Here is a 230686-nt window from a genome sequence, read left to right on the forward strand (position 1 = left end):
CTCTCCAAAAAGTGAACGAAGTACGTAAACGTGCTGGTATCAAGGAGAAAAATAGCTTGACAATGGATGATATCCGAAACGAAAGACGCGTAGAATTGGCATTCGAGAATTTACGTTACTGGGATTTGGTCCGTTGGCGTGTTGCTTCCAAAGTAATGAACAACACAACTTTCTCGGCATTAATTCCTTGGTTGGACTATAAGACCAAAAAATATGTTTTCGAGAAATCGGTCAATACCTTGAATCTGCCCAAAACGTTTTTGGACAAACAATACTACTTGGAGATTCCGGGTGTAGCTCAAAACGATTTATTAGAACAAAATCCGGGTTATTAATCTTTTCATATTTAAAGACATGAAAAAAATATTTTTATATGCAACACTAATTTGTGGCTTGTGCTCCTGCGGGCTTGACAACTATGACGCACCTACCGCTTCCCTAAGTGGAGCGATCATAGACAAAGAGACAAAAGAAAATGTCCCCGGACAAGCTCAAAACGGGACAAAAATACGTATGTATGAGTTTTATAATGACGAATGGTCTGTACAACCCAACGATTCATGGGTGAGCCAAGATGGCACATTCTCGAATACAGCAGTATTTACCGGTAAATACAAGATTTTAGCCGAAGGGCCTTTTGAGACAGTAGAACCGATCGAAATGGAAGTCTCAGGTTCAAAACAGATGAACTTTGAAGTAACACCGTTTTTGCGCATATCGGCAGAAGCGACATCCAACGAAACAGGCAAAGTTACGGTTAAAACTTCCGTAGACAATGTTTTAGATAAAACAATACAAGCAGTAGAATTCTACTACTGCAAGACTCCGTATGTGGATAAAAACACCTTTACGGCTAAAGAATCTGTAGAACTTGGTACGGAGACCGAATTAGACATTGCCACTTATTCTCATACGTTCGAGAATCTCAAAAGCGGAAAGACTTTCTACTTCCGGGTAGGAGCCTTAGCTGTTAACCCTGGCGGATTCTATAATTATAGTAAAGTAATAGAAGTTACCGTTAAATAAATCAGATCTATTTAAGGACTGTTTTTGCATTTTTCATTAACACAAGAAAATGCAAGACAGTCCTTAATCATCACAATGTAAACGGCCTAATATGAGTAAAACATCCAAATATCTGCTGATGATAGGTATCTATCTATTTCTTTCCTTGCTTTTTCTTATCGGAATAGAGTGTGGATTGAGAGCTTTCGGATATGGTGTAGATTTAGACCATCTTTTCTTGCAAACAGCGAATGGTAAATATTTATATCTCAACAAAAACATCAGTAGAAGGTACTTTACTCAATCACAAGCCACAAACGGAAATGTAGAGTTTTTTCGGAAAAAGAAACAAAAAAACACATTCAGAATTTTTGTTCTGGGCGAATCAGCAGCAATGGGATTTCCCTATCCCAATAATATTTCGTTCCAACGAATGCTGAAATACCAATTGCAAAAGACAAATCCAGACAAAGATATCGAGATCATCAATTTAGCTCTGACTGCAATCAACAGTTACACTTTTTACGATTTCGCACAAGAACTCGTTCATTTTGAGCCAGATGCGATTTTTATTTATGGTGGACACAACGAGTATTACGGAGCTTTGGGTGTAGGCTCCAATAATACACTCGGTAGCCATCCAACATTTATCCGTTGGGCAATCCGTTTGCGTCAGTTACGTCTTACTCAATGGCTCGATTCTTTAAAAAGCCACTTAAGCCCTCAAAAGGAGTTCTCAGACAACTTGATGAAATATGTGGTCAAAGAGCAAGTGATCCCCTACAAAAGCAAACTATTTCAACAAGGACTGGAACAGTTTCAAAACAATATGAAATTAGTACTTAATCTGTTCAAAAAACACCAAATACCAGTTTTCTTCTCAACTGTCGGAGTTAATTTAAAAGACTTAAAGCCTTTCAAAAGCATATCGTCTGACGAACATAGCGCCGATGAATATTATCAACTGGCACAAGAACAATTGCAAGCACAAGATAGCATAGCAGCATACACATCCTTCAGTCGGGCACGAGACTTGGACGCCCTTAGATTTAGAGCATCCAAAGAGATCAATGAGATCATCCGAGAATTAGCCAAAGATGACGATAATATTTACTTGGTAAATACCGAAGAGGAATTTAACCGAAAAAGCCCGTTCGGTATTCCCGGACGAGAATTATTGCTGGAACATGTACATCCTACTATCGAAGGGCATCGGGTGATCGCAAATTGCTTTTTGGAAGTTCTTCGGCAAAACCAATCCTGTTTTTCCAACAAAAAACTACAAATCGGCACTTCAGAAGATCTATACAACTTTCCTGTTTTAGAGTTTGACTCCTTAGCTGGAGAATATGCTTGCTTACAACTGCGTAAAGGATTCCCATTCTATGAAAAAGATCTCTCTACAATTACCCCTAAAACAGAAGTAGAAAAGATCGCAGCAAACTACGTACGACAAAAAAACTGGTATCAATCCATGGATCAACTGTATCAGTACGCACTTAATAGCAAGAATGAAAAATTATGTTTGGATATTCTCCGGGTTCGTATCACGGATAACCCTTACGACCTCACCTTCCTTGGTCAAGGAGGAGAATTCGCAGAGATCCGAAAAGAATATCCTTTAGCTATCTTCTTCTACACACGAAGTTTCCGCCTGTATCCCACGGTTCAAACAGCACAGAACTTAGTTGCAATCCATTTACGGCTCGATCAACCCGATCTGGCTCTTCCTTACATTGAATATATACTCCGAAACGGAAATCCGAAATTTAACGGACTCAAAGAGCTTTGCCATAAGATCATCCAGTACAAACAAGAATTAAATTGGCAATCGAATGATTCAATCCGGCAAGCAATCCGATCGATCTATCTACAAATGGGTAATCAGGATGCAGCCGACCTATACAATTAATAATAAAATGAGCTATATTTTAGGTATATCCGCATATTATCATGATGCAGCCGCAGCTTTGATAAAAGATGGCGAGATCATAGCTGCCGCACAAGAAGAACGCTTTACCCGAATCAAGAACGATGCATCTTTTCCTGCAAATGCAATCCGTTATTGTTTACAGCAAGCGGGAATTTTATTGTGTGATATCTCCACAATTATCTATTACGAAAAACCCTATCTGAAATTTGAGCGAATTTTAGAAATCTTTTATCGATACGCACCATGGGGGATGGAACAGTTCATTAAAGGAATACCAATATGGATTGAAGAAAAACTTTTTTGCAAACGAATGCTCAAGCGTGAATTACGCAAGTTAGGAAAATTCGATGAACAACATTGTAAACTTTTGTTCTCGGAACATCATTTGTCACATGCGGCTTCCGCATTTTTCGGTTCAGATTTTCAAGAAGCTGCGATTATAACAGTAGACGGTGTAGGAGAATGGAATACACTATCTATCGCTCATGGGAAAGCCAATCAAATTCAATTAATAAAAGAAATGCGATTTCCTGATTCCATTGGATTGTTCTATTCTGCATTTACCTATTATTTAGGATTCAAGGTGAACTCCGGGGAATATAAGATGATGGGATTAGCCCCTTACGCCGATCGATCTGACCGACAAACCTCAAAATTTGTCGATCAGATCAAACAACATCTACTGACGATCCATCCCGATGGTTCTATATCATTGAATATGTATTATTTCTCCTTCCACAAAAAAATGCGAATGGTTCATGAAAAGCGTTGGGAACAATTATTTCAATTGAAACCTCGAAAGGCAGAAAGCGAAATACGCCCAGAACACGCAAGTCTAGCACTTGCAGCTCAAATTGTATTGGAAGAGATACTATTGAGAATTGTTCAAACAGCCCAAAAGCTCACTGGCTGTTCCAACCTATGTCTAGCCGGAGGAGTCGCTCTAAATTGCGTAGCAAATGGTAAAATCATTCGTTCACAATTATTTGAGCATGTCTTCATCCAACCTGCCGCAGGAGATGCAGGAGGAGCATTAGGAGCGGCTTGGGCCACTTATTATATTTACCAAGGACATTCACGAAAAGCCGGGATGAATGGAGACAAGATGCACTTCGCCCAAACCGGTCCTCAATATACAGAGCATGAGATTCAAGATTTTTTGGACTCGAATAACATTTCTTATCACTATTTGGATGAAGCATTTTTATATGAAGAAGTGGCTAAACACATAGCTTCCGGTTTATGTATAGGTTGGTTTCAAGGGCGTATGGAGTTTGGCCCACGTGCATTAGGAAACCGAAGTATCTTGGCAGATCCCCGTGATAAAGAGATGCAAAAAAGATTAAATTTGAAAATCAAGTTCAGAGAAAGCTTCCGACCATTTGCTCCAGTTATATTAAAAGAAAAAGTCAGCGATTATTTTGAAAAGCTGACCGAATCCAATTATATGCTGATAACAACCAACATTTCTCTGAAACATCGGATACCATTGCCAAAGCATTATCAAGATTTAGATGCCGCAGAACGATTGGCGTTACCAAAATCAGATATTCCGGCAGTTACCCATGTGGATTTTTCCGCACGCGTACAAACTGTTGATGAACAAAGTAATCCCAAATTAACGAAGCTTTTACGGGCATTCGAACAATTAACAGGCTACCCTTTGCTTATCAATACAAGTTTTAACGTACGTGGCGAACCTATTGTCTGCACCCCGCAAGATGCATACCGCTGTTTTATGACAACCAACTTAGATCTCTTGGTTTTAGGGAATTATATAATCAATAAAAATAACATACAAAAATCATAAAATATGGACACATTGAAAGACTTACTACTTTTTATAAAAGAACGAAAAAAATGGTGGTTGCTACCTGTATTAATATTCTTGCTATTGATTGGCTTGTTGCTAATCTCTACAAGCAATACAGTGATTGCCCCCTTTATTTACACTCTATTTTGAATGTCCTATGAATTGGATTCACATATACAAGAAAATACGTACGGTTTGGATTCGTTTCGGAAACCTGTTAAACAAGATCACCTCACCAATCCTGTTGGGAATTACTTATTTTTTGATCCTCACGCCAATTGCGTGGTTATACCGCCTGTTCAACCGGACAGAAGAGGAACAAGATAGTACAATGAACGAACGAGTTAAGACTTATTCTAAAGAAGATTTTATTCATCCATGGTAAATATGAAACAACTTCATACATTTTCCTACGGGCTACTACCATTCGTCCTATTTACAGTAATCCTTTATGCCTTTTTCTATAATCATCATCTGCTCTTTGCCGAGCAGTTACGATTGTTTGAATGGAACAAAGACTATTTCAACGAAATAGTTTATAATCCAGGAGGATTATCTGCCTATATAGGGGAGTTTTTCACACAGTTTTATCATTTAAATCATTTTGGGGGATGGATTTTAGGAGCCGGAGTCGGACTAACCGGTATATTATATCGCAACCTGATCTGCCATTGGAAAATTGGAGGAAATGTCTCATGGGAACTGATTCCTATCACTTCACTGGTTTTCTTCTATTTAAACCCTAACGCATCATTGGGACTCATTTTTGGACTTCTGATTACCCTTTTACTTGCAAGAATAACTCTTCATGAAAAGGAAGGCAAACGCAAAAGACTTCTGATCCTAATCAACTTACCGATTTGCTATTTCTTTACTGGAATAGGCTGTTATTTATATCTTATTCTCATCTTCCTCGATGAAGTTTTTTCGAAGAAAAAACACTCACTTCTTGCTTGGATTCTATATACACTCGTTACAATCCTACTGCCTATCTTAACTTATTATAAATTCGACATCAATGAAACACAAGCTTGGATAGGTATAGCTTGTTTTATTACACAAGACTTACTTCATCCACTTGGTATCGTTATCACTTCATTTTTAATATCTCCCTTATTAGCTTACGGGACATATCATCTTTTACAGCGATTAACAGACAAAAAACGATTCGCTTTAAATCTGCTCATGGCTTTCTTCGCTATCGGGATCATCTTAAGCCAACTCAAAAATGAGGATGAACGACTTTATCAACTACATTATCTAATCACCCACGAAAAATGGGACGAAGCGATTACCTTCATGCAAAAAAAGCCTGTCCAAAATGTTCTGATGTCCTCCTATACCAACATTGCCCTGCTTCATCAGCAACGTCTTTCAAAAGAGCTATTCTCGTATTTCCAAGTAGCTCATGTCAACGAATTTTGGTCTTCCAACCATCTATTAAATTATCTGACTGCTGAGACTTATTTTCAGCTAGATATGCTCTATGCTGCCAGAGCCTATATGTTCATGGCGAACACGCAAACTCCATCCGGACGTTCCCCGCTCTATCTGACACGATTGGCGGAGATCGAATACAGAAGGGGAAAACGGGCTGCCAGCCTCAAATATGTGGCCTTACTGGAGTCTACCTTATTCTACAAAGACTGGGCTTACAAATTTAGGCAAAAGATGAACACAGACTCCTCGACAAAAAAAAGTCAACTTTCACCCAAAACCAATAAGCTTTTTCTTGCCAAAGAGATGCTTTTCAACGTGGAACAATTTGAGACACAAGCAGGAGCCAACAATCAAAAAGTCATCGATTTCCTGCTAGCAAAATATATGCTCAACAATCAATATAACGCATTTATCCAATTAGCCGCCCGGACTCATCTCACAATACATAGTAGCAAGCATTATCAAGAGTTTTTGCTAATGTATGCTTATCTACTGAAAGATAACTCATTGATTTCAAAATGGCAAATTGAACAAACTGTAATAGAGCGTTTCTACCGATATTTACAAATCAACCAGTCGGGAAAATCTCCGGAAGAAATCCAGGAATTACTATGCCCCTATAAAGACACCTATTGGTATTACGTACAATATAATAAAAAACAAATATGAGACTTAACATTTTTTACATACTTCTAATCGCCTTATGTGGCCTCTATGGATGCAAAAATCATCAACAACCAATCATTAAAGAAAATCTTAACATACTCCCAACAATTTATCCGGAGTATCAAGGTGCTCTTTTGCCCGTCAATATTGCTCCTTTGAATTTTAAGATACAAGATGAGGGTGATGAATGGATGATCCAGATTCAAGGGAAAGGAAATCCGATCACGATTACGGCGCATGACGCAGTAGAGATTCCGATTAAACGCTGGCGACAATTACTTCATCAAAATCAAGGAGGGAGCTTAAGTATCACCGTATCCAGTCGAAAAAAAGGAGAATGGTATCAATATTCTCCCTTCACGTGGGATGTATCCACTGATTCCATTGATAGTCACTTAGCCTATCGTTTAATAGAACCGACCTATGCGAATTGGAACAGTATGGCCATTTGTCAACGTGAACTATCTTCTTTCAAGGAAACGGAAATCATATCAAACAAAAAAAGCGGGCAGAACTGCATCAATTGTCATACCTTTAACCAAGGAAACCCGAATGAAATGGTCATGCACATGCGCAAAATAAATGCGGGAACGATTCTGATACAAGGAGGAGCATGTCAAAAACTCAACACAAAGACTCCTCATACGATTTCCAATTTCGTTTATCCGGATTGGCATCCTTCTGGCAAACAGATTGCATTCTCTACAAACCTAACCCAAATGTCTTTCTACGATGCACACCCTAAAATCATCGAAGTATACGATACGCAATCCGATATAGTTTTGTATGATATTTCCAAAAACGAAGTCTATACCAGTCCCCTTTTAGCCAATGCAAACAAACTAGAAAATTTTCCATTCTTTTCACCAGATGGGAAACAGCTCTATTTTTGTACGTGTGACCGGATAGATAGTTTGCCTCAACAATTCTCTAATATAAAATATCGTATCTGTAGTATTGGTTTTGATCCCCAAAATAATCAATTCAGCAAGCAGGTAGACACTCTCATTGACTTAACAAATGCAGGTAAAAGCGTAACCCTCCCCAGCATTTCACCTGATGGACAGTTTATTGCCTGTTCTGCCGCCCCTCATGGGTGCTTCTCCAGCTGGATCCCCGAATCAGATCTCTATCTATATAACACAAAAACTAAGAAATTGATAGCTGCGACTGAGTGGAATAGCCCGGAAGCAGAAAGCTGTACAACATGGTCCTCTAACAGCCGTTGGGTTATCTTCAGCAGCCGACGGGAGGATGGCATTTATAACCGACTCTATATCGCTCATATTGATTCTGTAGGAAACTTAAGCAAACCTTTCCTACTTCCACAGAGAGATCCTACTTACAACCAACGCAACCTAAAGGCTTATAATCTGCCTCGCCTTATCAAAGGCAAAGTGACGATTTCACCAATTACAATTGGGAGATGTGCTGAAGCAAAAGGCAAAAAATCGGTCCGATTTAGCAAACATTCTTATAAACCGCTTATCAACGAAGCGACAGAGAATCACAGTGAAATCAATTAAGGTAACACAAATAGGAATAACGAAACGATTTTCAACATAATTTGTGTTTGGCAGCAAGTGCCTGTGAAGGTCCTTGCTGTTTTTTCTGCCGGACTAAAACAAAAGTTTGTTTCTTGTTAAACCTTTTTGCACCTAATTCGTCTATAATTTCGTGTACTTGTGTATATTTACGTGTCGATAAGTGTTTTTAAGTAGAATACCAGAAAAATATGACGAAGAGAGTGAAGTGGAGCGTGACGGCCGCAATTGTTTTGATGATTGCCGGAATGATCGCTTACCCGCAGATTAAAAGCCGTATGAAGGCATCCAAAGATGCAGCCGAAGTGGTTCCGCCAGCCGGAAGCCAAGTTCGGAAACAAGTTTTGAACATTAACGCGGAAGTGCTGAAATATCAGTCCCTTACCGACAAGACCATTGTAACCGGCAGTACGATCCCGGATGAGGAGGTAGACCTCTCGTTCGAATCGTCGGGCAAGATCGTGGCCATCTATTTTACGGAAGGTACGCATGTGAAAGCCGGTGACCTGCTTGCCAAGATCAATGACAAACCGTTACAGGCGGAACTGAAGAAGTTGGAAGCGCAAGTGCCTTTAGCCAAGGATCGCGTGTACCGCCAGCATACGCTTTTGGAAAAGGACGCGGTCAGTCAGGAGGCTTATGAACAAGTGGCTACCGAATATGAAAAGCTGATGGCGGACATCGAACTGGTAAAAGCCAATATTGCCCAGACCGAGCTCCGGGCGCCGTTCGACGGGATTATCGGCCTTCGTAATGTCAGCGAAGGAGCCTATGCCTCCCCCTCGACAGTTATCACCAAGCTGACAAAAATATCTCCCTTGAAAATCGAGTTCTCCGTTCCTGAACGCTACTCTGCCGACATCAAGGACGGTACGCCGATCGTATTCAGAATGAACACGTCCGTCGGCATGATGCAAGACTACAAAGCGACCGTTTATGCAGTAGAAAGCAAGATCGACGAGGCAACCCGCTCGCTGAAAGTGCGTGCAACCTATCCGAACCGGGACGAGTCGATCGTGCCGGGACGCTATACATCTGTCGAAATTACCCGCCGTGACATAAAAGACGCATTGGCGATCCCCAGCGAGGCACTGATCCCGGAAATGGGAAAGAACATCGTCTACCTGTATAAGAATGGCGTGGCCGAACCTGCCGAAATTATCTTAGGACTCCGCACGGAAAGCCAGGTCCAGGTATTGAAAGGGCTGAGCGTAGGTGATACGGTGATTACTTCCGGCGTGATGCAGCTTCGGACGGGAATGAAAGTGTCGATTGATAACCTGAAGTAACGAAGCAACATGGCGAATATTTCCGAAATAAGCATAAAGAGACCGGTACTCTCGACCGTGATGACGATCATCCTTCTGTTGTTCGGGATGATCGGTTATAAGTTCTTAGGGGTCCGTGAGTTTCCGAGTGTGGACAACCCGATCATTTCGGTCAACGTAACCTATCCGGGAGCCAATGCCGAAGTAATCATGAACCAGATTACGGAGCCGCTCGAACAGAATATCAACGGTATTCCCGGCATTCGTTCGCTGAGCAGTGTCAGCAGTCAGGGAAGTTGCCGTATCACGGTAGAGTTTGAACTGTCTGTCGACCTGGAAACGGCGGCCAACGACGTGCGCGACAAAGTTTCGCGTGCCCAGCGTTACCTGCCGCGCGACTGCGACCCGCCGACGGTATCGAAAGCGGATGCCGATGCTACCCCGATCATGCAGATCGGTATCCGAAGCAGCAAACGCTCGTTGATGGAACTGAGTGAAATTGCCGAACTGACAGTGAAGGAACGGCTTCAGACCATTCCGAACGTGAGTGGCGTGGACATCTGGGGACAGAAACGCTACTCCATGCGCCTGTGGCTGGACCCGATCAAAATGGCCGGCTACGGAATTACTCCGTTGGATGTGAAGAACGCAGTGGACGCCGAAAACGTCGAGCTTCCTTCCGGGAGCATTGAAGGAAACACGATCGACTTGTCTATCCGTACGTTAGGACTGATGCACACGGCAACGGAATTCAATGATTTGATCATCAAGCGTGACGGCGACAATATCATCCGCTTCCAAGACGTAGGGCGAGCCGAGGTGAGCCCGGAAGACTTGCGAAGCGTGATGCGCAAGAACGGCGAACCGATGGTTATCGACGTCATCATCCCGCAGCCGGGCGCCAACCAGATCGAAATTGCCGATGAGGCATACAAACGTATCGAGCAATTGAAAAAAGACCTGCCGGAAGACGTAACGGTCGAAATGGTGTACGACAATACACGCTTTATCCGGGCCTCCATCGCGGAGGTCGAAGAAACCATCTATGTGGCATTCCTGCTCGTGGTGCTGATCATCTTCCTGTTCCTGCGCGACTGGCGCGTGACGCTTGTCCCGGTGGTCGTTATCCCCGTATCATTGGTCGGGGCATTCTTTGTGATGTATGTCTCCGGCTTCTCCATCAATGTGCTGACAATGTTGGCGGTAGTGCTCTCGGTCGGACTGGTGGTGGACGACGCGATCGTGATGGCGGAGAACATCTACGTCCGCATCGAGCAGGGAATGGAACCGAAAGAGGCCGGTATAGACGGGGCGAAAGAGATATTCTTCGCCGTCGTGTCTACGACGGTAACACTCGTGTCCGTGTTCCTCCCGATTGTCTTTATGGAAGGTATGACGGGACGCTTGTTCAAGGAGTTCAGTATCGTGATCGCCGGTTCCGTAACGATATCTTCCTTTGTGGCTTTGACCTTTACGCCGATGTTGGCGACCAAGCTGCTGAGAAAACGCGAAAACAAAGGCTGGTTGTACACAAAGACGGAACCGTTCTTCGAAGGCATGAACAATATCTATGCAAAGTCGCTGAACGCGTTCCTGAACCACAAGTGGTGGTCCATACCGATTGTCGTGATCCTTTTCGGCTCCATCGGCTATTTCTGGCGAACCATCCGCTCCGAACTTTCTCCATTGGAAGACCGTTCATCCATTTCGATCAATATACGTGCACAGGAAGGAGCTACCTTCGAGTTCATCCGCGACTTTACGGACCAAGTGGCCGCCATGGCCGACACGTTGGCTCCCGAGCGGCAAGCCCTAACGGTTCGTGCGAATAACAGCAACGGATACATCACCGTTTTACTTCCCGACATCAAAGATCGCGAACGTTCGCAGATGGAGATTGCCGATGTGCTGTCAAAGAATGTACGGGGCAAGACAGAAGCACGTGCTTTCGTCCAGCAGCAATCCACTTTCGGAGGACGTCGCGCAGGTATGCCCGTTCAATATGTTTTACAAGCGACCAGCCTGGAGAAGCTACAGGAGTATTTGCCCGCCTTTATGCAGAAGGTAAGCGAAAGCCCGGTGTTCCAGATGGCAGACGTGAACCTGAAGTTTACGAAACCCGAAGCCCGTATCGAGATCAACCGCGACAAAGCTTCTTCATTGGGCGTCAGCACCCGCACGATTGCCCAGACACTACAATATGCATTGAGCGGCCAGCGTATGGGATATTTTTACATGAACGGGAAACAGTATCAGATATTGGGCGAAATCAACCGCCAGCAGCGCAACACGCCGTTGGACCTGAAATCCATTTATGTCCGCAGCGATGCAGGAGAGATGATCCAACTGGACAACCTCGTCACGTTGAAAGAAGACGTTGCCCCTCCTCAGCTGTACCGTTACAACCGCTTTGTGTCGGCAACGGTTTCCAGCGGACTCAACAAAGGTTATACGATCGGTGACGGCCTGGACGAAATGGACCGTATCGCCTCGGAGACGCTGGACAACAGTTTCCGCACGGCCCTGTCGGGCGAATCGAAAGAGTTCCGCGAAAGTTCGTCCAGCCTGATGTTTGCCATGATCCTCGCACTGTTCATGATCTATCTGGTCCTGGCCGCGCAGTTCGAGAGTTTCAAAGACCCGTTGGTCGTGATGTTCACGGTTCCGCTGGCTATTGCAGGGGCGTTGATCTTTATGAGCTATTCAGATATAACCATGAATATATTCAGTCAGATCGGTATCATCATGCTGATCGGTCTGGTGGCGAAAAACGGTATTTTGATCGTAGAGTTTGCCAACCAGCGCCAGGAAGCGGGACTGAGCATGGCGGAAGCGATCCGTTCGGCTTCCACACAACGTCTGCGGCCGATCCTGATGACCAGTATTTCGACGATCTTAGGATTGGTTCCGCTCGTATATGCTTCGGGCGAAGGGGCACAAGGACGTATCGCGATGGGTATCGCCGTAGTGGGCGGTATGATCGTTTCGACATTCCTTACCCTGTTTATCGTCCCGGCGATGTACAGCTTTATTTCCACGGACAGACAATCGAAAATTAATAATCAAGAATTAAAAATTAAGAAATAAGGCAATTGAGGATGAAGAGGTTTCTTTTATTAATATGTATAGCATTTACGGTCGTCCCGGCCGAGGCGCAACGGGTGTTCAGCCTGGACGACTGCATCCAGACCGGATTGGAACGCAATTATTCCATCCGCATCATCCGTAACGAACAGCAGATCAGCGACAACAACGCCACTCCCGGCAATGCCGGCTACCTGCCGACCGTCGACCTGAGCAGTGGTTTTAGCGGCACGCTTAACAATAACAATAACAAGTTGTCCGACGGAACGACAGAAAAAACGAACGGCATCCACAACGAGACGGCAGACATCGGCCTGAATGTGAACTGGACCGTCTTCGACGGATTAGGCATACAGGCCACTTACGAAAAACTGAAAGAGTTACAGAACTTGGGAGAATTGAACACCCGAATGACAATCGAGGATTTCGTTGCCGACCTTTCGAGCGAATACTACAACCTGATCCGCCAGAAGATCCGCCTCCGCAACCTCCGTTCCACGCTCGAACTGTCCCGCGAACGTCTGCGTATCGTGGAAGAGCGGTATTATATCGGCTCGATGTCCCGCCTGGACCTCCAACAAGCGCAAGTCGACTTCAATGCCGACAGCTCCAACGTCCTGAACCAGTTGGAACAAGTGCATACTTCACGTATCCGCCTGAACCGGCTGATGGCATTGGAGGATGTGGAGGAACAAGTACTGATCAAGGACTCCCTGATTACCCCCAACCCGTTTTTAGATGAAGTGGAACTATGGAAAAGCACGCTTACCTCCAATTCATCTCTGCTGATCGCCAAGAAGAACCAGGTGATTTCCGAGTTGGACTACAAAAAGATCAAGAGCCGTAACTATCCGTATGTCAAATTGAATGCCGGATACGGCTACACGGCGAACTGGTACGAGGTAGGAACGACCGACCTCCAGCGCCGCCTCGGCCTCAACTACGGGGTGACGGTCGGCATCAACGTATTCGACGGTTTCAACCGGAAACGCGAACAACGGAATGCCCGGATACAGATTCAGAACCAAGAATTGCGCACACAAGAACTCGAACTGGGATTGCGGGCCGATATGAGCAACTTCTGGATGGCTTATCGCAACAACCTGGACTTGTGGAGCCTGGAAAAAGAGAACTTGGTCGCGGCACAGGAAAACTACCGGATTGCGATCGACCGCTATAAACTGGGCGACCTGTCCGGTATCGAATTGCGTGAAGCCCAGAACAGCCTGCTCGAAGCGGAAGAGCGCCAGTCCATCGCCGAATACTCCACCAAGATATGCGAAATCTCCCTTTTGCAGCTTAGCGGAAAGATCATGGATATGTTCCATGAAAATGATTAACTTTGCAGAGTTAACGATTTATGATTTTAGATTTATGATCGAGGTTCACAAATCATAAATCTAAAATCATAAATCTAAAATCATAAATCATGCGCATTATCCCCAAAGCTAATACACTAAGAAAAGGCATACTTTTATACAGAGGCATCCGTTACCGCAAAGGCTTCGGGGTTCATTCCCCCTTTGTCTTCAACCTGATCACGAAAGTGATTGAGGAGCGTTGCCAATACTATAGCTTCTACGACATCGAACTGATCCGCAAGCAGCTGCTTTTCCAAGATGACGAGATCACTTATCCCGACCGCCAGCAAAAGGGGAAGATGCGCCGCCGCACGATCGGCCGGATTGTCGAACGCGAAGCGATACGGCCCAAGCACGGCGCCTTACTTTTCCGTCTTGCCAACTATTTCAAATCAAAACACATCCTTCAGTTCGGCCCTTCCATGGGCCTGTCCACTTTGTATCTGACTTCATATGCATCCGATCTGAAATGTATCGCTCTGGAAAACGTACCGGAGTTTGCCTCCATCGCCCGTATCGCTTTCGGCAAAGCCGCCCGTAACCCGGTCGACCTGCGTGTCGGAAGCTACAAAGATTTACTACCGAAAGCCTTGAAAGACATGGAGCAACTCGATTTTGTCTTTTTCAACACCCTGTATGAGCAGCAAAACAATAGCTGGCTGTTTGAGGAATGCTTGAAACATGTGCACGGCGATACGGTCTTTGTTTTCGAAGGCATCAAAACCAGCCGCAAAATGCGCGAATTCTGGCGGGAAGTATGCTGTCATCCCGAAGTAACGGTGACGATCGACCTGTATTCAATGGGAATCGTGTTTTTCAACAAGAAGTTACACAAGAGGGATTATATCGTCTATTTCTGACTCTTTATCCAAAGATACAAACAAATTGATTTTTGACTTATACATCCGTCTAACCTCATCGACTGCAATGCTCGATTTGATCTGTGACCGTGATAATAATAGGAAACAATAACAAATATGCAAATAAAAATATACAGACCATACGCTAACTTGAATAAAAGTATTATAGAGTGATAGAGGCCATACTTCTAGCTTTAAACTATAAGGTCATAGAGTTTTTGACCTAAGTCGAATACCTTTTCGACCTTAGTGAAAAAGGTTTTCGACCATAGGCAAAAAGGTATTTGACTTAGGCCGAAAATAAAAAAGGATATAGGACAAAACGTAAATATCTATATATTAGCACACAAAAGTTTTCCGCAATCTCCTCATTTATCACTTAAATATGTCGCTTTGGGTACAAGGACGAGGGGGAGGAACTATAATCAAGCTGGATCAAGACGAGACATTGGTAAAGATGCCTGCAATTTTTTCTTTCCCATCAAAATAAATAATCCGAATCCTTGCACAAATCCCGGAATCTGACGAATATTGTACTCCTTTTTGCAACATCTGGCAAGGATGTGCGATTATATAATAAAACGATAAGTTATTGTCATATGAAAAAGAGCATTATATACACAGGGACCGGCGACAAGGGAACCACTTCCTTAGTTGGCGGCGAACGGGTATCGAAAGCGCACCAACGTATCGAAAGCTATGGTACGGTCGACGAACTGAACTCGTTTATCGGGTTGTTGATCACTTCGCTTGAAGAGAAAGCGGATCAGGACTTCCTGCTGTTTATCCAGCACAAGTTGTTTACGATCGGTTCCTATCTGGCAACCGATCAGGAAAACACGGAACTGAAAGTAGAAAGTAAGGTGATGCCGGAAACGATCACCCGTATCGAGCGGGAAATAGACCGCCTGGATAACGAACTGCCCAAGATGCGCAACTTTATTTTGCCGGGAGGAAGCCGCCCGGCCTCTTTGGCACATGTGTGCCGGACAGTCTGCCGACGGGCCGAACGCCAGATCTACCGTTTGGCAGAGACAATTCCGGTTGAAGAACCTGTCCTGGTTTTTATAAACAGATTGTCTGATTATCTGTTTGTTCTGGCACGTAAGGAATGCATACGGAATAATGGCAAAGAAATTATCTGGGATTATACTTGCATCTAAAGAATATTGTTTTATTTTTGCGGAAAATTTGAGAACCTGACCGCCGTAAGGTGGTTATTAATACTTGACAGCTATGTATTGGACATTAGAGTTAGCTTCAAAACTGGAAGACGCACCCTGGCCTGCAACCAAGGATGAACTGATTGACTATGCACAACGTTCTGGTGCGCCACTGGAAGTGATTGAAAATTTGCAGGAAATGGAAGACGAAGGTGAGATTTATGAATGCATGGAAGATATCTGGCCCGACTATCCAAGTAAAGAAGACTTTTTCTTCAACGAAGAAGAATATTAATGTGCGATAAAAACGTACAGGCATGAAATAATAACGAGGTGGCAGGGCTATGTCCCGCCGCCTCGTTTGCTTTTTATACAATTTATTCGGATTTATTCCGTTTCTTGATATATGAACAAATATCTCCTGCTTATTATCCTTTTGGTAACCGGCCTCACGGGAGCGCGGGCGCAATACGACTCGCAGCTAAGCCAGTATTTTATGGCGCTGGGTTACTATAATCCGGCGTATGCGGGTGTTACGGGAGACTTGAACATGTTGGCGCTGTCTCGTTTGCAATATGTCGGGATCGACGGGGCGCCGACCTCCTTTTTCATCAATGCGGATATGCCACTGAAGATCGGGAAAACCAATCATGGCATCGGGATGGTCGTCTTTACCGAAGGAATCGGGCTTTTCGTCAATACACATGTCAATTTGCAGTATGCCTATAAACAAAAACTGTTTGGCGGTACGCTCAGTATCGGAATGCAGTTCGGAATGGTAAACCAGTCGTTTGACGGAGAAAAGGTCTTTTATCCGACCAGCCAGTTCCACCAACAGGAAGACCAGGCAATTCCAAAGACGCAGGTGAGCGGAATGGGCTTCGACTTGAACGCCGGGCTTTACTATCACCGCAAGAACCTCTATGCCGGTTTGGGCGTCACGCACTTGAACAAGACGGAGATCATATTGGACGAATATTCTTCCATGTATCTCGCCAGCACATATAATTTGATAGCCGGATACAATATTCAGTTTCGAAATCCGTTGTATGAATTACAGCCGTCTGTATTCCTGAAAACAGACATGCAGAGCTTCCAGGCGGACATAACCGCCCGGCTGTTTTATAATAAGATGTTTAACGGAGGTTTTTCCTGGCGTGTGAATGAGTCGCTGATCCTGTTGTTAGGAGCCAAGATCGGGAGTTTTCAGGTAGGATATGCGTATGATTTTCCGATCTCTACCATACCCATCTTGAAAGCCACGAGTGGAAGCCACGAGTTGGTAGTGAGCTACAAGTTGAAGTTGAAAAAATCGAAGTCAGGAAAGAATAGACATAAAAGTGTACGTATATTATAGTATATGAAAAAAGTATTGTTAGTACTTGCGGCAGTAGCCCTGTTTACCTCATGTGGCAAAACCCTTTCCGGTGGCGGGGGCGAAGTGACAGGGGTACGATCGGTGGCGTTTAACGAACCTGCCCCTTACGGGATGGTTCTGATCAAAAGAGGCTCATTCGAGATGGGACCCGCAGATAAGGATTCCTTGTGGGGGATCAATCCTGAAACGAAAGGCGTCTCTTTCGATGCTTTCTGGATGGACGAGACAGAGGTGACGAATGCCAAATACCGTCAGTTCGTGTATTGGGTGCGCGATTCCATTATCCGCGAACGTCTGGCCGACCCGGCTTATGGCGGCAATGACCTGTTTAAGATTACTGAAGATAAATATGGCGAACCGGTGACTCCGCATCTGGACTGGAGCCGCCCGATTCCTTGGAAACGTGCCAATGAAGACGAGATACGGGCAATCGAAAGTGTCTACACCGTAAATCCGGTGACCGGCGAAAAGACGTTGGACCCGAAACAGATGGTCTATCGCTACGAATGGTACGACTATACGTCAGCAGCCCTTCGCAAACACAACCTGGACCCGGCAGCCCGCGTGCGTAACACCGATATCCAGGTCGACCCTGACGAAGTGATCATGATATCCAAAGACACGGCCTACATCACCGAGGAAGGCGAGATCGTGAACGAAACCATCACACGACGGCTCAGCGGGCCGTGGGATTTCCTCCACACCCGTATCGTGAATATCTATCCGGACGAAAGTTGCTGGGTGAACGATTTCAACAATGCTTACAACGAACCTTATATGCGTATGTATTTCTCGCATCCGGGCTATGACGATTATCCTGTGGTAGGCGTTTCCTGGGAACAGGCGACAGCATTCTGCGTATGGCGCACCAACCTGTTCAAGGAATCTCTGAACTTCCCCAGCGGACAGGCTCTCGAACCGTTCCGCCTGCCGACCGAAGGCGAATGGGAATATGCGGCCCGTACAGGCAAGAACGAAAACAAATATCCGTGGGCAGGCGACGAGCTGGTGAGCGGAAAAGGTTGCTTCTTGGGCAACTTCAAACCGGGCAAAGGTAACTATACGGAAGACGGCCATCTGATCACTTCGCGTGTCGGCTCTTTCGCTCCGAACGAATTCGGCCTCTATGACATGGCCGGCAACGTGGCGGAATGGACATCGACTTCTTATTCCGAATCCGGACCGAGCCAGATGAGCGACATGAATCCGGATCTGCGCTACAATGCCGCGAAGGAAGACCCGTATGCCATGAAGAAGAAGGTCGTACGCGGCGGTTCCTGGAAAGACGTGGCACAGTTCATCCGTTCGGATATGCGCACCTTCGAATACCAGAACGAAACGCGTTCATACATCGGTTTCCGTTGCGCCCGTACACAAATCGGTTTTTCGAGAGCAAAAGGTAAAAAATAACGCAGGGGCGGAGTTCGCCCGCCCTCTCTAATTAACGAATATACATTATATCATGGGAAAATATAGAAGATATAAAAACAGAGTAGAAATGTACCTCGCCAGTGAAAAAGGCAAGCGGGTACTGAATTTCTGTTATAGCTGGGGAGCCTCCATCGTTATTATAGGCGCCTTGTTCAAGTTGTTACACTTGCCGTATGGTAACCAGATCCTGTTTGTGGCCATGACGGTAGAAGCATTGGTATTCTTTATCTCCGCTTTTGAAAAGCCATTCAACGAATATCACTGGGAAGAAGTGTTCCCGGTTTTGAAATCGAAGAACCCGCTCGACCGTCCGGATTTCGCCAACACGCCTATGTCCAATCTGGTCAATTCGCCTGAGAATACGACCGACGACGAGGTTGCTGGCGGATTGAATATCAACTTAGGCGGCAAGCAGGCTACCGGACTGGGCAATCTCGGCCTGGATGTGAGCGAAGAAGATACGAAAAACCTTTCCGACAGTATCAAGAAACTGAGCGCCGCCGCCGAACAGATCTCCAAGATGGCGGAACTGACGGAAGCGACGCAGAAATATCTGGAACAGCTTTCGGGTATGTCCGAGAATATGGAACGTTTCAGCCAGGTGACGCATTCGCTGACCGACGTTTCCGACACACTTTTGAATTCGTATAAGAGCATTACGGATAATTCGGATGGCATCAACCAGAATTCCCGCGGTTACGTGCAGCAGATGGAAATGCTGAACCGCAACATCTCCGGCTTGAACACGATCTACGAAATACAGTTGAAGAGCATCAGCTCGCAGATCGAATCGATCGAACATATCAACAGTGGCTTGAGCCGCATTCGCGAAATGTATGACGGCTCCGTTGTCGACAGTTCCGTGTTCCGCAACGAAACGGAAAAGATGACGCGACAGTTGGCCGAATTGAACCAGGTATACAGCCGCCTGTTGCAGGCTATGACGGTCAATATGGGATACCAGCAACCGGCGCAGCCCGCACAACCTGTTTACCAGCAGCAACCGCAGCCCGCACAGCAGCAGAATTACCAGCAGGCCTATCAGCAACCGTACGGATATCAGCAGCAGGCTCCGTATACAAACAACCCAATGAAGTAATCGGATATGGCAGGAATAGCAAATAATCCCAATTCGCCCCGTCAGAAGATGATCAACCTGATGTATCTGGTGTTCATCGCCATGATGGCACTCAACGTGTCGTCGGAGGTACTCGACGGTTTCGAACTGGTGGAAGGCAGCTTGCGTACTTCTATCGATAATACCTCGACCCGTAATGAGATCGTTACAGAGGAACTGAAGGCTTATTATCAGACAAATCCCGAAAAAGTACGTGAATGGTACGAAAAGGGGACAAAGGTGAAGGAGGCTTCCGACAGCCTGTACAATTACGTGCAGGATCTGAAAGTGCGTATCGCGCAGATTGCCGATGGTAAGGATGCCGATGTCAATAATATCGATCATAAGGACGACCTCGAAGCGGCTTCCCGCGTGATGCTGTCTCCCGTTTCGGGCGAAGGCAAGAAATTGCGCCAGAGCATCGAAAAATACCGGACACTGATGGGCGAGATGGTGGAAGACTCGGCCAAGACGCGCATCATCGAAGCCAGCCTGTCGACAACGCCGCCTCACAAGGCCGGTATCAATACCCGCACTTGGGAAGAGGCTTTGTTCGAGAATATGCCGGTGGCGGCGGCTGTTACCTTGCTGACGAAATTGCAAAGCGATATCCGCTATGCCGAAGGTGAAGTGTTGTCCAACCTGCTGAGCAGCGTCGACATGCGCGACTATCGTGTGAACCAGATCACGGCACAGGTGATTCCGGAAAGCCAGATCGTCATGCGCGGCAGCCAGTACAAGGCCAATATCGTCTTATCGGCTGTCGACTCGACGAAACGTCCGACCGTCTATGTGAACGGCAAGGAATTGCCTTATGATGCAAACGGCATGTTTACGGCTGTAGCCGGTACTCCGGGCACTTATCCGGTCAAAGGATATATCGAAATGCCGGGCAGCGACGGCAGCGTGATGCGCCGCGAGTTCGAAAGCGAATACTTCGTGACGGAACCGAGTGCGACGGTAGCGCCGATGCTGATGAATGTGTTGTATGCCGGAATCGCCAACCCGATCCGTATCGCCGTGCCGGGTGTGCCCAGCGGCAACGTGACGGCAACGATGACGAACGGGACACTGGTCCGCAAAGGCGACCAATGGGAAGCCCGTCCCGCAACGGTCGGAACGGATGCCATCGTTTCCGTCCATGCTAAAATGGCAGATGGGCGCAACGTCGAAATGGCGAAAACGACTTTCCGCGTACGTGCCCTGCCCGACCCGATGCCTTTTATCGAATATAAGGACCAGAACGGCAATATGCGCAAGTTCCGTGGCGGTCAGTTCTCCAAACGCAATTTGGTGGAAGCCGACGGCATCCAGGCGGCTATCGACGACGACCTGCTGAACGTGCCGTTCAAGGTGTTGAGTTTCGAGCTGACTTTCTACGATTCGATGGGCAACATCATTCCGGAAGTCACGCAAGGCAACCAATTCTCGCAGCGTCAGAAAGATTATATCCGCCGTCTGGCAAGAGGCAAACGCTTCTACATCACCCATGTGAAAGTATTAGGTCCGGACAATAAGGAACGTATCATTCCGACCGTCGAAGTAATCGTCAATTAACATAACGTAGGGACGAGGTCTGCTCGTCCCGTAATGTATAAAGATATATGAAACGTTTATATTACATAGCAACCCTCGCCATCGCCCTGTTCGCCTCCCTCCCCATACAGGCACAGGAAGAGGCCGGCAATACACAGCAACAGCAGCAGAGGCGTCGCGGTCCCGAAGCAAGCCGTGGCGCCCGTGAAGAAGAGAAGAAAGAGAACGGCATGCCCGAACTGACCGTCCGAGCACAGGATATGAACGAGCGAATGACGCAGCATATCGGCAACGCTCGCTGGATGCGTGTCATCTACCGCCAGATCGACCTTACGAAAGAACAGAATGCTCCTCTATACTATCCCACCCAACCGATGAACGGGCAGATGAACTTGTTCTCGATCATCTTCCAGCTGGTATGCGAAGGCAAGTTGTCCGCCTATGAATACCTGGACGGTTACGAGGATTTCAGCGACAACCGCAAGCTCGACTTGAAAGTCATGCTGGACCGTTGCCGTATCTTCTACGAAGAGACGCCAGGCAAAGACAACGAACCTGCCGGTTTCGTCGTGAACGAAAGCGATATTCCTTCCGGCGATGTCCGCTCCTATTACATAAAGGAAGCGTGGTATTTCGACCAGAACAACTCCGTATTCGATGTCAAGACATTGGCGATCTGTCCGATTCTGACAATCGTGGACGATATGGGACAGAACACCATGCCGATGTTCTGGATTCCTTATGAAAATTTGCGTCCCTATATCAATACCGCCTATATCATGACGTCCAACATCAACAACGCCATGACTTTCACGCTCGACGACTATTTCCGTCGCCGGATGTTCCAGGGCGATATCTTCAAGACGCAGAATCTGATGAACCAACCTCTGCAAGCCTACTGCCCAACACCCGATTCGATGAAACGCGAGCAGGAACGTATCGAGAACCAGCTGATTACTTTCGAAAAATCTCTCTATCTGCAACCGGACACAGCTCAGTTGGCAGCTGATACAAAAGGCAAGAAATCTAAAAACGCAACCGTTTCCGCCCGTGGCAGAAAGACGGAAGCCGCAAAAGAGAGCAAACAAAAAGAGGTCAAAATCAAAGCTCCAAAAGCCCAGAAAAGCGCTCCGGTCCGCAGCGTACGCCGTCGCCGGTAATTACCTCTACAATATCCAAAACATAAAAGAGGCGTAGATTAGTGATGACTCGAATGACATCTGCTAATCTACGCCTCTTTTATGTTTCGTCGAAGAGGGATTACAACTTATGTATCACCTTCATCAACTGATCTCCCAAGCCGATTGTGTAGCCTTGTGAAACGAACACTACACGGTTGAAAGTGTCGGCAATGATGAAGATTGGCAGTGTGTTGGCGTTCTGCAACTTCATAGCTGCGGCGATCTCCTTCTGAATTGTTTTGTCGATATCTATGCCATATGTGATGGTAGTTGGCAACTCTCCGAACTCCTTCGGATCGAAGTTCTGGAAGCCTTTTTCATCGGGGAACAACAAAACCATGCCGCGGCCCCATTCTTCAAGGTCCTTCTTTACGGCAGCGATGTCACGCATGGCATGGTTGGTCGGTTCCTGGCGCGCTCCGAGGACAGCGACAACATAATAGCCGCGGCCGGTGGTAGCCAACAGACTCGTTTCCTCGCCGTTATCAGCCCGTTTGAATTTGTTTTCGGAGTTGAAGTTGCCGATGACTTGTACATCGTCCTGGCTCTCACGCATCTCCAGTTTGATATCACTTGTCTTGCCTGGTTCTACGTTGAAGAAAGACATTTCGGCCAGTACGCTACCGTTTGCCATACGTGTTCCGGTTACCAGCATATAATGGCCCTCATCCATAGAAAGCGGCTTTTTCAACAGAGCACTCCAAGTATCACCGCCCCCCATATCCACATCGCCCGATTCGAAGTTAAGTGTCTGCAACTTGCCGGTCGGCAACACTTTCGCAATCGTGAAATGACTGTAATATTTCGGGTCCTGCAATGCTTTGATCGGCTGGTAAGAAGCGACGACCTTACCTTGCTTGGCAACCGTCTGCTCGGCAGCTTCAAAGTCTACATCCACCCAGTTCAGACCTTTCGCATATTGCACTTTTCCCGCCACTGGTTCGATACGTGCCGGAATACCGATGCTACGACATACAGCGACGAAGAATATATCGCGGGAACCTTTATCGGCCACGCGCGATTTCCATACGCCCATCGGCATAATCGGAATGCGTTGCGGATTCAGGCTGTCATTGATACTGATATTTTCCTTCACCCAGTCTACAATTAATTGCGGATCAGCTTTAGCCTTCTTCACTAATGCCGAATCGACGTTGGCGGCGAAAAACTTCCTGTACGGCGTCAGGAACTCGTTTGCCACACGCGGATTGAGGATATATTCGGTAAACAGGGAACTTTGCACAGCCTGGGCATTGTTCAGATGGTCTGCTAACACGGAGGCCGGCGTATCACGCAAGTCCTTGGCAGAGATAACATTCAGCAAATCCATCGCCATCGGACGTTTGTCGGCAGGCGCATCGCGAAGGAACTTCTCGATCTCACGCCAGTTTCCCCGGCTGCCGATCATGAAATCGGCTGTTTTCAGCGGGTCGATACCTAATTCTTTGGCAAGTGCTTCCGCTTTCTCTTCCGTATAAAAAGTGCCTACATATTTATTACGGATCACATCCTCTTCGTGCAAACGCTTGGCGTTGGCCTCTTTCTGTTCGTCCGTCACGCAGGCGGCAATGGAACCGTCTACCGGAGGAATGACATCAAGCGTGACGGTTTCGATGTCACCCGGTTTCTTGTCGAGAGTGATTGTCACGTTATTGTCTTTTCCGAACGACACCTTGCTATATCCGAACTTGCCGTCCTTAGTCGCCCATACCAGCATATCACCTTTACCGGCGGAAAGGAATGCCTTCCCTTCAGCATCCGCCTTCTTATTGGCTACGGAATAGAACTCGGCATAGTTATATATTTTGAACTCGACATCGGCTCCGGCAGCCAGCTGGCCGTTTTCATCCACAATGGTGATCGTTGCTTTGGCCGTCGGGGCATAATTGTCGATCACGTTGATCTCGGTGTAACCGTCGGTTACGTCCATGACTTCTTCCGGTCCGTTGTATTTGCCGAATACTTTCGTGTGCATCAGCATACCACGGTAAGCCGGTCCGTTGAACCACCCCAAGTTAAGTACCGGTTCCGGTTCACAGGCTCCGAGGAAATACCATTTACCGTTTACCCAAGCTTCCACCCAAGCATGGTTGTCGTCGGTATGCGCCCAACGCGGAGTATAGACCTGACGGGCTGGTATGCCGACCGAACGAAGGGCGGCTACGGTAAACGTCGACTCTTCGCCACAACGCCCGTAAGCGGTCTTCACGGATGCCAAAGGCGAACTCGTCCGGGCGTCCGACGGCGTATAGATCACTTTCTCGTGGCACCAATGGTTCACTTCCAGCACGGCGTCATACAAGGACAAGCCCTTCACCCGGTCTTTCAATTCTTCATAAAAGACCATGCGGCTCTCGTCCAGATTCTCGTTGTTGACCCGCACGGGAAGTACGAAATGGCGGAAGATGTCTTCCGGTATGCTGTCTCCCCAAGGCATTTCCACCCGTGCACGAAACGAACTGCGGATATTGTCGAGATACAGTTGCCCGTCATAATCCGTGATATCTCCGATCGGCATATAGGCATACAAGAAAGTAAGCGCCTCTTTTTCGTCGGACGCCATCTTTTGGTTAAAGACTGAAAAAAGGTTTCCGTCCGGCAGAGCGGCCTGCTTTGCCCGGAAGTCATTCTCCACTTCGGCGCGGAACGTATCGTCCGAAATGAAATGTTGCTGTCTATTGCACGAAGTTCCCGCGAGGAGAACGAACAATAGTAGGAATAGATTTGTTTTAATCATAGCGTTAATTTTATCAGCACAAATATAGTGAATATATTTATTAGTCAGTAGATAACCTTGTCTTTTAAGTGTTAAGCTGTTGTGCATATCGTTATTTTTTCTTTACTTTGAAGTGACAAAGTATAGAGTAAACCGTTATTATCAGCCTATGTTCCACGAATTACAAATCTTCGAGAATCCGGAAGCAATCCTGTTGGTTGCTTCGATTATCTTTTTCTTCAGTATTATTGCCGGTAAAGCCGGTTTCCGTTTCGGCCTTCCCGCCTTGCTTCTCTTTTTAGGTGTCGGAATGCTGTTCGGCAGCGACGGCTTAGGCATTCAGTTCAGCAATCCCAGTGCAGCACAGTTCATAGGCATGTTGGCGTTGAGTATCATCCTGTTTTCCGGTGGTATGGATACTAAAATGTCCGAGATCAAGCCGATAGCCACAGAAGGAGTTGTCCTTGCAACAGTGGGAGTATTGCTAACGACGCTTATAACGGGAGGTTTTATCTATTATGTGTTTTTGTGGTCTACAGGTTATGAAACGCTTACGGTAGCCGAATCTATGCTGATGGCGGCAGTGATGTCGTCTACAGACTCTGCTTCCGTCTTTTCCATCCTTAGGAGCAAAGGGGTTTATTTGAAACAACGCCTGCGTCCGACCCTCGAATTGGAGAGCGGTAGCAACGACCCGATGGCATATATGCTTACCTTGCTTATTATCGCTTATATACAGGTCGGGGGTATGAACTTGCAGGAAGCTGTCCTGCAATTGCTCGTCCAGCTATCCGTCGGTGCGATAGCCGGTTTCCTGTTAGGTAAGCTGGCCGTTCTGATGATCAACAAGATCAATATGGACAACGAGTCTTTATATCCGATCTTATTGTTGACAACTGCTTTCTTCACTTTCTCGGCGACTACTTTATGTAAAGGGAACGGCTATCTGGCCGTGTACATTGCCGGCCTGGTCGTGGGGAACGCTAAGATTGTGCATAAAAAGAGTATGGGAACTTTCTTCGACGGTTTTGCCTGGCTGTGGCAGATCGTCATGTTCCTCACGTTAGGTCTGTTGGTGAACCCGCACGAGTTGCTGCCAGTCGCTCCAGTAGGCCTTTTAGTGGGAGTATTTATGATACTGATAGCTCGTCCAGCAACGATTTTCCTGTGTTTGCTTCCATTTAAAAACTTTACAACAAAAGGAAAGCTATATATCTCGTGGGTGGGACTTCGTGGAGCAGTTCCGATAATCTTCGCAACTTATCCTTGGATTGCCGGAGTCGATCATGGAGGCATGATCTTTAATATCGTGTTTTTCATCACGATCCTTTCCCTATTGATACAAGGAACAACCGTAACACAGGCTGCCAAATGGCTCGGACTTGTCGACAAGCCGGAGCGAAAAGATGTGTTCGGTATCGAATTGCCGGAAGATATTAAGAGTGCCATGAGTGAAATAGACATCACTCCTGCTGTCCTTTCTCATGGAAACAAATTGATGCAACTCACCTTGCCCGACCACACCCTTGCCGTTATGGTGAAAAGAGACGGACATTATTTCATCCCGAAAGGCAACACGGAGCTGAAAGAAAATGACAAACTTTTGATGATTTCCGATAACGACGAGGCCTTGTTACAGGCATACGATTCGTTAGGGGTGAAAAACTATACGATGAAAAAGAACTGAAGGATTCTCAATCAGGGCTGCTTCGATGCTACAATGGAATCACGTAACACCAACAGCCCTTCCGGTCCCATGTTGAACAGTAAATCCACAATACTCATATTCGGAAGAAATCCGTGCTTGCCCTGAAAAACCTGATAATAGGGTTTCGGGGAGAAGGACGGATCTTCTCCTTCATGTTTCGGCCGGATGATCTCACGGAAATCGTTCGGCACTTCGGACTGGTATTCTTCCGTATAAATAACATTCGGATGCAGGTCAAGCAGGCGACAGATCAACTGACGCAATTCCTCATTGTAATCGAATAGGAACTCATATTTTTTCTCGTAAAAAGGAGCGAAGTCCTCTTCGTAATATTCGAAAAACGGACTCATATTATAAGCCGAAACCAAAGCATTCCAATGCAGGTGACGCCAGTTCCCATGATCGGAGATACGGATGTCCTTGGTCGGACACTTCAACGTGTCCGGCTTCACGATGGGGATAGATAAAGCTAACGGACCGTTGGCGGCGGCAATGGTACAACGGTTCCGGAAGGTTTGCTTGAGGTAGTTTTCAGCTGTTTCCAAGTGTACTTCCGGATATTGGAACAGTTTGCAATATTGCTGGACCGGCCCCAAATAGGTAGTAGAAATATAAACGGGTTGCATCATTCAGTTTACGGGTTTAAAGATTCGTTGTTTGTCACGGCTGAACCAACATAACCAGGCATTTCCGATGATATGGTCACGCGGAACAAAGCCTAAATGGCGGGAATCGACCGATTCGTTTACATTGTCGGAAAGCATCCAGTAATAATCTTGTTCGAAGAAGAAAAACGCAGTTTCCCTTCCATCTAAATATAGCTTTCCGTCACGAAAAACAGCCTTTTCTCCGGCCTCGGCCAATATCGCTTCCTTGCAAGCGACAAGGGCAGCTTCATCCAGGCGGTATGCCCGGCCTTTACGGGGAACAACCAGCTTGTACGGAGCAGACTGATTCCGGATAAAATGAATATTCATCTCTTCCGTCAGTTCTTCACGCAATTGATATTCTTCGAAAGAAGTCAGGGAAAAAGAAAAACCGAACGTCTCGCTCTTCCAGTTCCGCACAGGTATGCTCAACTTTTGCAGCGCTTTCAGGAAATCGGCGGCACTCTTCTGGGTAATGAAACAGGTGTTAAGCGCACGAGGAGAGTGAGGTAGCAGCTTCCCGTTCACCTCATACCCGTCGCCACTCACCAAGATAGTATCCCCAGGCATACCGATACAACGGCTCAATAACAATGGGTTACTCACCGTGTCTTTCAGGAGCGGACTGGTAAACAGCACGACCTTGTTCCGTCCCGGATTTCCTTCAAGCGGCAATTTATTTACCAAGATATAATCGCCTTGATGCAATGCATCTTCCATCGCACTCGTTGATATCCGGTAAGATTCGATACAGAAACGGCGGACAGGTATAACAATGAGAAAGGCGATAACAATCGTTACCACCCAACTCACGTAGAGGCGACTTTTACGTCCACCCGCCCCGTTTATGTTATTATGAATCTTTTTCCCCATAGAAATTTGCTTAATCCGGGTGTACCCAACGGAACATACGGTTCCAGCGAATACCGCCGTCAAACAAGCTACGATCCTTATCCAGTGACAGCCAGATCATGATCGGCTTACCTACGATATGGTCTTCCGGCACGAAACCCCAGGAACGGCTGTCGGCACTGTTGTGGCGGTTGTCACCCATCATCCAGTAATAATCGTATTTGAACGTATAGGTCGTTTCCGGCTTGCCGTTGATGTAAACCTTACTATCCTTTACTTCCAATTTATTATGTTCATAATTGACGATACAGCGTTTATAAAGGGCTATATTACGTTCCGTCAACGGGATCGTGGTTCCCTTCTTCGGGATCCATAGTGGTCCGTAATTGTCACGACTCCATCCGGTCTGGTAGTCAACCGGATAATAGGAATCGGTTCCTACGGGATCCGGTTCGAGAACCACACGTTTCACGACCGGAAGTTTTTTAGCTACTTCCAATGTCTTTTGAGTCAGCGGGAAATGGTAAATCGGGTTATACTGCCCGTTGGCATTCGGCTGAATATTCAACATAGACATATATTGGGGATTATAGCTTCCATCGATCAATACACGGTCGGCTTTGCTGACATCCAGTAAACGGAACTGCTCCTCACTCAACATGGAGCCATCCGTCTCGACGAAGTAGTTAAGCTGCATCTTTTCCGGATTCTTGGCAGCAACACCATCGATGTAGACCTGGTTGTCACGAATCTCGATCGTGTCGCCCGGCATACCGATACACCGTTTGACATAATTCTCTCGTTTATCAACAGGGCGATAGATCACATCACCGAAATCCGCTTTATTCAACAGGATGGCTTCCCGTCCGTATTGTTCTACCAAATGATAATAATCCGGATTCTGAACTTTTAGTGCAACCGTATCGCCGGCAGGGAAGTTGAACACCACAATATCATTCCGTTTCACATGACCGAGGCCTTTCACCCGTTTGTAGTCCCATTCCGGCCAGTCCAAATATGACTTGCAGTTGAAGAAGGGTAATGTGTTTTGTACCAGTGGGAAAGCGACCGGCGTATTCGGCACGCGCGGTCCATAGCTGAGCTTACTCACAAACAGATAGTCACCCACTAACAAGGACTTCTCCAGCGAGGAACTGGGAATCTGGTAATTCTGGAAAATAAAGATATTGATGAAATAGACGGCAACCAATGCAAACAGGATATCATCCACCCATTCCAACACATTGCGTACCTGCGGATTCTTGGTACGTTTCCAGGCTCCCCAAGGGATATACCCGGTCAGAAAAATATCGACAAGGACAATCAGGCCCAACAACAACCAGGCATTCTGCATCCAAAGCGTGAAAAGCAGGTAGAGAACGGCTGCTATGCTGAATTTAATCCATTGTTTCTTGGAAAACTTCTTCATTTGTTTCTGTTATTAATTAAAATTTAAGCATATCATCCATTCCGAGGAAACCTTTCTTTCCAGCAGTAAATTCGGCGGCAATAACAGCGCCCAAGGCAAATCCGGCACGACTCTTCGCATCGTGCTTGATGCTGATCGTGTCGACATCCGACTCGTATGTGATTTCGTGGATACCCGGAACTTCTCCTTTACGAATGGCATGGATAGGTATATCGGTTGTTTTCTCAGCCGTTTCCAAAGTCCAGCGGTCTTTACGGTCCACGTTTTCAATGATTCCTTCCGCCAGTGTGATAGCTGTTCCGCTAGGAGCATCCAATTTATGGATATGGTGGGTTTCCATCATTTTGATATCGTAAGCGGAGAAATTATTCATAATCTTTGCCAGATATTTGTTGATAGCGAAGAATATATTTACACCGATGCTGAAATTGGAGGCATAGAAAAAAGTTTTACCCTCTTTTTCGCACATATCTTTGACTTGCCCAATCTTGTCAAGCCATCCTGTCGTACCGGAAACAACCGGAATGCCTGCTGCAAAACATTGCATATAATTGTTGAATGCTGTAGCCGGAGTCGTAAACTCGATCGCGACGTCAGCACTCTTGAATTTGTCGGAGTGTATTTCTTCAGGGTTATTGATATCTACGATAGACACGATTTGGTGTCCTCTTCCAAGTGCTATCTGCTCGATAGTTTTTCCCATCTTTCCGTAACCGATAAGTGCAATCTTCATACTTATATATTTAACTTTCAATTTTAATTTTTCAACTTTCAACTGATAACATGCTGCAAATATAAAGAATAATGCTTAGATTTGGGACATAAATCTTAACTCTGAAAAAAGATGGAACGTTTATTACATTATGTTTGGAAATACAAACTTTACACGGCCACACCATTGATAACAACAGAGGGACGTCCCGTCCAGGTAATCGATCCCGGAATGCAGAATACGGATGCAGGTCCCGATTTTTTCAATGCGAAGATCAAAATAGACGGAACGCTATGGGTAGGAAGTGTCGAAATTCATGATAAATCTTCCGACTGGCTGCTCCATCATCATGATACGGATAAGGCATACGACTGTGTAATCCTTCACATTATAGGCTTTAATGATTTCCAGCCAGTTCGAACGAACGGAAACCCGATTCCACAAATGCTCCTGACTGTTCCGGAAAATATTCTCCGCAGTATAGACTGGCTGCTTTACCGAGAGGCGGCTCTTCCGTGCCTCGATCACATAACCGGGATCGCTCCTTTACATATAGCCTGTTGGATGGAAGCCTTGCTAAGCGAGCGGCTGGAACGGAAAACACATGACATATTCCTCCTTTTGGATGCGTATCAGACAGACTGGAATGAAGTTTTTTATATTACTTTAACCCGAAACTTCGGCTTTGGTGTGAATAATGATGCTTTTGAAAGGCTGGCAAAGAGCTTGCCGCTTCGTTGCATTCAAAAACAGCGGAACAGCCATTCGCAGATAGAAGCAATGCTTTTCGGACAGGCAGGAATGTTAGAGGAGGAAAACGACGATCATTACTACCGCTTGTTGCAACGGGAATACGATTTTTTACGCCATAAGTTCGGCCTGTCACCAATGGAAGATTTCGTATTTAAGAACCTACGGACACGGCCTGTCAACTTTCCGTATCTGAAAGTGGCACAGTTAGCCGCACTTTGGGTACGGTACGACACTCTGTTTTCTGCCATTCTTGAAGCCAGGAGCACCGGAGAGATCAAAAAGTATTTCAGGATTCCTCCATCCGGTTATTGGGAGACACATTATCATTTCCGGTATGCTTCTCCCCGAAAGGAAAAGACCATAGGCGAAAACGCCCTGAACATCCTACTGATAAACACGGTCGTTCCGATGCTCTTTGCCTACGGCCTACATAACAAACGTCCCGAATATTGCGAACGTGCTACCCGCCTTTTAGAAAGTATTCCTCCGGAAAAGAACACTATCGTCACCACCTTCTACAACGCCGGTATCACCGTCCGCCACGCTGGCGACAGCCAGGCTTTGATCCAATTAAAACGCGAATATTGCGAAAAGAAGAAATGTTTGTATTGCAGGATCGGGTTCAGGATGTTGAAAACGACAATCGGACAAAAGTCCGTTTAAATGCAAAGATTGATTAATGGCAGGATACCCTACTAATTTTCACCGGATTTTTCCCTATTTTTGCACGTGTTTGTCGAATGTATTTGAAATAGACATAAATGGATACTAAATATATACGAAATTCATTCCGCCTGTTGTATGGAATGCTGCTGTTGACTGTCATTTATTCGTGTGCCAATATCGGTAGTCCGAACGGAGGACCCTATGATGAAACACCTCCCAAATTCGTAAGCAGTACACCGGTCCCAAATCAGATTAATTATACAGGTAAAAAGATAGAAATCCTCTTTGACGAGCTGATCCAGATCGAGAAACCTTCGGAGAACGTGATTATCACTCCGCCCCAGATGGAACTACCGGTTATCCGCTCTGCCGGAAAGAAGGCGGTGATCGAATTGAAAGACACGTTGAAACCTAACACGACCTACACGATCGACTTCACCAATTCCATCTCCGACAATAATGAGAAAAACGTGTTCGAAAACTTCTCTTTCGCTTTCTCTACCGGAGACATCATCGACACACTCGAAGTTTCGGGAGTCTTGCTGAATGCCGAGAATCTAGAACCGATGCCAGGCATTACGATCGGCCTGCACAACAATTTGGAAGATTCCGCATTCGTGAAACTCCCGTTCGTCCGTACTTCCCGTACGAATGACAAAGGGCAGTTCACGATTCGTAATATCACTCCTGGAACCTATCATATTTTTGCCTTAAACGATGTGAACCGCGACTATAAATTCGACCAACCCGGCGAAGACATCGCTTTCTTGGATTCCGTCATCGTCCCTTCCTTCGAACTGACGACCCGGCAGGATACGACCTGGAAAGACAGCCTGACGATCGATACGATCCGGACGGTCGGTTACACCCGTTTCTTCCCGGACAACATCGAACTCCGCCTGTTCAAGGAGAAATTCGAACGCCAGTATATGGTAAAGCCCGAACGCCCGGACGAGAAATACTTTACGCTGCGTTTCAATACGAAGCTGGACACCGTACCGGTGCCTGTCCCCATCAATTTCACCCCGGAAGACAGTACCTGGTATTTTGTGCAGCAGACGGAAGGCGGCGCGGCCGTTAACTACTGGCTTGCCGATTCGACCGTCTGGAAGCAGGACACTCTGCAGGTGCAGGTCTCCTATCCGAAGAGCGACTCCCTGAACATCCTGCGCCCGCAAACCGACACGGTCCAACTGGTATTGCGCCGCCGTCCGGCAGAAAAGAAAAAAAAGAAAAAGAAAGACGAACCCGATCCGATCGTGTTCTTAGGCATGCAAGTAGACGCTCCCGGTTCGATGGACTTGTTCGATACGATATCCGTAACCTTCAACGAACCGGTATTGGATATCAACAAAGAGATGTTCTTCCTCGACCAAAAGATCGATACCGTTTGGAATACGGTAGATTTCGACTTCTTCCCCGATTCGACTAACAGCCTGAACTATTTTATCAGACGTCCGTGGAAGTATGGGGAAGAATACCGCATCGAAGTGGACTCCGCCGCCATCCACAGCCTTTACGGGAAGTGGAACGACTTCTTTACCGGTGAGTTCAAAATCAAGAAAGAAGACGAATACGGCCATCTCTATCTCAATATCAACGGTGTGGACACGACCGCTTTCGTCGAATTGCTCAGTAGTGGAGACGCCCCTGTCCGCAAAGCGAAAGTAAAAGACGGCGGAGTACTCTTCATGGACTTGAAGCCCGATAAGTATTATGCCCGTATCGTGATCGACACAAACGGCAACGGAGTGTGGGATACCGGTAATTATATCGAAAAGCGACAGCCCGAAGAAGTTTATTATTCTCCCAAAATGTACGAGATCATGCAGAACTGGCAGGTCGAAGAGACATGGAATGTCAACTCCACCCCGCTGGCCAAGCAAAAGCCTCTTGAGATAACGAAGAATAAGCCGAAGGAAGCAACCAAGAAGAAAAGAAACTACAAAGATGAAAGTCAACAATCATCGTCAAGGAATAATAGCGGCGGCAACATGGGAATGCCGTTCTGACATCGTCCGCCTGTGGCTGATATTTTTGCTATTGCTATCAGCCGTGTGTGCGAAAGCGCAGGAAATCCCAGTCCGCCACAGGTTCAGCCCCGGCGAGGAAGTGCAGTATGAGTTATACTTCAAATGGGGCCTTCTGATGCCCCGTGCAGGCCACGCCACCCTTTCCATCCGCGACGCGGAATACGAGGGCGAGCCGTCCTATCACTACCGGCTCATCTTCCGTACCTCCGGCATTATCGAGAAGGTCTATAAGATGCGAGATACGATCGATTGCCATTTTACCCCCGACATGCTGCTTCTACGGAGTGAGAAGCGGGTAAACGAGAATGACTATTATCTGATAGACGACATCCGTTTCTCCTACGACAGGAAGAAGATACTCGCTCATTCCCACCGTTATACGCCCACCCGCACGAAGATCGACACGATGCTCGTGACGGAAGACCCACACATGTTCGACATGCTGGGAGCAACGATGTATCTGCGTTCCCTGGACTGGGACAAGATGAAAAGCGGTGAGAGCTTCCCTTTCCAAGTGGCGATCGGACGCGAACGCATCAACATCAGTTTCCGCTATACCGGGCAGCAGATCGTTGAACGAAGTGAGACGTTGAAGTACAGAACCCGCCATTTCTATATCGACATCTACGACGACGCCTTTACCCAAAGCAAGGAAGCCGCCGAGATCTGGATCGGCGACGACGAGAACCATATCCCGATCAAGATACGCGCCAAGCTGAAGATCGGTGCGGCCGAAGTCTATTATAAGTCCTCCAAAGGCTTGCGCTATCCGCTCACTTCGCGGGTAGAAATCAAGAGACGGTAATTCTTAAGGCTTTACAGGTAAAGAAACCGTGAAGCAGGTTTCCCGGTAAGGTAGCGAAGCCACCGACAATTCTCCTCCATGCATCCGTATGATCTGCCGGGAAAGGCTCAACCCAATGCCGCTTCCCGTAGCCTTGGTGGTGAAGAAGGGGACGAAGATATCTTCTATCAGGTCGGAAGGGACGCCAGGACCGTTGTCCGTCACCCGGATAAGCAATTGATTCTTCTCCGTATCGACTTCCATACGGATCTTTCCATCCGCCTGCCCTTCGAGTGCCTGCATAGCGTTCTTCAGCAGGTTGATCAAGACTTGTGACAGCAGCTTTTCGTCTGCATGGACCGTTATCTCCGGCTGGAACAGCACGAGGGAGAAATCAATATGCTGCCGTTGCATATCCGGCAAGTACAGAGTTTGCAGGTTTTGCAGCAGATACGTGAGCGGGAATGGCTCAGGCTCCGGCTGCTTCAGGTAAGCGAACTGCCGGTACGATTCGGTGAAATGCATCAGGGTTTGCCCCTGGCTTTTGATGGTATCCAATCCCCGTATCGTCTTGCGGATGGTGGCATCGGTGATCTCCCCGCTGCTTTTCGGCGCGTCTTTCGTCCGGAAATAAGAAAGGAGCGTGCCGGAGAGGGAGACGACCGGAGCGATGGAGTTCATGATTTCGTGTGTCAGGACATGCATCAGCTTATCCCACGATTCATATTCCTTGCAATGCAGTTCGCGGTCGAACGCCTTCCGTCTGTTCTCGGTCATCAACATGTGTATGCGGTTGAAGGCGGCATGCAGGCGACGCTGTTCCCGGCTTCCGATGTCTTCGGGGAAATAGAGCATCGATTCGTCGTCCTCGATGGCATCCAGGAAAAGCTGTATCCTCCGGTTCGAAGCGTTGAGATAATAGACAAGGAGACTGATCAGCCACGCTGCGATAAAGAGGGCCACGAAACCCAGTATGACTGCCCGCCCCGTAACGATGCCGGCCACGCCCAAGCCCGCCACCAGTACGATGGCAACCACTTGCAAAAGAATGCGTATGTATAGACGGGCACTGAACATATCGGCGGGGGATCAGAGGTTGAAACGCTTCATCTTATTATACAAAGTCTGCCGGCTCACGCCCAACTGCTCTGCCGCAGCCGTCAGGTTCCCTTCATTCTGGGTGATAGCCGCCAAGATCGCCTGCCGCTCCACCTCTTCTAAATTGGGTACTTCGCTAAAAGAGAGCGCCTTTCCCGGACGGATAAAGAGGTCGGAGGCACGAATCACATTCTTTTCCGCTAGGATCACCGCCTTCTCGATCGTATGCTGCAATTCCCGGATGTTGCCGGGCCAGTCATAGTTCGCGAGCTTCTCCAACGCCTGCGGATGCAGGATTAGCCCCGGCCGCCCGTAAAGGTCTGTATATTTTTTCAGGAAATAATCGACAAACAGGGCGATATCTTCCCGCCGGTTCCGAAGAGGCGGAATCTCGATCTGTATCGTATTAATGCGGTAGAACAGGTCTTCACGGAAAAGCGACTGAGCCACCATCTCCGGCAGGTTGCGGTTCGTGGCGGCAATCAGGCGTATGTCGACCGGAATCTTCCGATTGCTCCCAAGGCGGGTGACCTCGCGATTCTGCAAGGCAGCCAAGAGCTTGGCTTGCAATCCTAACGGCAGGTTTCCGATCTCGTCGAGAAACAGTGTGCTCCCGTGTGCCGCCTCGAACTTCCCCGGACGGCTCTCGCGCGCATCCGTAAAAGCGCCTCGTTCATGCCCGAACAACTCGCTTTCGAACAGCGACTCGCTGACGGCTCCCATATCCACGTTGACCATCTCTCGGCCGCTGCGGAGCGAAAGGCGGTGTATCTCACGTGCTAGCATCTCCTTACCTGTACCGTTCTCTCCGGTGATCAGGACATTGGCGTCTGTCTTAGCTACTTTTGTCACCACTTTGATCAGTTTCATCATCACGGGAGAATGCCCGATAATCATAGCCGGCTCACTCGGCCTCTCCACTGGATGCACCAGCTGACTGGATTTCCGTTCGTGCAGGGCGGCACGTATCTTCCCGATCAGGTTATCGTTGTCCCAGGGCTTCAATACAAAATCGGCAGCCCCACCCTTCAACGCCCTAACTGCCAACTCGACATCCCCGTAGGCAGTCAGCATGATAACAGGAAGTTCCGGTGCGATCTCCCGTATGCGACGGAGCCAGAAAAGCCCTTCATTACCGGTATTGACTCCGGCAGAGAAATTCATATCCAACAGGACAAGATCAACCGGCCGACTGTCCAGGACCGAAAGGATACTGTTCGGGTTCGAGGCAGTCTCCACCCCTTCGAACTCATCTTCCAGAAGCAATTCGAGAGAGGTCAGTACGCTTTTGTTATCATCAACGATCAGGATAGTTCCGGCTTGCATAAGATCTTTTTCCGGTAAAGTTATCCGCTTCCCCGTTACCTTGCAAGCGAGCGTCAAAATATTTGACACTTTTGGATTATTATTCTGCACGAACCATTTTTTCCTTGCATCGAGTTATCAGGCACTTGCTTCAAATTATCGTTTATCCGGTCTTTCATTCGATGAAGCCTGTTGTTCAATTCGATATTTCTTGCTGAAAAAAATTGCCTCTTCAGATTATTTTCCATATCTTTCGTTTTTCATATTTATAAAGGGATAGAGCGTACAATAGAAAACAAAAATGGATATCAACCTTGAGTCAAAATATCTGGAAGAACTTGGAAAGGGGGATCATAAAGCCTTCGATATGCTTTACATCCAATACAGTCCAAGACTAAAGCACTTCTTAACAGGTTTCATAAAGAACCGGGATGAAGCGAGCGACATGACCCAAGATATCTTCTATAAAATCTGGACCAACCGGGAAACGATCTCAAAAGTAGATTCTTTTAAGGCCTATCTCTTCCGCATGGCCCGCAACATGATCTATGATTATTACGAACACAGCCTGATCGAAGAAAACTACCAGCAAAAAGAGCAAAGAAGATCGACCTACGACGATCTGATAGAAGAAGAACTCTACGCCAGGGAGCTATCGCTGCTCATTGACATTGCTGTCGAGAAGATGCCGCCTCAACGCCGGAACATCTTTATTATGAGCCGGAAAGATGGCCTGAGCAATGAAGAAATCGCCCAACGGCTGAATATCAGCAAACGGACAGTAGAAAACCACATGACACAAGCCCTTGCCGAATTGCGGAAGATCGCATATTCCACTTTGCTGCTTTTTTTCTGAAAAAAATGCACTTCCGGCTGTGTGTGCTTCCCCACTCATCCGTTAGCTATAATATAAAGACGAAAAATGGGCAAAAGAAACATACATATATTAATAGAGAAATTTTTCGAGAACGACCTGTCCCCGGAAATACAGAAGAAGTTCCATGCCTGGCTGCTTGACCGGAATTTTCAGGAAGAGAAAGAAAAGGCGATGGTTACTTTATGGGAAGAGAAATCTGCCGTGGCAAACGAATCCACTTTCCAGGAATTATCCCGACCACATAAGCGGATCGAAGCATCCGATCGGATGCTTCACAAGCCAATTGGCTTATATATCAAGAGAATTGCCGCCATACTACTTTTGCCGTTGCTTGGTGCTTTCGGTACCTATTATTATCTGACAAAAGTAAATCCGGTTGTGGAAGAAGCTCAATTGAAAGAATGTTTCGTCGCAAATGGAGAACAGAAACAAGTAAAACTGCCCGATGGGACGAAAGTTTGGTTGAACTCCGGTTCTTTACTGGTCTATGACAAACATTTCAGGGGAAAAAGACGTCTCCTGTTCCTCAACGGGGAAGCCCGCTTCCAAGTCGCCAAAGATCCGGCAAAACCCTTTTTGGTCAAAACCGCCCATATGACGGTCAAAGCACTCGGCACCGTATTCAATCTAAACGCTTATTCAGACCAGGATGTTACGATTGCCACGTTGGAAGAAGGGAAAATCCAAGTCTATCCCTGTTTGAAGCAAGACACAAGCCTGATTTTATCGCCAGACGAACAAATCATCTACAATCACCGCCTGGAAACACTGGCACTCAATACTGTCGACGCCGGACGCGTGATGCAATGGACCGACGGGTATCTGATATTCCAGACGGCCTCGTTCGACCAGATCGTAAAGACTATCGAACGTAAATTCGATGTAACGATCAATTACGAGACGGAACGGTTCGCCGGCAGAAGCTTTACAATGAAGTTTAATCCTGACGAGGGCCTGAAACAGGTACTGGAAGTCATGAAAGAGATGATAAAAGGACTGAACTACAAAATAAAAGAGGACAAAGTGTACATAAACTAAAAAAGAGGAGATACTAATATGAAAAAAAGAACCGGGAAGATGACGCCAATCAGATCTCCCCGGCTTGAAATCGAGCAACACCATTCATTCTAACTAATTATCCGGCAGGATAAAAATCATGCATAGTATTTACTTAAATATCTAATTTTACAAAAATATGGAATTAAACCTGAAAACACAACAGAATAAGCTAATTAGTTTATTCCGCGTTTCGTTAATGTTTTTTCTTTTCTTTTTTGTGCAACAGACAGTTGCCAGTAGCCAGTCGATCACACTGCCATCCCACAACATCACAATCAAAGATGCTTTCTCCGAAATAGAGAAACAAACAGGTATGTCGGTCGACTATGATGAGTCGGTCATTAATCTGAATAAACAGGTCAATGCCTCTGTTAACAATAAATCTTTGAATGAAACACTCGCACTGATCCTGAAAGAGAGCGGATGCACATTCGTCATCCGGAACAATCACATCATCATCTCTGCCCAAACGGTTCAACAGCAACAGAAACAAGTGACGATTTCCGGTACGGTAAGTGACAATTTAGGCCCTATTGCCGGTGCTAACGTGGTAGAAAAAGGCACAACCAACGGGATCATCACAGATATGGACGGCAATTATACCCTCTCGGTTCCCCAGGGAGCGGTGATCCAGTTTTCCTATATCGGATACGTGACCAAAGAGATTACAGTCGATAGCCAGAAGAACATCAACGTGCAGTTGGCGGAAGACGCACAGAAGCTGGACGAAGTCGTCGTCGTCGGTTATGGGACGGCCAAGAAAAGCGACCTGGCCGGGTCTGTTGTCCGTGCCGATCTGGGAACTTTGCAGGAATCACCGAATATCAGCTTGGGTTCGGCATTACAGGGGACGGTTCCCGGACTGAACGTAAGCTCGGTATCTGAAGCCGGTAAAGATCCGGATATGTCTATTCGCGGCCGTACGTCCATCAGTGGCGGTAACAGTCCGTTGATCGTTCTGGACGGCATCATTTTCCGTGGGAACATGGTCGATATCAATATGAACGATGTCGAATCCATCGATATCCTGAAAGATGCAAGCGCCGCCGCCATTTATGGATCGGAAGCCAGCAACGGTGTGATCCTGATCACTTCCAAAACGGGTAAGGTGATGAGTAAACCGACAATCGAATACAGCGGTTCGTTCTCTTACCAGCAACCGACCAACAAAGACATGTATCCCGAAGGACGCGACGGGTTCCTTCGCAAGATCGCAGACCGCTTCCTCGAAGAAAGCCGTATTGGAGACGATATGCTCCAACCGAATCCGAATTGGGATCCGACTTCGCATTTGATGGACCGCAACGCACTGGACGGATATGAAAACGGGACGGAAACCGACTGGTGGAATATGCTGACAAACAAAACCCCTTATATCCAAAATCACAATCTGAGTGTAAGAGGGAAAAACGAATTGAGCAGCTACTTCTTCTCTATGGGTTATACAGATCAGAAGAACTTGGTAATCAACGATACATACAAACGCTACAACATCCGTATCAACATGGATACCAAAATCACGAGCTTCCTGAAAGTAGGTGTGCAATCATTCTTCACTGTCAGCGATTATTCAGGTGAATCACCCGATCTGTCTACTGTCGTAGGACTTCCTCCTATTGTTGCGGCAACCGATGAAAACGGCGACTATATTCGCGAACCGTATAAAAACTCCCTGAATCCGTTACTGACTATCCAACAGGATGACACCAACAAGCGTTACAATCTGTTCGGAAACTTCTATGCAGACATTGATTTCCCATTTCTGAAAGGATTGAATTACCGTATGAACTTCTCGCAGAACCTGATCGAAAACAAGATTTACAACTTCAACAAATGGGGAGCGAACTTTACAGGTTCCGGTTCAAAAGAGAACAACAGCGAGTATAACTGGACAGTCGACAACATCCTGTCGTATAAAAACAAGTTCGGAAAGCATGCAATCAATGCCACTTTCGTATATGGAGTGGAAAAAAGACAGTACGAGATGACAAAGGCAGGAGCAACCAACTTCTCTAATGATATTCTGGGCTACAACAAACTGGACGCAGGGCAGGCAGACTTGCAAACAGCTAAATCAGGCGCATGGACAGAATCCAGCCTGTACACCATGCTGCGTGCCATCTATACGTTCAACGACAAATATATCGTCACCGGAACAGTCCGCCGCGATGGGTTCTCCGGATTCGGGAAAAACCACAAGTTCGGTGTATTTCCCTCCGCTGCTTTGGCATGGCGTATCAGCGAAGAAGACTTCTTCAAAAATAATGTGGACTGGATGGAGAACCTGAAACTGCGCCTCTCTTATGGCCAAAACGGTAACCGTACGGTAGGACGGTATCAGACAATGGCACAGATGGGAGCCGGAGTTGGCTCCGTTAAAGTGGACGACTCGACTGTCAATGCCGGGTACCTGTTTGGAGATGGCGTAAGCGCCGAACAAATGCAATGGATCAAATCGTTGGCCAACGCCGATTTGAAATGGGAAACGACCAATACGTTCAATATCGCCGCCGATTTCAGTGCTTTAAACAGTCGTATTTTCGGTACTGTTGAATATTACACATCGCAAACGAACAACTTGTTATTCAATATCAATATTCCGCAAATGAACGGTCTGGACAAAATCCCGTCCAATATCGGTAAAATGAGCAACAAAGGTTTTGAAATGACCGTAACAGGAATCCCTATAGAAACAAAAGATTTCTCCTGGGATGTCACATTCAACTTCTCCCGTAACCGCAACAAGGTTAAAAGTATTCTGGGAATCGATGCCGACGGTGACGGACGGGAAGACGACCTGATCTCCGATAAGATATTTATCAACCATCCGTATGGAGTTTGTTATGATTACAACATCATCGGCATGTGGCAGATTGCAGACAAACAGAATGGCCTGATTCCCGACGGATTCGAATATGGGACTTATAAAGTGGAAGATGTTAACAACGATGGCAAATATACCGCCGATAAAGACCGGAAGATAATAGGCTATTCCGATCCTGCTTATCGCTTCAGCATCCAGAACTCATTCCGCTACAAAAATTGGGAATTCAAATTCATGATCAATTCCGTACAAGGGGGAAAGAATTATTATTACGGACAGCCGGGCAAAGACCTTGCCAATCCGGATAATATCTACCAGAACAACCTGTTCAACTTCGATTACTGGACACCGGAAAACCCGAACGCACGTTACCGCCAGTTAGGCTATTATACTCAAGCGCTCGGATACACGTTTTCCCCTTATGTACAACGCAGCTTCGTCCGTTTGCAGGATGTTACATTGTCCTATAATGTACCCGCCTCTTTCCTAAGCAAGTTCAAAGTCAACCGGCTGAAACTGTATGTAACAGGAAAGAACCTCCTTACTTTCACCGACTGGGATGGTTGGGATCCTGAAACAGGAACTGGTCTGAACACGAGCAAGTATCCAGTTATGAGAAGCTATTCTATTGGTCTTAATCTTGAATTTTAATTATATATGAATATGAAATCAATCAAATACGGCATTATGCTTTTAGCGGCATTCGCCTCCTTTTCTTCATGCGACGAGCACGACTTTCTGAAAGAAGAACCTCTGGATTTTTATTCGCCGGAGAATTCCATGGAGACAAGCGCTCATTTCCAATCATCATTAAACTACCTGTATAACCGCGTAAGATATCAGGTCTGCGAGATGACAATGGACACCCGCTTCGCTTTCTATTATGCAACAGATTTTGCTTTCAACGGAACCGATTACTATAAGCCGGCAAAGTTGAATGATTATAAAAACGTGATGGTACCGACTTTTGCCGTACCTAAAGAGGTTTGGAAAGAATCCTACACGGTCATATCCAATGCCAACGTTATTTTAAACCGTTTAACAAATGCCAGCCAGGTAAATGACGAAGATAAAAAGGTAATCAGAGGAGAAGCTTTGGTGTTCAGAGGGTATGCTTACCGTATGCTAGCCAATCTATTCGGGGGCGTCCCTTTGATTCTGGAAGAAATCACGACTCCTCGCCGCGACTATGTACGGGCAAGCCGGGAAGAAGTTTATAAGCAAATCAAACAAGATCTGGAAGAAGCTGTTTCTTTGCTTCCTAATATCGAATCGGTAAAAGACGGAAAGCTAAGTAAGCAGGTCGCACAACACCTGTTGGCAGAAGTCAACATCTGTTTAGGCTTATATGACGAAGCGATACAAGCGGCAAGTGCCGTAATCGACCATCCGGAAATGGCACTTATGACCAACCGTTTCGGTTCACGTCAGAACGAAGCCGGCGATGTCTATTGGGATCTGTTCCGGCTGAACAACCAAAACAGGGGTAGCGGTAACAAAGAAAGTTTATGGGTGCTGCAATATGATTACCTAAATCCGGGTTCCAACACGGACTACAATGCGTCATTCAGCTTTATCCCTTACTACCAGAATATCAAAATAACGGCTAAAAATGAGGCAGGTGAGGAAATCAATACAACAGCGTTCTTAGGAGTGACGGATGGCAAATGTGGACGTGGTATCGGCTGGATCCAGCCGACCAGCCATTTCTTCAATGATATTTGGTCCAAAGGTTCGGAAAACGACATCCGGAACTCGGAATACAACATCATCCGCGACGTGCGTATCGATAATCCGGAATCTCCGGCTTTCGGGCAATGGCTGGTAAAAGACGGTTATTACAAACAGCTTGACTCGATCCGCCAGTGGTATCCGCTGATGACAAAGATTTCTCGTGTTAACAACTTCCCCGAAGAATTCTACCAGAAAGACGCAAACGGTAATCCTTTGATGACTCCTTTCGGCGAACATCTGGTAATCAACAGTGCGAACGGCTCCTATAAAGACGTTTACTTGTTCCGCCTTGCCGAAACCTACCTACTGAGAGCGGAAGCGTATGTCAACAAGGGTGACCAGGCAAAAGCGGCAGCCGATGTCAATACGGTTCGTAGTCGTGCAAATGCCGATCCGGCACAACCGGCAGAAGTAAACATCGACTATATCCTGGACGAACGCCTACGCGAGTTGTATTGCGAAGAACTCCGCATGCTGACTTTATGTCGTATGGGTAAACTTGCCGACAGGAACCGAAGATATAACCCCAGAACAGGCATGAGTATAGAGGATTATCATAATCTCTGGCCAATCCCCTACTCGGAAATCGAACGGAATGTATATGCCACGATCGAACAAAATCCGGGATATTAATTCATTTTAAATCTTTAAAGTGTCCGGATGAATTGCATATCTTTGCATCTGGACACTTTTTTGTATAATCTTAAAAATACCATGTATATGCGCACTATTTCTTATCTGATCTCATTCTTGTTGCTGGCCGCGTGCACGGGAACACCCTCAAAAGCACCACTCACCTTGTGGTACGACAAGCCTGCCCAAAACTGGGACGAGGCACTCCCCATCGGGAACGGCCGTGCGGGAGCAATGGTTTTCGGAGGAGTTGAGAAAGAACAACTTCAACTGAATGAAAACACGTTATACAGCGGGGAACCGTCAGTCGTTTTCAAAGATGTGAAAATAACACCGGAGATGTTCGACAAAGTTGTCGGGCTGATGAAAGCCGGAAAATACAAGACAGCTTCCGACCTGGTTTGCAAGAACTGGCTGGGACGCCTGCACCAATATTACCAACCGTTCGGAGACCTGCATATCCAAAACAACAAGCCGGGAGATGCTGCCGGATACAAACGGGCATTAAACATCTCGGATGCGGTTGCCACAACAGTCTATAAACAAAACGGAGTGAAATACGAACGGGAAGTATTCGCTTCCCATCCGGACAATGTGATCGTCATGCATCTGAAAAGCGATACACCGAATGGCATCGACATCTCGCTCGATTTCACATCACCTCATCCGACAGCCCTGCAAAAAGGGACTGACGACCGTCTGATCCTGCACGGACAGGCTCCCGGCTATGTGGAACGGCGTACATTCGAGCAAATCGAACAATGGGGCGACCAATACAAACACCCTGAACTCTACGATGCGAACGGCAAACGCAAGTTCGACAAACGGATGCTTTACGGCGACGAGATCGGCGGGAAAGGTATGTTTTTCGAAGCCCAGTTGAAACCGGTCTTCCCTAAAGACGGGAAATGTGAGATTACCGACGCCGGTATCCATATATACAACACGGACGAAGTCTATTTCATACTCAGTATGGCAACAAGTTTCAATGGTTTCGACAAAAGTCCGAGCCGGGATGGTATCGATCCTTCGGCCAAAGCAGCCAGCATTCTGGAAAAAGCCCTTTCCTATGACTATCAGACACTGAAACAACGCCATACGGAAGATTACCGTTCCCTTTTCGACCGAGTCGATTTCGAACTGTTTTCCTCTCCCGAACAAAAGGCGATGCCGACCGACAAACGTCTCGAACAGTTTGCCGGAAACGCCGATCCCGACTTGGCAGCTCTCCTGTTCCAATTCGGACGTTACCTGATGATCAGCGGATCACGTCCAGACGGACAACCTTTGAACTTGCAAGGAATCTGGAACAAAGACACAATTCCAGCCTGGAACTGCGGCTATACGATCAATATCAATACAGAAATGAACTACTGGCCGGCCGAACTCACCAATCTGTCGGAATGCCAAGAACCTCTTTTCCGAATGATCCGGGAACTGTCTGTCTCCGGTGCCGAAACAGCCCGGAATATGTATAACCGCCGTGGTTGGGTGGCCCATCATAACACATCCATCTGGCGAGAGTCCTTGCCGAACGACAACGTGCCGACAGCTTCTTTCTGGCCGATGGTGCAAGGGTGGTTGTGTAGCCACTTATGGGAACACTACCAGTTCACACAGGATGAAACATTCCTGAAAAACGAGGCCTATCCGTTGATGAAAGGGGCCGCCGAGTTCTTTGCCGACTGGCTGATAGACGATGGCAACGGTCATTTGGTGACTCCGGTAGGCGTCTCTCCGGAAAACCGCTTCATCACGGAAGACGGACAAACGGCAGCCATGAGTATGGGACCGACCATGGACATGGCCATTATCCGGGAAACTTTTACCCGCACGATCGCCGCTTCGGAAATGTTCAATCTGGATGAATCGTTTCGCAATGAATTGAAAGATAAATTAGCACGCCTGTTACCCTATCAAATCGGAAAGCGTGGACAACTACAGGAATGGATATATGACTTCAAGGAATGGGAACCTCAACACCGCCATTTCTCCCACTTGTACGGTTTCCATCCGAGCGACCAGATCACACCGGACAAAACACCGGAACTGTTCAATGCAGTCCGCAAAACACTCGAACTGCGGGGCGACTTGGCTTCCGGCTGGTCGATGGGCTGGAAAATAAACTGCTGGGCACGCTTGTTAGACGGCAACCACGCCTACAAGATCATCGCCAACCTGTTCAATCCTGTCGGATTCGGAAACAGTGCACATAGAGGAGGAGGGCTCTTCCGAAACTTACTGTGTGCACACCCTCCTTTCCAAATCGATGGAAATTTCGGCTATACGGCAGGTGTCGTTGAAATGTTATTGCAAAGCCATGCCGGATACATCCATCTGTTGCCTGCTTTGCCCGATGTATGGGCAGAGGGCTCTGTTTCCGGCCTGAAGGCACGGGGCAACTTCGAGATTACGATGAACTGGAAGAATGGAAAATTGACAGAAGCCAATATCCATTCGCTGTCTGGGAAAAGCTGTACACTTCGTGCCAGACAAGCATTCACGGTCAAATCGAACGGTAGAACCATAGCTACATCCACCCCGGTCCGGTCAAACGGTAAAGAATATTTCCAAGCGACATTCGAAACGCAAAAAGATGGAACATATCTAATCACACAATAAACACGAAGAAATGAAACAAGCATTATCATTGATCGGAGTTTCCTTTTTATCTGTTGTCAGTTCACTGGCAGCAGATAAAAAGCCCAATATCATTCTGATTCTTGCCGACGACATGCGAGCTTCAGGAATGAACTTTTTAGGAAAAGAACAAGTCCAAACGCCCAACCTGGATAAATTGGCAGGAGAAAGTACAGTCTTCACCAACGCCCACATCATGGGTGGTACATCCGGAGCCGTCAGTATGCCAAGTCGGGCCATGCTAATGACCGGAAAATATCTTTATAACCTCGAAAAACAGGGAGCAACAATCCCGAATTCGCACACGATGATAGGTGAAACCCTTCAGAAAGCCGGCTATAATACATTCCATACCGGTAAATGGCATAGTAGCTATGAAGCCCTGAACCGTTGCTTTAAAGAAGGGAAAGCCATCTTTTTCGGAGGCATGTGGGATCACTGGAATGTTCCCTTGTACGATTACCATGCAGATATGAATTACGGAAAACGTCGTCCGGTCATCCATAACCAGGCAAAATCGAACAAAGTAGAATATGAAATAGGAGAATATATGTATTCAGGAAAGCATTCCGTAGATATTTTCACCCATGAAGCCGTCGAATATATTCAACAACAAAAAGATAAAAACCAGCCGTTCTTCTTGTCGGTAGCCTATATGTCTCCCCATGACCCTCGGAGCATGCCGGATGAATACATGCAGCTTTACGACCAGAGCCAAATACAACTTCCACCCAATTTTATGGAAAAGCACCCGTTCGATAACGGAGAATTAGAAATACGTGACGAAATATTGGCTGCTATTCCCCGCCGTCCGGATGAAATCAAAAAACATATCAGGGAATACTATGCCATGATCTCCCATGTAGACAAACGCGTAGGCAACATTATCCAAACTCTGAAAGATAACGGGTTATATGAAAACACAATCATCATATTTGCAGGAGACAACGGGTTGGCAGTCGGACAACACGGCCTGATGGGGAAACAGAATGTATACGAACATAGCGTTGGCGTCCCTTTGATGATCAAAGCTGCCGCACAGCATACCGGTAAAAAGACCGCAGACCTATGTTACTTGATAGACGTATTCCCAACCCTTTGCGACATGCTCCAACTACCTGTACCCCAATCGGTAGACGGTATCAGTCTACTTTCTTCCTTAGATGGGAAAGAACCTGTCCGCGACTACCTATATTACAGCTATATGGATAATCAACGCGGCATTTCCGATGGAACCTGGAAGTTGATTGAATATCATGTGAATGGGAAACGCACGACCCAGTTATTCAATCTGAAAAACGATCCTTGGGAGAGGAACGATCTCAGCGGACAAAAGAAATACGAAAAAACAATCCAGCGTCTTCGCGAAAAGATGGCTGAAGAGCAGAAGAGGACAAATGATACATCTGTTTTCTGGAATAATTTCAGTTATTAATTATGTTTTCGCGCACACTCCATGTTTATTTAAAAATAAACTTCTACTTTTGTGGTCTGAACACATTATAAACCATCGATATGGATAAGAAAGTAATAACCTTTGGAGAAATCATGCTTAGACTGGCCACTCCAGACTATCTCCGTTTTTGTCAAAGTGATAAATTGAATGCTACCTTTGGTGGCGGTGAAGCTAATGTTGCCGTATCACTGGCAAACTATGGTATTGCAACCGAGTTTGTAACCCGTTTACCTAAAAACGACATTGCGCGTGCTTGCGTAATGGACCTGCGTAAATACGGTGTAGGGACTTCTCACATCGTTTACGGCGGCGACCGTTTGGGTATCTATTTTCTGGAAACAGGTGCGGTAGCCCGTGCCAGCAAAGTCGTCTATGACCGCGCTCACTCGGCTATCTCCGAAATCCAACCGGGAATGGTAAACTGGGAAGAAGTATTCAAAGATGCATCCTGGTTCCACTGGACAGGCATTACACCGGCCATTTCACAGGGTGCGGCAGATGCTTGCCTCGAAGCTATCCAAGTGGCAAACCGTATGGGTATCCCCGTATCATGCGACCTTAATTACCGCAAAAATCTGTGGAAATATGGCAAAACGGCCTCTGAAGTGATGCCGGAACTGGTTGCAGGTTGTGACGTAATCCTTGGTAACGAAGAGGATGCGGAAAAGGTATTCGGCATTAAACCAGAAGGTTTCGACGTAACAGCCACAAACGGTGAAGTAAACGCTGCCGAATTCGAATCCGTTTGCACACAATTGATGGCTAAATTCCCGCGTGCAAAGAAAGTGATCATCACACTGCGCGGCGCTATCAATGCAAACCACAATACGTGGGGCGGCGTTCTCTATGCCAAAGGCAAACTGTACCAGTCTCGTCGTTACGACATTACTCATATCGTTGACCGTGTAGGTGGTGGAGACTCTTTCATGGGAGGTTTGATCTACGGTCTGCTGACTTATACGACAGACGACCAGAAAGCACTCGATTTCGCTGTCGCTGCATCTTGCTTGAAACACACGATCTACGGCGACTTCAACCAAGTGACAGTCGAAGAAGTTGAAAAGTTGATGAGTGGCGATGCTTCCGGACGAGTTTCAAGATAAGTGACAATTCAATCATAATTCATAATTCAGAAATCTTATCATGGCAAGATTCAATAAAATGCAGGTACTCGATGCGATCGTCAGCACAGGAATGGTACCTGTTTACTACAATAAAGATGTAGAAATCGCAAAGCAGGTTGTCAAAGCTTGCTACGAAGGTGGTGTCCGTGCATTCGAATTCACCAATCGCGGTGACTTCGCTCATGAAGTATTTGCCGAACTGATCAAGTTCGCTACAAAAGAATGCCCCGAACTGGTATTAGGCGTCGGATCTATCGTGGATGCCGGAACAGCTTCCCTATACTTGCAATTGGGTGCTAACTTCGTTGTCGGCCCATTGTTCAACCCGGAAATCGCAAAGGTTTGTAACCGTCGCTTGGTCCCATATACACCAGGATGCGGTTCCGTTTCGGAAATCGGTTTCGCCCAAGAAGTAGGTTGTGACCTGTGTAAGATTTTCCCTGCCGGAAACGTAGGCGGACCATCGTTCGTGAAGAACATCAAAGCTCCGATGCCTTGGTCTATGATCATGGCTACAGGCGCCGTAGAACCGACGGAAGAAAATCTGTCGGCCTGGTTTAAAGCTGGCGTGACTTGCGTAGGCATGGGTTCCAAGCTGTTCCCGAAAGAAATGATTGCAGCCGGCAACTGGGAGGCAATATCCACACTTTGCCGCGATGCACTGGCAACTATCAAGAAATATCGTTAAATGATTTCTGAATTATGATTTATGCGCCGATGATAAATCATAATTCAGAAATCTATAAATCATAAATCTAAAATCATAAATCATGAAATCCTTTCTCGATTCCAATTTCCTGCTCCAGTCCGAGACAGCTCAGAAACTGTATCACGAACACGCAGCCAAAATGCCAATCATCGATTATCACTGCCACTTGATCCCGCAACAGATAGCCGACAACTATCAGTTTGCCGACCTGACGGAAATATGGTTGGGTGGTGACCATTATAAATGGCGTGCGATGCGTGCCAACGGCGTACCTGAAACATACATCACAGGGGATAAACCAGCGTATGAAAAATTTGAAAAATGGGCTGAATCCCTGCAGTATGCCATGCGCAACCCTCTATATCACTGGACCCATCTTGAACTGAGCCGTATCTTCGGCATAGACAAGGTTCTGAATCCGTCCACCGCCCGCGAGATATACGACGAATGCACAGCCAAATTGCAAACACCGGAGTTCCGTGCCCAGGCAATCATGGAACGTATGAACGTGGAAGTCGTATGTACGACCGACGATCCGATCGATGATTTGAAATATCATACCCAGATCCGCCAAAGCAGTCTGAAAACCAAAGTGCTTCCTGCCTGGCGACCGGACAAGGCTATGGCAATCGAGAATGTCGATACATATAACGAATATCTGACCAAGTTGGAAGCAGCTGCCGACATGTCGATCCTCAACTTCAAAAACTTGATCGACGCTTTGCAGAAACGTCACGACTTCTTCGCGTCACAAGGCTGCCGCCTGTCCGACCATGGAATACTTACATTCTATGCCGAACCCTATACGGATGCTGAAATCGAGGCCATATTCCTGAAAGCACGTATGAAGAAAGAACTGACAGTCGAAGAAATCGACAAATTCCGTTCTGCCATGTTGTACGAATTTGCGGTTATGGATGCCAAAAGCGACTGGGTACAACAGTTCCACTATGGTGCAACCCGCAACAACAACGTCCGCATGTTTAAGCAATTAGGTCCCGACACAGGCTACGATGCAATTGGAGATGCAGAAGTCGCAGCTCCGCTAGCTCGCTTCCTGAGCCGTTTGGACGAAGAAGGCGTATTGGCAAAGTCTATCTTCTACAACCTAAACCCGCGCGATAACGAACTGCTGATGACAACGATCTACAGCTTTAACGACGGCACGGTTCCGGGCAAGATGCAGTATGGCTCCGGCTGGTGGTTCCTGGATCAGATTCACGGCATGGAAAAGCAGATGAACGCATTGTCCGACTTAGGGTTGCTGAGCCGCTTCGTCGGAATGCTCACGGATTCACGCAGTTTCCTATCCTATCCGCGTCATGAATACTTCCGCCGCATCCTGTGTAACATCCTGGGCCGCGAAGTGGAAGACGGTCTACTGCCTGCATCCGAACTGTCGTTCATCGGTAAGATGGTCGAAGATATCAGTTACAATAATGCGAAAGGATATTTCAAGTTCTAAAAGAAACTTTCCTTAATTATAAAGGGCCGCGTCAGCAAAGATTTGACACGGCCCTTGTTTTTTTACCTCTTTCTTTTCGCTTTGGCAGCCGCCTCTTTGGCCTTTTGGGCTTCGCGGCGGGCTTTTTCTTTGGCCTTCAGCTTTTCTTTGTATTCGCGTTCCTTCTGCTTACGTTCTTTTTCCTTTTGCTTCAGGCGTTCCTTATACTCACGTTCTTTCTGCTTACGCAGTTCTTCACGGGCTTTGAGTTTCGCCTTACGTTCGGCTTCGACCTGTTTCAGCTTGGCCTTGCGGTCGCGTTCAAGCTGTTTTTCTCGTTCGGCTTTTGCTTTCAGCAACGCTTCTTCTTCAACCTTTTGCTTCTTCAGAAGTTCCTCGTTTTCTTTTGCCTTCTTTTCCTGCAATTCTTTTTCGGCTTTCTGTTGAGCTTCAAAAGCTTTACGAGCTTCTTCCTTACGGGCTTCAACTTCATCGGCTTCGCGCTTGCGGAGTTCTTCGATCTCTTTCAACGTGAGTTCCTTCGGTTGTTCGACAGGAGTGACAACAGCGGAAACGGTGTCGGACGATGCCGGAACAACCGTATCTTTTACAACCGGCTGTACAGAAACAGTATCTACATCCGCCGGAAGGAGCGTTTCTGTTTCACGGACAGTCATTGTATCGACCGCCGGAAGTTCTACCGGAACCGTATCTTTTACGGCAGACGGTACAACAACTTCTTCTACAGCCTGCTGCTGGCGTTGTTCTTTCGGGCGGACGGTCTTCTTGACAGGTTCCGGCTTTTCTTCCGGAATATTTTCAGAATCCTGTGCTTCGGCCTCTTCAGCTTTTGCCTCTTCCTCTTTGATCTGTTCGGCAGCCATACGGGCTTTCCAACGAGCGGCCAGTTCAGGAACGGCCTCACCGAAGTTTTCCTGGAAGAATTCGACATATTCCTCAAGCGTCTTTCCCCGCATCAAGGTTTCATAATTGTCGTCGGAGATCGGAAGAATAGCCACATTTTTGTCCAATGCAGTTGCATAGCCATCCGCTCCGTAGATCATCTTATAATAATGAAAGATCTCATCCAAATTGAAGAAACCATGAATCGTCAACATGCTCATCGGACCGGCTTCTTCAAAACTCAAATCAAACTCCTTCACCATAAAATTGGCAAAGTTATAGGCGGCAACGGCAAAAAGCAACTGGTTACGATCGAGTGTTCCGGTCGGGAACATTAACAGCATCCGGTAAGACGTGTTAGATTCAGCCGTAAAGACACGTGCCGAGTCGGCTGCCGACAACGTACCATCATCCCCCACACCGAAACGCAAGTTCCAACTCATTCCCCTAATACCACCTTGAACCATCATACGCCCACGCAGAACACCTTTCAGCATTTCACCCGCCAGTTCCGTCACATCAGCCGTCGGATATTTCTCAACCAATGCTTTCAAGGCGTTTTTGAAACCTTCAGCATCCCCAGCCTGCACATAGGTCAGCGCCTCGAGGAACATGAACTTAGGCAATAGATCCGCCAACGGATACTTGGCACTGACATCGCGATAATTACGACGAACGGTGACCGTATCTTCCGCCAGGTAACTTGCATAGGTCGCCTGGTAGATCGAATCCTGCACCTTGTCCATCATCCGGATATTATATTCGTAATTCGGATCGGCAATCGCAACCGCATAATCCGATTCAGGGAAAGTCGTAACCAACTTATTCTTATAAGCAGCAGCGAGCGCTTGGTTTCCGGAACGAAGAGCCATCAGATAAACCTGGTAGTAGCTTTCCAAAAGGTGACTATGCTTCGGGAAACGGCGTTCCAGTTCCTCAAAGGCTTCGGTTGCCAACGGGATATCCTCGAGTTTGTCCTTATAAATCATAGCCATGTTATAGAGACCATCTTCTATGATAATATTGGAAGCCTGGATATCTTCGGGTGTCAACGGAAGCTGCTGAATGTAATACTCACGTGTTTTCGGGTCATCGGAAGCAGCAGGTTCCAGTCCGGCCTCGAGCGAATCGGTAGCCAGTTCGCCCACCTCTCCTTCGGAAGCATCCTCAGTTTCGTCTGCCATATTCTCATTAAAAGTGGACATTTCTTTCTTACGTCGACGCCAGTCATCTTCCAGCGCACGCCGTCCCCATTTACGTTGGAAAGCTGCTTTTCCCTGTGATACTGCCTGCGGGTTATAGAAATAGAAACCGGAACCTCCGGACGTCGTCGGTAATGTGATGCCGCCAGTCTCTGTTCCTGGACGGTCGATACCAGTCCCTTTTGCCTCCTGTTCCGCCAGATAAGCTTCTTTCTCGGCCAGGGCCTTGGCTTCCTCCTCCTCTTTCTTCACCTGCTCGATGATTTTGTCGATCACGGCAAGCCGTTCCGACTCCGGCATTTTGGCAAGAGTTTGCAAACTATCCTGCAAATGGACCGCCTCCACATGCACGACCAACTCGTCCAAGATAGCAGACAGCTTGGATACCCGTTCATAGTCTTTATATTCTTTCTGGATGCCGGACAATGCACCGCTGAAATTCGGTTGTGCCTTGACATAGTCGCGCTTCTGGAAATAAAGATCACCCAGTTTGATCTGGCAGATCGCCTTGTCCAAACCGTTCTGTGTGCTTTTCTCCACACCCAGCTCGTAGTTTTTGATGGCATTGACTGTATCTTCACGGCTCATATAGACATTGCCCAACGCATAATAGACCTGATCGAGCAGGTCCTTGTTCTTATCGCTTTTCGCCATCCGCTGCAACATCTTGATCACTTTCTGATAATTGCCGCCAGTAAATACTTCGGTCTGGCGGATACGGGCGGCAAACTCCAGTTCATAAGGAGGATTAGCTTTGATCACCTGTCCGAACATCTGGTAGGCAAGCCCGTTCTGATCCTGTTCGGCATAAATCTGTCCCAACAAATACTTCATCCGGGTACGCTGGCGCCGGTTCTTCTCTGCCTTGATCGCTGTCTTGAAATAAGGGACCGCTTCTTCATATTGCTTATTCTTCACCAGGTAGTCGGCATATACCGCCGCATACTGGTTCAGGTTCTTGCGAGGGATACCGTTCGTATTCAGTTTTCCTAAGATATCTTCCGCTTCATAGAACCATTCCATCTCAGAATAGCAGCGGGCCTGCCAAAGACGGGCTTCGGCCACCACTTCTTCATCATGGGCATAATGACGGGCTATGTAAGAGAAAGTGGCAGATGCCTGCAAGAAATCAGCATTATAGAACTGCGCCTGCCCCATCATCAACCAGCACTTTTTGAGGAACGGATTGTATTCTTCCTGTTCCTGCCAGGCACGTTGTTTGGGATCATTGCGCCATCCCGGTTTCTTAGGCGGCTTTGCTTTGATGGAGTGGAGCTTGATCGCTTTATTGCTTTTCTCGATCGCCCGGTCGAAAGGACCTCCGGTTTCGGGCTTGTCTTTCGGTTGCGCACTGATCGGGTACATCAGTATCATGTCGGAATAGCTTTCCTTATAGCCGTTCTGCATGGAAAGCAACGCTTCGTCAAACGATGTTTTTCCGTTGAAATAGATATTATAGCGGGAATTAAAAGCGTGATAGAAGCGGCTTGCCTTGGTATTCTTTTTCGTACTGCAAGACCAAAACAAAGAGACAATCAATAATGCGATTATATAGTAGAAACCTTTCTTCATTTCCCCTTTTAACGCTTTAAAACCGCTTTTATTGCTTTCACTATCAAAAAGAAAAGGACTAGGACAAGAATAATAAACGCCCCGGAAGGCACATTCAGAAGATAAGAAAGGACGAGCCCGAACACACATCCCAAGAAACCGATGGCAATACTTCCGAAAATGATCTTCTTGAAGTCTGATGTAAAAAGGTTTACGGTGATCTGAGGCAACGTCAGCAAACTCATCAGAAGCATGATCCCGACCAGACGGATCGAAAGGACGATCGTCACAGCGATGCAGCACATCATTACATATTCTATGCACTTGACGGGCACTCCTTGCGTCAGTGCAAAATCCCTATCGAAGGCCACATAAACGATCTCCCGCAGGAAAAGCGAAAAAAGGATAACCAGCAACAACGCCAAAGCGGCTATCCAGATAATATCTCCCGTCGAAACAGTCAGAATATTTCCAAAAAGGTAGGCGGATAGATTCGGTGCATATCCGGGTGTCAGGAAAATAAAGATAACGCCCAATGCCATTCCTAACGACCATATCCCGGCAATAGCAGAGTCTTCACGCACATTCTGTGTCTTGCTCGCCCACTCCACCCCGAATGCGGAGAGCACGGAAAACAACATTGCCATCAAGATCGGATTCATCCCGAGATAGAACCCCAACCCCAATCCACCGAAAGAAGCATGAGTGATACCTCCACTGATAAAGACAAGCCGCCGCGACACGATATATGTCCCGACGATACCACAAGCGATCGCGGTCAGCAGGCTACCCAAAAGGGCATGCTGGAAAAAACCATATTGAAGTAAATCCATTTTCTATCCTCTTATATCCTTTTTTATGGTTTCCCGGCAGGAAACTTCTGTTTCATTATAGGGGAACTCCTGTTCCATGCCTATGAAACTGTTGTTCCATGCAAGGGGAACTTTTGTTTCATGGTTATGAAACTTAATGTATGCGCCGCTCCCCGACAATCAGGAACGCTTCGTCCTTCAGCTCATCCGGTAAATTAATAGCACGAAGTTGCAGACTACGCAACCAGCCAGCCACTTCGATCTCCTGCAAGGTATAAAGCACATCACGGAACTCGTTCACGGCATCTTCATCGTATGCATCGGCCTCGACTCCCCGAAAACGGTCCAGTTCTTCATCGTCATAATACTCGATTTTTTTGCTGACTGCCGCCAACAGACTGTCGCGTTCACAGGTTTCATGCTGTCCGCAACATTCGTCAGTGACAAGTTCCTGTGCCTCGGGGATTTCAGAAATCTCCCCACGTTCCAGCATCTTCTGCCATTTCCGGTTCCGAAAATAACCGGCAATGGCAGCAACAACACCCAATACGATAATACCTATAACAATATACCACATAATAATTGACAATTAACAATGAGCAATTGACAATGGACTTCCAGACACCGACAACTAATTGTCAATTGCCTATTGTTCATTGTCAATTATAATAAAGCCTGCGGTTCTCAAGTCTCTCCAATAGTGCGGATAACTTTTGCTGACCACCTGCGGGTCAGCTATCTCGATCCCTTCCGGCAACACGAGGGCGGCAGGTGCAAATGCCATCGCCATACGGTGATCTTCGTAGGTCGTGATCACAGGATGCGCTTGCGGTTCACAACGTTCGCCGTTCCATTCCAAAATACTGTTGTTGCTGTCTGTCAGGAGATATCCTAATTTGCGAAGCTCCGTCTTAAGCGCTTCGATGCGGTCGGTTTCTTTTATCTTCAGACTTTGCAAACCGGTAAAACGGAAAGGGATATTCAATAACACACAGGTCACGACAAAGGTTTGAGCCAGGTCCGGCTCGTTTACGAAGTTATAATTCAGTTTTTTGGTCCTATTCCCGTTGTGCTTCAAAACAACGCCCCGATCCGTGTAAGTCGTACCCACACCAAGCTGTGCAAACAATTTGGCTCCGGCGGCATCTCCCTGCAAACTGTTCTTAAACAGCCCCAGCAATTCGATCTCAGCATTTTTAGACAACGCCATCATGGAATACCAGTAGGAAGCAGCACTCCAGTCGGATTCAACGGTAAAGGGTATCGGATGATAATCCTGCGGTCTTACCTTAATGGTCTGCCCGTTCCATTCCGCCTTTACCCCATATTGTTCCATCAGCTGTAACGTCAGGTTGATATAGGGTTTCGAAATGACAACCCCTTCAAGATGCAAGGTCAGCCCGTTCTCCATCAGGGGGGCAATCATCAGCAACGCCGAAATATACTGTGAACTGACCCCACCGGCAAGCGAAATCTCGCCTCCCTGCAACGCACTTCCGAAAATGCGGAGAGGAGGATATCCCTCCTTCTCCATATATTCCACCCGTGCTCCCAGCGCATTCAGCGCATCCACCAGTATCTTGATCGGCCGGTTCTTCATCCGCTCCGTTCCGGTAATCGTCCACTCGCCCACCACTTTAGACAAAAAAGCCGTCAGGAACCGCATCGCAGTTCCCGCGGCTTTTATATCAAAGTCACGGTCATTCGAATTCAACGCCTTCACCATCACCTCCGTATCATCGCAATCCGACAAATTCCGAATCTCATACGGGCTATAGCTCAACGCATTAAGTATCAACGCACGATTACAGATACTCTTGGATGCGGGCAGCTTAACGGAAGCTTTCAGTGAATCAGGAGACTTTATTGTATAATTCATACTTTTGCATTAAAATGGAATACAAAAGTACGGAAATTATTGGGAAGATATCACTAATATTGTCCAGATATCACTATTGTAATAATTTTCCGACAATCATTATTTACACAACAATGCATAAGTACACCACAGCATCGGAGCCTGTCCATGATAGTCGCCAATAATCCGAGGACGGTCATAATAATACTGAAGATCATTCTTCTTTCCAGTACCGACACAAACTTCTTCCACATCTCCGTCCTTATTAATATAAGGGACTAAAGCAATCCATGCTTTTCTAGCTATAGGTCCATACTCTTCAGCTTCTAACCATCCCATCTTCACTCCCATAATCATTGCATAGGTAAACATAGCAGAACCAGATGTTTCAGGCCAACAGTCAGCCTTATCAATCAACTGATTCCACATACCACTTTTATCCTGATAATCTTTTAAACTTTTCATCATCAAGCGGTATCCCTCTAAAATACGAGCATGATTCGGATTATCTTCCGGAGTAGACAATAATAATTCTGCCATGCCTACAGCCATCCACCCATTCCCTCTTGCCCAGAAATACGGAACATCAGGAGCATGATAGAACAATCCGTTGGGACGCTGTAATTCATCCAAATAGACAACCATTTCTTTCACTGCACGATCCATATATTCACGTTTCCCTGTTGTATGATATGCTTGGGCCTGAAGAATTGTAATCATAAACATATCATCAATCCAAAGACGAGTTTGCCAAGATAGTCCTTTATCCGCCCAGGCTTTTTCCTCTGGGGTTGCATTAGCCGGCAAAGTCCATTGTGTATCAGCATAGGATAAACCCATTTCCAAATATTTCTTATCCTTCGTTATCTTATACAATTCTAACGGGATACAACCAAACACATTCAAATCTACATGATCCATTATAGGCAAATGAGATTTTTCCATTGTAACAAGTAAGTCAAAACGATCCTTTAATTGTCCAGCTAATTGTTTATCACCGGTAATTTCCGCATATCTCAGCGCTCCATACCACGTACAAACTTCTGCATAATGGATCCATTTCCCTTTTCCGTACCACATGTGTTTAGATGGAATAAAATTCCGGCTAAGGATAGCTCCAACTTTCTCAGGAGAACAATTTTCTGGTAAATCTTTAAAATAGTTTTTTTGTGCACTTGCTAATTGTACTATAGACATAAACAGACAAACAGTCACAAAGAAATTCACAACACACCTCATTATTTAAATCTATTGCGTAAATTTGACATTATTATACTCTTTCCATCCCGTAAGAATCTTATTTTTATAAGATAATGCAGTTTCTGCATCCTTCAGCCAGTCCCATTGTCCTAAAGGATATTCTCCTTGCATACCTTTCATTTCATCCGTAACGAGATCTATTCGATTCAAAGCAGACCTAATCTGCTCTTCAAGATTTTCATATCGATAAGATTTCCCTTTGGCATATATCCTAAATCCGAAATAGGCAGTGGATACAGCTTCGTAAAGCTGCGCAGTCAAAGCCGTTCTTTTAAAAAGCCGATATAAATCATCATAATCCGAAGGGGTTAAAAGGTCTTTAGCCCGTTCTATATCAGCTAATGCCTCATTAGCCAAACTTACACCATACCGTTTTTCCGTAATAATATAGCTGAGGTAAAGACTATCCATTAGCTCTACAGGCGTAACCCAATTCTGCTCAATCACATATCTTGCCTCTAATCCCAAGCGAGAATCTTTTGTTTTAAATCGTGCCGGAGCTATATGATTAATAATGTCTTTCCAATAATGAAATTCCTTATTGATTCCATGCTCCACAAATACAACAGGTGGTTCCAGCCATCGCCCTGAAACATGCCTATCATAGCTACTACTATAAGGATCATAATCCATAGATGAATGTTTCGCCGCATTTGTCCCTAAAATATACATGGAAGACAAAACAATATCGTATGCCTTTTTAAAAGCATTCTTTACCGGTTCCAAAGCCTTTTTCCCATATCGGGTTGAAATATATTCATCATATATCCGATCAGGCAAAATCTCTGGATTCTCAGTTGAGCGCTTTAAAGCATATAACAATATCTCATTGGCAGAACCAACCAACTTTGTTGTTCCATACCGGTCTGTCCGGGCTACATATCCAATTACATTCGGTCGCTTAATAAAATCTGTCCAACGTTTTGTCACATATTCAGGCCACGTATTGGCTATAACTCCCTGACCATTATATTCATTTCCCGTATCAAATTCGACGATCGTTGGTTTATTTATTTTACCAATAAAAGGATCATTCGGATGAGTCAAAAAGAAATCATGAGGAGTTTCTTTCATCATTAAGATTACTTTGTCATTTTTAATATGATTGATACAGCCAACAGTATTTGCATACTCTTCTTTCGAATAGGCAAAAGTTCTTATATATAACTTCTTTCCGCGCTCATTAATGACAACATCAGCAACAGCATCTACTACTGCAGCTAATTTTTCTTCATTTGTTTTTAACAAATTCGAGTATTGCTTTTCTGCATATGCACCTGTTTCAATGAAAGTCAGAACCAATCCATCTATTTCTGGGATCAAATCAAGCATTCCTCGGTAATCCTGCTTAAACCACTCCCAAAAAGCCGGATTATCCATATTAAGAGTTCCATGAGGACCCGTCTTAAATTGCGCTGGATAATAATCCAGCGCATAAAAACTATGATCCCAAACAAGCACCTCTCCAATTCCCTCCTGATGAGCCAATCGGGTGAGGTTCCTTACCTGATTTCGTACTGATTCATTCTTTACTTCCATCAGATTATGAATAATCTGATGAGAAAGTTGAAGATGGTTAATTTTATAACCTTTCGCCGCTTTTATTGTCGTAATCGCATTATCCATATTATCGGATAATATGATCCATCCTTTTATCGGCACATCCTCCCCTTTACAGGGGATAGAAATCGCAAAGAAAAACACCAATACGAGTCTAATAATATCTTTCATTTTATTTCTCACCATTGGGGATTTTGTGGATATACATTCGTACATCTATCAATCTGACTCTGAGGTATAGGGCGCAATTCATGGAATGATTTCATATTACCATGTGCTTTTTTATTATGCAAATCAGTCCTTTCGATCAGTTTGCCTAATCGTTTCAAATCATACCAGCGTTTCCCCTCTCCACAAAGCTCACGGGCACGTTCATCCAAAATAAAATCAACTGATAAGTCGGATGCTGAAATTTCCATTTCTTTTTCTTTTCCTTTGATTGCACAATTTCTACGCAACATATTGATATATTTCAAAGCATTATCCACATCACCAGCTCTATAATAGGCTTCACCAGCCAAAAGATAAGCTTCGGCAACTCTAAAACAAACCCAATCCCTAGTGCCTTTTTCTTCATTCATGGTAGCTCGTTTTACATCATCAAATTTCTTTAAATGTAAAAACACACGATTACTTACCGTACTATAATCATTTCCTAAACTCTCACTAAATTCCGGATTAAAAACTTTATAGTTTTTCGAATCGATTTGAGCTTTGCTCCAAGCATCTTTCGGAAGATAAAAAGCTGTATCTCCCACAGATAGTTTATCAGTCGCAGTTGTAGCATACCATGTATCACGCCAATAAGCCTGATAGCGGGAATCAATAGAAGAGTCGTATAAGTCCGACATGAACTGAGTCGGTTTAAAACGAGCATAAGGACGCCCATATTCCACAGTACGAGTCATTCCCGGAATATTAGCATCATATTTCGGAACAAAATATAAATGTGTCTGATTTCCATTTTCCCTTAACGATTCATCTTCCGAGAACTGTAAACTCCAGATAATTTCTTTATTCATATCATTATTCTGATTAAAGACCATATCTCTTGTTTCTTGCAACGTATATTGTGACTCATTAATAACGCTAGACGCTAATCGAGCAGCTTCTTCAAACTCGACTTTGCTGCTCCTTTCATCAGATAACAAAACATAAGAGAGAAAAAATTTGGCACCATACACATCAATACGTCCATAATCAGTTTGTTGTGTAGGCAAATTCTCCACCGCATAACGCAGATCCGGATAAATAGCTTCATCCAATATTTGTGCAACCGCAGTTCGATTAGCTTCCGTCTGTACACCAACCGTCGGTTCAAGAGACAAGTGCACATCTCCAAACTGCATAATTAAATGATAATACATATAAGCCCTCAAAAAGCGAGCTTCCGCTTCACGTAACTTTTTATCTGAATCAGACATATCTGAGACAGAGTTAATAAAATAGGTTACATTATTACATGCATTAATACCTATATAGCATTCTTCCCATATTTTTGTGATTTGGCCAGCCGTAAGAGAGATGTTATAAGTATCAAAATTCACATCTCCATCCACACCCGCTTCAAAAATATCTGTACCTTGTTCAGTCAGTTGTAACAAATTAGTTGTAGATGCCGAAAACGATCGCAATCTTGCATAGCAAGCATTTACAAGCGTCTCAATACCTGTTTTTGTATTATAATATCCATCCGGTGGCAATACTGTCTTCGGCTCTTCTTCCAAAATATCACAACTGAAGAATAATGACAAAAACATAATCGATGTTAAGAATATCTTTTTCATTTCTATTTGTTTTTAGATTTTAAAAATTAAGATTAACACCTAATTGATAAGAGGTAACAGACGGATAAGATTTCTTATCTGTTCCTACCTGCGGATCCTGACCATCAAACGGTGTAAAGACAAAAGGATTATTGATATTGATGTAGACTTTTGCATTTTCCATTCTAAATTTCTGGATAAAATCTTTAGGCAAGGTATAGCCTAAGGAAATATTTGAGATACGGACAAAAGAAACATCTTTAACAAAATAATCACTATTAGAAAAATCCGTATAAGTTCCTTTTATTGCAGGAGCGGGATAATCATTCGACCGGTTCTCCGGTGTCCAATAATTCACACGAAAACCTCTATATCTCACAGGATCATCACTACTCTGTTTATGCGCATCCGATAAAGCTCTAACACCTTGGCGAGTATACATACTCATATAAAAGTCAAAACCTTTATAAGAAACAGAAGTATTTAAACTTCCAATCCACTTCGGATCACGACTAATGATATATCGATCATCATTCAAATTGATATTTGGAGCATCTCCTTCTTTGTTATAAATATCTTTGTATTTAGGGTATCCTGGTTTAGCTCCATAAGCCGCAGCTTCTTCGGCCTCATCTTCTTGCCAAACACCAATAAAATCCAATAAATAATAAGAACGAATAGAATGTCCAATAAAATAATTAGAACCAACATCATCCTTTTTATCTCCATAGAGGTCCAAAATTTCATTCTTGTTTTTCGCAAATGTGATTCCAACATTCCATCTCCATTCAGTATTCCTGATAATATCACCATTTAAAGTCAGTTCGACACCTCTATTCCGTGTACTACCTATATTCTGATAAATCTCTGAGAAACCGGATGTGACAGGCAGTTGTCTTTTTAGTATCAAATCTTTCGTCGTTCTTTGATACCAATCAATCGTTCCGTTTAAACGAGAATTAAACAAGCTAAAATCTAAACCGACATTATACTCTTCTGTCTTCTCCCATTTCAAATCCGGATTCGGAATACCGGTGGGTATTGTTCCAATAGCTGCAGTTTCGTTCCAGGAATAGTAAGTCTTAGACAGTTTTCCTAAGGTCTCATAAGGATCTACATTCGTATTACCGGTATTACCCCATGAAAAACGAAGTTTCAAATTATCCAAAAATCTAGATCTTGCTCCCTGTAAAAAAGCTTCTTCCGAAAGTCTCCAAGCAACAGACATAGAAGGGAATCCAGCCCATTTATTTTTATCGGAAAGTCTTGAAGAGCCATCATAGCGATAAGTAAGAGTCAACAGGTAACGATCTAACAATGTATAATTGAAACGCCCCATCAAAGACATAATCCCCCATTCCGACAAAGTCGTTTTCTTATCCAAAATCGTAGAGGCAGCTTCCAAATTATAATACAACCCATCATAATACATATCCGTTCCTTTCAGATAAACAGACTTTTCTTGGAACTGTTCCACATTAAATGCAGCCATTGCTCCTATTTTATGTATAGTATTGATCTCTTTATTATAAGACAAAATATTATCTATGATCGAAGACAAACGAGTACGACTATCGAAACTGGCAGCATGTGCTCCGCCGCTTCTATCACGAGTGTCGCTTCCCTGATAAACTCCATTATTAGTATTACTATAATCCAGCCCGACTGAGAACTTATAAGACAATCCATCCCAAATATTCCAATCTAAAGCAGCTGAACCTATCACACCATATTCATCCGTTGAATTTTGATTGTTCTGAATTTCGCATAATGGATTAGTAACCAATGATTCATTCGGAGTTGGATATAACTTTAACTTCCCGTTTTCATCTCTAACAGGAGCTAATGGAGATAACTGATAAATATGATAAATACGATCCGGAAGAGCATCATTTTTAGAATAAGACCCTAAAACCGCTGTCGTAAATTTTAAACGATCCGAGAACTTAAATGTATTATTAAAATTCACATTAAACCGTTTATATCCGGCATTATCAACTAATGAACCTTGATCCAAATAACCTAATGAAAGCATAGTCGCTGTCTTCTTGCTTGATGCACTGATCGTCACATTATGATTTGTAGAGAAAGCCGTACCGCCCCATACCTCATCGAACCAATCCGTAAAAGTTCTATTTCTCCATGAGTTCAATTCAATATCATCGAACATTGCCTCATCGGAATTATCCTGACCGGCATTTGCTAATGCTATACGCTTAAAATCCACAAACTCATCAGCAGACATCAGATTCGGTTTTCCTGCAGCTTTGTCAAATCCAACCCAACCATTATAACTTGCCTTTATTGAACTTTCTCCAGCTTCTGCCCGTTTGGTTGTTACAATGATTACACCATTGGATCCTCTTGCTCCATAAATAGCCGAAGCTGAAGCATCCTTCAAAACATCAATAGATTGAACATCATTGGGGTTCAGATTCACACTCGAACTTTGCATTGGGATTCCATCCACCACCCATAAAGGGTCATTCGAACCTGTTATAGAACTAATCCCACGGATTTCAATGGTTGGATTGTTCCCAGGTTTCCACACGCCACCAATATCAACTGGGATTTTTCCTTGCAGGGCTGTACCAATATTAGGGCTATTTGCCTGTGTTATTTCTTCAGCGCGTATTTGTGTAATTGCACCTGTCAAATCTTTTTTCTTTGCTGTTCCATAGCCAATTACAACAACCTCATCCAACGCTTCCATATCTTCTTTTAATTGGATTTCTATGTTACTTTGGTTACCAATAATCAGTTCACGCGAAGTAAATCCAATATAGCTAACCAAAAGTGTTCCTTTAGAATATACTTCTAAAGAAAACCTACCATCAACATCAGTAATTGTCCCGTTTGTCGTTCCCTTTTCTACAACATTTGCTCCGATAATCGGTTCGCCATTTTGATCTCTAACGACGCCAGTAACTTTTTTCCTAGTTTGGGATTTATTTTGACCAGCAAATTTCAATTGTTCTGGCGAAGGGTTTATCAGAATAAGGTTATTTTCTGTAATTTCATAATCGACTCCTTCATTATTAAATAGTTGTCTTAACACAAACTCCACAGACTGTTCTCTCACTTGAACAGAAACCTTCTTATCTAAATTAATCTTTCCACTTTCATAAATAAATCGAAAATCAGTCTGATTTTCGATCAAATAAAGGATGTCCTTTATTGACTGATTCTGTACATTCAATGATAACTTTGTGGTCTGTGAATATACAGATGCAGAAATCTGCAAAGAAAATGCAATCAAAAAAACGACTGTCAATTTCATAATAGATAATATCTTTTTAAGAGTCGAAGACTGGTCCAACTCTAACATATTAAAAAAATTCATATATTTGTATATTGATTGTTAGTTAATTATTAGTGCTTCCAACACTAATTTTATTATCAAACTCATAACGGGAGATGTGGCAGCATTTCCCGTTTTTGTGTATCCATGGCATTCTATTTCATAGGCAATTCTTATTTAGAGGTTATACTTATATGTTTTCCTTTTACATGATAACTTATATTACTTAGACGCGACAATGCATCCATAACGTCTGTTACAGTCTCTTCCTGTATTACTCCGTTATAACGGATCTTTTCTCCCAATCCCGGTTGAAGCGTAATTTCCACATCATACCATCTTTCCAGATATTTACAAACAACCGACAGAGACATATCTTCCATATATAACTTATTGTCCAACCATCCATAAGAATGGGACAAAACACCTTCTACCTGCTTAATCTTATCCGTCTTCTTATCGAAAACAGCTATCTCTCCCGGCTTCATCCTCAACTTCTCGTTTCCTTTCTCCAGTTCGATACATCCCCCAACCAAAGAAGCCTGGATAACCGGATCATCAGCATACGCCTGCAAATTGAAAGAAGTCCCCCAAACTCTCACGTTTAAACCCCCGGCCACTTTAATGACGAAAGGATCTTTACTCTTGGACACATCAAAAAATCCTTCCCCCTGAAAATCAACTTCCCGCGTTTTTTTCTTCGGATCATAAGAATAAACGACTTCAGAACCGGCATTCAACTTGACCAAAGATCCATCCGGCAACATGATCTCCGAACGATTCCCATAATCGGCACTCATACTGACCAGAACCTCCGATCCTTTCTGAAAAGTTCCCATAAAAGACAAAGCTAACACTATCAACAAAGATGCGGCAACCCCGGAAGCCGTATATAACATGTTTTTCCAATATTTCCGAAGATATACTTTCTGTCGGTTTATCTTGTCAACCTTTTCCCAAGCAAGATCAGGATCGAAAGCCTCAACTTCTGTATAACGATGAGATTCTTCCCAAATCTTTTTATACAAATTAAATTCTTTTCTATGGGACTCATCTTCGGCCAACCACTCAACTAATACCGGATCAAGACGTTTTTCATCTTCACCGTCCAGTAAATAGTCCACGATATAGTCTTTTATAGTTTTTTGTTCTTCCATGAATCTTGCTTTTATTATATGACACTATAAATAAAAAAAGGTCCTATTCCGGACCCGAAAAAATTATATTCCTTTTAATTCCAAACATCGCCTCAGCTTCTGAAGCGAGATCCAGATCTGATTTTTAATCGTTTTTATCGAGACATCGAGTTTTTCCGAGATTTCTTTTTGTTTCAATCCTTTTATCCGGTGCAGCAATAACACTTCTTTACAACGACCGGGAAGATGATCGATACAGCTATAAAGAGCGATCCGAAATTCTTCAGACTCGACCCGGTCGTCTTCATATGATAACTGATCCTGAGTTTCCGACAGATTATTAAAATAGACTTTTGAACGAAGATGATTCAATGCCAAATGTTTAGCCATCTTATAAAGATATCCGCCAACATTTTCTTTGATTTCAATCCTTTCCCGATTCTTCCATATATTCAGAAAAAGCTCTTGCACAATATCCTCCGTATCACTTTTATCCATGAGCAGGCTATATACATATTGACAAAGGCGACCATAATAACGCTCAAACAGTTTATTATAACTGACGTAATCATTTCTCCTGATCGCCTCTATCAATCTTTCATCTGTGGTATTAGACATACTCTTATCCGGTTTATCTCCTTAGTGCCCAAATATACAACAAATTTTGGATTGAAACCGGAAACCTGAACTTTTTCCAAGGCAACCATACCAAAGAAAAAACAGGAGCTTATCATATAAGTTCTTCCTATTTCCTCTGTCACTGTATCACTGATTCCTTTTTACCAATTGATATTCAACCTGTTTTATTTGTGATATATGTCCGTTTTCTCTATCACTACTCTATCACTACCCTATCACTGGCAATTTGATAGGAAAACAGGCATCGCGTTTATATACAACTGTATATAAGTGCATTACAAATAGCACAAACGATACCCCCCTATTCCCATCCCTGTAAATCACTCGATTATTTTATGTAAAAACGGCTATAAAATAGGTGAAACCGGGTGGTTTTCATTGCTCGGCAAGGCACTTTAGTTGCCGGACACCCCCATGTTACCCCCTTTTACACCCGGATGTACCGGCTCCCTACACCCGGATGTAAAGGATGGCAACATGGGGGTGTTTACGGAATTATCTGCCTGTTTCTGCTAAAAAAAGAGAAGGCTTTTGTGGAATGAAGAACCGTATTTTGCCAATTTAACACCTATTATATTCGTTTTTACATTTGTTTATTCGATTATTTTATATGCTTTTTCAAAAGTAACAGAAGACAATATGTTGGTTTCCAATCATATGATAAAAACGTCCTGTTTCAGGAGTGATAGAGGCAGTGATAGAGGAAAACCTCCTGTATCACTGTCTCTAACGATTGAATATCAATAGCTACAACCTTCATGGTGATAGAGTGATAGAGGATTTGCAGGAAACTTCGTATGTAATGCTTTGAAAATTCAAAGGATGTAACTAATAGACAGTTAGAGTCCATTTGTATCCTTATTCAAAATAATATTGACATAGATATTTTATATTCATCTCAATGTAAACATCAAATTTATATGCAGTTACATCCATATATCAAGATTAAATGAAAGAGCCGTGGATGAATACCAACCATAATTTAAAACAAATGCCATATCAAGACTAAAAATTTACCTTGATACAGCATTTGCTTTAAACTAATAAGAAATCTACAATATCCGTTGATACAATTTCTTTTCCTGAGGTTGTATGGAAGTAAGATCAGCTATTTTCACCGGTTGGCCGGTCGCAATGCTGTTACGTGCCGCAATACCGACTAGACAAGCCAAAGCTCCATCGCGAACACTAGCACACTGCTTATACGGATCTTTTATCCCAGGTAAAAAAATCTGATCCTTTAGCAATGCATCCCCTCCGCCATGGCCAGACGTTCCGAATGGAATCTGGATATACTCACGTTTTCCAAAATTCTTAAACAAAACAAGTTCATCAAAATTCACATCCGAAGTCGGACGGGATTCCTGTATCCAAGCCTCTAAACGCCCTTTCGTTCCGTTAAAGGCTATACGATAACCTTCATAAGGGCTGTAGGTTGTCAGGGAATAAGCGACCTGCACGCCATTTTTATAACGAATCGTTGCCGCCATTTTATCAAAGATATTGACATCATTCTTAAACACGCATCCATCACGAAGATAACCATCATATTTTTCGTTGGCTACATATAAATCCATATAATTCTGATTTCGCGTTATATCGTAATAGAATTTACATTTGGAAGTATGAGGACAAGTACGGCAATTCTCTGCCCGGAACGTTCCGTTCTTACCATAATGATCCAAACTGCCCAATGCATACACACTTTCCGGATCACTGTCAATCCACCAATTCAGAAGGTCAAAGTGGTGACTGGCTTTATGCACCCACAAAGAACCGCTGCATTCTACCAAACGATGCCAACGACGAAAATAATCGGCGCCATGAGAAGTGTCCAGATACCAATGAAAATCAACAGAAGTGATATCGCCAATCTCACCGGCACGGAGTAATTCCCATATTTTCGCACGATGTGGAGAATAACGATAATTAAATGTCACACGGCAATTCTTTCCTGTCCGTTTTTCTGCATCCAAAATTGCCTGGATCTTCTTTTCATCCGTTGTCATCGGCTTTTCCGTAATGATATCCGCGCCAAGTTCCATTCCACGGATAATAAAATGATGATGAGTACTATCCATAGTCGTTACAATCAGCACATCAGGCCTGGTTCCCTTCATCATCTTTTCAAAATCCGTATAAGTAGGACAGGAAGCCCCGATAATCTTCTTACCGGTTTCCACACGACCTTCATTCTTATCGCAAAGACCTACAAACTCAATGTAGTCAGGATAACTTTTCATTAAGTCATATCCCCACATGGAAGTACCTCTTCCGCCAGTACCAACAATAGCAAGGCGAAGTTTTTTCCCAGCAACATTCGGATTTTCAACAGCTTTTGCCGCTACTTCCGATAATGGATTCAATAAGGCTGCCCCAGTTATAGCGCCTGTCGCAGCTAAAAAGTGTCGTCGTGATATTTTATTCATAACCATCATATTTAATAGAATTATTTATAACCTTTATTTTGAACGAACACATCCAAGTTCGTCACTTCATACAATGCATCTTGAGGAAGAGGACGATAGATATGATAATCCTTGATCAACGTAATATCCGGATTATGCTCTTTCACCCATTCCACCATTTTGCCGGAACGTTTCAACATATACCAGCGGTTCAATTCACACCCCAGTTCACGTGCACCTTCTTCCAAGATAAAATCCATATCCACATCAGCAGCTGTTACCTTCAAGGCACTTTCATGTCCATCGATCAAAGCCCTTTTTCTCAGTTGAGTAATCACCTCTGCCGCTTTTTCCGGTTGGTTGGTTCTTACATACGCTTCAGCCAAAGTTATATAGACTTCTCCAAGGCGCATCAGAATCAAGTCTTTAAAACCTTCTTCCCGCTTAGCCTCATCACGGCTCGGATCCAGATATTTTGTCATTGTATGATGGCAGGATCTACCGTTGATAGTCGGAATTCCGGTGTTAATATCATAAAGATCCGTAATATTGTCGACAATGATTCCCCTGTCTTCATAGCTTTTTACATATTCATCCGAAACAACATCCAGTGTCCGGATAAGTAACGTATCCGAATAGTCGGGCTCGTTATTCCAGTTATCCGGGATTCTGCACCACGCAGTCTGGAAAGTCTGTTCCCTACGTTTATCAAACTTATCGAAAAGACTGATATAATAATAGGTAGGCATCGTACAACGATATTCACGACCATACACGCGGGAATGGCTCCATAATCCATCAATATTGATATTCGGGTTTTTAGCAGACTTGTTATACCAACCTACGAAATACCGATGCATACTATTCGCATCAATATCCGTAAGATCCATTCCGTTATACACCAAATCGCTTGTATATTGTATTGACCAGATAATCTCGTCATTTATCTGGTTATTCACGTCAAACACAGATGCATAATTATCCAAGAGTTTATAATTATAGTCATTAATAACTGAATTACATAACCTCACCACTTCATCATAACACTGTTGTTTTGTATAACCGGCTCCTGTAATAATCGCATCATCATAAGCAGCCAACGCCATCAATACACGCATTTTCAATGTTTTAGCAACTCCGATATTCATACGGCCCCATTGAGTATTCTGAGGTATATCCAAATATTGGAAAGCAATATCCAAATCTTCCAATATTTTCTTGTAAAAGACAGCAATACCCGGTTGGTATCCTTCTGTTATTACCGATTGGGACGGAGTATCCGCATAATGGGACGCAGGACCATATGTCTCAACAATCATAAACAAGTAAAAAGCACGCAAAGCATGAACCTCCGATATCAGTTGGTTCTTTTTTTCCTCATGTGCAATAGGAGTTTCCTGTATATATTGAACTCCCAGATTTGCAACATTCAATCCCTTATAAAGATATTTCCAATACTGGGAATTCCAACGATTAGAGATCATGAGAGGATCGTTATAAATCATAGCCTCTTCATAAGGCCAACCGACACCATTGGTTGCATAAGTCGTCAAATCCGTTCCACAATCAGCAAACTTATACAAACGTTCTGTCAGATAACGATTCCGTTGATAGATACTCAAGATAAGTGATTCAACCCCTTCTTCTGTTTTCGCATACGTATCGCTGATCAACCCTTTTGGTTCTTCTTCCAGAAAATCACATGAAAAGGAACTTGCAGATAATACGATTAATAAAAAAATTGCTATGTTTTTCATAATACATGACTTATTAGAATGTTACATTAACTCCGAAATTATAACTACTGGGAACCGTATAATTAATATCAGGTTGTTCAGGTATAATATCAAACTCCGCTGCTCTATACAAATAACCTATATTTCTCATTTGCACATAGAAACGTAATTTCCTGATTGGGACCTTCTTTGACAGCAGATTCTCGAAACTATACCCTAATGTTATATCCTGAATTTTAATATGGTCGCCTTTCTGATAGCCATTAGAGGTACGATAGGTATCATAACCGCTCGCCTGATCCGCACGAGGATAACTATTTGTCGGATTATCCGGAGTCCAATAATCTACTGCCGGCAACCATCTCTGCCCGTCCATCGTGATATCATCATATGGAGCCGGCTTAACCAAATACCCCCATCTTGAGTTCAGATTGAAAGAAAAATCAAAATTCTTATATTGAACATTCGCACCTAATGAAGCAATCCACTTCGGACGAACCTGCCCCAAGATTATGCGATCATCCGCAGCACTAATCGAACCATCTCCATTTTGATCTTTAACCTTGATATCCCCTACCTTAGCATTATATTTAGCAGCAGCCTCTTCTTCACCCAACTGCCAGATACCAATTTTCTCATAATCATAGAACACACCTAAAGGTTCTCCGATAAACCATTTATTATTAGGTAAATCTTCTCCACTGATCAAAGCTGTAATCTTTTCCCCGTTTCTGGATGCATTCAATGAAAAATCGACATTCAAATCTTTTGTCCTTACCGGATTATAATTTAGGTTAAACTCAACTCCTGAAGTTTCCGTCTCCCCGATATTCTGCCAAATATCATTGAAACCGGTAAATGAAGGAATCGTCCTCTTCATCAACAAATCACTCGTCTTTGTATTATAATACTCGACATAACCATTCAATTTATTATTGAATAATCCGAAATCAACTCCTGCATTTACAGTTTTGGATATTTCCCAGCCAAGATCAAGATTCACAATCGAAGTTGGGCTATATACATAGAACTTATTAGATGAATCTTCTCCAAACAGATAAGCATACTGTGACAAAGAAGCAAGTGTTTGATAGGGTGAAATGGCCGTATTACCAACAGTACCATAAGAGACACGAAGCTTAAGGCTATTAATCCAATTCACATTCTGCATAAAGCTTTCATCCTTCATGCTCCAACTGACTCCTCCTGAAGGGAAAACAGCCCATTGGTTTCCTTTTGCCAAACGAGACGAACCATCTGTTCTGAATGCTATATTGAAATAATATTTATTCTTATAATTATAGCGCAAACGGCCTAAGACAGATGCCAGAGCCCAGTTTTCAAAACTACTTCCGATTTTTATATTTTCCGTGTTGGAACCTAAATTATGATAAGATGTATACTCTACCGGCTGGTTATCTCCGGATAAAGTACCTTTATCATATCTCCGGCTCTGCATTTCACCAACAAGGTCAACGACCAAATTATGATCTCCGAAACTATTATCATACGTAATAATATGGTTTAGTGTCCACTGATCATAATTATTATACTCTTTACCGGAGTTCGTCTTGACACCTTTGCCCTTGTATGAATCTTTACCATAAAAATACCCCCGCTTATAATCCGAGAAAATATAACCGAAGTTTGTATGCATACTCAGCCATTTATTTATCTTTATATGCGAAGTTAGATTAAGGTTCAATAAATTGCTTTGGGCATCATCTGCAAACTGTCCGGGTACATCATTTGCCAACGGGTTATAACCGGATGTGTTCAACGGATTCGGGAAATAATTAAGATCACCATTCTCCAAATACGGATCAGACAACGGTGTCATATACAATATTTCGTTATTGATTTTCTGGAATCCGGATATATTATTTCGTTTCAATCGAACAGTCGTACCCAATGTCCAGAAGTCTGCTAAATCATGATCAGCCGTCAATGTCAAATTATAGTTCTCAGCATCATTCGTTTTATAGTAACCCTGTTCTTTATCATATTTAAATGATAACAGTAACCGAGTCTTCTCGCCACTATTGCTAATGCTCAGATGATAACTTTGTGTCAAAGCATTACGATACAATAAATCCTGCCAGTCGGTATAATTGCCATTTTTTATCATATCAAGTTCGGACTGAGTGAAAACATCCTCATCTGTGAACGGGGTATCCCATCCGTGAGCATACCTGTATCCGTCACGCCTGAACTGTACATATTCTTCCCCAGACTGCAAAGGCATCATATGAGGAACGTTCAAACCGATATAAGAGTTAAAATTCACTTCACGATTCACTCCTTTCTTTCCTCTTTTAGTCGTTACCAAAATGACACCATTTGCGCCCATAGAACCATAAATGGCGGAACTTGCTGCGTCTTTCAACACTTCAATTGATTCAATATCATAAGTATTTACACTCCCCAAGCTTCCGGGAATACCGTCCACTATGATCAGCGGATTATTTCCTGCATTTAAAGATCTTGCTCCACGGATATAAATTTGCTGATCATCTCCTGCATATCGTGCCGACTGAATATCCAGACCGGCTACTTTTCCCTGCAAGGCATCTTGGACATTGCTTGTTGAAGCAGCACTAATGGTCGATCCTTTGACTGTAGACATAGCACTTACAATATCTCTTTTTCTGGATGTACCATAACCGATCACAACAATTTCATCCAAATTCTCCGTATTCTCAGCCAAAGAAATATTCAATATGTTCTTCCCGTCCACCCTTATCTCTTTGGTATCATAACCGATATAGGAAACCAAGAGAACAGCCGAAGGAGAAATATCCAGACTATATTGACCATTCAAATCGGTAACAGTACCATTCGTCGTCCCCTTCTCCACAACATTCGCGCCGATGATCGGTTCTCCTTTTTCATCTTTGACAATGCCTGTGACTTTTTTTGTTTTGGAAGATGCCGGGGATTTTCTGGAAATAATGATATGCCCGTTGCTGAATGTGACGGAACAGTTGGTGCCTTCCAGTAATTGTTCCAGGACGTTTTTGACGTTGTCGCCGGCCGGAACTTTCTTGATCACGCGTGAATCGTTGACATCTTGCGTGTTGTAATCTACGAAGAGTTTCGTTTGTTGTTCGATTTGCTTGAAAGCCGCCTTTAAGGTTAAATTACTGCCAGACAAACGAACCTGTTGATTTTGAGCAAATACGAACGAGCTACCAAGAGACAGAGCTCCAATTATACATAGGCGGGAAAGCGTTTTTCCCGCTTTTATAGGTATTAGATTAGTTAATTTCATATATTTGTATGTTTGAAAATTGAATATTAATTATTTTCAACGTTTTACGTTGAGTCCCAAAAAGTCACAATTCGGTTTCAAACGCCGGAAAGAGGGATTTTCGCACTTTCGTTCTTTCCGGTTTTCTTTTGTTCATCCTGTTCCTCTCCTCTCTTTTTAATTTATAAATACAACATTTCCCTTTATCTTGAAACGAATGCCGATCAACTGCTGCAAAACAGCCAGCACATCCTCCAGGGTTTCATGCGGGGCAAACTTGACGTTGTAATACTCGTCCGCATATTTCTGGGAATTATAATGGATCGTCACGTTAAACTTCCGTTCCAGCGAAGCCATCAGATGGCTGAAAGAAACATTCTCGTAAATCAGGTAGCCGCTACGCTCCATCTTATAAAGCAAAGCATCGACCGGCCGGACCGTTACCGTATGCGCCGCATGCGAATAAACCAGACGTTCGTTCGGCTTCAAGATAGCCGGCTGGTGTTCGCCTGCCCTTACATCCACTTTGACACTCCCCTCTTCCAGGATCGTGCTCGTGCAAGAATCAGCTGGATAGGAAGCTACTGTAAATACCGTACCCAAAGCCTGCACGTCCAGATAAGTCGTCTTCACAATAAAAGGTTTTTCCGTGTTTTTCCGAACCGTGAACGACGCTTCGCCAGTCAGGTAAACCGTACGGGTTTCCGTATCCGTAAAGTCTTTCGGGTAAACGAGCAGTGAACCGGCATCGACCCATACCTGCGAACCATCCGGCAAAATGACCTGCCGGCTCTCGCCATAAGGAACAAACAACTCTGCCATCTCTACATGCCGGACAGGTTGTAGGCGGTCCGTAACAAAAAAGGTCGCTGCTCCCGTCAATAGCATCAATGCAATTACCGCTGCATATTTGATCCACCCGCGATACATCGGGACAGTATTCCGACGGACCGGTTCAACCTGTAAATGTCTTTGCAGGGCATCCCAGTCTTCGCGGGTCTCAGCAGTCGCCTCTGCAGGCAAATGTTCCCAAAAGGCCTGCAACATATCGCTCTTTTCAGAAGCTCCGCCCTCCGCCCGTAGCCAGCGGCCGAACAGGACACGTCCCGAACGGGAGAAATGCTTTCCGAAATAAAGCTGTATGATTCGTTTTATATTATTATCATTTGTCATAAAATCCCATGCTTTATAATGGAGTCGGTTTGCTGTGGGAGTACACACAATCGAATATGCCTTTTTTCTCAACTTTCTTTCATTCTGTTTGGCTGATTTGATTTAAGTGTAGTTTGTTTTCGACAATGTCGAGATCATATTTGACAATACGGTTCAAGTGTGCAAAAGAAAAAATAGATAAAGGACTTTTCGAAGAATGGCAAGGGCGGCGGTCAAGTGATTTTCCACTGTCCGTTTACTGATATCGAGACGCTTGGCGATTTCGTCATTAGACAAACCTTCCTCACGGCTCATCCGGTATATTTTGCTTCGCTGGGGAGACATGCGCTCGACCGTACGGTTGATGATCGATTGCAGCTCGCGGACGAACAAGGTTTCTTCCTCTGATTCGGCTTGGCAGGCATCCTGCAGGTATTCGTTCGTATATTTTTCCGAGACAATGAGACGGTCGAAATAGTCGTACACGGTAAAACGCGCCATCTGGAATAGATAGGAGGAAAAAGAACGGACATTTTTAAGTTTTTCACGGTCTTTCCACAACGAGAGAAACAAATCCTGGGCCATATCACGACTGACTTCCTTATCGTGTGTCAGACCGATAAGGAAATTTACCAACCGAGGTTGGTACTGGAAAAATAGATGCTCGAAAGCTTCCACATTTCCGGCAGCGATCTCCTTCAACTTATTTTGCTCCTCTGGTAATTCCATAATAGATGCGAAGTAGCGAAAAATATCAGAATAATCAAAATAAAAGTTTGCAACTCAGTTGCATTAATTTTGTTGTACTTTTACCGTATCGAGAAAAAGAGTAAAGTCATGTCAACAAAACAATGCGAAGAGAAACTCAAAGATAAAGGCGTACGCCCGACAGCCGCCCGAATTCTTATATTGCAGAAACTGTCGGAACAAACATATCCCATTTCCTTGCTCGAATTGGAGGCACAACTGGAAACATTGGACAAATCAACCATTTCACGCTCTTTAGCGATCTTGTTGGAGCATCACGCCATCCACGCTTTCGAGGACGGAAGCGGGTCGATGAAATATGAAATCTGCCGGAGCGACACCGAGACGTGTTTTATTGAAAACAGGCATATCCATTTCTACTGTGAGGTTTGTCACAAGACCTATTGTATGGATCATATAAAAATCCCGGTCGTGCAGTTGCCCGAAGGCTTCATCATGGATACGATCAACTACACGGTCAAAGGAATCTGCCCGGCATGCAAGTCCCCAAATCTGTAAAACGCAATCGAGTTGCAAAAATATCTTCGGTTCTTTGCATCGGAATAATAAAAACAGATTGAATCATGGAAGCTAAAACAACTTGCCACTCAGGATGCAGTTGCGGACATAATAAAGGAGAAGAACACCCGAACGTGGTATTGCCGATCCTGTCTTTCATCCTGCTCATTGTGGGGCTCATCTTAGACCATACCGGACAAGGCTGGTTCTCGCCGACAGTAAAACTCGTCTGGTATCTGGCTGCTTTCCTCCCAGTAGGACTGCCTGTCATACGGGAAGCATATCACGAGGCTTTGCGAAAAGACTTCTTCACCGAGTTTACATTGATGTCGGTCGCTTCGACCGGAGCTTTCAGCATCGGCGAATATCCGGAGGCTGTAGCTGTCATGCTTTTTTATACGGTTGGAGAAATGCTGCAAAACAGGGCTGTCGAACGTGCTTCACAAAATATCAGCCGCCTGCTTGATGTCCGTCCCGAACGTACGGACGTATTTCGTGAAGGTAATTATATCAATGTCTCCCCGAAAGAGGTACGGACAGGTGAACGAATCGAGGTAAAACCGGGCGGACGCATACCGCTCGACGGGATTTTACAGGAAACCGAAGCATCGTTCGACACCTCCGCCCTGACAGGCGAAAGCATGCCCCGCATACTTCGGAAAGGGGATGAAGTCCTGGCGGGAATGATCGTACTGGGACAAACCGTCCGCATAGAAGTGAACCGTCCCTATGAACAAAGCGCATTAGCCCGCATTTTAGTGCTGGTGAAAGATGCAGCCGAGCGTAAAGCTCCTGCCGAACTGTTCATTCGTCGGTTCGCACGGTTCTATACGCCTGCCGTGATCGTGTTGGCTTTGCTGATCGTCACGGTTCCGGCATTTGCCGGATTGATGATGCCGTCTTTCCAATACGTTTTTCATGACTGGTTGTACCGGGGATTGGTCTTTTTAGTTATCTCCTGTCCGTGTGCCTTGGTAATCAGCGTACCGTTGGGATATTTCGGAGGTATCGGAGCGGCGTCACGTGCCGGTATCTTGTTCAAGGGTGGTAATTATCTGGATGCCATCACCCAGATAAATACCATTGCATTCGACAAAACAGGTACATTGACCACTGGCTGCTTTGACGTGACGGATATGCAGGCGCATAGAATTTCCGAGTCGGAACTATTGACCTTGCTTTTATCCGTCGAACAGAAAAGTACCCACCCGATCGCACAAGCGATCGTCCGCTACGCAAAGAAACAGAATATCTCTGCAGCAAGCGTATCGGAGATGCATGAACTGGCCGGACACGGCGTGGAGGCCGTCATCGGTGGACAGGAAGTGCTTGTCGGGAATATCCGCTTAATGAAAGAGCGCGGGATTTCCATCCCCGAAGAGTTGTCCGACCAAGTAGCGACCGTAGTTATCTGCGCCATCGATAAAAAATATGCCGGCCATCTGCTATTGTCCGATACGTTGAAAGACGATGCCGTAGAGGCGATTGCCAAACTGAGGAAGTTAGGAGTGACGGATATCCGTCTACTGTCAGGTGACAAAAAAGAGATTGTCGCCTCTTTTGCCAGACGTTTAGGAATCGACCGGGCATACGGGAACCTGTTGCCGGAGGACAAGGCGGCACATATCCGGGAAATGGTTGAAGAGCCGGGCAAAACCGTGGCTTTTGTCGGAGACGGAATGAATGATGCTCCGGTATTGGCACTAAGCCATGTAGGGATTGCGATGGGCGGACTCGGTTCGGATGCGGCAATCGAGAGTGCCGACGTCGTTATCCAGAACGACCAGCCGTCCAAAGTGGCGACCGCCATCACGATCGGGCGCAAGACACGTACGATTGTCCATCAGAATATCATAGGGGCACTTGTTGTAAAAGGGATTGTGCTGTCGGCAGGTGCATTGGGATACGCCACGTTGTGGGGGGCAGTCTTTGCTGATGTCGGTGTCGCTCTGCTGGCAGTCCTCAACTCGGTCCGCATACTGAACAGGAAGGTATGGTAAAACGGGGATGTGTCAACATCTCCTTGTCCCCGCACTTGATGCGGGGACACAAAAGGACAGACCTTATCAATCGGATTTTTATAAGGTCGGTTTTAATGCGATCCCGCGTCAAGCACGGGAACAGGACAGTTTTGACATACCCTCATACATTTTGACACGCAGCCTCGTTTATGATCGTTTTTCACTTTCCTTTCAGAAAAGGTTTTCCATTTTTCCAAACCACCTCTTCCTGTGTGATATACCAGGTTTTTCCGTTATCGTTATTTCCCTGATAGAACAGATAAGTTCGACCGTCCAAATCGGTAAAAATATGAGGATGGCCGGATTCGCTGGAATTCCATTCGCCGGGTTTGCCGTTCTTAAGGAAAGGTTCTTCCGAAAGACGTTTCCAGACAATGCCGTCTTCGCTTTCCGCCACTCCGATCTGTTGAGGGGCATTATTGTAAGCTCCGGCATAAAACATATAAAGTTTGTCACCTTTCTTTGCGATCGAAGCCCCTTCGATACATTTTCCTTCCCACGGATACACGGGATACAGGATAGAGGAATCCGTTACCTGTATCCAGTCTTCCCGGTTGAAATTGGTATTGCCCGGAGCAACAGCTACTCCCTGCATCTGGATGTCGTAGTTTTTATCGCGGGTTGCAAAATAGAGGAAATAGCGTCCTTTGAACTCACACACTTCCGCATCTATGGCACGCCCACAAGTCCAATCTCCGGCCGGATGGAAAATCGGATTCGTCGGATTCCTTCTGAAATGAATGCCGTCATCCGATATGGCATGGCAGATGGCATCTTTCTTCCCATTCCCGTATGTCTGATAAAACAAATGCACCTTTCCATCCTTCACCAACGCACCGGGTGCACAAAGTCCTTTCTTCTCATAATCAGCTTCGGGAGCAGGCGTGATCTCGCCCACCTTCGTCCAGTTCATCAAATCCTTACTCTCGGCAATCCCAATATTCCATCCGGAATCAGGTTCCCCCTTCATCGGCGGAATGGAATGGTACATCAAATAGCGCCCCTTAAAATTAACCACATGCGGATCTTTCGAATAAGGAACCCCGACACGGGAGGTATCGCCGTATAACATGAGGGGACGAGCAGAAGAGCCCTGTGATAAAATTAACTGAAAGTTTCCCCATAACAATAGAATAATCAAAACAAGTTGCTTCATAAATACTATCTGATCTTTTTTAATTGACAAATGTAACTAATATTCTTCTAAATAAATTCGTAAATCGGATTTACAATAAATGATACAGCCTATCCTTCTATCCTTTTGCCATTAAACAGGGAAACAAAGGGCAAGCCATATACATTATTTATTTCAAGTAAGGTTTACCATCCTTCCATAAAACTTCTTGCTGTGTAATATACCAAGTCTTACCATGATCATTATTACCTTGATAGAACAAATAAGTCCGTCCGTCAAGATCGGTAAAAAGGTGAGGATGACCAGATTCACTTGAATTCCATTCTCCCGGTTTTCCATTTCGTAAAAAAGGTTCTTCCGACAGACGTTTCCAGTTCAAACCATCTTCACTGACAGCAACCCCGATCTGCTGAGGAGCATTATTATAAGCTCCGGCATAAAACATATACAGTTTATTATCCTTCTTAACAATCGAGGCACCTTCAATACATTCTCCCTCCCAATCACACTCTGGATACAAGATCGATTTATCACAAGCTTGTGTCCAGTCTTCCCTGTTAAAATCAGTATTCAAAGAAGCTGTTGCCACTCCTTGCATTTGTATTTTAAAATCCTTGTCACGAGTTGCAAAATAAAGAAAATACTTTCCATTGAATTCACAAACTTCAGCATCAATAGCCCGTCCACAGTTCCAATCACCCGTCGGATGAAAAACCGGATTACTCGGGTCGCGATCAAAGTGGATACCATCAGTTGACACAGCATGACAGATTGCATCATTTTTTCCATTTCCATAGGTTTGATAAAACAAATGAATTTTACCATCCCGAACTAAAGCACCAGGTGCACAAAGCCCATTCTTTTCATAAACGGCATTCTTTTCCGGCGTTATTTCACCGACTTTCGACCAATTAACCAAATCTTTACTGGATGCGATGCCAATGTTAGCACCAGAACCAGATACATCCAACCTCGGTGGAAGCGTATAATACATCAAATAACGTCCCTGAAAATTCACGACATGCGGATCTTTTGAAAAAGGAACTCCACGACGAGAAGTATCTTCATACATCATCCTCGGTTGCTGGGGTTTACCCAGCAACGAGAAAAACAAACAAGTCAATAATAAAACATATACTCTCATTTTTATTGATTCTAAATGATTAATTGCCATAACCAGGATTCTGGGTAAATTCCTCCGGATTCGAAACATTTGTCAACTGATCACGCGGTATCGGGCGTAATACATGATAATCTTTAAATTTCCCTGCAGTCATAGGACTGATTTCAGGATCATTCATACGCTCCATCAATTTGTCCGTCCGTTTCAAATCATACCAACGATGCATTTCTCCCATCAATTCACGAGCTCTTTCATCCAAAATAAAGTCAATCGTCACATCGGAAGACTTAATCTCCATCTCCGCTTCATGCCCAGGTACAGCGGCACGGCGACGAACTACATTAATATATTCAGCTGCTTTCTGAGCATTTCCAGACAGGAATGCAGCTTCAGCAGCCAACAAATATGTATCAGCCAAACGATAAACAAAAACATTACGCGATCCGGCTGTCCAGTTAACTTCTGGACGCAGGGGATCCAAATGTTTCACCAAATAAGCATACATTTTATAAGAAGTAAAACGAGTATTCGACGGCCATTCCGCATTCGGATTCTGCTCAGACTGGACATCCATCAGAGGATCGATTTGTTCACGCATATATTCCGGAAGAAATACCAAAACAGGCCAAACTTCTTTAATCTGTTCCGGTGTCCAAGGTTCTCTTGGATCAATCATGGCCAACTCTCCTTTTGTCCAAACCTTTTCTTCCACTTTTTTGGTAAACGGGCTGAAAACATTCTCCGTCACAGAATTTTCCGTTACATTCCACCGAGAAATAAAACAATCATCCCAACGTTGATCTTTCGTTTTGTCAAACAAACTTATTGCAAAATCAGAAGAACGCTCACGGCTCCAAGGTCTGCCATACTCAATAACTCTCTTTACAGCAGGATGTTCTTCCGAATAGGCTGAACAAAAGTACATATGGGCTGTATTACCATCTCCATTTAATTCCGCATTTTGCGTATACAAAACAGAGAAAAGGACTTCCGAATTATTTTTATTATTGATATCCCATAATTCTGCGTGCGATTTAACCAACGAATATTTACCAGAATTGATCACCTGCTCGGCATAATTCAAAGCTTTTTTCAAATCGTCATCACTCCGTTTCAAAGTAAGATACACTCTCGACAGATGGTGCATAGCTGCATATTTTGTTATATGCCCGAATTCAGATGCCTGGTAAGTTTCCGGCAAGTTTTCTACAGCAAATTCCAAGTCTGTAACAATTTGATTCCAAACTTCATCTACTTTTGTTTTATGTGCAGTAGTCTCTACTGAATTTGTCGGCTTCAACGGCATAGGAATATCACCAAACTGCTGTACCAGATGATAAAAATAGTGTGCTCTGATAAATAACGATTCTGCAAGAAAACGTGTTTTTAGATCTTCATCCAATCCAGGAATATCATTATTTTCCAGACTCTCAATAACTGCATTACACTGATTCACGGATTTATAACAACTATACCAGAAACTCCTGACATCAGCATTTGTCGCATCAATCGTCCAATTATACCATTGCTCATGTCCTTGATGACCGATCCATATATCCGAAGGACCTTCACACATATAAATCAAGTATTCCTGTATATACATTCCCCTTAAGGTTGAATACAATCCATTGACACCATTGGTTATACCATCTTTCGTCGTATAAAAATTACCAACAGTCACTTTATTATAAGCCGTCTCATCCAAGAAGTCGCAAGACGACAAACATAGCAGAGACAACGAACCTATCAATATTTTATTTAGTATTTTCATATTCTACTTTCAATTAATCAGATTATTAGAAACTTGCATTTACTCCAAATATAAATGAGGTTAACGGACGGTGGTCTGTATAGCTATTACAGTTTTCCGGATCCAGTCCTACATAATCACTCTTTGTCCATGTATATGGATTTTCAACCATAAAATATACCCTGAATTTTTCACTATAAAACTTTTTCGAAATCTCTTTCGGTAAAGTATATCCCAAATTAATATTTTTCAGACGTATAAATGACAGATCCCGATAAGCATAATCACTTGACACCAATAACTCCTGTGGATTAGTTATCGCAGGTTTCGGACAAGCATTAGAAGGATTATCCGGTGTCCAAAAATCAACATCCAGATGATTATAACGAGTTGATCCAGCCTCGTCAGTCAATACTCCTAATAGCTGTCCATACTTCTGACGTGTATAGAAATAAACATTCAAATCGAAATTCTTATAATAGAATCCTGTAGAAAGTCCTGCTGTCCATTTGGGTATTTTATTGAATGTATGCAAATCGCCTTCATCATAAACCCCATTATTATTTACATCTTCTATTTTAGGATTACCAGGTTCACGTCCATACTTTGCCGCTTCCTCTTCTTCTCCATATTGCCAAACTCCTATATATTTATACAGACGTTCAACGTAGAGAGGTTGCCCAATGAACCATTTATTTCCCGGACTATCTTCCTTTCCATTGAACAACTCGACAATTTCATTCTTGTTATAGCCAAAAGTCAAATCTACTGTCCATCTGAAATCTTTTGTCACAACAGGTACAGTGTTCAAGGCTATTTCAATACCCGAATTACGTGTCTTACCTACATTTTGCCAAGTAAATTCATACCCTGTATTGATCGGCAAATTGCGTTTCATCAATAGATCACGTGTATTACGAATATATCCGTCAATAGAACCACTGATCCTGTTATTCAAGAAGCCAAAATCCACGCCGACATTATATTCTTCTGTACTTTCCCACCCCAATTGATTATTAGCCAACTCGGTAGGCAGATATCCCATTGCCGACTGCTCAGTTGTCCCGAAATAATACACATATTTACCTAAAGCTCCTTGTGTTGCATACTCAGAAATTGCTGTATTACCGGAATTACCCCAGCTCAAACGTAATTTCAGATTAGAAAGCCAATCAACTTCCCGAAGGAAAGACTCATCATTCATACGCCAAGCCAATGCAACAGACGGAAAGAAGTCCCATTTATTACCTTTTGCCAAACGAGAAGAGCCATCGTAACGTCCAGTCAATGTCAACAAATACCGATCCTTAAATGTATAATTAACTCTTCCCATAAATGACAACAAAGCCCATTTACGTACAGAAGAAAGACGTGTAAATACATCTGGTGCTTCATTCACATTAAACCACGAACCGTAATAAGGCATATCCTGTCCAGTCAAACCGACCAATTCTGCTTTATCTGTCTGCATATCATGCACCAACGATACATCCAAACTATGATCATTCAATACCTTCTTATAATTCAGAACATTCGTAAAAGTAATCTGTTGCTCGTTCGTTTTTTTGTATTCAGCAGACGGAGAAGCCAACTGGCGAGCTTGAGAAGTAGAACTCTTATAAACTCCATTTTCGATTGACGACAAGCCATATGTCAAACTTGTTCGGAATTTCAAGCCTTTGATTATTTCCCAATCTGCAAATAAGTTCAAAAGGATACGGGTACGTTTTTCTTTATTGTCTACATTATTCTTATCAGTATCAAACAAAGGATTCGAATGCAATACCGTCTGATACCAACCGCTATTGTAAAAGCGCATATCTCCATTCTCGTCATAAACCTCCGTTAGTGGATCAATAACTGTTCCATATTTCCAAACACTATTATCTCCATTATTACGAGTTGTCAATGCTAAAAGAGAAGAATAGCCTACCGTCAAGTTCTTTGCTAATTCCATATCCCCGTTAATACGGGCTGAGAAACGTTCATATCCCATATTATCAATAATACTTTGGTCTTTATTATAGCCTAACACTAACATATTACGATTACGACCATTCGATTGATTGATACTGACATTATGATCCGTTTTATAGCCCGTACCGCTAAACATCAAATCTTGCCAATCTACAAACTGTCCGGAGTTCAAGGCTTTTAATTGAATATCATCAAATATTTCCTTATCTGTCTTTCCATAATTAGCCATTCTTTTCCAGTCTGCATATTTTTCACCGCTCATCATATCATAATTTTTGAATGACTTGGACACACCGACATATCCGTCATAACTAACAGACAGTTTAGCTTCCTTACGGGCACGTTTTGTCGTAATGATAACAACACCATTTGCTCCTCGAGAACCATAAATAGCAGTGGATGAAGCATCTTTCAAAACATCAATCGACTCGATTTCTGCCGGATTGATCTCATCGATCTTTCCTCCGAACGGAGCATCATCCACCACTATCAACGGATCATTGCCCGCATTGATCGAATTATATCCACGGATCACAATGGTAGAAGATGCTCCGGGAGAGTTTCCCATCGTAATATCCGCACCTGCAATTTTACCTTGCAATGCTTGCATAGGATCTTTCATCACAGCCTGATTCTGAATCGATGAAGAAGAAATCTGTGAAACAGATCCTGTTAGGTCACGTTTTTTGACAGAACCATAACCTACCACAACCACTTCATCCAAAGCTTGCGTATCTTCCTTCAATTGGATGTTCAATGTTGTCTTACCTTTACTAACCGCAACATCCTTGTCCAAATATCCGATGTACGTTATACTTAATTTGGAACCTTCGGATATCGACAAAGAGAAATTCCCATCCATATCCGTAATCGTACCATTAGACGTTCCCTTTTCAACAACATTCGCCCCAACAACTGGTTCGCCATTTTCATCTTTCACGATACCTTTCACAATGATCTGCTTTTGCTGAGTGATAGATGATCCTGCGGCTTCCTTCTTGGAAATCACAATCATCTTGCCCTGGACGGAATAAGACAATCCGTTATCCAATACGGCAGATAGAACTTCTTCCAAAGAAGCATCTTTAAAATCTCGCGTAATCTGCTTCCGTTCATTTACCTCGTCTTTCTTGTAAATGATGGAATACTGTAGTTCTTTCTCGACTTCCGCTAATACCGTTTTTAAAGGAACATTTTTAAATTGCCGGGTAATCCGCTGTGCATTCATGGAGGTAGCCCCAGAAAGCATCAAGGCAAGGATTAACGCCCTTCCTACATGTTTTCTATACATAAACCAATAAATTAAAGAATTAGATTTAATAATATATTAACAATTGCGCTATTGTTTTCTAATATAAATATCCCGGTCCCGCCGTTCATAACGGATCGGAATAATCTCGGATAGAGCGTGAAAGACATCTCCGACCGTCTCTTCATTGCGAAGTGATACGCGGAAAGCTATATCTTTTTCCAAGTCGTCTCCCAAATGAATCTGAACGTCATATTTACGGGATAGGCGGACTGCCAACTCATTGAGCGTGATTTTATCATATTCAACTCTCCCTTCTGTCCAGGATTTATATTGAGAAGCCTGAACCTTCTGACGGGAAAAACTTCCGTTTTGTTTGTCAAGACTCAGCAATTCTCCCGGTGCAACCGGAATATGCCTCCCTTTATATAAAATATCGATAGAGCCTTCCAATAATGTCGTTTTAGCAGAAATATCTTCAGGGTAAGAAGATACATTAAACTTTGTTCCTTTCACCAATACACTATACTGATCCGTTTTAACCACAAAAGGAGTTCCATCTGACTGTTTAGTCACTTCGAAATAAGCTTCACCAGTTAAAAAGACTTCCCTGTTTTTAGAATTGAAGTTACCGGCATACTGTAAGGAAGAACCGGCATTCAACCATACAACTGTTCCATCCGCCAGTATCAGCTTGCTTTTTTCTCCATAGGCAGTTTCTAAAGCAAACCGGTTATCGGTGGTTTCCGTATTCCGATAAAGATAGAAACTATATGTTCCACTCAATAATAGAACACATGCAATTGCAGCAACAGCGATAAACCGCTGCAATTGCATGTGTTTAGTACTAAACACACCATTCAGCGATTGACGCACCTGCATCCGGCGTTGCAACTGTTTCCATTCATTCGAAACTTCAGGAATCAGTTTATAGGAAAGCATCCACTCCTCCTCCCATTGGCGGAACATTCTTTCATTAGAAGGTGCATCATTCACAAACCGGAAAAGAATCTCTTCTTCGGAGGGAGTAATGCGTCCTTCAAAATAACGTATTGCCAACTGGTGATTATAGATCTCCTGCTCTTTCATAATTTTTGCTTTCTATATGATGTAACAACCCAAATGAATTTTACCCAACCCCCTTCCTGAAAAAAATTCCCCAAAACAAAAGAAACAGGACTTCGTTCATTCGGAAAGCAGCCAAGCTAATATCGCGATATAGACATCCAACGGATATTTATCTTTAAAATGTGCGGAAAAGCGTGCTAAGGCTTTGGCTATATGTTTTTCCACTGCAGTAGTCGATATTTGGAGAGCATCTGCGATCTCCCGGTTTTTCATTTTCTTAAAACGGCTCATCTCAAATACTTCACGGCAACGGGAAGGCAAATCACTCATAACAAGACTGATCTGTTGTTGCAATTCCTTATACAGAAGCGTATATTCCGGACTTAGGTTAAAGTCCCAATAATAAAGTTCTTCCTGCCCGGCCACCCTATCCAAATGTTCCAGATTATGCTGCTCGACCAGTTGCAGATGCTTCAAATAATTCAGACAGGCATTCCTCACCATTGCGAAAAGAAGAGATGAAATGGAAACAGCTTCTATCAGATCACGTTTTTCCCAAAATCTCAAAAAACTCTCCTGTATGATATCTCTGACTGCTTCCTCATCCGTCACAAAACGAGCAGCATATCCCCGCAACCGAGGATAATAGCTATTGAACAGAAATTCGAATGCTTCGCCGTTTCCGTTCTTTATCTCCCGAAGAAGAGTCTTCTCGTCTGTGAAGTTTTTCATAATGATTATCTATTATGTTTCATCTCCTTATTCTTGCAATTATAGAAACCCTCTATATAGATATTCAAATCTTTGTCTATCTCAATGACGGCAAAACTATTATTTTCGGGAAGGCTTCCTTCTATCATTCCTTTCATTGTAAAATAGTGGATTCCATGCCGAAAACTATAGTTCCCGGCATGATGGTGCCCTTGGATAACGGCTACTACCTTGCCGCTTTGCTCAAGTATCGAAACGATCTCTTCCGCATTGCCGATACAAAGTTCCTTGTCAATCCCGGAGAAAGTATCCAACAATTCGTGGATAAAGATCACGACCGGCAAATCGTCTTTCTTCAGTTCCTGCCAGAGCCATTCCTTCTGCCCGGCCGGGACAAACGCTTTCGTCCAATCGAAATCACCGGAATCATAATCGGAACCATCCTCGTTGCAATTACCGTCGAGCACGATAAACTTGATCTGGTTCCGTACGAAGGAATAATAAGGTTTTCCTTTCGCACTCCCGTAATTGCTCGTATGTGCGAGAAATTCAGATTTTGAGATACTATCCATATCATGATTGCCCAACACATGATAAACAGGGCCGTCGAAGGTCTGAAACTTTGCTTCTATCTCATCTAAAAACGACAAAGTCTGCCCTCTTTCAGGAATATCCCCCATATCCTTCAAGTCTCCAAGTTCAATCATGAAATCTAATTTCCGCCTATTAAAAACGTCTATTGCTTCCGATAACTTTGTGATGGATTGTTCATAATAGCGAGTTCCGTGTACATTCCGATGAGCAAAATGTATATCCGTTACCAAGCCAAAGCGCTGTCTCTTTTCATTTTCCCGCGCCAACAAGCCCGGACAGGATAAAAGCAATGCCCCAGCGCATGATCTCTAAAAAAATAATCGTCTATTCATGGTTTATCAGATTGATCAGGGCAAATGTAAACAATATTCCCGGAGAATTGGATAAAACTGTTTACCTTTGCCTTATCAAATACGAATCTGCTATATGAAACTAAAAGTAATTATCCTGCTTATCAGTCTGTTATCCGGCTCTATCGAAGCCCAGACAATTCATTACAATGCTTTCTCACACAACGATTATGAACGTCCCCGTCCGCTATTCGATGCCCTTTCATTCCAATTCAATTGTGTGGAAGCGGATTTATGGCTAATCGACGGCGAACTGTATGTGTCCCACGATTCGGTCGCCCCCAACCCGGATATCACATTCGAGAAACTGTATCTCTTGCCATTAGTCGAACGGATCAAAAAGAACGGAGGCAAAGTATATCCGGACAGCGACCGCCCGTTTTACCTGATGGTCGATTGCAAGACAGACGGCGAAGCAATGTACCCCGTCTTGAAAAAGAAACTGAAACCATACGAATCTCTTTTCTGTCATGAAAAGGACGGGAAACTGCAAGAAAGTGCCGTGTTGTTCTACCTGTCAGGAAAAAGTCCCCGCAAAGCTATTGCCGCCGAAACCAACCGTTTTATCTTTCTGGACGGTACGATAGAAGATTTAGGGAAGGGCATTCCGGCCGTCCTAATGCCTGTCATTAGCGATAATTATTCCAAATATATCGGCTGGAAAGGCCAGGGAGAGATTCCCGCTGAAAAGCTCGAAAAGGTGCGAGAATATATCCGGCAAACCCATGCGGAAGGCAAACTGTTCCGCTGGTGGGGCGCACCGGACACACCACTGTTCAAGAAACTTTTTATTAAAGAAGGGGTGGATTTGATCGGGGCCGACGACTTAAAAGCGTTGAGTTTGATTTTACAGAATCCCTAAAAAATCTTTTTTCATCCCGAATAATTCTTTTTTAAATGTCTACTAATTCTGTAATCACTGACGCCGATTACAGATTAGTAGGCACTCCGATGTTTTCTTATGCTATGTAGATAAGTAAACTAGGACTACTTATAAGACGAAATATTGAATAACTTCTTCATCTCACCCGTTTTCACCTTAGCCGTAAACAGGTCTTGCAAATCCTTAGCAGATAAGGAGTAAGAGGGAGCGAAAGCAGAGGATTCCATGTATTCCAAAATGCTACGGTAGAACTGCCGGGCTTCCGGTTTGTCCTGTACTGCTTTCAGATCAGACATGCAAACTAAGAGTTTACCGTTCCCAACCTTGAATTCAAACAACAGACCCAACTTATGGTTGCGTTCGACATTGTCGATTACCTGTACGATCGGCCGGTAATCATCGGACAGACGATCCAGAATCATAGGGTAGCTCTGCTTGATGATTGGGAACCATTGCCAGTTGGTGTGGAACTCGGTCGGGAAATCAGCCAATGCAGGGTGGCCGGGATCAGTCAAGATTCCCAATGTACCGGGAGAAACTGGGCGGTCCAAGTTTTCGCAGATAGTCCGGAACATACGGTAATTCCAATAATCCGTCTGGAAAAGTCCGCCTACCGTTTGATCCTTATGTTTGTCTTTCGAAGGGAACCAAAGGACTTTGCCCCCCTCTGTCAGGTATTTCAGATGGGCATCCAAATCATCCGTCACACAAATGTCTTCAGATGGTGCAACCTCTTTATCAGCCGCCGGATAAATCCAAAGGGAATAATCATTCCGGTAAGGAGTGCCGTCTATCGACAAGGCGAGCGTGACTTTTTCAGCCTTCCGGACAGAAGCGATAGCCGGTTTCAATGTGCCTACCTTTGCCAGCTCTCCTTGTTTAACCTGCAAAGGTAAAACTCCCTTATCTAAAACTTGTTGTTTGCTGTCGGTCAATGTCCAAGACAATTGTTTACTATTCAAATCGCTTTCAGAATAATTGGCTATCTCAACCTCTCCGGTGAGCGCCTCATCGTTTGTCCAACAGAACTTCTCCGTGCAGAACAGAGGAACCACTTCCGAACAGAAATGCCGCCATTCTTCCGGCGCGATCAACCCTTTACTTTCCATAAAAGCATCCAAGATTCCGACATAAGCTGAGCCCTGTCCCGGATAATCCTGCAAATCAAGCAACTGGAAACCGCCCCATTCCGGCGTACGCAGGTTCATCTCGATATCCGCCCGGTACAGCAGGGCCGACCATTTGCCGGAAGCCATCATAAAGTCATACGCCAGGTTAATCATACCGGCCTCTTCCAAGCGTTTCTTGAAGATTTCGAAATTGCGTGGCTTCAATACACCCGTATATTTCTTGATCTCTTCATAATTCGGATATACCTGGAACTGCCCTGTCTCGTGGCTGATAATCGGAACATCGCATAATACATTGGCAGACGAGAAATCCATCTCCGAGTTTGGGTACGTGTGATTCAGATACCCACCGTCATAAGCGTCGGCAAAGGAAAAAGAGGCACGGGCATGCGTGTTGAACTGCTTGTCGCCTTCACGCCCGACACGACAAGTCGTGAAATAATCTTCATTCGCTTGCTTTCCTTTAAAGCCCAGATAATTATTTGAACCGGAAGAATAGATATGACGGTTATCCTCCTTTTTGAAGGTCTGGATCAACATGGCAAGCCCTTCCTCGCCGGACATCTCATTTCCTAATCCGAACATCACAAAAGAGGCATGATTACTATAGGCCCGATGCAGGTTTCGCCCTTCTTTTAACAGATAATCGCATAATTCGGTATCATCGATATCGATATTTCCCCAAATAGGAAGTTCCGGTTGCAGGTAAATGCCTTCGATGTCGGCTGCCTCAAAACAAGCTTCGGGAGGACACCAGGAGTGGAAACGATAATGGTTGATGCCGTACTGTTTCGCTACCTGGAAATAGTGTCGCCAAGTCTCCACATCCATTGCGGTATGGGCAATCAGAGGGAAGACACAGGCGTCATGTTTTCCGCGCAGGAACGTAGTCTTGCCATTCATGGTGAACTGCCGTCCTTTTGTTTTGAAATCGCGCAAACCGAAAGTCGCCTGCTCCGTATCGACCGATTGATCTGTTTTTAGTGAGACAGAGAAACGATATAGAGACGGTGTAAATTCACTCCAAAGCAAAGCCTTATCCCCCAGCGCAAGTTCGAGCTCCTGTTCCGGCTTCGTCCAGTCCACTTCAACTGTCTGTACCGGTGTTTTATGTTGTTTATCCGTATTCCAGGCTTCGGCATAAAAGGACAATATACCTTTTCCCGCCCCTTTGTCCGGGTTACGAAGGGTTACTCTGGCAGTCACGACTTTTTTCGCGACATCCGGATACAGCTGGATGTCATCGATCCCGCAAAGAGGTACGCTTTCCAGATAAAAATCACCGATAATTCCATTCCAGTTTGTCTGTGTGGAAGCAGAATAAGCATGTGAAGAGCCGTAGACCTTTTCTGGCACGGCCTGCTTGCCGTTATCGACTAAAATAGCAACGGTATGGGTTCCGGGAAACAGATAAGAGGACAGATCATATTGTTGAGCCGTAGAGATATCGTTATTTGCCCCAACTTCTTTTCCATCGATCCAGATCGTCGTGGGCTTCGTGCGTTCCATTACCAGGCGGACGGATGTTCCATCCCATTCTTCCGGTATATCGACCTGCTTTGTGTACAGCGCTTTCCCTTCAAACACATATTCTCTGGAAAGGGATGTAGTCAGTGTCATATCCGTATTGTAAGTTCCTTTTTTCCCCATATCGGTAGTACCGGGCAGAAAAAGAGAATCCGTACAAGACTTTGTCAACCAATCAGGAGCAATCCCCGCACCGGCAGTATCCAGTTGCAATCCCCAATTACCCTCCAAGGGAATGCGACTCTGGGTATCAGGAGGTAGTTGTCGGGTACAAGCGGAATAAAATCCAGCGGTTAACAACAAGGTAACAAGTTTAATCGAATTTTTCATCTTCTTCAAGTTTATATTTACATGCTTCAGCAGTTTTCGTTTCACCCGGTTTACAAACAATATCGAGATAACTGAACGAATTACCCAGTTCATCGTTCGTATGTTTGGCATCCATCCCGCTAATCATGGCTACATTACCCGGAAACATGGCTCTCCAAATCAATTCTTTCCCGGACTTGTTCGCGAAGGTACTACTTCCGGCAGATTGATGCAAGATAGATATTTTTCCTGAGAATACAGGAATATTTTCTATCGAAATCCAACGGGTAGCATCCGTAAAGCGCGGAAGGGTGGTAATACGGTTTGCCGTGACATCGGCATCTACGCCGGCAAGTCCACACACAATTCCTTCGATCACACCGCTGGCTACTTCGGGATAATCCCGACGTTCATTCGCATAAAGCTCCTTTAGATAATGATAGCCCATATCCTGCCTGCCGTATTTATAAAAGATCTTCGGATAGTAAGACATGCTTTCCACGTTTGTCTCTTTCTCCGACAGGATCGCCAATAAACGATTGATACGTTCCGGCTTGTCTACGATACCGAACCAAAGAGGAAAAACATTACATCCGCCTTCTTTCAGGTTTTCATTCTCCAACTTATAGGCATAATAGTTTTGAGTCTCTTCATTCCACCAACCGGTATTATATAGGCGGGCATACTCTTCCGCCTTCGACTCATAGTGGAGGGCGGCCTCTTCATTTCCTCCCAGCCGTTGAATCTGTGCATACGATTTCAATCCTCGGTAGATCGTAGCGATCAAATCGCCGGTTACCGTCAGCCCACGAACCGATTCCTCATAAGAAGGGAGCCCACGGAAGGTTTTGAACTTCGGATCGACACGTGCATCGTCTTCGTGCATCACCCCCGGACGTTCCATGATCTTATCCGCCTGCAACTGCCATCTGTCGATATATTCATTGGCCGATAAACGGAAGAACTCTTCAAAACGAGGATCATTGATGTAGACTTCATTTCCTGTCCAGAGGTACAAACGGTAACAAGCGTTCATCACATCGAAGTTCGCATTCAGGTTATACCAGAAATCCTGATCCGAGACATAATCAGCCGAAGCCGGCAGGTTATTCCTGTCTATCTCCCAATAGCTGCAATAGTCCTTCGACTCGGAAATATTCTCGACAAACTTACCCATCATATTCGCATTTTGCCTGCCATACCCGTTCAGCTCCTCGCCTATACATTGATGAGAGACATCCCGCATGCAGAAAGCCTGGCGATTCGGCAAAGCCGCTTCGTACCAAGGTCCGACCGGATCGGAATCCTCCCCGACATACCGATTCGAATTACTTACGGCCCAATCGAAGATCTTCACCAGGGCCGTATCATCGGATGCCACACAAAATGAGGTACGCGCAGCATCCGCTATATCAGGATACATCTCCTGCCCTGGCTGGCCGCAAGCACAACTTAAAACAAGGATAAGAGATAAATATGATAATTTCATTTTTATACGATCATTATGTTATTACAAAAAAAGCGCATCAGAATATCCTCGGATAGTCCTGACACGCTTTCTCCCTATAATTCAGAACTGGTTATTATTTCCAACCTTCGTTTTGGGTGATACGACCTGGGTTCAAGTCGATCTCTGCTTGCGGAATCGGCCACCAGAAATCTTTTGCCGTATAAGCATCTCGCTCCGCTGGAATCAAAACGGTATGTTTAGGCGTCCCGCTCGAAAAGTCGCGATATTCGATACCTTCGATCGGCTTGTTCATCACATCCAACAAAATGTTCCAGCGACGGATATCGGCAAAACGAAGGCCTTCCTGCGCAAGTTCCACACGTCTTTCGTTGCGAACCAGATCCCGGAGACTACCGTTATAACGTTCGGCTACCATCTTGTCAATATCGTTCGTATTACCAGCACGGTCACGAATCACTTTTATCAGGGACTTGGCTTCGTCCGTACTTCCTCCGGTTTCCACCAACGCTTCCGCCCTCAACAGATAAGCTTCCGCATAACGGAAAATTATAAACGAGTTGTAAGTTGTCCATGTTTCTTCTTCCTGACAATATTTTTTCCAAGACAGGCCGGTAGGCGTCTTGTTCCATTCGCCACCGCCGCCTTCTGCCAAGACATCACCTACGCTGATTTCCTTGTCTTGCAAAGCCCCGTAATCCTTGTTAGGATCAAAATAAGTTTTGCCATCTTTTTCAACCACATTGTTCGGAATCGTATTAAAATACTTGCCACGCATTTCCATACCTGGAGCATAGATAGTCTGGTAAAAACGGGGATCTTTATTCAGATATGGCATAGTTTCATTTCTCTCGCCCACATATTCAAACGCATCAGCTAATGCCTTCACCGGAGTTGTCACGCAATAACCACCGATAGACTGATTATACCAATTACCCCAACTGTTCGTCGCATCCAATGAATAGCGTCTTACCAGGATCACTTCATCCAGGTCTTCACAACCAGTTACAAACAACTTGTCAAAATCGGCCAGCTGCGGAGCGGATGCAACCAATTGGGCCGTTTCATCCAACGTAATCTGGAAATAAGATTTATCATTCAGATAACCGGCCGCATAAGCAGCAGCACGTGCACGAAGCAAGCGGGCAGCCGGTTTTCCGATCTTCGATTTATTGCTTGGCTTATCCGGTAATCCGGCAATTGCCTTGTCCAGGTCATCCAGGATAAAATCGAACACTTCCTTCGGGTCCTGTACTTGCTTAACGTTTTCACTTTCCGCTACTGTAGCCGGATTCTCGGTATAAAACATGATATGTCCGAAGATAGAAACCAAATCCAGATAAAAATAGGCACGCAATGTACGAGCTTCACCCAAAACCTGGTTCCGGTTAGCATCGCTTTCCCCGCCCGGCCATTGGTACTTATCAATATTGTTGATTACGTTATTCGCACGCTGGACGGAAATATATCCCTTATCCCATTTGTCAGCCGGGAAAGAAGAGGCTGTACTCCCGATGCCTCGCCCCAAGTCATATCCTCTATTCCAACTATGCGTAACCAAACCATTATCTGTCACGCCATCCATCCACAAATCATAACTTTCGACGTTCAGTCTCTCATACAAGGCGGTCAACGCCTTTTCATAGTCTTCTGCCGACTTGAAATAACCGTCCGCCGTAATAATACCTTCCGGTTCCAGATCAATATTACTGTTACAACCGCCTGCCATACAAAGGGTAAAAGCCAACGCCCCATACAGCAACGATTTCTTATATATTTTCATAATGCTCTATTTATTAGTTTAGATTAAAAGATAATGTTTACACCGAAGTTTACGATTTTCAACGGAGGAAAATCATTGATTCTATCACTTTTTCCTTCTGGGTCCAGACCTTGATACAAACTACTGAATGTAAGCAGGTTCGAGCCAGAAACATACAATCTCAGCTTTGTGATTCTCAGCTTGTCCCTGATATCCTTTGAGAAGGTATAGCCCAACTGGGCGTTTTTCAGACGTAGATAATTTGTCTTTTTCAGGAAGAACGAGTTGTAGGTAGATGCATTCCGGTTATTGGCTGCTTCCAAACGAGGCATTTCGGCATTTCCATTCTGGTTCTCTTCCGTCCATCTGTCGCGGAAATGTACACCGGTGAAGGCCTCATAGCTTGGTCCTTCGATCCATTCCCCATACATCATACGATTCGCGCCGCTTGATCCCTGGAACAGCAAACTCAAATCGAAACCTTTATATTCGCCGCTGATATTCCATCCATATGTGAACTTAGGGATATTGGAGGCAAAGATCTGACGGTCGTCCGGGTCGATCGTTCCATCGTTATTCGTATCGACCAGTTTCACATCGCCGGCATGAAGATCAGACATACCACGCGGGTCCGATTTATATTTGGCACGGTATTCTTCCAATTCCTGTTCGTTCGCGATCAAACCGTCTGCCTGATAGATGTAGAAAGCATTCAAAGGCGAACCGATCGTTTGAATATTATAACCGCTGATATTCTTGTCATCACCACCGCGGTCGATCCATTCGTTCTTGTTATAAGCCAAGTTGAAAGAAGTGTTGAATGTAAACTCTCCGAATGTTTTACGGAAACCGACCATAGCTTCTACACCTGAGTTACGAACCACTCCGGCATTTTGTTCAGGAGCATCCAGACCAATGAAATGAGGGATACCCAGTGCTAACAAAATATCTTTCGTATCTTTTGAGTACCAGTCCAATTCACCATAGATCGTGTTATTTAGGAAACCAAAGTCCAAACCGATATTAGTCTGTTCCACTGTTTCCCAAGTCACATCCGGATTCGCCATCTTCTTCTGGTAAACAGCAGAAACAAGGCTACCGTTCATGACCACATTCGAGGTGTTATACTGAGGCAGATACATGAAGGCATCGATACGCTCGTTACCGGTCTGCCCCCAGGAGGCTCTCAGTTTCAGATTATCCACAAATCCCAGATTTTTCATAAACCCTTCTTCCGAAATACGCCATGCAGCAGAGAAAGACGGGAAAACACCCCACTTATGGCCTTTAGCAAAACGGGAAGAACCATCGGTACGGATATTCGCTTCAAATAAATACTTATCCTTAAATCCGTAGTTTACACGTCCGAAGAAAGAGTTGATACCCCACTTGGTCGGATATCCTTCCGCAAACTGACTACCGGCCGAACCTAAAGAAACGTCCGGTAAAGCATCAGAGATCAAATCTTTACGCTGAGCCATTGAATAATAGTTGCGGTAAGAGATTTGCTCCATACCGTAGAGCAACGCCAAATCATGGTCGTCGCCGAAACGCTTTTTGTAATTGGCCAGGAAACGAAGTGTCATCTGGTAACTGTTGTTACGTGAATCTTTTACACTATTCGGATTATTACGTTGTGTAACCAGTTCACCAGTTTCGTTGTAATATTTATAATTCTTATAATGGATCTTTCTTCTGTCCCATGAACCGTTCAAAGAAGCCATACCCGTAAACACCAAATCCTTGATCGGTTCGAAATCGGCTTTTACCTGTCCATAAACCACATCCATATTATAACGGTCTTCCCCTACGACATCCAAATCCATAAGAGAGATGGCATTTCTATTCTGTTTATCCAAACGGTAATCGCCATTTTCATATCTGACCGGCGATGTGGGCTGCATGCTCCATACATCATACTGCACGCTACCTAAAGATTCCGGCCATAGGCGGTCAACGTGACGATATGTTACGTCACTACTCACCTTCAACATTTTGCCAATGTTCAAATCTGTATTTACACGATAACTATAACGCTGATATTCCGTATTTTTAACCAAACCAGGCTGATCTAGATAGTCAAACGAAACCAAATAACGTCCGACTTCACTACCACCCGTCAGGTTTAATGTATGCTGTGTGATATAAGTAGGTTTATACACCTCATTCGCCCAGTTCAGATAAGAATGGTTATACGGATCATCGCCTCTTTCCGTTGCCAGAATATCATCTTCCGAATATTTGATCGAACCACCGGAATTGACTAATGCTTCATTAACCATCGTCATATATTCGCGTGCGGAAACCTGCTCGGCTCTCACCGCCCGGTCCTGGAAACCGATTGTACCATCGTACGATAATTTCACTTTACCTTCCTTACCACGTTTGGTCGTTACTAGAATTACACCGTGAGCAGCACGTGAACCGTAGATAGAAGCAGATGCGGCATCTTTCAAAACAGAAATATTCTCGATTTCGGAAGAAGGAATCTGACTTAAAGACATTTCGATACCGTCCACCAATACCAGCGGTTTGGCATTGCCAGTCGTACCGACACCACGCAAGTAGATTTCAGGATCGTCACTACCTGGAGCACCACCACGGTCAACTACTGTGATACCGGGACTCAAACCCTGCAAAGCTTTTGTAGCATTTACCACTGTCATTTTATTGATTTCATCACCTTCCAGCTTTGTAACGGCACCAGTAGTCGTCACTTTACGCTGAACACCGTAACCGACAACAACAACTTCGCTCAATGCTTGGGTATCTTCAACCAACTGGATAGCCAATGTCGACTGGTTACCTACCTTTACTTCCTGCGTATTATAACCGATATAGGATACCTGTACAACCGCACCCGGAGCGACTTCCAGTGTAAACTTGCCATCGATATCGGTGATAATACCGTTTGTAGTTCCTTTTTCAATCACATTGGCGCCAATAATAGGTTCACCCAGATCGTCCGTAACGACACCCGTAATCGTTTTCTTCTGCTGAGCAATAACCGGAGCAGATGTTTCCTTTGCCTTATAACTCGACAGGACAATATAAGAACCTTTTTGGGAATAATTCAGTCCTAACTGGGTAGAGAGGTTATCCAAAACTTCCTTGATGGACTTACCGACCATATTAACGGATATCCTTTTATTTACATTTACACCGGCATCATAAATGAAAAGATAATCCGTCTGCTTTTCAATAGTATTCAAATAATCTTTCACTGAAAGATTATCACCCTGCAGGGTGATCTTTTGCGATATCGCATTCTCTGCATGCAAGCAGAAAATGGCTGCAAATAATAACATATAGGTTATTCTCATAATCCTAAATAAATGTTTATGTCGTGATTTTAATAAGAGACAAAACCCCGACAAAGGTATTTTATTCATAACTTTGTGATATTTAAAGATTAATACTTGTGTTAGACATGTGTTAGTTGTAAGGCGGTGAATCTCGCACATTCATCGCCTTTTTACATTGTTTTTCGTGTTCCACTTCATTCCATAGGCATTTTCGTTTTTAATTTAAGGTTACACATTTACTTTATATAGATAATCGTATTATCGTCGCTGCGGGAAAAAGTAAAACGCGTACTGCGTTGCAACACCTGCAAAATGAAATCCACCCCGTCCGAAACACGACATTTACCACTACATTTATAGTCATGCAGACTTTTGTTTTGGATTACAATACGGATATCATACGTCTTCTCAAAGCGTTTCATCAAATCGGCAAAACGGATATCCTCAAAGCAAATCAATCCCTCTTTCCAACGATAATCATCCAAGTTACGGATCGATTCCACCACCATTTTACCTCCCGTCCATTCCGCTTTCTGCATCGGAGCAAGCCGGATGGAAGGACCAGGCTCCATTTTATTTGTTAACTCAATGGAACCTTCCAGCAGGGCAGCTGAAAATTCGCAATCCGACTCCGCCTCATTCACCCGAACATTAAACTCCGTCCCCAAAACTTTTATATCACATTTCTTTGTCTGTACGACAAATGGATGTTCCACATCTTTAGATACATCAAAATAGGCTTCACCTTTCAACGACACACGGCGGATATCCTCACTAAAAGAGGCCGGATAAGTCATTTCACTACAAGCATTCAGCCAGACATTCGTCCCGTCGGACAGGGTGAGGTTCGCCCGCTGCCCCGGAGGAACGACGATCTTGTTCATCTCCAATACAGGAGCCGGTTTTCCCACATTATTAGATATGTATAGGACAGACACTAGCAATACGGAAATTGCAGCAGCGATCTTCAGCGATTCTCTGATAACAAAAGGCAGGCTGAAACGGTGACCGGATTGCACCATGCTGCTATTTTTCGTCTTATGCAACAACAGCACATCAAAATATTTCCGCTCCCTTATCAGCTCTTCCCGATTCTTATTAGAAGCATCCACCCAATCGCAAACAGCCTCTTCCTCTTCAAAAGAGGCTGTTCCTGCAAAAAATCGATGTAATACATTTCTGTCCATACGTTATATAAGCACCTCTCGAAAGCAACCCCCTAAAATTTTATCCGAATATTTTCACCTTCCTTTATTTTCCGGTTGCTGATCGTTTTTCCGTCTGCGATAACGGCAACTTGCAGTTGATCGCCAAGACGCTTCACTTCAATATCGAATACTTGATTGAACGCGCAAATCTTACGCAGGTTCATATGATCCCACTCTTGCGGCAGGCGGGGAGTAAAGACAAACGAATTCAGGCCGGTCGGACGAATGCCGAACATCCCTTCCGTAATGATACGGCAATACAAACCGCTTTCGGCAGACAGATGGCGCTGGTTGCCTTCCGGCCATGCCTCGATTGCATAAGGGACATGTTCACCCAACAGACGCTGGGAAGAATAGAATCTCAAATAATCGGTAGCCTTCTCCGTCTCACCGCAAGCATACACGCCACGCAACGCATACAAGGTGGAGCGATCCCAGAATGTTTCACTTCCGGCCTGCGTCAGCAAACCGTTCTCCGTCCACAGGCGCGGAGAGAACAACGCCTGGATGGTCGCATCTTTCCGATCCTGTATCCCGACCGTGAGCGGAATGCAGATCCAAGAACGCAGGACATCATTTCCTTCATAATATTTATAGGTATCAAATCCTTCGACGGTCCCGCCGAAATAGCGGTCGATATTTTTCTTCAGGGCTGTAGCCTGGCGAGCATAGGCTGCAACCGGCTTACCTAAATCCTTCCCTAAATAACCTGCTGAGATCAAAGCATCATAATATAAGGAAGAAGTACAAAGATTTGCTTTCCCTGCTGGGAAACGGTTTTCCAGTTCATCCGCATCGGAAGCCACAACACCACTCTTGTTCAAATTGCGCCGACAATATTCCAAGCACCATTCGATCAATGGCCACAACTTTTCGGCTTCTGCCTTATCTCCTTTGGACAAAGCATAACGGGAAGCACCATAAGCGACCATCGCCGCATCGCCACGATCACCGGCTCCTGCCCAAACATCAATGCCTTCCGCTATGATCGAGCTAGGCAACGGCTTGTATTCCGGATTCATGAAGCGGGCAAAATGTTCATACGAGCACAGTGCGGAACGGTTTCCGACCTCATATCCCAAATAAGGGAAGAAAGGGTTGATATATTCCGCCTGGTCGTTTGCCCAGATAGCAGCATAGTAGGATTCGCCTCCGGGGCCATGCATAAGGCCTCCTTTCGTATCGTAAATACTTTCCGCTCCACGGATTTTTGCAAAGGCGAACATTGTATTGATGACAGGATCGGGCGTATCCAGAACCAGGTTATCCCAGAATCCGGCAATCAAATCCTGCCGGGCCTGTAATTCCCGGTCAATATCTAACGATAGCTCGCGCTCATCCTTTTTGTATCCGGCAAAAGTCGCACTGAACGTCAACTCCTCACCAGGTTGCAACTGACGAGCCACCTGTCCGTTGATAGTCGAAACTAATTTATAGCTGCCATCCACCCCTTTCGCGGCATCTGTCTCGACAACAGAGCGTGAAGAAGGGATTTCCACCGATATCGCAGATTCACCTATATTCCGTAAAATATATTTTTCACAAAAAGCCGGATTCGAAACGGAAGGAAACAAGATACGTGTCAAGCCGAGTTTTCCCTTACGGGGAAGTGTGTATTCGCTCTGGACGACCATCGTGCCGTTCAACGTAACCTCCTTTACTTTCTCATTCAGCAAAGACTGCCCGTTTACCTCGACCATATCCGTCACGTTCCAGGCAAAACGACGCATCAAGCTGGCATGAGTATTATTCGGAATCGTGCGTAGCATCGGCCATACCATACTTCTGTTCAGCATAAAGGCGCCGTTTGCATCGACTCCGTAGCGAAGCACGGTCGAAACTCTCAACCCACTCATTTCAATATGATCCTCATGCGGAACCCGCTCATCCACCTGCCAGGTAATACCACCGGCAGAATTAATAGCCCAGCGATCGGCTGCCGATACGGAGAGGCAGCTAATCCATAAAAAAGATAAAAGGCAGTAAATCTGTTTTCTCATGTTACTTAATCAATAATGTGTTTTTCAAATTTCTTTTATAATAAGCACCTCAAAAGAGATATCCCCTAAAAAAATATCATTTTTTCTGAAATACTTTTGTTTCACATGAACAAAACAATCGTCATATAATCCTTCAACTTCACTTTCAATATCTTCAATGCTTTGGATATGTGGAACTCCACACTCTTGACGGAAAGCGAGAAATAGGCAGCGATTTCCGGGTATGTTTTATTTTCATAGCGGCTCATGATAAAGATCCGGCGGGTTTTGTCGGACATCATTGCCAATGCCTCATCCACGAGCCGTCCGGCCTCCGAACTGAAAATTTCCTGAGGATCGCAGGCTTCAAGGGTGGCAATCCTCAGACTATTCACCCGTTGCTGATGCTCCTGGATACGTTGTTCCACATCTTCGCGGACACGAAGATGACGAAGGTAATTCAGACATTTATGTTTGATCGCTTCCAGGATATAGGCAGGAATATTCGAATCGGAAGAAAGAGAATGGCGATTTTCCCAATAATACATGATTCCCTCAACAGCAATATCTTCCGCTGCCGCTTCATCTTGCAGGTACGTATTGGCGAAACGCACAAACAATCCGTGGTAATCGGCAAACAATTTATTAAAAGCTTTTATCTCCGAGGCTGTTTCCATAATGTCTCTTTTCGCCGATAAAGATAGTACAAAAAACGCTGTTTCCAGACTGTTATTTTAGAAAAACAATCTGAAAACAACGTTTATATCTCCTCTCTCGTTTATGCGAATCAGAAACCCATGTTTTCAACCGCTTATTTTACTTTTTCGAACCAAGGCAGGCGTTCCAGAGGAGCTGTCACTTCAATCGTTTTCGGTCCCTTGAACTTCTTACCCGTATCGTCTACCCATACACCTTCTGGCAGCATCACTTTGCGCGTGTGTTCCTTGGTCAGTACCGGGGCAACCAGATATCTGTCACCCAACATGAACTGATCCTTGCAATCAACGAACCCCTGGTGCGGAAACGCATATTCCATATGCCGGATGATCGGCTCACCGGTCTTTGCGGCATGATACGCCTGTTCCAGAATATATGCTCCCATCTTCTCATGCAGACGGGCATAATCACGGCAAATCGCCAGATGCTTTTCATCGAGGATGCGCCAAGGAGCCACCGAGAATTGCATCATCGGCATCAAGGCATGTACCTGGCAGGAACGCACGATCAACTCTTGATCGAGCTTCGTCTGGTCTACTCCCAGGAAAGAGGCGAACTGGCCTCCGCCGATCATATCCGGACAGGCATAGGCATATCCCAGCAAACCGGCAGCAATCATATCAGGGATCAGCAGGCCGACCGCATTCCAAGAGTAATCTTTATCACCCAGACGCTGAACCAGCGCTTCACCTCCCATCTTCCATCCGGCACGATATTCGTTAAACGGGAAATCCAACCCGATCTTCGCCCAATACCGGCACATATCCACTGAAGTAGCCGACTTATCGTAAAACTCCAGTTCCGGATCGTTATAATGACCGATATCACCGGCATCAAACTTGAAACCATCCGCCCCATATTTCTCCTGCATGCCGCGCAATTGTTGTTTCAGATGTTCGGCAGCGGCCGGATTGCTAAGGTCATAGCAGGCACTATAACCGTTCCACCACGGAATGATGGCCGCTTCATTCGTCCCCCTTTTTTTGATCAGGAATCCTTTCTGCTGAAGCTCACGAAACTCCGGGCTATCCGGACTGACGAACGGGCAAATCCAGAACATGATCTTGAATCCCTGTCTGTGCAGACGATCAATCATTCCTTTCGGATCAGGAAAACGTTCGGGTTTAAAGTCGAAATTGCCATAATATTTCTGCCAGTTGTCATCCACCATGAACACGCCGACCGGAAAATCATTCTCCAATACATGACCCGCATATTTCAGGATATCCTCCTGATTCTGGTTATACATCAGTTCGATCCAGGTATTATACTGCGGCATGGAAAAGAACAACGGATCCGGCAAATCACCGGAAGGTGGGAAATGTTTGGCAGAAGCAGCCATATAAGCATCCTTCAACGTACGGCCCGCCAATACCGGCTCCATCTTCTCATAATCGGAATACAAACGCAACTCTCCATTCTCGACCTGAAAAGAAAACGGCTTGTCACTCCAAATATACCGTCCCTCCGAAGAAAGCAGAAGCGGCACGTTCTGATTGTTCAGGTTCTCGGCAGAGAGGTCGAACAAACGCAAGTCACCTTCAAAAGGCATCTTCGATCCCAAGCCGACTGCACCGCCCCACCATTTCTCTCCTTCGAGAGACGTTATTTTCGATTCGTACTTGCTCGCAGCAAAGCAGGGCAATGCCAAGAGAACCAAGAAAAGGAGACAGATTGATTTACGTGTCATAATATATTCAATGTTGTTATGTTATTTGCCGAATATTTCCACAAATATACGTTTTACTGTCGAAATACAATCTCCTTCCGGTTCGCTCGAATAAACATTTGTTGCTTTCGTCCAGCGTTCCTCGATTGCATAAAAGTCGATAGCCGCCGTTTTTCTGCCATCCAAAAGCCGAGTCTGATAATCGAACCAGGTTTTCCAGCGCATATAATAGAAATCTTTCAGGATACCATTCCATTCGCGATGGGCATAATCGCGCAAGCCGCCTTCGTCGGCCGCCAATCGGTTACCCCAAGTCGTAATCTGTACACGGGCATTCCACTCGTACAATTCCTTTTCTTCAGGAGTACCTCCGAGGCTGCGGGCACGAGCGATCCAGGTTCCAACCTTAAATTCAGGACGCGTTGCCAGCAATTCGTCCTGCAACAGGATCAAACGCAGGAAACGGTCGGAAGCATCCTTATACAACTTTTTGTCGCCAGCGGCAAAAGCGGCCTCAACAACCTTCTCCGTAAGACGTCCTTTCTCGGCGATCGCCTGGCGGACGATATCGACCAAATCATACTCGAAATTATTGTTTCCCTTGAACTCATCGGCTACAGACACCATCATAGCGGCAGCACGAATCACATCGTTCGGATCATAATAGTCTTTCATCTCCGACCAGCTTGAAACCTGATACGGATGTTCGGTAGGACGGGCACAGAATACAGATTCATGAGTTCCCTGCTGCGTATTTGCATCCGGACAGTTATAGATGGAATTGCTCAACAGTATCCAAGCGTCCTGCACCGTGGGATTGCTCTTTCCGTAACGGGCAACCGTATACTCCCTCAACCACTGATCCTTGTCGAAACGCTGCGGACACCAAGGCAGTTCCGTCAACAGTTCGAACATGACCGGGTTGTTTTCGCTCCCCTCCATCGTCATGCCGACTCCTTTCAGCGTTTTACCGAACGGACTTTCCTTCGCCTTATAGAACTCGTCGATCACGTGCTTCAGCTTCCCGTGTAATCCAACGTTCCCACCATAGTTCAGCAACATACAATAAATCCAGTCATGCTGTCCGAACCCGTCCTTCCGGTACCAAGTAGATGCAGGATCTCCCCACTGCGGACGGCTTTCCGCGAACAGATCCAACACGATCAGATCTCCCGCCTCCAAATTTCCGATCATCTGCGGACGCGGGTTCGCCTGCCATGCCTGAGCCACCCAGACAGCTTTCGGATTATTTTTCTTCATTGCCTGCATAATGGCCTTTCCAGCTGCATCCAGATCCACGCCGGCCACACTTCCGCCTTCATGGAACGGGTCCATACTGTAATAGTCCGCTTTGCCGTACAGCTTGTTCATCTCCTTATAATATAAGGAAGCGATCTCCTCGAAACGCGGATCTGTCGGTTGCAAAAATGCCGGACGGCGATATCCGTTCCATAATCCCGGATCAGAGACATTCAAACCTAACTTCTCTTTTGCATTATGAGGAACCATACCGGAGTATCCGGGGAATACCGGTTCGATACCATATTCACGCATCCGCTTCACGATCCGTTTCTGCAAAGCGATCTGCTGCTTATACCAACTATCCGGATTCGGGCCGCCCCAACCTTCCAAGTTGTTCATCAACCACCAAGCCTGGAAACCGGGACCGGCTACAAAATCGTTGATTTCTTCCTTCGTATAGCCTAACTTGCTCAGCACATTGTACCAAACGCCATCCGTCCCGACCATCGCCAATGGCAAGTTAATGCCATGCAACGCCATCCAGTCGATCTCTTTCTCCCAACGCGTCCAATCCCAAAAGGCCATCGTATAAGAGAAGGTACAATAGTTGAAGTCATAGCGGTATTTCATATCCGTCTCATGACGTTCTTTCTGCTTCACTGCCGGCAATACCTCCGGCAATTCGGCCTGCATGCCATTCCAGGAAAGATGAATTCCGACATGATATTTCAGATACCAGTTCAGCCCGGTCGCGATACTCACATAATTATTACCCCGGATCACGACCTTGTCACCTTTCTGGTCGAGTTCGAAAAAATCGACAGGAGATTTCACCTGTTCAATCATAAATTTACGCGACGCACCTTTGTCGATACGTTCCAGCAACCCTTCGATAGGGGAAGCCGCTTTTACGACAAGCGCAACCAGCAACATGCCGAGGATATGGATGATTTTCATTTGACAGAGATTTTATTCATTAAGATATTGACGCCATACTTTCCGTCAGGAGACACCCACCACTGCGTATCGCCGTTTGCACAACGGATCGCAAAACGATTGTCATACTGCAAACGGGCGGAGCCGTCGGGAATCCATAGGCCGAGGCTGTACATTCCCTTTGCCAGACCAAGCGGAATCTGCAAGTCGGTAGAAATCGTATGCAGGAGCGGAGTGCAGGAGCTGTCGCCCGTTTCATACGGTTGCCAGTCATTCACATTCGCATCCGTCAAGGCGACATGGCAAACCTTACCGGACTCGTCAATCAAGACCAGATAGACAGGATGTTCATTAAACAAAGTCGAGAAACCGCGGTTTATCAAAGATATTTCGACAGGATTAGCCTGTCCGGCAAGCAAAACCGCCGGAGCCGTCATCTCCTGCAACTCGATACGGTAACCGAGATGGTCCCGGATATAATCGAATACATTCCGTTCCGCTACAGAGCCATCTTTCCTGATGAAATACCCATCCGACACCGGCATCTTGTTCTCCCGCAGGAATTCTGTGGAAACAGGAGTTTCCTTCCAGTACATCATCGAATACTTATCTTTCGTATTCTTTTCCTTATAGTTATGAATCACGCTAAGAGAAGTGAAATGTTGCAGGAACAGGCGGCGTGCCGTTTGCAATCCATCAATGATCCACCCGGCTTCAGGATTATCGGGGTCCTCATTCATGCTCCAGGTTCCCCAAGGTAATTCTCCGTCGACCGGAAAACAAGGAGACTCACGCACAATCTGCTCATAAGCAGGCGTACCTTCTGACATTCCGCCATCCCACTGATGCTTTTTGATCACAATAAAGTCGTCATGGAAAGAAATCCGTTTATAATCATTAGAAGCCGTATCCAGCAGGTTCTTATATTCGGGAACCCGTATCTGGACAGCCCGTCCTTCCGGTGTCATCCGGCAGATATGTTGCAAAATAGTCCGTTTCGTATCGTCCGACTTTTCGAGACCATGAAAAGAACTGTGCCATTCTCCCCAAGCACCGATCATGCCAGCCTGTACAACCTGAATCACATCCTTATTCTCTTCAAGGAAAGGCTTGAGCTGTTCCGTATGGCGAATGATGTCTTCCAATGTAGGACCAGTAGCCGCCCGCCCCAAAAACTGGGTTTCATAAGCAAAACGGAGGACCGCTTTCTTGCCTAAGGACCTTAATTTGTCAAAGAAAATACCCATTGTCCGAAAATCCTCTCCTGTCAACTCTTTTCCGACTGCTCCCGTCAAATAGAAGTAGGTCTGAACCAGTGATACGCTATCGGAAGCATAGAGTTCGGACTGTTCTTCCAGATAAGAAGTGATATCAGGATATTCTTCGGGAGCCCAGACATAGTTCTTTTCCGTTACATCCAGTGCCACTTCAAGTCGGAATCCTCTTTCGGGGTTATACAGCCCTTCCATTCCAGCCGGATCATCCGCATAAATACCCCGGAAAGTACGATGCTGCACCCCGGAATCGCAAGAGGTGAAAAATCCAAGCATCAATGCGGAAACCAGCATAAAGGTCGCAATGTTTTTCATATCAATCGTTTTTAGTTGTTGTTATAATCAATGTAGCCTCCTGCCCTTTCAGCAAGCCATCCGGCAGACCGGTAATCTTCCCATTCACGATAACTGTTCCGGCATCCTGAACCAAGCGCAAAGCTTTATCATCCAACGGTTCCCATTCCACAAACTGCTGTGTTACCGTCCCGTCGTTATAATGCACATTTACAAACGAAGGCGTGTATAACAACTCGCGTGTCACATGTCCGTCAATATCGCGCAAGGTAGCTTTTCCTTCGGATACCTGCAAGCGTGCCGGCTCGATAGAAGTGATGCGTAACTCATTTTCCGGTACTGCCTGACAGCCTTCGGGTATCTTCTTGTACATGCGGATATAGTCGATATCGAAACTCTTCGGATACGGGACGGAAGGATCGTAAGTCCCTGTCCAGCCGTTCTTCGCTTTCCGATTGTCATAGAAAGAGATAATCTGAACCAGCGGATAAGTGATCGTCGCCTTATGCGTCATCACCTGTATGCCATCCACATACACAGTCACACCTTCCGGTGTCCAGTCGAAGCCATATACATGAAACTCTTCCGCCAATTTCTTATTAGCGAACCAAGGATGTTCCGTGTGATACTGGATCGTCGAGTCTTTCCAGCTGTGTACGGTAGACCAGATACGATTGACATCAGTCCCCAATATTTCAAAGATATCGATCTCGCAACTTTGGTTCGGATCATCTTCAAACCCGATCAACCACCAGGCACAATGCACCCCGCCCCCAGCTTGCATCTTGGCACGCATTTCATAATAGCCATACTGGTTTATTTGTGTAGCTTCCGTCTTGATCGAATGAAGGGCTTTCCTTTTCGGATCATAGTGATGCATACCGGTGCGGCTGGCACTCATAAAACCTGATATATACATTCCCTTATCAAACTCATTTTTTGAATCCCGGTCGATCGTCAACCGGACCACCCCGTCTTTCATCTCATACGTCGGTGTACAGACAGTCCGGTCTTTCGGCCAAGAAGGCAGATACTCAGGAATCCATTTCGTCCGGTCGATCTCTTTCCCTTCAAACTCATCGTGAAAAATCAAACGGTAACCCTCTTTCTCCAACGGGCTGGCGGGATAATCCTGCGCCTGTATGTTCTGTAAGCCGACCTGCAAAAGGAAACAGGCAAGAAGTGTACTGAATAGATATTTATTGCTCATGATATTTATTTGTTAACGGAGAGAAAAAAGGCCGCAAATGAAGCGGCCCTTTCTCAATTTAAATATAGACTCTAAAAGAATCGGATCAATAACCTGGATTCTGAACGATTTTGCCCTTACCTTCGTTGATTACAGCTTGAGGCAGCGGGAATAAAACAAACTCATCTTTAGTCGTCGTACAACCACGGTCTCTTGCATTCTGGATAAACTGTCCGTGACGGATCAGGTCGGAACGGCGGACACCTTCGAACCAAAGCTCATGCCCTCTTTCATCCAATACTTTCTGCAAGAAATCGTCTACTCCTTTTACATCACCCATTGTATATGGATTCAGCTTGGCACGTACACGAACTTGATTCAACAGATCCAGTGCTTCGGAAGTTACGGCATTTCCCTTACGAACAATTGCTTCAGAAAGCAAAGTCAGGACGTCTGCGTAACGGTAAACAACCAAGTCGATCTGGCTGCCGTCTCCTGTAGATTCGGGGTCTTCACCATATTTTACAGGTACAGCTCCAGAATAAAGGTTACCATGTTTGGCGATATCAGACTCTTCATTAAACAATACACCATCAGTACCTACATATTCGCCAACCAAAACAGACAGACGGTCATCACCTTCCTCAAAAGTACGGTAGAAAGGCCAAGGGACTTTATAACCATCCCATTTCTGGATAGAAGCATTCTTAGTCGGGTAGTTTCCCGGTAAAGCATGGTCATGCCACAACTGAAGATTTGTACCTCTTTCTTCCGTACAAGCAAAGATAATTTCCTTGTTCCCTTCATTTTCAAGCGTAAAGATATCTGCATATCTGTCCATCAATCCATAACCGTATTCGGCTTTCAACAATTCACGGCCGCATTCTTCCGCTTTCGCCCAATTCTTCTCATGCATGTAATACTTCATTAGAATCGTATACGCCAAACCTTTATCAAAGCGTCCGAACTGTGTCGTACGGGTAGGCAAGCCTTTCAATGATTCAGTCAATTCCGTTTCAATGAAATTTGTCATCTCTTCTTGAGTCGCACGCGGCTCAATTACTTCATCCAACGGATTCTTCAAATCTTCCAGTGTCGGAATTGGAATAGGCCCATAGAAATCATACAATAAAAATGCCAGCCAACCACGGCCTAAATGAGTTTCAGCCATCAGTAAAGCCTTCTTCTCGTCACTCATTTCTACATTTGAGATACGATCCAATGTCAATGTCATTGTACCCAAATATTTGGCATAATCCGTATAATTGAGAGTCGTATAAGAATGATTCGGAGTCCAGTTATGAGTTGTCAGCGGAATCCAGCTATCATTCACCCAACAACAAACAGCAATATCGGTTGACATATCACCAATAACCTGGAAACTGTGAGCCGTACTGAATACACCGCTATATTCCGCACTACGGAAAGGAGCATAAACACCTCCCACAACAAGCGCCTCCGCATCCTTTTCATTCGTCGGGAAAAAATCCGGATTGATCACATCATATCTTTCCGAATCCAAATTAGTACATGAGGCCAATGCGCAACAGCACATTACTGTATATAATAATTTCTTCATGACTTTATCTTTATTTTTAACTGTTTATACTATTAGAATGTAATATCCAAACCGAAGCTGTAAGTACGAACATTCGGGTAAGCCCATTGCAACTGAGATGGAGCACTTTCTGAACTTGAAATGTCAGTTTCCGGGTCAAGACCTGTATACGGAGTGATTGTAAACGGATTGTTCACGTCGAAATACACACGTACGTTAGACAGAATATGTTTGCTGGTCTTAATAGGAATATTATAACCTAAAGTAATGTTACGACAACGGATGAACCAAGTCTTTTCATAATAATAGTCACCGACCCCATAGGCACTTTCAGTCTGGAAATATCCGGGTAACGTACCGTTCGGATTGCTGGAGGACCAAAGATCCGATATTGAAGTAGGCTGATTATAACCACGGCGCAAGTCATTAACGTTATTACTCAACCATTGTTTCTTATAACTTCCGGCAGAAAGCTTATCAAACTGTCCATAGAAATAAACATTGAGATCAAAGTTTTTCCAACGCAAAGTATTATTAAACCCAAATAAATATCCAGGGTCAGCAGATCCGTAAATCACTTTATCTGCATCATCCAACTTACCATCAGGCTTTCCGGTCTTCATCGGAATGCCATGCTTATCAACTTTAATGGAACCATCGGATTCATAAACATATCCGTCAATATCTTTGATCTTCACCTGTCCGGGTAATGCACCGGGCATATGGTCGATCGTTTCACCTACTTGAACCAAACCATCTGACAAATAACCGGAATAGTAACGCATCCATCCGTTATACTCATCATAAGCATTCGGTTTCCATTTCGGATCACGTTCTTTCCACTTGTCACGATAGAGAGAGAATGTCAAGTCTGATGTCCATTCAAAATCCTTATTACGGATATTAGTCGTATTGATCGTCAATTCAAAACCCTGACTCTGAGTCTTACCCACGTTCGCAATGATTTTATTCACCTCGTTATAAGACAGCAAAGTCTGTTCATTCAACAAATCGGAAACGACTTTATGATAATATTCAGCAGTTACATTGACACGTCCATCCAAGAAACCTAAATCCAAACCAACGTTCCATTCACGGGCTGTTTCCCAAGTCAAAACATTGTTTCCGAGTTGACTCAAATAGACACCATTGATCATGGAATTGCCAAAGATATTATTGTTACCTACTTTATAATAGCTATAAGCTTTATCTCCTACGTTGGAGTTACCTGTTTCACCATAGCTCAAACGTAATTTACCATTAGACAATACATTTCTCAAAGGAGCCAAGAACTCTTCTTCCGTAAACCGCCATCCGGCAGCAACTGAAGGGAAGAATCCCCAACGTTCACCCGAAGCAAAATTTGAAGAACCATCGGCACGCAATGTCGCTGTCAGCAGATAACGGTCTTTAAACGTATAGTTCAAACGACCGAAGAAAGAAGCCATACGAGATTTGGTTGCACTCGATCCTACAGTCGGACGTTTTGCATTACCCGCGCCCAAGTTGTTATACAAGAAACCGTCTGTAATGAAGTCATTGCTTTTTCCTGAAAACATTTCATATGTAAACAACTGATAAGAATGACCAACCAAAGCGTTGAAGTTATGGTCGCCTACCTGTTTCGTATAATTAGCAGTCAATTCCATCAAGTAGTCGGAATTATCACCCTGCGCAATAGAGGCCGCACCATTCTCACGTTGTCCATAAAGCGTTGTCGTTGGCAAATATTGTTTCAGTTTTTGATAGTTACGGTCGATACCGAAATTTGCCTTCAACAATAAGCCATCTATCGGGCGAACTTCAAAAAATGCATTTGCCAATAAACGCTCTTGAGTCGTCTTATCTGTAATGTCCAGCAATGAAACAGGATTCGGCAAGAAAGAAGCATCGGAGTTCATCGAATAATTGCCATTCTCATCCCGAATGGGCAAAGCCGGATTAAACTGAGCCGCAGAAACCAAAATTCCGGCATTCTCATTCTGGCCACTACCTAAAGGCACGTTGTCATATTCATTACGTGTCGCCGTCAAATTAATCCCCATCTTTACATATTTGCTCAACTTCTGGTCCAAATTGGCACGAAGAGAGTATCTTGTCATTCCATTATTTTTAATCACACCATCCTGATTAAAATAGTTTCCAGAAACCAAGTACTTCGTATTATCGTTACCTCCTGTTATAGATAAGTTATGAGAAGTCTGAAAACCTAAACGGGATATTTCATCAAACCAATTCGTATTATTAGCCGGATTGGCAATCTGAGCATCTGTATAAGGCAATGTCAAAGCCGGCAGGGAAGGGTCTGTCGCCTCTTTTCCTCCATAAATGCCAACACCGTTCGTACGCATCCATTGTTCACGAGTATAATCGTTTGTTGCCCGCATAAAACCGGAAGCGTCCAACATCTCGTAAGATTTGGCTATCTGCTGTACAGAAGCCGATCCGGAATACTGTACCTTAGCCGCCCCGCTCTTACCTCGTTTTGTCGTCACGATGATCACACCGTTACCGGCACGAGCACCATAAATAGCTGTCGAACTTGCATCTTTCAGCACTTCAATAGATTCAATATCGTTTGGATTGATAGAAGCCAGGATATTATCTTTATTACCTCCTGAATATTGATTACCACTATCCAATGAACCCGGAGAATTCACAGGAAAACCATCAATAATGATCAACGGGTCATTCCCCGCCTTATCAGAAGAAGCGGCACCGCGAATACGGAAAGTTGATTGTCCACCCGGCTGGGCACTAATCGTGCTGACCTGCAAACCGGCAGCCTTACCAGCCAAAGCATGACTAACTGTAGACACTGTTGCCACAGGAGTATCATCCATCTTGACAGATGCAACTGCACCTGTCATATCCTTCTTCTTCATCGTACCGTAACCGACAACAATCACTTCTTCCAAAGCCTGTGTATCTTCTTTCAACAGAACGTTGATCACATTCTGGTTCTTCACAACAATGTCCTGAGGGATGTATCCGATAAAGGAAATCTGCAAAGTCGCGTTAGCCGGAACTTCGATGGAAAAGTTTCCATCCATGTCGGTAGTAGTACCGTTAGTCGTACCTTTCTGGATAACGTTTGCACCGGCGACAGGGCCAAATGCATCGCTTACAGTACCGGTCACCTTACGATTCTGCTGCGTGGTGGCGGTAGAAGCCGGAGCTGCCTCGGAAGTCAGGACAATGTGACGATCCTTGATAGTGTATTTCAAACCTGTTTTAGCTGCAATAGCATCCAACACAGTCTGAATATTAGCATTCTTTTCATTGATAGAGATCTTTTCGTTCTTGTTGATCTCTTCCAGATTATAGAAAAACAGGAACTCGGACTGCTTTTCGATCTGTTTCAACACTTTTTCTAAAGTTTCATTCTTAGCTGAAACATTTAGAGTAGCAGTTTGCGCATAGGTGGAAGCAACCACGCTTGACAGACAAACAGCCAACATTAACACGGTTAATTTCATGATTTTTATAGTTCTTTTCAGGTTAAGAGAAACAACTATACGTTGATTATTCATACTTTTGAATGTTTTTAAGATTAAACATGATCCCACGGCAATGGGAGTTTAATTGTTCACACTTTCAGAAGAGAAGATCCGGCAAGATTTTCTCTTCTTTTTGGTTTAAGACTAACTGGTGTTCATATTTCCTACTAAGATTAGCAATTTGTTTTTATTTAGATTTCTGATATTGTCACGTGATGATCGTCGATCTTATACCGGACCGGGATTGACAGATGGATAATCTCCATGATATCCTTGATACTCTGCCCCCGATAGAAAGTCCCGGTAAATGTCCGGCGCTTCAGTGCTTCCGACTTAACAGTGAACTGCACGCCGTAAACATGGCTCAACCGGTACAGAATAGCTTCAAGACTTTGTTCGGGGAAATAATAATATCCGGTCGTCCACGAAACAAACCGGTTGGCGTCGACCTGTTGCAGGAGGGCTGATCGCGTTCTTTTGTTATAGACAAACTGTTCGTTCGGCTTTAAGACCATAGGATGTAACAGGTTCTGCGTGGTCAGCAGGACAGAACCTTCCAGCAGTGTCGTAGTCAGGAGCGAATCGGTCGGATAAGCGGAAACGTTGAACTTCGTCCCGAGCGCTTCGATAGATTGTTCTTTGGTCTTGACAATAAATGGCTTATCTTTATCTTTGGCTACTTCAAAATAGGCTTCTCCTTCCAGTTGCACGATACGTTCGGACTTACCATAACGGGAATCATAAGAGAAAGAAGTCCGGGTTCCGAGACTGACGCGGGTTCCGTCCGGCAACACAACAACATCCGCTTCAAGCCCGTCTCCACCGACATAACTGGTAATCCGGTCGTCATATTCCCTCGAAGAAAAGATAAACACAGTAGAAGTAATGGCTGCGGCAAACATTGCCACAGCCGCATAAGTACTTATGCGGGTCAATAAGGAATATCTTTTACGCTGGCGGGACTTTCTCTTATCGAGAAGGCGAAGCCAACTATCGTGTATTTCAGAAGCACCACGGGAAGGAGCGCAGGCTTCATAAAGTGCTTTGGTCTCGAAAAACAATTTTTTGTTGTCTGCACTTTCATTCACCCAGGCATAAAAATCGTCCAAAGACCGACCTTGCAGCCGTCCTTGCAAATACCCGATGATTAATTCCGAATGTTCGTTTTCCATTTTCACTTAATTATTAGATGTAGATACAAAGTCGACACATGGTTAACTTGGTTCTTACATATACACAACGAACGGGAAAGAAAAAATACTCACAAGAAAAACAATTTTTTTCGTCATAATCCGGGAATTGCCTTCACCATGTGTGTCTCGTCCTAATTTGGGTTGACTGTGTATTAAAAAATCCTGTTATAGGTGGTCTATAAAAGTAAAAAAACAGACAAACCAGTAAATGAGTTGGGGGGACGAAAAGTATCATAGAGTGGCAACTGCCATACTTTTATCGTCAGACTATAAAGTCATAGAGCTTTTGACCTACGTCGAATACCTTTTTGACTAAGGTCGAAAAGGCTTTTGACACTAGGCAAAAAGGCTTTCGACTTAGGCCAAAAATACAAGGAGCTATAATACAGGCCTTAATTTTTTGTATATTAGGACATTAAAAAGCTTCTATAATTCCTTTATTTTTTCACTTAAGAGATTGTTTTGATTCTTTCGTCTCATGAATTAAGATGGCTTTGGTCAAATTCGTCACTCCAATGAGTGAAAGCAGATCTTTAAGGTGAAGGCAGTCCAGATGCTTGCCTTCACTTTTTTACACATTGATTTTCAACGTATAGCAAGACAGGGTGAAGCCAACGCGCAAATTCTTTATAAAAGAAATATCAGTAGGAACAGATTCGAACAGTTCTTACGCAGATAAAGGAGGGAACGATAAAGCTGGTTCTCGACCGTACGGACAGAGAGATCCAGACGTTCTGCTATTTCGGCCGCTTTCAGACCTTCGAGATAGGACATACGGAAGATTTGCTGGCTTCTTTCAGGCAGTTCGGCAACCTTTTTCATCAGCAGATCGAGCAAATCCTTTCGCATGAAAAGTTCGTCGGATGCCTCAAAGAAGTCAAGCTCTTCCAATTTTAACTGAAGGGCGCGATGATCGATGATCTCCTGCTCCATATTCATGCGGCGGAGACAATCCAGGCAGGCATTTCGGACGGAGACATAAAGCACCCGTTTCAGGTCATTCTCCGGAAGGCGGAACACCTGCTTGTCCCACAACTTCAGGAATACATCGTGGACAATATCTTCGGCAAAGAAACCGGAAACGAACTTCTCCGCAAAGCGCATCAACATCGGGGCATACTCCGTATAAATATGCCGGTATTGATCTATGTCCAAAGATGCATTCCCCATATTTGCAAATATAGAAAAAAAATCTAATTATTCATTAACAAACACTTCATGTACACCCGGTTCATCGAATTTTATCGGTTCGACCTTTCCGGTGACGGCATTCATACATTGAACTACATCGTTTCCGGTAGTCTGGACCTTGATCACCCAGCCGTTCTCTCTCTTGCAGACAGACAAGATATCCGTCGTATTGGAAGCCGGCATGACAGCCAAGCCGTCAGCGCAATGGATGGTTTCAATATGATAACGGCGCACAACAACCGGAAACTTTTTACCTTTATAGATAAAGGTGGCCGGACGCTGGTCTTGGTCGCTCGCCCAATCGGTATTCAACAGATAGATCGTACGACGGTCCGAATGATCCCAAACCGTGAAACCGACTGAAGGAACCGCCTCCATCCAGCCTTGGCAGGTTTCCTCACCGGCAGCCTTGGCAGCAATTTCTTTCATGGCTTCCACATAATCAGCTTTCAACATCATTTCGGCGGGATAGGCTTTCTGGGGGAAATAGATGATTTTTCCCGAACCGCAGGCGATCTCCGTCTTAGTGGTCAGTTGCCGGTAATTTTCTCCCAACATCTCACGGATAACCGCATCGTCGGCAGGGAAACGGACCGGCTGGTCGGGCTGCAACTCTTCGTTCAGATGGGCCGCCGTGAGCAAAAGCGTTCCGCCCTTGAATACAAAATCGCGGATACGCAGGAAGTCATTCGCGTCGTAACTGTTCCATCCGAGGAAGATCATCGCCTTATACCGGTCCATCACGTCTTGCGGCGCTTCGACAGGAAGCAAGTCAACCGTACCGTAAGGGGTGGAAGTAAACCAACCTTCCGGCCCGCAGCCATCCACGATATTGTCCGGATAGAAGACATTCAGCAGATCGAAACTCTCGCATGCCTTATTGAACTTCCATTTATCACCCTTCTGCGACCACAGGCTGCCACGACCGAACGACTTCCAGGCGTCGTTACGCCCCTGGATCACGGCAACATTGCTTCTCAAGTCGCCACGGCGGGAATGCGTTTCCACGAAATCGAGCATCTGATGTTGGGCAAACAAGTGTTCCTTGCCGGAAACGGAATAACGGTCGTTCATATATTCGTCCGTCCACAAGGCCTCTTCCGTATTCATATGGGAAGAACCGTGCATATAAGCAACGGCCAGCGACATATACAGGCGCAGGGAGTGTTTCGGATCGGTAAACGGCCCTGAGCCCCATTGCATGGCATGAAGCGTCCCGTAAAGCGGACGGCTGTAGGCGCGGGATGCACCACGCAGGGAAGAGAGTATGATTTCTTCCGGTCCGTACATCTGTTCGGCTCCCAGCCAGTCGTAACCGGCTTGATACAGATAGCGGAACAGCGTGGACGGTCCCGTATGGCGCGTGCTCGGACCTTTGGAATAGCGGAAATTGGCAACGAGCTTGCGGGCGCCGTCGGCCATGTCCGTCACCCCTTCCGGATCATAATGGATAAAGACGCCGTGGTCGGTATAAATCGGACGATGTTTGGCAAAGATTCCGCCATAAGGACGGTTGCGTGCCGCCATATCGGAGAATACTCCCTGGTACTGGAAATGCTGCCAGTAATAGTAGCCGCCGTCATTCTCATGCGCCTGCTTGCCACGGAACATCGGGGTTGCCAATGTTTCCAAAGAAGGATTGATCCGGCTGCCTGCCAGCGTACGTCCTTCGACTTGCCAGGCGTACGGGATCTTCAACTGGTCCAGCAATCGGGTGTAATGGCCGATGACGGCAGGATCAGCTACTCGGAAACCGCTCCACTGGTAGGAAGGACGGAACTGATACCAGTTACCGATCCGGTTGGAAACATACCATTTGAAGAAATAATCATACGGCGTATATTGCTTGTCGATATAAATTTCGTCACCGGACGAAAGATAGATCAGCTCTGCCTCCTTGTCGATCACCTGGCGGATTTGCGCCTGTTCCGTACGGCTACCGTCGTCAAACACCAGCGGGATGGCGTGACCAGCCTCGCCTGTACGCATTTCCACGACATGTAGGCCGGGGGTTTCAAACAGGCACTCCTGCTCAGCGGGAGTGGCAGCACCGTTTGCCTTCACTTTGAGACTGACATTCGGCCTGTTCGTTTCTACCAATATACCGAAAGAGGCGTTTTTGGCAACATATTCAGGAACGGAAACGACTTCAAAATCGCGTGCGGTCTCTTCGATGATCTCCAGACCGCGCAGTTCATACGGATAAGCAGCGCGATGCGGCTCTTTCCGGAGCGTCAGCTTCATCTCTCCACTGCCATGCAAGGAAGACGGAAGCGGGATATAGAAGTCCGCCACATTAGAAGCGCGGTCGAAGATGTTTCCTTCGAAAAGCGTCTCCCCGTTAAATTCGAGCTTCCACATCGGCCAGCTGCGGGTTGAGAGGTTACAGCCGATCCAGTAGTTGTAGTTGTCCGGTTTTTGGGCAAACTTGGTGAACGGTATGGAGCAAACCGCTTTCTTGTTTTGTATCAGGCGCGGAGCTTCCACCCAACATTCGCCGTTGAAATGCGTCCCGCCGATACGCAGGAAAGCACAAGCCACATTTTCCGGCAATGTGAATGTCTCAGACACCGTCTGATATTTTCCCGTACCTTCCGGGACCGGCATGTAAAGCACGGAATCCGGCTTGTCATAGATATCGTCAGCCGCCCGTCCCGGTTTCCGGTAGAACAATTCGATCTCGACTCCGAAATCACCATTCCCGGAAACAGTCAAACCCTGTTTCTTCACGACCGGCAGCGTTACCGTCAGTTCACCCGGTTTCAGCAACTTACCGGAAATGCGGTAATAGGCATGGCGCTCGAAATTATCGTCTTCGCCTTTGAAATAAAGCGAATAACAGTCCTTTTTACGGATCACCGAATCCAAGTTGTCGTCAATATAAAACTCGGACCGGCGGAACATTTCTTCACCTCTGTTCTGGAAAGGAGCAGGCATCTTCACCCCTCCGATCACACGCAAAAATTTTCGCGTCGGGATTCCGGACTGTCCGAACGTAACGGTTTCGGAGATACTCTGATCGGGTTGGAGCAGATGTGTTTTTTCACTTCCTGCGGGAGTAAAGACGACCGTTCTTGTCTCTTTCCAGGAAGATGCAGCGTATGCCTGAAGTACGGCAAAGACGATCAGGCATAGGGAGATACATGTTTTTTTCATATAAACTTAATACAAATGTTTTTCGTTCAAATCACTTTCCAAATGTACGATTTATTTCCGTATTATTATTACTCGCAGTTTTTATGTACTTTTGTAGATATAATTATAAGCACTTAAGACTGCAAAGATGATAGTTGTAAGAGACACGGAGACATTGAAAGGGAAAAGGCAGGTAGCCACTATCGGCTTTTTCGATGGAGTTCATCTGGGACATCGTTTTCTGATTCACGAACTGAAGCAGGTGGCCGAAGCCGCTGGATTGCCTTCCGCCGTCATCACGTTTCCCGAACATCCCCGTGCTGTCCTGCATGCCGACTATCAGCCGAAGTTGCTCAATTCGTTCGAAGAGAAATTGAAACATTTGGCTTCCACCGGGATCGACTATTGTATCGTGCTGGACTTCACCCTCGAACTATCCCGCCTGACGGCAAAAGAGTTTATCACTACCGTATTGGCAGACCGGTTGCATGTGGACACGTTGCTGATCGGCTACGACCACCGTTTCGGGCATAACCGCGAGGATGGCTTCGAGCAGTATGTAACCTATGGCGAAACTTGCGGCATCCGGGTTATCAAGGCTTCGCAATACAGCGAAGGAGAGGCGGCCGTCAGTTCTTCCGAAATACGGAAACTCCTTGCGGAATGCCGGGTGGAGGAGGCGGCTCATCTGCTGACTTATCCTTACGGGCTGAGGGGAAGTATCGTCAGCGGTTATAAGGTCGGCCGGAAATTAGGTTTCCCGACCGCCAATATCCAAGTGGACGAGCCTTTCAAGATCATTCCGGGCATCGGCGTATATGCCGTTCGGGTATATCTGAACGGACAGCGTTACAAGGGAATGCTGTACATCGGTAACCGCCCGACCCTGGACAACGGGGACAACATCACGCTGGAAGTAAACATCCTCAACTTCTCAGGCGACATCTACAATAACGAAATAACAGTCACGTTCATACAACACGTACGAGGCGACATCAAATTCGACACCCTCGACCAGCTGATCGACCAACTGAAAAAAGACAGGGAGACGGTGGATAGAATATTAACGGAATAAAACATAATCATGTACTACGACGCAATAGACCTATTAAAAGGGATGATTTCACGTCCTTCTTTCAGCAGGGAGGAGGGAGAAACGGCTGATTTTCTCAAGCAGAGCTGGGAAAAAGCAGGGTATAAGGTGAACCGCAAAGGGAATAATCTGTGGCTGATCGCTCCCGGTTTTGATCTGGACAAACCAACTCTGCTGCTCAACTCCCATATCGACACTGTCAAGCCGGCTTCGGGCTGGACGAAAGATCCGTTCAATCCGGAGGAGACGGAAGACGAGCGTCTGTACGGCCTTGGCAGCAATGATGCCGGCGCGAGCGTAGTCTCTCTTTATGAAGCATTCAGGGTGTTATCAGGGAAGGAACAACCCTACAACCTGATCTTCCTAGCTTCATGCGAAGAAGAAGTTTCCGGCAAGAACGGGCTGGAAAGCGCTCTTGCCGACCTTCCTCCTATCGCATTCGCCGTTGTCGGCGAACCGACCGGCATGCAACCGGCCGTAGCCGAAAAAGGGTTGATGGTCCTGGACTGTGTCAGCACCGGCAAGGCAGGACATGCCGCCCGGAACGAGGGGATCAATGCGATCACGCTTGCGATGAAAGACATCGAATGGTTCAACACCTATCAGTTCCCGGAAAAAAGCGATTTCCTCGGACCGGTGAAAATGAGCGTCACGATTATCCACGCCGGGACACAGCACAATGTCGTTCCGGACCGCTGCGAATTCACCGTCGATATCCGGACAAACGAATTCTATCCCAACGAAAAACTGTTCGAACTGATCAAATCGCAGGTCGGCTGCGAAATAAAAGCCCGCAGCTTCCGCCTCAACTCCACCCGTACAGATTTGCAACATCCGTTCGTACGCCGTGCCGTCATGATGGGAAAAGAGCCTTTCGGTTCGCCTACTTTGAGCGACCAGGCCCTCATGCACTTCCCTTCCGTGAAGATCGGACCGGGAAACTCCGCCCGTTCCCATGCAGCCGACGAATATATCGGCCTGATGGAGATACGGGAAGCAATCGATATGTATATCAAGCTGCTCGACCAATTGACGATTGACAATTGAAAAAGAGCAAGATCATTCTACCGCATCCTCTCTTTCTTCAAACTTTCAATTAATATGAGGGACCTCTTCACAACCATCGGCACACGTTACCTAATCGCCATCCTGAACTTGGCACTGATCTTTATCAATGCCAAGGTATTGGGTGTCGAAGGAGTCGGACTGGTCGGGCTGATTCTGGCGATAGTAGGAATCGCCACCATGTTCTGCGGAATATTGGCGGGAAATACGATCGTCTATTTCATGAACCGCTATTCCATGCAAGCCGTATTTTTACCCTCTTACTGCTGGACACCCGCCGGAGCTGGCATCGCTTGCGGCAGCATGGCCATCCTCGGAGTGCTTCCCGAAGGGCACGCTCTTGATATTTATATTCTTTCCACCCTGACCTCCCTCGTTGCCGCAAACTCCCGTTTCCTGTTGGGAAAGAATCAGATTTTTGGGTTCAACCTGACCTTTGTCTTGCAAGGAGGATTACTATTTTTTGTCTTATTATTCCTTTATTACGGATTGAAGATACAGAACGTAACCGCTTACCTGTGGGGAATGTATTTCACAAACGGTATCGCGTTTCTCGTCAGCCTTTTCCTACTCCTGCCGTTTCTAAACAAAAAAGAGGCAGATCCCCGGAAGGGACGCTCCCAATACGCTCTTTTGAAAGAGATGTTTGCTTACGGGCTTTGGGGAAGTGCGGACAATATTGCCGAGATCCTGACTACCCGCCTCAACTATTTCCTGATCCAACGGTTTGCCGGGTTAGGAAGCGTCGGACTGCTGGATGCGGGAACCAAGATTTCCGAAAGCGTCTGGCATATCAATCGCAGCATCGGCTTTATCACATACAGCCGCGTTGCCCGGACACATAAACCCGGCGAGCAAAAACAAATCACGCTCCGGTTCTTCAAACTAACTTTTTGTGCCATCACACTTGCGACCGGCTGCATTCTTCTGATACCGGAATGGATCTATACGGATTATCTGTTCAGTGCCGAGTTCGTAGGGATGCACAACGTCATAACAGGGTTGTCGGCCGGAATCATAGCACTGGCCTGCAACAGCATACTATGCCAATATTTTACCGGAAGCGGCAAAATACGTTACAGCACGGGCAGTTCTTTTGTCGGTTTGATAAGCCTGCTTGTTTCGGGCTACCTGCTGATCCCGCACTACGGAGTGTTCGGATCGGCCATCAGTTCCAGTATCGCATTCAGCACCATGCTGGCATTCTCCATGATTATTTTCTGCAGGAAAACAGGAACTCGCCCAAAGGACTTTCTGATCAATAAAGAGGATGTGAGGTTCGCACTCCGGAAACTCCGGTTGACACATGACGACGATCAGCCCTGACACACCTGCTACATCCGTCGTGACGCGCCCCCGGTCAGCCTCAATGCGCCTTTTCGTCAATCCAGCCACGGAGCCGGATTCAGTTTCGTCTTTTCTTTCCAAAGCTGGAAATGAAGGATCGTGGCATTGCCGTCCTCTGTATCGGTAAAGATCTTTCCGATCGCCTGGCGGGTACTCACCTTATCGCCTGCCTTCACATAGACCTGGCTCAAGTTGCTATATACCGTCAAATAGTTACCATGGCGGACAATGACCGAATTGTTATATCCCGGAACAACGAACACACGCGTCACCTCACCATTGAACACGGCGCGGGCATCCGTACCCGGAGCGGTCTGGATGTCTATACCGCTGTTATTCGTACGGACATACTTCAATTCCTGGTGCTGCTGTTCGCCGAAGGCAGCGACAATCGTATGGCGGCCGGACACAGGATAAGGCAAACGCCCCTTATTGCTTGCAAAATCATCGGATAAGCGCTTCTCGGCCTTTGTCATGGCATACCCGCCTTTGGTGTCGGCGACACGTTCTTCGCGGACCGGCTCCGTCTCCGGTTTTGTTTCAGGGACTTTCTTTCCTGAAGCAGCCGCCTTTTCACGTGCCAAACGGTTCCTTTCAGCACGGGCCGCCCGTTCGCGGGCAGCTTTGGCTTCGGCTTCGGCGCGGGCGATTTCTTCGGCTATCTGCTTTTCGATCTGGCGGTTCAAAGCATCAGCCTGCTTCTTCTTCTTTTTCAGGTCGGCCTGCAACTGCTTTTGTTTCTTGTTTAACTGCTGCACCTCCTCTTTCTGGCTCGATTCCTCGGTCTGGAGCTTACGGCTTTCATCCTCCCGCGCACCCAATAAGGCGTTCTTCTCGGCACGTGTCTTTTCCAGTTCTTTCTGCTTGCCGACAATTTCCTTCTGCTTACCGATAATTTCGGAAGCCTGCTTCTTCTGCCAGTCGGCATACTCGCGAAGGTAACGCATACGGCGAAGGGACTGGGCAAAATTGTCGGCGGAAAGGATAAACAACAACTTATCCTGCGAACTGCGGCGTTTGTATATGCTTTGAACCGATTTCCCGTAATTCTGCCGCTTATTCCCCAACTCTTTTTCCAATTGGGAAATGTTCCGGCGGGAAGCGGCTATCTGCTTGTCTATTTCCCCGATCTCCTGGTTCAGGAGGCTGATGACCTGTTTACGAGAAAGGATCTGTTTGGAGAGCAGGTTCAGCCGGTTCAGCGAGTTACGCGCCGTCTGCCGCGTCTCGTCCAATAGCTGGCTGGTCATCTCGATCTCGGCAAGTGCGGCTTTACGCTGCTTTTCGAGTTCGCGTACTCTTGCCGAGTTCTGTGCGGAAACAGAACCGACCGACAGCACGAATATGACGAGCCAGAAGTATCTCATCTTACATTTTATTACTACTCAACGATTTGATGATCTGAGACAACGTGATACGTTTATATTTGGCAGGAATGGAAAAATCCATTTTCACCGGGACATCCGTCTGCATGCGGGAGAAATGCAACGTGACTCCTCCTTGCGAAGCGCCATCCTTCATCACCTGCACATCCATTCTCATCGGGAAAGGCTGTCCGTCTGCCAAGCGAAAATCAGCATAATCCCATTGCAAGGCGTAACGGTCCGAAGGTTCGGAAATACAGGTTGAGAGAATCTTCTCCTCCCCGTCCGCCATAAAGGTGTACAGCAACCCCATCACGTCTTTTACCTGTATTTCGGCTGCGGGCCCGTCCTGCTTCAGCTTAAAGCGGTTGTACAGCTTCGGGCTGATCCCCTGCTGTCCGGGAAGGAACAGACGGTTGGTGAAAAGTGCCTGCAGATTATAAAAATTGAACTCGATCGGTGTCTGCCCTTTCAGGTTGGCATAATTGTCAGCCACATAGCGCTTGTTCATACGGTCGATCACCTTTACGCTGTCCACACTGATCTCGGCGCGGAAAACCTCGATACCTAAAAAGGGTTGCACGGACAACTGGAAAGCACTGTCTTTTACCATCTTCAGATCCACACGCGAACTCATATTGTTGCCCGGCAAGTTCAAGTCCACGTTCAGGCGTGCAGTCAGGGTTTCATACTTGAACGCCTGCTCCTGCATAAGCGTAAAGAACTCGTTATGCGCTTTCGCCCCGCCCGCTTCGACCGTACCGACTTTCTTGGTCGATTTACAACCTGTGAACGACAGGGCGATAAAAAAGACCAGCGCAAAGGCAAGGCTTATCTTATTCATTCTTGACCTCCTCTTCTATATAGGTTCCCTCTGCGATCTTGCGATCCAGCACATCGCTTTCTTTTCCCATCTCCTTCGCTTTCTTCCATTGTTCAAGCGCCTTTTCCTTATCGCCGCTCATGAAGAGGATATCGCCGTAATGGTCTACCAGCTCGGAGCTTTTGGTCGTATCGTTGGCAAGCGCGCTCTCTATGTATATCTTGGCAAGCGTATAGTTTCCCTGTACAAAGAATATCCAGGCATACGTATCGAGATATGTCGAATTGTTCGGTTCCAGTTTGACTGCCAATGCACTCATCCGTTCCGCCTTTTTCAGATCTTTCTTTTCCAGCGAGAGGAAATAGGCGTAATTATTGAGGACGACCACGTTCTTGTCGTTGTACTTCAACGCTTCATCATACGCTTTATAGGCTTCCGGCATATTCTTGATCTGATAGTAGATATCGCCTATCTGTCCGTAAAAATCAGACTTCAACCCGACGTTCGTCTCCGGGATAATCTCCAGGCCGGCTTTGTATGTATCCAGTGCATCCTGATACTTTTCCTGCTGGAAATAAGCGATCCCAAGATAAAAGTAATACTCCGGTGCATCGGGGAAAAGCTCCTGGCAACGGGTACAGATACGGATCACTTCGGGAATGTCTTCCGACTTCAACGCCAGATTCAAGAGTTGTTGCCAGGCAGCAGCATTCGAAGGTTCCATCTCGGTAATCAGCTGAAACTGGAAACGGGCCTCATCAGTCTTCCCCTGCGCAACCAGCAGACTGCCGTACATCTGTTTCAGATCGGTATCTTCCGGATGCTGTTCCAGTAATGTCTGGAAAAGGGCATTCGCACTCTCGGTCCCCTTCTTCGTCTGCTGCAGTTTGAGAATATAACGGGACAGAATACCGACTTTCGTCTCGACATCCAATTTCTCGTTCACTAATGCATTGCGTATCTGCGTCTCGGCGGCGTCCTTATTACCGACGACTTCATAATAGTTCGCCATAGAGACAATGTAATAGGGACTTTCCGGATCGATTTCGTGTGCTTTCTGATAATATTTCAACGCTTTGACCGTATCATTCTTTTCCAAGTGGAGATCCCCCAAAATGATCTGATAGCGGGATTCCATCGGGAATTTGGCGGCAAGCTTTTCCACCTCTTTGAACGCGTTATCGTTCTGCTCCAACGCATTATACAATTTATATTTCTGCATGGAAAGCGCCTCGCTCATGCCTATGGACGATTCGAGGGCGTCATAAGCATCGATCGCCTTCCCGATTTCACCTTCCTGCGTAAGCGCATCCGCCAGGTAATAGTTCAACTCCGGTTTTCCGGGATAATCTTTTACAAGCTTCTCATACTCGTCCGACGCCTCGCCGAACATACCGAGGTTGCGGCTCATTGTCGCCAACGCCAGCCGGTAGGTAAAATTATCGGAACTGTAAGCCACCGCACGCCGCAACATCTCCAGCGACTTTTCCGGACGGTTCAGCTGGGCATAAAACGAAGAAAGTTCGTATAAGACGGCCGAGGCGGTCGAATCGATCGCCAGACAATGGTTAAAGGCATCATAAGCGGCATCGAATTTTCCGGCTGCCTTCAGGTTCAGCCCTTCGTAGAAGAAGTAATCGAATTTCCGCTGATCCCCGGCACTCACTTGATTCGGCTTCGACGATATTTCCACCTTCGCCTCCTGATCCTGCGCCCTCAACGATTGCGAACTCCCGATCAGGAATAATAGAAAAGATATCGAGATCAGAGACTTTAGCATCCCTCCCATATTTTTTAATTCTTAATTCTTAATTTTTAATTATCTCCCCGTGTGACCGAAGCCGCCGGCTCCCCGTTCGGTGTCGTCCAGCACTTCCACCGGCTGCCAGACGACCTGGCTGTGAGCCGTGATCACCATCTGGCAGATACGCTCCCCGTCATTGACGGTAAACGGTTCGGAAGAGAGGTTTATCAGGATTATGCCGATCTCGCCGCGATAGTCCGCATCGATAGTACCCGGCGTGTTCAGCAATGTGATGCCATACTTCAATGCCAGGCCGCTACGGGGGCGCATCTGTGCCTCATAGCCTTCCGGCAACGCGATATATAATCCGGTCGGTATCAGTTTCCGTTCAAGGGGTTTCAAAACTACCGGTTCCGCCAGATTTGCACGAATGTCCATTCCTGCCGACAGCGGAGTCGCGTATCCCGGCAGCGGATGGTGTGACTTATTTATGATCTTTACTTCCATAAACTCTTTTATTTCCGGGCAAATTTACATAAATATCCCTGATTACCATCTCCTGGAAGTTCCATTATTCTTTAAATTATACTAAGTACACCTATATGCATCCACACCGGAGTGTTTTGGCTCCCTTATGATGCTTTTTCTTCAAAACAAGCAAGAAAAGTACCGAAAACAAGCAGAAATGATCACAGACATCCCCATCTTGCACCTTTCAACATCCGGATGTATGGGGCGGTTACACCCGGATGTTTCTGCTCCGGACACCCGGATGTATGGAAACAAAACATACCAACTAATTGATTAATCTATGCTTATATTGCAAAACAAAGACTATGACTTTCAGAAAACCGGTGATACATAAGTGATAGACAAATATGGCATCTATCACTCCTACGCACCATGATTATCAAAACCCGCATGGTAAAGTGTGATAGAGTGACAGAGGATTCCGCAAAAACAAGTTCTGCAACCAAGCCCTGTCTCTCTTATTCTCCTACCTTTATTTCCACGATTGCATCCGGCAGGCCTTCCGCCGTAGCTTTCAACCGGATGGTGCCTGCCTTGCCCGTGTTTTGTATGACCGCCATTGCTTTTCCGTAGAAAGCGTGGCGTTCCGGTTTCTTAAGGCTGACGGGATCATTCTGATCTCCGTTATCTGTCCCGGCGATAAAGCCGTCCCCCTCAACCGTAAAGCGAAGCAGGTTGTCGGCATACGGCACCAAGTTTCCGTCTTTGTCCTGTATTTCCACGGTCACGAATGAAAGATCCGTGCCATCGGCGTGCAAGGCGGAACGATCGGGGATCAGCATGATCCGGGCAGGCTCGCCGGCCGTACGGATCTCACGTGTAAGCACTTCCTTGCCGTCCCTACGGGAAACGGCTTTCAACGTACCCGGCGTAAAAGGAACCCGCCAGCAGACATGGAAAGCATCGTCCGGCTTGCTCTTGACACCCAGGCTCTCGCCGTTCAGGAAAAGCTCCACTTCGTCCGCCCGGTTATAGTAGGCCCAGACATCGACAGTCTCTCCCTTTTTCCAGTTCCAGTGCGGGAAAAGGTGAAGAACCGGCGTGTCGGTCCATTCGCTCTGGTACATATAATAGACATCTTTCGGAATACCTGCCAAGTCGACAATACCGAAGAAACTGCTACGGCTCGGCCACCAGTAAGGTGTCGGTTCACCCAGATAGTCGAAGCCCGTCCAGATAAACATACCTGAAACATAAGGTAGCCGCTTGACTTCCCGCCAAGTCACCTCATGGGTCGAGCCCCAAGGTACATGGCAGTTGTCATAAGCCGAGCAAAGGTGTTCGGGACGATCGAACCGTTCCCGCCAGGTGTTCGGCCAGACATACATCGAATCGGAGGGCATCTGGTAGTAGCCGCGTGTCATCAGGGCGGAAGTAGACTCGCTTACAATTAACGTCTTGCCCGGAAAATTCTGCGGAAACGGTTCGTAATTCTTTTCGTGATAGTTGAATCCCAATACATCCAATGCATTCGAACGAAAGATCAGGTTACCCGGTGTCGCCTCGTTGTTGGCTGCAGTGACAGGGCGCGTCTTATCCAGGCGCTTGACGATCGCCGCCAGCGAATGGGCGATCAATCCCTGTACGCTCATGGCGGTATCGGACAAGATCTTGTCATCCACCGGATGGCCTGCATTGAGGATCAGGTTGGCGGCTTCGAGACTGAGGGTGTCGGCATCGGCATGTTGCCATTGCTCCAGTACTTCGTTTCCAATGCTCCACATAAAGACGGACGGATGGTTACGGTCGCGCAGGACCTGGTCTGTCAAGTCCTTTTCATGCCATTCGTCAAAATACTGGGCATAGTCGTACGGTGATTTCCGTTTCCGCCACATATCGAAAGCCTCGTCCTGTACCAGCAATCCGATCCGGTCACAGATGTCGAGCAGTTCGGGTGCCGGCGGGTTATGGCTGGTGCGGACGGCATTGGCCCCCATGTCTTTCATCATTTGCAGTTGACGTTCGAGTGCCCTCGGATTGACCGCGCTTCCGAGGCATCCCAAGTCATGATGCAGGCAGACGCCCAATATTTTGGTCGGTTCTCCGTTCAAGGAGAATCCCGTATGCTCGTCCCAATCGAATTTGCGTATGCCGAATGTGGTTCGATAGCGATCCGTCAATTTATTGCCGACTCTCACCTCGGTTATGGCGGTGTACAGATAAGGATTCCGGACGCTCCATAGTTCAGGATAGAACATTTCTATCGTGTGTGTAACGATTTTCTTCCCTCCTGCGGCTATCTCGGCCGGGGAGGATATCCGGTAGAGGGTCTTTCCTTCCTTGTCTTGTATCAGGGTAGAAACTTCCACGGTCACATCGGATGCCTCGTTTTTCAAAGTCGTTTCAATCTCGACCGTACTCTTGTCCGCATTCATGACCGGAGTAGTGATGTTTGTCCCCCAATTGTCCACATGGACTTGTCCGGTTTTCACCAACCATACATTCCGGTAAATGCCGGACCCTGAATACCAACGGGAATTAGGCTGGTCGCTGTTATCGGCCTGGACAACCAAGACATTCTCCTCCTTTCCATAATTCAGATACGGTGTCAGATCATAACGGAACGAAACATATCCGTTGGGACGAAAACCTAGCAAATGTCCGTTCAGCCAGACTCTACTGTTCCGGTAAACGCCGTCGAAATCAATATAGATCACTTTTCCCTTGTCGCTTTCAGACAGTTTGAAGTGTTTCCGGTACCACCCCATTCCACCGGGCAGCGCACCGCCTCCGGGAGTTGCCGGGTTATCGAGAGAAAAATCCGCCTCGATGCTCCAGTCGTGAGGCAAGTTCAGGACTCGCCAATTGCTGTCATCCGTATCGGGAGCGGACGCATTGGCTTGTTTTTCAGTCAGGGCAAAGCGCCATTCTTTGTTGAAGGATATTCTTTCACGCCCTTTTTCCCGTGTGGCACATGCAGTAAGGAACAGACAGACCAAGGCAAATACGGATAGTCTCATACGTGTACAGTTAACTCGTTTATATTATACAAAGGTAATACAAAAGAGACTAAAAAATGAGGGAAGAACATACAAAATAAAGGGGTATATCGTTATAATATCATACATTTGTAGGGATGAACCCGGTTTGTTCATCTTCAAAAAAGAAAGATAAAACTATGGCAGCAAAGAAAGACAGAGTGCTTTGGGCAGACGATGAGATAGATTTGTTAAAGCCCCACATCCTTTTCCTGCAGGACAAGGGATATGAAGTGATTCCGGTAATCAGCGGGCAGGACGCCATCGAATGCTGTAAGGAAGAATCGTTCGACATTATTTTTCTGGACGAGAATATGCCGGGGCTTACCGGATTGGAAACATTGGCGCAGATCAAGGCGATCAATCCCGATGTCCCTGTCGTCATGGTGACCAAGAGCGAGGAAGAAAGCATCATGAACCAGGCTATCGGTAACAAGATCGCCGATTACCTGATCAAACCGGTCAATCCGAACCAGCTGCTCTTGTCTATCAAGAAGAATGTCCACAAGAACGTAATCATATCCGAAACAACGACTGTCGGCTATCAGCAGGAGTTTGGGCGTATCGGCATGCAGATCAACGACTCACTGACAACCGATGACTGGATGGAGGTATACAAGAAGCTCGTCTATTGGGAAATCGAATTGGAAAACAGCCAAGTTCCGATGACCGACATGCTGCGCATGCAGAAACAGGAAGCAAACAACGCATTCGGTAAATTTGTCAAAAAGAATTACGTGGACTGGATTCAGCATCCTGAAATCCGTCCGCTGATGAGCCCGGATTTGTTTAAAAAGAAAGTATTCCCGATGCTCGACAACGGGGATAAGGTATTCTTCATCCTGATCGATAATTTCCGTCTCGACCAGTGGCGCGAAGTAAAAGATCTGCTTGCCGAATACTATACGTTCGACGAAAGCCTGTACTACAGCATCCTTCCGACCGCCACACAATATGCCCGCAACTCGATCTTCTCCGGGCTGATGCCCTTGCAGATCGAAAAGATGTTTCCGGAACTTTGGGTGGACGAGGACAGCGAGGAAGGGAAAAACCTGAATGAAGCACCGCTTATCCAAACGCAGATCGAGCGGTTCCGTAAGAAATATACGTTCTCCTACCATAAGGTACATGATTCGCAGTATAACGACAAATTGCTGAATATCGTTCCTTCCCTCCTTCATAACCAGCTGAATGTGGTGGTACTGAACTTTGTCGATATGCTGTCCCACGCCCGTACCGAAAACAAGATGATCCGCGAACTGGCCCAGAGCGAAGCGGCCTATCGCAGCCTGACACGCTCCTGGTTCCAGCATTCGGGCACGCTGGAACTTTTCAAGCGTATCGCCGGAAAAGGGTATAAAGTGATCGTTACGACCGACCACGGTACTATCCGCGTCGATAATCCGGAGAAAGTGATAGGTGATAAGAATACAAATACCAACCTGCGCTATAAGGTGGGCAAGAACTTGAATTATAATCCGAAGGACGTGTTTGACATCCGCTTTCCCGACAAAGCGGGGTTACCTTCCCCAAACCTGAGCAGCAAATATATCTTTGCGATGAACAACGATTTTTTCGCTTATCCGAACAACTATAACTATTACGTTTCTTATTATAAGAATACATTCCAGCACGGTGGTATTTCAATGGAGGAAATGCTGATTCCTTTCATCACGATGACGGTAAAATGATTGACAACTGCAAAATAATTGGCAATTGGCAATTGTTAATTGCCAATTGTTTTAACTTTGCAACCATAAACACCAATTGCCGATTGCCAATTCTCTTTCTCTCTGAATTGTCAATTGCCAATTATCAATTATCAAAGCTATGCGTACAATTAAAATCGAAAGTTTAGATACGATCCGCCAAGCAGCCAAAGAGTTTATTGCCGGGATGGACGACCGTACCGTATTCGCATTCCGAGGGAATATGGGAGCAGGGAAAACGACTTTCATCAAGGCTATCTGTGAAGAGTTAGGCGTGGAGGATGTCATCAACAGCCCAACGTTCGCCATTATCAACGAATATCGCAGTAGCGAAACCGGTGAGCTGATCTATCATTTTGACTTCTACCGCATCAACAAACCTAGCGAAGCGGAAGATATAGGCACGGAAGATTATTTCTATAGCGGTGCCCTCTGCTTTATCGAATGGCCGGAAAAGATCGAAGATTTATTGCCGGGTGACGTCGTGGAAGTTGCCATCACAGAGAACCCTGACGGTTCCCGCACCGTAGAAGTGAAATAAGATGGAACCTACCGAATATTTTATCCTGATACTCTTTATCGCATTAGGGATATTCTCGGTTATCGCTGCGATCCTGAATCTCGACTGGTATTTCCAGACCAGCGGAGCCATGACATTCGTCAGGTGGCTAGGACGCAAAGGCGCCCGTATTTTCTATGCTCTTTTGGGATTAGGATTGATTGCTTGTGGAGTGGCAGGACTTATCTTCTGGAATTGATAACGGGCAATTGACCAGTGACAATTCGAAATGTAACGAACCGGCCAAAGGTCGAACAAAATTGTCAATGGTCAATTGTTCAGACCAGTGCAAAGTCCAGCTGTTTCCTTTCCAGGTTAGCTTGTGCTACTTTTACAGTGATGGCATCTCCTAACCGGTAAATGCGCTTTGTTCTACGACCGAGCAGGCAATAGTTCTTGTCGTCAAACTCGTAATAGTCGTCATCGAGGTCACGGATCGGGACAAGCCCTTCACATTTGTTATCATTCAGCTCCACATACAATCCCCATTCGGTGACACCGGATACGACACCATCGAACACCTGTCCCAATTTATCTTTCATAAACTCGACCTGCTTGTACTTGATGGACGAACGTTCGGCATTTGAAGCCACCATTTCCATCTCGGAGCAATGTTTACAATACTCTTCATATTTGTTCTTTATCACACTACGGCCACCTGCCAGATAGCGTTCCAGCAAACGGTGCACCATCATATCAGGATAACGGCGGATAGGAGAAGTGAAGTGTGTATAATAATCCATTGCCAACCCGTAGTGACCGATATTATCCGTCGTATAGTGGGCTTTCTGCATGGAACGGATAGCCAAAGTCTCCACCAGATTTTCTTCCGGTTTACCCTGTACACTATCCAACAATTTATTGATCCCTTTGGATATATCCGTTTTCGTCCCTTCCGTACGCATTTTGTAACCGAAACGGCTAATGAATGCGGAAAAATCTCTTAGTTTCTCAGGGTCCGGCTGTTCATGGATACGATAGACAAACGTTTTCTTTGTCTTATTCTTACTCTTTCCAATAAACTCGGCTACCGTACGGTTTGCCAATAACATGAATTCTTCGATCAGTTTATTGGCTTCCTTCGATTCTTTAATGTAAGTTCCCAACGGCTTACCGTTCTCATCTATATCGAATTTGACTTCGTAACGGTCGAAAGCAATTGCTCCGTCCTTGAAGCGGCGGTCGCGCAATTTTTGTGCCAGGCCGTTAAGTGCCAGGATTTCTTCTTTATATTCACCCTCCCCGGTTTCGATGACAGCCTGAGCCTCTTCGTAAGTGAAGCGACGGTCGCTCTTGATAATGGTACGGGTGATATGAGACTGTTGGATTTCGGCATTCTTATTCAGCTCGAAAATCACGGAAAAACAAAGTTTCTCTTCATTCGGGCGGAGCGAACAGATCTGGTTGCACAAGCGTTCCGGCAACATCGGAATGGTGCGGTCCACAAGATAAACAGATGTCGCACGGCTGAAAGCTTCCCGGTCTATCAGGCTTTCCGGTTTAACGTAGTAGGTCACGTCGGCGATATGAACGCCAACTTCCCAATTGCCATTATCCAGCTTACGGGCGGAAAGGGCATCATCGAAATCCTTAGCGTCTTTCGGGTCGATCGTGAAAGTCGTGACGCCACGGAAATCCTCACGCTTGGCAATTTCCTCTTCCGGGATTGCATCCGATATCTTTTCTGCGGCCTTTTCAACGTTAGCCGGATATTTATATGGTAGATCGAACTCAGCCAAGATAGCATTCATCTCCGCATCGTTGTCACCGGCAGTCCCCAGGATATCGACCACCTCACCCAACGGGTTCTTGGCCTCTTCCGGCCATTCGGTGATACGGACGATCGCTTTGTCGCCGCTCTTGCCGCCTTTCAGTTTGTCTTTCGGAATAAAGATGTCGTTTGCAAGCGTCTTGTCTTCCGTAATAAGGAAAGCAAAACCTCTGGTCACCTGTAATTTACCTGTGATCAAGCGTCGCTGGCTTTCCAGTATCTCGATAACCTCGCCTTCCGGGTCAGCCCCTTTTCTCTTGGCATGAAGTTGTATTTTCACCTTATCACCGTTAAGCGCATGTGCGGAATTTCGCTCTGCCACAAAAATCGGTGTCCCGCCATCTTCGGGGATAAAAGAGTTCTTACCATTCTGACGACGCATAAAGGTTCCGACAGCAGTCGTTCCCCAATCATTGTAACGGTAGCGTCCCCTGTCTATTTCAGAAATGAAGTTGTCGGAAGAAAGATCATACAGGATATCCACTACCTGCAACTTCTGCACTTGATTGGTAACTCCTATCATACTGCTGATTTGCCGATAGTTAAAAGGTTCTTTGGGAGAAGACTTGAAAACGTTGATGATGGCATTGATCATAGCCTCTTTCTTCATCCGTTTGTTTTCGCCTTTGGAGCTGCTTTTCTTCTTCCCCGGTTTATTACTTTTCTTTTCAGATTTATTCTTAGTCATATTTTCTTTTCCTATGTTTTACAAAGTAAACAATAAATTTTAAGAAGCTGTTTACATTTGTGATAAATAATATTCGGGAGATTTTATTCTCCGAAACAGTTGGCCCTTACTCCTTTAACCCCCGGTTTACAGCAAAACACACTGCCGCTTAAGGGGTATTCCCGGAGCTGTTCTTCGGACAAGCCTGCACGAGCCGTTGTTATATAAAGCGTATCCATTTTTTTCCCACCGAAAGCGCAGGAAGCGACATTCGGCGCCGGGACCTCTACTTTTGCCAGCAATTCTCCCGTATAGGGATTGTAGCAGTAAACGCCATAACCACCCCATTGGGCTACCCAAAGATGGTCGTCGCTATCGATCGCCATACCATCGGGCACTCCCGTTCCACCAGGCAAGGTAACGGCTATACCGTCGAACAGGATATCCCCGTTGTCGGCATCGTAGCGATAACGGGCTATTTTGCCGGTAGGTGTATCGTTGTAATACATGAATTTCTTGTTGGACGACCAGACGATCCCGTTTGAGATCGTGACCTTTTTCAATTTCGTAGTGACGGTTCCGGCAGGCGAAACAGTGTACAAAGTTCCGGCACCTTTAGGCGCACCGAATCCCATCGTTCCGACCCATAAATGTCCGGCCGGATCGCATTTACCGTCATTGCAGCGCACTTTACCGTTTTCGTCAGGTATCGGAGCAACGGAAGTGGTATGTCCGTCATGCAGGTTTACCCGTACAATTTCGTTTTGCAAGGCAATGATGACCGTGCTGTCTGTTTCGGGAACCACCGTCGATACCATACGGTCGAATTTCCAGGAACTGCATTCTTTTGTATCGGGATGATATTCGTATAATGTTTGCCCTTCAATATCCACCCAGAATAAGGTGTGACGTTCGGGGTGCCAGATAGAACCTTCTCCGGTAGTCGCTTCAGCCTGATAAGCTAACTCTGCTGGAATCATTTCGACCTTTGGTGAACAGGATGTCGTCATAATTGAAATTGATAATAAAATAAATGCATTAATAAGACAATGTTTCATGGTATAAAAAGACTGTTCTTGCCAGTTATGGATAAGTTTTATGCAAACATACTAAATAAATCCGATATTTCTTTTAAATTAGGCCCCGAATTTATATAATCGGCTCTGATTGCCATTAATGAACAGATTTTAAATAAATAGTAAAATGAAAGAGTTGAATGAAAAAACTGCCGGTAAAATGCTGCATCCGGAACGGGTCATCCAGTTCGGAGAAGGCAATTTCCTCCGGGCATTCGTGGATTGGATTATCCAGAAAATGAACGAGAATGTAAATTTTAACAGCAGTGTCGTGGTGGTCCAGCCCATCGACCGGGGAATGGTCGACATGTTGAACGCACAGGATTGCTTGTATCATGTCAATCTTCAAGGGTTGGACAAAGGTGAAAAAGTCAACAGCCTTACCCGGATCGATGTGATAAGCCGCGCATTGAATCCTTATGCGGACTTTTCCGCTTTTATGAAACTGGCAGAACAGCCGGAGATACGTTTCGTCATTTCAAATACGACGGAAGCAGGAATAACATTCGATCCGGCTTGCAAGTTGGAGGACGCGCCTGCCTCTTCCTATCCGGGCAAGCTGACGCAATTGCTTTATCACCGCTACAAGACATTTAACGGAGAAAAAGACAAAGGTTTGATTATCTTTCCGTGCGAGTTGATCTTCCTGAATGGGCATAAACTGAAAGAAACCATTTACCAGTACATCGATTTATGGCAATTAGGAGAAGATTTCAAAACCTGGTTTACGGAATGCTGCGGTGTATATGCGACACTGGTCGACCGTATTGTCCCAGGATTTCCACGTAAAGAGATCGATTCAATTAAAGAGGAACTGCAATATAACGACAATCTAGTCGTACAGGCGGAAATATTCCATTTATGGGTAATCGAAGCGCCCGAATCGGTCGCCAAAGAGTTCCCGGCAGACAAAGCAGGCTTGAATGTGCTGTTTGTTCCGAGCGAGGAACCTTACCACCAGCGGAAGGTAACCCTTTTGAACGGCCCTCATACAGTTTTAGCACCTGTCTCTTGGCTTTCCGGAGTGAATATCGTGCGGGATGCCTGCCAGCACGAGGTGCTGGAGAAATATATCCACAAGGTAATGTTCGAGGAATTATTGGAAACGCTGAATCTGCCGAAAGAAGAACTGGTGAAGTTCGGCAATGACGTCATGGAACGTTTTAACAACCCGTTCGTCGACCATTCGGTCGTATCCATCATGTTGAACTCATTTCCTAAATATGAAACACGCGACCTGCCAGGCTTGAAAGTCTATCTGGAACGGAAAGGCGAGTTACCCAAAGGACTGGTGTTAGGTCTGGCTGCCATTATTACCTATTATAAGGGATACGTCCGTGCCGATGGAACAAAATCCGAACCGAATGATTCCGCCGAAATTCTTCAACTGTTGCAGAATCTTTGGGCTACCGGCTCGACCAGGCAGGTCGCCGAAGGCGTATTAGCGGCAACTTCCATTTGGGGAGAAGACCTGAACCGCATTCCGGGATTGACCAATATGGTAAAAGGTTTCCTGGATGCCATTGAAGAAAAAGGAATGCTTAATGTCGTTAAAGAAATTTGCTGATGCGGACTTATATACAAATAAATCCGGCAGACAACGTCGTGGTCGCCGTAAAGAATTTACAGACCGGCGTATCTTTGGATATCAACGGCAGAACAATCGTTGTCCTGCAGGATATCCCTGCAGGGCACAAAGTAGCCTTACAGGATTTTAAAGAAGGAGACCATGTCATCAAATATGGTGCTCCCATCGGACATGCACGTGAAGTGATAACTACCGGAAGCTGGGTGAATGAAAAAAATATCAAGACCAACCTGGAAGGGTTACGGGAATATGAATTCAATCCGCAACCTATTCCGGAACAGCCATCCGGAAAGTCACTTTCTTTTAAAGGATATCGCCGCAAAAATGGAGAAGTGGGAATCCGGAACGAGATATGGGTGATTCCGACTGTCGGTTGCGTCAACGGCATCACGCACCGGTTGGCAGATCGGTTACGACAGGAGACACAAGGCACCGGAGTCGATGCGATCGTCGCATTCCCTCATAATTACGGCTGTTCCCAACTGGGAGACGACCATGAGAATACCCGGAAGATTTTACGGGACATGGTTCTGCATCCGAATGCCGGTGCAGTTCTCGTTGTCGGGTTAGGCTGCGAAAACAACCAAGTCGGTGCTTTTCGGGAAATGCTTGGCAATTACGATACCGAACGCATCCGCTTTATGGAAACGCAAAAAGTGGATGATGAACTGGAAACGGGAATGGAACTGTTGCGTAAACTCTATGCGATCGCTTCACAGGATAAACGGACGGATATTCCTTTAAGTGAGTTGCACGTAGGATTGAAATGCGGAGGATCGGATGGATTCTCCGGTATTACGGCCAATCCGCTGTTGGGTGTCTTTTCCGACTTTCTGGTAGCACAGGGAGGAACAACTGTCCTGACGGAAGTCCCGGAGATGTTCGGCGCCGAGACGATCCTGATGAACCGGAGCGAATCGAAGGCTGTCTTTGAAAAGACTGTTCATCTGATAAATGACTTTAAATCCTATTTCATAGAGAACAAACAGCCGATTTACGAAAACCCTTCTCCCGGCAATAAGGCGGGAGGTATTTCCACCCTGGAAGAAAAATCGCTAGGCTGTACGCAAAAAGCCGGAACTTCAGCTGTTCGGGATGTTATGCTTTATGGTGAACGGCTAAAGACAAAGGGACTGAATTTATTGAGTGCCCCCGGAAACGATCTCGTGGCCAGTACGGCTCTTGCTTCCTCCGGCTGTCATCTGGTTTTGTTTACAACCGGAAGAGGGACTCCGTTCGGAACGTTTGTTCCAACAGTCAAAGTTTCGACCAACAGTAATCTAAATGCCCGCAAGCCAAACTGGATTGACTTCAATGCCGGTTCTCTTTTAGAGGGCGAAAGCATGGAGGAACTTCGTGAACGCTTTATCCGGTTCATCATTGGTATCGCAAGTGGTAACCCGACAAACAATGAAAAGAATGATTACAGAGAGATTGCAATCTTCAAATCCGGAGTAACACTTTGATTCATGGAGATATCAAAATTCCTTTATCATGATCTTTTAGGCACGGATCTCACGGATTTACACGGATAAATTTATTTTCTTTCCGTGTAAATCCGTGAGATCCGTGCCTAAATTATATCTCTTGCAAGCAGGATTTTGTTTCGACACTCCTTACTATTAAATCTTCTTCTCAATAACCGCCTGTACTACATTCAGTACATAATCGCCTAACTTTTCGGCCTCACCGATGATGTCCATGTAGTAGACACCGTCCTGGTACTGGTATTTCTTGTTGTTGATGTCTTCCACATTATGGATCTTCAACTGATTGCGATAATTGTTTATTTCATTTTCGATATTGTAAGATGGGTTGACATCGTCGCGTACAAGTTCCGATTTCTTCAGTATCTCGATCATGCGATGCAAAGCCTTCTCCGTAAGTGCCAACATCTGGTCCACATTATGGTTCTGCTCGTCTGTGAATATCGATTTAAACTCGTTGCGGCGTTTGATGCTTCGCGCCATATTATTGCAGGAATCTGCTATACTTTCGATCTCCGATACGGCACGCAGCATGATACGGATTTCTTCCTTCCCTTCCGAACTCAAGCGGCCTTCAGCCACGCAAGTCAAATAATTGGCAATCTCGATCTCCATCCGGTCGCTGATACTTTCGTATTTCTCTACACGGCTATATGTTTTCAGGAAAGCATCCTCGTTCTTCTCATAGAACAGAGCTTTCACCATATCCAGCATACGGCCCGTACGCTCGGCAAACAGCGTGATCTCCTTACGTGCTTGCAAGATCGAAAGTTCGGCAGTCGACAGCATCCCCCCCGTAATATAACGTAAACGATATTCCTCATCCTCATCTTTCTTTCCTTTGATAAGGAAGCAAACCGTCTTCTCTATCAATCCGACAAACCAGATCATAACAAATGTATTACTGATATTGAAAGCCGTATGGAAAGCGGCCAGTTTGAAGGATACTGCTACCGAGGGATCGGAAATGCGCATTACATTCGTGACGAACCAAGAAACGGCATTGGTGAACGGATAGAACAAAATCAACACCCAGATCACACCGAATATATTAAAGGCAAGATGTGCCAAAGCCGCCCGTCTGGCTTGCGTATTACCGGTCAAAGCCGCCAGGTTGGCCGTAATCGTTGTTCCTATATTTTCACCCAATACGAGTGCCACACCCAATTGGTAGTCGATCCAGCCGTTGGCACACATAATCAACGTAATGGCCATCGTTGCAGCTGAAGCCTGCACGATCATGGTCAGGATAGCCCCGATAAACAAGAACAGGATGATAGAGAAAAATCCCATATCGGCATAATTCTGCACGAAGGCAAGCATCTCCGGATTGGCTCCGAGATCCGGAGCATTGGCTTTCAGGGCCTGAAGCCCCATAAAAAGGAAAGAGAAACCGAAAATGAACTCCCCGACCGACTTACGTGAGCTTTTGCCGGAAAAGAGGAGTGGAATGCCGAATGCGAGTAGAGGAAGGGAGAAAGCCGCGATGTCGACTTTGAATCCGAGAGCCGAGATCAACCACGCGGTAACGGTCGTACCGATATTGGCTCCCATTATGACACCGATGGATTGGGTAAGAGTGAGCAGACCAGCGTTTACGAAACTGACCACCATGACTGTAGTGGCGGATGATGATTGGATCAGGGCGGTAATTAAAACTCCGGTAAGAACTCCGGTAACCCTGTTGGTCGTCATGGCCGTCAGAATCCTGCGCAAACTGTCCCCCGCAAATTTCTGCAGACCTTCGCTCATGATCTTCATACCGTATAGGAACAACCCCAAGGAACCTATAAGGCGTAGAAAATCAAAAAATGAATAGTCCATTTAAAATACGTTTAAGTGGATGTATATCCGATTAATATTCCTAACTTTAGGGGACAAAAGTATAAATAATAACTGAGATACCATGTCTGAAACTATTACAATTTATTGCAAAAATAACAATACTTACAAAGAAGTTCCCATTGGTTCTTCGCTGTTGGACATCTATTCACTGGTTGGTGCTCCCCTCCGGTTACGACCGATGAATGCACAGGTAAATAATAAAACAGAGGGGCTTACCTTCCGTTGTTGGCATCCGAAAGATGTTGAATATGTCGACTATACGCAACTTTCGGGAATGCGGACATATGTCCGTTCCCTCTGTCATATTTTCTCGAAAGCAGTGAACGACGTGCTCCCTTCAGCGACTCTGAACCTGGAGCATCCCATCTCGAAAGGCTATTATTGCGTTATTCACAACGGTAAAGACATAGACGAGGAGACGATCGGCAAGATCAAGAAACGGATGCGTGAAATCATCGACGCAGACCTTCCTTTCCATTTGAAAACGATTCGCACGATCGATGCCGCAGTCTTGTTCCGTGAAAGGGGCATGAACGACAAAGCCCGTCTGATCGAAAGCGCCGGTATGCCTTATACGTCTTATTACGAATTGGATGGCTACATCAATTATTTCTATGGCTGCCTGACTCCTTCCACCGGCTACATCCAGGTTTTTGACCTGGTTCCCTATTTCGACGGCGTGTTGTTGCGTGTGCCTCAAAGGACGAATCCGACGGAATTGGAACCGGTCATCCGCCAAGATAAAATGTTTCAGGTTTATAAGGAGCATCTGACCCTGCAACGCACGGTCGGATTGGACAACGTCGGCGACCTGAACCGGGCGATAGAGAAAGGCATGACATCCGAGGTCGTCATGGTCTCCGAAGCCATGCAGGAAAAGCAGGTAGCCAAGATCGCAGAGGAGATTGCCGCCCGCTACGATAACGGCGTCCGCATCGTGTTGATTTCCGGACCGTCTTCTTCGGGGAAAACGACTTTCTGCAAACGGTTGCAGGTTCAGTTGATTACAAACCTGATCCATCCGGTCGGACTTTCATTGGACGATTATTTCCTGAACCGTGAAGATACGCCGAAGGACGAATCCGGCGAATATGACTTCGAATCGTTGTATGCGCTCGACCTACCTTATTTCAACAGCGAATTGCAGAAACTCCTTTCAGGTGAAGAGATCGAAGTGCCGAGCTTTAATTTCGAGACAGGTCGCCGCGTTTTCAAAGGAAAGAAACTGAAGATGCAGAAAAACTCCGTCCTAGTGATAGAAGGCATTCACGCCCTGAACCCCGAACTGACTTCCATAATCGAAGACTGCTATAAATACCGGATCTATGTATCCGTGCTGACTTCCATCTCGTTGGACAACCATAACTGGATTCCGACAACGGACAACCGTCTCTTACGCCGCATCATCCGCGATTACCGGTTCCGCGGATATTCCGCCCGTGACACGATCGCACGCTGGCCCAGCGTACGCCGAGGTGAGGACAAATGGATATTCCCGTATCAGGAGAATGCGGATGCGATGTTCAACAGCGCCATGTTATATGAACTGGCCGCCCTGCGCAAGGAAGCCGAACCGATCTTGGGCGAAGTGCGCGAATGCGATCCGGAGAATGCCGAGGCGTACCGTTTGCTCCGTTTCCTCCGTTACTTTAATTACATCCCCGATGTCGGGCTTCCGGGCACTTCCCTTTTGCGTGAGTTCCTCGGAGGCGGCAGTTTCCGATATTGATCTGCAACAACGGAATGCTTTCGTTGGGAGGAATAAAAGTTACATACCTATGAAAATACTGTTTCCCACCTATGAAAATTTATTTTCTCTTGCGGGGAAATAAATTTTCATAGGTGGGAAACAGGTGTCCGCATTCATAGTTACAACCTGGAACCGGTTTGCAATATTACCCTGGCCATGCTCTTTTTCGGCGAAGCGAAAGGGTTGAACCCTGCTTTCCATGCCGGATTAGGGTTGCACCTCCTTTCCGTCCTACGAGAAACGCAGGAAGCTATCCGTTGTAAGGGAGCGTAAACCAGAACCGCGCACCTTCTCCCGGCCTCGAATCGACACCGATTGTCCCATTGAGAGCTTCGATGATGGTTTTGCAGATTGTCAAGCCCAAACCGGTTCCTTGCTTAAACGAGTTGACTTTCACGAAACGGTCGAAGATTGCCTGTTGGTGCTGGGGTGATATTCCGATACCTGTATCGATTACTTCCACCAATACATATTTTTCTACGATACGGTAGGAAAACCTGATGCTTCCCACCTCTGTAAATTTGACCGCGTTCGAGATCAAATTCGAAAGCACCTGCGTGACTCGTTTCGGATCGGTATGAACGAAGATGTCCGGCAGAGCATCGAAGTCACAGATCAAAGAAACCTTTTCAGGCATTTTCATCGCATGTACCTGAAACTGTTCATGGAAGATATCTTTCAGGCTGGTATCGGAAAGCGAGTAATCCAAAACGCCCGATTCTATTTTGGAAAAATCAAGTATATCAGTAATCAAACGAAGGAGCAAATCGCTATTCTTATTGATTATTTTGACAAACTCTTCTTTTTCTTCTTTATCGTCAGTCTCGGCAAGGATATTGGAAAATCCGATTATGGCGTTGAGCGGCGTCCGAATCTCATGGCTCATATTGGCAAGGAAGGCTGATTTCAGTTTGTCCGCCTCACGCACCTTCTGTATCTCCAGTTCCGACTGCCGGGTTTCATATTCCGCATGGTGCAGTTTCTCTTCCAACAGTTTTTCTTCCGTGATGTTAGTAATATGGCAGATCATTTTGTTCTGCCGCTTGCTTCCTTTCGTCTTATAAGCCTGCGCATTGATGCGGATCCAGATCGTTTCGTTTTCAATAGCGGTACGACATTCGAAGCTGCAATGATCCTGCTTCCCTTCTATCACCTGGAAAAGCAGGTTGACATTATCGGCCGAACGAACAATCTGCTGTACACCTCCAATCGTCATGTACTTATTACTTCTCAAGTAGTTGAAGAGCTTGTTATCTTCCGGTGTTTCGTTCAGGAGTGGATTGACAAACAATTCTTTCTTTCCGATATCATATTCGACAATAAGGGAATGACCGGACAAGAGAACTGCTTTTAGGATCGCCAAATTGTTTTGTGTCTGCTCCTCTTTGACCCGTTTTTCTGTCTCGTCGGAGATAATCAGCAAATAGCCGATATGCCCGAACTCCCGGTCGTTCAACCCAATTCCTTTCACTATCAGATATTTGACTTCATCAGAAATATTGGAATTATAGTAACGGGTATCCCGGATGCAATTGAAATCGTATGCAAGTGGAAAACTGAATGCCTTCTTCTTCTTGATCTGATTAAGGATTCTCTCTGGGACAGCCGGATTCTTGAACAGGTTGACTCCCAATAACTGTTCCCGGGAACTGCCAAAGATTTTAGTGTCGGCATCGTTTATATCGATCAGATAACCTTCTGCATCATATAATTCCACCCCGATCGGCAGATTATTGAAAAACTGCTGAAACTTTGTACTCAGCTTGGAGATGCGTTTTCTCGACTCTTCCAGGTTGTAATTGGTTTGCCAGCGTTCGATTATTATGGAAAAAATACCAGCAATGATATGCATGTCTTCCACTTCCGAAGCAGTCCAGAAACGGCTCGTCCGGATCGAATCGAAACCGATGAAACCCTGTACTTTATTATGGAAGGTAAGCGGGACGATCAGCATGGACTTCAGATGTTGTTCAGTCAACAGGATTTTATCGATATCCGCTTCGGCAGGTAGGCCGGCAATATCTCCCAGCACGATATCGTGTCCGGCTTTAACAGTGTCAATAATCCACGGGATTGTGTCGCATGTCAACTTATTCCGATCATCCTTAGGGATCTTTACCCACGAACTCATTACTTCACATGTGAAATTGGCCGCAAACCCGTCTTCTTCAAAGATGGCAACATAACCCCAATCAGCATTGAAATAGCCCAGTAACAAATTCATTGCTTTTTCGATAGGCTTGTTTTCTTCGTTGAAAAGGATCGCCAAGACTTCAGAAATAATACGTTTGATTGTCGGCGTTTCCGAGGATATATAAATCTCGGCATTGTCAGGTTCATTATCTCTGGCTTCCAGTAATCGTATTAATTCTTCCCGGGACAACTGATCGTATAGTGATGCTTTAAGAGTCATATAAGATTCTTTATCTGATCGCAAAAGTAGAAAATAGTTTTGATTTTTAATACTTTTCGGCAATAATAATAATTTAATCTATCCTCCTTTAGAACTATTATATTTTGAATGTCGAGATCATTCCGTGTAAAAAGTTATATTTGCATGTTCTAACATTGGACGGTCTGGTGATTGTCCTTTCATTATTGAATTTGATTATGTTGAAGCAACAGTTACAACAAAAGTTACAGCAAAAACTCTCTCCGCAGCAGATTCAGTTGATCCGGCTTCTGGAACTCCCCGCCATAGAGCTGGAAGAACGCATAAAGCATGAACTGGAAGACAATCCCGCTTTGGAAGAAGGAAAGGAAATTGCGGATGACTTTGACCGTACTGACGAAGGTGGTGAGGAGTTGGCAGCTAACGAGATGGAAGGAGAAAGCGAGACAGATACCGACCTTTCACTCGGTGACTACATGAGTGAGGACGACATACCCGATTACAAACTTCGTGAACTGAACGAGCGGGCGGAAAAGAAAGAGGACGTTCCTTTCTCGGTCAGCGAATCCTTGAACGAATATCTGCTCCAACAACTCGGACTGCGGGATCTGCCGGAGAAGCAGGTGAAGATCGCTGAATATATCATCGGAAATATAGATGATGACGGTTATCTACGCCGTGACCTGTCCGCCATAGCCGATGACTTGGTGTTCCAGGCAGGACAGGATGTGACGGAAAAAGAAATAGAGACAGTTCTTGCAATCATACAGGACTTTGATCCGGCAGGAGTCGGTGCCCGTAATCTTCAGGAATGCCTTCTGCTCCAGTTGGCCCGCCGGGAAAAAACATCTGAGACGAGGTTGGCCACCTTGATGTTAACCGATTTTTTTGAAGAGTTCACCCGCAAGCATTACGACAAGATCATAAAAGGACTGGATATCGACGAAACCGCCCTAAAAAGGGCCATCCGTGAAATCACAACCCTCGACCCTAAACCCTGCGCCAGTTGGGGAGGTTCTATGGAAACAGCTTTGAGCCAGATCATTCCCGATTTTGTGGTGGAAGCAGTCAACGGCGAACTGATCCTAAGCATGAACAACCGGGGAATTCCCGACATGCGCATCAACCGTGAATATGCGGAAATGTTTCAGGATTATGCCGGCAACAAAGCGAACCAGACGACCCAGATGAAGGAGGCCGTTCAGTTTGTGAAGCAGAAACTCGATTCCGCCCAATGGTTCATCGATGCCATCAAGCAGCGTCAAGAGACTTTGCAGCGTACGATGGAAACAATCATCCTTTTGCAGCGCGACTTCTTCCTCACCGGTGATGAAGCGACTTTACGGCCTATGATCCTTAAAGATGTAGCGGAACGGGCCGGATATGACATATCGACGATCTCACGTGTGAGCAACAGCAAGTACGTACAGACAAATTTCGGTATTTATCCGCTCAAATACTTCTTCTCCGAATCGATGCAAACCGACAGCGGTGAAGAAATTTCCACCCGAGAGGTGAAAAAGATCATGAAAGAACATATCGACGGCGAAGACAAGCGCAAACCGCTTACCGATGAAGAACTGGCCTCCATCCTAAAAGAGAAAGGATATATCATCGCACGCCGTACGGTAGCCAAATACCGCGAACAATTGGGTATTCCGGTTGCACGTCTCAGAAAAGAAATATAAATTTGAAGCGCTATGAGGTTATTTTCACATATCATATCCGGCATGTTCCATCCGTTGCTGATGGTGACGTATGGAGTTGTGCTGGCTCTCACCTTCACATATCTGGCAATTTATCCGCCAGCAATGAAACTGTTGCTCGCAGGCGGAGCGTTCCTGTCTACGGCGGTTATCCCCGGAGCATTTATCTTTATGATGGTAAAAAACGGGGCGGCGGTCGATATGGAGCTATCGGACAGACATGAACGCGTGGTTCCGTATCTGATCTTTATCACATCAATCATGGTCTGCGCTTTCTATATGTATAAAATGATGCTGCCGTTCTGGTTCATCTCCCTGTTACTGGGCGCCTGCGTGGCGTTAATCATGGCACTACTCATCAACTTTTTCTGGAAGATCAGTGCCCATGCGATCGGGACAGGTGGATTGCTAGGTGGTATTATGGGAGTAGCCCGAATCCATTTGATAAACCCTTACTGGGCCTTTATCATCGTAATCCTAATAGCAGGATTGGTCGGTACTTCGCGTATCTTTCTGAAAAGACATACTCCTATGCAGGTATATGCCGGGTTTTGTCTCGGATTTATATGTACCTTTGTAGCCTCATTCTTGAGTTATATCTATTTATTCATCTAATAAAAACACTAAAATTATGAATTTCCCTGCAGATTTAAAGTACACAAAGGATCACGAATGGATCCGTGTAGATGGCGATGTCGCTTACGTTGGTATTACAGATTATGCTCAGGGCGAACTGGGTGAAATCGTTTTCGTTGACATCACGACAGAAGGCGAAGTTGTTGCCAAAGAAGAAGTTTTTGGTACAATCGAAGCAGTAAAGACCGTTTCAGACCTATTCATGCCGGTAAGTGGTGAAGTGATCGAAGCGAATGCCGAGTTGGATGACAAACCTGAACTGGTGAATGAAGATGTATATGGCAACGGATGGTTAATCAAGATATCTGTTTCAGATCCCTCTGAACTGGATGAACTGATGTCTGCCGCCGAATACGAACAAATGATTGCGAAATGACACCTGTAGTCAGTATTATCATGGGCAGTACTTCGGATCTGCCCGTAATGGAAAAAGCGGCCAAACTGCTTGACGAAATGGAGATTCCATTCGAAATGCATGCCCTGTCTGCCCATCGTACACCAGCCGAAGTGGAAGCATTCGCCAAAGGAGCCAAAGGGCGCGGTATCAAAGTGATTATTGCGGCTGCCGGCATGGCTGCCCATCTGTGTGGAGTGATCGCTTCAATGACAACAGTCCCTGTGATTGGAGTGCCTATCAATTCGACGCTCGACGGTATGGATGCCTTGCTAGCCATCGTACAGATGCCTCCGGGAATCCCGGTTGCCACCGTCGGTATCAACGGTGCTTTGAATGCCGGTATACTGGCAGTCCAAATGCTCGCCGTCGGAGACGAACAACTCCAGGATAAGCTTGCCGCTTATAAGGAAGACCTTAAAAAGAAAATCGTAAAAGCGAATGAAGAACTGGCTAAGGTTTCTTTCAAATATAAAATGAATTAGTTGAAAGGTGAGAGTTGAAAGTCAACAAAAATGCAAAGTATTCGATACCGCTTGCCTCCCTTGTTGACTCTCACCTTTCAACTCTCACCTTTCAACTTTCACCTTTCAACTAAAAAAGATGGAAGATTTTTTTAACTATCGTCGTCGCAAATCGTCTATTGTCAACATAGGAAATACTCCGTTAGGGGGCGATAATCCGATTCGCATCCAGTCGATGGCAAACGTCTCCACTATGGATACTGATGCGGCTGTCTGCCAGGCGATCCGAATGATCGAAGCCGGTGCAGAATATGTACGTTTCACCGCCCAAGGAGAACGTGAAGCCCGTAATTTAGGTGTAATCCGTAAACAACTTAGCGAAGCCGGATATACGACTCCGTTAGTCGCCGACATCCATTTTAACCCACGCGCGGCCGATGCTGCTGCCGAAGAGGTGGAAAAAGTACGTATCAACCCCGGAAATTATGTGGACAAGGTAAAGACGTTCGATCTGCAGGAATACACCGACGAGGAATATGCCGCAGAGTTACAGAAGATACGCGACCGCTTCATACCATTCCTTAACATCTGCAAAGCACACGGAACCGCCATTCGTATTGGCGTAAACCACGGTTCGCTGTCCGACCGAATTATGAGCCGGTACGGCGACACTCCAGAAGGCATGGTTGCCTCATGCATGGAATTCCTGCGTATTTGCCGGGATGAGAATTTTCCCGACGTCGTAATCTCCATTAAAGCCTCGAACACGGTTGTAATGGTGAAAACCGTCCGCCTATTAGTCCGAACAATGGAAGCCGAAGATATGTACTACCCGTTGCATCTCGGTGTGACGGAAGCTGGCGATGGCGAAGATGGACGCATCAAAAGCGCTGTCGGAATCGGGGCCCTATTGTCCGATGGCATCGGCGACACGATCCGCGTCTCTTTGAGCGAAGATCCGGAAGCTGAAATCCCTGTTGCCCGTAAGCTGGTTGACTACATACTCGAACGCGAAGGACATGAACCTGTAGAGGCCTCACCTGCCCCCGGTTATGATCCGGTTACAGCCGATCGTCGTCACAGCCGGGTGGCGGAAAGAATCGGGGGAAATTTCCCGCCGGTTGTCATTTCTGATCGTAGCAACGGTGATTTTGAGTTTGATCATGCGTCACAGCCGGACTATATATACATAGGCAAGGAAGATCCGGAGAACCTGCCGGACAACTTTCGTCTTTTGGTAGACGCCCACTTCTGGAAAGAACGTCCGAACGCCTATCCTTTTTTTATCGCATCGGAAATAGACGAGTTAAAAGACTATTCCGTTCCCTTGAAATTTATCCGCCTTACCTACCGAGATCTGACCGACCGCGTGATCGAAGTGCTGAAGCAGGATAAGTCCGTAATTGTCATCCTGAGCACACATCACCGGAACGGTATCGCTGCCGAACGTGCCGCCATGCATCACTTGCTGGCAGCCGGTTGTGATGTGCCGGTCATCCTGCATCGCGACTATAGAGAGACAGATATTGAAGCGTTGCAACTGAAAGCGGCCGTCGACTTCGGAACTTTGCTGTTAGATGGCTTCGGCGACGGGATCATGCTGCACAACGAAGGGTGCGAAACGATGGTAACGGACAGTTGTATGTTCGGCATCCTGCAAGCAACCCGTACCCGCATCAGCAAGACGGAATATATCTCCTGCCCAAGTTGCGGACGTACCTTATACGACTTGCAAACAACAATCGCCCGTATCAAGAAAGCCACTTCTCATCTGAAAGGCTTGAAAATAGGTATCATGGGGTGTATCGTGAACGGTCCCGGCGAAATGGCAGATGCTGATTATGGCTATGTCGGCGCCGGAAAGAACCGGATCAGCCTATATAAAGGTAAAGAATGCGTCCTGAAAAATATCCCCGAAGAAGAAGCTGTAGAACGATTAGTCCAGTTGATAAAGGAAAGTGGAGATTGGACGGATCATTGAGTATAATTGAAAAGGAGTGTGTCAGATACAAATTACATTGAAATCAATATGTCCGTATCTTACACACCCCTTAATCCTTTTTTAATCTTGCCTATACGTTTTTATTCCTCAGACCTTATATCTTTCTCCTCATCAAACCCTCCGTCGAACCGGTTATCCTTGATCTCGACATTAACAACGCGCTGGAAGAAGAAACGATGGTTGTTCCAATGGAAAGCCGGATAATCATGATTTTGTCTAATCACATTATTGCGGAAGACTAGGCCGTCCACAGATTTTGCATACAGGATCGGCATATCAAAGGTTTCGAACTCGTTGTCCTCGATCACGATTCCGCTATGAAAATATCTCTTCTGACTTTTCAAATCAGGTATCTCCGGATATATAGAAATAACGGCGTTCGTAAATTGGAACTGATTTGTCAAAGCATTGATAAACTTGTTATTCCGGATCTGTACGTCATGGCAGGCACCCGTCTCGAACCACCCGTTGCAGTCGCCGCACAGTAGGATTGCCGTACCGGATGTGTGATCAAAAACGTTCTTCTCGACCACAGTCTTCTTCGGAGTACTGAACAGGGAACCACGGGCACGGTTATTACGGATCACATTATCGGCAAAATAAACCTCCGGCGTCCATTCCTGATTCTCGATACCGTAAGTACCAACCTCACTAATGGCGGGATCGACAGGTTTCTCAAACGTAATGCGGAACTGTTTTACACCATGGCCGTCAGGCTTGTCGGCTGTTTCAATCGCAGCCACCTTGTTCTGTTCACCTAAAACCTCCATCGTTTTGGACTCGATGAACTGGACGGCATCGCCCGGACGCCCCCATTCGAAACCGTAGGACTGCCCGTGCATATATTCGCCAACCAACGTCTTGTCGTCTATTCGCTTTTGCACCTTCAAATAGGTTCCATGCACATTGATGGCATCATCCATCATACCTTCATACAGACCACCGACCGAACGGATCAATCCCTTACAGCCGGAGAAATGAGTCGCATCGGCCTGTGTCGTGAAATAACGTGGATCGTCCTTGCCACGCAGGCAGACCGAGAATTTATCCAACGTGATATTTTCACTCATCTGGGCCAGCAGCCCCATTCCTTCAGCATAATGAACCTGTATATTTTCGAGTGTCGTATTCGTATCATGATACATAAATACACCCGGAGTCGGACGACCGTATCCACGGAACACAACGACCGTTCCCGGTATCAGTTTCTTGTTCTTCCAAGGCGCAAGAATCTTGCGGGAAGCAATCTCTGCGACATGCTTGCTGCCCACACTAATATCGCTGGTGGTATAGACCAGTCGCTTTGTATCTCCTTCAAAAGCGATGCCCCAGGCAGGGACATGTTCCCAACCTTCCCCTTTAGCGACAAAGTTGCTATCGCGTATTTCGTACTCCACCCAGGGAGCGACCTCGTAGGTGATCAAGCCTCCGACCGTGTCGTTCTCCAACACTTTCACTTGGCTGATATGTGGATTCGCAAAATCGATACTAAAGTTCTTCAATGTACAGTTCTCCGAACCGACCAAAGAAACCGGAAGCATCCGCCCATGGAAAACAAGTTCGGAACCTTGTCCGTCAAATATCACATTCTTCATATTTTCAAAAGCCAGTCCCACCAGTTTCGGATTATCCTGGTCATGGTTGGAAATGAAGTATTCACGTTTGGAAGCACCTTCGGGATAGAAATCATAACGTCCCTTCGGCAACAGTATCCGGACCGTATCGAAGTTCACTTCCGCCGCAATCTCTTGAAGAGCTTTCGCAATCAACGGAGAAGCATTTTCCCCGGTATCCGGTTTCAGACCATATCCGGACAGGTCATACGCGCCGCCTTTACATGCCGTAAACAAAGCGATAAATAAAAGTGTCAAAACAGAATTTAGTTTCATGGCTTACATCTTTCGTTGATTATATTTTCAATTATTTAGGGGCAAACTTACTCAAAATTATCCGATTTTATTGTAAGTTTGCCCCTCTTAAATATAAATAGATATGGAACATCCAATAAGCATTTATAACACACTCACAAGAAAAAAGGAACAGTTCATCCCACTGCACGAACCGCATGTGGGTATGTACGTTTGCGGTCCTACGGTTTACGGTGACGCCCACCTGGGCCACGCACGGCCGGCTATCACTTTCGACCTGCTGTTCCGTTATTTGACTCATATAGGATACAAGGTACGCTATGTACGCAACATAACAGATGTCGGCCACCTGGAACATGATGCTGACGATGGTGAAGACAAGATTGCCAAGAAAGCCCGTCTCGAACAACTCGAGCCGATGGAAGTGGTGCAGTATTACCTGAACCGTTACCATCACGCTATGGAAGCGCTCAACGTTCTACCGCCCAGCATCGAACCGCATGCGTCCGGCCATATCATCGAGCAGATCGAACTGGTAAAGAAAATACTGGATAACGGATATGCTTACGAAAGCGAAGGTTCCGTTTACTTCGACGTGGAGAAATACAACAAGGATCATAATTACGGTGTTCTTTCCGGACGCAACATCGACGATATGCTGAATACTACCCGCGCACTGGACGGACAGGATGAAAAACGTAATCCGATCGACTTCGCTCTCTGGAAATGCGCGCAACCGGAACATATCATGCGCTGGCCTTCTCCGTGGAGCGACGGTTTCCCCGGATGGCACTGCGAATGTACGGCTATGGGTAAAAAGTATCTGGGCGAACATTTCGATATCCACGGTGGCGGCATGGATCTGATCTTCCCACATCACGAATGCGAGATTGCACAGGCTGTTGCTTCACAGGGAGAAGATATGGTTCACTACTGGATGCACAACAATATGATTACCATTAACGGGCAGAAGATGGGCAAGTCATTGGGCAACTTCATCACGCTGGAGGAATTTTTTACTGGTGACAACAAGGTGCTGAGCCAGGCATATTCGCCTATGACCATCCGCTTCTTCATCCTCCAAGCTCACTACCGCAGCACGGTAGACTTCAGCAACGAAGCCCTGCAAGCAGCTGAAAAGGGGTTGGAACGTCTGATGGACGCTTATAATCATTTGATGAAGCTGAAAGCCTCCGACGTTTCAACTGTAGATGTGAAGGATTTGCGCCGCAAATGCTACGATGCGATGAACGACGACCTGAACTCGCCGATTGTAATCGCCCATCTGTTTGACGCAGCCCGCGCGATCAACTCCGTAAAGGATGGCAAGGCTACGATCTCGGCCGAAGACCTGAAAGAGCTACAGGATGTATTCCATACCTTCGTTTTCGATATTCTCGGAATAAAAGATGAAGCAGCTTCGGGCGGAAGCAACAACAACGAGGCATTCGGCAAAGCAATGGATTTGCTGCTGACCATCCGCCAACAGGCAAAAGCCAATAAAGACTGGGCTACATCGGACAAGATCCGAAACGAACTGACAGCCATCGGCTTCGATATCAAAGATACGAAAGACGGAGCCGAATGGAAGTTAAGCAAGTAAGACGAGCGTTCGATATTTGACAGAAAGGAAGCATAAATGATGATTTACTGCTTCACTCATTCTTATCATTGGCACATTATTTTTTATAATCATGACAATAAACGAATTTCTTCAAGGCGACAAGTTCGCCTTATTGGCTGGTGTCGAACTTTTGGAAACGGGCAACGGTTATGCCAAAGCCCGTATGGAAATAAAGCCGGAACACCTCAACGGCGGTGGCGTATGCCAAGGCGGCGCTATCTTCACTTTAGCTGATCTGGCTTTTGCAGCAGCAACAAACAGTCATGCACGCCTGACACTTTCTATTACATCCAGCATTAACTTCTTCAAAGCCGAAAGCAAAGGGTTCCTTTATGCCGAAGCTCGTGAAGCATTCAGCCACAAGCGGCTCGCCAACTGTGAAGTGCGGATCACCAATGAAACCGGCGACCTGATCGCCACCTTCAACGGAACAGGCTACAGAAAAGATACGGAACTGCCGTTTGCCCCAATAGAATGATTTATCTAAACCTATCGAACAACCGCTGCAGATTTTGTCCACGGCCCCAAAGTAAAGCTACTTTGATGCAATTGTCCTTGATATAATAATAAATTAAATGTACGCTATCGCCGTCAGATGAGTAAATAGCGTACATTTGTATTTTATTCGTAACGCAAAGACCGGGCCGGTTTGCTAAAGATGGTTTTGGCGGTTTGCCAACCGATGGTCAGCAAGGAGATCACACACAATAAAACGACCGGAACGAGGAAGAACCACGCTTTCCAGTCCGTGCGGAACGAATAATGATTCAGCCAATCCCCCATGATCCAGCCCGAAAGCGGAAGGGCGATGACAACAGCAATAGCAATCAACAGGAAGAACTCTCGCCCCAATTCAAAGAAAAGCTGCCTCCGGGAAGCTCCCAGAACCTTCCGGATTCCCATCTCCCGGATACGAGTCGAACAAGAAAACATAACCAGAACAGCCAATCCCATACAAGAGATAAAGATCGCCAATATCGCAAAAAGCGCCACAATCAACCCAAACACTTCATCCTGTCGGTATTGCTGATCAAAAAACTGGTCGAGAAAGAAATAATCATAGCTGGAATCCGGGAAATAACGTTCCCACGCTCCTTCGACCTGTTTCACGAGATCACGCGGGTTACCGTTCTCCATAACGACAGAGATATAACGTTGTTTCATCCAGCTCAATTTCTCATGCAGGGCAAACAAGATCGGCGTAAAATCTTTGTTAAGCGATTGTTGATGATAATCCTTCACGACCCCGATAATCTGCATCGGCTGATCGACGGTTTCGACAGACAAGCGTTGCCCCAAAGCGGCATCGGACGATTCGAATCCCAACGTACGGACAGCCGATTCGTTCAGGACGATCTTATAAACATCTCCCCCGTAATCTTCGGAAAAACCACGGCCGGAAACGAACTTCAGATCATAAGCTTCCAGAAAAAACTCATCGCAGTTCAACATCTCCAACAGGCGCGTCTGCTTCGTCACATCACTTTCGCGGACGATGGACAGGAAATCGGTTACCTCCGTTCCGGGAACTGCACCAGAAACCGTCACCGCCCTGACGGAGGGCAATAACGCCACCTCTTTCTTAAATGCCTCCAACTTCATAGCCAGTTCCTCGCATTGCGCCGGGAACTTAAGAACCAGCGTCTGGTCCACCCGTACCCCCAAAGAAGCATTCCGCATATATTGAAGTTGCGCATACACGATCAACGTCCCGCAAAGCAACACCAGAGAAGCCGTGTATTGCAACACCACCAAAACCTTGCGGGTGACCGTCGCCCCATGCGTATGGGTAAACTTTCCTTTCAACATCCGGATCGGCTTGATGCCGGACAAAACCGTCGCCGGGTAAAAGCCGGACAGAAACACACCGGCAGCAAAGATCAGCAACAGATACCACCCCAGTGAAGTCGTAAACCAGACGGAAAAACTCAGATCCCGTCCCGTCTGGTTATTGAAAGAAGGCATCAACGCCTCCATCAGCCCGATAGCCAGGATAAAAGCAATACTATTCGTCACCAACGATTCGAAAAGGAACTGTGAAATAACCTGCCTCCGGCTTGCCCCCGAAGCCCGACGTATACCGATCTCTTTGGCTCGTTCCATCGAACGGGCTACCGTCATATTGATATAATTGATCCAAGCAATACAAAGGATAGCAAGTGCCGTACAGATCAACACCCAGATAGAAGAACGATTCCCCTTCACCTCCGGCTCATAAGCTTTCTGCGGATTCAGATGGATATCGCGGAGGTTCGTCAACTGGATCGCCCAAGTTTTATTCTTCAATGCCTCTTCCGTCTTATACTTCTCCGCCATTACTGGAAAATCCTCTTCCACCTGCGTTTTCAGGTTCGCCGACTTCAGCAAGACATACGAATAGACTTCGTGGCGATACCAATATTCATCCATCCACTTCGGGAGCGTCTTGTAGGAGATCAGCAGATTATAGCGAATATGCGTATTGATCGGCATATCTTCCATTATACCCGTCACTTCGCAAGCTTCCTCTCCTATATTGCTTCGGAAGATCAGGATTTTCCCGATCGGGTCCGCTCCCTTGAAATATTTCCGGGCAATACGTTCGGTGATAACTACCTTGTTCGGTCCGTCCAGACAACTTTCTTTATTTCCCTTCAAGAGTTTGAAGTCAAAGAAATCGAAAAAGTTAGCTTCCGCATAGCCTATACCTGTCTCCCGATATAGCAGTTCGTTGTATTTCACGACCTGCTCCGGATAATACTGGCTTCCAACACGTGTATAAGCCTCGACAGCACTCATGTTTTGCTTCATAGCCGTAGCATAGCCGGCAGACGAACTGGCCCAATCATCCGTCAGCTCCCCGTTCTCATAAAACCGGGCTTCAACCCTGAAGATACGATCCTGCCGGCTGTGCATATCGTCGTAGCTGTATTCGAAAGCCACATAGGTCAGGATCAGCAAGGCTGCCGCCATGCCGATCGCCAGACCGACTATATTGACGACACTGAAACCTTTCTTTTTAGTAAGGCTGCGCCACGCACAGTTCCAATAGTTTGTTACTATCATTATGATGAAGATTTTCAAAGATGAATATTCAGGAAACGACCCGGCCGTCCAAAAGATGGATAATCCGGTGTGCGAAGCTGGCATCCCGTTCCGAGTGCGTGACCATGACGATCGTCGTCCCCTGCCCGTTCAGTTCTCGAAGTAATTCCATCACCTCCGCCCCGTTTGTCGAATCCAGGTTTCCCGTCGGTTCGTCGGCAAGGATCAGCGGACAATCCGTCACCACGGCGCGCGCTATCGCCACACGTTGCTGTTGTCCGCCGGATAGCTGCTGCGGAAAATGTCCGGCACGATGGGCGATATTCATCCGGTCGAGGACTTCCATCACCTTCCGCTTGCGTTCGGACTTCCGGCAGCCAAGATAAACCAACGGCAGTTCCACATTCTCGAAGACTGTCAGCTCGTCTATCAGGTTGAAACTCTGGAATACGAAACCGATATTCCCTTTACGGAAAGCCGTCAACTGGCTCTCTCCCATATTGTCTATCTCCTTGCCGTTAAAGAAATATTTGCCGGAAGTCGGCGAATCAAGCGTTCCCAAGATATTCAATAAGGTCGACTTGCCACAGCCAGAAGGCCCCATAATGGCCACAAACTCACTCTGTTTGACCTCGATGTTCACCTCGTTCAATGCTTTCGTCTGCACCTCCTCGGTGGTGAAGACCATAGACAGATTCTCTGTTTTAATCATATTATATTTATTTAAATCATTCGTTCCTGAGAATACGCATCGGCTTCAACCGAACCACACGCCACACCTGTCTGACTACCGTCAAGAAAGCGATACACATCAACAACACAAATGCGACTCCGTACACCCACCAAGGCAACACGATATGAAAAGCATAACTCTCCAGCCATCCGTTCATCAAAACCACAGAAACAGGAAGTCCCAATACAGTGGCCAGCACCGTAAGAAGTAGCAGTTCACGTGTCAAAACAACAAAAAGACTTATTTTACCGGCTCCCAAAACCTTCCGTATCCCAACCTCTTTCACTCGTGCCAGAGTAGAAAAAAGCGTCACGACCCATAATCCCAAACAGGCCACAAAGACTGCCAATAATGACGCACTGGCAAAAATCCAACCGAAATTGCGATCCGACTTATACAAGCTATCCTGATAATCATCGAGATAGAAATAAGAAAAAAGGGCGGACGGAAAATAAGTCCGGTACATTTGTTCCACTTCAGCCAAGCGGTCAGAATTGACCGAGCCATCCATCTTGACGGATATATAAGGAGTCGCAATAAACGGGACCCGCTCTTTCAGGAAAAAGAGGATCGGCTTATACGGTTCCGCAAGCGACTGCTGATGATAATTTTTCACAACCCCGACAACTTCGAGTGGATCTTCCAGCACTTCCATCTCCAACTGCTTTCCTAACGCCTCTTCCGGAGAAGGATAACCAAGCAGACGCACCGCCTCTTCGTTCAGGACGACCTTATTCCGTTCATTGCCGTATGCTTCCGAGAAACCACGTCCACAAAGCATTTCCGGCGAATAAAGCGCCAGATAATCATAATCGACAGCAAACATCTGTATCAGCTTCACTTCGGATGGATCGCTGCCGTAAGGACGATTGGTAAAGTAGTTCGCCACCTCAACGCCCGGCACAGCACCGGAAATAGAGACACGGACAACATAAGGTATCTGTCCCAACCGTTTCTTGAAACTCTCCATTTTGACGGACATATCATCGGTAAAAGCCGGATATTTCACCACCAGTACCCGGTTCGAAGAAGCGGAAGAAGTCTCCTGCTGCATATAACGAACCTGTCCGATCACCACCAACGTACCGGAAACCAGAACGAAAGAAGCAAGAAACTGAGCCACAATCAACATCTTCCGCATCCGGTTTCCCTTACGGCCATGCAGTAATTTTCCTCGCATGATATCCGCTGGACGGATGCGTGTCAGCAGGAATGAAGGATACAGTCCGGTAAACAAAGTTCCCCCTATAAAACACGCTGCCGCCATACTCCAGAATTCCGGCAAACGGAACGCGCCGGCAGCAAAATCCAATCCTACCCAACGGCAGACAAAAGGCAACAGTACCTCGACCCACCCGAGAGCCAAGATCAAAGCCGACAAGTTCAACAACCCTGCTTCCAGCAATCCTTGCAGGATCACCTGCCGGCGGGAAGCCCCGAACGCCTTGCGAATACCAAACTCCCTGCCACGTTCCAGATAACGGGCAACCGTCAGGTTCAGCGCGTTCACCCAGCCGATCAGTAAAAGGGCGACTACCATCACCGAAAGGATACGTACAGCCATACGACTACCTTTCGCCTCTTTCTCATAAGACTTACGGGGAGTCAGATGAATATCCCGCAAACGAACCAGTTCAACCCTCCAGTCCTTATGTTTCAATGCCGCCGTCTTATATTTTTCAGAGATGGAATGGAAAGCCGCTTCAATATCGCCCGGTTTCTTTCCCGGTTCAAGCCGGACATACGTATAGACACCGTGGATATACCAAATATCGCGCCTTGCCTCCGGAATAGTCGAATAAGACAACAGGAAGTCATAATGCAGATGCGAATTATAAGGCATATCGGCAATCACGCCCGTCACCTCGAAATGCTGTTCGGACGAAGATGTACGGAAAGTCAGCACTTTGCCGATAGGATCACCACCGGCAAAATAACGACGTGCAGCACTTTCGGTAATCACCATCGTATTCGGACGGACCAACTGTCCACCCTTCTCCCCCTTGAGGATCGGGAAATTGAAGAGATCGAAAAAAGCCGGTTCGGTATAACAGTACTGTTCTTCGATAAACTGCCGGTCACCGAACGTCACCTCTTGTCCGCGATCTTGTGCCGTCACACGTACATACTGCTCTATGCCCGGAATCTCGCGATACATGGCGGGAGCATGCCCGAAAGAAGTCGTCGCCCAATTATCCGTCAAGGTTGCCCCTTCATAAAGACGGCTCTCCACACGGTAGATGCGATCCCCGTCGTGGAACGAATCGAAACTCAATTCGAACCGTACATAGAGCATAATCAGCAGCGCCGCGCCAACACAAACGGAAAGACCGAACACATTCAGGGCGGAAAGAGACTTCCGCGCCCGTTGGCTTTTGATTACTTGAGACCAATATTCCATCAGCGTAAAATTAATCGTTCATTCTCACCAAACAAGTCATATCCGGAAATAATCACCTTCTCTCCCGGTTGCAACCCTTCCACAACCTCGTAATACTGCGGGTTCTGACGGCCGATACGGACAGGGCGGCGGCGAGCTGTCTTTCCTTCTTCATCTACCACATACATGTACTCGCCGCCGCTTGCTTGGTAGAAGCTACCACGTGGGACGATCACCGCCGGCACGGGATCGCCCAGTTGCAGGTTCAGGTGGTAGGTTTGCCCGGCACGGATATTCTCCGGCCGGCCGGAGACAAAATGCAGGTCGGTGCGAAACTGTCCTTCCCGCACTTCGGGATAGACTTTCGTCACCTCCATATCGTACTTCTTTCCTTCACGTTCGAAGCTCGCAGGGAGACCGGGCATGACACGTTCCACATAGTGCTCGTCAATCTTGGCTTCCACCTTCAGTTCGGGCGTGATCACCTGGCCGATACGTTCGCCCTGGGCGATGGACTGGCCGATCTGGGCCTCCAGGTTTCCTAACTGCCCGTCGACGGGAGCCTTCACTTTCAGGTTTTCCAGTCGCCCGCGAACCAAGGCAAGGCTCTTCTTCATATTCCGGATGTTCTCGTCCAGGCTCTGTAGCTGGCTGCTGCGGAACAGGTCGTCCTGCTTGATCCGTTCGTCCACAACGGCCAACTGTCCGAGGGCGGCCTCGTAATCTTCCTCAGCCTGCAAGTAATCTTCGCGGGCCAGCAGGTTCTTCTTATACAGGCGTTCGTATTGCCTGAAACGGCGTTCCTTCTGCACCAATTCCTTACTCAGGCCGATACGGTCCTGTTTCAGCCGGAGATGTTCCTGCTCCATGCTGAGACGGGTGTTGCGAAGTTCGTTTTCCTGATAGGCCAAGTCGGCTTCGCTTTGCAGGATGCCGATGTTCAGGAGCGGGTTACTGAGGCGGAGGATCACGTCGCCCGCCCGCACCTGCGCCCCTTCCTCGATCAGGCGTTCTTCGACGCGCCCACCCTCGATGGCGTCAAGATAGATGATACGATCCGGCAGTACCTGCCCGATAACCCGGATGTAGTCGTTGAACTCTCCTTTCTGCACGGTAGCGATCGTAATGCGTTCTTTCTCCACTTTCAGGGAAGAGGAAGTATCACGAAAAAGAAGCCAAAGCAGGCAAAGCAGCCCGACGGCAATTCCTATCAAGGAATAGATGTGTTTCTTCTTAAACCGGGACTTCCGCTCAATACGGGTGTCCATGCTATTGATTGCCATTCTTGTTGTATTTATTCGGTTCCTAAAAATGAGCCTGTGCGGTAGAAGTCTACCGTGCGGCTTTTCAACTCATACTGCAAACGGGTGCGCGACAGTTCTGCCTTGGCCAGTATATAGAGGTTCCGCTTCTCCATCAGTTCGAACACGGAGATCATCCCCTCCTCCCATTTCTCCTCGCTCTCTTTCAGCGTGACGGTGGAAGTGCGGAGTTGTTCGACCGCCTGACGGTGTTCCTCGGCGGCAGCCCGGAGTGAAAGGCAGGCGTCGTCTATTTCCTTGTAGAGGCTGAGGCGTTGCTGCTCGTTCTCGTTCCGTATCCTTTGCAGGCGGAAACGTTCCTTCCGGACATCTGTCAGGCGGGAAAGTCCGCTGAACAGAGGCAGCGAGACGCTCACGCCGATATATTTGTTCATGTTATTCTTCAACTGGTCTTTGATCGGGATGATCTCGCCCAGGTCATCCCGTTCCGTGTCGTAGTAACCGGAATAGAGGCTGAATTCCGCCCTGATGGAAGGAGAAAAAGCCCCGGACGCTATTGCCAGTGACTTGCGGGAAGCTTTCTCCCTCAGTTCCATAGCCCGGAATTCCGGCAGGGATGTTTCGGAGGCGGCATAGATCTCGTTAGATTCCAGTACAGGAAGCACGGGAAGTTCGCCCTCCCCGCCGGGAGAGATCGCCAGCGTATCGGTATCCCGCATATTCAGCAGTTCCTTCAGGGCAAGTAATGAGAGGCGGCAACCGTTCGCCTTCACCGTCTCCTGGTAAATATCAGATTGCAGGCGCGCCTTCACCTCCTGCAAATCAGAAGGGGAACGCATGCCAAGATCCACATATTCGAGCATCTGCTCGTGATAGCGTTCGCTCAACTTCCGCTGCTCGACAGCAAGCTCGTACATCTTCTTATCGAAGCAGAGGCGATAGAAAGCATCCATCACCTCGAAGGCAATCCGGTTCTCCTCGATCTGCTCCGTGAGGCCGCCGATCTGCTTGTTCAGTTTGCGGAACTGCAACCGGTTGACGCGCGTAAAGCCGTCGAACACCGGAAGCGAGACATTCAGCCCCATCGTGCTCTCTAAAAAGGAAGAGGAAGTATAGAGGTTCGTTTTCGGGTCCACCGAACGCCCCAAACGTTTGCCCAATGCGCCGGTAGCACTTACTGAGGGCAGGAAATCACCATAGGCGGCGGTAAGGTCTTCCCCGGCAATCCGTGTATCCAGGCGACTGTTCCGCACGCGGTAGTTCTGTTCGACGGCATAGCGCATGCAGTCATCCACCGTCCAGCCGGACTGCGCCCGCAGGTTTCCCGGCGAAGCCAGGAAGACGAGAAGAAAAAGAGACAAACCTCGTTTGATCGTTATCTGTGCATTCATCATGACAGAAAGAAAGCAAACGACGTGCCAGAAATGTAACATTCAGACTATCAAAAGCATTTCAAAAACACCTCTCGCCAACCGTCCAATTTTTGGACGCCCAAACGTCCAACTTTTTGACACAGGTGTCCTCCTGTCGCTCATCGAAGCATGACAAGTGCCAAATGCAACACACAAAAACAAGCTTTACCCCTCATCCCTGAGACATAAAGCCTAAACACGTAAATCAGTTATTATAAAAAACGAAGCAGTGTTATTTATTGTGTCTATAAGTATACTCTTTTTATTTTCCGCGGGCAAAGGAAAAGCATACATATTGCAAAGATATGACAAGAGAAAGACAATTTAATTGAAAATAGAGAACCATGGTTTATCTGAAGCAAATCAAACTAATCAATCCGGATATCCATACGAACGGGAGATCATCTCTCCCAAGCATTTAAGATTTCCGCCACATAGACGTTATGCGGATTCCCTGCCATTGCGCTGTACCATTTCTCGTATAAGGCAGGATCAACAAAATGATCCTTATCCATCTTAGTCACGTAAAGGGTTTTGCATTCGAGCGTCAGGCGCGATTCCTCGAAACAAGGATTACCCAGATCGGTAAAATAAGGCGTCAAACCTGTCGCTGCCACCTTGTCGATATCCCGTCCCGATTTCGCCCCGCAAATCTTATGGGCAGTCTTATGCTCTTCTCCTAAAAAGGACAGCGTGAAAGCTCCCTTCGCATCGACAAACTCGCGGGTATAACGTTCCGGACGGATAAAGACGAACACTACCGGCTTGTTCCACAGGAAGCCTACGCCCCCCCAACTCGCCGTCATCATGTTGAACTTGTCCTTGTCGCCGGCGCTTACCAGCATCCACTCTTTTCCGATGATCTCTATAAAATTGTCTTTGACCAGACTCGGTTCTATTGCCTTCATAATTTCACACCTTAGTTAATAATCTTTCAAAGATACGAAAATATTTATTTGTGTGTGCAAAATTTAATATTCTTGTCCATACAGAATATTTTCTTTAGGTTTGCATCTCAATATTCACGTAATTATCAAGACGATAAACTGCCAAATGGAAATACTGAACAACTGGATCAGCGGGATTAACGACCTCCTATGGTCGTATGTTTTAATTATCATGCTGTTAGGATGCGCCTTCCGGTTCACTTTCAAAACCCGTTTCGTCCAGTTCCGTATGTTCCGGGAGATGATACGTGTGCTCGGCGACTCCGCCAACAAAGCCCATGAAGGTGAAAAGCACATCTCATCCTTCCAGGCATTCGCCGTATCGCTTGCCAGCCGTGTCGGGACAGGCAACCTGGCGGGAGTAGCCACAGCCATAGCCGTAGGAGGTCCGGGAGCAGTGTTCTGGATGTGGATCATCGCCCTGTTAGGTTCGGCCAGCGCTTTCGTCGAATCTACACTCGCACAGCTTTACAAACGGAAAGGAAAAGAATCCTTCATCGGGGGGCCCGCCTACTATATGCGATACGGATTGGGACTGAACTGGATGGGCATACTGTTCGCCATCTTGATCTCCGTCACCTTCGGTTTCGCGTTCAACTCGGTACAAAGCAACACGATTTGCGCCGCCATGCAAGGCTCGTTCGGTTTCGATCCGAGGATCGTAGGCGCGGTACTGACCGTACTGACACTTGCCATTATCTTCGGAGGAATCCAGCGAATAGCCAAAGTCAGCAGCGTGATCGTCCCCGTAATGGCATTGGGATACGTGGCGCTCGCCTCGGGGATCGTACTGTTCAATATAACGGAACTGCCGGCCGTCATCAAACTGATCGTAAGCAGCGCTTTCGGATGGGAACAGGCGGCAGGCGGTACGATCGGTGCCGCTCTGATGCAAGGGATCAAGCGCGGCCTGTTCAGCAACGAGGCAGGTATGGGATCGGCTCCGAACGTAGCGGCCACGGCATCCGTCACACATCCGGTCAAACAGGGATTGATCCAGACTTTGGGTGTTTTCACCGACACCCTGCTGATCTGTACCTGCACGGCTTTTATCATCCTGTTCAGCGGGGCGCCGTTGGACGGTTCGGTAAACGGGGTACAACTGACACAGCATGCCCTGACGCTCGAAGTGGGAAAAGCCGGAGGGATATTCGTTGCCGTAGCGATCTTCCTGTTCGCTTTCAGCAGCATTATCGGGAACTACTATTACGGGGAAGCGAACATTCGTTTCATCACACCGAAAAAAAGCGTGCTCTATATCTACCGTCTGGCGGTCGGCGGTATGGTGATGTTCGGGGCGTTAGCAAGTCTGGAACTCGCCTGGAGCCTGGCGGATATCACGATGGCTTTCATGACGATCTGCAACCTGTTCGCCATCTCGTTGCTGAGCAAACAGGCCTTCCTGCTGCTGCACGATTACATTGCTCAAAAACGTAGCGGGATCAAGAGCCCTGTGTTCGACAAGAACAAGCTGCCGGAACTGAAGGACAAGGCGGAATGCTGGTAAACGCTTCTTATTGGTAGATCAGACTGAACAACCGTTCAGGTGCAAAGATCTCGTTGGCGACCTCTCGTATCTCTCCGGCGGTCAGCTTCTCCACCTTGGCGAAGACTTCCGGCAGGGTGTCGTAGCGGTTATAATGGAGAAAGCTCTTACCCAGCCCCAAAAACAAGCCTTCCCGATTATCGCCGGAGACGCCCAATTGTCCGATCACCTGCTTCTTGGCCGCCGCCAACTGGGTCGCGGTCAGCTTCACCTCACGCAGCTTCGCCAGTTCCTTGTAAACAAGCCTGATCGCCTTCTCCTTGTTCTTCGGATCAGTCCCGAAGTAGATGCTTGCCAGCCCCGTATCGGTATAAGAAGTCACGTTCGATTCGACGTTATAGACAAGCCCGTTCTTTTCCCGGAGAGAGACATTCAAACGGTTGTTCATGCCCGGCCCTCCCAAGAGGTTATTCAGCAAGAACAACGGCAGGCGTTTCTCATCGTGCATGCTGTATGCCCGTCCCCCGATCAGCACATGCGCCTGATGGGTATCCTTGTGTATCTGGCGGCTGACGGGAAGGAGCTCGCCGGGTGCCGTCCGGTTACGTGCCGCCATCGGGAAAGCGATATCCGACAGGGTGCTTTCCGCCATCTGCACGATCTTCTTGAACGGAATCCGGCCCATCGAGAAGAACACCATATTTTCGGGGGCATAGAACCGCCTCATAAACGACTTGCCGGACTCGCTGCCGAAACCGAGCAGCGACTGCTCGTCCCCCAAGATGTTATGTCCCAACGCATGTCCGTCGAACAGCAAATTCTCGAATTCATCGAAGATCAGTTCCGAAGGGCTGTCCTCGTATGAATTGATTTCGTCCAGGATCACATCCACCTCCTTCTCGATCTCCTGCTCCGGGAACTGCGAATGGAACACCAGGTCGGACAGCAGTTCGAAAGCCCTCCGGAAATGCTCTTCCATAAAAATAGAATAGACGAAAGTCTCCTCCTTTGTGGTATAGGCGTTCAGCTCCCCTCCCACATTCTCCATCCGATTCAGGATATGCCAGGACTTACGCTTTTCCGTCCCCTTGAATATCATGTGTTCGACAAAGTGAGCCAAGCCAAATTCATCCATTTCCTCATCCCGTGTCCCGGCATTCACGGCAAACCCGCAATACGACACCGGGGATGCAGAAGGAAGATGTACGATACGCAAACCGTTCGGTAAAATATGTGAGAAGTAATCTTTTTCCATGATCCATTCATTAGGAGGCACAAAAGTACAAAAATATAGGTCATTCCATGTGCAGGTATCATTAAAATAGATACTTTTGCACTTTGTTAAGTTCATAACACCATATAGAATCATTTTAAAGGCTATGATAAACGAAGCAATCTCATCCATTCTGCAACAGGAAGCTGAAGCAGTACGCAATATTCCGATAACCGACGGCTATGAAGAGGCTGTGACACTCATTGTGAAACATGTACACGAACTCGGAGGGAATCTGATCACCAGCGGTATGGGAAAAGCAGGACAGATCGCCATGAACATCGCGACCACCTTCTGTTCGACCGGCACGCCTGCCTACTTCCTGCATCCCAGCGAAGCACAACACGGCGACCTCGGCATCGTCCGCAAGAACGATGTCATGCTGCTCATCTCCAACTCCGGCAAGACACGCGAACTGCTCGAACTGGTGGAGCTGACACGCGGTCTCGTACCGGAGATGCAGTTTATCGTTATCACCGGCAACCCCGACAGCCCGCTGGCAGCCGAAGCGACGATCTGCCTGCCGACCGGTGCGCCGAAAGAAGTGTGTCCTTTAGGCCTCACCCCCACCACATCGACCACGGTCATGACGGTGATAGGCGACCTGTTGGTAGTCGGCACCATGAAACGCATCAACTTCGGCTATCCCGACTATGCCAAACGGCATCACGGCGGTTACCTGGGTTCGAAAAGCCGCGAACAGTGTAAAACCGTAAACAAATAAAGAGCATGAGGAAGGTAATCGGCATCGGGGAAACCATTCTCGACATCATCTTCAGGAACAACCGACCCCATACGGCAGTGCCCGGCGGATCGACCTTCAACGGCCTCATCTCGTTAGGACGCCTGGGTGTACCTGTCTCTTTCATCAGCGAAGTGGGAAACGACCATGTCGGCGACATCATACGCGACTTCATGAAGGAAAACAACATTTCCACCCGCTACGTCGACCGTTTCCCGGATGGCAAAAGCCCGATTTCGCTCGCGTTCCTGGACAACGACAGCAATGCCGACTACACTTTCTACAAGGATTATCCGAAGCAACGCCTCGACGTGCCCCTGCCGGAGATCAACGAAGACGACATCTTCATCTACGGCTCCTATTACTCACTGAACCCGGCGCTTAGGGAACGGATGGTGGAATTTCTCGACTATGCACGCCAGCGCAAGGCGATCCTCTACTACGACCCGAATTTCCGCAAGGCGCACGCCCATGAAGCGATACACCTCGCCCCGACATTGCTCGAAAACTTCGAATATGCCGATATCATACGCGGCTCGGACGAGGACTTCCTCAATATCTTCGGGGAGGCCGACAGTGAAAAAGTCTACACCGACCATATCCGTTTCTACTGCGACCGTTTCATCACCACTCACGGAGCCGGAGGCGTGAACCTCTACCACGGCGACCTGCGCCTTCATTTCGACTCGCCCTCCATCCGCCCGGTCAGTACGATCGGAGCCGGCGACAACTTCAATGCTGGCATCCTCTACGGTCTGTTAAAAAATAATGTCCGTCACCGTGACCTCGCCACCCTCCCGAAAGAGACATGGGCGAATATCATCCGGTGCGGGATCGATCTGGCAACCGAGGTTTGCCGCAGCTACGACAATTACATTTCTAAAGAATTCGCAACCTCCTACCTCTCCCAGTCTTAAATATCATTAACCGGGAAGATAAAGGGGTATAAAGACACGTGTTTTTCACTATCTTTGCTTTGCATGAGTAGTAGAAGTATGATATTGAAACGGATTCTTTTCTTGTTCACCAGTGTGGCCTTATTGGCAGGATGCAGCTCCGGCAGAGCACCTGAAATTCGTGCCATATGCCTGCGTGACGACATCGGCAACTATATTATCAAATGGGAAACAGCCCCCCATACCGACGGGACGATGAAACTTTATGTATCCGACACCCCCAACTCCTTCGACATGTCGCGACCGTGCAGCTATGCCGACATCAATGACGGGAGAGTGACCTACATCACGAACGACAACATCACCCGCAAATATTTCCTACTGTCTTTCAACGACAAATATTACCGCACTGTCGGCGCCCGCTCGGTACAGATGGACAGCGTCCAGAACCTGCGCGACATAGGTGGCTACTTCAGCGAACACGGGAACCGTATGACTGGCTGGGGCAAGATATTCCGCTCGGGCGAGCTCAAGGCACTTAGCCGCAACGACACGATCCGGCTGGATAACCTGAAGATCAAAACTGTCATCGACCTACGGGGAGAAGACGAAATAGCCCTCGCTCCGGAAAAATATGCAGGGGCGAACATCATCTCCATCCCGATCCCGGTAAAAGGCAAAGAACAGATCACCCGACGCCTGGAAGAAGGACGCATACGCAAAGGCGACGGGCTCGTGTATATGCAGGACACCTATATCAGCTATGTGACGGACAACAGCGAACAATTCGGCAAAGCCCTGAAAGTCTTTCTCGACAAGGACAACTACCCGATCCTCGTGAACTGCTCGATGGGAAAAGACCGTGCCGGCTTCCTGACGGCCATGCTGCTGACAGCCCTCGATGTGCCGGAAGAAACGATCATGAAAGACTATATGGCTTCCAACAACCACATAGACCTGCGCAGCCTTGCCTATATGGCACGCAACCTCAATACGGACGCCCAGGAAACCATCACCGTGCTGCTCGGTGCAAACGAGACATGGCTGGATCTGGCCTTCCATAAAATAAAGAAAGAATATGGTTCGACCGACAAATATCTGTCGAAAGGATTGCATCTCACGGAAAAAGAGCGCGATACATTAAAAGATATCATACTAAACTAACCGGTATCCAAATTATTTGCGTACCTTTGTCCCCACTCTGAATTTATTATATATACATATATCACATTTTGAAAACATTTGAAGAATTAGGAGTTGCCGCACCAATACTGAAGGCAATTCAAGAAATGGGCTACGAATCGCCCATGCCGGTACAGGAGGAAGTGATTCCTTTCCTACTGGGAGATGACAACGACGTAATTGCATTAGCACAAACAGGTACGGGAAAGACAGCCGCTTTCGGCCTTCCGATCCTGCAAAAAATCGATGTGACTACATACCACCCCCAAGCACTCGTACTCTGTCCCACTCGTGAGCTATGTTTACAGATCGCCGACGACCTGAACGACTACTCCAAGTATATCGACAACCTGAAGGTCCTCCCGGTGTACGGAGGTTCCAGCATCGAGAGCCAGATCAAGACGCTGAAGCGTGGCGTGCACGTGGTCGTAGCCACTCCGGGACGCCTCCTGGACCTGATGAACCGCAAGACGGTAGACCTCAGCCTGGTGAAGAACGTCATCATGGACGAGGCGGACGAGATGCTGAACATGGGGTTCACCGACAGCATCAACGCCATCCTCGCCGAAGTGCCGGAGAACCGCAACATGCTGCTCTTCTCGGCCACCATGCCGAAAGAGATCGCCAACATCACGAAGAAGTACATGAAGAATCCGAAGGAGATCGTGATCGGCAACAAGAACGAAGGAAACAAGAACATCCGCGATATCTATTATATGGTACAGGCACGCGACAAGTACCTGGCTCTGAAACGCATCGCCGACTTCTACCCGAACATCTACGGCATCGTCTTCTGCCGTACCCGCAAAGAGACGCAGGAGATCGCCGACAAACTGATACAGGACGGCTACAACGCCGACTCGCTGCACGGCGAACTGAGCCAGGCGCAGCGCGACTACGTGATGCAGAAGTTCCGCGTCAAAAACATCCAACTCTTAGTTGCTACCGATGTGGCTGCCCGCGGCCTGGATGTGGACGATCTGACACACGTGATCAACTACGGCCTGCCCGATGAAGTGGAATCCTACACGCACCGCCGTGGCCGTACGGGCCGTGCGGGAAAGACGGGTATCTCCATCTCCATCTGCCACGTGAAGGAGAAAGGCAAAATCCGCGAGATCGAAAGGATCATCAACAAGAAATTCGAGAAAGGCGAAATGCCTACCGGACATGCTATCTGCGAAAAGCAGCTTTTCAACCTCGTCGACCAGATCGAAAAGGTGAAGGTGAACGAGGAGGAGATCGCCTCCCTGATGCCCCAAATCTACCGCAAGTTGGAATGGCTGGACAAGGAAGACATCATCAAACGTGTCGTTTCGCTCGAATTCAACCGTATGATCGATTACTACAAGGATGCCGACGAGATCCAGCAGGTAGACGAACGTTCCTCTCGCAGCGAACGGGGCGAACGCCGTGCACATGCGGCCGAAGAGGGCTATTCGCGTTTCTTCCTCAACTTCGGCAAGGCCGACGGCCTATATCCGAACCAGCTGATCGAACTGGTCAACAAATGTGTGCCGGGCAAGGTGCGCATCGGCAAGATCGACCTGCGCGAAAACTTCTCTTTCTTCGAAGTGGAAGAGGGTGAAGCCCAGCGCGTGATGGACAGCATGAACGGGTTCGAAGTGGACGGACGGCGCATCTCCGTCGAACCTGCACAGGGCAAAAAAGAAGAAGGCGGACGCGGTGGCAAACGCAGTTACGGCGGACGGCGCAGCGATGACGGCTACAAAGGCAAACGGGGTTCCAAAGACAGTGGACGCCGGGGTGGAGACCGTTCGGACCGCACCTTCCGCAAAGACGAACGCGACAGCGACCGCCCGTGGAAACGGACTGCCGCCGCACGCGACGCTCGTAAGAAAAGACGTTTCTAATCCTCCTCCCTCACGCTAACAGAAACAGGAGACCGCAGCATACATCAGCAACCCCCAGCCGGCAACGACGGGGAGTTGCTGTTTTTGTTTCCGCTTCCCGTCATGTCTCTCTCCGTATCCCCGTACCCCGAGAGTGTCAACAGGGCTCCCAAACACCCCAACACGACCTCCGAACGGCCCTCCCACAAAGCCAGCAGGCCCAATACCATCAGGTACAAGCGAAGGCAATGCGGGTTGCACAATCGCTGATGACTGATGATTTGATGATTCATTACTTCTTTCCCTTGCCGGGGGATGCCCCGGCAAGGGAAAGACATCATTTGTATCTTCATGCCACCATCTTCGTCAATACGCAAATCGCAGAGGAACGGCGCAATTATCATCCGTTACCGGAATTGTTGCGTAAGTTGTCAGTAACTCACTATATAATAGTGTATTTCGCTATTCTTCCCAAGCTCCGATACCACCAATTATGCAGGATGACGAATCGGTAACGTAGCAAAGTCTTAACTTGGTTCAGACTTAACTTTTCCCGTCATCTGGTTACAGAAACTATTTTCTCAAAAGCCTATTTCTCAATAACTTTGCTCTACTTTTCCATATCTCGCCGATTATTGCTAACTTTGTTATATAATTATGACGAATTTAAACGTACGTTTTTTTGTCATTTTGAAAAAGCCTCCTATCTTATTTATTCCCAATAATATACAAGCAAAAGCAGGACAAAAGCTACCCCTAAAAACAGGGCAGAAAATGAACTTTCCACCAGTAGATAAAAGACTTTACTATATATATTGTAATCAATTGTTTAGAGACATTTTCCGGCAAGCCCCGACCTGTCCCTTTTTTGCACTTTTTCCAAAAAGGAGGGTAAACCCCACAGAGGAACTGGAAAAGCCGGATATTTATTCATCCGTCTGCTGAAGCAGACAGCAAAAGACAGTGCTTTATATCTTATCCATTCTTCAACACATCGTCCTTGTCCGGTGCACTGGGTTCGGGTGTAGATTCGGGGTTGAAGGGGTTGAAGTAGTAGATGCCTTTTTCACCGAGGAATCGCAGGAAGTAAGGGAGCTTCTGCATAAAGAGGCTGCATTCCTTCGACTTGGCAGGAGTCCAGGCGGATTCGGCGACAGCTACCAGGCGGGGGAAAGTCATATAGTCCAGACGCTTGGCATCAGCGACCCGTTCCGTCCAAAGGGAGAACTGGAGGCCCATCACCTGGTCTTCATAATCGCGTGTCAGATGGATGATCGGTTCAGGGAAACGGTAGATGTCCTCGATCGTGTTGTAACCGCCCCACACACGGCCCACCTTATGGCCGCCGTACTGGACGAAGTCGGCATACAACGGACGGCGCGGGGTCATAATCACCCGGTAGCCGTTTTCGAGCGCCTTCACCAACTGGTGTTTGCGGTCGTGGCGCCACCACATGATGACAGCCTTGTCGGGAGAGACACCGGCATCGATCATCTCGTCCCAGCCGATCATCGTCTTGCCCTTGGAAGCCACGATATCGGCAGCACGGCGGATAAAATACTGTTCCAGGCCCGTTTCGTTGCCTAAGTTCTTATCTTTGATAAACTGCTGGATTTCGGGATCGGTGAACCAACTTTGGTTGCCGTAGTGCACCTCGTCGCCTCCGATATGGATATAGGGAGACGGGAACAGGGCGACGATCTCGTCGAGCACGTTGCTGATAAACTCGAACGTCTCTTCCTTGCAGGGATGGAACGTGAAATGCTGCCATTTGCCCTCGCCTCCGCCGGAGATTTCAGGATAGGAACGGCAGACAGCAGTAGCATGGCCCGGCATGTCGAATTCGGGAACGACCATGATGTGGCGATCGGCTGCATAGGCAACGATCTCCTTGATCTCTTCCTGGGTGTAGAACGTAGCGGGTGCTTTCGGGTCGTGCCAGTTGCCGACAGCTCCTTCGGTGGTCAGCTTCGGATAACGCTTGATCTCGATGCGCCAGCCCGGTTCGTCGGTCAGGTGCCAGTGGAAGACGTTCAGGCGAAGGGACGCCATGATATCCAGATATTGTTTTACCTTCTCTTTACCGAAGAAGTGGCGGCTCTCGTCGAGCATGAAACCGCGCCAGCCGTAGCGGGGCTGATCTTGTATCTTACAGGCACGCACGTTACCTTTGCCGAAACGGGAAAGTTGCAGAAGGGCTTCCTTCGCATAGAACAGGCCGGCTTCGGAAGAGGCTTGCAGCAGGATGCTGTTCGGTTCGACGACAAGCGTATAGGCTTCATCGGCCATCTTGCAATCGTTTGTCAGTTCCAGACGGATGGTTCCACTGGCGGGTGACGATTGCAAACCGGCTTCTTTCAACTCGGTTTGCAGTCCGGCGGCTAACTTGTCGGCATATCCGCCATTGCCTTGTACCTGGAGATTCTTTCCTATGACAAAAGAGCCTTTCCCGTTCTGCACCTTTGCGGGGGTCGGGAACAAAGGGTGTTGTGCCATCATCGGCAACACAAATAGGAGCAACAGGGTGCTCAGATAAATCAGTTTTCTCATGGCATATTTATATTTAATTATTCCCTTTACAGGGATATTCCTCTTTTGCCAGGGGATTAAGCCCCGGCAAGGGGTAGCAAATATATGAAAATTTCATATCTTTAGCCACAAAATTAAAGACAATGCCATGAATAGACTAATTATCCTTCTTATTGTACTTATCTGTTACGGGAACAGCCTTCGGGCCCAGGAAATCGAATACTCCCGACCGGTCAACACTCCTGAAAGTTGTACAAGCATCCTGGTCGGCAAGAAAGCATCGGCCGACGGTTCGGTCATGACCAGTCACACCTGCGACGGGAACTATCGCACCTGGATGGAGATCGTCCCGGCGGCACGCTACGAGCGCGACACGACAGTCGCCATCTATAACGGCCGCATGCACACCGAATATCCTGCCGACCGCACGAATATGGAATTGAAAGGAACGATACCGGAAGCCCGCTCGACCTACCAGTTCCTGAACACCTCCTATCCTTGCCTCAACGAAAAACAGTTGGGTATCGGCGAAACGACCATCTCCGGGCGCAAAGAGCTGCAAAACAAGAAAGGGATGTTCATGATCGAAGAACTGGAAAAGATAGCTTTGCAGCGTTGCACGACGGCACGCGAAGCGATCCGGCTGATCGGACAATTGGTTGCCGAATACGGATACGGGGATTCGGGCGAATGCCTGACGATCGCCGACCCGAATGAGGTCTGGCATTTCGAGGTGTTCGGCGAGGGGCCGGACAAGATCGGGGGTGTATGGGCGGCTGTCCGCATCCCGGACGATCATGTGGGGGTATCGGCCAATATCTCGCGTATCTCGACGCTCGACCTGAAGGACAAGGATCGTTACATGGCTTCCGAAAACGTATTTTCTGTTGCTAAGAAAATGGGGTTCTGGGACGGCAAAGAGCCGTTTAAATTCTGGAAAGCCTATAGCGGAGGCAACTATTTCGGCGAACCGAAGGCATTCAGCATCCGCGAATATTTCATCCTGAACGCATTGGCTCCTTCGCTCAAACTGTCGTACGACTCGGAAGAACTGCCGATCAGCGTGAAGCCGGACAAGCCGGTTGCTGTAACGGATGTGATGGCATTGCTACGCCAGACGTATGAAGGGACGGAATGGGACATGACGAAGAATCTGAAAGTGGCTGTCAAGAACAAGGAGACGAAGGAAACGGATACGATCACAAGTCCGGCGGCTAACCCCTGGATGGGAACAGATATGCTGAATATGCTGAACGGCGTGAAGGAAGGGACGGTGACACGCAATCGCTTAGTGGCGGTTCCGCAATGTTCCTACTCGCACGTGATACAGCTTCGCAACTGGTTGCCGGATGCAGTGGGCGGCGTTGCCTGGCTGTCGTTCGACAATCCGGGGCAGAGCCCGCGTATCCCGATCTTCTCCGGTACGACCGACCTGCCGGCTGCTTTCGGTATCTGCGGACAACACCGCCACCGTGAAGATGCCATCGTCTGGAAATACCGGACGGCAAACAAACTGGCTACGGTCCGCTGGGGATTGACCAAAGAGAAGATCAACGGCGCGGTCGCCCATTTCGAGGAAAAGGGCTTATCCGAAATGCCTTTCGTGGAAAACCGCTACAAAGAGTTGCAGGACAGCAAAGGGGAAGAGACCGCACGGGCTTTCCTGACCGGCTACACGGCCGACTTCGCAGGAGCGACAATCCTGCGCTGGCAGGAGATGGCGGATGAGTTCTGGAAGATGTTCGCGAGGGGATTCTGAACAATTGACAATTGACCGATATTCATATAATAGATAATAGTTGCTTTCCAAGACACGATAATTAATAATTTAATCTTTATATACATGAAATCACTTATTCTATCTTGCATGCTGGCTTTCTCTGCTTCGGCAACGTTCGGTCAGGGGTACCAGTTTACGGAAGTGGTAACGGTTCCCGCTACCCCGGTTAAGAACCAAGCGGCAACAGGGACTTGCTGGTGCTTTGCCACTACGTCGTTTATGGAATCCGAACTGCTTCGTATGGGGAAAGGCACGTATGACCTTTCGGAGATGTTCATCGTCCGCCAGAAATATATGAACCAGTTGCAGGACAACTACCTGCGTCGCGGGGACGGTAATATCGGGCAGGGCAGCCTTTCACATACCTTTATGAATGCGTACCGCCAGGTGGGTATCGTCCCGGAAGAGGTGTACACGGGCATCAACTACGACTCCGAGAAGCATAACCACAGCGAGATGGTTCGCTACATGCACTCCATCGCCGATGTGGCAGTGAAGGCGAAACAGCGCAGTCCGGAATATGACAAGCTGATTGCTAACCTGTTCGACACCTACTTAGGAAAGCTGCCGGAGAAGTTCACGTATAAGGGGAAAGAATATACGCCGAAGTCGTTCGCCGAATCTTTAGGGCTGAATATGGACGACTATATCGAACTGACCAGCTTCACGCATCATCCGTATTATGTGAAGTTCGACGTGGAAGTGCCGGACAACTGGGAACATTCCCTGATGTATAACCTGCCGCTCGACGAGATGATGCAAACGGTGGATTATGCCCTGAACAACGGTTATACGGTCTGCTGGGACGGAGATGTGAGCGAGAAGGGTTTCTCCTTTACGAACGGTGTCGCCATCAACCCGGAAGTGAAGAAGGTGGAAGACCTGTCGAATACGGATCGCGCACGCTTCGAGAAATTAGGAGAGAAGGAACGCTTAGAAGAGGTCTTCAAGTTCGAACGTCCCTACCCGGAAATCAACGTGACCCCGGAAGTGCGCCAGGCCGGATTCGAATCATTCGTGACCACCGACGACCACCTGATGCACCTGACCGGCATCGCCAAAGACCAGAACGGCACGAAATACTACATCACCAAGAACTCATGGGGAACCGACCGCAACAAGTTCGGCGGCTACCTGAACATGTCCGAGAGCTTCGTCCGCGCCAAAACCATCTATGTGATGGTCCATAAGGACGCGATACCGAAGGCGATCAAGGGGAAACTCCATCTTTAAACAATACGTGGAGCTGTGTCAAAACTGCCCCGTTCCCGCGCTTGACGCGGGATCGCATTAGAACTGACCCTATAAATATCTGATTAATAAGGCCTGTTCTTTTGCGGCCCCGCGTCAAGCGCAGGGACAAGGCAGTTTTGACACAGTTCCATGCTATCTTCTCTTATTAATTTAATCAGAACCGAATCTTCATCTCGCCATAGCAAGGCACCGCCTCCAACGTCTTGCAATAGTTGCCCCAGGCAATCTCCGGGTAATCCCAACGATTATTAATGTAAAGCATCAACTGCCCGTCTCCTCTTTTGGAGGTGCGGCAAGCCAGGGATGCGTCCGGTGAACAAACCGTAAGCCCTGCTCCTCCCCCTGTAGCGGAAAGGGTATAGCGATAGATGTTCTCCTTCATACCCTTTGCCATTTGCGTCAACGGACAGTCACAGTTTGCACCGGCATCCGCCCAATAGTAATAGTTGTGCGTATCGGCCGACCAGGGTTGAGCAGGGTTCTCGCCATATCGCACTTGCTTCGGGTTATAAAGGGAAGTCTCGCCCGTGTTTCCGGCAAAAGCGCCTTCGGGGTAACAACTCCACATACCTTTACGCTCCCATTGCAGATAGTCCAGACGTTCGGGTAAGTAGAAAGACAAGCCCGTCTCACGCAGGTAACCGTTTGGCTGTCCCGCAACGACATAGCTGACATTCATTTCCCCGGCGGGAGATATCCGGATCAGGATATCCGTTTGTACATCCTGATAGAAGCCGGAGAGGGCGACTTCCACCGCTCCCTCTTTGCGGGTATAGGTCAAGCTCTGCTTCTTCCAATCGCTGTCGGAGGTCAGGAACTTCCGGGCGCTCTTACGCACTTCGGCTCCAGTCAGATGGTTCAGATTGATGTCGAGATGGAGGAACGGGCCTTTCTCGATGATGACCTGTCCCTTGGAGGTCGCGTTGCTGATCAGGCCGGTTTCTTTGGAGAAAGGGATCTCGAAACCGTCTCCTTTAATCGTCATCATACCGGCGGTTTCCTCTACCTGCAACACACCGTTTACCGGAGATGCTTCCGAATCGGCAAGGCGAACGTGGTAATCGCTGCCCAATGAAACTTGTTCGGCATCCAATAACTCACCCGTAGCTGTATAGAAACAAATTGACAACAGTTCGCCTTCCTCCCAAGCCTCGGCAGGGATTACCAACAGTCCTTTTTGGTGAGGAGCGATGGAAGGAGCGGGAAGTTCCTTCTCCACACCTTTGTAGGTATAACGTATCTTGATCTCATCCAGGTCAGTATGGTCGAAGCGGTTGTACAACGGAAGCAACAAACGTTGTCCGGACAGGAAGGAAGCCACCTCGGTCGTCATCAGGCGGACGGGCGAATAGGCTTTCTTGGTAGCCCAGAACTCCGGTTTCTCACGGCGCCAGACATCGACGATCCCCCACTCTCCGTAGCCGACGCATTTACCCTGATAATCCTCCGGCTTGGCGGTACGGGCAAACTCTTTCCAGAAGGCAGTCCCTACTTTCGGTTCGGGCAGCATAAACGTTTCATCCACATATCCCCAGATCGCACCACCCAAGCCGCCGGGAGCATCAAAGAGGCCGCTCCACATCCTTTCGATCGAATGCCCCCAGAACTCGCGGATATTCGGATCTTCCTGCAAGGTAGCGTAGGTGTAGCACGCCGGGTGCGCCCATTCGTCGAACAGGGCAGGTATCCCTTCCCCCTGGAAACCATGGGTAGAGCGGTTCCATTGGTTCAGGTTTCTGTTTACATCCTGGTAGTGCATGCTCAGGATATCATAGACCGGCTTCTTCTCACCGACCGATCCGGGATAGCTGAATATAACCGGGCGAGTCTTGTCGGTTGCCTTCACCCAATCCCAGCATTGCTGGAAGTTCGTGCCGTACACGCTTTCATTACCGATCGACCAGAACAGAATGGAGGGATGGGAACGGAACGACTTCACCATCTCGCGGCATTGCGAGAGATAGCGGGGCGTAAACTCGGCACTATCCTGGGTCTTGCCCGGCGCATAGTTCTTCTGCCGGTAGGTATCGACAAAGCAGACAGCCGTCTCGCTCTCCACATAGATGCCGTAGCGGTCGCAATACTCCAGGAAACGTTCCGTGGGAGGATAATGCGAGGTACGGACAAAGTTCATATTGGAACGTTTGAAGAGGATCACATCGAGGCTGTCCAGTTCGGCAGTCGTCGTGCGGCCGAGTGTCGGGTGGATGTCATGGCGGCAGGCCCCGCGCAACTTCACCGGCATGCCGTTCACCAACATGCGGTCTTTCTCGATCTTCACGTCACGGAAACCGATACGGCGGTCGAAACGGCCGATCTCCTTTCCGTCCTTGCTGAGGGTGATGGTCAGCGTATAGAGGTTCGGATGTTCGGCATCCCACTTCAAGGGGTTCTTCACGGGCAGTTCATTCATGTTCCCGCCCTCTTCCAGGGGGAACCGGGATTGCACCAACGGATAGCGTCTGCCGGACGGCTCGGTCAGCGTATAGGCAACTTCCGCACCTCCGGCAACCGGGCTGCTGTAGCCGATCTTCAGGACGGCATCCTCGTAAGCAGCATCCAGATGTGTCTCGGCGTAGAAGTCATACAAGCAGGTTTCGGGTAATGCGAACAAGGTTACATCGCGCAGGATTCCCCCGATCGGATGATGGGCATAGCCGGAGGCATAGGAAATATCGTCCAGGCGATCCGTCACTTCGAGGCGTATCTCGTTTTTCTTTCCGGGACGGACGAAGGGGGTGACATCCGTCTCCCAACGGGTAAAGCCGCCATGATGTTCGCGGACGAACGTGCCGTTCACAAACAGGCGGGCATGGCTGTAGACGCCGTCGAAACGCAGGATCGTATGCTTGCCGGCGTAATCGGCCGGGACGGTGAACGACTTCCGGTAGGTGAACGGCTTGTCGTGCTCGATGGCATAGCCCTGCATAGCAGGCTCGCCGGGAACCTGTATCTTGTCCCACTTGCTATCCGGAGAATACTGGAACTGCCAGGTTCCACTCAGCAGGACGGCAGGCGTTTCGACACCGGCCAATTCCTGCAAGACAGGATAGGAGGCTTCATCGGGAAGCCTCTCTATCTGTGCGAATGCTTTCGTGCCTGACAGCAGGAAGCTGCAACCGAAAGCGAATAGGATTGTCTTTATCTGTTTCATTTATGTGCCTATTATTACATGTGTATAAATTTACCACCAAAAGTAGTAAAAGCCTATTAATATCGCCAGTATGACTACCGACATTACATTGAACATCCGGCCGGTATGGAACAAAGCCGGGTCATGGCGCGTATAAGCGTTGGCAGACTGGCCCTTTTTCCCCAGCAGGACGATGAGCGCGCAGCACATCAGGAACACAAGCCCCATGCGGTCCATCCAGGGCAATCCGGGGAAGAGGAACTTCAGGCCGAAGGAGAAGACGAACGAGCCCAATGCCGCCGCCAACGCCCCGTTTGCCGTCGCCCGTTTATAGAAGAAGCCAGCCAGGAAGATCGACAGGGCGCCGGGACTGACAAAGCCGGTAAACTCCTGGATATACTGGAACGCCTGGTCCAACCCCGACAGCATCGGGGCGATCAGCACGGCTATCAGCAACGAGCCGAAGCTCGCCCAACGTCCGGTATGGACCAGTTCTTTCTGTCCGGCCTCTTTCCGGAAATAGGAACGGTAGATATCCATCGTAAAGATCGTGGAGATACTGTTCATCATCGAAGCGAGCGAACTGACGATTGCGGCTGTCAAAGCAGCAAACGCCACCCCCTTCACCCCTACCGGAAGGAGGTTGCCGAGCAACCACGGGTAGGCTTCGTCCGATTTCTCTAACGGAGCCTCCAGCGCAAAGGCGGCAATGCCGGGAATCACGACCAAAAGCGGGATGAACAGCTTGATGAAACCGGCGAAAAGCATCCCGTTCTGCGCCTCCCGGACCGATTTGGCGGCCAACGCGCGTTGGATGATATACTGGTTGCATCCCCAGTAATAAAGGTTTGCCACCCAAAGACCGCCGAGGATCACGGAGATACCCGGCAGGTCCTTATAACCGGGATGCGACTTGTCGAGGATCAGATGGAACTTATCGCTCGCCTCGCCATAGAGGTTGACCATTCCCTGGTACACGCCGCCACCTTCTCCGAGGAGGTCGAGGGCGATATAGGTCGTGACCAGCCCGCCGCCAACCAGGAACACGACCTGGACCACATCCGTCAGCGCCACCGCCTTCAATCCTCCGTAGATCGAATAGATACCGGCAAAGGCCGCCAGCCCGATTATGCCGTAGAGCATCGGGATCCCCATCACCTTCTCGATCGTCAAGGCTCCCAAGTACAAGATGGAAGTAAGATTGATAAAGATGAAGACAGCCAGCCAGAAGACCGCCATCACCGTCTTGACGCGCTTGTCGAAACGCTCTTCGAGGAACTGGGGCATGGTGAAGATCTTCTTCTCCAAAAAGATCGGGATGAAGAACTTCGCCACGAGGATCAGTCCGAGGGCGGCGATCCATTCGTAGGTCGCCATCGCCAGCCCGATGGCATAGCCGGAGCCGGACATGCCGACAAACTGTTCGGCGGAGATATTGGAAGCGATGATAGAAGCGCCTATCGCCCACCAGGCAAGCCCGCGCCCGGCGAGGAAATAATCGCCGGCATCCCGCTCGTCCCCCTTCCTGCCGCGTGAGACAAAAAGGCCGACACAGAGGATCAGGAGGCAGTAAGCTATAAAGATTATTAAGTCGATCGTGTTCATGGTATCTGTTTCTTATTCATCCTGCATCAACGCCGAGCGCCCACCGTCCATCAGAATCGTCGTCCCGCTGATAAACCGGGCATACGGGGAGGCGAGATAGACGCATAACGCCCCTACCTCCTCGACCGTCCCGATCCGTTTGACAGGATGCAGGTCGATCGTCCGCCGGCGTTCCGCTTCGGGATCGGGAAAAGAGTCGAACCAAGTGTCGTTGCCCGCCGTATCGATAAATCCGGGAGCCACACCAACCGTACGGACAGCCGGCCCCCACTCGATCGCCAGGCTGCGCACCAGGCCGGTGATAGCCGTCTTCGTCACGTTATAAGGGAAGCATCCGGGGATGGAGCTGAAAGCATGGTTGGAGGTCATCAGGAGCAGGACGCCTTCGCCGCTCTTTTCGAGATAGGGCTTGCAGAGCCGGGCCAGACGCCAGTGGGAAGCCAGGTTCAGATCGAGGTTGTAATGCCAACGCTCCTCCGTGCAACCTTCGGCTCCCTCGAACACGTTCATGCCGGCATTGGAGACGACCATGTCTATACGTCCGAAGGTACGGGCCGCCTCTTCGACGAAGCCTTTCAGCTCCTCCGCATCCGTCACATCCGCGGGGCGGTAGAACGAGCGTACGCCCTCCTGTTCTACCACCTCGCGGAAAGCCTGCACGCTCGCATCGTCCGGAGACTTGCGCGAACAGCCTGCCACATGGGCACCCGCCCGTGCGAACTCCCTGGCGACACCTAAGCCGATCCCGGAGGAGACTCCGGTGACCAGGACTACCTTATCTTTATAATCGAGTACAAAGCTCATAGGGATCAGATATAAAAGTTATCGGGAGCATCCGTCGTGATGCCGGGGTGTTTCTCCATCTCCTCTTCAACGAGGTCCACGCCCAAGCCGGGACGGTCGGACAGGTGCAGGTGGCCGTCATAGACCATCTCGGCTATCGGATGGTCGATCACCGTGTCGCGCCAGGGGACATCGTTGAACATAAACTCCTGGCGGAAGAAGTTCGGGATAGCGGCGCAGACATGCGAAGAGGCGAGTGTCGAGAGAGGGCCGTTCGGGTTATGCGGGGCGATCAGAACGTTGTAGGCCTCCGCCATCGTAGCCATCCGCTTCATCTCGGACGGTCCGCCGCAACGGGTGATGTCGGGCATGATCACGTCGCACACATGCTTTTCCAACAGCGAACGGATGCCGAAACGGGTGTAATGGCGCTCGCCTACACAGATGGCGACATCCGACGGGATGCGTTCGCGCATGGCACGGAGCGTCTGCGAACTTTCCGGGCCGGCGGGTTCCTCATACCAGGTGATATCGAGCTTTGCCAAGCGTTCCGCCATCTTGACGGCAACCCGGTAGTTCAGCATGGCGTGTGTCTCGATCATGATGTCGCATTCCGAGCCGACAGCCTCGCGCACGGCTTTGGATACGTTGAACGCCAGGTCCTGCTGTTCCGCCGTCAGGGTCAAGTTGGAGGCAAGGTCTTCGCCATAGAAATAGTTCGTGTGGGCGAAGGGGTCGAACTTCAGCCCCGTAAAACCGGCGTCCATGACACGGCGTGCCTGGGCGGCATAGTCCGCCTCGTTGTGTCCGCCGCCCGTAAACCAGTAGTTGGCATAGAGCTGGATATCTTTCCGGTAAGCCCCGCCCAACAGTTCGTAGCAGGGAACGCCCAACACCTTTGCTTTCAGGTCGAGCAGCGCCATGTCGATACCGCTGATCGCACACAGGCTGGCTCCGTACGGGCCGATCCAGTTCAGATCGCGGTAGAGCTTCGTCCAGATAAAATCGGTCTTCATCGGGTCGAGGCCGATGATGCGTTGTCCGACATGCTTGGCGGCTTCGAAAACGATCGGGCTGCCGGGCCAGTTGGTAGCTTCGCCTACGCCGGTATAGCCTTCGTCGGTATAGATTTTCAGTAATGTCCAGTTATATTTGATGCCCTGGACTAACCATACTTTTACGTCTGTAATCTTCATTGTATTGTCTCCTTCCTTATTATATCATCTTACATTATTCCGTATGTATCGAAAGCGTCGCGGGCTTTCATCCCTTCCTGTATCTTCTTCAAAACCATCCGTTCACCACGGGCTTTCTCCAAGGCGCGGGTGAATACTTCTTCCTCGATCTCACGAGGCACGACACATACGCCGTCGATGTCGCCGACCAGGATATCTCCGTCATTGATCCGTACGCCCTCCATTTCGATCGGCACACGGTAGTCGATCACCTTTCCACGCGGCGCCTGATCCTGGGCATAGGGACCGTAGGAGAAACAAGGGAAATCCAATGCCAAAATTCCCTTCGTATCGCGGGAGTAGCCGTTGACAACCGCTCCGGCCGCCTTGCACTGGATCGCACGGGCACTCATCAGCTCGCCCCACAAGGCATAAGCAGGGGAAGAGCCGGAACAAACATATACCTCGCCTTCTTTCAAGTCGTCCAACGCTTCGAGCATCAGGCCGAAGGAGCGTTTCAGCACCGGGTTCACCCCTTTCTCCTTTCCGGCATCCAGCACATCGGCTTCCAATACCGTCATGGCACGTCCGGCCACCAGCATGTCGTCACGAAGCGGACGGATACGGGGAGGCAAAAACTGGCGGGTATAGCCCATCTTATCCATAATATCACCGACCACTGCGGTGTAAAGTTCTTCCTTTATCAAAGCAAACAGGGCCTTATCGTCTTTCCATTCTTTCATTGTGAATTCCTTTTTACAGTTCGTCTTTCTACCTGCAAAGATAGAGCCCGGAGGGAAGAAGATACGGCAGTAAAGCTCCCGGTTGCTTATGCTACGAGGAACAGAACAAGGGAAAAAGTAGAGAAAACGGCACTCTCTATTTCGTCACTTCCCGCGGAGAGATGCCCATTTGTTGTTTGAAGATACGGGAGAAGTATTGGGGGGACTGGAAACCGCAGGCAAAGCAGACTTCCTTGACGGACATCTCCGTGTTCCGCAGCAGCTCGATCGCTTTGTTGATCCGGATCTGGTTCAGGTAGTCCAGCGGGGAGAGGTTCAGGTACTGGGAGAACAGTTTGCGCAAGTACCGTTCTCCGACTCCGGTTTGCGACGCGACATCGCTGATCGTGATATCGGACTGGTAGTTCAAACGGATATAGGAGATCGCCTTTTTCAACGAATCGTTTGTACAAATCGGAAGATAGGCCTCATCGAGATAACGGTAAATCAGGATCAGCAGCTCGGCATAGTACATGACAACCAGATATTGGTAGTATTTGCTCTTCTGGTTCATCTCGTTGACAATACGCTGCACGGCGCGCATGATCCGGACGTTATTCACAATCTTGATCAACCGGTTTTCTTCGGAAAAGATCGTGACAGGCGCCAGATCCTTCATCTGCCCGTGCCCGTCCGGATTGAAGCGGGAGAAGACTTCCGGCAGAAACTCCAACTGCATCAGGGTCGTATCTTCGGAACCGGCCTCGAAGGTATGCTCCACATTGGAACAGATCACCATCATCTCGTTCTCGCTGAAGCTGATACTCTCGTTCTCCAGATGCAGGATGCAATTGCCCTTCTTCACATAGTTGATCTCGATCCGCAGATGCTTATGCGGCCCGAATGTCTCGAACGGGCGGAACGACACAAAGCGAAACACATCCGCCAGCCGCTTGTGCTTCAGATTCTCGGTGATGCCTTCCAGCATTCCCCATAACGATTGTTCAGACGGTTGTTCCATACGGCTCTGCATTTGATTGACGCTTACAAAGTTACAAAAATGCCGGTAATACCCAATAGCCCGTAAGGTATTTTAGTCACCTTACGGACTGTCGGGCAATACCCTATAGCCTGTAAAGACACAGGTTATAGGGTAAGTTAAGAGGTTATTCCACTCTCACCACAATCTCTCCACCGATCCGGTCTCCTTTCTTCAACGGCTTGCGGTAAGGAGCATAATAGCTACTGAGGAACATCTCGTTTCCTGCCGTCACAAAGTCGGCAACCAGGAAGCGGATCTTGTCTTTTTCCAACCAGGAGCGCCAGTGCTGTTTGCCATTGGAAGGGACGGTAATCTTACTACCGTTTCCGTCTTTCAGACCGGCATACCAAATGTTCCGGCGGGTGGAACGGAAATCATTACTTCCCAGTTCGTTATAATCCATACTCCAAGACCAGGCAGGTTCCGTACGCGGATCGACTTTCGCAGGGAGTCCTTCATAAAAAAGGCTGGCTTCACCTACCGGACGGCTGATATGGTCGGCCGGATAAACGCTCCACATGCCATCCCGGCGCCAGAAGGTCTTATCATAAGAAACAGGAGCTTCAAAAACCAGTCCCCACTGCCTCGGATTCACATCTTCAAGGGCATCGAACGAATAGGTTACCGATAGTTCGCCTCCTGCATTTATTTTCAGGTCATAAGAGCCGGAAAACTCTTTATAAGCGCCTGCCACCTTTACCAGAACGTCATCACCCTGTCGGACCGCCTCTACTTTTTCTACCTTCCAGTCCGAGCAAAGGTCATTGAACACAGGCGTATTGGCATTATGATTCGGGTAGCATCCGCCACCTGTCAACGGCAAGGCCATCAGCCACGGTCCACCGTTCAATATTTCTTTTTTCCCTTTCTTCACCGAGAGTATCTGGCCGGATACACGACTGATCTCACAACTAAAATCTTTTCCGGTAATGACATAGCGGTCTTTCTTTTCTTTCAAGCGGGTAGAAGCAGTTGGCAACGCCTGCAATTCGTTTTGTACCTGTCTGCCGACAGGGATCAAATACTCATCGGCAGTAAAGCCGCGGGGATCGGCAAAAGACAGATAGAGCTCATTCGCCTTTTCGGGATGGGCAAGCCGGATGCGAAGTTGTCCTTTTTCACCGGGTTCCAGGTCTGCGAAGGCCGTTCCCTTCTCCTCTCCGTACGTCCACGTGATACGCAGTTCATCCAGGTTTGTATAGGTGTACCGGTTTTCAAGATCGATGACCAGTTCGTTGGCTGGAGATAGCGCCTCGGTCGTCACACGGACCGGACTGTATATCTTTTTCATATCCCAGTACTCCGGTTTCGGGCGACGCCAGCCGTCGATCGGTCCCCAGGGGCCATAACCGACTGCATCCCCGTTAGGCATCTGGAAAATATCGTCGATACCAGACCAGATAGAACCGCCTAAAACGCCCGGTGTCTTATACATATTGTCCCACGTAGGAGCCAGCGCCAATGCCCAATCGCTACGGATGCCGGGATCAGTCACCAGCTCGCTCCGGTTATAGACATTCAGGTGGCAGTATTCGCCATACGTCATCGGCCGGTCGCTTTTGGCGGCGACCTTATATCCGTTGGGACCCGGATAATGGATATTCGCGATCGGGGCCGTGCTGCCTTGGTTGTTGAACCCGCCATAGGCCTGGTCGTGAAAAGTGAACGGACGGGTAGGATCGGCTTTTTCCATATAGACCTCTACCTGTGCAAATTCCTTATTCCAGTACGATTCGTTCGCCATCGACCAGAAGATGATGGAAGGATGGTTCCGGTAGAACTGGATCATCTCCATATTCGCCTGCAATACATACGGATAGTATTTAGGATCGCGGTAGTTCAGCACCTTCCAGTTCTCATTCGCATGATGGCCGATCCAACAGACCGGTGCTTCCACTTCCACGAACATGCCCAGTTCGTCACAGACTTCGAGCAGCTCTTCACAAGGAGGGTAATGGGAAGTACGGATAAAATTGCAGTTCGCATCCCGGTACAGCTCGACATCCTTCCGTTCCAGGGCAGGATTCATCACACGTCCGGTCAACGGATGCATTTCATGTCGGCAAACCCCTCTCAACTTGACAGCCTTGCCATTTACCAGTAAACGATTCCCTTGTATCCGGATCTCGCGGAAGCCAAAACGTTTCTCTATCTGCTCGACAACCTTGTCCGAGGTTCCGACTTCGATTTTCATCGTATATAAAGATGGATGCTCGTTATCCCACTTATCCGGAGAAACGACTTTGCCAGTCAACCAACCGCTCCAGGAAGACCCGGCGGCAATCTCCGGAATATGCCGGCTCAGGACAACAGGCAGTCCGGAGAGGGAAAGGCGAACCGATACATCTTTTTGTATCTCATCCGAGCTATTCGTTACCGACAGATAGACTTTCAAGTCTGCATCTTTATAGTCATCGTCCAGCTCCGTCACGATACGAAGGTCCGACAAATGGATATCCGGAACGGCAAAGAACGTCACTTTACGGGTTATGCCTTCCAACTGATGTGCCGCATATTGAGTCAGGCTCCCTAACATGTCTGCCAACGACTCGCTGCGAACCCGCAGGGCCAACAGGTTTTCACCCGCCTTCAGCCCTTTCGTGACATCCAGTTCAAAAGCAGTCATTCCTCCCATATGGGAACCGATTTCCTTTCCATTCAGATACACGACCGACTCGCTGGAGACACCGTCGAAACGCAGTTTCACCTGCTTTCCCTGCCAATCCGCCGGCAATGTGAATGTAGTCTGATAGCCTCCGAAACCGGCAGAATCGACTTTAAAGCCTTGCATGGACCACTGTCCCGGAACTACGATCGGCTTCCAGTCCCGCCCGTTCTGTTTCTGTTCATAAAAACGGGCAGCAGGCTTTTCATTGAACAACCACGTCCCGTTTAAGGATAGGACCGGATTATAGACACCGGCTACCTGATGGGGCTTGATGGTATATACAGGTAAAACTTTTTCCGCACAAACAGTCGTATCCACCGTATAAGCCTGGGTATGCACCAATTCCTTTTTACGTTCTTCCCCGAAAGGTTTCAGCTGGGCGGGATTGGACGAATACAGGTTCAGCTCCGAAACAATCGCATTATCTCCCTTCAAGGCTTCAAACACCAAGACCAATTGTCCGTAGGCGTAGGCTTTCTTCGGCAGGTCGATCATGTAGCGTTGCTCCTTCCCTTTTTCAAGTACGACGGGCCCCTGCACTTCGTTGCCGTCAGCCACGATACGCTGTTCCCTCCGGTTGTCAGCCAGATAGACCACCTCCATCCGGTAATCGGCCTGTATATCCATCTGATCGAAAGCATAGATGACCGTCCCGCCGAAATTACAGGTTTTCGCCTCTTTGCTTCCCGTGAAAGAATCCGGCAATGTATAGTCATCCCCTTTGATCAGGAAAGCTTGTGTATTCGTTACTCCGCAGTCGTTCGTAGCCACCCGCCGCATCTCCTTGTTCTGGGCCTGCAAGCCAAGGCACAAAAAGAGCATAAGCCCGGTATTGAACAGCTTGTTTTTACATAGATTGACCATACGCATATTGGTTTTCGTTTTATATTTACATTATCTGATATGCAAAAGTACGGACAATCCCAACATCTTTCCTCTCTCTATTCTAATTGAGTACACACCTGCCAGGAACAAAAAACAGGAAAACTAACACAAAACGGAACTGCTCCCAGACGCGGCAGCCGATCAGTAGACCTTAAGCTTTTGCATGCCTCCTTTTTCAAACTCGATCGCCCCCGGATACGAGTTTTTCCGGCTTCTTTTATTACCCAGATAATCCCTATTCAAGACTTTCGGAGTCTCCGCTCCTCCAACAAAAGACTGATGGGAAATAGCTAGGTGCGACCAAAACTTGTTTATCTAAATCCTAAACATGCATAAAGACAACAGGGCAAGCATTACCTTGCTATGCAATAAACTTATTAGCTTTAACACATGACCTGCCCCGAAAGTGACGAAGAACTATGTTTCCCATTTCCTCTGTCACTGTATCACTGATTTCTTTTTACCAGTTGATATTCAACTTATTTGATTAGTGATATATGCCCGTTTTCTCTATCACTACGGTATCACAATCCTATCACTGTCTCGTCCTGATTTTGGTTGACTGTGTATTAAAAAAATCCTGTTATAGGTTGTCTATAAATGTAAAAAAAACAGACAATCCTTTCTTAATCCTAAAATAAGTTACCTTATCCTGTTTCACTACAGGACAGGGGGCTTTTCACAGCCAAACTCATCGGCCGGGGAGCGCCCAAGCGGCAAGGGGCAGGGCCACCTGTCCCGACGAGCGTTTCCGGTCTCTGTTCTATTTTGTTGCAAATATATCAGTTTAATCCTGTTCATAAAAGAATAGCTTGTTTACGTTTATAAATAGTTTTCCATTTTCTTTTTAAAGGCCCCTTCTTCGCATGCGCCTCTTCAGGTGTCAACATTTCCACACTACTGTGAGGGCGCCGGGTGTTATAAATATCGATCACTTTCCTCACTATATCCCGAGCCTGGCCGAGCGTTGTTATCATTTCTTTATTCAACCATTCTTCTTTTAATATTCCATTGACACGTTCAGCTATTGCATTCTCTCTGGGATCTCCGTTTTCTGTCATACTTATACGACATTTAATGCCTTGTAAAATTGAGATATAATCTTTGCTACAATATTGTACTCCTCTATCCGAATGATGGATCAGATCGCTTCCCGGGGGAAGTGTTTCCAAGGCCATATTCAACGCTTTTATCGGACCGGACATCTCCAGGGAATCCTCCAGGGCCCAACCGACAATCTTACGGGAGTATGCATCTGTGAGCAAACTCAAATAATAGAATCTCCCTTCGACATTGCGGACATAAGTGATATCAGCTACATATAACTGATTGGCTGATAGCGGATCATAATCTTTTATCAGATTTGGATACTTATGAAAACGGTTCCATGACAGAGTTGTTACCGGCCGATAAACCCTGGAATGTCTGATCAACAAACCATTGTCGCGTAGCAAGTCAAAAAACTTATCGCGCCCTATATCCAAATCAGGATGTATCTTGGTTTTTAGGATATGATACAACTTACGACCACCTAAAACCGGTTGGTCCTGACGCAGGCTGTTTACCATTTTAAGGATTATTTCCTCACACAACAATTCCGATTGTAACTGTTTTTCTCTCTTATAATAGGCTTGCTTGCTATACCCAAACAACGAACAACAATCAGGGATACTTATTTCCGGCTGATTGTCATGAAGCCTTTTCACTGCTTGGTGCCAGAGTTTTTTCGGATATCGATGTTATAGTGTTCATTGGCTAGTTCTATTAGGATTTCCATCGCACGGCGATGAGCTTGCTCATGCTTCAGTTCCTTCTCTTTATCCTTTAACTCCAACTCTTTTTGTTTGAGGGCGCGTTCCAGTTCTTTGATCCGTTTGGAAAGATCCGATTCGTTTTCTGTCATTTTTATTGATCGCTTTTTGAGTTTCAGTGGTTTTATTGACACTGATGATTGTCTTTTTGCCTCAAATTTACGAATCCAATGCGATATTACCGTAGGGTCGCTTATGGAATATTTAAAGGCGATCTCTTTACGGCTTACTCCTAAGCGATATTCACCTATAGCTGCTAGGCGAATCTCCAAAGGATAAGGTTCACCCTTGCGACGAGTCAATGACTTCTCTTTTTTCATCTTTGTTGACTTTTATGAAGTCAACCTATTTCAGGACGAGACACACTGGCAACTTGGATAGGAAACAGGTATTCCGCTTATACATATCTGCATATTAACATATTACAAATAAAACAAACGATAAACACCCTATTTCCATCCCTGCAAATCACTCGATTATTTTATGTAAAAACGGCTATAAAATAGGTAAAACCGGGTGGTTTTCATTGTCCGGCACGGTACTTTAGTTGCCGGACACCCCCATGTTGCCCCCTCTTACACCCGGGTGTACCAGTTCTCTACACCCGGATGTTAAGGATGGCAACATGGGGGTGTTTACGAAATTATGTGCTTGTCTTTGCTAAAAAAAGAGAGGGCTTTTGTGGAATGAAGAACCGTATTTTGCCAATTTAATACCTATTATATTCGTTTTTACATTTGTTTATTCGATTATTTTATATGCTTTTTCAAAAGCTAAAGAAGGCAATACACTGGTTTCCAATCATATGATAAAACACCATGTTTTAGAAGTGATAGAGAATTGATCATGCGCAGTATGGACCTGCTTCGCGGGAAAAACCCGAATCCATTTACTAACTATGTGAAGAAAGACTGCTATATTTGCCTTGTAACAATCGTTGCTGGGCAAATTATCGTATATACAGAAGCATATGAACATACAAAAATTGAAATTACTGTTAGCAACAGCCTGTCTGGCTCCCCTGCCACTCATCGCCCAAATCACGGAAAGAGAACGGCCGGCAGAATGGAAGCACCTCATTACAGGCGGACGCTACATGGACCGTTTCGAAGCAATGCCAGAAGGTACGCTCTCCGGAGAGACGTGGGGAGCGGACAGCGTACGCCCCCGGTATATCGACAACGGTATCGAACATCCCGACATCTCGTTCTGGGGAGGCAATATCCTCCAAACGCCGGACCGGAAATACCATCTGTTCGTATGCGGATGGCCGGAAAGCGCTCCCAAAGGGCATATGGAATGGCCCAATTCAACCGTTTATCATGCAACCGGCGATCATCTGCATGGGCCTTTCACCATCCAAGACACAATCGGGAAAGGGCATAACCCGGAGGCTTTCGTCCTCAACGACAGCCGGATCGTCGTATATGTCATCGACGGATATTATATAGCCGACCAGGTCAACGGCCCCTGGCAATACGGAAAGTTTACGTTCAATCCCCGCGACCGGAAGATCATCGAAGGACTGAGCAACCTCAGCTTTGCCAAAAGGCAGGATGGCTCTTATCTGATGGTTTGCCGGGGAGGAGGCATCTGGATCAGCAAAGACGGCATCGCCCCTTACGAACAGATCACGGACAAGCGGGTCTATCCGCCTGTCAAAGGAGAGTTCGAGGACCCGGTCATCTGGCGGGATTCCCTGCAATACCACCTGATCGTGAATGACTGGCTGGGACGTATCGCCTTCTACCAACGTTCCAAAGACGGCATCCATTGGGTGACGGAACAAGGGGAAGCCTATGTGCCCGGCATCTCCTTCCATCGGGACGGGCATGTCGAGCATTGGTTCAAATACGAACGTCCTAAAGTATTCCAGGACAAACAAGGACGTGTAGAGCAGATGAACTTTGCCGTCATCGACACCGTCAAATGGGACGATCATGGCAATGACAACCACAGTTCGAAGAATATCTGTATCCCGATGAACAAGGGGATGTTATTGTCCGTCCTGAACCGAACACCGATAACAGCCTCCACTGAAATCATCCGGGTCAAGATCCTAGCGGAAGAAGGCTTCGACCCGCTCCGGGAGATCGATGTGCCGTCCCTGCGGTTCGGTTCATACAACGAAGTGAACTTCGGCAGAGGGTGTAAAGTGGTCAAAACCGAAGCATCCGGAAAAGACCTTATCCTGACATTCGACGGTAAGGGAAGCGGCATCACACCGGATGAATTCGCTCCGAAGATGATCGGAAAGGATAAAAACGGAAAACTGTTGTTCGGATATGCGAACCTGCCTTATGTCGATTACAAGCCGGCTCTATTATCCTGCCGACGTCCCGTTTACCGGGAAGGCCGGAACGAAGTCGAACTGGAAATCCAGAACTTCGGACTATCGGTATCAGGAGAAATGACAGTCGAAATCAAGCAAGCCGGGGCAGGAATGGGCCGTCATACGGTCAAGCCCCTGCAACCGTATGAAAAAGCAAGCCTCACTTTTACCCCTGAAAAGGGGAAATGGACGGATAAAGCGGATTACCAGGTAGTCTTCCTCCGGGATGGGCAAATAGTAGAAACAAACAATTTCAATATCTCCAAATAATCATTTATAAACATGAGACACACTTTTATCCTCCTGCTCGGAGCCATGCTCTCCCTACAAGGGCAAGCCCAGGACAAGCAGCTACCATTTCAGAACACGATCAAGGTCGAAGCAGGCGACAGCCACGCGGACATCATCGCGAAAGCCGCCCATGTCGTGCCTTCGCCCAACCAGTTGGCGGCATTGCAAAACGAGTTTATCGCCTTCATCCATTTCGGGCCGAACAGTTTTACCCGCCTGGAATGGGGAAGCGGAAAGGAAGACCCGAAAGTCTTCGACCTGAAAGAGCTCGACACGGACCAGTGGTGCGAGGCCATGAAAGCAGCCGGCATGAAGATGGTGATTCTGACGGTCAAGCACCATGACGGGTTCGTCCTGTGGCAAAGCCGTTACACAAAACACGGCATCATGTCCACCGGTTTCCGCGACGGCAAAGGCGACATCCTGAAAGACCTGTCCGAATCCTGCCGCAAATACGGATTGAAGTTAGGCGTCTATCTGTCACCGGCAGACCTGTACCATATCGAAAACCCGGAAGGGTTGTACGGCAACCTCAGCCCATACACCAAACGGACCATCCCGCGGGAAGTCCCCGGACGGCCTTTTGCCAACAAGACCCGTTTCGAATTCGTAGTGGACGACTACAACGAATACTTCCTCAACCAACTCTTCGAGATCCTAACCGAATACGGCCCGATCCACGAAGTATGGTTCGACGGGGCACATCCCAAGCGGAAAGGCGGACAGACCTACAACTATCCCGCCTGGAAAAAACTGATCAAGGCACTTGCCCCCAACGCCGTTATCTTCGGACGGGAAGATGTCCGGTGGTGCGGCAATGAAGCCGGCGGCACACGGTCGACCGAATGGAACGTGATCCCCTACCAGGCAAATCCGGACACGATGTCGAACTTCGCCGATATGACGGACAAAGACCTCGGAAGCCGTGAACAGCTCTATAAAGCCAAATACCTGCATTACCAGCAGGCCGAAACCAACACTTCCATCCGCGAAGGCTGGTTCTACCGGGACGACACGCACCAGAAAGTACGAAGCACCGACGATGTGTTCGACATCTATGAACGCGCCGTAGGAGGCAACTCCACCTTCCTGTTGAACATCCCGCCCAACCGGGACGGCAAATTCTCTCCGACAGATGTAGCCGTGCTGAAGGAAACCGGCCAGCGAATCCGGGAAACCTACGGGACCGACCTGTTCCGTCAGGCAAAAGGCCCGAAAGAGGTGCTCGACCAAAATGCAGACACCTATGTGACGGCCGATAAGGACGGGGCGGGAATCGTCATCTCCACTCCCCGACCTGTCACCCTCAACCGTTTGGTTCTCCAGGAAGCGATTGCCACCAACGGGGAACGGGTGGAAAGACACGCCGTGGATGCCTGGATCGACGGAGGATGGAAAGAGATCGCCCATGCCACCAACATCGGCTACAAGCGAATCCTGCGCTTCCCGGATGTCACGACGGACAAGATACGGGTCCGCATACTCGAATCCCGCCTGACACCCGCCATCTGCACCATCTCCGCCCATCACTACAAAGCCCGTCCGCCCCGGTTGAGCGCACAGAGAAGCATGGACGGATTGGTTACCATCGAACCGATGGCACAGGAATTCGGCTGGAAAGCGCACGGCGAGAACATTGCCGAGAACCTGAACGCAGGTTTCAAGATCTACTATACGACAGACGGAACGGAACCATCGGCAGGCTCTACCGAATATAAAGCACCTTTCCTGATGGGAAACAGCGAACTGAAAGCGGTAGCCATCCTGAACGGAGAAAAGGGAGCTATCTTGCAGGAACGGTTCGGGCTGGTCAAGAAGGGATGGAAGATAGCCGACAAGACCGCGCAATCCCTCGCCATCGACCTCGGCAGCCAGCAAACGGTAAGCGGCTTTGCCTTCACCCCGCAAAAACAAGGCGGTAAGGGCACGGTAGCCGGTATCATCCGGATCAGCAACGACGGAAAGAACTGGAAAGAGGTGGAACGCTTCGAATTCGGCAACCTGATCAACGACCCGTCCAAACGCTACCATCATTTCAAGCAAACGGTAAAAGCCCGCTACGTCCAAGTGGAAGCAGCGGAAATCGCCGCCCGTACGGAGGCTGCCGCCCTTGCTGGAATAGACATCTTCTAAGGCTCGTCCACAAACAGTATATACCTTGTAAGGTAAAATCATATACGTTATAAACGTAAAAGAAAAAAGGTTATAGGGTAAAATAAAATTCCCTATAACCTTTTTTCTTTTATTCGTTCCTGTGCTAGCCCGGAAGAGCGAAGACAGAATTACATCGCAAAAGGTGTAGCTTTCACATACGCCTTATATCCTTTGATCATGCCGGGGAATCCTTCTTCTGCACGGGGCAGGTAGCGGAAACCGGATATCGTCTGCTCTTCCTTCAAATCGATCACGACCTGGTGCGGATATTTGTCTCCCCGCTTCGTGCTCCAATAGGTAGATTCCTGCAAGTCATAGATCTTATCGGCAGTGAAGTTACCCCACTGCGTGCTTTCGCTGTCCGCATAGGAGATGTTCCAATGCTGGCGGGGGAGCGGTTTGCCGTCTTCGTCCAACAGATAGAACTCGGCCATAGCGGCATTGTCCTTGCCATCCTGTGCATCCAATGCTTCGAGGCAGAAATAGCGGCCCTTGACAGTCTGACCAAACTTCACTTCCTGCCAGCCGTTTCCGGGTTTCAGCGCACCGTTGGCAACCGGTTTCTCACCTTTCAGGTTCAGCGTCTGCCCCTCTTCACGGTGGGTAGCCGGGGCTTCAGCCCGCAACATATCCAAGATCGGTTCCTTCCGGCCTTCCACTACAGCCTTTTCCGGGCCTAACAGGTCGAGGATGATGATCTCGTTCTTTCCCTTCTTCAACCAGCATCCGGGCATAAACAAAGTCTGCTGAGGTCCGATCTCCCAGAAGCGGCCCATCGCCTTTCCGTTTACCCAAACCATGCCTTTTCCCCAGGTCTGCATGTCGAGGAACACGTCTCCGACTTCATCCAGCTCGAAAGTAGTCCGGTAATAAGCCGGTCCGTCGAGTTTGTCTCCCGCTGCATACTTCTTGTCCTGTACGAAAGCGTAATCGACCGGGAAGCTGTAAACCTGCCAGTCTTCCAGTTCCTGTCTGCCGGTGTCGCTGATCAGTTCCACCTTATCCGTAATCCCCTTACGGTCGTGGATGGCAACATCGAAGTTGACACGTCCCATCGCCTCTACCAGGATATCCAGGCGCGTTCCTGCTGCCAAAGCCGGCAGAACCACCGTGTTTTCACCTCTGCGACGATCCAGACGGCCCAACAGTTTGCCATCGGCAAAGACCTGCGCCCAGTCATGCACCTCATCGATCAACAGGGTCGTTCCTTCCTTTACGGCAGGCAGAGTCGTCCGGTAGAGGATCGTTCCCCAACCCTGGTCGAACTGCTCCATCGGTTTAATCTCTTTCGAAGCCTGGGGAGCAGGCAGATTGTCGAACAGCGGAGCCACTTCGCCGACGGTGAACGCCGGGATCTCGATCAAAGGATAAGCTGCCGGGACATCGGGTATGACCTGACCGGAATCGGCATATTGTGTCAGCAGTTCACGTAACTTGTAGTATTTGGGAGTCGCCCACCCCGCCTCGCTGATCGGGGCGTCATAGTCGTAGGAGCTGCACATGGCGGAATAGGCCGGGCTGTTCGCACCGCCCCAATGTCCGAAAGTCGTCCCCCCGTGCGCCATATAGAGCGAGAAGGAGATATGGCGGTCCAGCATGTCCTTGATACCGGAAACCATCACCCCGGCATCGCGCGTCTCGTGCTTGCGTCCCCAATGGTCGAACCATCCGCTCCAGAACTCGCTGCACATCAGCGGAGCATCGGGGCGTGCCTCTTTCAACTTCTTGAACTGGGCATCGATATTAGCTCCTGTCCCGAAGTTGATCGTCCAGACCAGATCATCCAAACCGTTCAACTGGAAAGTAGAGCTCCAGTCACACTGGAACAACGGGACATCCGTAAAGCCTGCCGCCTTCACCGCATCGCGGATATTGGCGATATACGCCTTGTCGGTAGCATATGCCCCATACTCGTTCTCGACCTGTACCATGATGATATTCCCGCCCCGGGTCACCTGCAAGTCAGCCAACTGCTTGCCGATCTCGTTCATGAACAGCTTCGTCCGTTCGAGGAAATAGGGATCGTTGGTACGGAGCTTGATATCCTCCTTCTTCAACAACCACCAGGGCAGTCCGCCCATCTCCCACTCAGAGCAGACATAAGGGCCGGGACGCAACATGATATACATGCCTTCTTTCTGGGCCAGCCGGCAAAAAGCGGCAATATCGTTCTGCCCCTTGAAATCGAACTCGCCCGGTTTCTGCTCATGGATATTCCAGAACGCATAGATACAGATCGTATTCATGCCGAGTGCCTTGCACATCTGAATACGATGTTGCCAGTATTCGGCGGGGATACGGGTATAATGTATCTCCGCCGCCTTAATCACAAATGGTTTGCCATCCAGCAGGAAGGTTCCCTTCCCGATAGAAAAATCGTGCTTCTCCCCTTGTCTGGGACTGCATCCTGAGAGCAGGAGGATAACGCAGCAGGTTATCAATCCTGCTAAAATCTTGTTTACGTGTTTCATATAAGTTAATTGTATTGTACTGTCACTGTTTTATCTTTCTCTGTTTCCAGAATCAGGACTCCCTCCTTCTCCAGTTTATCTCCCTTGTTGCCCGTTACGGAAGCGACTTTGCATCCTTCAGGGATAGCCAGACGCAACGTCCCGCCCTGTTCGGGCAAGATACGGACTTGCCGCACCTGCCCCGCCACCTTTTCGGCCGAGACAAGGAAAGCGCCCATGGCACGCAGTTTGTCGAAAGATACATCCTGCCAGGCAACCGGTACAGCCGGGAACACCCGGATAACGCCCGTATGGCTCTGGAGCAGCATCTCCTGGATACCGGCGGCAAAGGCGAAGTTTCCTTCCAAAGTAAACGGACGGTAGGTGAATTTCGACTTTCCGCTTTTCGTCTGGTCGCCGTTCGCATGGAACGTATTCGGGAGGCAGAAACATTCGGCAAAGGTGCGCAACGCATCGGCAGCCCCTTCCCCATCGAAAGCACGGGCTTTCATATTCCCGAACCAGCTATAGGAATAGCCGCACCAGTAATCGGGACCGAAATCCTGTAGCTTCTTCAAGGTCGCTTTTATAATCTCCTGTGATTTCCCGCCCTGGCTCCAATCAATAAGGCCGAGCGGATGGATCGACATGGCGTGGGAGAAATGACGGTGCGACTGGTCGTAAGGGAAACCTTTTGCAAAGGTCAAAGCCCGGTCTTCATCCAGGTTCAGATCGGGCAGTTGAGCACCGATCGCTTTCCAGTGGGCAGCCTCGTCTGCCAACCCCAATTCGGAAGCCAGCTCGGAAGCGGCATTGAAAGCAAAGTGCATCAAGGAAAGGTCATAGTTTGTCATATCCTTGAACCACGCATTGATCGAGTTGTCGAAAATTTCCGGGCTGGAACTCAGCGGCAACCGGCGTACTCCGTCAGCATCGACTGTGGAGATCTGTTCGAGATAAGTCGCCACGTCCTTCAGAAACGGGTAGGCCCGCTCTTTCAGGAAAATGCGGTCGGCCGAATACTTCCAATGCAGATAGAAATGCTGTCCCAGCCATGCGCTGACCGTCGGCGACATGGAGTACTGTACCCATCCGCCCATCGGCTCGCCGGTCAGGGTGCAAACGCCGGGAACATTCATCCCGTCCGTCCCGAAATACTCTCGGGTATATTTTTTATACACATCACGCTGTTCCCAGAGGGTATTCAGATAGCCCATCCCCTCCTGCAAATGGTTGCCGGTATAGGCAGGCCAATAACTCAACTGTGTGTTCAGGTCATGATGGTAGTCTCCTTTCCAGGGCGGCAACATCCCGTTATCGGCTGTCCAGACTGCCTGAAGGGAAATCGGATAAGAGTCCTCGCGGGCAGCCGACCCGAACTTGTACATCTCGTTGTCGTACTGTTTCTGCAGGAGCGTATCCGGCAGCGAGACGGACGACTGTGCCCAATAGCCTTTCCAGAAGTCCATATGCGAGCGGTAGTCTGCCTCCACGCCACGCTCCATCGCTTCTGCCGTTTCCTGGTCGGCCCGGTCGGCGGCCAAAGAAGAAGTCAGGCTCCATACGCCGCTGAGCGTGCCGCCTTTCTGCTGCCAACGGACGACCACATCGTACGAAAAGCCTCCCCACCCTTCCTGATGGAAAGTGGTCGTACCGGCTTCCTTCTGTATCGTCCCCTGTTTATATCCGAGGCGTCCCAGGGCCGGACCGGCATGCGAGTTGTCGCCTGCGACCTCGTCCGGATTGCTGTAGCGGGGTGCAATGATCTCCGGCGAAACCGTATCCGGCAGGTTCTCGAAGACAAACCATCCGACTGGCTCGCTGGCATGCACGAACGTCTGCAACTTCGTCCCGTTCTCCCAAAGCACCTCACAAAGGGCATTATTGAGGAAAAGATGTACGGAAGAGACTTTTCCGATCTTCAACGGGAACTCCAAAGCCGCCCCCGGTATCTTAGACGGGGCAGGCAAAGCATTATAGGGGTGGTCGAACTTCTTCTGCACCGGCAGATAATCTCCTTTCCTCACCTGCTCACAGACCCAGGCAAAACGATTGTTCGGTCCTGCAATACTATCCATCGGGCGCAAGTCCCAGAGATCCGTTCGATCCAGCGAAAAACGTAGCACAGAATCGCGTTGCCAGACTAATGTTCCTACTGTGGCATTTCCCAACGGGATTCCTTCATCCCAAGTCTTGGCCAAGTGACCAAACTGCAAGTCACTGCTTGTCGGTGTGACAGGCAGTGACTCCTTTTCGCAACAGGCAGCCAATAGGCATACGCTTATGCAAGTTAGCCAAAATTCCTTTTTCATTCGTATTAAATCGATATTATTCTTTCTTTGTCTCCTGCAAAGATACGGTTTATTGATTTAATAACTGCTTGATAGCTTCGTCCGAACGAGTTTCCGTCTCCCGGATTTTGTTATAGTCGAACAAAGCATCGAGTTCGTAAAGTTGCAGGGTAACAGTCGGGGCAAAACGGTCGGAAGCGACATAGTTGCGGACTGATGTCAGCAATTGTTGCATGGCCGGGCGTTTCTCTATATCCTTAACCGGATCGACCACAAGGCCAAACTGCTTGCCGCTTGCCGCAATCTCTCCGCTTTCGCTTTCGAGCTGCCAAGTCAACTGCCCTTTACGGATCGCTTCGGGACCGAAATGATAGATGCCCATCTTCGCAGTAAAGGTCTCCGCATTTGTGTAAGCACGCTTCTGAAGGCGCGCCAGCAGGACGATCGGAGCACATGATTCACGGTATTTCTCAGGGGTTACCAACCCTTTGCTTTCCCAGAAGGCATCCAAGATACCGACTACTTCTCCCGCCTCTTCAGCAAGATCATGGGGATGCCGCCGCTGGAGTACAAGAAGATGAAGAAAGGAGGATTACCAATAATACTTATCCAGTATCTCCTGCATCCGGGGCGTTGCGGCATCGGTATCGCCAACCTCGCGACGCAGTTGCAGCAGCTCGCGCTTCATCTTTTCGATTTCACCGGCATAAGCGGGGGAATTGTAGACGTTATGGTCTTCGTGGGGGTCGGCGAGCAGGTCGTAGAACTCCCACGACGGCGTGACGGGAGCCTTATCCGATCCGGTCGCATTCAGCGGATCGCCGTAGAGGAACATCAGTTTGTAGCGATGGTTGCGGATGCCCATGTGGGCGGGACGGATCTTGTGGTGCGTCCAGTAGCGATAGTACATGGACTGCCGCCAGTCGCGCGGAGTCTCGCCCTTCAGATTGTCGCGGAAGCTGCGGCCTTCGCTGCACGACGGGGCGTCCACCCCGGTATAGTCGGCCAGCGTAGCAGCAAAATCAATATTGAGGATGATGTCGGAATTGCGCGTCCCGGCCGGGATCTCCTTCGGGTAGCGGATAACAAACGGCATGCGAAGCGGCTCCTCGTACATCATGCGCTTGTCGAAAAAGCCATGCTCGCCGAGGAAATAACCCTGGTCGGAGACATAGACTACGATCGTATTCTCGGACAGCCCCTCTTCATCGAGGAAACGCAGCAGGCGACCGATATTGTCATCGATGGCCGCTCCGCAACGCAAGTAGTCGCGAATCAACTTCTGATAGATTTTCCGGCGCGCATCTTCCTTGTCCATTCCTTCTATGGAGAAAGGCAGTTCCGGATACTTGCACCACCAGGAATCCGGGTCTTTCGAGGCGATCCCCCATCGGCGGGCCATATCTTCCAACGGTTGTCCGGGGAACGTACGCCCGGATTCTTCCGGCCCGAACTCCATCATGTTTGCCGGTTCGGGGAACGTGACTCCGTCATAAATATGTTTCAACCGTTCGGGGAAATCCCACGGTTCGTGCGTCGCCTTGAAATGGCAACACATCATGAAGGGTCGGTCCTTATCGCGCGAACGGATCCACCGGATCGTCTTGTCGGTCACCAGGTCGGTCGAGAAGCCCTTCTCCACCTTGCCGCTTTTCCCTTTATCATCGTCTATCCAGCCCTCCGCGGTCTTGAAAAGCGGGTCCCAATATTCCCCCTGGTCATGGAAAACCGAAAAGGTGTCGAAACCCGACGGCTGCGTCTTGAGATGCCATTTGCCGAAAAGGGCAGTCTGATACCCTCCCTCCTGCATGCGTTTCGCAATATTGTCCAAAGCCGGATCGAGCCTGTCTTCAAGCGTATAGACCCCGTTATGATGGCTATAGGCGCCTGTCATGATAGCCGCGCGGCTGGGCACGGAGATCGAGTTCGTGCAAAAGCAGTTGTCAAGCACGCACCCCTCGGCCGCCAGGCGGCGGATATTCTCGTTCTTCACGTATTCGCTCAGTATTCCTCCATAGATTCCCCACGCCTGCGAGGTATGATCGTCGGAAAGGATGAAAAGGATGTTCGGGCGTCCAGAGTCCGCTTCCGGCTCTTCGTCTGCCATCGCAGGAGAGGCAGACGCCAAAAAGCCGGTCGTGATGATTAGTTGATCGAATGTTTTCATGACATTTTTTGTTTTTCTTTCCTACAAAAGTAATGAATTTAAATAGATACCAACAACTTTATCTTGCAAATGAAACCCCTCGTTTCATTTGCAACATGACAAGGAACCTTATCGATTTCCGAAAAAATCATATCTATAATTAATTATTCATTTGCTTTCAATATGGCGGAGTTTCTTGTCTTCTCTATTTCTATTTGCTTAAATGTATGCTTTTTACCCCAGTTGAACCGATAACTCACATTCACATAAAATACATGATCGTTTATTTTCGGACCATAATTCCGGGAATATGAGCTATAGATATCCGAAATATACTCTCTCTTTTTTACAAAAGTAGAAAATGGATTACGTGTTCCTAATTCAAAATTCCAATTATTAAGATTATATCCTACGTTAAAATTGTAGATAAGTGGAGTACGATAGAAAACTCCGACATCATCATAATTCTTTTGGGGAGTTATGAGTTGTCCGGAAGCCATGAAATTTTTATATATAAACAACAATTTAGCTGAAGCATAAAAACAATTGACATCTAATTTTCTCCATGCATGTATAACTCGTTTTTTATAATATCCGGCCAAATCGAATGTCAATTTTCCAGGTATGACATTTAGCTTCATTCTTGGACCTGTCACTAAATCAAATCCGGATTTAGCTATGGCATAATCATGTATAAACAAATTCCGGCTTTCATCATAAGATACTCGTTCATAAGGGACATCTGTCGTCACTTCAAACGAAGTATGATAAGTAAGATTGAAAACAGGCGTATTTAAAGAATAAGTCAAACCCGTCAAATAAAATTTCAATACCTTTATCTCTGGATTACCTCTGCGTATCTGATATTTATCAATTCTTTGCTCTGTTAAAGAACGATATTGCAACCCAAGATCACCCGATTCAAGAGCCGTGGTAAAACGTATCGAATTATTCTCATTAATCATATAAGTCATAAAAAGTCCGGGACTGAAAAAATGTTGTAAAGAAGATTCTTTCTTATTATCGATATAAGTCAACTGATCGGCCCATTGAACAGTCATTTTCAATTTATTTTTTAACCGAAAAGCATATCCTAATGTCAACCTCCCTTCTCCCTTTGTTTGGTAATCATCCGAAAGCTGTCCATCGATTTCATATTGAGTATGGGCATAAGTATGGTCATAGTTCAACAGGACAAAGAGAACATCGCTTTTTCGTACAGTTTTCCTATACATCAGTTGAGGAATTACCCTATAATTATTTTCTTTTGCATGTGTATTATAAGCTAAAGTAATTTTGTCATTTTGTAAAGCCTCATACTGTCTGTCATACTTATTCTGATTGTAATTTCCACTTAAACGGAAACGTATATACTGTTCGTGTTTTAGACTCCCGGTATATTCTATCCTCAAAGCAGGATTAAAATTATGAGAAGAAGAATTGTCATCCACTTTATACCGGACCGGGTCATTGCTGTACGTTTGCATACTTAAATCATCCTCATCCGATTTTTCCTGATTCAAGACTAAAGTTGTATAAAGTTGATTGTGCTTATCATGGTAAAGATAATTAAAATAGCTATTTATACTATTACTATTTTGAGGAGAGGGTAAACTTGAAGCTTCATTCACGATCGTTTCCTTTGTCGATTTTAAATAAGTCGAAGTTTCATAGCCACGTTTAGGAGTATAATTATTATAGCTGTCTGAAACTGAAACAATAAACTCGGACTTTTTGTTAAAAATCTGTCCTGTAGCTCCATAACTACCGTTTCCTTTATTCAAATGCTGTTGCCCATTCATAGCGACCATCCCTCCTCTATCATGATGTTCTAAAATATAGTCGACAACAGAATTCGCATTCGGATATTCAGGATGATGTTGATCATAAAAATCAATACGGAGAATATCTTTGGGATTCAGGTTTCGGATCTCATCGCTCGAAGCTTCCCGTCCATTGATGAGGAGCAATGTTTCTCCTTGAATAGTCGATACCTTTTTTGTAAACGGATCGACATCCAATGTCGGTATCATCATTAACGCCAATGCTTTATAACCATCCGATGCATGACGTAACTGTTCTTTGGAAGGAAAATACAAGACCTTATCAGTAGTACGCGTTATTTGTCGACCAGTGACAACAACCTCATCCAGCTTATTACTTTCTTCTATCAAAACAATATCACCTAACTGCAATTCACCCAAATCGCCCTTTGTATGAAGGACATGTTCCTTATAACCAATATAATTTATAACCAATTTATATCCAGAAGGAGAAACAGGTGCTGTTATTGAAAAATTACCGGAACTATCACTGATAATCTCCCTTTACAAACACTGAATCGTGTATGAAACAGCGAACTGTTGCAGAAGAGACCGCATTTTTATGTTCATCTACAAGACGCCCCTTCAAACAAATATTTTGAGCCTCTAATAATGTATTCAATAAACATAAAACAATTATGAATAATGCTTTCATTGTATCCTACAAAATTTTAAAACCGCCTTGACCATGCTTAGCTCTTAATCATAAAAGAACCTTCACATAATCAGGACAGCATGTTATTCCATTCTGAAGTCAGAAAAAATAAACATACAATACCATCCATAAAAATAAGCAAATTTTTATTCATAACTCTTACCTTTCTAAATTCTAATGCAAATTTCAGACATAAAACACAAAAAAAACCGGATTAGAAAAAATAAGTTCAGTATAGAATAAAAAACAAATAATTTACTAATTTTCAGACATATAAATCTGATCTCATACATTAAAAATTCACTTTTACTTTCAAAAACCGGATTCGACCAGACAAAAAACCGGATTTTACCATAATAATTTTTCAAGAAATCGGTCTAAACTTTGCTTTTCAGACACATTAAAGTATTTTTCTTTTATCTCGGCTTTCTGTTTTGTGATCGTATCTGGTGCTAAGTTTAGTATAGTCGCAATTTTACCAGTTTTTACCCCCAGTTTAACCAGACAACAGATTAACAATTCTCGCTCATCCAATTTATACTGTATGAACAAATATTCTACAAATCCAGGAAATACCGAAGAAAAATGCTCATAAAACACATCCTTATTAAAGTTTAAAGGATACAATTGTTGTCTATTATCGGATAGATTAAGCAAAAATTCATCTTGATGAATCAATTTTTGTATCCATGCTTCATACATCCTGGATTTTTGTTTGAGTTCACCGGCTACCTCTTGTTCTTTTCGCAATTGTTCTTCTTGCTGAAGCCGCAGTGACTCCCAATCCAGGCTCAGTTGTTTTTGCGCCTTTACATTTGCATCCAGTTCTTGGCTTAGTACACTTCTTTGTCTTTCCAATTCTTCTTTCTCTTTTATTGAAAGAAGAATACGTTGCTCTAACTTTCCATTTTTTTCTAATATAGACTGCAATTGTGTATCTTTCTGTCTAAGTAGTATATCCTTATTGCTTATTAATTCCTCTTTTTGCTTAAGAATCGTCTCTTTCTCTTTGAGAAGTTTAGATTGTTCGATATTAGCCTCTTCCTGTTGCTGTTTGTATATTTCCAGTTGAGATAAATTATCATTTTCCAATGTCTGGATTGTCTCAGTCAAGGAGTCTATTAACAGATGGTTCTCTTCCAATTGCTTCTGGATAGTCTGCAAAGCGATGTCTTTTTTCTCCATCTCCTGCTTATCGCTCAGCAAAAGACTTTCATTTTTCTGCAATAGCTTCTGTATTTCTTTATTTCTCAATTTATGTTTACTGATTATTTGGAACATGATCACATAGACTATCCCTATTGCAAGACAAGCACAAAGAAAGCAGATAAGCAGGAAATCTTGCCTGCTACGAGCTGTATGCATTTGCTGGTTTTGCTTGCTGATTAAACGCTCTTTATTATATAAAGCTTCTACTTTCGCCAATTTTTGAGGTTGATATACCTGTTCGATTGAATCCCGGAGTAAAAGGTAACGTTCATTATATGTACATGCTTTCTTATAATCCTGCTTTTTTACATATAAAGTATATATTAGCCAGTTAGCACCACACTCCACATATAAATCAGTGCTCGCAAGAGCCATCTCTGCAAATAACAATGCAGAATCCAACTTATGTAGATTTCCATATAATTTTCCGATAGAATAATAGCAAGAATAGATTGTATTTCTCTTTTCTGAATAGTTCAAAGAAGCTTTCTTGTATGCCAAAGCCTTTTCATATAGTTTTTTTTCTGTATATATATTGCCCAAAGAGGACAATAAATAAGCGGTATAAGATGTAATACCTCCCTGTCTAGCAAGCTTTAAAGCACCATCTAAATAGTGATAAGCACTATCAAGTTGTCCAGACTCACGCATACATTCTCCAATATTTTGCATTGTATTAATTATTCCAATCGTATCCCTACATATTTTATAATTTCGATAACTTTTCTGATAGCAAACTAAACTTTCTTTAAATTTTCTATTTTTCCAGTATAAAGTTCCTAAATGATTATTGATAGCGCCTCCAAATCTCGATCAGATGTTTCTCGTACCAATTCCTTTGCCTTTAAGTAAGCAGTTAAGGCTTCTTCCGAAGCGCTCAGTTCTGAAAGAATCCTGCCTTGACAATAATAAGCTTCGGACAGTCGGTTTATATCTTTTTTCTTTTCGAAGTATTGTATTGCGACATTGATCAAGGAATCCGAAGTATGTTCGATATAGTTCTTATCACGAGCCTCTGTTATTAACAAGCACCAAGTGGCATAATCGCGCTCCGGCATCTTTTCTGGGGTTGCAACCTGTTCCAACAAGAATAAAGCGCTATCCGGATGTTCGGACATAACTTTCTCGGCTTGCTCCAATATAGGGTGTTGCTGACTTACCTGATGACAAGAAAAGAAAATGATAAAAGCAAGTAAGGTTGCCTTGAGTATTTGTGTTTTCATAAACTTAGCAATTAAGTAATCACAAAATTAAAGATAAAATTCTATTTATTAAGGCTAACCTGACACAAAGTTATCATTCTTCTTTCACTACTTCAGACAATAGATATCCTTTTACCTCACGGGAGTAAAAAACAATCCGGCAAACAGTATGATTCTTCCTGAATGTGTTGTACATTTGTAGCCATCTACTATCCAGTGGATTGAGCGGGAGAAACAACGTAGGCATCCTCATCTTGACCTGTTCGGCGATGAACGCCGTAAGTGTGAGAAGGAGCGTATGGATGCGGAAAGGCTTTTCCATACTTTCCGTTTACAGCCAAAAAAACAGCCATCGGCAAAAAAGATGCCAAAACAAGGCATAAAAGCACCTCCAACATGGCGGATAAACATCCACGCATCCCCGTAAAGACCTCACACAGACCCGGGTCTGCACCTCTCCCGCACCCGGGTCTCCATGATGGGTACACCCGGGTCTCAAGCGGCTTTGCAAGCTGTTTTTGACAAAAGAAAAGCCTGTCTTGATGAAAAAAGAAGCCGTTTTAACAGGTTTCGCACCTGTTCCCGAACGGTCCCTGTTTTTATCGTACAATTGACACACAAGAAGTTATCGTTTTTTACCATGATGGTTATGACAGATGAATGATAGTTCAAAATGGCAACTCTCATGCCATAACATATTGGTTTAAACCAATATACGAACGGATATGATAGTATGATGGTTGGTTTTGCAAAACATTTATATGAAATGGCTGCTGCCGTTCTTATTGCTGAATTGTGATGTGGATGTCTGCAAGATTGATAAAACAGAAAAAGCACACTTGTCATATAAACAGAGTGCCGGAAAGGAGGTTTCACTCCATCCTTCCCGGCACTTTTTTAATATAATATATTCAGGTAAACTTCCTTTGGTCGCTTTCTGATCAAGCCAAAAGGAATCCGCCCCCACTATTATTTCACCAATTTCAATTCCTCGATCAACCGCGGGCATTTCCCCCACTTGTCGATCATGTAGAGCACATAGCGTATGTCGACGCTGATCGTGCGCTGCAAATCCGGTTCGAAGGCGATGTCGCCGCTCATCGCTTCCCAGTTACCATCGAAGGCGAGGCCTATCAGGCGGGCGTTCTTGTCGAACACCGGGCTGCCGGAGTTACCGCCTGTGATGTCGTTGTTCGAGAGGAAGCAAAGCTGCAATTCGCCGTCCTTGTTGGCATACTGGCCGAAGTCCTTGCTACGGATCAAGTTGAGGATTTCGGGTTGCACCCAGAACTCGTCGCTTTCGGGGTTTTCCTTTTCGAAGATCCCCTTCTGGGTCGTATAGTAATCATACCAGGCAGCATCGTACGGACGGTAGCCGCCAATGGAACCGTAGCTCACACGCATCGTAAAGTTGGCGTCCGAAGCGAAAGCCTTCTCCGAGTGCATCTCTTTCAGGCCGGCAAAATAGAGGCGTTCGCCCTTAGCGATATCGTAATAAGAATCACCCGTGAGCTGTTGCAATTCGAAAAGGGAGATGAGGACGGACAGGCTCAACTCGGCAGCCGGGTCCTTCTTCAGTTTCGCATATTTCTTCGGGTCCTTCAGCATGGAGGCGATATTGTCGTAAGACAGGATGGATGTCTTCTTGAATACATCGGCGGCATACTTTTCATAATCGCCTTTATACTTTTTGTCCACCTTCTTGTAGATATCCGGAAGATTCTCTGCCGGAACCCGTTCCTTTACGATCTTCATCATAGCCGCCAGCACCTTCCGGTCAAGGCTTGCGTCATAATCCTTGAAGAAAGACTTGATATTGTCTTCGAGGAAGATATCGATTTCTTCAGGGGTAGAACCTTTCACATCCACGCTCTGGATCATGCGCGCCAGCTTCACGATCTCGGCGCCGCTCAGGAACGCTTCGCCCAGGTAGGTGGAGATCTTCTTATATTCACTGGAAGAAGTATATCCCTTTTCCAACAGGTTCAGGACGTCGCCGTACACCTCTTTACGCTTTGCATCCTGTGCCACCCAAGCGGCAAAAGCGGCTTCCTCTTCGCGTTTACGGTCGATCACTTTCAGGTTGGCCAGCCCCTTGTTCATGCCGATCGAGTTTTTCCAGTAGTTGGAGCTGCCGGCATATTTGGAAGCATATTTGATGCGCACCTCGTCGCTCTTCAACATCGCGTCTTTCCAAATCGCCTGCTTGATGCCACGCACTTCGATGCGAGGCTTGTTGCTATCCTCGATACGCTGCTGCACACCCCATGAACAGAGGTAGCGGTCCGTGCTGCCGGGGAAACCGATCGTCATCGCATAATCCTTGTCCTGATAACCTTGCAATGACACTTCAGCCACGTATTTAGGCTGGTATGGCTTATTATCCTTGCTGTAGGCAGCCGGCTTGTTGTCGGCTCCGGCATATACGCGGAACACGGAGAAGTCGCCCGTATGGCGCGGCCACATCCAGTTGTCCGTATCGCCGCCGAATTTTCCGACCGAACTGGGCGGAGCGAATACCATGCGGACATCATTGAAGACATCATAGACGATCAGGAAATACTTATTATTATTGTAGAAAGGCACGACATCGGCAGCCTGGAACTCCGTGTTTCCTACAGAATCGGCCATCGCCTGCCCGATCGAGTCGGCTGCGGCCAGACGCAGGTGCTCTTCCTTGATCGAAGCTATCTGTGAATTAATGCGATCGCTCACATCCACCGTCTCACGCAGGTAGCGGACCGTCAGGCCCGGAACCGGCAACTCTTCTTCCTTACTCTGGGAAACAAAACCGTCTTTCAGGTAGTCGTGTTCCACACTGCTTAACTGCTGGATCGAACCGAAACCACAATGGTGGTTGGTGAAAATCAGTCCTTCATTAGAGACGGTGATACCGCTACATCCTCCTCCGAAGATCACCACGGCATTGGCTACACACGGGTCAGTTTCACTGTACAATTGTTCGTAAGACGGAGTAAATCCCAACTCCTTCATCCTCTCCAGGTTTTGTTTATTCAACTCTTTCAGTACCCACATGCCCTCATCGGCAAACACTTGGCCTGAAGCAACGAGAAGCAGTAACACTGCCCACAACTTCTTCATACGATTCATTCTTTGTTCGTTATTCAATAATTAATTTGATTTTCTTTTGTTCTACACGCGCGGCAAGCCATTTCTTGATCTTTTCCTGTTCCGCCTCACGTACTTTTTCTTTGCTTTTCAGGTAGACTAACAGGACGGTATCGGGTTTAATGCTATCCATATCCATCAGATAGGTATGCGCACAAGAGACTTCCTTGATATAAGGGAAAAGGACTTTCATTTCCGGCATCAGCTCGGACGTAAGATGATTGTAACTGTGATATTTGTTCAGGTCGCGTTTCAGCGAATCGATCTGGAGGGACTGCGCCCGAAGAACCTCTTCGCTATTCTTATACAAGTCCTGCATCAGCAGGCTTTTCAACTCGTTAATGTCGGTGGCTTCCTGCCCGAAACCCTGCTGCACGACAAGGCCCACGTTTTTCAAGCCGTATTTCGGCATCTTGGCACGGGCGTTCGCAATCATCGTCTCCGGCACGGTCTCGCCGATCAGGACTACTTTCACCTCTTTCTTATCGCTGGTATCGGTCACCGTCTTGCTCAATATCTGCGTGTTCGGGAAACTCAACTCATCCGCGACAAACGTCCGCACCCGGTCATTGAAGTAACTGGCCCGGATCAGGTTGTAGCTCAGGAAAAGGCTCGGCACGATGGTAAAGAAAACGATCACCCCGACATATCTCGTCACGATCTTCTCGCGCTGTTTGTTTAAAAAGACCTTCTTCGGGTATTTCAGCAGGCGGACCACCACGTAGGTAGCCAGACTGATAAACACCGTATTGATAAAATAGAGATAGAAAGCACCGAAGAAATAATACAGGTTACCGCTCGCCAATCCGAATCCGGCCGTACAAAGCGGCGGCATCAAAGCCGTAGCGATCGCCACGCCGGGAATCACATTCCCCTTGCTCTTGGTCGAGCTCGCCACGATCCCCGCCAGGCCGCCAAAGAAGGCGATCAAGACGTCATAAACGGTAGGCTGCGTACGAGCCAGCAACTCGCTCTGCGCCTCGCTGATCGGGGAAATCAGGAAAAAGAGCGTCGAAGTGATGACGCTGAATACCGTCGCCGTGGCAAAATTACGGAAGGAACGCTTGATCAGGTCGAAATCGGAGATTCCCAGTCCCAGGCCGAACCCCATGATAGGCCCCATCAGCGGGGAGATCAACATCGCACCGATAATCACCGCCGTCGAGTTCGTATTCAAACCCAGCGAGGCGACAAAGGTCGCAAAGATCAGAACCCAAAGGTTCGTCCCTTTAAACTCTATGCCTTTCCGGATAGACTCGATCGTTTCGAGTTCATCCTCTTTTTCCTGACGGACATCGAAATTACGGACAAAGAAGTCCCTAATCTGCTTGTGCAACAATCCTTTTTCCATCCTATTAAAATCAACGTTTGTATACGAACATCCCGTAAAACGGCCTTTATAATGGCTAACACTCTCTCACAACCGTTTTAACACATCGCCTAAACCGCACAAAGATAGAAATAGTATCTCGAAATAAAAAATAAGAGCTGTGAACATAAAATAAGCGGAGTATATATCCTGATAATTATTGATTTTCACGTAACTTTGCAAATGCACAACACAGAAACGACAACGAACACTCTCAATAAATCCCGGTAAACAAGATGAAATACTACATTCTCCTGATATACTTACTCGCTTTTTCCCTCGCTACGGAGGGAAATACAGCAGTAAAAGATTCACTGTCGGAAGCCTTGCCGTCAGCCTCTTCTCCTCTGCAAAAACTGGAAATCATGACTAATCTGATGGATCTTTCCCGACAGGAAGAACAGGTGGAATATGCCAAACAGCTCTATTGGCTCGCACTTGAAGAAGACGAAGACTATTATAAGGAAGCGGCCCTGACCGAAATCTTGCGCTTTTACGTGAATACCGATGCCAAAGACAGCGCAAAGGTGTATCTCGCCGAAGCCGAAAGGGAGCTGAAAGGGAAAGCACGCGATTTCCTCGTCACGTATATGAAAACGATCATGGATGTCCGTGTTGTCTATTACACCAAAGGCGAAGACCGGATGAAACTGATTGAAAAATACAAACTCCGCCTCGAAACGGAAAAAGACATGCCGGTTCTTGACAAAATATCGAACTATTATCTCCTCGGTATGGCGAACAGCAACCGGGTCGATCCGAAAAACCAGGATGCTATCTATAAAGAGGTATGTTATTACATGAACAACCTGATCGAACTGTCGGACAACATCCCGCTCCGCTATTCGTATCTGTTCCGCCTGAATACGCTCAACATACTAAGCCTTATGGAAGCGACTCCCGAAAATCGGGTGAAAGCCTCCCTCCGCTACTTGAACATGCAAAAGGAATATGCTGACACAAAAGAGATGAAGAAGCGCCCGTACACAAGCAAACGGCATCTGCTGAACGCCTACTCTACTTTGGCTACCGCAGCAGAAACAGTCGGGAAAGATATGGCAACCCACTATTTCAACTACTTCATCGACTTGAACAGGAAATATCCTGAAGATGCTGCATTCTCCGCTGAATATGACCGTTATTTCACTTCGCTCAACTATTATAAGTCAATACGGGATTTCCAGAAAGCCGCAGATTACAACGATTCGGTCATCTATTATTTCCGCCACGGCGATTTCCAGTTCGACCTGACCGAAAACATCGTCCTGACACTAAAAGACAAAATCGACTGTCTCGACAGTCTGCACAGATACAAAGATGCCTACGAAGCCTACAAGGAATATTCCGTACTCCTGGATTCCGCACGCACACGAAGCATGGAAAAAAAAGTCGAAGACCTGGAGATCAAAAAGCATGTGGACGAGCTGGTGGTCGAGAAAAAGGCACTGGAAATAGACCTGCAAAAGAGCCGGAGCCAGTTATATCTATTCCTCGCGTTGCTCATTCTTTCGATCTGCTTCGGAATCTTCATATTCTTCCGCCTAGGAAAGATCAAATCGCTATACAAGGAATTGCAGGAATCGAACCGGCTGGTCATTATCGCCAGTGAAAAGGCACAGGAAAGCGAACGGATGAAGAACGCCTTTATCAAGAATATGTGCCACGAAGTGCGCACGCCGCTAAATGCGATCAATGGCTTTGCCGAACTGATCACCAGCGACGGTATAAGCCCGGAAGAGAAAAAAGAATTCAGCAAGATCATCTATACGAACTGCCACAACATCACCTCCATGATGAACGATGTGCTGGTAATCGCCCAACTGGACAGCAGCAACGAGGTCCTCCCGCTGGAACCGGTCCACATCGGCCTGCTCTGTCACCACGAGATGAACAAATTGAAAAAGTTACAGCAGAAGCCGGATATCCATTACCAGGTCGAAGGTGACAAAAGCAACGACCTGATCTATTCGGACCCGAATCATTTCGGCATTATCATCTCCCATCTGCTGAGCAACGCGAACAAGTTCACGAATCAGGGAAGCATCACGCTCTCCTACCGGCCCGAAGAAGAAGGAAGGATTATGTGTATCTGCGTTACCGACACAGGATGCGGAATTCCGGCAGACAAGAGCGAATGGATTTTCGAACGTTTCACCAAGAACGACGACTTTATCCCCGGTTCGGGCCTCGGCCTCTACCTCTGCCGCCTCATCACCCAACGCCTCAACGGTTCCCTCAAACTGGATACCTGTTACACCGGGGGAGCCCGGTTCATTTTACGGCTTCCAATTAATCCCTACAAATAGCCAACAGGTTTTCTTTTGGCAGACGTGCCCCATAAATCATCATTTAACTAGTTCAGTTTTTCTTAGATGCAAACCTTTTCCCGATATAAGGCAATTCGCTTAACGGAAGATCGCGTCTAATGATGATTGCCAGGAAAATCAGGAGTAGAACCGTGCGATAGCCCAAGCGAAGGATTTCCGAATCGATCCGGGGCAACATCCCAGCTGCATAGAATAAAACCGCTAATATGCCGTAAATAACGGCTGATCTTATATCGTATTGAATCGGGAACTTCTTCTGCCCGATCGCATAAGAAAGAATCATCATCAACAGGTTGCTGGCAAACGAAGCCCAAGCACACGCCATATAACCGTAAACCGGCGCCAGCAACACGATCATCAACACGGTCACCACGCAGCCGATCGTCGAGAAGTAGGCTCCCCATTGCGTCTGGTCGATCAACTTATACCAGAACGACAGGTTAAAATAGATCCCGAAGAACAGTTCGCCCAGCATCACGATCGGCACGACACGCAATCCCGGATAATACTTGGCGTCCACAAAATATTTCAGAATATCCAGATAATACATCACGCCCAAGAAGATAATCAACGAAAAGATAATGAAATACTTCATTGCCTCCGAATATGCTTTCGTATTATCGTCATCCTTATTCTTGGCAAAAATAAAAGGTTCGTAGGCATACCGGAATGCCTGGATAAACATCACCATCACCACCGCCACCTTGAAGCAGGCTCCATAAATCCCCAACTGGGTAGCTGCATAATCCTTATCTTCGAACAGGAAAGGGAACAGAATCTTATCCGCCGTCTGATTGAAAATCCCGGCAATCCCTAAGACCAAGATCGGGAACGAGTATCTCAACATCTGTTTCAACAACACGAAACTGGCTTTCTCGCGCAACCCGGGTATCATATCCGGCACCAAAAGCAAGAATGTCACCACCGAAGTAACCACATTGCTGACAAAGATATACTCCACCTGATAGCCGGGCACATAAAACCAGCCTATCAACCTCGGCGCACATTCATACAGCCACGGGCAAGCGATCAGGAAGAATATTACCAATACGATATTCAGGAATATATTCAGCAGCTTGATCGCCGCAAAGCGAACCGCCTTCCCCTGATACCGGAGGAAAGCAAACGGAATACAACAGAAGGCATCCACCGCCACAATCCCCGCCATCATCCCAATATATTCAGGGTGCGCACCATATCCCAGAAAGTTACTGACCGGCGTCAGCGCACTGAACACAAACACCATAAACAGGACGGAAGTGAATGCCAGACTGAACAACGTCGTCGCATATACCCGCATCGGGAGCTTGATCTCCTTCTTGTTCATAAACCGGAAAAAGCCGGTCTCCATCCCATACGTCAATATCACCATCAACAAGGCTGTCCAGGCATACAGATTCGTCACAATCCCGAAATCGCTCTCGGTAGCCAATACACGCGTGTACATCGGAACCAGCATCCAGTTCAGGAATTTCCCGACAATGCTGCTGACACCATAAATTGCGGTCTCTCCTGCGAGACGCTTCATTCCTCCTGCCATAACTTAAAAACAATTGACAATTGATAATTGACAATTAAAATAACGAACTTTGTATTCCATCGGGGCGAAGCCGTCCCAAATGGGTATAAGCCAACTCCGTCACCTCGCGGCCGCGGGGCGTACGTTTGATAAAGCCTTCTTTGATAAGGAAAGGCTCGTAAACCTCTTCCAGCGTTCCGGGATCTTCTCCCAGGGCAGTCGCGATAGTCGTCAATCCTACCGGTCCGCCGTTAAACTTGTCGATGATAGTCGTCAGCAACTTATTGTCGATCTGATCCAGGCCGTAACGGTCGATGTTCAATGCCTCCAGGGCATAGCAGGAAATCGCCTTATCGATCTCTCCGGATCCTTTCACCTGTGCAAAATCACGCACACGACGCAGCAACGCGTTCGCTATACGGGGTGTACCACGACTACGGGAAGCAATCTCGCGTGCAGCACTCAACTCGCATTTCACATTCAGGATATCGGCACTGCGCAGCACGATCTTCGTCAGCGTCTCCATCTCATAATATTCGAGGTGCATATTGATCCCGAAACGCGCCCTGAGCGGACTTGTCAGCAAACCGCTGCGAGTCGTCGCCCCCACCAGCGTAAACGGAGCCAGGTCGATCTGGATGGAACGGGCGCTCGGCCCTTTATCGATCATGATATCGATCCGGTAATCTTCCATCGCCGAATACAGATATTCCTCCACAATCGGACTCAACCGGTGGATCTCGTCGATAAAAAGGACATCGTTCTTCTCCAGCGAAGTCAGCACTCCCGCCAGATCGCCCGGTTTATCCAGCACCGGCCCGGAAGTCACCTTGAAGCCGACTCCCAATTCATTCGCTATAATGTTGGATAATGTAGTCTTTCCCAATCCGGGAGGTCCATGCAACAGCACATGGTCGAGCGCCTCCTTACGCATCCGGGCCGCCATCACGAAAATCTTCAGATTCTCGACCACTTTGGCCTGTCCGCTGAAGTCATGAAACGAAAGCGGACGAAGCGCATTCTCATACTCCCGTTCGCTCTCCGGAACCCGTGCATCCCTTATATCAAATTCATCTTCCATACTCTTATTACTTTGACTGGCAAAGATAATAAGAATTACCGGGTTCTGAACTTGTGTCACCGGAATATCGGGACAAAGATAGAAACTTGCAGATCACGTGTCCGTCCCGATTTCATATAAGGGACTCCTTTCATTACATTGCAAGTTCCATGTTTGTATGTCAGGGCCAGATCGAAGTATTTGAAAGCATAGGCGGCTTTGACGACGACCGGCACGTCAAAGGCAGATTTGATTGTCTTCCCAATCATAATATTATCCTTAAAATGGAGAGTAGGCTCAACTCCTACTCCTACCTTCAGCCTCCCGATCAGATTATAATTCAAAACTCCGTTCAAAGCCATGTAATTCCTTGCAAACTTACTTTTGTAACCTTTAACGGGAGTCGCTTTATTGCCAACCGAGGCAATTTCTCCCCGCTTCTGCCCATATAATAAAGTTGCATCCACCGATAAACGGTGTTTCAATTCGAACTGCAACTGATATCCCACATGAAAAGAAGGCTTCATATCCGGTATATTAAACCCAACGTTGCCTTTAGACATCGCCTCATCCTTATACCAATCCATCGAAACACCACCTATTACCCCACTTTTCACTTTCCCATTTTGTGCGGAAACAGATAAACACACTAAACTCAACAATAAAAACATCACACTCTTTTTCATATCAACTCTCTTTTATTGGTTTGACTTTGTTGACATGACCGGGAAAATGAGAAAAACCCCTATCAAATATTACTAAAAATATTTCCTTTCAAACCCTGTCTTTGAAATCTAAAAAAATCATTTCATAGCATATCGTAAAGCAAACGATTGTGCAAGGCCAAGCTTTTAATGCGTATGGTCCGATAATATGATGTCGAATGCCGGGAGGAACTAATTCGGTAGAACATAAAGCAACAAAAATCAAGGTCGTAAAAAAGAGATAACGATTATATCTTTTATGGACAGAAGGGCTGCAAATATACCAAATAGCGACACCAATCATCAACGTGATATAACCACTTGCTTCACTTCCTGTACTAAACAACACGACATACAACAATACATTAGCTAATAGCATGAGCCGAAAACGGAGATATTTATATTGCTGAATTCTGAAATAAGGGATAAAGAATAGGATCAGTCCCGGTATAATCAGCCACAAATCACTATATAAAGAACAGCCTGTGAGCTTACGTACGATTCCTAATAAAGAAATATTTTGAGATATGGCGAACATATTGAGGCCATTTTTGATTTCCAACCGTTCCAACCACGCAATATATTGCGAAGAAATATAATCTGTCCCCGGAGAGAAGAATATCGGCAAAACCAAAAACAAACATCCCCAAAAAACGCAGGAAAATACAAGACGCAATTTGTGTTTTGAAAAAAAGAAAAAAGCTAATCCTACAATCGGATATATTTTTATTAATGTTCCCAATAAAATCAAGCAAGAAGCCCAAAATTCTTTTTCTTTCTCAATTAAAACAAAAGAGAGAATAATAAATGCTGCCACAGAGATATTAAATTGTTGTACCCCCTGCGCCGTCATTAACTCACACAAAGAATACCAATAAACTATAATCCTCTGACTCTCATTGAAAGGTAACTGACGAATAGCATAAAAAAGAAAATATGTATTCATTAAAATCCAAAAAATCATCCCCAACCATTCAGGCAAGATAGAAAATGGAGCAATCACAAGCGCAAAGATCGGACCATAATGGTTTACATCATAATATTCGGTAGGATACTCCACATATAAATGTAATCCGTTAATTACGTGAGGAAAAACATTTTCAAATATCTTATAGTTATTATATTTACCTATCAGCAATTTGACTATTGCATAAATTAGTCCAGAGGACATCCATATCCAAAAGACCGTTCTTTCTCTATGAAAAACAGTCTTTTGAAATATATGTGATAAAAAGTTGATCTCTTTTACAGCTTTCATGTCAAAACCAATATCGCTTAAGCGAAAAACTTCAACAGCAAGTCTTTGTTGTTGTCTTCAATTCATGCTTGAATAGGTTGCTCAGGGATAATAGACTTAGGAGCAGTATCCCACTACCCTTTCAGATATATTCGTTTCTTGGCAAAGCAAGGAAACGAAAATGTCGCTATTAACAGTAAACATCCAATTTTTCTAAATGTCTTCATATTATGTTTAATATTTTCAAATGTAAACATAGAGGGAATTATTGGATGCAACAAATCGGTATATGGACAACCTTCTTTTTATATGGACAAAATTATTTCTCAGCTGCTATAAAACTGATAATAAAATACATAAACTTACTTCATATAGCTTACGCAAACGATCTAAATCCTTCCAAAATCCTTTTTTAATGCTCTTTACCTGTATATTCCACACTTCCGAAGACAAAACTGTCCCTATTTTTATACCCATATCTACTCTATTACCATCCTTTTTGTAGGATACACCCATTTATATCGCTTCCTTTTTGATTCGGACACAGCTTCCGCCGAGTACGACTTCGGAACTTATTGGCCGAATCGGAACTGACTCCCAAAAGAACAGCCTCCTCGTTTAAGTGCAAATCCAAGAAACTGAGATAACAGATCTTGGTTTCTGTTTTTGTCAGACCCAACGTATTTTCTTTCATAAAAACGCTGACATTCGGAAAAAGGGAATCAATCAGACGAATCAGGCTTCTCCATTCCTCTTCGTTTAGTTTTTGTTCGATATCAGGTTTTACTTTCCGACAGCGCTCTTTCATTGTTTCAAATAAAGAGGATTGCTTCAATTTTTCCACCCTTAATACGGTGATTTCTTTCTTATATTCACTTGTATCCTCATGCGCAGCAGCTTTCCTTTCCATCTCTGCCGTTAACTCCCGAAGGCGACCTTCCTGTTCCGTTTCTTGCTTCTCATGCCGATTTTTTTCCTCTTCTAAAAACTGTTGCTGCCGATTTATTTCAAGCCGTCTTTTCCTATCCCTCAACTGATAACCCACAATCAACAAAAGGCAAATGATAACAGCCAAAGCAAACAAAAACTGTTTCTCTGCAACAAGTTTTTTATTGTCTTGAACGACAGTGACCACATCATGCCGTTTCTCTGCATCAATAATATCTACCTGTTTTTGTTGATCATATAAAGAATCTTTCTTTGCCTGATATTGTTCCAAAAGAGAAAGCGCTTTTTCTGTATCACCAGCTTCTTTTTCGATAAGGTAACCTAAATAGAAGCAATCGATCGATGTATAAGGGTTCAATGACGGACCTGTGGCTAATGCTAAATAATAGCGGGCTGAATCAAGGAGGCTTTCATTATAATAGAGATCACTCAAAGCCAGATAAGAGGGAACTTGATCCATCGTATCAGAACTTAAACTTCTACTATAATAGGCTCTCGCTTTTTCCACATCGCCCATTAAGTCATAAATATTTCCCAAACCATTAGAAATCGAACTAATCCCCCTTAAATCTTGAAACCTTGTAATAACAGAATCCGCTATTAACATATAGTGAAGCGCCAACGACAAAGAATCGTCAAATGCCCATGTTTTAGCCACATCTCGCAGGGCAAAGGCATAACTCCGCTCGTTACCGGCCTGCTTAAAAAATTCTGCCGCTTCTTCAAACTTCCTCCGCTCTTCGCTTCTTTGGCCCGTATAAGTGTACAAGTCTGCCATATAGCTACAGATATACCCTGCTACATCATATAAATACTTCTCTTTTGCCAACGACAACGCATCAGAATAAGCCTTCATTGCCGGGATAAAAAGCTTATCTTTCACATACGAACGCCCTAAATAAAGCCCCATCCAAGCCTGTTGTTCCGCGGCCCCATGACTTTTATACCCAACCAACGCCCGGTCGAGTTGTTCGGTATATAGCATATCTTTGAAGAGTTTATCCGCCGCCCGGCAATACAGCATGCACCAACGTGCAAACTGCCGCTCGTTCAACCTATCGGGAGTTTTTACCTCATTCAATAAGATATAAGCGCTATCCGGATTTGCTTCTAAAAGTATTTCTGCCCGGTCCATCGTTTCCGATGCGATCCGGTCTCCTACACACGAAAAGAAGAGACTGACGGGCAACAAGATAAGCAAGAATATTTTTTTCATACGGATATATTGTTAGACAGGTTGTTTTCAGGAGGGAAAGGTACGCATTTTTATAATCAGGACAACCCTTTTAACTACTCGATTTATCATAAAAACAGGTTCGTTGCTGTCAATTTGATTTGTTTTTAAGATTTCTGACGATATTAACATTCCTGTTTTCAGGCTTCTTAGCTTAAAGAGCAACCGTTTTTGAAACTCTTTTTCCAAATCATCCGAATGATTTTCCCGAACAATGCGAAACATCACCCATAAGCCCATCACACTCTTTCCAGGGCCGGGTGAAGAGAACCTGAAGAAATATCTGAAAGGTCTGAATGTACATCCGTTCGTCATATGCAAGTTGATGCGTGGTCATACAGGCAGGGACTATATGTCACCACAGCAAAAAGCATCCTCAAGCATGTAGATGAACTGGCCTTTGAGATCAGAAATATTCAACAGGGCAAGCATTACCTTGCTATGCAATAAACTTATTAGCTTTAACACATGGCCTACCCCGAAAGTGACGAAAAACTAATGTTTTTGCAAAAACAACCATCATACTATCATATCCGTTTGTATATTGTTTTAAACCAATATGTTATGGCATGATAGTTGCCATTTTGAACTATCATTCATCTATCATAACCATCATGGCGAAAGACGATAACATGCTGTGTATCAATTATACGATAAAAACAGGGACCGTTCGGGAACAGATGCGAAACCTGTTAAAACGGCTTCTTTTTTCATCAAGACAGGCTTTTCTTTTGTCAAAAACAGCTTGCAAAGCCGCTTGAGACCCGGGTGTACCCATCATAGAGACCCGGGTGCGGGAGAGGTGCAGACCCGGGTCTGCGCGAAGCCGTTCCGGGAATGCAGAGAAGTTTATCCGCTATACCAGGGGCACTTTTATGCCCAGTTTTTGCATCTTATCCAGCGAAAAGAGGCATTTTTATGACAAAAACGCCCCCGTTTTGTCAATGGCTATTCTGCTTATGTAAACATAAACAGTGCATTATCATCCATATAAATAAACATTCAAGTAAAAAGCATGATGGTAGGATGGAACCTTCCGGCACGATTACTCTGAATTTTTTATTTTCACAACCATATATTTGAAAAAAATTTACATACTTTTGTGAAGCCATTTCAATATTATAATATTCTATAGCCATGAATACAAAATTTTTACTGTCTTCCGATAATAACAACCGCAATGAACTTCTGAAAAAGAAGATCATCCATTACTATATTGCCAATGGCGATGCGACCATTGCCGATCTGGGCCGTGAAATGGACCTGAGTATTCCGACCGTCACCAAACTGGTCGCCGAGCTTCAGGACGACGGCTATATCCTGGACTTCGGAAAGCAGGAAACCAACGGAGGACGCAAACCGAACATCTATGGCCTCAATCCGGCATCCGGATATTTCGTGGGAGTCGATATGCTGAAAGACAAGTTGAATATTGCAGCGATCGACTTCAAAGGCGACAAAGTACAACTCGAAGAAAATATCCCATACCAACTTGAAAATACACCAGCCTCGCTGGAGCAATTCTGCAAGATTATTGACGATTTCATCGTTTCATTGCCTGTCGAACGGAATAAGATATTAGCGATTGGAGTCAATATCACCGGCCGCGTGAACCCAGCATCGGGCTATAGTTACAGCATTTTCTATTTCGAAGAGAAACCCCTCGCTCAGATTCTTGAAGAACGGTTGCAGACGAAAGTTTTCATTGAAAACGACAGCCGGGCCATGACCTACGGCGAATATATGAAAGGAGTCGTACAGGGAGAAAAGAACATTCTGTTCGTCAATATGGCGTGGGGACTAGGTCTAGGTATCATCATCGACGGCAATTTATACTACGGGAAATCCGGCTTCTCCGGGGAGTTTGGACATTTTTGCATGTTCGAAAACGAAGTGCTATGCCATTGCGGCAAGAAAGGCTGTCTCGAAACAGAGGCTTCCGGATCGGCTTTCCACCGTATCCTGATAGAACGTTACCGGGAAGGCAGCAACACCATACTCGCCGGGAAACTGGACAGCGGAGAGGAAATCTCGCTCGGCGACCTGCTCGAAGCAGTGCGGAAAGAGGATGTACTTTGCATCGACATCCTCGAAAAAATGGGCGTAAATTTAGGAAAAGGTATTGCCGGACTGATGAATATTTTCAATCCGGAACTGGTCATACTGGGCGGAACACTTTCACTGGCAGGCGAGTATATCAGTTTGCCGATCAAGAGCGCCATCCGTAAATATTCGCTTAACTTAGTCAATCAGGACACAGAAATCAAAATATCCAAATTAGGAGAAAGAGCAGGCGCATTCGGAGCATGTCTCTTATCAAGAAGTAAGCTACTCGGTATGATACATTATTAATAAAACATTCTTTTCTTTAGGCCATTATCTATAATAATATTTTAATCAAGGCTATATTATTAAAATATTTTATTTATATTTGCCGGGTATTTAAAAAAAATACCAGACAATAAAACACATTAAATCGCTCAGATAATGGAAAAGATTAAAGGCTTAATTGATGCACCTTTCACACCGTTCTACGAAAACGGAGAAGTAAATTACGAACCGATAGAAGCATATGCCAAGCTTCTGGTCAAAAACGGTTTAAAGGGAGTGTTTATCAACGGATCTTCGGGAGAGGGCTATATGCTGACCGACGAAGAGCGCATGAAACTGGCTGAAAGATGGGTAGAAGTGGCGCCTTCCGGATTCAAGGTCATCGTACACGTAGGCAGCACCTGCGTAAAAGCAAGCCATAAGCTGGCTGCGCATGCCCAAAAGATCGGAGCCTGGGGAATCGGAGCCATGGCCTCTCCTTTCCCGAAAGTGAATCGGATAGAAGAACTGGTGAAATACTGCGAAGAAATCGCTTCCGGAGCACCTGAACTTCCTTTCTATTACTATCACATCCCGGCTTTCAACGGCGCTTTCCTACCGATGGTCGAACTGCTGAAAGCGGTAGACGGGCGTATCCCGAACTTCGCCGGTATCAAATATACATATGAAAGCCTTTACGAATACAACCAATGCCGCTTATATAAAGACGGCAAATTCGATATGCTTCACGGACAGGACGAAACAATCCTTCCATGCCTGGCAATGGGCGGTGCACAAGGCGGCATCGGCGGGACAACCAACTACAACGGCAAAGAACTGACCGGGATACTCGAAGCCTGGGCTGCCGGAGACCTCGAAACAGCACGCGAACGCCAGAACTTCTCACAGGAAGTGATCAACGTGATCTGTCGTTATCGCGGCAATATCGTGGGTGGCAAGCGGATCATGAAGCTGATCGGACTCGATTTAGGTAAAAACCGGACACCGTTCCAGAATATGACAGATGCGGAAGAGACCGCTATGAAAGCCGAACTGGAAGCGATTCATTTTTTCGACAGATGCAATAAATTCTAAATCCATAAACGCCATGAACGACACAACAAAACCGTCCGAATACCTCGGATATTGGGGAGAAAAATACAAAAATGATTTACTGACCGACATTCTGCCTTTCTGGCTGAAATACGGTATCGATCATGAGAACGGAGGCTACTTCACTTGTTTGGACCGGGACGGTTCGCTGCTGGACACAAACAAGTCGGTCTGGTTCCAGGGACGGTTCGCCTTTATTCTCGCTTATGCTTACAACAACCTCGAAAAACAGGCCGAATGGCTGGAAGCCTGTAAAAACGGGATCGACTTTATCGAGAAATATTGTTTCGATACAGACGGCCGCATGTTTTACGAGGTGACGAAAACAGGAACTCCCGTACGAAAACGCCGATATGTATTTTCCGAAACGTTTGCCGCAATCGCCATGGCTCAATATTCGATCGCTTCGGGTAACAAGAGCTATGCTGAAAAAGCAGTCAAGCTGTTCAAACAGATTCTCTATTACAAAAACACACCGGGCGCATTAGAGCCCAAATTCAGAGAAGGATTCGTTGCAAAAGGGCATTCCTTTTGCATGATCCTGATCGATACTGCCGCCCGCATCCGGGAGGCAGTAGATGATCCTGTCCTGACACGTCAGATCGACGAGTCGATAGCCGAACTACGTCGTGATTTCATGAAGCCGGAGTTTAAGGCCATCCTCGAAACGGTCGGGCCGAACGGCGAATTTATCGATTCGATTCCCGGCCGGACCATCAATCCGGGCCATTCCATCGAAACGGCATGGTTCATCCTCGAAGAGGCCAAGCACCGGAACTGGGACCCGCAGCTGAAGCAGATAGGGCTCACGATCCTGAACTGGTCCTGGGAATGGGGTTGGGACAAAACACACGGTGGAATCACCTATTTTAGGGATTGCAAGAACCGTCCGCAGCAGGAATACTGGCATGACATGAAGTTCTGGTGGCCACAGTGCGAAGCCATCATCGCCACGTTGTATGCCTATGAAGCCACAGGCGATCCCAAATACCTGGAAATGCACAAGCAGATAAACGAATACACGTATGCCCGTTTTCCAGACAAGGAATACGGCGAATGGTTCGGCTATTTCCATTACGACGGGACGCTCTCGCAGCCGGCAAAGGGAAACATGTACAAAGGTCCGTTCCATATTCCCCGGATGCTTTTGAAATGTCATCTTTTATGTAAGGAAATTCAGGGCTATGACAAACAATAAGAAATACTATCCCTGGATCGTTGTCGCTCTGCTTTGGGGCGTGGCTTTGTTAAACTACATGGACAGACAGATGCTTTCAACCATGAAGTCTGCCATGATGATCGATATTACCGAACTGGAATCAGCCACGAACTTCGGACGCCTGATGGCGGTATTCTTGTGGATATACGGCCTGATGAGCCCGGTCGCCGGCATGATCGCCGACCGGATCAACCGGAAATGGCTGATCGTCGGCAGTCTCTTCGTCTGGTCGTTCGTCACGCTGATGATGGGATATTCGACTGATTTCAACCAAATTTATATTCTCCGCGCCATTATGGGAGTCAGCGAAGCCTTGTACATCCCTGCCGGACTTTCGCTGATCACGGACTATCATCAGGAAAAAACGCGATCATTAGCTGTCGGAATCCACATGACCGGGCTCTACACCGGACAGGCATTGGGTGGCTTCGGAGCAACGATCGCAGGAGCATACAGCTGGGAAACGACTTTCCACTGGTTCGGGATTATCGGAATCGCGTATAGTCTGGTATTGATTCTTTTCCTGAAAGAGAAAAAAGATCATACGGTCGCCAAGCTTGACTCGGAACCCGGCCCGAAAGAGAGTCCGGTAAAAGCGGCTATAAAAGGAATGGGGATGTTGTTCGTCAACATTTCATTCTGGATCATCCTGCTCTATTTCGCCACTTCGAGTTTGCCGGGTTGGGCTACTAAAAACTGGCTGCCGACTTTGTTTTCGGAGAATTTGTCCATCGATATGTCGGAAGCCGGGCCATTGTCCACCTTCACGATCGCGATCTCTTCCTTCATCGGAGTGATTGCGGGCGGTATCTTGTCCGACAAATGGATTCAGCGGAATGTACGGGGACGCATTTATACCGGTTCCATCGGGCTTGCCTTGACCATTCCGGCACTCCTGCTGTTAGGATTCGGCGACAGTTTCGCCATGATTGTAGGCGGCGGACTCTGTTTCGGTATCGGTTTCGGTATTTTCGACGCCAACAACATGCCGATCCTCTGCCAGTTCGTATCGCCACGCTACCGGGCGACCGCCTACGGCATTATGAACATGACCGGGGTATTTGCCGGAGCGATCATCACAAAACTGTTGGGCGAGTCGACGGATGCCGGTAACTTAGGGCATGATTTCGCAATGATGGCCAGCTTGGTATTCGTAGCCTTAGTGGTGGAAGTCATCTTCTTACGTCCGAGAACGGTCAACATGACCGACAAGTAAAACCTGTAAGGTTTCCAAAGGTATTGACTTTTCCTGCAAATGTCATTATCTTTGGAAATCCTATTTTATAATAACCCAATCAACAAAAAACATCATGAGAAAAATCTTTCTTTACTTCAGCCTCCTTCTCTTCATGCAAACAGCCTTTGCCGCCGACAGCTTGTTTGTCAGAAAGCCGCAGATCCCGATACTGATTGACCGGACAGACAATATCCTGGTGGAAATGCGTGTACAGGCACACAAAGGGGATGTACTCAACAAGCTTTCCCTGCAATTCAAAGAAGGAATCGACTTAAACGACATAAAGGCTCTACGCTTTTTCTATAGCGGAACGGAAGCGACCTCCCGGCAGGGAAAGCATTACCGTCCGGTTTCCTACATTTCCAGTCACGCAGAAGGCAAGACAAAGGCTGCTAATCCCGCCTACTCCATCAAGCAGAGCGAAGTAACTGATATCACCAATGTCGTGACCTTCACCAGTAACCAGCCGATGGTGGAAGGAGTCAACTACTATTGGATCAGTATCGAGATGAAACCGGAGGCTTCCCTGTTAACGACCTTTACTGTCCAGATGCCGATGGCTGAAATCAATAATATGCCGGCGACAATTGTCTGGGACGGCAAATCAGATGTCCGCCGCATGGGAATCGGTGTCCGCCACGCCGGTGACGACGGGGCTTCGGCCTACCGTATTCCGGGGCTGGTAACGACCAACAACGGGACGCTTCTGGGCGTGTACGATATCCGCTACAACAGCAGTGTGGACCTGCAGGAAATGGTCGATATAGGGGTAAGCCGCAGCACCGACAAAGGACAGACCTGGGAACCGATGCGTGTTGCGATGACGTTCGGCGAAACGGGCGGCCTGCCTCACGCACAGAACGGTGTGGGAGACCCGTCTATCCTAGTGGATGAAAAGACAAATACGATCTGGATCGTTGCTGCCTGGACACATGGCATGGGGAACGGACGCGCCTGGTGGAATTCCATGCCGGGTATGTCGGCCGACAGCACCGCCCAGCTGATGCTCGTCAAAAGCGAAGACGACGGCAAGACCTGGAGCCAGCCGATCAACATCACCCCGCAGGTGAAAGATCCTTCCTGGTACTTCCTGTTGCAAGGACCGGGCCGGGGTATCACGATGAAAGACGGGACGTTGGTTTTCCCGATCCAGTTCATCGACTCCACCCGTATACCGAACGCCGGTATCATGTACAGCAAAGATCGGGGAACCACCTGGCATCTGCATAACCTGGCACGTACGAACACGACCGAGGCGCAGGTAGCCGAGATCGAACCGGGTGTCCTGATGCTGAACATGCGTGACAACCGGGGAGGCAGCCGCGCCGTGGCCACCACCCGCGATTTGGGCAAGACCTGGTATGAACATCCGTCCAGCCGCAGTGCCCTGCAGGAACCGGTTTGTATGGCAAGCCTCATCCACGTGGACGCTAAAGACAACATCACGGGGAAAGACCTGCTGATCTTCTCCAACCCGAACACGACGAAGGGACGTAACCATATTACCATAAAAGTAAGTACCGACGGAGGCATGACCTGGCCGCTTTCCAACCAAGTGACACTGGACGAAGACGAAAGCTGGGGTTATTCTTGCCTGTCCATGATCGACAAGGAGACAGTCGGCATCTTCTACGAATCGAGCGTCGCCCATATGACTTTTCAAGCTGTCAAACTGACCGATCTGGTCAAGTAGTCCTGCATGAAACGCATACTCTTCATATTGATAAGTTTATATATAGGGATATTGGCTGCACAGGCAGCCAATATCCCTCATTTGCTTCCATGGCCGCAGAAAGTGGCATGGAACGGGAAAAAGTTTCAATATAGGGGAACTTTTGTTTCCCTTACGGAAAACTTTTGTTCCATAGGCATGGAACAACCGGCAGGCAATAAGATAACGGGCAATCCGTCAAGCCATCCGGCACTATCGGTCAAATGGGTGGAGGATTTCCCCGATATCCCTCTCAATCGCAACGAAGCCTATAAACTGCGTGTCACATCAAAAGGAGTGGAGATCGAAGCCATCACCGAAACGGGCGTTTACAGGGCAATCCAGACATTACGCCAATTGACGGAAAAGAAAGGCAACGGCATTGCAATCACCGGATGCGAGATCACCGACTGGCCCGCCTTTCGCATCCGCGGCTTCATGCAGGATGTAGGACGCACCTATATCTCGACGGACGAATTGAAACGGGAAATAGCGATCCTGGCACGTTACAAGATAAACGTCTTTCACTGGCACCTGACGGAAAATCAGGCATGGCGCCTGCAAAGCAAGGTGTTCCCAATGCTGAACGACAGCGTCAACACGACCCGCCAGCCGGGGAAATACTACACGCTGGAAGAGGCACGGGAATTGGCCGCTTTCTGCAAGCAACATCATGTCCTGCTGATCCCGGAGATCGACATGCCGGGACACAGTGCCGCTTTCGTC

Annotated in this window: 156 protein-coding genes (2 of these 156 cut by a window edge); 68 read left to right on the plus strand and 88 right to left on the minus strand. The window is 46.7% G+C overall.

The genetic code is table 11. The annotated features are described in order from the left end of the window. The 19 genes from NQ542_RS13240 to porN form a co-directional block, all read left to right on the plus strand. Positions 1–335, plus strand: partial view of a RagB/SusD family nutrient uptake outer membrane protein gene (locus NQ542_RS13240; RefSeq protein WP_005649627.1) — the final stretch only. It extends 1423 nt beyond the left edge of the window; the window shows 335 of its 1758 coding nt (coding positions 1424–1758); the start codon falls outside the window, past its left edge; the stop codon is at positions 333–335. A gap of 19 nt (positions 336–354) precedes the next feature. Continuing rightward, a complete protein-coding gene (locus tag NQ542_RS13245; RefSeq protein WP_005633321.1) occupies positions 355–1026 on the plus strand; it encodes a DUF3823 domain-containing protein in 672 nt (223 codons plus the stop codon). Between the two features lie 91 nt (positions 1027–1117). Then, the gene (locus NQ542_RS13250) at positions 1118–2917 is read left to right on the plus strand and encodes an SGNH/GDSL hydrolase family protein (RefSeq protein ID WP_005633322.1); all 1800 of its coding nucleotides are present in this window, start codon (positions 1118–1120) and stop codon (positions 2915–2917) included. A 7-nt stretch (positions 2918–2924) separates the two neighbouring features. Beyond that, positions 2925–4748 carry a carbamoyltransferase family protein gene (locus NQ542_RS13255; RefSeq protein WP_005649632.1) on the plus strand — a complete coding sequence of 608 codons (1824 nt, stop codon included), beginning with the start codon at positions 2925–2927 and terminating at the stop codon, positions 4746–4748. 3 nt (positions 4749–4751) lie between these two features. Then, on the plus strand, positions 4752–4901 hold the full coding sequence (locus NQ542_RS13260) for a DUF5989 family protein (protein ID WP_005633324.1): 150 nt from the start codon (positions 4752–4754) through the stop codon (positions 4899–4901). A 7-nt stretch (positions 4902–4908) separates the two neighbouring features. After that, positions 4909–5136 carry a hypothetical protein gene (locus tag NQ542_RS13265; protein ID WP_005633325.1) on the plus strand — a complete coding sequence of 76 codons (228 nt, stop codon included), beginning with the start codon at positions 4909–4911 and terminating at the stop codon, positions 5134–5136. A 2-nt stretch (positions 5137–5138) separates the two neighbouring features. Beyond that, positions 5139–6860, plus strand: coding sequence for a DUF6057 family protein (locus NQ542_RS13270; protein WP_005649637.1), 1722 nt, complete (start codon positions 5139–5141; stop codon positions 6858–6860). Beyond that, the gene (locus NQ542_RS13275) at positions 6857–8383 is read left to right on the plus strand and encodes a TolB family protein (RefSeq protein ID WP_005633328.1); all 1527 of its coding nucleotides are present in this window, start codon (positions 6857–6859) and stop codon (positions 8381–8383) included. Before NQ542_RS13270 ends, NQ542_RS13275 begins: the two co-directional genes overlap by 4 nt. Before the next feature lie 209 nt (positions 8384–8592). Further along, positions 8593–9690: an efflux RND transporter periplasmic adaptor subunit gene (locus NQ542_RS13280; RefSeq protein ID WP_005633330.1), complete on the plus strand. Its 1098-nt coding sequence runs from the start codon at positions 8593–8595 to the stop codon at positions 9688–9690. A 9-nt stretch (positions 9691–9699) separates the two neighbouring features. After that, a complete protein-coding gene (locus tag NQ542_RS13285) occupies positions 9700–12756 on the plus strand; it encodes an efflux RND transporter permease subunit (protein ID WP_005633336.1) in 3057 nt (1018 codons plus the stop codon). Between the two features lie 11 nt (positions 12757–12767). Then, a complete protein-coding gene (locus NQ542_RS13290) occupies positions 12768–14093 on the plus strand; it encodes a TolC family protein (RefSeq protein ID WP_005633337.1) in 1326 nt (441 codons plus the stop codon). Positions 14094–14182: 89 nt separating this feature from the next. Further along, entirely contained in the window at positions 14183–14974 is a 792-nt protein-coding gene (locus tag NQ542_RS13295) for an O-methyltransferase (protein WP_005633338.1), read from the plus strand. 599 nt (positions 14975–15573) lie between these two features. After that, positions 15574–16137: a cob(I)yrinic acid a,c-diamide adenosyltransferase gene (locus tag NQ542_RS13300; protein ID WP_005633341.1), complete on the plus strand. Its 564-nt coding sequence runs from the start codon at positions 15574–15576 to the stop codon at positions 16135–16137. Between the two features lie 73 nt (positions 16138–16210). Then, positions 16211–16432, plus strand: coding sequence for a DUF2795 domain-containing protein (locus NQ542_RS13305; protein ID WP_005633363.1), 222 nt, complete (start codon positions 16211–16213; stop codon positions 16430–16432). Between the two features lie 111 nt (positions 16433–16543). Next, positions 16544–17494 (plus strand): PorP/SprF family type IX secretion system membrane protein, encoded by a 951-nt coding sequence (locus NQ542_RS13310; RefSeq protein ID WP_005633365.1) that lies wholly within the window; start codon positions 16544–16546, stop codon positions 17492–17494. 3 nt (positions 17495–17497) lie between these two features. Further along, positions 17498–18925, plus strand: coding sequence for a T9SS ring complex lipoprotein PorK/GldK (porK, locus tag NQ542_RS13315; RefSeq protein ID WP_005633367.1), 1428 nt, complete (start codon positions 17498–17500; stop codon positions 18923–18925). A gap of 52 nt (positions 18926–18977) precedes the next feature. Continuing rightward, positions 18978–20045, plus strand: coding sequence for a type IX secretion system motor protein PorL/GldL (gene porL / locus NQ542_RS13320; protein WP_005633369.1), 1068 nt, complete (start codon positions 18978–18980; stop codon positions 20043–20045). Positions 20046–20051: 6 nt separating this feature from the next. Then, positions 20052–21620, plus strand: a complete 1569-nt coding sequence (porM, locus tag NQ542_RS13325) for a type IX secretion system motor protein PorM/GldM (protein WP_005633371.1) — start codon at positions 20052–20054, stop codon at positions 21618–21620. 47 nt (positions 21621–21667) lie between these two features. Continuing rightward, positions 21668–22759, plus strand: a complete 1092-nt coding sequence (porN, locus tag NQ542_RS13330; RefSeq protein WP_005633373.1) for a type IX secretion system ring subunit PorN/GldN — start codon at positions 21668–21670, stop codon at positions 22757–22759. 100 nt (positions 22760–22859) lie between these two features. Here the strand turns inward: porN and NQ542_RS13335 are convergent, their stop codons facing one another. Next, complete coding sequence (locus NQ542_RS13335) at positions 22860–25517, minus strand: transglutaminase domain-containing protein (RefSeq protein WP_172676527.1); 2658 nt, start codon at positions 25515–25517, stop codon at positions 22860–22862. A gap of 148 nt (positions 25518–25665) precedes the next feature. On the opposite strand from NQ542_RS13335, the gene NQ542_RS13340 reads away from it, so the two are divergent. After that, positions 25666–27183: a potassium/proton antiporter gene (locus tag NQ542_RS13340; RefSeq protein ID WP_005633377.1), complete on the plus strand. Its 1518-nt coding sequence runs from the start codon at positions 25666–25668 to the stop codon at positions 27181–27183. Positions 27184–27194: 11 nt separating this feature from the next. Here the strand turns inward: NQ542_RS13340 and NQ542_RS13345 are convergent, their stop codons facing one another. Genes NQ542_RS13345 through dapB form a run of 4 tightly spaced genes read right to left on the minus strand, consistent with a single transcriptional unit; the run spans position 27195 to position 30865 of the window. Further along, positions 27195–27830, minus strand: coding sequence for a WbqC family protein (locus NQ542_RS13345; protein ID WP_036658208.1), 636 nt, complete (start codon positions 27828–27830; stop codon positions 27195–27197). Between the two features lie 3 nt (positions 27831–27833). Next, positions 27834–28724: a signal peptidase I gene (gene lepB / locus NQ542_RS13350; protein ID WP_005633381.1), complete on the minus strand. Its 891-nt coding sequence runs from the start codon at positions 28722–28724 to the stop codon at positions 27834–27836. Positions 28725–28734: 10 nt separating this feature from the next. Further along, positions 28735–30132 carry a signal peptidase I gene (lepB, locus tag NQ542_RS13355; RefSeq protein WP_005633383.1) on the minus strand — a complete coding sequence of 466 codons (1398 nt, stop codon included), beginning with the start codon at positions 30130–30132 and terminating at the stop codon, positions 28735–28737. Positions 30133–30148: 16 nt separating this feature from the next. After that, positions 30149–30865: a 4-hydroxy-tetrahydrodipicolinate reductase gene (gene dapB / locus NQ542_RS13360; protein WP_005649643.1), complete on the minus strand. Its 717-nt coding sequence runs from the start codon at positions 30863–30865 to the stop codon at positions 30149–30151. Positions 30866–30976: 111 nt separating this feature from the next. Between dapB and NQ542_RS13365 the strand changes: the two genes are divergently transcribed. From NQ542_RS13365 to NQ542_RS13375, 3 genes are all read left to right on the plus strand, one after another. After that, a complete protein-coding gene (locus tag NQ542_RS13365; protein WP_005633386.1) occupies positions 30977–32260 on the plus strand; it encodes a DUF2851 family protein in 1284 nt (427 codons plus the stop codon). A 98-nt stretch (positions 32261–32358) separates the two neighbouring features. Further along, positions 32359–34275, plus strand: coding sequence for an Ig-like domain-containing protein (locus NQ542_RS13370; protein WP_005633389.1), 1917 nt, complete (start codon positions 32359–32361; stop codon positions 34273–34275). Then, complete coding sequence (locus NQ542_RS13375) at positions 34214–35101, plus strand: DUF3108 domain-containing protein (protein WP_005649646.1); 888 nt, start codon at positions 34214–34216, stop codon at positions 35099–35101. Before NQ542_RS13370 ends, NQ542_RS13375 begins: the two co-directional genes overlap by 62 nt. A gap of 3 nt (positions 35102–35104) precedes the next feature. Here the strand turns inward: NQ542_RS13375 and NQ542_RS13380 are convergent, their stop codons facing one another. Both NQ542_RS13380 and NQ542_RS13385 read right to left on the minus strand, forming a co-directional pair. Next, on the minus strand, positions 35105–36157 hold the full coding sequence (locus NQ542_RS13380; protein WP_005633393.1) for a sensor histidine kinase: 1053 nt from the start codon (positions 36155–36157) through the stop codon (positions 35105–35107). 12 nt (positions 36158–36169) lie between these two features. Then, on the minus strand, positions 36170–37504 hold the full coding sequence (locus NQ542_RS13385) for a sigma-54-dependent transcriptional regulator (RefSeq protein ID WP_036723799.1): 1335 nt from the start codon (positions 37502–37504) through the stop codon (positions 36170–36172). A gap of 280 nt (positions 37505–37784) precedes the next feature. Here NQ542_RS13385 and NQ542_RS13390 point away from each other — a divergent pair, with 280 nt between their 5' ends. The 9 genes from NQ542_RS13390 (at position 37785) to uxaC (ending at position 52004) form a co-directional block, all read left to right on the plus strand. Continuing rightward, positions 37785–38339 carry an RNA polymerase sigma-70 factor gene (locus tag NQ542_RS13390; protein WP_005633399.1) on the plus strand — a complete coding sequence of 185 codons (555 nt, stop codon included), beginning with the start codon at positions 37785–37787 and terminating at the stop codon, positions 38337–38339. Positions 38340–38405: 66 nt separating this feature from the next. Further along, the gene (locus NQ542_RS13395; RefSeq protein ID WP_005633401.1) at positions 38406–39398 is read left to right on the plus strand and encodes a FecR family protein; all 993 of its coding nucleotides are present in this window, start codon (positions 38406–38408) and stop codon (positions 39396–39398) included. 238 nt (positions 39399–39636) lie between these two features. After that, positions 39637–42894, plus strand: coding sequence for a TonB-dependent receptor (locus NQ542_RS13400; RefSeq protein ID WP_224204069.1), 3258 nt, complete (start codon positions 39637–39639; stop codon positions 42892–42894). Between the two features lie 12 nt (positions 42895–42906). Next, on the plus strand, positions 42907–44610 hold the full coding sequence (locus NQ542_RS13405) for a RagB/SusD family nutrient uptake outer membrane protein (RefSeq protein ID WP_005649653.1): 1704 nt from the start codon (positions 42907–42909) through the stop codon (positions 44608–44610). 87 nt (positions 44611–44697) lie between these two features. Then, positions 44698–47232: a glycoside hydrolase family 95 protein gene (locus tag NQ542_RS13410; RefSeq protein ID WP_087879961.1), complete on the plus strand. Its 2535-nt coding sequence runs from the start codon at positions 44698–44700 to the stop codon at positions 47230–47232. 10 nt (positions 47233–47242) lie between these two features. Continuing rightward, the gene (locus tag NQ542_RS13415; RefSeq protein ID WP_005633410.1) at positions 47243–48685 is read left to right on the plus strand and encodes a sulfatase-like hydrolase/transferase; all 1443 of its coding nucleotides are present in this window, start codon (positions 47243–47245) and stop codon (positions 48683–48685) included. An 80-nt stretch (positions 48686–48765) separates the two neighbouring features. Beyond that, the gene (locus NQ542_RS13420) at positions 48766–49809 is read left to right on the plus strand and encodes a sugar kinase (protein WP_005633413.1); all 1044 of its coding nucleotides are present in this window, start codon (positions 48766–48768) and stop codon (positions 49807–49809) included. A gap of 40 nt (positions 49810–49849) precedes the next feature. Then, positions 49850–50518: a bifunctional 4-hydroxy-2-oxoglutarate aldolase/2-dehydro-3-deoxy-phosphogluconate aldolase gene (locus NQ542_RS13425; RefSeq protein ID WP_005633416.1), complete on the plus strand. Its 669-nt coding sequence runs from the start codon at positions 49850–49852 to the stop codon at positions 50516–50518. 82 nt (positions 50519–50600) lie between these two features. After that, positions 50601–52004, plus strand: a complete 1404-nt coding sequence (gene uxaC / locus NQ542_RS13430; RefSeq protein ID WP_005633418.1) for a glucuronate isomerase — start codon at positions 50601–50603, stop codon at positions 52002–52004. A gap of 62 nt (positions 52005–52066) precedes the next feature. Here uxaC and porW read toward each other — a convergent pair whose 3' ends face one another. The 15 genes from porW to NQ542_RS13505 all read right to left on the minus strand — a co-directional run bounded on the left by porW (position 52067) and on the right by NQ542_RS13505 (position 77246). Continuing rightward, complete coding sequence (gene porW / locus NQ542_RS13435) at positions 52067–55660, minus strand: type IX secretion system periplasmic lipoprotein PorW/SprE (protein WP_005633420.1); 3594 nt, start codon at positions 55658–55660, stop codon at positions 52067–52069. Between the two features lie 8 nt (positions 55661–55668). Then, positions 55669–56472, minus strand: coding sequence for a metal ABC transporter permease (locus tag NQ542_RS13440; protein WP_005633423.1), 804 nt, complete (start codon positions 56470–56472; stop codon positions 55669–55671). 133 nt (positions 56473–56605) lie between these two features. Beyond that, positions 56606–57028, minus strand: a complete 423-nt coding sequence (locus NQ542_RS13445; RefSeq protein WP_005633426.1) for a hypothetical protein — start codon at positions 57026–57028, stop codon at positions 56606–56608. A 69-nt stretch (positions 57029–57097) separates the two neighbouring features. After that, entirely contained in the window at positions 57098–58330 is a 1233-nt protein-coding gene (locus tag NQ542_RS13450; RefSeq protein WP_005633428.1) for a 3-phosphoshikimate 1-carboxyvinyltransferase, read from the minus strand. Positions 58331–58429: 99 nt separating this feature from the next. After that, a complete protein-coding gene (locus tag NQ542_RS13455; protein ID WP_005649658.1) occupies positions 58430–59548 on the minus strand; it encodes a glycoside hydrolase family 88/105 protein in 1119 nt (372 codons plus the stop codon). 9 nt (positions 59549–59557) lie between these two features. Then, positions 59558–61300, minus strand: coding sequence for a hypothetical protein (locus NQ542_RS13460; protein WP_227945689.1), 1743 nt, complete (start codon positions 61298–61300; stop codon positions 59558–59560). A gap of 8 nt (positions 61301–61308) precedes the next feature. Then, the gene (locus tag NQ542_RS13465; protein ID WP_005633434.1) at positions 61309–62916 is read right to left on the minus strand and encodes a RagB/SusD family nutrient uptake outer membrane protein; all 1608 of its coding nucleotides are present in this window, start codon (positions 62914–62916) and stop codon (positions 61309–61311) included. A 19-nt stretch (positions 62917–62935) separates the two neighbouring features. Continuing rightward, on the minus strand, positions 62936–66175 hold the full coding sequence (locus NQ542_RS13470) for a TonB-dependent receptor (protein WP_227945690.1): 3240 nt from the start codon (positions 66173–66175) through the stop codon (positions 62936–62938). 194 nt (positions 66176–66369) lie between these two features. Then, positions 66370–67353, minus strand: coding sequence for a FecR family protein (locus tag NQ542_RS13475; protein ID WP_005633439.1), 984 nt, complete (start codon positions 67351–67353; stop codon positions 66370–66372). A gap of 63 nt (positions 67354–67416) precedes the next feature. Then, positions 67417–67950, minus strand: coding sequence for an RNA polymerase sigma factor (locus NQ542_RS13480; protein ID WP_005633440.1), 534 nt, complete (start codon positions 67948–67950; stop codon positions 67417–67419). 1073 nt (positions 67951–69023) lie between these two features. Next, complete coding sequence (locus NQ542_RS13485) at positions 69024–70409, minus strand: Gfo/Idh/MocA family protein (protein WP_005633444.1); 1386 nt, start codon at positions 70407–70409, stop codon at positions 69024–69026. A gap of 11 nt (positions 70410–70420) precedes the next feature. Beyond that, entirely contained in the window at positions 70421–72136 is a 1716-nt protein-coding gene (locus NQ542_RS13490; protein WP_005633445.1) for a RagB/SusD family nutrient uptake outer membrane protein, read from the minus strand. Between the two features lie 13 nt (positions 72137–72149). Further along, positions 72150–75386 carry a SusC/RagA family TonB-linked outer membrane protein gene (locus tag NQ542_RS13495; protein WP_005633446.1) on the minus strand — a complete coding sequence of 1079 codons (3237 nt, stop codon included), beginning with the start codon at positions 75384–75386 and terminating at the stop codon, positions 72150–72152. Positions 75387–75542: 156 nt separating this feature from the next. After that, positions 75543–76538, minus strand: a complete 996-nt coding sequence (locus NQ542_RS13500; RefSeq protein WP_005633448.1) for a FecR family protein — start codon at positions 76536–76538, stop codon at positions 75543–75545. 153 nt (positions 76539–76691) lie between these two features. Then, on the minus strand, positions 76692–77246 hold the full coding sequence (locus NQ542_RS13505) for an RNA polymerase sigma-70 factor (protein ID WP_005633449.1): 555 nt from the start codon (positions 77244–77246) through the stop codon (positions 76692–76694). Positions 77247–77354: 108 nt separating this feature from the next. Here NQ542_RS13505 and NQ542_RS13510 point away from each other — a divergent pair, with 108 nt between their 5' ends. Both NQ542_RS13510 and NQ542_RS13515 read left to right on the plus strand, forming a co-directional pair. Then, complete coding sequence (locus NQ542_RS13510; protein ID WP_005633450.1) at positions 77355–77783, plus strand: Fur family transcriptional regulator; 429 nt, start codon at positions 77355–77357, stop codon at positions 77781–77783. 65 nt (positions 77784–77848) lie between these two features. After that, complete coding sequence (locus NQ542_RS13515) at positions 77849–79783, plus strand: heavy metal translocating P-type ATPase (protein WP_005633451.1); 1935 nt, start codon at positions 77849–77851, stop codon at positions 79781–79783. A gap of 181 nt (positions 79784–79964) precedes the next feature. Here the strand turns inward: NQ542_RS13515 and NQ542_RS13520 are convergent, their stop codons facing one another. The 7 genes from NQ542_RS13520 to NQ542_RS13550 all read right to left on the minus strand — a co-directional run bounded on the left by NQ542_RS13520 (position 79965) and on the right by NQ542_RS13550 (position 89701). Further along, the gene (locus NQ542_RS13520) at positions 79965–80960 is read right to left on the minus strand and encodes a family 43 glycosylhydrolase (protein WP_005633452.1); all 996 of its coding nucleotides are present in this window, start codon (positions 80958–80960) and stop codon (positions 79965–79967) included. A 148-nt stretch (positions 80961–81108) separates the two neighbouring features. After that, the gene (locus NQ542_RS13525; protein WP_005644925.1) at positions 81109–82083 is read right to left on the minus strand and encodes a family 43 glycosylhydrolase; all 975 of its coding nucleotides are present in this window, start codon (positions 82081–82083) and stop codon (positions 81109–81111) included. Positions 82084–82102: 19 nt separating this feature from the next. After that, complete coding sequence (locus tag NQ542_RS13530) at positions 82103–83833, minus strand: RagB/SusD family nutrient uptake outer membrane protein (RefSeq protein ID WP_005633455.1); 1731 nt, start codon at positions 83831–83833, stop codon at positions 82103–82105. 25 nt (positions 83834–83858) lie between these two features. Beyond that, positions 83859–87080, minus strand: coding sequence for a TonB-dependent receptor (locus tag NQ542_RS13535; RefSeq protein ID WP_005633457.1), 3222 nt, complete (start codon positions 87078–87080; stop codon positions 83859–83861). A 48-nt stretch (positions 87081–87128) separates the two neighbouring features. Continuing rightward, positions 87129–88127 (minus strand): FecR family protein, encoded by a 999-nt coding sequence (locus tag NQ542_RS13540; RefSeq protein WP_005633459.1) that lies wholly within the window; start codon positions 88125–88127, stop codon positions 87129–87131. 96 nt (positions 88128–88223) lie between these two features. After that, on the minus strand, positions 88224–88838 hold the full coding sequence (locus NQ542_RS13545) for an RNA polymerase sigma-70 factor (RefSeq protein ID WP_005633461.1): 615 nt from the start codon (positions 88836–88838) through the stop codon (positions 88224–88226). 5 nt (positions 88839–88843) lie between these two features. Further along, positions 88844–89701 carry a metallophosphoesterase gene (locus tag NQ542_RS13550; RefSeq protein WP_039849632.1) on the minus strand — a complete coding sequence of 286 codons (858 nt, stop codon included), beginning with the start codon at positions 89699–89701 and terminating at the stop codon, positions 88844–88846. Between the two features lie 136 nt (positions 89702–89837). Between NQ542_RS13550 and NQ542_RS13555 the strand changes: the two genes are divergently transcribed. Beyond that, positions 89838–90623 carry a phosphatidylinositol-specific phospholipase C/glycerophosphodiester phosphodiesterase family protein gene (locus NQ542_RS13555; protein ID WP_005633468.1) on the plus strand — a complete coding sequence of 262 codons (786 nt, stop codon included), beginning with the start codon at positions 89838–89840 and terminating at the stop codon, positions 90621–90623. A gap of 125 nt (positions 90624–90748) precedes the next feature. Here NQ542_RS13555 and NQ542_RS13560 read toward each other — a convergent pair whose 3' ends face one another. The 16 genes from NQ542_RS13560 to NQ542_RS13635 form a co-directional block, all read right to left on the minus strand. Beyond that, positions 90749–93631 carry a sugar-binding domain-containing protein gene (locus NQ542_RS13560; protein WP_005633470.1) on the minus strand — a complete coding sequence of 961 codons (2883 nt, stop codon included), beginning with the start codon at positions 93629–93631 and terminating at the stop codon, positions 90749–90751. Next, a complete protein-coding gene (locus tag NQ542_RS13565) occupies positions 93615–95099 on the minus strand; it encodes a trehalase family glycosidase (protein ID WP_005633472.1) in 1485 nt (494 codons plus the stop codon). The genes NQ542_RS13560 and NQ542_RS13565 overlap by 17 nt, the downstream gene beginning before the upstream one ends. Positions 95100–95193: 94 nt before the next feature. Then, the gene (locus NQ542_RS13570; RefSeq protein WP_005633477.1) at positions 95194–96861 is read right to left on the minus strand and encodes a RagB/SusD family nutrient uptake outer membrane protein; all 1668 of its coding nucleotides are present in this window, start codon (positions 96859–96861) and stop codon (positions 95194–95196) included. A 23-nt stretch (positions 96862–96884) separates the two neighbouring features. After that, positions 96885–100163 (minus strand): TonB-dependent receptor, encoded by a 3279-nt coding sequence (locus NQ542_RS13575; protein ID WP_224204088.1) that lies wholly within the window; start codon positions 100161–100163, stop codon positions 96885–96887. 218 nt (positions 100164–100381) lie between these two features. Beyond that, complete coding sequence (locus NQ542_RS13580) at positions 100382–101332, minus strand: FecR family protein (protein ID WP_005633481.1); 951 nt, start codon at positions 101330–101332, stop codon at positions 100382–100384. Positions 101333–101364: 32 nt separating this feature from the next. Then, on the minus strand, positions 101365–103353 hold the full coding sequence (locus tag NQ542_RS13585) for a glucosidase family protein (protein ID WP_005633483.1): 1989 nt from the start codon (positions 103351–103353) through the stop codon (positions 101365–101367). A gap of 101 nt (positions 103354–103454) precedes the next feature. Then, entirely contained in the window at positions 103455–104009 is a 555-nt protein-coding gene (locus NQ542_RS13590) for an RNA polymerase sigma-70 factor (RefSeq protein WP_005633485.1), read from the minus strand. 134 nt (positions 104010–104143) lie between these two features. Then, positions 104144–105739 carry a glycoside hydrolase family 31 protein gene (locus NQ542_RS13595; RefSeq protein WP_005633487.1) on the minus strand — a complete coding sequence of 532 codons (1596 nt, stop codon included), beginning with the start codon at positions 105737–105739 and terminating at the stop codon, positions 104144–104146. A gap of 21 nt (positions 105740–105760) precedes the next feature. Beyond that, positions 105761–107917 (minus strand): alpha-N-acetylglucosaminidase, encoded by a 2157-nt coding sequence (locus NQ542_RS13600; protein WP_005633489.1) that lies wholly within the window; start codon positions 107915–107917, stop codon positions 105761–105763. After that, a complete protein-coding gene (locus NQ542_RS13605) occupies positions 107914–109485 on the minus strand; it encodes a DUF4832 domain-containing protein (RefSeq protein ID WP_005633492.1) in 1572 nt (523 codons plus the stop codon). The genes NQ542_RS13600 and NQ542_RS13605 overlap by 4 nt, the downstream gene beginning before the upstream one ends. 1 nt (position 109486) lies before the next feature. Next, positions 109487–110674: a family 16 glycosylhydrolase gene (locus tag NQ542_RS13610; protein ID WP_005633494.1), complete on the minus strand. Its 1188-nt coding sequence runs from the start codon at positions 110672–110674 to the stop codon at positions 109487–109489. An 85-nt stretch (positions 110675–110759) separates the two neighbouring features. Next, on the minus strand, positions 110760–112232 hold the full coding sequence (locus NQ542_RS13615; RefSeq protein ID WP_039849634.1) for a RagB/SusD family nutrient uptake outer membrane protein: 1473 nt from the start codon (positions 112230–112232) through the stop codon (positions 110760–110762). 32 nt (positions 112233–112264) lie between these two features. Beyond that, positions 112265–115744 carry a TonB-dependent receptor gene (locus tag NQ542_RS13620; protein WP_005633498.1) on the minus strand — a complete coding sequence of 1160 codons (3480 nt, stop codon included), beginning with the start codon at positions 115742–115744 and terminating at the stop codon, positions 112265–112267. A 158-nt stretch (positions 115745–115902) separates the two neighbouring features. After that, complete coding sequence (locus NQ542_RS13625; protein WP_005633500.1) at positions 115903–116883, minus strand: FecR family protein; 981 nt, start codon at positions 116881–116883, stop codon at positions 115903–115905. Positions 116884–117531: 648 nt separating this feature from the next. Continuing rightward, on the minus strand, positions 117532–118074 hold the full coding sequence (locus NQ542_RS13630) for an RNA polymerase sigma-70 factor (RefSeq protein ID WP_005633503.1): 543 nt from the start codon (positions 118072–118074) through the stop codon (positions 117532–117534). A gap of 27 nt (positions 118075–118101) precedes the next feature. Continuing rightward, positions 118102–121251 (minus strand): hypothetical protein, encoded by a 3150-nt coding sequence (locus NQ542_RS13635; protein ID WP_005633505.1) that lies wholly within the window; start codon positions 121249–121251, stop codon positions 118102–118104. A gap of 127 nt (positions 121252–121378) precedes the next feature. Between NQ542_RS13635 and ribF the strand changes: the two genes are divergently transcribed. The 3 genes from ribF to NQ542_RS13650 are packed head-to-tail and all read left to right on the plus strand — an operon-like array spanning position 121379 to position 124714. Continuing rightward, complete coding sequence (gene ribF, locus NQ542_RS13640) at positions 121379–122305, plus strand: riboflavin biosynthesis protein RibF (protein WP_005633507.1); 927 nt, start codon at positions 121379–121381, stop codon at positions 122303–122305. A gap of 9 nt (positions 122306–122314) precedes the next feature. Then, positions 122315–123370, plus strand: coding sequence for a M20 family metallo-hydrolase (locus NQ542_RS13645; protein WP_005633509.1), 1056 nt, complete (start codon positions 122315–122317; stop codon positions 123368–123370). A gap of 54 nt (positions 123371–123424) precedes the next feature. Continuing rightward, entirely contained in the window at positions 123425–124714 is a 1290-nt protein-coding gene (locus NQ542_RS13650) for a lipopolysaccharide biosynthesis protein (protein ID WP_005633511.1), read from the plus strand. 56 nt (positions 124715–124770) lie between these two features. On the opposite strand, the gene NQ542_RS13655 is transcribed toward NQ542_RS13650, so the two are convergent. From NQ542_RS13655 to NQ542_RS13675, 5 genes are all read right to left on the minus strand, one after another. Continuing rightward, a complete protein-coding gene (locus tag NQ542_RS13655; RefSeq protein WP_005633512.1) occupies positions 124771–126102 on the minus strand; it encodes a murein hydrolase activator EnvC family protein in 1332 nt (443 codons plus the stop codon). Between the two features lies 1 nt (position 126103). Then, a complete protein-coding gene (locus NQ542_RS13660) occupies positions 126104–126943 on the minus strand; it encodes a DUF4292 domain-containing protein (protein WP_005633514.1) in 840 nt (279 codons plus the stop codon). Then, on the minus strand, positions 126936–128702 hold the full coding sequence (locus tag NQ542_RS13665) for a tetratricopeptide repeat protein (protein WP_005649683.1): 1767 nt from the start codon (positions 128700–128702) through the stop codon (positions 126936–126938). The genes NQ542_RS13660 and NQ542_RS13665 overlap by 8 nt, the downstream gene beginning before the upstream one ends. 39 nt (positions 128703–128741) lie before the next feature. Further along, positions 128742–129173 (minus strand): dUTP diphosphatase, encoded by a 432-nt coding sequence (gene dut / locus NQ542_RS13670; protein WP_005633518.1) that lies wholly within the window; start codon positions 129171–129173, stop codon positions 128742–128744. A 482-nt stretch (positions 129174–129655) separates the two neighbouring features. After that, positions 129656–132157 (minus strand): sugar-binding domain-containing protein, encoded by a 2502-nt coding sequence (locus NQ542_RS13675; RefSeq protein ID WP_005633523.1) that lies wholly within the window; start codon positions 132155–132157, stop codon positions 129656–129658. 158 nt (positions 132158–132315) lie between these two features. Here NQ542_RS13675 and porX point away from each other — a divergent pair, with 158 nt between their 5' ends. The 3 genes from porX (at position 132316) to NQ542_RS13690 (ending at position 134642) form a co-directional block, all read left to right on the plus strand. After that, positions 132316–133866: a T9SS response regulator signal transducer PorX gene (porX, locus tag NQ542_RS13680; RefSeq protein WP_005649684.1), complete on the plus strand. Its 1551-nt coding sequence runs from the start codon at positions 132316–132318 to the stop codon at positions 133864–133866. Positions 133867–134005: 139 nt separating this feature from the next. Then, on the plus strand, positions 134006–134425 hold the full coding sequence (tsaE, locus tag NQ542_RS13685; protein WP_005633530.1) for a tRNA (adenosine(37)-N6)-threonylcarbamoyltransferase complex ATPase subunit type 1 TsaE: 420 nt from the start codon (positions 134006–134008) through the stop codon (positions 134423–134425). A gap of 1 nt (position 134426) precedes the next feature. Further along, complete coding sequence (locus NQ542_RS13690) at positions 134427–134642, plus strand: immunity 17 family protein (protein WP_005633532.1); 216 nt, start codon at positions 134427–134429, stop codon at positions 134640–134642. Positions 134643–134721: 79 nt separating this feature from the next. On the opposite strand, the gene rnr is transcribed toward NQ542_RS13690, so the two are convergent. Together rnr and NQ542_RS13700 are read right to left on the minus strand one after the other, a co-directional pair. Continuing rightward, positions 134722–136902 (minus strand): ribonuclease R, encoded by a 2181-nt coding sequence (rnr, locus tag NQ542_RS13695; RefSeq protein WP_005633534.1) that lies wholly within the window; start codon positions 136900–136902, stop codon positions 134722–134724. 83 nt (positions 136903–136985) lie between these two features. Next, entirely contained in the window at positions 136986–137891 is a 906-nt protein-coding gene (locus NQ542_RS13700) for an SMP-30/gluconolactonase/LRE family protein (protein WP_005649686.1), read from the minus strand. 193 nt (positions 137892–138084) lie between these two features. Between NQ542_RS13700 and NQ542_RS13705 the strand changes: the two genes are divergently transcribed. Next, a complete protein-coding gene (locus NQ542_RS13705) occupies positions 138085–139524 on the plus strand; it encodes a tagaturonate reductase (protein WP_005633539.1) in 1440 nt (479 codons plus the stop codon). Next, positions 139524–141011 carry a UxaA family hydrolase gene (locus tag NQ542_RS13710; RefSeq protein WP_005633541.1) on the plus strand — a complete coding sequence of 496 codons (1488 nt, stop codon included), beginning with the start codon at positions 139524–139526 and terminating at the stop codon, positions 141009–141011. The genes NQ542_RS13705 and NQ542_RS13710 overlap by 1 nt, the downstream gene beginning before the upstream one ends. Before the next feature lie 156 nt (positions 141012–141167). Here NQ542_RS13710 and NQ542_RS13715 read toward each other — a convergent pair whose 3' ends face one another. Next, a complete protein-coding gene (locus tag NQ542_RS13715; RefSeq protein ID WP_005633543.1) occupies positions 141168–142856 on the minus strand; it encodes a Na/Pi cotransporter family protein in 1689 nt (562 codons plus the stop codon). Positions 142857–142938: 82 nt separating this feature from the next. Between NQ542_RS13715 and NQ542_RS13720 the strand changes: the two genes are divergently transcribed. Further along, entirely contained in the window at positions 142939–144606 is a 1668-nt protein-coding gene (locus tag NQ542_RS13720) for a nucleoside kinase (RefSeq protein WP_005633544.1), read from the plus strand. 271 nt (positions 144607–144877) lie between these two features. On the opposite strand, the gene NQ542_RS13725 is transcribed toward NQ542_RS13720, so the two are convergent. Beyond that, positions 144878–147040: a sensor histidine kinase gene (locus tag NQ542_RS13725; protein WP_005633549.1), complete on the minus strand. Its 2163-nt coding sequence runs from the start codon at positions 147038–147040 to the stop codon at positions 144878–144880. 197 nt (positions 147041–147237) lie between these two features. Between NQ542_RS13725 and rpoN the strand changes: the two genes are divergently transcribed. The 5 genes from rpoN to NQ542_RS13750 all read left to right on the plus strand — a co-directional run bounded on the left by rpoN (position 147238) and on the right by NQ542_RS13750 (position 152200). After that, positions 147238–148707 carry an RNA polymerase factor sigma-54 gene (gene rpoN / locus NQ542_RS13730; RefSeq protein WP_005633550.1) on the plus strand — a complete coding sequence of 490 codons (1470 nt, stop codon included), beginning with the start codon at positions 147238–147240 and terminating at the stop codon, positions 148705–148707. Positions 148708–148719: 12 nt separating this feature from the next. After that, complete coding sequence (locus NQ542_RS13735; RefSeq protein WP_005649689.1) at positions 148720–149340, plus strand: phosphatase PAP2 family protein; 621 nt, start codon at positions 148720–148722, stop codon at positions 149338–149340. 16 nt (positions 149341–149356) lie between these two features. Next, complete coding sequence (gene gcvH, locus NQ542_RS13740; RefSeq protein WP_005633553.1) at positions 149357–149737, plus strand: glycine cleavage system protein GcvH; 381 nt, start codon at positions 149357–149359, stop codon at positions 149735–149737. Beyond that, positions 149734–150240 carry a 5-(carboxyamino)imidazole ribonucleotide mutase gene (gene purE / locus NQ542_RS13745; protein ID WP_005633555.1) on the plus strand — a complete coding sequence of 169 codons (507 nt, stop codon included), beginning with the start codon at positions 149734–149736 and terminating at the stop codon, positions 150238–150240. The genes gcvH and purE overlap by 4 nt, the downstream gene beginning before the upstream one ends. Positions 150241–150358: 118 nt before the next feature. Then, a complete protein-coding gene (locus NQ542_RS13750; protein ID WP_005633558.1) occupies positions 150359–152200 on the plus strand; it encodes a 4-hydroxy-3-methylbut-2-en-1-yl diphosphate synthase in 1842 nt (613 codons plus the stop codon). 101 nt (positions 152201–152301) lie between these two features. Here the strand turns inward: NQ542_RS13750 and NQ542_RS13755 are convergent, their stop codons facing one another. Continuing rightward, the gene (locus NQ542_RS13755) at positions 152302–154110 is read right to left on the minus strand and encodes an alpha-1,3-galactosidase-related protein (protein ID WP_005633560.1); all 1809 of its coding nucleotides are present in this window, start codon (positions 154108–154110) and stop codon (positions 152302–152304) included. Between the two features lie 103 nt (positions 154111–154213). On the opposite strand from NQ542_RS13755, the gene cysS reads away from it, so the two are divergent. Together cysS and NQ542_RS13765 are read left to right on the plus strand one after the other, a co-directional pair. Continuing rightward, a complete protein-coding gene (cysS, locus tag NQ542_RS13760; protein ID WP_005633562.1) occupies positions 154214–155692 on the plus strand; it encodes a cysteine--tRNA ligase in 1479 nt (492 codons plus the stop codon). Positions 155693–155783: 91 nt separating this feature from the next. Next, positions 155784–156191 (plus strand): PaaI family thioesterase, encoded by a 408-nt coding sequence (locus tag NQ542_RS13765; protein ID WP_005633563.1) that lies wholly within the window; start codon positions 155784–155786, stop codon positions 156189–156191. Positions 156192–156334: 143 nt separating this feature from the next. On the opposite strand, the gene NQ542_RS13770 is transcribed toward NQ542_RS13765, so the two are convergent. From NQ542_RS13770 to NQ542_RS13795, 6 genes are all read right to left on the minus strand, one after another. Further along, a complete protein-coding gene (locus NQ542_RS13770; RefSeq protein ID WP_005633564.1) occupies positions 156335–158758 on the minus strand; it encodes an ABC transporter permease in 2424 nt (807 codons plus the stop codon). 28 nt (positions 158759–158786) lie between these two features. After that, positions 158787–159449 carry an ABC transporter ATP-binding protein gene (locus NQ542_RS13775; protein WP_005633566.1) on the minus strand — a complete coding sequence of 221 codons (663 nt, stop codon included), beginning with the start codon at positions 159447–159449 and terminating at the stop codon, positions 158787–158789. Positions 159450–159465: 16 nt separating this feature from the next. Beyond that, on the minus strand, positions 159466–161871 hold the full coding sequence (locus NQ542_RS13780) for an ABC transporter permease (RefSeq protein WP_005633568.1): 2406 nt from the start codon (positions 161869–161871) through the stop codon (positions 159466–159468). Beyond that, the gene (locus NQ542_RS13785; RefSeq protein ID WP_036723924.1) at positions 161871–163118 is read right to left on the minus strand and encodes an efflux RND transporter periplasmic adaptor subunit; all 1248 of its coding nucleotides are present in this window, start codon (positions 163116–163118) and stop codon (positions 161871–161873) included. Before NQ542_RS13785 ends, NQ542_RS13780 begins: the two co-directional genes overlap by 1 nt. A 26-nt stretch (positions 163119–163144) precedes the next feature. Continuing rightward, positions 163145–164545, minus strand: coding sequence for a TolC family protein (locus tag NQ542_RS13790; protein ID WP_229055924.1), 1401 nt, complete (start codon positions 164543–164545; stop codon positions 163145–163147). Positions 164546–164925: 380 nt separating this feature from the next. Further along, on the minus strand, positions 164926–165432 hold the full coding sequence (locus NQ542_RS13795; RefSeq protein ID WP_005633574.1) for a flavin reductase family protein: 507 nt from the start codon (positions 165430–165432) through the stop codon (positions 164926–164928). A gap of 145 nt (positions 165433–165577) precedes the next feature. Here NQ542_RS13795 and NQ542_RS13800 point away from each other — a divergent pair, with 145 nt between their 5' ends. Next, positions 165578–166978 (plus strand): alanine/glycine:cation symporter family protein, encoded by a 1401-nt coding sequence (locus tag NQ542_RS13800; protein ID WP_005633577.1) that lies wholly within the window; start codon positions 165578–165580, stop codon positions 166976–166978. A 7-nt stretch (positions 166979–166985) separates the two neighbouring features. Here NQ542_RS13800 and NQ542_RS13805 read toward each other — a convergent pair whose 3' ends face one another. Continuing rightward, positions 166986–168212, minus strand: coding sequence for a M16 family metallopeptidase (locus NQ542_RS13805; RefSeq protein ID WP_036658216.1), 1227 nt, complete (start codon positions 168210–168212; stop codon positions 166986–166988). Between the two features lie 124 nt (positions 168213–168336). On the opposite strand from NQ542_RS13805, the gene NQ542_RS13810 reads away from it, so the two are divergent. The 4 genes from NQ542_RS13810 to NQ542_RS13825 all read left to right on the plus strand — a co-directional run bounded on the left by NQ542_RS13810 (position 168337) and on the right by NQ542_RS13825 (position 172924). Beyond that, positions 168337–168954, plus strand: coding sequence for an SIS domain-containing protein (locus NQ542_RS13810; RefSeq protein WP_005633581.1), 618 nt, complete (start codon positions 168337–168339; stop codon positions 168952–168954). Between the two features lie 5 nt (positions 168955–168959). Continuing rightward, a complete protein-coding gene (locus NQ542_RS13815; RefSeq protein WP_005633584.1) occupies positions 168960–169889 on the plus strand; it encodes a carbohydrate kinase family protein in 930 nt (309 codons plus the stop codon). A gap of 78 nt (positions 169890–169967) precedes the next feature. Further along, positions 169968–171032: a tyrosine-protein phosphatase gene (locus NQ542_RS13820; RefSeq protein WP_005633590.1), complete on the plus strand. Its 1065-nt coding sequence runs from the start codon at positions 169968–169970 to the stop codon at positions 171030–171032. A 125-nt stretch (positions 171033–171157) separates the two neighbouring features. After that, complete coding sequence (locus NQ542_RS13825; RefSeq protein WP_005645027.1) at positions 171158–172924, plus strand: DEAD/DEAH box helicase; 1767 nt, start codon at positions 171158–171160, stop codon at positions 172922–172924. Positions 172925–172968: 44 nt separating this feature from the next. Here the strand turns inward: NQ542_RS13825 and NQ542_RS13830 are convergent, their stop codons facing one another. Next, positions 172969–173307 (minus strand): hypothetical protein, encoded by a 339-nt coding sequence (locus NQ542_RS13830; protein WP_005633594.1) that lies wholly within the window; start codon positions 173305–173307, stop codon positions 172969–172971. Positions 173308–173878: 571 nt separating this feature from the next. Next, positions 173879–175453, minus strand: a complete 1575-nt coding sequence (locus NQ542_RS13835) for a beta-N-acetylhexosaminidase (protein WP_005633600.1) — start codon at positions 175451–175453, stop codon at positions 173879–173881. Positions 175454–175580: 127 nt separating this feature from the next. On the opposite strand from NQ542_RS13835, the gene NQ542_RS13840 reads away from it, so the two are divergent. After that, positions 175581–177191, plus strand: coding sequence for a dipeptidase (locus tag NQ542_RS13840; protein WP_005633602.1), 1611 nt, complete (start codon positions 175581–175583; stop codon positions 177189–177191). A gap of 84 nt (positions 177192–177275) precedes the next feature. After that, positions 177276–178445, plus strand: coding sequence for a C1 family peptidase (locus NQ542_RS13845; protein ID WP_005649698.1), 1170 nt, complete (start codon positions 177276–177278; stop codon positions 178443–178445). Between the two features lie 175 nt (positions 178446–178620). On the opposite strand, the gene NQ542_RS13850 is transcribed toward NQ542_RS13845, so the two are convergent. From NQ542_RS13850 to NQ542_RS13890, 9 genes are all read right to left on the minus strand, one after another. After that, positions 178621–181620, minus strand: a complete 3000-nt coding sequence (locus NQ542_RS13850) for a glycoside hydrolase family 2 protein (RefSeq protein WP_039849638.1) — start codon at positions 181618–181620, stop codon at positions 178621–178623. Between the two features lie 30 nt (positions 181621–181650). After that, positions 181651–183204 carry a sodium/sugar symporter gene (locus NQ542_RS13855; RefSeq protein ID WP_005633612.1) on the minus strand — a complete coding sequence of 518 codons (1554 nt, stop codon included), beginning with the start codon at positions 183202–183204 and terminating at the stop codon, positions 181651–181653. A gap of 12 nt (positions 183205–183216) precedes the next feature. Continuing rightward, positions 183217–184008: an SDR family NAD(P)-dependent oxidoreductase gene (locus NQ542_RS13860; RefSeq protein ID WP_005633614.1), complete on the minus strand. Its 792-nt coding sequence runs from the start codon at positions 184006–184008 to the stop codon at positions 183217–183219. A 5-nt stretch (positions 184009–184013) separates the two neighbouring features. Then, the gene (locus NQ542_RS13865; protein ID WP_005633616.1) at positions 184014–185183 is read right to left on the minus strand and encodes a mandelate racemase/muconate lactonizing enzyme family protein; all 1170 of its coding nucleotides are present in this window, start codon (positions 185181–185183) and stop codon (positions 184014–184016) included. A gap of 29 nt (positions 185184–185212) precedes the next feature. Next, positions 185213–185905 carry an RraA family protein gene (locus NQ542_RS13870; protein WP_005633619.1) on the minus strand — a complete coding sequence of 231 codons (693 nt, stop codon included), beginning with the start codon at positions 185903–185905 and terminating at the stop codon, positions 185213–185215. A gap of 136 nt (positions 185906–186041) precedes the next feature. After that, entirely contained in the window at positions 186042–186917 is an 876-nt protein-coding gene (locus NQ542_RS13875) for a helix-turn-helix domain-containing protein (RefSeq protein WP_005649703.1), read from the minus strand. A 133-nt stretch (positions 186918–187050) separates the two neighbouring features. Then, positions 187051–190464, minus strand: a complete 3414-nt coding sequence (locus NQ542_RS13880; RefSeq protein ID WP_005633623.1) for a glycoside hydrolase family 2 protein — start codon at positions 190462–190464, stop codon at positions 187051–187053. 812 nt (positions 190465–191276) lie between these two features. Next, positions 191277–192185 carry an IS3 family transposase gene (locus NQ542_RS13885; RefSeq protein ID WP_005640131.1) on the minus strand — a complete coding sequence of 303 codons (909 nt, stop codon included), beginning with the start codon at positions 192183–192185 and terminating at the stop codon, positions 191277–191279. Further along, entirely contained in the window at positions 192182–192610 is a 429-nt protein-coding gene (locus tag NQ542_RS13890) for a hypothetical protein (RefSeq protein WP_005640132.1), read from the minus strand. The genes NQ542_RS13885 and NQ542_RS13890 overlap by 4 nt, the downstream gene beginning before the upstream one ends. 650 nt (positions 192611–193260) lie before the next feature. On the opposite strand from NQ542_RS13890, the gene NQ542_RS13895 reads away from it, so the two are divergent. Then, positions 193261–194892 (plus strand): glycoside hydrolase family protein, encoded by a 1632-nt coding sequence (locus NQ542_RS13895; protein ID WP_005633635.1) that lies wholly within the window; start codon positions 193261–193263, stop codon positions 194890–194892. Positions 194893–194904: 12 nt separating this feature from the next. Beyond that, on the plus strand, positions 194905–197046 hold the full coding sequence (locus tag NQ542_RS13900; RefSeq protein WP_005633639.1) for an alpha-L-fucosidase: 2142 nt from the start codon (positions 194905–194907) through the stop codon (positions 197044–197046). Positions 197047–197195: 149 nt separating this feature from the next. Here NQ542_RS13900 and NQ542_RS13905 read toward each other — a convergent pair whose 3' ends face one another. From NQ542_RS13905 to NQ542_RS13950, 10 genes are all read right to left on the minus strand, one after another. Then, on the minus strand, positions 197196–199538 hold the full coding sequence (locus tag NQ542_RS13905; RefSeq protein WP_005633642.1) for a beta-galactosidase: 2343 nt from the start codon (positions 199536–199538) through the stop codon (positions 197196–197198). A 5-nt stretch (positions 199539–199543) separates the two neighbouring features. Further along, the gene (locus NQ542_RS13910; RefSeq protein WP_005633644.1) at positions 199544–201829 is read right to left on the minus strand and encodes a glycosyl hydrolase family 95 catalytic domain-containing protein; all 2286 of its coding nucleotides are present in this window, start codon (positions 201827–201829) and stop codon (positions 199544–199546) included. A gap of 49 nt (positions 201830–201878) precedes the next feature. Continuing rightward, positions 201879–202319: a hypothetical protein gene (locus NQ542_RS13915; protein ID WP_005633646.1), complete on the minus strand. Its 441-nt coding sequence runs from the start codon at positions 202317–202319 to the stop codon at positions 201879–201881. 81 nt (positions 202320–202400) lie between these two features. Continuing rightward, positions 202401–203975 (minus strand): sulfatase family protein, encoded by a 1575-nt coding sequence (locus NQ542_RS13920; RefSeq protein ID WP_005633648.1) that lies wholly within the window; start codon positions 203973–203975, stop codon positions 202401–202403. A 143-nt stretch (positions 203976–204118) separates the two neighbouring features. After that, entirely contained in the window at positions 204119–206158 is a 2040-nt protein-coding gene (locus tag NQ542_RS13925) for a TonB-dependent receptor (protein WP_227945693.1), read from the minus strand. A 622-nt stretch (positions 206159–206780) separates the two neighbouring features. Then, complete coding sequence (locus tag NQ542_RS13930; protein WP_005633654.1) at positions 206781–208313, minus strand: tetratricopeptide repeat protein; 1533 nt, start codon at positions 208311–208313, stop codon at positions 206781–206783. Positions 208314–208420: 107 nt separating this feature from the next. Further along, positions 208421–208864, minus strand: coding sequence for a hypothetical protein (locus NQ542_RS13935; RefSeq protein WP_005633655.1), 444 nt, complete (start codon positions 208862–208864; stop codon positions 208421–208423). A 73-nt stretch (positions 208865–208937) separates the two neighbouring features. Next, positions 208938–209165, minus strand: a complete 228-nt coding sequence (locus tag NQ542_RS13940; RefSeq protein ID WP_005633656.1) for a hypothetical protein — start codon at positions 209163–209165, stop codon at positions 208938–208940. 647 nt (positions 209166–209812) lie between these two features. Beyond that, positions 209813–211945 (minus strand): S46 family peptidase, encoded by a 2133-nt coding sequence (locus tag NQ542_RS13945; RefSeq protein ID WP_354532393.1) that lies wholly within the window; start codon positions 211943–211945, stop codon positions 209813–209815. A 19-nt stretch (positions 211946–211964) separates the two neighbouring features. Then, positions 211965–213323 carry a TIGR00341 family protein gene (locus tag NQ542_RS13950; protein ID WP_005633661.1) on the minus strand — a complete coding sequence of 453 codons (1359 nt, stop codon included), beginning with the start codon at positions 213321–213323 and terminating at the stop codon, positions 211965–211967. A gap of 254 nt (positions 213324–213577) precedes the next feature. Here NQ542_RS13950 and NQ542_RS13955 point away from each other — a divergent pair, with 254 nt between their 5' ends. Beyond that, complete coding sequence (locus NQ542_RS13955) at positions 213578–215647, plus strand: sensor histidine kinase (protein ID WP_005633663.1); 2070 nt, start codon at positions 213578–213580, stop codon at positions 215645–215647. 52 nt (positions 215648–215699) lie between these two features. Here NQ542_RS13955 and NQ542_RS13960 read toward each other — a convergent pair whose 3' ends face one another. The 5 genes from NQ542_RS13960 to NQ542_RS13980 form a co-directional block, all read right to left on the minus strand. After that, positions 215700–217208, minus strand: a complete 1509-nt coding sequence (locus NQ542_RS13960; protein WP_005633664.1) for a lipopolysaccharide biosynthesis protein — start codon at positions 217206–217208, stop codon at positions 215700–215702. A gap of 34 nt (positions 217209–217242) precedes the next feature. Next, positions 217243–218268 carry a Holliday junction branch migration DNA helicase RuvB gene (ruvB, locus tag NQ542_RS13965; protein WP_005645102.1) on the minus strand — a complete coding sequence of 342 codons (1026 nt, stop codon included), beginning with the start codon at positions 218266–218268 and terminating at the stop codon, positions 217243–217245. A gap of 56 nt (positions 218269–218324) precedes the next feature. Next, positions 218325–218933, minus strand: a complete 609-nt coding sequence (locus NQ542_RS13970; protein WP_005633666.1) for an outer membrane beta-barrel protein — start codon at positions 218931–218933, stop codon at positions 218325–218327. Between the two features lie 88 nt (positions 218934–219021). Continuing rightward, a complete protein-coding gene (locus NQ542_RS13975; protein WP_005633667.1) occupies positions 219022–220209 on the minus strand; it encodes a glycosyltransferase family 87 protein in 1188 nt (395 codons plus the stop codon). A 466-nt stretch (positions 220210–220675) separates the two neighbouring features. Then, positions 220676–222271 (minus strand): tetratricopeptide repeat protein, encoded by a 1596-nt coding sequence (locus NQ542_RS13980; RefSeq protein ID WP_227945694.1) that lies wholly within the window; start codon positions 222269–222271, stop codon positions 220676–220678. Between the two features lie 313 nt (positions 222272–222584). Here NQ542_RS13980 and NQ542_RS13985 point away from each other — a divergent pair, with 313 nt between their 5' ends. From NQ542_RS13985 to NQ542_RS14015, 7 genes are all read left to right on the plus strand, one after another. Then, a complete protein-coding gene (locus NQ542_RS13985; RefSeq protein ID WP_005633684.1) occupies positions 222585–222758 on the plus strand; it encodes a hypothetical protein in 174 nt (57 codons plus the stop codon). 749 nt (positions 222759–223507) lie between these two features. Further along, on the plus strand, positions 223508–224722 hold the full coding sequence (locus NQ542_RS13990) for an ROK family transcriptional regulator (RefSeq protein WP_005633698.1): 1215 nt from the start codon (positions 223508–223510) through the stop codon (positions 224720–224722). A 135-nt stretch (positions 224723–224857) separates the two neighbouring features. Next, positions 224858–225775 (plus strand): dihydrodipicolinate synthase family protein, encoded by a 918-nt coding sequence (locus tag NQ542_RS13995; RefSeq protein ID WP_005633700.1) that lies wholly within the window; start codon positions 224858–224860, stop codon positions 225773–225775. Positions 225776–225788: 13 nt separating this feature from the next. After that, positions 225789–226991, plus strand: a complete 1203-nt coding sequence (locus NQ542_RS14000; protein ID WP_005633702.1) for an AGE family epimerase/isomerase — start codon at positions 225789–225791, stop codon at positions 226989–226991. Beyond that, the gene (locus NQ542_RS14005) at positions 226978–228228 is read left to right on the plus strand and encodes an MFS transporter (RefSeq protein ID WP_005633703.1); all 1251 of its coding nucleotides are present in this window, start codon (positions 226978–226980) and stop codon (positions 228226–228228) included. The genes NQ542_RS14000 and NQ542_RS14005 overlap by 14 nt, the downstream gene beginning before the upstream one ends. Positions 228229–228322: 94 nt before the next feature. Next, complete coding sequence (locus tag NQ542_RS14010; RefSeq protein WP_005633705.1) at positions 228323–229942, plus strand: sialidase family protein; 1620 nt, start codon at positions 228323–228325, stop codon at positions 229940–229942. A gap of 6 nt (positions 229943–229948) precedes the next feature. Then, positions 229949–230686: the 5' end (the start) of a family 20 glycosylhydrolase gene (locus tag NQ542_RS14015; protein ID WP_005633707.1), read on the plus strand. 1272 nt of this gene lie beyond the right edge of the window; 738 of the gene's 2010 nt are visible here — the first part of the coding sequence; its start codon is at positions 229949–229951; its stop codon lies beyond the right edge, outside the window.

Source organism: Parabacteroides merdae ATCC 43184 (assembly GCF_025151215.1).
GTDB lineage: Bacteria > Bacteroidota > Bacteroidia > Bacteroidales > Tannerellaceae > Parabacteroides > Parabacteroides merdae.

Coding starts and splice junctions, on each gene's coding strand:
- NQ542_RS13815 (WP_005633584.1), top strand. CDS start 168,960: ATGAGGAAGGTAATCGGCATCGGGGAAACCATTCTCGACATCATCTTC.
- NQ542_RS13705 (WP_005633539.1), top strand. CDS start 138,085: ATGAAAGAGTTGAATGAAAAAACTGCCGGTAAAATGCTGCATCCGGAA.
- rnr (WP_005633534.1), bottom strand. CDS start 136,902: ATGACTAAGAATAAATCTGAAAAGAAAAGTAATAAACCGGGGAAGAAG.
- NQ542_RS13580 (WP_005633481.1), bottom strand. CDS start 101,332: ATGGACAGAAATGTATTACATCGATTTTTTGCAGGAACAGCCTCTTTT.
- NQ542_RS13970 (WP_005633666.1), bottom strand. CDS start 218,933: ATGAAAAAGAGTGTGATGTTTTTATTGTTGAGTTTAGTGTGTTTATCT.
- NQ542_RS13340 (WP_005633377.1), top strand. CDS start 25,666: ATGTTCCACGAATTACAAATCTTCGAGAATCCGGAAGCAATCCTGTTG.
- NQ542_RS13720 (WP_005633544.1), top strand. CDS start 142,939: ATGTCTGAAACTATTACAATTTATTGCAAAAATAACAATACTTACAAA.
- NQ542_RS13795 (WP_005633574.1), bottom strand. CDS start 165,432: ATGAAGGCAATAGAACCGAGTCTGGTCAAAGACAATTTTATAGAGATC.
- NQ542_RS13245 (WP_005633321.1), top strand. CDS start 355: ATGAAAAAAATATTTTTATATGCAACACTAATTTGTGGCTTGTGCTCC.
- NQ542_RS14005 (WP_005633703.1), top strand. CDS start 226,978: ATGACAAACAATAAGAAATACTATCCCTGGATCGTTGTCGCTCTGCTT.
- NQ542_RS13535 (WP_005633457.1), bottom strand. CDS start 87,080: ATGTATAGAAAACATGTAGGAAGGGCGTTAATCCTTGCCTTGATGCTT.
- porK (WP_005633367.1), top strand. CDS start 17,498: ATGAAAAAAGTATTGTTAGTACTTGCGGCAGTAGCCCTGTTTACCTCA.
- NQ542_RS13405 (WP_005649653.1), top strand. CDS start 42,907: ATGAAATCAATCAAATACGGCATTATGCTTTTAGCGGCATTCGCCTCC.
- NQ542_RS13860 (WP_005633614.1), bottom strand. CDS start 184,008: ATGAGCTTTGTACTCGATTATAAAGATAAGGTAGTCCTGGTCACCGGA.
- NQ542_RS13575 (WP_224204088.1), bottom strand. CDS start 100,163: ATGAGAATAACCTATATGTTATTATTTGCAGCCATTTTCTGCTTGCAT.
- NQ542_RS13335 (WP_172676527.1), bottom strand. CDS start 25,517: ATGATTAAAACAAATCTATTCCTACTATTGTTCGTTCTCCTCGCGGGA.
- NQ542_RS13450 (WP_005633428.1), bottom strand. CDS start 58,330: ATGAATTATACAATAAAGTCTCCTGATTCACTGAAAGCTTCCGTTAAG.
- NQ542_RS13545 (WP_005633461.1), bottom strand. CDS start 88,838: ATGAAAAACTTCACAGACGAGAAGACTCTTCTTCGGGAGATAAAGAAC.
- purE (WP_005633555.1), top strand. CDS start 149,734: ATGACACCTGTAGTCAGTATTATCATGGGCAGTACTTCGGATCTGCCC.
- dapB (WP_005649643.1), bottom strand. CDS start 30,865: ATGAAGATTGCACTTATCGGTTACGGAAAGATGGGAAAAACTATCGAG.
- NQ542_RS13425 (WP_005633416.1), top strand. CDS start 49,850: ATGGCAAGATTCAATAAAATGCAGGTACTCGATGCGATCGTCAGCACA.
- NQ542_RS13820 (WP_005633590.1), top strand. CDS start 169,968: ATGATATTGAAACGGATTCTTTTCTTGTTCACCAGTGTGGCCTTATTG.
- NQ542_RS13935 (WP_005633655.1), bottom strand. CDS start 208,864: ATGAAAACACAAATACTCAAGGCAACCTTACTTGCTTTTATCATTTTC.
- NQ542_RS13500 (WP_005633448.1), bottom strand. CDS start 76,538: ATGACAAATGATAATAATATAAAACGAATCATACAGCTTTATTTCGGA.
- NQ542_RS13445 (WP_005633426.1), bottom strand. CDS start 57,028: ATGTGGTATATTGTTATAGGTATTATCGTATTGGGTGTTGTTGCTGCC.
- rpoN (WP_005633550.1), top strand. CDS start 147,238: ATGTTGAAGCAACAGTTACAACAAAAGTTACAGCAAAAACTCTCTCCG.
- NQ542_RS13905 (WP_005633642.1), bottom strand. CDS start 199,538: ATGAAACACGTAAACAAGATTTTAGCAGGATTGATAACCTGCTGCGTT.
- NQ542_RS13690 (WP_005633532.1), top strand. CDS start 134,427: ATGGAACCTACCGAATATTTTATCCTGATACTCTTTATCGCATTAGGG.
- NQ542_RS13555 (WP_005633468.1), top strand. CDS start 89,838: ATGAAACTAAAAGTAATTATCCTGCTTATCAGTCTGTTATCCGGCTCT.
- NQ542_RS13775 (WP_005633566.1), bottom strand. CDS start 159,449: ATGATTAAAACAGAGAATCTGTCTATGGTCTTCACCACCGAGGAGGTG.
- NQ542_RS13270 (WP_005649637.1), top strand. CDS start 5,139: ATGAAACAACTTCATACATTTTCCTACGGGCTACTACCATTCGTCCTA.
- NQ542_RS13265 (WP_005633325.1), top strand. CDS start 4,909: ATGAATTGGATTCACATATACAAGAAAATACGTACGGTTTGGATTCGT.
- porM (WP_005633371.1), top strand. CDS start 20,052: ATGGCAGGAATAGCAAATAATCCCAATTCGCCCCGTCAGAAGATGATC.
- NQ542_RS13840 (WP_005633602.1), top strand. CDS start 175,581: ATGAATAGACTAATTATCCTTCTTATTGTACTTATCTGTTACGGGAAC.
- NQ542_RS13365 (WP_005633386.1), top strand. CDS start 30,977: ATGGAACGTTTATTACATTATGTTTGGAAATACAAACTTTACACGGCC.
- NQ542_RS13250 (WP_005633322.1), top strand. CDS start 1,118: ATGAGTAAAACATCCAAATATCTGCTGATGATAGGTATCTATCTATTT.
- NQ542_RS13465 (WP_005633434.1), bottom strand. CDS start 62,916: ATGAAAAAGATATTCTTAACATCGATTATGTTTTTGTCATTATTCTTC.
- dut (WP_005633518.1), bottom strand. CDS start 129,173: ATGGAAGTAAAGATCATAAATAAGTCACACCATCCGCTGCCGGGATAC.
- NQ542_RS13300 (WP_005633341.1), top strand. CDS start 15,574: ATGAAAAAGAGCATTATATACACAGGGACCGGCGACAAGGGAACCACT.
- NQ542_RS13255 (WP_005649632.1), top strand. CDS start 2,925: ATGAGCTATATTTTAGGTATATCCGCATATTATCATGATGCAGCCGCA.
- NQ542_RS13540 (WP_005633459.1), bottom strand. CDS start 88,127: ATGAAAGAGCAGGAGATCTATAATCACCAGTTGGCAATACGTTATTTT.
- NQ542_RS13345 (WP_036658208.1), bottom strand. CDS start 27,830: ATGCAACCCGTTTATATTTCTACTACCTATTTGGGGCCGGTCCAGCAA.
- NQ542_RS13880 (WP_005633623.1), bottom strand. CDS start 190,464: ATGCGTATGGTCAATCTATGTAAAAACAAGCTGTTCAATACCGGGCTT.
- NQ542_RS13675 (WP_005633523.1), bottom strand. CDS start 132,157: ATGAGACTATCCGTATTTGCCTTGGTCTGTCTGTTCCTTACTGCATGT.
- NQ542_RS13765 (WP_005633563.1), top strand. CDS start 155,784: ATGACAATAAACGAATTTCTTCAAGGCGACAAGTTCGCCTTATTGGCT.
- NQ542_RS13805 (WP_036658216.1), bottom strand. CDS start 168,212: ATGGAAAAAGATTACTTCTCACATATTTTACCGAACGGTTTGCGTATC.
- lepB (WP_005633381.1), bottom strand. CDS start 28,724: ATGGGGAAAAAGATTCATAATAACATAAACGGGGCGGGTGGACGTAAA.
- ruvB (WP_005645102.1), bottom strand. CDS start 218,268: ATGGAAGATGAATTTGATATAAGGGATGCACGGGTTCCGGAGAGCGAA.
- NQ542_RS13280 (WP_005633330.1), top strand. CDS start 8,593: ATGACGAAGAGAGTGAAGTGGAGCGTGACGGCCGCAATTGTTTTGATG.
- NQ542_RS13645 (WP_005633509.1), top strand. CDS start 122,315: ATGTACTACGACGCAATAGACCTATTAAAAGGGATGATTTCACGTCCT.
- NQ542_RS13570 (WP_005633477.1), bottom strand. CDS start 96,861: ATGAAAATATATAAGAAATCGTTGCTGTATGGGGCGTTGGCTTTTACC.
- lepB (WP_005633383.1), bottom strand. CDS start 30,132: ATGAAGAAGTTTTCCAAGAAACAATGGATTAAATTCAGCATAGCAGCC.
- NQ542_RS13295 (WP_005633338.1), top strand. CDS start 14,183: ATGCGCATTATCCCCAAAGCTAATACACTAAGAAAAGGCATACTTTTA.
- NQ542_RS13995 (WP_005633700.1), top strand. CDS start 224,858: ATGGAAAAGATTAAAGGCTTAATTGATGCACCTTTCACACCGTTCTAC.
- NQ542_RS13615 (WP_039849634.1), bottom strand. CDS start 112,232: ATGAAGAAATTATTATATACAGTAATGTGCTGTTGCGCATTGGCCTCA.
- NQ542_RS13655 (WP_005633512.1), bottom strand. CDS start 126,102: ATGAGATACTTCTGGCTCGTCATATTCGTGCTGTCGGTCGGTTCTGTT.
- NQ542_RS13635 (WP_005633505.1), bottom strand. CDS start 121,251: ATGAAAAAAACATGTATCTCCCTATGCCTGATCGTCTTTGCCGTACTT.
- porN (WP_005633373.1), top strand. CDS start 21,668: ATGAAACGTTTATATTACATAGCAACCCTCGCCATCGCCCTGTTCGCC.
- NQ542_RS13285 (WP_005633336.1), top strand. CDS start 9,700: ATGGCGAATATTTCCGAAATAAGCATAAAGAGACCGGTACTCTCGACC.
- NQ542_RS14000 (WP_005633702.1), top strand. CDS start 225,789: ATGAACGACACAACAAAACCGTCCGAATACCTCGGATATTGGGGAGAA.
- NQ542_RS13370 (WP_005633389.1), top strand. CDS start 32,359: ATGGATACTAAATATATACGAAATTCATTCCGCCTGTTGTATGGAATG.
- NQ542_RS13605 (WP_005633492.1), bottom strand. CDS start 109,485: ATGAAAAACATTGCGACCTTTATGCTGGTTTCCGCATTGATGCTTGGA.
- NQ542_RS13290 (WP_005633337.1), top strand. CDS start 12,768: ATGAAGAGGTTTCTTTTATTAATATGTATAGCATTTACGGTCGTCCCG.
- NQ542_RS13780 (WP_005633568.1), bottom strand. CDS start 161,871: ATGGAATATTGGTCTCAAGTAATCAAAAGCCAACGGGCGCGGAAGTCT.
- NQ542_RS13495 (WP_005633446.1), bottom strand. CDS start 75,386: ATGAAATTAACTAATCTAATACCTATAAAAGCGGGAAAAACGCTTTCC.
- NQ542_RS13485 (WP_005633444.1), bottom strand. CDS start 70,409: ATGATGGTTATGAATAAAATATCACGACGACACTTTTTAGCTGCGACA.
- NQ542_RS13910 (WP_005633644.1), bottom strand. CDS start 201,829: ATGAAAAAGGAATTTTGGCTAACTTGCATAAGCGTATGCCTATTGGCT.
- NQ542_RS13665 (WP_005649683.1), bottom strand. CDS start 128,702: ATGCTAAAGTCTCTGATCTCGATATCTTTTCTATTATTCCTGATCGGG.
- NQ542_RS13470 (WP_227945690.1), bottom strand. CDS start 66,175: ATGAAATTGACAGTCGTTTTTTTGATTGCATTTTCTTTGCAGATTTCT.
- NQ542_RS13455 (WP_005649658.1), bottom strand. CDS start 59,548: ATGAGGTGTGTTGTGAATTTCTTTGTGACTGTTTGTCTGTTTATGTCT.
- NQ542_RS13385 (WP_036723799.1), bottom strand. CDS start 37,504: ATGCAAGCCGGAACTATCCTGATCGTTGATGATAACAAAAGCGTACTG.
- NQ542_RS14010 (WP_005633705.1), top strand. CDS start 228,323: ATGAGAAAAATCTTTCTTTACTTCAGCCTCCTTCTCTTCATGCAAACA.
- porW (WP_005633420.1), bottom strand. CDS start 55,660: ATGAAGAAAGGTTTCTACTATATAATCGCATTATTGATTGTCTCTTTG.
- NQ542_RS13480 (WP_005633440.1), bottom strand. CDS start 67,950: ATGTCTAATACCACAGATGAAAGATTGATAGAGGCGATCAGGAGAAAT.
- NQ542_RS13770 (WP_005633564.1), bottom strand. CDS start 158,758: ATGATAGTAACAAACTATTGGAACTGTGCGTGGCGCAGCCTTACTAAA.
- NQ542_RS13520 (WP_005633452.1), bottom strand. CDS start 80,960: ATGAAGCAACTTGTTTTGATTATTCTATTGTTATGGGGAAACTTTCAG.
- NQ542_RS13875 (WP_005649703.1), bottom strand. CDS start 186,917: ATGCAGAGCCGTATGGAACAACCGTCTGAACAATCGTTATGGGGAATG.
- NQ542_RS13415 (WP_005633410.1), top strand. CDS start 47,243: ATGAAACAAGCATTATCATTGATCGGAGTTTCCTTTTTATCTGTTGTC.
- NQ542_RS13560 (WP_005633470.1), bottom strand. CDS start 93,631: ATGAAAAATTCGATTAAACTTGTTACCTTGTTGTTAACCGCTGGATTT.
- NQ542_RS13390 (WP_005633399.1), top strand. CDS start 37,785: ATGGATATCAACCTTGAGTCAAAATATCTGGAAGAACTTGGAAAGGGG.
- NQ542_RS13630 (WP_005633503.1), bottom strand. CDS start 118,074: ATGGGGAATGCATCTTTGGACATAGATCAATACCGGCATATTTATACG.
- NQ542_RS13800 (WP_005633577.1), top strand. CDS start 165,578: ATGGAAATACTGAACAACTGGATCAGCGGGATTAACGACCTCCTATGG.
- NQ542_RS13900 (WP_005633639.1), top strand. CDS start 194,905: ATGAGACACACTTTTATCCTCCTGCTCGGAGCCATGCTCTCCCTACAA.
- NQ542_RS13985 (WP_005633684.1), top strand. CDS start 222,585: ATGCGAAACATCACCCATAAGCCCATCACACTCTTTCCAGGGCCGGGT.
- NQ542_RS13735 (WP_005649689.1), top strand. CDS start 148,720: ATGAGGTTATTTTCACATATCATATCCGGCATGTTCCATCCGTTGCTG.
- NQ542_RS13410 (WP_087879961.1), top strand. CDS start 44,698: ATGCGCACTATTTCTTATCTGATCTCATTCTTGTTGCTGGCCGCGTGC.
- NQ542_RS13310 (WP_005633365.1), top strand. CDS start 16,544: ATGAACAAATATCTCCTGCTTATTATCCTTTTGGTAACCGGCCTCACG.
- NQ542_RS13855 (WP_005633612.1), bottom strand. CDS start 183,204: ATGAACACGATCGACTTAATAATCTTTATAGCTTACTGCCTCCTGATC.
- uxaC (WP_005633418.1), top strand. CDS start 50,601: ATGAAATCCTTTCTCGATTCCAATTTCCTGCTCCAGTCCGAGACAGCT.
- NQ542_RS13790 (WP_229055924.1), bottom strand. CDS start 164,545: ATGTTACATTTCTGGCACGTCGTTTGCTTTCTTTCTGTCATGATGAAT.
- NQ542_RS13890 (WP_005640132.1), bottom strand. CDS start 192,610: ATGAAAAAAGAGAAGTCATTGACTCGTCGCAAGGGTGAACCTTATCCT.
- cysS (WP_005633562.1), top strand. CDS start 154,214: ATGGAACATCCAATAAGCATTTATAACACACTCACAAGAAAAAAGGAA.
- NQ542_RS13260 (WP_005633324.1), top strand. CDS start 4,752: ATGGACACATTGAAAGACTTACTACTTTTTATAAAAGAACGAAAAAAA.
- gcvH (WP_005633553.1), top strand. CDS start 149,357: ATGAATTTCCCTGCAGATTTAAAGTACACAAAGGATCACGAATGGATC.
- NQ542_RS13585 (WP_005633483.1), bottom strand. CDS start 103,353: ATGAGAAAACAGATTTACTGCCTTTTATCTTTTTTATGGATTAGCTGC.
- NQ542_RS13835 (WP_005633600.1), bottom strand. CDS start 175,453: ATGAGAAAACTGATTTATCTGAGCACCCTGTTGCTCCTATTTGTGTTG.
- tsaE (WP_005633530.1), top strand. CDS start 134,006: ATGCGTACAATTAAAATCGAAAGTTTAGATACGATCCGCCAAGCAGCC.
- NQ542_RS13590 (WP_005633485.1), bottom strand. CDS start 104,009: ATGGAAACAGCCTCGGAGATAAAAGCTTTTAATAAATTGTTTGCCGAT.
- porL (WP_005633369.1), top strand. CDS start 18,978: ATGGGAAAATATAGAAGATATAAAAACAGAGTAGAAATGTACCTCGCC.
- NQ542_RS13945 (WP_354532393.1), bottom strand. CDS start 211,945: ATGAAGAAGTTGTGGGCAGTGTTACTGCTTCTCGTTGCTTCAGGCCAA.
- NQ542_RS13710 (WP_005633541.1), top strand. CDS start 139,524: ATGCGGACTTATATACAAATAAATCCGGCAGACAACGTCGTGGTCGCC.
- NQ542_RS13525 (WP_005644925.1), bottom strand. CDS start 82,083: ATGAGAGTATATGTTTTATTATTGACTTGTTTGTTTTTCTCGTTGCTG.
- NQ542_RS13510 (WP_005633450.1), top strand. CDS start 77,355: ATGTCAACAAAACAATGCGAAGAGAAACTCAAAGATAAAGGCGTACGC.
- NQ542_RS13960 (WP_005633664.1), bottom strand. CDS start 217,208: ATGGCAGGAGGAATGAAGCGTCTCGCAGGAGAGACCGCAATTTATGGT.
- NQ542_RS13380 (WP_005633393.1), bottom strand. CDS start 36,157: ATGTTCAGTGCCCGTCTATACATACGCATTCTTTTGCAAGTGGTTGCC.
- NQ542_RS13275 (WP_005633328.1), top strand. CDS start 6,857: ATGAGACTTAACATTTTTTACATACTTCTAATCGCCTTATGTGGCCTC.
- NQ542_RS13715 (WP_005633543.1), bottom strand. CDS start 142,856: ATGGACTATTCATTTTTTGATTTTCTACGCCTTATAGGTTCCTTGGGG.
- NQ542_RS13505 (WP_005633449.1), bottom strand. CDS start 77,246: ATGGAATTACCAGAGGAGCAAAATAAGTTGAAGGAGATCGCTGCCGGA.
- NQ542_RS13565 (WP_005633472.1), bottom strand. CDS start 95,099: ATGAAATTATCATATTTATCTCTTATCCTTGTTTTAAGTTGTGCTTGC.
- NQ542_RS13785 (WP_036723924.1), bottom strand. CDS start 163,118: ATGGACACCCGTATTGAGCGGAAGTCCCGGTTTAAGAAGAAACACATC.
- NQ542_RS13825 (WP_005645027.1), top strand. CDS start 171,158: ATGGGCTACGAATCGCCCATGCCGGTACAGGAGGAAGTGATTCCTTTC.
- NQ542_RS13990 (WP_005633698.1), top strand. CDS start 223,508: ATGAATACAAAATTTTTACTGTCTTCCGATAATAACAACCGCAATGAA.
- NQ542_RS13725 (WP_005633549.1), bottom strand. CDS start 147,040: ATGACTCTTAAAGCATCACTATACGATCAGTTGTCCCGGGAAGAATTA.
- NQ542_RS13700 (WP_005649686.1), bottom strand. CDS start 137,891: ATGACGACATCCTGTTCACCAAAGGTCGAAATGATTCCAGCAGAGTTA.
- NQ542_RS13530 (WP_005633455.1), bottom strand. CDS start 83,833: ATGAAAATACTAAATAAAATATTGATAGGTTCGTTGTCTCTGCTATGT.
- NQ542_RS13920 (WP_005633648.1), bottom strand. CDS start 203,975: ATGAAAACATTCGATCAACTAATCATCACGACCGGCTTTTTGGCGTCT.
- NQ542_RS13865 (WP_005633616.1), bottom strand. CDS start 185,183: ATGAAGATTACAGACGTAAAAGTATGGTTAGTCCAGGGCATCAAATAT.
- NQ542_RS13595 (WP_005633487.1), bottom strand. CDS start 105,739: ATGACACGTAAATCAATCTGTCTCCTTTTCTTGGTTCTCTTGGCATTG.
- NQ542_RS13650 (WP_005633511.1), top strand. CDS start 123,425: ATGAGGGACCTCTTCACAACCATCGGCACACGTTACCTAATCGCCATC.
- NQ542_RS13850 (WP_039849638.1), bottom strand. CDS start 181,620: ATGAAACAGATAAAGACAATCCTATTCGCTTTCGGTTGCAGCTTCCTG.
- NQ542_RS13755 (WP_005633560.1), bottom strand. CDS start 154,110: ATGAAACTAAATTCTGTTTTGACACTTTTATTTATCGCTTTGTTTACG.
- porX (WP_005649684.1), top strand. CDS start 132,316: ATGGCAGCAAAGAAAGACAGAGTGCTTTGGGCAGACGATGAGATAGAT.
- NQ542_RS13625 (WP_005633500.1), bottom strand. CDS start 116,883: ATGGAAAACGAACATTCGGAATTAATCATCGGGTATTTGCAAGGACGG.
- NQ542_RS13940 (WP_005633656.1), bottom strand. CDS start 209,165: ATGGAAAAGCCTTTCCGCATCCATACGCTCCTTCTCACACTTACGGCG.
- NQ542_RS13975 (WP_005633667.1), bottom strand. CDS start 220,209: ATGAAAGCTGTAAAAGAGATCAACTTTTTATCACATATATTTCAAAAG.
- NQ542_RS13870 (WP_005633619.1), bottom strand. CDS start 185,905: ATGAAAGAATGGAAAGACGATAAGGCCCTGTTTGCTTTGATAAAGGAA.
- NQ542_RS13600 (WP_005633489.1), bottom strand. CDS start 107,917: ATGAAAATCATCCATATCCTCGGCATGTTGCTGGTTGCGCTTGTCGTA.
- NQ542_RS13610 (WP_005633494.1), bottom strand. CDS start 110,674: ATGAGCAATAAATATCTATTCAGTACACTTCTTGCCTGTTTCCTTTTG.
- NQ542_RS13395 (WP_005633401.1), top strand. CDS start 38,406: ATGGGCAAAAGAAACATACATATATTAATAGAGAAATTTTTCGAGAAC.
- NQ542_RS13375 (WP_005649646.1), top strand. CDS start 34,214: ATGAAAGTCAACAATCATCGTCAAGGAATAATAGCGGCGGCAACATGG.
- NQ542_RS13305 (WP_005633363.1), top strand. CDS start 16,211: ATGTATTGGACATTAGAGTTAGCTTCAAAACTGGAAGACGCACCCTGG.
- NQ542_RS13950 (WP_005633661.1), bottom strand. CDS start 213,323: ATGGAAAAAGGATTGTTGCACAAGCAGATTAGGGACTTCTTTGTCCGT.
- NQ542_RS13930 (WP_005633654.1), bottom strand. CDS start 208,313: ATGCAAAATATTGGAGAATGTATGCGTGAGTCTGGACAACTTGATAGT.
- NQ542_RS13475 (WP_005633439.1), bottom strand. CDS start 67,353: ATGGAAGAACAAAAAACTATAAAAGACTATATCGTGGACTATTTACTG.
- NQ542_RS13810 (WP_005633581.1), top strand. CDS start 168,337: ATGATAAACGAAGCAATCTCATCCATTCTGCAACAGGAAGCTGAAGCA.
- NQ542_RS13620 (WP_005633498.1), bottom strand. CDS start 115,744: ATGAATAATCAACGTATAGTTGTTTCTCTTAACCTGAAAAGAACTATA.
- NQ542_RS13515 (WP_005633451.1), top strand. CDS start 77,849: ATGGAAGCTAAAACAACTTGCCACTCAGGATGCAGTTGCGGACATAAT.
- NQ542_RS13980 (WP_227945694.1), bottom strand. CDS start 222,271: ATGGACCGGGCAGAAATACTTTTAGAAGCAAATCCGGATAGCGCTTAT.
- NQ542_RS13750 (WP_005633558.1), top strand. CDS start 150,359: ATGGAAGATTTTTTTAACTATCGTCGTCGCAAATCGTCTATTGTCAAC.
- NQ542_RS13895 (WP_005633635.1), top strand. CDS start 193,261: ATGAACATACAAAAATTGAAATTACTGTTAGCAACAGCCTGTCTGGCT.
- NQ542_RS13830 (WP_005633594.1), bottom strand. CDS start 173,307: ATGATAATTGCGCCGTTCCTCTGCGATTTGCGTATTGACGAAGATGGT.
- ribF (WP_005633507.1), top strand. CDS start 121,379: ATGATAGTTGTAAGAGACACGGAGACATTGAAAGGGAAAAGGCAGGTA.
- NQ542_RS13955 (WP_005633663.1), top strand. CDS start 213,578: ATGAAATACTACATTCTCCTGATATACTTACTCGCTTTTTCCCTCGCT.
- NQ542_RS13440 (WP_005633423.1), bottom strand. CDS start 56,472: ATGGATTTACTTCAATATGGTTTTTTCCAGCATGCCCTTTTGGGTAGC.
- NQ542_RS13490 (WP_005633445.1), bottom strand. CDS start 72,136: ATGAAAAACATAGCAATTTTTTTATTAATCGTATTATCTGCAAGTTCC.
- NQ542_RS13660 (WP_005633514.1), bottom strand. CDS start 126,943: ATGAATAAGATAAGCCTTGCCTTTGCGCTGGTCTTTTTTATCGCCCTG.
- NQ542_RS13460 (WP_227945689.1), bottom strand. CDS start 61,300: ATGAAAGATATTATTAGACTCGTATTGGTGTTTTTCTTTGCGATTTCT.
- NQ542_RS13420 (WP_005633413.1), top strand. CDS start 48,766: ATGGATAAGAAAGTAATAACCTTTGGAGAAATCATGCTTAGACTGGCC.
- NQ542_RS13845 (WP_005649698.1), top strand. CDS start 177,276: ATGAAATCACTTATTCTATCTTGCATGCTGGCTTTCTCTGCTTCGGCA.